Origin of the sequence: Nonomuraea sp. NPDC049646 (assembly GCF_044465525.1) — a bacterium.
Lineage (GTDB): Bacteria > Actinomycetota > Actinomycetes > Streptosporangiales > Streptosporangiaceae > Nonomuraea.
In genome coordinates, this window is sequence record NZ_JBITLU010000011.1 from 1 (window position 1) to 225,924 (window position 225,924).

Sequence of the window (225,924 nt, forward strand, 5' to 3'; positions counted from 1 at the left end):
GTTTTGGGGGGGTTGGGGGGGGGGGGGGGGGGGGGGGGGGGGGGGGGGGGGGGGGGGGGGGGGGGGGGGGGGGGGGGGGGGGGGGGGGCCCCCCCCCCCCCCCCCCCACCACAGCCACCACGACCGTCACGCACCCCTGATCAGCGGGCGCGCGTGACGGAGAGTGTGATCACGTGTGACGGGAAGCGTGATCATGAGCAACGCGAACACGTGGTCAGGTGCTTCGTGCCAGTGGCTCCTGCGGCTCCTGACTGGTTTCCGTGCCGATCGCGACGTTGCCGCCGGACAGGACCGCGACGACCGGCCCCTGCGGCAGGTGCGCCTGGTGGGTGAGGTAGGCGGCGGTGGCCACCGCGCCGCTGGGTTCGGCGCGTTCCCCCAGCTCCCGCCGGAGCAGGACGGCGGCGGCGTCGATGGCGTCCTCGGTCACGGTCACCATGTCGTCCACGTACCGGTGGATGTGCTCCCATGCCAGGGCGCCCAGCACCGGCGCGCGCAGTCCGTCGGCCCGCGTGCGGTAGGTCAGCTCCACCGGCCACGCCGTGCGCGTGCCCGACCGGAAGCTGGCCGCTCCGTCGGCGGCCAGCTCGGGCTCGACGCCGATCACCCGGATCGCCGGGTCGGCGGCCTTGACCGCCACCGCGATCCCGGCCAGCAGGCCGCCGTTGCAGACCGGCACCAGGACGGTCCCCGCGTCCGGCAGGTCCAGGCAGATCTCGGTCCCGGCGCTGCCGTGCCCGGCGATGACGTCGAACGCGTCGGAGCCGATCACCGTCGCGCCGAACCGGTCGGCCAGCGCCAGGCATGCCTCCTCCCGCAGCGCGGGCGGGACGATCACCACCTCCGCGCCGAGCCGGCGCGCGGCGCTCACCTTCAGCTCGGGCGCCGTGTCCGGCAGGACGACGGTCGCCCGCACCCCGTGCTCGGCGGCGGCGTAGGCGATGGCCTGGGCGTGGTTGCCCGACGACTGCGCCACCACGTGCCGGACGCCGTGCCCGGCCAGCCGGCCCACGGCGTTGACCGCGCCGCGCACCTTGAACGAGCGGGTGGGCTGCCGGTTCTCCGGTTTGACCCAGAGCCGTTCGCCGGGCACCCGCAGCAGCGGCGTGCGCCGGACGTACGGCGCGATCCGGTCACCGGCCGCCCGGACGTCGGCAGCGGCGACAAGCCGCACGCCCGCCGCATCCTCCGCTTCCATGGGCTCAGCACCGCCGTTCATGCGCTCAGCACCCTCTCCTGGATGGCGTCCAGGTCGGCCGCGGCCTCCGAGGGCGGGGCGGCGTCGGGGACGAGGTCCTCCAGGTGGTGCAGCGGCCGGTGCCGCAGCCCCAGCAGCCCCCACAGGACCAGGAACACGCCGCTGGCCAGCAGCACCACCCCGGCGCCCCCGCCGGGCCCGCCGGCGAACCGTCCGGCCCAGTCCGCCAGCGGGCCGGCGGAGAGGAAGCCGATCGGCTGCATGGCCGTGGCGATCATGATGTTCACCGCGAGCACCCGCCCCTGCAGCTCCGGCCCGACCTTCACCTGGATGATCGACAGCCAGTGCGCGTTGCCGATGCTCATGCACGCCAGCCGGACGAACAACCCGGCCGCGACCAGCCACACGACCGGCCACACGCCCATCAGCACCACGCCGAGCCCGGACCCGACGACGAAACCGATCATGCCCGTCGCCCGTCGCCGGGTGCCGCCCCACACCAGCACCACGCCGGTGCCCACGGCCGCGCCGACGCCGCCGACGGCGGTCACCGCGCCGAGGTCGGCCGAGTCGCCGATGGCCAGCACGACCGGGGTGACCAGCACCCACATCAGCGCGGTGCAGAAGTTCACCACCGCGAAGTAGAGCGCCATCACCATCAGCGGACGCCGCCGGCGCAGGAACCGCCACCCGCCGGTGAGCGCCGACATGAACGTCTCCTCGCGCCGGTGGAACAGCCGGTCGGGGAAGCGCACCAGCAGCAGCGTCAGCACGCCGACCGCGAACGTGGCCACGTCCACGGCCACCACCGCCGACAACCCGAACAGGCCGATCAGCGCGCCGCCCGCGAGCGGCGCGACCACGTTGCCCGCGCCGAAGCCCACGTTGGCCAGGGCGTTGGCCTGCGGCAGGTACGGCTTGGGCACCAGCTGCGCGATCGCCGCCAGCCAGGCGGGCTGCTGGAACGCCGACACGACCGAGGTCACGCCCACGATGAGGCAGACGTTCCAGAACTCCAGCCGATCGGTGGTCAGCAGCAGCACCAGCGCCACCATGGCGATCCCGGACAGCGCGTCGCAGGCCAGCATGATCTTGCGCCGGTCCACCCGGTCGGCCAGCGCGCCGCCGAGCGGGGTGAGCAGCACGGCCGGGATCTGCGCCAGCATCGTGACCAGCGCGAGGTCCAGGATCTCGCCGCTGCGCTGGTAGGCCCACACGCCGAGCGCGAACGAGCTCAGCGCCGTGCCCAGCGCCGAGACGATCTGCCCGCCGGCGACGGTGTAGAAGGACCCCAGTCTGGTGCGTTCCGGCGGTCGTACCGGATCGGGCAGCGTTCCGGCCGCCCAGCGGGTCAGGTGCGCCAGCACGACGGCGGCCAGCGGCTCGGCCTGGTGGCGCAGGAAGTAGTGGCCGGCCCTGGGCAGCACGGCCCGCTCCACCCGCGGCGCGAACGCCGCCCACTCGGCGTAGCGCTCCTCGTGCAGCTCGGTGGCGCGGTCGCGCTCCCCGACCAGGCTCAGGATCGGGGCGCGCAGCGGCGTGCCCCCGCCGGCCAGCTCCTGGCCGAACCACTCCTGTGCCTGGTCGGCGTCGTGCCGCATGGCGCGTACGGCGGTGCGTTTGGCGGCCTCGTCCATGTCGTCGAGCAGCCCGCCGGAGGCGCGCAGCGCGTCGCGGAACATCCGGTCGGAGACCCAGCGGTCGCCGCCGAACAGCCGCCTGACCATTCCGGGCAGCCGTGCCGCCGGGAAGCTGGCGGCGGCGATCACGCCCAGCACGGGCACGCCGTCGGCCTCCAGCCTCCGCGCCAGCGCGACGGCGGGCGCGGAGCCCACGCAGTGGCCGTAGACCGCGACCGGGCCCGACGCGGTCGCCGCCACCTCGGCGGCCAGCACGTCCACCAGCTCCGCCAGCGGCAGCGGCAGCTCGTCGGGGCGAGCCGGGTCGTGGCCGGGCAGCTCGGCCGAGAGCACCTCCACCCGGTCGCCCAGCGCCCTGGCCAGCGGCTGGTACACCGCCGCCGACCCGCCGCCGTACGGCACGCACACCAGCGTGAACTCGCTGGTCCGGCCGCCGCCCAGGCGGTGCAGCAGCCCGCCGCCGTCCTCGCGGCCCAGGTACGCGGCCAGGTCGGCCACGGCGGGCCGGGTGAACAGGTCGATCACCCGCAGCCCGCGGCCGATCTCCTTGACCGCGCGGACGGCGGCGAACGAGTCGCCGCCGAGGGCGAAGAAGTCGTCGCCCGCCCCGACCCGCTCCACGCCGAGCACCCGGGCGAAGGCCCCGGCGACCAGCTCCTCGTTCGGCGTCGAGGGCGCCGCGTACGCGGCCTGCTCGGCCACCGGCTCGGGCAGGGCGGCCCGGTCGATCTTCCCGTTCGGGTTGAGGGGAAGCCGGTCGAGCGCGACGACGTGCGCCGGGACCATGTAGTCGGGCAGCCGCTCACGCAACGCCGAGCGCACGGCCGCGGCCTCCACGGTCGCGGGCGTCACCCAGGCGGCGAGCTGCCTGGCCTTGCCCTCGCCGACGGGCAGGACGACGGCTTCGGCGATCTGGGGGAGGGCTCGCAGGGCGGTCACCACTTCGCCGAGTTCGACGCGGTAGCCGCGGACCTTGACCTGGTCGTCGACCCGGCCGCGGAACTCGATCTGCCCGTCGGCGGTGAGGCGGAGCAGGTCGCCGCTGCGGTAGCAGCGTCCCTGCCCGGTCAGCGGGTCGGGGACGAACCGCTCGGCCGTCAGCTCGGGCAGCCCGATGTAGCCGCGGGTGACCCCGGGGCCGCCGACGACCAGCTCGCCGGGCACGCCGGGCGGCACCGGCCGCATTCCGGCGTCCACCAGGTGGCCGTACACGCCGGGCAGCGGACGGCCCAGCGGCACGATGCCGGTCCGCCGGTCGGCGGGGATCTCCTCGGTGTCGCACACCAGGCAGATCATCGTGGACTCGGTGTGGCCGTAGTGGCTCTGGATCCTGAGCTCGGGACGGGCGGCGCGGGCCCGCTCCACCAGGTCCCACGGGCACGCCTCGCCCGCCAGGATCAGCAGCCGGCCCGGCAGCACGGCGGCCAGGTCGCCGCCCGAGGCCAGCAGCTCCAGGTGGCTCGGGACGCACTTGACGACGTCCACCCGGTGCTCGGCCAGGTATCCGGCGAACGCGGCCGGGTCCATCGCGGTCTCGCGCGGCACCAGGTGCACCGTCCCGCCGGTGGTCAGCGCGCCGAACACGCAGGTCAGGCCGAAGTCGGCCGCCGGTGTGGAGACGACGGCGAACGACCCGCCGGGCACGCCGATGCGCGGCAGCATGCCGCCCAGGTAGTTCAGGACGCCGCCGTGCTCGGCGGCCACCGCCTTGGGCGTGCCGGTGGACCCCGACGTGAAGATCACGTGGTGCAGGTGCTCCGGCAGCACCTCGACCCGGGGCCGGGTGTCCGGCAGGGACGGCGGCCGGTCCAGCGCCAGCACCTGCCTGCCGTCCCCGATCAGGGGCGCGAACTCGCTCACCGTCACCACGGCGCGCACCCCGGCGGCCTCCAGCATCGCGGCGATCCGCGCCGCCGGGTACGCCGGGTCCATCGGCAGGTAGCCGCCGCCCGACTTCTGGATGCCGAACAACGCGCACGCCAGGTCCGCGCCCGGCTCCAGCAGCACGCCGACCGGCTCGTCGGCGCTCACCCCGGCCTCCAGCAGCCAGTGGGCGATCCGGTTGGCGGCCGCCTCCAGCTCCGCGTAGGTCAGGGCGCGGTCGGCGCCCACCACGGCCGGCGCGCCGGGGGTCTCGTCCACCCAGCGTTCGATCAGGTGGTGCACCGCCCCGGCGGGCGGCTCCGGCGGCGGACCGCCGTCCAGCGCCGGGCCGGTCACCGGCTCCAGCGGCACCGCGCCCACCGGCGCGTCCAGGTCGGCGAGCAGCCCGTCGAGCAGGGCGGCGTACCAGCGGGTCAGCTTGGCCGCGGTGCCCGGTTCGAACAGGTCGGTCCGGTAGGCGAGCCCGCCGCGCAGCGGCGCGCCCGGCCCGTCGTCCACGACGTGCCAGCTCAGGTCGAACTTGGTGGTCAGCTCCGGCAGGTGGATCTCGGACGTCTCCAGGCCGGGCAGCCCGGCCCCGGCCACGCCGGGGATGTAGTTGAGCATCACCTGGAACAGCGGCGTGGCCGCCAGGTTCCGCTCCGGCCGCAGCCGGTCCACCACCCGGTCGAACGGCGTGCCCGCGTGCGCGAGCGCGCCGAGGGCCGACTCCCGCGCGCGGGCCAGCAGGTCGCGCCCGGTCGGGTCGCCGCCCACGTCGGTCCGCACGACCACGGTGTTGAGGAAGCAGCCCACCACGCCTTCGGTGTCCGGGTGGTCGCGGCCGGAGACCGGCACGCCGACCGCGATGTCCGCGCTCGCCGACAGCCGGGCCAGCAGCGCCTGCAACCCGGCCAGCAGCACGATGAACGGCGTGGACCGGTAGGCGGCGGCCACCGCCCTGATCCGCTCGCTCAGCTCCGCCGGGAGCTCCAGGTCGAGCGCGGCTCCGCCCGGGTCCGGCACCGCGGGGCGCGGCCGGTCGGTGGGCAGGTCGAGCACCGGCGGCAGGCCGTCCAGGTGCCCGGCCCACCAGTCCAGGTCGGCCGGGTCGGGGACCGGCGACACCTCGGCGTACTGCGCCGGGGGCGGGTCGAGCGGCGGGCGCAGGCCGAGGCGGGCGGCGTACAGGCCGGACAGCTCCGACAGCAGCAGCCCCCGCGTCCACGCGTCGGTGGCGATGTGGTGGAAGGTGAGCGAGAGCACGTGCTCGTCGTCGTCCCGGCCGTCGCCGACGGTGAGCAGCACCGCCCGCATCGGCGGCTCGCGGTCCAGCGCGAACGGCGTTGCCAGGTGCCCGGCCAGCACGTCCTCGACCTCGGAGGGGTCCACGCGCGCGGTGGAGACGGGCACCTCGGCGGCCTCCCGCACCACCATCACCGGCTCGGGGCCGGAGTCGTCGACCACGCCGCGCAGCACGTGGTGCCGCTCGGCCAGGTCACGCACCGCGTCCAGCAGCGCCTCCGCGCGCAGCGGGCCGCGCAGCCGCAGCGCCACCGGCACGTTGTAGGCGCTGCTGTCCGGTTCGAGCTGCGCCAGGAACCACAGCCTGGCCTGCACCCCGGACAGCGGCACCGGCCCGTCCGCCGGCGCGCGCCGCACGCGCGCCGCGGTGGCCGGACGGGGCAGCGCGGCGGCCAGGTCGGCCAGCACCGGATGCTCGAACAGCAGCCGCACCGGCACCGCCGCGCCCAGCCGCTCCCGCAGCCGCCCGGCCACCCGGGTCGCCGCGAACGAGTGCCCGCCGAGGGCGAAGAAGTCGTCGTCCGCCCACACCTCGGCGAGTTCGAGCACGTCGGCCCAGACCTCGCCGACCAGGCGCTCGGCCGGCGTGCCCAGCGGCACCCGCACCGCGGGCCCGGCCTCGGGGACGGGCAGCGCCGCCCGGTCCACCTTGCCGTTCGGCGTGAGCGGCAACGCCTCCAGCACGCCGATCGCGGCCGGCACCATGTAGTCGGGCAGCCGCTCGCGCAGCGCCGAGCGCACGGCCGCGGCATCCACGGTCGCGGGCGTCACCCAGGCGGCCAGGCGGCGCTCCAGGCCGTCGCCGACCGGCTGCACGTACGCCTCCGCGACCTGCGGCAGGGCCCGCAACGCCGCGGCGACCTCGCCCAGCTCGACGCGGAAGCCGCGCACCTTCACCTGGTCGTCGATCCGTCCCAGGAACTCGATCAGCCCGGTGCCGGTCACCCGGACCCGGTCGCCGGTGCGGTACCAGCCGCCGGTGAATCGCTCGGCGGTCAGGTCAGGACGGCCCAGGTAGCCGCGGGCCACGCTCGGCCCGCCGATCCACAGCTCACCGGGCACGCCGGGCGGCAACGCCCGCCCGGACGGGTCGGCCACCCGGCACACCACGTCGGCCAGCGGCCGGCCCAGCGGCGCCCGGCCCGGGCCCAGCTCGGCCAGGGCCTCGACCGCGTCGCAGGCCAGCACCGACACCGTGGTCTCGGTCGGGCCGTAGTGGATCTGCACCTCCAGGTCCGGCCGCGCCGCCCGGACCCGCGCGACCAGGTCCGCCGGCACCGCCTCGCCGGCCAGGATCAGCAGCCTGCCGGGCAGGGCGGCCGTGCCGAGGAGTTCGAGCTGGCTGGGCACCATCTTGATCGCGTCCACCGGATGCGCCGCCAGGCGGGCGGCGAACGCGGCCGGGTCGGTGGCCGTCTCGTGGTCGATCAGGTGGAGGGTGGCGCCCGTGGTCAGCGCGCACCACACGTTCGTCATGCCGAGGTCGGCGGCGGCGGTGGAGACCAGCGCGAACGACGTCAGCCCCGCCGGGACGACCTCGGCCACCGCGCCGAGGTAGTGCGTGATGTGCCGGTGCTCGACCGCGACGCCCTTCGGCCGCCCGGTCGAGCCCGAGGTGTAGATCATGTACGCCAGGTGCTCCGGCGCCACCGCCACGCCGGGACGCTCGCCGGACGCCTCCGCCGCGGCGGCGAGCTCGGCCCCGGTGAGCACGATCCGCGCTCCGGCGTCGGCCACCACCGCCTGGTTGCGCCGCTCCGGGTAGACCGGGTCGAGCGGCAGGTAGGCGGCGCCCGCCTTGAGCACGCCGAGCATGGCGACCACCAGCTCGGGCCGCCGCTCCAGCAGCACGCCGACCGGCTCCTGCGGCCGCACCCCGCTCTCCAGCAGCCAGTGGGCCACCTGGTTGGCGCGGCGGTCCAGCTCCGCGTAGCTCAGCGAGCCGACCGCGACCGCGTCGGGGCGGGCGTCGGCCATCCGCTCGACCAGCGTGTGCAGCGGCACGTCCACGGGCAGGCCGGCGTCCCGGCCGCGCAGGTCGTCGCCGGCCGGCAGCCGCACCGGCGCGTCCGGGTCGGTGAGCATGCCGTCCAGCAGCTCCAGGTACCAGCCGGCGAGCCGGCGCACGGTGTCCTCGTCGAACAGGTCCGTGCGGAAGCGCAACTCGCCCGAGAAGCGGGTGCCGTCGTCGCCGAGCTCCAGGTTCAGGTCGAACTTGGCGGTCGGCACGGGCGGCGTCCCGGCCTCGACCGCCAGCCCCGGCAGCGACGGCGGCGCGCCGGTGTCGTAGACGTTGAGCATCACCTGGAACAGCGGCGTGACCGCGAGGTTCCGCTCCGGCTGCAGGCGCTCGACGACCCGCTCGAACGGCGTGCCGGCGTGCGCGAACGCGTCCAGCGCCGCCGTGCGGGCCCGTGCCAGCAGCTCGGCGCCGGTCGGGTCGCCCGCGGTGTCGCCGCGCACCACCAGCGTGTTGATGAAACAGCCGACGACCCGCTCGGCGTCGGGGTGGTGGCGGCCCGCGTGCGGCACGCCGACGGCGATGTCGTCCACGCCGGACAGGCGGCTCAGCAACGCCTGCAACCCGGCCAGGAACACCATGAACGGCGACGTCCCGGCCACCGCGCGGACCTTCGCCGACAACGCCTCGGGCACCTCCACCGCGACCGCCGCCCCCTCCCACGTGGGGACGGCCGGGCGCGGCCGGGCCAGCGGCAGGTCCAGCACCGGCGGCAGGCCCGCCAGGTGACCGGCCCACCAGTCGAGGTCGGCGTCGGGCCGCCCGGCCTCCCAGGCGGCCACGTCCGCGTACTGCAGGGCCGGGGGAGCGGGGGGCGGCTCCAGGCCGAGGCGGGCGGCGTACAGGTGGGTGAGATCGTCCAGCAGCACGCGTTCCGACCAGGCGTCGGTGGCGATGTGGTGCAGGGTGAGCGCGAGCACGCACTCCTCGTCGCCGAGCCGGTAGAGCGCGGCCCGCAGGGGCGGCTCGGCGTCCAGCCGGAACGGCCGCCAGGCGTGCTCGGCCAGCTCACGCTCCAGGTCCGCCGGGACGGCGTCCGTCATGTCCACCACGGGCACCGGCACGGCGGCGACGGGCCGCACGCGGCCGTCCTCGATGACGCCGCGCAGGATCCAGTGCCGCTCGGCCAGGTCCGCCACCGCGCCGGTGAGGGCGGCGACGTCCACCGGGCCGCGCAGCCGCAGCGTCAGCGGCACGTTGTAGGCGGGCGTGCCGGGTTCGAGCTGGGCCAGGAACCACAGCCGCTGCTGCGCCGGCGACAGCGGCATGTCCGCGGCCGACGTCGCCGGGATCCGCGGGACGGCCGCCTGCTCCTTCTGCTTCAGGGCGGCGGCGAGCCTGGACCGGACGAGTTCGGCGATCCGGTCCTCACGTACCTCGGTCATCCCTCGTTCCCCTCGATCAGGTCGGCGGCCAGCAGTTCCTCCAGCGCGGCGGCGAAGTCGGCCAGCACCGGCCGGTCGAACACCAGCCGCACGGGCACGGTGACCTGCAACATCTCGCGCAGGCGGGCGGCCACCCTGGTCGCGGCGAAGGAGGCCCCGCCGAGGGCGAAGAAGTCGTCGCCGGCCCAGACCTCGGGCCGTTCGAGCACCTCGGACCAGACGGCGGCCACCAGGAGCTCGGCCTCGGTGGAGGGTTCGACCCGCGCCGGGGCCGGGCCGGTGTCCGGCTCGGGCAGCGCGTGGCGGTCCACCTTGCCGCTGGGCAGCGTGGGCAGCGCCGGCAGCGCGACCCAGCGGCGCGGCACCATGTGGCCGGGCAGCCGGGACCGGGCGTGCCGCTCGACCGCGGCCAGGTCCGCCGTCTCCGGCGCGACGTAGCCGACCAGGTGGGCCTGCGCGTCCGTGCCCGCCACGGTCACCGCGGCCTCGGCGACCTCGCGCAGCACGGCCTCGACCTCGCCCAGCTCGATCCGGTAGCCGCGGACCTTCACCTGGTGGTCGCGGCGGCCGTGGAACTCCAGCGTCCCGTCCGGCCGCCGGCGCACCAGGTCACCGGTGCGGTAGCAGCGGCCGCCCGGCGTGAACGGGTCGGCCACGAAGGCGGCCGCGGTCAGGTCCGGACGGCCCCGGTAGCCGCGGGCCACCCCTGTGCCGCCGAGCAGCAGCTCGCCGACCGCGCCCGGCGGCACCAGCCGCAGCCGCGCGTCGACCACGTACGCCCGCTCGCCCGGCATCGGCGACCCGATCGGCACCCGGTCGCCCTCATGCGGGCGCACCCGGTGCAGCGTCGAGGTGACGGTGGTCTCGGTGGGCCCGTAGGCGTTCCACAACTCGCCGACGCGCAGCAGGATCTGCTCGGCCAGCGCCGGGTCCAGCGCCTCCCCGCCGGCGACGGCGCGCAGCGCGGGGTCACCCGCCCAGCCGGCCGCGATCAGCATCCGGTACGAGGTCGGCACCAGGTCGATCACCGTGGCCGCGCAATTGGTGATCAGCTCCGCCAGCGCGTGCCCGTCGGTGGCCGTGGCCCTGTCCACCACCACCGACGTGCCGCCGGCGGCCAGGACGCTCCACAGCTCGGAGGCCGAGGCGTCGAAGCTCAGCGGCGCGACCGCGGGCTGCACGTCGGCCGGGCCGAGGCGGAGCGTCGAGATCATGCCGGCCACGAGGGCGGCCAGGGAGCCGTGGGTGACCTCGACCCCCTTGGGGGCGCCGGTGGAGCCTGAGGTGTAGGTGACGTACGCCAGGTCCTCGGCGCGCACCTCGGGAAGGTCCGCGCGGGGGCCCGCCGCGAGCCGGTCCGCGTCGAGCGTCACCGGTCCGTCCGCGTCGGGCGCCGTCTCCAGGGGCGTCCCGCCGCGGGTGAGGACCACGCGGGCGCCGGCGTCCGCGGCCAGCAGGCGCAGCCGCTCGGCCGGGTGCTCCGGGTCCAGCGGCAGGTACGCCGCCCCCGCCCGCCACACGCCCAGCAGCGCCACGGGCAACATCTCGTCCCGCGGCACGCGGACGCCGACCACGTCGCCGCGCGACACCCCGTGCGCCAGCAGCCCGGCCGCGATCCGGTAGGCGCGGTCGTTCAGCTCGGCGTGACTCATCGCGACGCCGTCGGGGCCGACCACCGCCGTGCCCGCCGTGCCCGCCGTGCCGTTCGCGTGCGCGGCGAGCGACAGCGGCACCGGCGGCAGGTCGTCGGGCAGCCGGGGGCCGGCCGCGCGGGCCAGCAGCTCGGCGCGTTCGTCCGGGGTGACCGGCTCGAACGTGGCGATCGCCAGGTCCGGCTCGGCCACCACGCGCCGCAGCAGCCACAGCAGCCGGTCCAGGTACGCCCCGGCCGCCTCCCGGCCGAGCAGCGCGACCGCGTACTCCAGGTGCAGCTCGGCGCCGGCGGCCGTCCTGTTGACGAGCACGCTGAACTCGTGCACCGCCGCACCCGAGCCGACCTCGGTCAGCAGTTCCAGGCAGCCGGCCCGCACCGGCACCTCGGCGTGCTGCATGGCCAGCAGCACCGGGGCGCGGGGGACGTCGGCGGGCGGGACCTCCTGGTGGACCAGCGCCCGCGTGGCGGCCTGCCCGGCCTGCCGGACCAGGTCGCGGAAGGTCGGCGCGGCGTCCGGCCGCAGCCGCACCGGCACCGTGTCGATCAGCGGCCCGACGACCCGGGCCAGCTCCGGCCGGGCGCGCCGCGCCGCGACCATGCCGACCAGCGTGTCCGGCTCCCCGGCGACCAGGGCGAGCGCGGCCAGGTACACCGCGTACGGGGTCGCGCCGCACGCGCGGGCCAGCGCGGCCACGCCGTCCGTGAACTCCTCGGTGAGCGGCCTGATCACCCGGCACGTCGTCAGGTCGCCGGGCGGCGGGCCCGCCACCGGCGCCCCCGCCAGCTCGCCGCGCCAGAACTCCCGCAGCCGCGCGAGGTCGGGCCGGTCCTCCTGCTCGCGCACCGCCACGTCGCCGAGCTGCACCGCCGGCTCGGGGACGGGCTCACCCGCCAGCTCGGCGGCCAGCTCGTCCATCAGCACGCCGACCGAACCGCCGTCGAAGGCGATGTGGTCCGTCACGAGCACCAGCTCGGCCACGCCCTCTCCGACGGGGCACAGGCTGGCGCGCAGCAGCGGCACCTCGGTCGTCACGTCGAACACGTGCTCCACCGCGGCGCGGGCCACCTTCACCGGGTCCGCGCCCGCCGGATGCTCGACCAGCGGGACGGCGACGGGCGGGTGCACGACCGCGTACGGGACGCCGTCCTCGCCGGCGGAGATCGTGCTGCGCAGGGCCTCGTGCCGGCGCAGGACCGCGTCCAGCGCCCGGCGCACCGGCGCGCTCCCGCTCAGGCCGCGCACGCGCAGCCGGATCGACACGGTGGTGACCGGGCTGTGCGGGTGGAGCTGGCGCAACGTCCAGAACTCGCGCTGCGCGGCGGTGAGTGGGTGCCGGGTCCGGCCGGTCCGCCGCACCGGAGCCGATCCCGGCTCACGCAGGCGCGCCGCCAGCCCGGCCGCGGTCGGCTCGGTCAGGAACGTCGCCAGCGGCACGGTGTGCCCGAGCCGCCGGGACAGCTCGGTCACCACCCGGGCGGCGGCCAGCGAGTGCCCGCCCAGGTCGGCGAATCGGTCGTGCACGCCCACCTCCGGCAGGCCCAGCACGTCCGCGATCACCTCGGCCACCTGGCGCTCGTCGTCCGTGCGGGGCGCGACCGGCGCGGCGCTCCCCGTCCGGGCGGCGCCCAGCTTGGGCAGGGCCGCGCGGTCCACCTTGCCGGTGGGGGCGATCGGCAGGTCGCCGGTCACGCCGATCCTGGCCGGGACCAGGTGGTCGGGCAGCCGGTCGCGCAGCCAGTCGCGCAGCTCGGGCTCGGTCACGCCCGAGGCGGCCACGTGCGCGACGAGGTAGGCGATGCCGTCGTCGTCGGTGTGCGCCAGGACGACGGCGCGGCGCACCGCGGGATGGCGGTCCAGCGCCGACTCGACCTCGCCCAGCTCCACCCGGTAGCCGCGGATCTTGACCTGGTCGTCGGCGCGGCCCACGTAGCGCAGCTCGCCGTCCACCCACCGGACCAGGTCGCCGGTGCGGTAGACGCGGGTGCCGTCCGGGTCGGCGCCGAACGCCTGCGAGTCGTGGCCCAGGTAGCCGCGGGTCACGTTCGGCCCGCCGATCCACAACTCGCCGACCTCGCCGTCCGGGACCGGCCTGCCGTCGGCGTCGCGCACGCTGAGCAGCGCGCCCGCCATCGGCCCGCCCAGCGGCGGTTCGCCCTGGTGGTCGCGGGCGACCTCGAACAGGGTGGAGCCGGTGGTGCACTCGGTGGGGCCGTACATGTTGAGCACCCGGCGCACGCCGGGGTTGGCGTACACGCGCGCGACCAGCGCGGCGGTCAGCCGCTCGCCGCCGGACAGCACCATGCGCACGCCGTCCGGCAGCGGCTCGCGCAGCAGCACCGACAGCGCGGACGGGACGCCGAATACCGTGCGCACCTCGTCGCGGGCCGGCAGCGTGGGCAGCGCCAGCACGTTGTCCGCCATGATCACGGTCCCGCCCGCGTACAGCGGCGTGAAGATCTGGGTGATCGAGGCGTCGAAGCAGATGGAGGAGCCGGCGAGCATGCCGCTCAGCTCCTCGGCCGTATAGGCGGACGCCTCCCAGCGCACCAGGTTCAGGGTGTTGCGGTGCTCCACGACCACGCCCTTGGGACGGCCAGTGGAGCCGGAGGTGTAGATCACGTACGCGGCGTCGCCCGGCTCGCCGGGCACCTCGGGCCCGTGCGCGGCGGGCGTCACGTCGTCGACGAGCACGACGTCCGCGCCGGTCGGCGCCGCCGTCTCGCGCCGCGCCGTCGAGGTGACCACGGCGGTCATGGCGGCGTCCTCGGCCATGAAACGTAAGCGTTCCGCCGGATAGGCCGGGTCCAGCGGCACGTAGGCCGCGCCCGCCTTGAGCACCCCGATCAGCGCGGGCACCAGCCACTCGTCGCGGTCGAGGCAGATGCCCACCAGGTCGCCGCGTACGACACCCCGCCCGGCCAGGGCGTTGGCGATCCCGTTGGCCCTGCGGTCGAGCTCGGCGTAGGTCATCCGGCTCGTGCCCGCGACGACGGCGAGGCGATCGGGTGTCCGCCGGCACTGCGCCTCCAGGGCCTCGTGGAGGCGTCCCGGCGAGTCGGTGAGAGGGCGGTTCGCGCCCGTCACATCCGTATTCATGTGTCCTCTTTCCAGCAAAGGTCAAACGTGCCCGGGTGGGCGTTATGGAACAGCCCGTTCCTCGGGACGGCACGCGGGCCAGGGCGAGGTCGTCGCTGGGCGCGTGGGGTCGTGCGGGGTCGTGCGGGCGGTTCAGTGTCGCGCGGTAGGCGGGTGCGGCGGGGGGCATTCGCGGCAAATGTCGTGTTCTGCGGTTGCGTGCTCCTTTCGCCCATAGTCGTCCGCACGACAGCATCGGTGAGCCGGCTTGCCACTGACTTGGAACCTGCCATGATCTTGCTTGCAGGCGTCGCCGGCCGGTGGGCGCGGGACGGCTCGGCAGGAGGTCAGCGGCGTCCCGGCGCCCGGCGTCGGCCGGAGCGCGCGAACCTCCCGGACCGGCGACAGGCAAACCCCGGGCTCCGGACGCAGGCGAGGAGTGCGGCCTTCTCGCCACCGCTCCGGAACGCCACACCGACATGATCCTCTTCGCCGGGGCGCTCCCGCAAACGGGGTCGAAAGGCGCGAAAGACGCGGACGGGCAAGCACATCCGTCGCAGGACCTCGGAGGACGGCGAGGTCGGCAGCGCGACGGGAAAGGCCCGGTCCGCGGGCGTCGTCGCGGAGGACGGCCCGGAAAAAGAAGGCCCCCGCCGGGGTAGGGCCCCGGCGGGGGACACGCGGCGTCACGGACGCCGCGTCGTGCGCGGACAGCGAGGGCGTGGCCGCCCCGCACGTGGCGCCGTGTCGTGCGCGGTCAGGACGGCATGGCCGCCGCGCACGTGGCGCGGCGGTGGGTGGTCAGGGACGGTGTGGCCGCCCCGGTCGCCGCCCGCACGTCGCGCCGCGGCGTCCGGGCCCGGCTCCCGCCCGTGATGGCCAGGCCGCCGACGCGGCCGACGGGCAGGAGAGGCGGGACGTCACGCGGCGGCGACGGGTCGTGATCAGCCGGTGTAACGCGGCTTGACGGCGACCGGCTCCTTAGGCCCCGCCGTCCGCTCCACGGTGGGCCGGCCTTCGGCGGGCACCGGGGCGGGCGCCGGGGAGGTGACCGCGGCGGGCACTGCGGCGGGCACCGCGGCAGGCACCGCGGCGGGCTTCTTGGGCTCGGCCGAGGCCGTTCCCGAGAGCCCGGCGAGGCCCGCCGCGAGGGCCAGCGCCGCGACGCCGCCGACGAGCATGGTTCTGATCTTCATAGGGTTCCTCTCATCCTTCGAGCAGGGCCTCAGCCCTTGACGACGACCGGGGTGCCGATCGCCAGGTTCTTCGCCATCCAGGTGATGTCGTCGTTGCTGACCCGGACGCAGCCGTGGCTGGCCCGCGTGCCGATGGCGGAAGGCTTGTTCGTCCCGTGGATCGCGAGCTGGCCGGGGCCGCCGGCGAAGCTCTTCAGCACCGGCGAGAAGCCGCTCAGCCCGAAGGCGTAGGCGCCGTAGGCCCCGCCGTCGCCGGTGGGCCTCACCAGCTCGGTGAAGAAGTAGCGGCCCGGAGGCGTCGGCGTGCCGGCCTCGCCGGTCGCGACCTTGCCCGTCCTGACGGGCCGGTCGCCGTCGTAGACCGTGAAGCGGAACGCGCCGCGGTCGATCTCCACGCGGTGGGACGTCTCCGCGAGCGTCACGTCGGCGGCCTTGATCCAGCCCTTGCTGCCGTTGGGCCGGACCGGCAGCAGCACCTGGAGCCAGTCGCCCTCGTCGCGTTCCACCAGGAAGACGCGGGTCGCGCCGTAGTCGTTGGGACTGGCGATCGTCCGCTGGGCCGCGCCCTGTCTGCCCCGGTAGATCGTGATCCGTGCCCCCTTGACGCTCGCGATCTTCGACCTGGCAGTGCTCAGCGCCGTGCTCGCCGCCGTGCTCGCCGCCGTGCTCGCCGCCGTGCTCGCCGTGGTGGTCGCGGGATCGGGTCGCACGGCACTGTCCGCGCTGTCCGCGCTGCCTGCGCTGCCCGCGCAGCCCGCCGCCAGGAGGGCGAGTGCCGTCGCCGCGGCCGTACGAAGCAGGTTGGTTCTCACCCGGCGCAGCCTGGCGGCAGAATGTGTGGAACCTGTTTGCCTGTCATGCGGATCCCGTATGCACTCGTGGCGGGCGCATAACCTCGGGCCATGTGCGCGTACGTGCTGGTCGCCGAGGACGACCCCAAGCAGGCCGAACTGCTCAGGCGCTACCTGGAGCGGGAGGGCCACGAGGTCCGCGTCGTGCACGACGGGCGTTCGGCGATCGACGAGGCCCGGCAGGGTGACCCCGCCCTCGTGCTGCTCGACGTGATGATGCCGAAGGTCGACGGGCTGGACGTCTGCCGGGTGCTGCGCGCCGAGTCCGACCTGCCGATCCTGATGCTGACGGCCAGGTCCACCGAGGACGACCTGCTGCTCGGGCTCGACCTCGGCGCCGACGACTACATGACCAAGCCGTACAGCCCGCGCGAGCTGATGGCCCGCGTGCGCACGCTGCTGCGCCGCACCGGCAGGTCGCCGGAGGCGGGCCGGCTGTTCCGGGCGGGCGACCTGGTCGTGGACCCGGTCAGGCACACCGTCACCGTGGCGGGCACGCCGGTCGACTGCACGCTCGCGGAGTTCCGGATCGTCGAGACGCTGGCCGCCGAGCCGGAACGGGTGTTCACCAGGAAGCAGCTGCTGGAGCGCGTCCACGGCTTCGACCGGTTCATCACCGAGCGCACGGTCGACGTGCACGTGATGAACCTGCGCAGGAAGATCGAGCCCGACCCGCGCCGCCCGTCCCGGCTGCTGACCGTGTACGGCGTCGGCTACAAGCTGACCCAGGCATGAGGTCGCTGTTCGTCAGGCTGCTCACGAGCTCGGCCGTCGTGGCGGTCTGCTCGATCACGGCGACGGCCTGGCTGGCCGCCAACAGCACCTCCGGCGCCATCCAGCGCGAGCAGGGCCAGACGCTGGCCAGCGACGCCCAGATCAACAACAGCCTGCTCGGTTACGCAGCCCGCCATCCCGACTGGTCCGGCGTCGCGGCCACCGTGCGCGACCTCGCCGCCGCCAACAGCCGCCGCATCGCGCTGACCACCGAGAAGGGCGCCCTCATCGCCGACTCGGCGGCCGCCGGGACCCCGCTGCCCGCCCGGGTGTCGGCCGTCGTCGATCCGCTGGCCGTGGACGTGACCCTGGTGCCGGGGGCGGCGAAGGACCGCATCGATCCGCGCGCGGTGGGCCCCTTCCTGCTGCCCGACCGTGACCGCGTCCGGCTGGGGAAGGCCGCCGACGCCTACGCCGCCTGCATGAGACGTACCGGTCAGCCCGTCCGGACGGCCGTCTCCCACACCGGCAGGCCGTCCGTGACGACGACCGGCGAGGGCGTCCCGCAGGAGCCGAGCCCGGCCCCGGCGGTGACGGCCCCCTGCGACGCGGCCGCCTTCAACACGCCGACGCGCACCGAGAAGGCCGCGTTGAAGCAGCTCAACCTCCTGGTCGGCAGGTGCCTGAAGGGCAAGGGCGCGGAACGCGGCTCGGTCGGCCTGGACCTCACCTGGGTCGCGAAGGAGAAGCGGCCGGCGTCCTCGGCCGCCGAACCCGGCCAGACGATCTCCTCGTGCATCGCCGCCGCCCGCAAGGAACAGCTCGATCCCTACGTCGCCCCCGCCGCCTACCTGTACATCGGATCCCCGTCCGAGGCCGCCGGGCCGCGCATCCCGCTGCCCTCGATCGCCGGGGCCGCCCTCCTCGTGCTCGTGCTGACCGTCGGCGTCAGCGTCATGGCGGCCAGGCGCCTGGTCGGCCCGGTCAACGCGCTCACCCACGCCGCCCGGCGGATGCGCGACGGGGACAGCTCCGCCCGCGTCCAGGTCAGGACGACCGGCGAGATCAGCGAGCTGGCCACCGCGTTCAACGAGATGTCCGAGCACCTCCAGCGCATGGAGGAGCAGCGCAAGGCCATGGTCAGCGACGTCTCCCACGAGTTGCGCACCCCGCTGAGCAACCTCAGGGGCTGGCTGGAGGCGGCCCAGGACGGCGTCGCCGAGCTCGACCCCGCGCTGATCGCCTCCCTGGTCGAGGAGCTCCTGCTGCTGCAGCACATCGTGGACGACCTCCAGGACCTCGCCCTCGCCGACGCGGGCAAGCTGCGCCTGCACCTCGAACCCGTGCACCTCGGCGACCTCCTCGACCAGGTGGCCACCGCCCACCGGGGCCGCGCCGAGGCCGCCGGGCTCACCCTGACCGCCGGTGGCGCCGCCGCCCCCACCCTGACCGCCGACCCCGTACGGCTGCGCCAGGCCGTCGGGAACCTCGTCACCAACTCCCTGCGCTACACGCCGCCCGGCGGGCACATCACGCTGGACGCCCGCCAGGACGGCGACCACGTGGTCATCGAGGTGACCGACACGGGCATCGGCATCCGCGCCGAGCACCTTCCGCACGTCTTCGACCGGTTCTGGCGGGCGGAGAAGTCGCGCAACCGCCGCACCGGCGGCAGCGGCCTCGGCCTCGCGATCGTCCGCGACCTGGCCGAGGCGCACGGCGGCACCGCCACGGCCGCCAGCACCCCGGGCGTCCGCACCACCTTCGCCTTGCGCCTTCCGGCGCGACCGTGATCCTGTGAGGACACGTCCTAGGGTGACGGAGATGACGGGATCGGCGGTGGGCGTGCGGACGCAGGAGCAGATGCGGCAGCGGAACCTGAGCGAGGTGCTGCGCCGCGTCCACGACGAGGGTGCGGTGTCCCGCGCCGCGCTGAGCCGCCGGATGGGCCTCAACCGCAGCACCATCATGGACCTGACCGCCGAACTCGCCGCGGCCGGGCTCGTCCGCGAGGGCGTGCCCGCCGGGCGGGGCCGGGCGGGGCGGCCGTCCATCGTCGTCATGCCCGAGCAGGGCACGGTGTACGGGCTGGCGTTCGACGTCGCCGTGGACCGGCTGGTCGCGGCCCGCGTCGGGCTGGGCGGCCGGGTCCTCGACCGCAGGGAGGCGGTCCGCGCCCGCGCCGGGGTCGACCTGGAGGACGTCGTCGGGGTCCTGGCCGCGTTCGGCCGCGAGCTGGTCGCCGGGGCGGCGCCGGGCGCGTTGTGCGTGGGGGTCGGCGCCTCGTACTGCGGGTTGATCAGGCGGACCGACGGCACCGTGCGGTACGGGCCGCACCTCGGCTGGGTGGACCAGGCGTTCGGCGCGGAACTCGGGGCGGGGCTCGGCCTCGGGCTGCCCGTCGAGGTGGGCAACGAGGCGCACATGGGGGCCGTCGCCGAGCACGTGCGCGGCGCGGGACGAGACGTCGACGACCTCGTCTACCTGCACGGGGACGTCGGCGTCGGCGGCGGCATCATCGTCGGCGGCGACCTCCTGGACGGCGACACGGGCTACGGCTGCGAACTCGGGCACATGCTGGTCAACCCGTTCGACGGGCGGCCCTGCCTGTGCGGGTCGCGCGGCTGCCTGGAGGCCGAGGTGGGGGAGGAGGCGCTGCTCGACTACGCGGGACGCTCCGGCGACCTCGTCGGCCGCGACGGCATCCGGTCCGTCGTCGCCCTCGCCCGGGCCGGTGACGGCAGGGCGCGGGACGCCCTCGACCGCGTCGGCGACTGGCTCGGCGTCGGCGTCGTCAACCTCATCAACCTGTTCAACCCGGCGCTCGTGGTCTTCGGCGGGATGCTGCGCGACGTCTATCCGGGCGCCGAGCCGCGCGTCCGCGCCCGGATCGACGCGCATGTGCTGCCGGTGTCGCGGGAACGGGTGCGCCTGGCCGTGACGGCCCTGGGCGACGACACCACGCTCGCCGGAGCCGCCGAGCTCGCCTTCGCCGGCCTCCTGGACAACCCCCTCACGACCCTGGCCGCCCTCCGCTGAGCCGGCCGTCCGGCGTCCGGCGGTCGCGGCGGGCGCACGCGCCCCCGGTTCGATCCGCGGGCCCGGGGGGCGTGCGCCTCACGGGGTCACGCGTAGAGGAAGTAGTAGCTGTACTTGCTCTCCCACTGGCATGAATAGTCGTCCCACCAGTTCTGGTCGACGCCCTGGGTGCCGATCCGCTCGCACTCCGCGTGCTCCCTGAAGACGCCCGCCAGTTTCTCGGCGTTCGCCGGGGCGGCGCCGATCGTCAGCGACACTCCAAGGACCATGACGGCCGAGACGAGAACAGCGCGTGCCTTTCGCATTCGTCCTCCTGCGACTGGGGAGATCATGTCGGTGGACATTATCACTCACCGCTCCGGCGGGATTGTCGCGGCGGAATCGCGGGCCGTCAGGTCATGAAAGTTTCATCGGCGTGAAAGACGCCGCGGGGATGTATCCGACCGGCTGTGCATGCCATGGATCATCTGGGGCCGTCTCCGCGCCTTACAGCCCCAAAGTACGATTTATGCCGCTTTCCCGTTCTAAAGGAAACGAAACTTCGAAAACTTTGACCACCGTCGCGTAGGTGTCATATCGTCTCCCCGCCCATATCGATGTGAGCCGCGACACTCGAACAGGACGTTGTTCTCACAGGAGCTACAGGTCGGCGTGCTCATCACGGCCGCCCTGCCATCGGACGAGACACGGACGGCCACCCGGGGAAGCGGCGACCATCCGACCAACCGGAGTCGCACCATGCAAGCTCGAATCCGCACGGCCGCCGTCGGCCTGGCGATGACCGTGCTGGCCGCCGTCGGTGTGCCGGCGGCCATCGCGCCGCCGGCACACGCGACGCAGACGATCACCGACATCGCCTACGCGCCCGCGCAACCGGCCGGCAGCAGAGGGCATCTGCTGGACCTCTACCTGCCCGCCACCGGCATCACGCCACGCCCCCTGATCATCTGGCACACCGGCTCGGCGTGGAGCAGCGACGACGGCAAAGCCGGCGCGGACGCCATCGCCGCGATCTTCAACCCGCTGGGCTTCGCGGTGGCCGGCGTCAGCGTCCGCTCCAGCGCCCAGGCGATCTTCCCGGCCCAGGTGCACGACATCAAGGCGGCGATCCGCTGGCTGCGCGCGAACGCCGCCACGTACCAGCTCGATCCCGGCCGATTCGCGATCATGGGCGACTCCTCGGGCGGCTGGCTGACGGAGATGGCCACGCTCTCAGGCGGCGTCTCGGCGCTGGAGGGCGGCATCGGCACGACCGGCGTCTCCAGCGCCGTGCAGACCGGGCTCGCCTTCTACAGCCCGACCGACTTCCTGCAGATGAACGCGCAGAACCTGCCGACCGGCGGGCTGGACCACAACTCGCCCGCCTCGCCGGAGTCCCTGCTGGTCGGCTGTCCCATCCAGACCTGCCCGGCCACGGTGGCCCAGGCCAACCCGATGACCTACGTCGACGCCAACGACCCGCCGCTGATGTTCCTGCACGGCCAGGCCGACTTCCTGGTGCCGCACGGGCAGAGCGTGCTGCTCTACAACAAGATCAAGGCTCAGTGCGGGTCGGCCACCTTCGTCTCGGTGCCCGGCGCCGACCACATGATGCCGCAGATCATGGACCCCGCCCATTACGGCACGCAGACCGTCCGCACCACCAAGAACTGCGGCGAGACCGTCGGCACCGGCACCCTCGACCCCACCTGGCCCAACTTCACGACCTTCCTGCGCGGCGGGCTCAAGATGGGCACCTCCTGCGAGGTCACCTACGCCACCGAGGTCTGGAACGGCGCGTTCAACGGCAGCCTGACCATCAGGAACACCGGCACGACGCCCATCTACGGCTGGACCGTCACGTGGGCCTGGACGGGCAACCAGCAGATCACCAACGCCTGGAACGCCACGGTGACCCAGACCGGCACGCAGGTGACCGCCCGCGACGCCGGCACCAACGCCTACATCGGCCCCGGCTCCAGCCAGAGCCTCGGCTTCTCGGCGTCCGTCACCGGGACGAACGACATTCCCGCCCAGTTCAAGCTCAACAACCTCCTCTGCACGAGAGTGCCCGCCTGAGACGACCGGGGGTTCCGTCGCCGCGGTTTCCCGAATTTCATTCGGCGAATCCGCGGCGGGGAGCCGAATAGCGGCTTTCCCTTATTGCGCCACGTTCCGTCGAACCTTGGTCACGGAAGGTCGCGGATCACGATATTGCTTTATTCGGCGGGCCGCCCCTATCCTTACCCGGGACGGCCCGCCGGCGCATTTACCGTCGTATTCACCGACCGGCCGGGGGCCACGTGACTCCTGGCCGGAAATAAATCGGATAAGCGCTTTTCCCTGTCGAGGGCCGTTGTCCGGGATTCGTCGATGAGTTAGGGGGCGTGTGCGTACACCCAACATGTTCGTCAGGAGCCTGGGCGTTTACGTGCCTGACAGCGTGAGCGTCGAGCAGGCCGTCCGCGAGGGCTGGTACCCGGCCGCGGACGCCGAGAGGTTCCGGCAGATCGGCGCGGCGGTGGCCGGCGACATGCCGGCGCCGGAAATGGCGCGGCTCGCGGTCCTGGACGCCTACGAGCGGTGGGGCGAGTCCTCCCCGCGCGAACTGGACCTGCTGCTCTACCCGTCGGTCTGGCACCAGGGCCCCAACGGCTGGCAGCCCCAGCACTACCTGCAGATGCACCTCCTCGGCGGCGGCGTGCCGGCGCACGAGATCCGCAGCGGCTGCGTCGGGATGATCAGCTCGCTGGAACTGGCGGCGAGCTACCTCCAGGCCGCCGCCGACCGGCAGACGGCCATGGTGGTCTCCGCCGACAACCACGGCACTCCGCTGGTGGACCGCTGGCGGATGACCCCCGGGGCGCTGATCGGCGACGCCGCGGCCGCGCTCGTCCTCGGCAAGGACTACGGCATGGCCGAGCTGCTGTCGGTGAACATGACGGTGATCCCGGAGGCCGACGCCGTCAACGACGGCGCCTACCCGCTCTTCCCCCCGGACGCCACCGTCGGCAGGGGGCTGAGCTTCGGCGACCGGCACGAGGAGTTCCGGCAGCGGCTGCTCAAGGCGCAGGGCACCGGCATCCACCTGACGATCCAGAAGACGATGATGCAGCAGGTCGAGCAGACCCTGGACGAGGCCGGGATCGGCTTCGCCGACATCACCCGGGTGGCCTTCCCGCACGGCCGCCGCGAGGACCTGGACGGGCAGATGTCCTGGCTGGGCATCGACGAGGACCAGACGACCTGGGACTACGGCCGCCGCGTCGGCCACTGCGGCGCGGTCGACCAGTTCATCGCCTTCGAGCACCTGATCGCGACCGGCGGGCTGGTGCCCGGCGACCACCTGCTCATGGTCGGCTTCGGCTCCGGCACGTCGGTCGCCGCGGCGGCGTTCCGCGTCCTGTCCACCGCTCCCGTCACGAGAGGAGCCCGCGCGTGAGCGACGACGACCTCGCGCGGCGGCTGGTCGACTTCGTCCAGGACAACCTCGTCCTGGACGGCGACGACGTCGAGGTGGACGAGACGACCCCGCTCCTCGTGTCGGGCCTGCTGGACTCCCTGCGCACGGCACGGCTGCTGAACTTCCTCAGGAAGGACGTCGGCGTCCGGATCACCGCCGCCATGCTCGACCCCGAGAACTTCAGGGACGTCGCGACCATCGTGACGATGGTCAGACAACTCCAATCCGCTTAGCCGGGACGAGGACGGAAGTCATGCGGTACGCGGACACCTACATCGGCGGCGTGGGAACCTACCTGCCCCGGACCGTCGTCAGCGTCGAGAAGGCCGTCGCCAAGGGCTGGTACCCGGCGGCGGACGCCGAGCTGCACAACCTGGCCGGGGCGGTGGTCGCCGGCGACGTGCCGGCTCCGGAGATGGCCCTGCACGCGGCGCGCAGCGCGATAAAGCGCAGCGGCCGGGCGCCGGGCGACCTCGACCTCCTCCTGTACGCCTCGACCTGGCACCAGGGCCCGGACGGCTGGCCCCCGCACTCCTACCTGCAACGCCATCTCGTCGGCGGGGACGTCCTGGCCACCGAGATCCGGCAGGGCTGCAACGGGATGTTCATCGCCCTGGAACTGGCGGCCGGCCACCTGGCCGCCGCTCCCGGCAGGCAGGCCGCCCTGCTGGTCACCGCCGACAACTACGGCACCCCGCTGATGGACCGGTGGCGGATGGGCCCCGGCTACATCGGCGGGGACGCCGCCGCCGCGCTCGTCCTCACCAAGGACCGCGGGTTCGCCCGCCTGGCGTCGGTCTGCACGACGACGGTGGCCGAGGCCGAGGAGCTGCACCGGGGCAGCGAACCGCTGTTCCCGCCGGGCGTCACGGTCGGGCGCCGGATGAGCTTCGCGGCCCGCAACGAGCAGTTCCGGCAGCAGGTCATGCCCCAGGGCGAGGCCGGCGCGGCGTTGTTCAACATCCAGCGGGCGCTGATGGAGATCGTCGAGCGCGTCTTGGACGAGAGCGGGATCGAGGCCCGCGACCTGGCCCGCGTGGCGTTCATGAACTACTCCGAGGAGATCGTCGAACAGCGGTGCATGGCCGTGGTCGACCTGCCCATGTCCCGCTCCACCTGGGACTACGGCCGCACCATCGGCCACTGCGGGGCCGGCGACCAGGTCCTGTCCCTCGACCACCTGCTCACGACCGGGCAGCTGGGCCCCGGCGACCACCTGCTCATGCTCGGCACCGGGCCAGGGGTGACCGTCTCCGGCGCCGTGCTCGAAATCCTCGAAACTCCTCATTGGGCCTGACATCGAAGGGAAACGAACGCAGATGGTCGACACTCCGCGCGGCGCCAGGGTGGAACCAGTCGCGGTGGTCGGGATCGGATGCCGTCTTCCCGGCGACGTCCACTCGCCGGACGAGTTCTGGGACCTGCTGTGCGCCGGCCGCAACACGACCGGGCCGCTGCCCGCCGGACGCTGGCGCCGCTACGAGACCCGCAGCCCCGAGGACGCCGCCGCGCTGCGCGACGGCGTGCGGCACGGCAGCTTCCTGAGCGACATCGAGGGCTTCGACGCCGAGTTCTTCGGCCTGTCGCCCCGCGAGGCCGAGCTGATGGACCCCCAGCAGCGGATCCTCATGGAGACCGCGTGGGAGGCCCTGGAGCACGCCGGCCTGCCGCCGCACGAGCTGGCCGGGACCGACGCCGGGGTGTTCGTCGGCGTCTGCACGGCCGACTACGGCGGCCGGCTGCTGGAGGACCTGCCCGAGATCGAGGCGTGGACCGGGATCGGCGCCGCGACCTGCGCCGTGGCCAACCGCATCTCCTACTCCCTCGACCTGCGCGGCCCCAGCATGGCGATCGACACCGCCTGCTCGGCGTCGCTGGTCGCGCTGCACCTGGCCGCGCAGAGCCTGCGGCTCGGCGAGAGCGACGTCGCCCTCGCCGGCGGCGTCAACCTGCTGGTCACCCCCGGCCAGACCCTCACGCTCGGCACCGCCGGCGCGCTGGCGCCCGACGGGCGGTCGAAGTCGTTCGACGCGGCGGCCGACGGCTACGGCCGCGGCGAGGGCTGCGGCGTGGTCGTGCTCAAGCGCCTGTCCGACGCGCAGCGCGCCGGCGACCGCGTGCTCGCGCTGGTCATCGGCAGCGCCGTGAACCAGGACGGGCACACCAACGGCATCATGGCGCCGTGCGGCGAGGCCCAGGAGCACGTGATGAACCGGGCCTGCAGGCAGGCGGGCGTCGCGCCGTCCACGGTCGACTACGTCGAGGCGCACGGCACCGGCACCCGGCTCGGCGACCCGCTGGAGGCGGGCGCGCTGTCCTCGGTGTACGGCGCGGGGCGGCCCCCGGGCGACCCGTGCCTGATCGGCTCGGTGAAGTCCAACATCGGCCACCTCGAAGGCGCCGCCGGCATCGCCGGGGTCATCAAGGCGGTGCTCGCCCTCGACCGCGGGGAGATCCCGCCGAGCGTGCTGTCCGCGCTCAACCCGGCCGTCCCGTGGGAGTCCTCGGGCCTGCGCGTGGTGACGCGGCGATCGTCCTGGCCGCAGCGCGACCACCCGCGCCGGGCGGGCGTCTCCAGCTTCGGGTACGGGGGCACCGTCGCGCACATCGTGCTCGAACAGGCCCCGCCGCCCCGGCACGCGCAGGCGGAGGAGGCGCCTCCCCGGGCGGAGCGGCTCTTCCCGCTGTCGGCCGCGTCGGAGCAGGCCCTGCGTCAGTACGCGGGCCGGCTCGCCGATCACCTGGGCACGGGCGTCGACCCGGCGTCGGCGGGGCACACGCTGGCGCTGCGGCGCACCCATCTGCCCCGCCGCGCCGTCGTGATCGGGACGGACGGCGACGAGCTGGCGGCCCACCTGCGCAGGCTCGCCGACGACGTGCCGGCCGAGGCGGTGCTCACCGGCGACGTGCTGCCCGAGCTCGGCCCCGGGCCGGTCTGGGTGTTCTCGGGGCAGGGCTGCCAGTGGCGCGGGATGGGGCGGGAACTGCTCGCCGTGCCGGACTTCGCGTCCCTGGTCGACGAGGTGGAGCCGATCTTCGCCGAGGAGATCGGCTTCTCGCCGCGGCAGGTCCTGGCCGACGGCGAGCTCGACTCGATCGACCGCGTGCAGACCATGATCTTCGTGATGCAGCTCGGCCTCGCCCGGCTCTGGAACGCGTACGGGGTCGCTCCGCGGGCCGTCATCGGCCATTCCGTCGGCGAGATCGCGGCGGCGGTGACGGCCGGCGCGATGACCGTCGCCGACGGCGCCCGCCTGATCTGCCGCCGCTCGCGGCTGCTGCGGCAGGCCGAGGGCAAGGGGGCCATGGTGATGGTCGGCCTGTCCTTCGAGGAGGCGGCGGAGCGGCTGGCCGGCCGGACCGACCTGGTGGCCGCGATCTCGTCGTCGCCGGTCTCCACCGTGCTGTCCGGCGACGTCGCCGCGGTCGAGGCGGTGGTGGAGGACTGGCCGGCCGAGGGCATCGTGGTGCGGCGGGTGGCCTCGGACGTCGCCTTCCACAGCCCGCACATGGACCCGCTGGCCGTCGAGCTGGCCGCCGCCGTCGCCGACCTGTCGTTCGGGCCGCCCCGCATCCCCATGTACACGACCGCGCTGGCCGACCCCCGGGCGATGCCCGTGCCGGACGGCGCGTACTGGGCGGCGAACCTGCGCGACCCCGTGCGGCTGACCGCGGCGGCGACGGCCGCGGCCGAGGACGGCCACCGCGTGTTCCTGGAGATCTCCCCCCACCCGGTGGTCGCGCACTCCGTCACTGAGACGCTGTCGGAGCACGGGTTCGAGGACGTGTTCGTCGGCACCTCGCTGCGCCGGAACCAGCCGGAGCTGCCGGCCTTCCTATCCGCGGTGGGCACGGCGCACTGCCACGGCGTCGAGGTGGACTGGAACCGGCTGCAGCCGTACGGCGGCCTCACCGACCTGCCGCCGTACGCCTGGCAGCACCGCCGCCACTGGCGCGAGGGCTCCGGCGACGACGACAACCGCGGTCACGACGTGCGCTCCCACACCCTGCTCGGAGCCGTGACCAGCCTCGCCGGCAGCCGCACCCGCGTGTGGCGGACCAGCCTGGAGGACGCCAACCGGCCCTACCCGGGCAGCCACACCCTCAACGGGGTCGAGATCGTGCCCGCCGCCGTGCTGGTCAACACGTTCCTGCACGCGGCCGAGGACGAGGACGTCACGCTCACCGGCGTGGAGATGACGCATCCGCTGATGACCGCGGAACGCCGGCAGGTCCAGGTCGTGCACGAGCCTCCGGCGGTCCGGCTCGCGGCCCGCACGCCGGCCGCCCCCGGCGAGCCGGAACCGGCCTGGCTGGTGCACGTCACCGCCGACGTGGCCGCTCCCGGCCAGGTCAAGCCCGACGTGCTGCCCGACGCCGGCGCTCTGACCGCGATCGACCCCGGGTTCGTGCATCAGCGGCTGGCCGCCGTCGGCGTGCCCTCGACGGGCTTCGACTGGACGATCGAGACGCTGCTGGGCGGCGACGGCGCGCTGCGCGCCACCGTCCGCACCGGGGACGCCGGGAGCTGGGCCCCGGCGCTGGACGCGGCGATGTCCGTGGCGCCCTGCGTGTTCCCCGGCGATCCGGTGCTGCGCATGGTCGTGCACATCGACGAGGTCGTGCTGACCGGCGCCCCGCCCGCGACGGTGGTCATCGACGCGGCCGTGGACCAGGGCGCCGACGACACCGTCCGGGCGCTGCTGGCCGACCTGGACGGCCGGGTGGTGGGACACCTCACGGGGCTGCGCTACCCGGTGATCGACGCGCCCGTCCCGGCCGAGGACGAGCTGGGCGGGCCCGCCGAGTCGTTCGCCGGGCTGGCGGCGGAGGATCTGCGCGACCGCGTCCTGCCCGAGGTGCGGGCGGAGATCGCGGCCGTGATGCGGCTGGCCCCCGAGGACCTGGCGGTCCGCCGTCCGCTGGTCGAGCAGGGGCTGGACTCGGTGATGACGGTCATGGTGCGGCGGCGTCTGGACAAGCGCTTCGGCTGCCGCCTGCCCGCGACCCTGCTGTGGCAGCAGCCCACCATCTCCGCGATCGCGGACCGGCTGGTGGAGCTGCTCGCGGCCGCTGGGCCGGAGGCGGCGGCGGAGGCTGTACCGGAGGGACTGCCCGCGATCGGCGGGTGAGAGCGCCGCGGGCGGCCCGGCGGGCGATCTCCCCGGGCCGCCCGCGGCGTCCCGTTGGGAGACCCGCCGGCCGGCGGCGTTCGGTCAGGAGCTCGCCGGTCGGTCGAGCCGGCGGAGCTGGTGGTCGAGGACCGCGGTCGCCTCCGCGATGTCCAGTTCCCCGACCAGCACCCCGTCGGCCAGCCCGCGCGCGAGCGCGAGCAGCACGTGAGCCTCCGCGCCCGCCTCGACGCCGGGGTCCGCGGCGGTGGCGGCCACGAGCGCGGCGATCTCGCGGTGCACCGCGTCGCCGCCCGCGCGGTACAGCTCGCGTACGTCGGGATCGGCGACGGCCCTGGCCAGGAACGCGTGCCCGGCCAGCAGCAGCACCGGAGCGCGCGAGCCCAGCTCGACGACGGCGAGCAGCGTGCGCCGCAGCGTGTCGGCCGGCCCGGCGGCCTCCCGCAGCGCCGCGCGGACATGGCCTTCGATCTCCTGCCTGAGCAGCTGCGCGCTCGCGCGCATCAGGTCGGCCTTCGCCCCGAAATAGTGCTGCACGAGCCCCTTGGAGACGCCGGCCTCCTGGGCGACCCCTCCGATGCTCACACCGGCCAGGCCGTCGCGGGCGCACAGCCGGAGCGCGGCGTGGGCGATCTCGGCCCGCCGCGCCGCGTGGTCCACCTGCTTCGGCACGGCCCCCCTTCCTTTGCGATACGAGTGTATCGTGACGTTGTTGCGATACGATCGTATCGCGAAGGGCGAACGAAGGATGCCGCACGTGAACGACCCTGTGGAAGCCAACATCGGAGCCGAGTTCCGCGCGCGGCGGCTCGGCCACTTCCGCGACGCCCCCGCCTTCGCGCGCTACCGCCGCGCCTACGACGACGCCATGGCCCGGCTCCCCGAACCCGGGCAGACCCACGACGTGGTGACCGGCTTCGGATCCGTCCGGGTCTACCGTTTCGGCGGCGGCGACGGCGTGCCGCTGCTCCTGCTGCCGGGGCGCACCTCGGCCACCCCGATGTGGGAGGCGAACCTGCCCGGCCTCGTCGCCCGGCGGCCGGTCTACACCGTCGACCTGCTCGGCGAGCCCGGCCTGTCGGTGCAGACCCGGGCGTTCGGCGGCGCGGACGACCAGGCGACCTGGCTGGCCGAACTACTGGACCGGCTCGGCCTCGGCCGGGTGCACCTGGTCGGGGTGTCCATCGGCGGGTGGAGCGCCTTCCACCTGGCCCTGCGGGTGCCGGAGCGGATCGCCTCGGTGAGCGTGCTCGATCCCGCCAACCTGTTCGGCCGGATCACCTGGAAGGTCGTCGTCTTCTCGCTGGGCTCGGTGGTGCCGTTCTTCCCCGAGTCGTGGCGCAGGAAGCTGCTGAGCTGGATCTCCGGCGGGGCCGACGCCTCCGCCGACGAGCCCGTCGCCAACCTGATCTCGGCCGGGATGCGGGACTTCACCGCCTTCCTGCCGCCGCCCGCGTACCCCACGGACGAGCAGGTGGCCGGGCTGGACGTGCCGGTGCTCGCGCTGATCGCCGGGCGCAGCATCATCCACAACCCGCGCAAGGCCGCCCTGCGTGCCCGCCGTCTGCTCGCCAGGGGCGTCGTCGAGTTGTGGCCGGACGCCTCCCACGCCCTCAACGGCGAGTTCCCCGACCGCGTCAACAGCCGCGTCCTCGCCTTCGCCGACGAGATCGACAGCGCCGGCGACAGCGCCGGGGGCGCCCCCGCCGACACGCACTGACGCCGCGATCCGGCGTGCCAGGCGCTGCCGGGGCGCCTCAGCCGGACTCCTCGCGGATCTCCTTGGTGGCCGAGCGGTAGGCGCGGGCGACGCCGGCGAGGAGGCCCAGCATCAGCGGCACCTGCTCCTGCGCGAACTGGCCGCGGATCTGCTCCAGGTGCCGCTCGGAGGTGACGCGGGTGGCGTGGTACTCGGCCATGCCGTCCTCCAGCAGTTCCACCGTGACCATGCGCCGGTCGCGCTCGCCGCGCACCCGCCGTACGTAGCCGGCCTTCTCCAGGCGGTCGATGAGCCGGGTCGCGGACGCGGACGGCAGCCCCAGTTCCTCCGAGATCGCCCCCACCGGGAGGGGACCGCGCATCTCCAGCAGGATGAGCGCCGCCACGTCCACATGGTGCACGCCGAGCCGGTCGGCGATGGCCTCGATGTGCAGCATGACCGCGATCAGGAACTCGCGGTAGACGTCCGCTTCTGGGTGGTTGTCGGTCACTCGCCACAATGTACTTCACAGCGATGTATCTTTGAATCGAAGTAACTTCGTTTTGGAGATAAAATGAACGTTGTCGTCATCGGCGCCGGAGTGGGCGGCCTGGCCGTCGCGCGCAGCCTGCTCGCCGCCGGCCACCAGGTGCGGATCTACGAACAGGCCACCACCATGCGCACGGGCGGCGCCGGGCTGAGCATCTTCAGCAACGGCGCCGCGGTGCTGCACGACCTCGGCGTCACCCTTGACGGCGTCGGCGGCCGGTTCGACCGGATCGACGCGCTGACCGCGGACGGCCGGCTGCGGCTCACCTCCGACATGGCCCACGCGGCCGCGCTCTACGGTTTCCCGAACAAGTCGGTCTCCCGCCGTCTCCTGCTGGAACGGCTGGCCGACGGGCTGCCCGGCGACCTGATCCGCTACGGCACGGCCTGCCGCACCGTGACCCAGGACGGCGACCGGGTGACCGCGACCTTCGACGACGGCTCGACGGCCACCGGCGACCTGCTGATCGGCGCCGACGGCCACCACTCGGTCGTCCGGCGCGAGTTGTGGGGCGACGTCCCCGTCCGGACGGCCACGTTCGGCACCTGGCAGGCCCTGAGCCGGATCGACATCGACCTCGCCCGCACCCATCTGCACCTCATGATCACCGGTAAGGAAGGTGCCTGCGGGATCATCCCCGCCGGTGACGGCAAGCTCCAGTGGTGGTTCGACGTGCGCTGGGCCCCCGGCGAGCCGCGCCCCGCCGCGCCCCTGGCCGAGCTGCGGCGCCGCTTCGGGCACTGGGCGTCGCCCGTCCCCGAGCTGCTCGCCCAGGCGTCGGAGGCCGACCTCGACTTCTTCGGCCACCACTGGCAGAAGGTGCGCAAGGAGTGGGGCAAGGGCCGCGTCACCCTGCTCGGCGACGCCGCCCACCTCATGCCGCCCACCCTCGGACAGGGCGCCAACCAGACCCTGGAGGACGTCTGGGTGCTCGGCCGCGAGCTGGCCAAGGGCGGCGACCCGGCGCAACGGCTGCGCGCCTACGAACGGGCCCGCTACCCGCACGTCAACCTGGTGTCCAGGCTGGCCCGGCGCAGCCCCGCCAACTGGCGCATCCCGCCGTTCGTCGGCCGGATGGTCTCCGAGACGTCCCAGAGCGGGTTGCTCGCCCGCTTCAGCAACCGCCTCACCGCCGCCCTCGCCCACTGAGAGCGGGCACGCCGGGTCGCGGGCTCCGGCGCCGGTGGTAGGCGTAGGTGACGGCGGCGAGCAGCGGCCCCCACAGCAGGAGCGGAAGGTAGCAGACGGCGAAGATCGCGGCCTCCCAGCCGCCCGCCTGGCTGGGGAAGTCCGGCGGGATCGGCTCGCCGCGCATGGTCACCCCGGCGAGCTCGGTCACGAAGGCCGCGGTCCACAGGACCGTGAGAATCACGGCGCCCGACGCCGCCGGAACGACGGCGGCCGGCGTCGGCACCCTGCGGCCACGCAACCCGGGGACCCAGCGGGGAAACCGCTCACCCCACGCGGCCACCAGCCCGACGGCGGTGAACGCCGCCAGCTCCGACACGATCGACAGGAGCACGACGTACAGCCGTTCACCGAGCCCGATCCCGCGGTCGAACGCCGCGGGCAACCGCCAGAGGCTGGACGGCAGCACGGTGAACGGCACGGCGTAGGCGGCGATCCGCGCCCAGCGGGGCACCCCGGCCACCGGCGCGTGGGCGGCCCGCCACGCCGTGCGCAGCCGCCCACCGGTCACCGGCGATCCCGCGGTCGCGGCGGCCACGGGGAGCGGCGCCGCGGCGCCGCGCGAACGATCAGTTCTCGTCATGGCGCTCACGCTAGGAACGACCGGGCCGCCCTGCCTCCCCCCGGCGGGGGAGTGCGGCCCCGGCGGCGTCGGCTAACGTCGGTCCACGTGAAACGCCCTCTCGCCCAGGCCGCGCGGGCCGGGGTCTACCAGCTCCTGGGCGCCGCGCTGCTGGCTCCGGTCGCCGCCGGGCTCGGCCTGCCGATCCTGGCCGAGCCGACGCCGGGCCGCCTGCTGGCGCTGTGGGCGGCGTGCCTGCCCGCCTCGGTGCTGCTCGCGCTGCTGCCGCTGACCCGCCGCCTGGAGGTGATCGCGCTGTCGGACCTGCTCGACGTGGACGTGCCCGAACGCGGTGACCGCCTCTACCTGGTGGCCCTGTCCAGCCTGCACCTGTACGTCGGCGGGACGCTCAGCGCGGCCGTCCTGGCGTTGTCCCCCGGCCTGCTGCCGCGGGCGTGGCAGGCGGCGCCCGGCCAGGTGGCCGAGGTGCTGCTGCTCATCGCCGTCGTGCTGGCCGCGATGGTCGCCGCCGGGCTCGGCCAGCGCTGGGTCGCGCGGCGGCTGCTGCGTTCCGAGCCGTCCCGGCTGATCGACGAGCTGGACCGCCGCCAGTCGCTCGCCCTGGAGCTGCACGACTCCGTCGGCCACGCACTCAGCGTCGTCCTGGTGCAGGCCATGGCGGCCGAGGCGGCGCTGCGCCGCGCCGCCCCCGAGCTCGCCGCCCAGTCGCTCGGCCACCTGACGACCACCGCCCGCAACGCTCAGCAGGAGCTCGACGTGCTGCTCGGCGTGCTCGACGACGGCGCGGCCGGCCGGACGCCCACCCTGGAGGCGCTCGGCACGCTCACCCGCGGCCTCGACGTCCGGGTCAGCGTCGGCCACCTCGGCAAGGTGTCGCCCACGACCTCGCGGGCCGCGTTCGCGATCGCCAGGGAGGCGCTCACCAACGCCCTGCGGCACGGGCACGGCCCGGTCACGCTCGCCGTCGCCGCCGCCGCCGAACTGACCCTGACCATGGACAACGCGACCCTGAGCAGGCCGGGGGAGCCGGGGCGCGGCCTTACCGGCATGCGCATGCGGGCCCGGCTCGCCGGCGGGACGTGCACCTGGGAGGAGGTGGGCGGAACGTGGCGCGTCCGGGCGAGCCTGCCGCTGTGATCCGGGTCGTCCTGGCCGACGACGAGCAGCTCATCCGCTCGGGCTGGGCGACCATGCTCTCCCTGCACGACGACATCGAGGTGACGGCCGAGGCCGCCGACGGACGAGCGGCGGTCACGGCCGGCGCCGGCGCGGACGTCGTGCTGATGGACATCCGCATGCCGGTCATGGACGGCCTGGCCGCGACCCGGGAGCTGGCCCGCCGCTCGCCGAGGACGCGCGTCGTCATGGTCACCACGTTCGAGAGCGACCAGCTCGTCTGGGGCGCCCTGCGCGCGGGAGCCGCCGGCTACGTGCTCAAACGCTCGCCCGCCGGCGAGCTGGTGGAGGCGGTCCGCCTGGTGCACCGGCGCGACGCGGTGCTCTTCCCCGACGCGCTGCGCCGCATCGCCTCGCCGCACGTGGGCAGCGCCCGCCAGAGCCTGCCCGTCGAGCCGACGCCGCGCGAGCTGGACGTCCTGCGGCACATCGCGCTCGGGCGAAGCAACGCGGAGATCGCCGCCGCGCTGCACGTCACCAGGGAGACGGTCAAGACGCACGTCGGCAACCTCCTGGACAAGCTCGGCGCCCGCGACCGCACCCAGGCGGCGGTGCTCGCCTACGAGCTCGGCCTCGTCGGCCCGGTCGGGGAATGATCCCTCTCAGGAGGGAGGTGGGGTACCGCATCCCGCTCAAGAGCGAGACGGGACTTCGCCCGCTCCGGCGATGTCCGGCAGGCCGCGGAAAACCAGGATTGGGGAGGTCATCACCGCTAAGGAGTCAACGAGATGAACCCCCGCATCGCCTTCGTCGCCGCCCCCGTGCTCACCTTCACCTACGGCGTCCTCCGCATCCTGGACGGCCTGGACGGCAGCCGCGGTCCCGGCCTGGCCTGGACGACCGGGCACCTGGCCTTCATCGGCGCCCTGGCGTTCTTCGCCGTGACCTTCCACGAGATGTGCAGGCTGGCCGGCCGCGGCCGTCTGGCGACAGGGCTGGCCGTAGCCGGATATGTCGGCATCACCACGCTGATCGCCCAGTTCTCCATCGACATCGTCGTGGGATTCCGCTCGGCCGACCACGCCGCGATGGGCGTGCTCTTCGACCAGGTCCAGTCGGTTCCCGGGGTGCAGCAGGTGGTCTACGACTTCGGGCCGATGTTGTTCTTCGTCGCCCAGATCGGCCTGGTCCTCCAGCTCGCCGTCCAGCGCCGCGTCAAGGCGTGGACGCCCGTCCTGGTGGTCGCCGACGTCATGGTGCCGTTCGTGGAGAAGGACCTCATGCCGCTGGGCGCCGCCTGCCTGCTGGTCTCCTTCCTGGCGATGGCCCGGGTGTCGCGGGCGTCCCGTGCGGCCGACGGCCGGCACCGCGTGGCCGAGCCCGCCGTACCGGCCGCCGTGTGACGATCGGGGTGCGACCCGTCGACCGCCTGGTGTCAGCACGCTGCTGAGGGGACGCGGCGCGGAGCCGCGGTTCACCTCCGCGGGCCGGACGGGCCCACGACGCCCGGCGACTGACACCCGGAACCAGCCCCGGGCGCGACGCTCACCGTCCGGGGGCGGCGGCGGGCAGGGTGAGGATCATGGTGAGGCCGCCCCCGGGGGTCTCGTCGGGCACGAGCGTGCCGCCCATGGCCTCGGCGAGCCCGCGGGACAGGGCCAGCCCGAGCCCGACGCCGGAGTGGTTGTCGCGGTCGCCGAGCCGCTGGAACGGCTGGAAGACGCGGTCGTGCGCCTCCGGCGGGATGCCGGGGCCGCGATCCATCACCCGGATCTCGACGTGGTCGCCGTGCCCGCTCGCGGTGACCAGCACGGTCCGGCCGGGCGGGCTGAAGCGCACGGCGTTGGACATGAGGTTGACCAGGACGCGTTCCAGCAACGCCGGATCGGCCAGCACGTCGGGCAGCTCGACGGAGACGTCCCCCTCGACGCGGTCCCGCAGCGGGCCGAGATCGTCGATGGCGCGCGGCACGATCTCTTCCAGCGCCAGCGGCTGAGCGCTCACCCCGAGCACGCCCGCCTGCAGGCGGCTCATGTCCAGCAGGTTGGCCACCAGCCGGTCCAGCTTGTCCAGCGACTCCTTGGCGGTGGCGAGCAGCTCGGACCGGTCCCGCTCCGACCAGGCGACCTCGGTGCTGCCCAGGCTCTCGACGGCGGCCTTGGCGGAGGCGAGCGGCGTGCGCAGGTCGTGGCTGACGGCGGCCAGCAGCGCGGTGCGCATCCGGTCGGCCTCGGCGAGCGGGCGGGCGAGCTCGGCCTCCTGCTGCAGGCGTTCCTGGCGCAGCGCGACGGCGGTCTCGGCGGCGAACGCCTCCAGCACCGTGCGGTCGGCGGCCTCCAGCGGCTCGCCCCTGGCCGCCAGGACCAGTTCCTCGTCGATGACGACGTCGGTGTCGGAGCGTCCCGGGCAGGTGGCGGGGGCGCCGCCGGAGGTCGCCACGATCCGCCAGGCGTCGGGGTCGGACTGCTGGTCGGGCACGCGGGCGGCCTCGGGCCGGCGTTCCAGCAGGGTGACGGAGGTCAGGCCGAAGGTCTCGCGCATGCGTTCCAGCAGCGAGGACACCGCGGCCTCGCCGCGCAGCACGTGACCGGCCATGGTGGACAGCAGCTCGGCGTCGGCGCCGGCCCGCGCGGCCTCCCTCGTCCGGCGGGCGGCGATGTCCACGATCGTGCTCACCGCCGCCGCCACCAGCACGAACACGACCAGCGCGAACAGGTTCTCCGGGGCGGCGATGGTGAACTCGCCGACCGGCGCGGTGAAGAACCAGTTGAGCAGCAGCGAACCGCCGACGGCCGCGGTGATGGCCGGCCACATGCCGCCCACCAGCGCGACCCCGACGGTGAGGCACAGGAAGAACAGGATCTCGCTGGGCAGCGACAGCATGTCGCGGAACGGCGCCAGCGCGGCCGTCAGCAGCGGCATCCCGGCCACCGCCAGCGCCCAGCCGCTCGCCCGCCGGGTGCGCGTGAGCGCGGCCCGCGTGCGGGCGGGCCGCCGGCGTCCCTGCTTGGCCTCCTCATGCGTGATCATGTGGACGTCGATCGAGCCGGACCGGGCGGTGGTCTCGACGCCGACGCCCCGGGAGAAGATCTGCGCGAAGCGCCCCCTGCGCGAGGCGCCGAGGACGAGCTGGGTGGCGTTGACGCCGCGGGCGAAGTCGAGCAGCGCCCGGGGGACGTCGTCGCCGACGACCTGGTGGTAGCTGCCGCCCATGTCCTCCACCAGCGTGCGCTGGCGGGCCAGGCTGGCCGGGTCGGCGCCGGCCAGCCCGTCGGCGCTGGTGACGTGCACGGCCAGCAGGTCGGCGCCCTTGGTGCGGGCGGCGATGCGGGCGGCCCGGCGGACCAGCGTGTCGCCCTCCGGCCCGCCGGTCAGGGCGACGACGACGCGCTCGCGGGTCTCCCAGGTGGTGGCGATGCCGTGGTCGGCGCGGTAGCGGTCGAGCTGGTCGTCCACCTTGCCGGCCACCCACAGCAGCGCGAGTTCGCGCAGCGCGGTGAGGTTGCCGACGCGGAAGTAGTTGGACATGGCGGCGCTGACCTTCTCCGGCGCGTACACGTTGCCGTGCGCCATGCGGCGGCGCAGCGCCTCCGGTGACATGTCCACCAGCTCGATCTGGTCGGCGCGGCGCACCACCTCGTCGGGCACGGTCTCGCGCTGCGGCACGCCGGTGATCTCCTGGACGACGTCGTTGACCGACTCCAGGTGCTGGATGTTCACCGTGGAGATCACGTCGATGCCGGCGTCCAGGATCTCGTCCACGTCCTGCCAGCGCTTGACGTTCTTCGAGCCGGGCACGTTGGTGTGGGCCAGCTCGTCGATCAGCGCCACCTTCGGCCGGCGGGCGATGACGGCGTCCACGTCGAGCTCGGTGAAGGTGGCCCCGCGGTGGACGACGGTCCTGCGCGGGATGATCTCCAGGCCCTCCAGGAGTTCGGCGGTGCGGGGACGGCCGTGGGTCTCGACCAGGCCCACGACCACGTCCCGGCCGCGTTCCCGCGCGCGGCGGCCCTCGCCGAGCATCGCGTACGTCTTGCCGACCCCGGGCGCCGCCCCGAGGTAGACCCGCAACCGCCCCCTCATGTCACTTCCCGTCGAGGGCGAGGTTGAGGTCGAGCACGTTGACCGCCGGTTCGCCCATGAAGCCGAGCGCCCGTCCGGTGGTGTGCCGCTGGATGAGCCGGTCGACCTCGGCCCGGTCCAGGCCGCGTTCCTTGGCGACGCGAGGGGCCTGGAGCTCGGCGTAGGCGACGGAGATGTGCGGGTCGAGCCCGGAGCCGCTGGCCGTGACCGCGTCGGCGGGCACGGCGGGGGCCCCGGCGGTCCCGCGCACGGGGACGGTCCGCCCGGCCGCGTAGTCCTCGCCCGGCTTGCCGCATTCCACCTTCCTGCCCTGGTAGGTGGGGATGAACGGAGTGGCCGGGCACGCCTGGTTGACGCTGACGGCCCGGTCGGGGAAGACCTTCAGCACCGCGCCGACGCCGTCCGGGGTGCAGTACGGGCGGGCGCCGCTGACGCCCTCCAGCTCGCCGGCCGCCCTGGAACGGGCGCAGACCTGGGTGAGCAGCGACTGCCGGCCCTCCTCACCGGCGACCGGCAGCGTGTCCACGACGTCCTCGGGGCCGAGGTTGCTCGCGCCGGACGAGGTCGGGTCGTAGCCGTCGCCCGCCGCCGACGGACGGGACTGGAAGTACTTCCTGACCGGGTTGCCGTCGGCGTCGGTGAAGGACTGGCCGATGAGCGAGCTGCCCACGGCCCTGCCGTCCTTCTCGACGAGCGAGCCGTTGGCGTGCCCGTGGAACAGGGCCTGGGCGACGCCGGTGGTGACCAGCGGGTAGACGATGCCGAGCAGCGCGGTCAGGACGGCGACGGCGCGCAGGGCGGCGAGGTGCTGGCGGACCCAGCTTGGCAGGCGTTCCATTTATGACATCCCCGGAAGGAACTGGATCAGCAGGTCGATGAGCTTGATGCCGATGAAGGGGGCGACGATGCCGCCCAGGCCGTAGACGTACAGGTTGCGCGAGAGCAGCTTGGACGCGCTGGAAGGCCGGTAGCGCACCCCGCGCAGCGCCAGCGGGATCAGCGCGACGATGACCAGCGCGTTGAAGATCACCGCGGCCAGGATCGCGGACTGGGGGCTGGACAGGCGCATGACGTTGAGCGCGTCCAGGCCCGGGTAGACCGCGGCGAACATGGCCGGGATGATCGCGAAGTACTTCGCGATGTCGTTGGCGATCGAGAACGTGGTCAGCGCGCCCCTGGTGATCAGCAACTGCTTGCCGATCTCGACGATCTCGATGAGCTTGGTCGGGTTGGAGTCCAGGTCGACCATGTTCCCGGCCTCCTTGGCGGCCGAGGTGCCGGTGTTCATGGCCACGCCGACGTCCGACTGGGCCAGGGCGGGGGCGTCGTTGGTGCCGTCGCCGGTCATCGCGACCAGCCGGCCGCCCTCCTGCTCCTTCCTGATCAGGGCGAGCTTGTCCTCGGGGGTGGCCTCGGCCAGGAAGTCGTCCACGCCGGCCTCGTCGGCGATGGCCTTGGCGGTGAGCGGGTTGTCGCCGGTGATCATGACGGTGCGGATGCCCATGCGGCGCATCTCGTCGAAGCGTTCGCGCATGCCCTGCTTGACGACGTCCTTGAGGTGGATGACGCCGAGCACGCGGCCCCGCTCGGCCACCACCAGCGGGGTGCCGCCGGAGGCGGAGATGCCGTCCACGATGTGGCCGACGTCGTCGGTGGGGTGGCCGCCGTTGTCGCGCACCCACTTCATGACCGCGGTGGCCGCGCCCTTGCGGACCTCGCGGCCGTCCAGGTCCACGCCGGACATGCGGGTCTGGGCGGTGAACTGCACCCATTCGGCGCCGTGGATCTCGCGTTCGCGCAGGCCGTACCGCTCCTTGGCGAACACCACGATCGAGCGGCCCTCGGGGGTCTCGTCGGCGAGGCTGGACAGCTGCGCGGCCTCGGCCAGCTCGGCCTCGGTGATCCCGTCCACCGGGACGAACTCGGCCGCCTGCCGGTTGCCCAGCGTGATCGTGCCGGTCTTGTCCAGCAGCAGCGTGGACACGTCGCCGGCCGCCTCGACCGCGCGTCCGGACATCGCCAGGACGTTGCGCTGGACGAGGCGGTCCATGCCGGCGATGCCGATGGCCGACAGCAGCGCCCCGATCGTGGTGGGGATCAGGCAGACCAGCAGCGAGACCAGCACGATGCCGGTGACGCCGTCGGCGTTCAGCGCGAGCGAGTCCGGCACGCCGGGGTTGATGGACTTCGAGTAGATGGCCAGCGGCTGCATGGTGACGGTGGCGACCAGGAAGACGATCGTCAGGGCGGCCAGCAGGATGTTGAGCGCGATCTCGTTGGGCGTCTTCTGCCGGTTCGCGCCCTCGACCAGGGCGATCATGCGGTCGACGAAGCTCTCGCCGGGCTTCTGGGTGATCCTGACGACGATCCGGTCGGACAGCACCTTCGTGCCGCCGGTCACCGCCGAGCGGTCGCCGCCGGACTCGCGGATGACGGGGGCGGACTCGCCGGTGATGGCCGACTCGTCCACCGAGGCGATGCCCTCGACCACGTCGCCGTCGCCGGGGATGACCTCGCCGGCCTCTACCACCACCAGGTCGCCCTGCCGCAGCTCGGGCGCGCCGACCGTGTCCCACCCGCCCTCGGCGTCGCCGCGCAGGCGGCGGGCCCGGGTGTCGGTCTTGGCCTTGCGCAGCGTCGCCGCCTGCGCCTTGCCGCGCCCTTCCGCGACGGCCTCGGCCAGATTGGCGAACACGACGGTCAGCCACAGCCACACGACGGTCGCCCAGGCGAAGAACGACGGATCGACGATCGCCAGGACGGTGGTGAACACCGCGCCGACCTCGACGATCAGCATGACGGGGTTGCGCCACAGCGTGGCCGGGTTCAGCTTCCTGACCGCGTCGGGAAGGGACCTGACGAGCTGCCGGGGATCCAGCAGGCCGCCGCCCACGCGGCCGTCCCGCCGCGCGGAAGAGGGTTTGTCCAGTACGGGGGTTGACATGTCAGGACAGTCCTTCTGCGATCGGGCCGAGCGCGAGTGCCGGGAGGAAGGTGAGGGCGACCAGGATGATCGTCACGCCGACGACCAGGCCGACGAACTGCGGCCGGTGCGTCGGCAGCGTGCCGGCGCCCTCGGGGACGGGCGACTGCGCCGCCAGCGAACCGGCCAGCGCCAGCACCAGGATGATCGGCAGGAAGCGGCCGAAGGCCATGCACAGGCCGAGCGCCACGTCGTACCAGGGGGTGTTGACGGTCAGGCCGGCGAAGGCGGAGCCGTTGTTGTTGGAGGCGCTGGTGAAGGCGTAGAGCACCTCCGACAGGCCGTGCGGGCCGCCGTTCAGCATGGCCGCGCGCTGCTGCGCCGAGCCCATCGCGCAGGCCGTGCCGACCAGCACCAGGGCCGGGGTGACCAGGAAGTACAGGGAGGCGAGCTTGATCTCGCGGGCGCCGATGCGCTTGCCCAGGTACTCGGGGGTGCGGCCGACCATCAGGCCCGCCACGAACACCGTGATCACGGCGAGGATCAGCATGCCGTACAGGCCCGAGCCGACGCCGCCGGGCGCGACCTCGCCGAGCATCATGTTGACCATCGTCATCATGCCGCCGAACGGCGTGTAGGAGTCGTGGAAGGAGTTCACCGCCCCGGTGCTCGTCAGGGTGGTCGAGGCGGCGAACGTGGCCGAGTTCGACACGCCGAAGCGCAGCTCCTTGCCCTCCATCGCCGCGCCCACCGCCTGCGGCACGGTCGCGTTCCCCGACAGCTCGAAGACGTTGGTGAGCAGGACGCTCGCCAGGGCCGGCAGGCCCATCACCGCGAGGATCGCGTACCCCTGCCGGACCTGGCCGACCAGCCGGCCGAAGGTGCGGGTGAGCGAGAACGGGATCACCAGGATCAGGAAGATCTCGAACCAGTTCGTCCAGCTCGCCGCGTTCTCGAACGGGTGGGCGGAGTTGGCGTTGGAGAAGCCGCCGCCGTTGGTGCCCAGTTCCTTGATGACCTCCTGCGAGGCGACCGGGCCGCCGGTGATGCCCTGCGTGCCGCCGGTCAGCGTGGTCACCTCGTGCACGCCCGAGAGGTTCTGCACCAGGCCGCCCGCCACCAGCACCAGCGCGCCGGCGAAGGCGATCGGCAGCAGGATGCGCAGCGTGCCGCGGACCAGGTCCACCCAGAAGTTGCCGATCGTGCCGGCCTTGCGGCGGGCGAACCCGCGCACCAGCGCGACCGCGACCGCCATGCCGACGGCCGCCGAGACGAAGTTCTGCACGGCCAGCGCGGCCATCTGGGTCAGGTGGCCCATCGTGGACTCGCCCGAATAGGCCTGCCAGTTGGTGTTGGTGACGAAGCTGATCGCGGTGTTCCAGGCGATGTGGTCGGTGACCGGCTCCATGCCCAGGCTCAGCGGCAGCTTGTCCTGCAGGCGCTGGAGGCCGTACACCACCAGGACCGAGATCACCGAGAAGGCCAGCACGCTGCGGGCGTAGACGGGCCAGCTCTGCTCGGTGTCGGCCCGCACCCCGAGCAGGCGGTAGATCCCGCGCTCGACGGCGTTGTGCCGGGCCGTGGAGTAGACGCGGTACATGTAGTCGCCGAACGGCTTGTGCACCAGGGCCAGGGCGACGATCAGGGACGCGATGAAGATCATCCCTGCGACGGTCGTGCTCATCAGAACCGCTCCGGGAACAGCAGGGCGGCGACCATGAAGATCACCAGGCCGGCGACCACGATGAGACCGGTGGCGTTGACGGCGCTCACAGCCGCTCCACCGCCCTCACGACCAGCCCGAAGACCACGAAGATCGCGATCGTCAGGGCGACGAAGATGACGTCGGCCATCCCCACTCCTCAGTTCGATGATGAGACCACTGCCGCCCCTCGACGGGCGGCGCGCAGGTCCAGCAAACGCCGGAAAATGGGGTGTTTTGCCGTTCTTGACGGTTTCCATACGGCCGCGGCTCGAATCTTGACGGCCTCCCTACGCGGCCCGTGCCCCCGGTGGCAGCCGGGTCCGGGCCGCGCCCGGGTCACGGCAGGAGGTCGCGCCAGCGTTCGGCCGAGGCCAGGGCGTCCAGGCTGATCTTCTCCAGGAAGGCGCCGCCCCTGGCCAGCCGGCGACCCGCGGGCGTGTCGAGCCCGAGCGTCTGCCCCGCCGTCTTGGCGACCTCCGCCGCCGCGAGCGTCTGCCGCGCGCTGATCACCGTCGAGTGGTACCAGGCGTCGTCGTCGACCACGTAGACGTCGCGGCGTCGTTGCGGGTCGCGTTCGCGCCTGATCAGGCCCTGCTGGGTCAGGTAGCCCACCGCCGTGGAGATCGAGGCGGGGCTGACCTTCAGCCCGCGCGCCAGCTCGGCCGCGGTGAGCCGGCCGTCCGCGCTCAGCCACAGGCCGATGAGCACGCGCGCCACCATCTTGGGCAGGCCCATCGCGACCGCCAGCTCGACGGCTCCCTCCTCCGCCTCGAAGACCTCGCGGTCCCGGGCCTCGGCCGGACGCGCCGGGGCGCCGCGCCGCGCCCGCCGCGCCGTCGCCTGGTGCGCCCGCTCGGGACGGTAGTCGCCGGGGCCGCCGTTGCGGGCGACCTCGCGGCTGATCGTCGAGGTCGGCCGGTCGAGCCGCCTGGCGATCTCGGCGTAGGAGCGGCCTTCGGCGAGACCGGTCGCGATGCGCCTGCGGTCGTGCAGGGTCAACCTTCCTTCTGCCACGGCACCACTATTGCGTTCGCGTTCACACAATGCAACGTTTCATTGCATTCAGCCTCAGCGTCAACGTACCGAATTCACGCGTTCTACCTGCGCTTATGTAGTTCTGTTGATTGACGGAATTTCTGAAAGCAACGTAGCTTTCAATCATGTTGAACATCGTCTCGGTGGCGGGGCTGCGCAAGTCCTACGGCGCTCACCGCGTTCTGGACGGCATCGACCTGTCCATCCCCCAGGGCAGCGTCTTCGCGCTGCTCGGCCCCAACGGCGCGGGCAAGACCACCACGGTGCAGATCCTGTCCACCCTGATCAAGGCCGACGCCGGCGAGCTCCGGGTCGCCGGGCACGACCTGTCCAGGGAGCCCGACAAGGTGCGGGCCGCGATCGGCGTCACCGGCCAGTTCTCCGCGGTCGACGGCCTGCTCACCGGCGAGGAGAACCTGCGGCTCATGGCCGACCTGCTCCACCTCGGCCGCGCCGAGGGCCGCCGCCGAGCCGGCGAACTGCTGGAGCGCTTCGACCTCACCGGCGCCGCGGGCAAGCCCGCGGCCGCCTACTCGGGCGGCATGCGCCGCCGGCTCGACCTCGCCATGACCATGGTCGGCACGCCCAGGCTCATCTTCCTCGACGAACCCACCACGGGCCTGGACCCGCGCAGCCGCCGCACGATGTGGCAGATCGTCCGGGACCTCGTCCGGCAGGACGGCGTGACCATCTTCCTGACCACCCAGTACCTGGAGGAGGCCGACGAGCTCGCCGACCGCATCGCGCTGCTCAGCCAGGGCCGGCTGGTGGCCGAGGGCACTCCCGAAGAGCTCAAGCGCATGGTCCCCGGCGGGCACGTCGTCGTGCGCCTCGCCGACCTCGACGGCTACCGCAGGGCGGTCTCGCTGGTCGGGGCGAGCTCGCGCGACGAGGAGTCCCTCACGATGCAGATCCCCGGCACCGGCGTCGGCGCGTTACGCGAGCTCCTGGAACTGCTGGACGCGCACGCCGTCGCCGTCGCCGAACTGTCGACGCACACGCCCGGCCTGGACGACGTCTTCCTGGCCCTGACCGAGGAGCCCGCACGATGAGAGCCGTCACCGACTCGGCGACGATGTTGCGCCGCCAGATCAGGCACATGTGGCGTTACCCCACGCTGATCCTCACCTACGCGGGCGTCCCGGTGGTGTTCCTGCTGCTGTTCGTCTACGTCCTGGGCGGCATCATGGGCGCCGGGATCGGCGGCGACCGCGCCGCGTACGTCGCCTACGTCACGCCCGGCATCCTGATCATGACGATCGCCAGCGCCGCGCAGGGCACCGCGATCGCGGTGGCGATGGACATGACCGAGGGCATCGTCGCCAGGTTCAAGATCATGGCCATCGCCCGCGTCTCGGTCCTGACCGGGCACGTGCTCGGCGCGCTCGTGCAGAACTTCACCGCGATCGCGGCCGTCATGCTGACGGCCCTGCTGATCGGCTTCCGCCCCGCCGCCTCCGTGCTGGGCTGGCTGGGGGTGGTGGGCGTGCTGGCCATGTTCACCTTCGCCATCACCTGGCTGTCGGCCGCGCTGGGCATGGTCACCAGGAACGTGGCCACGGCCAGCAACCTGCCGATGCCGCTGATGCTGCTGCCGTTCCTGGGCAGCGGCGTGGTGCCGCCGGAGTCGATGCCGGGCCCGTTGCGCTGGTTCGCCGAGCACCAGCCGTTCACGCCGGTCATCGAGACCCTGCGCGCGCTGCTGGCCGGGCGGCCGGCGGGGCCCGGCCTCGCGGCGGCGGCACTCTGGAGCGCGGTCATCGCGTTGGGCGGGTACCTGTGGGCCCGCCGGCTCTACAACCGGTGAGGTTTCCCGGTGGGGCCGGTCTTCCCGCTGACGGACTCCTGGTAGAGGTCGGCGTAGGTGCGGGAGTCCTTGATCAGGCCGTCGGCGAAGGCGGCGACGTCCGCGCCGATGAGTTCCATGACTCCCTTGCCGGCCGCGACGCCCTCCTCGAAGAAGTCGACGATCCCCGGCAGCAGGGAACCGTCGGTCAGCCCGACCGGCCCCACCTTGAAGTAGTACCGCTGCATCTCCTTGTAGACGATCTGGTAGTCGGGCGGCAGCGCCTTGACCCGCGCCAGGTGCGCCCGCCACTGCTTCTTGCCCTCGATGATGTCCTGGATGCCCATGTCAGCCTCCCAGCCGGCCCAGCTTCTTGGCGACGTTCCTGTTCAACTGCTCGCGCCAGCGGTCGCGGAAGCTGCGGCCCCCTGACTCGCCGGCCAGGGCCGCGCAGAATCCCGGGATGTCGTCGCCCAGCACCTCGTGGACGTTCTGCCCGTCGGCCGCCGTCTCCTCCAGCAGCCCCAGGACGCCGTCGAAGATCGGCATCAGGTTCCGGCCGGTGAAGTCGGAGTAGTGGAAGAGCTGACCCTTGATCTGGTCCCAGGCCGCCCGGTGGTCGGCCGGCAGCGCCGCGGCCCGGGCTTCGAACGCCTTGTAGTCCCTGCTGAGATCGCTGCCGGTGATGGTCTCCCAGAAGCTCATTTCCCGCCCTCCTTGAGCTTGTCGATCCGGGATGTGATGTACGCCCATTTCGCCCAGAACGTCGCTAGTTCCGCGCGTCCCGCGTCGTTGAGCGCGTAGAACTTGCGCGGCGGGCCCTGTTCGGACGGTCGTTTCGTCACCTGGACGAGCCCGTTCTTCTCCAGTCGCAGCAGGATGGTGTAGACCGTCCCCTCGACGACGTCGGCGAAGCCCAGGTCGTTCAGCCGGCGCGTGATGGCGTACCCGTAGGTCTCCTCGCTGCCGATGATCTCGAGCACGCAGCCCTCAAGCGTGCCCTTCAGCATCTCCGTCAGGTTGTCCATGGTGGCTCTTCTCCCGCCCCCTCCTGTGCTACTCGGTGCCACCGAGTACTGCTGTACGGTAACACCTGGTACCGGGGTCAGGCTTCCCAGGTGACGGGGAGGCTCTTGACGCCGTAGATGTCGGCGGACTCCGGTCGCAGGGCGACCTGGTCGGCCGGTACGGCCAGGCGCAGGGTGGGGAAGCGGCCGAGCAGCGCGGGGAAGGCGACGCGCATCTCGACGCGGGCGAGCTGCTGGCCCAGGCACTGGTGGATGCCGTGGCTGAAGGCCAGGTGGCCGCCGTCCTGCCGGCGCAGGTCGAGGGCGTGGGGGTCGGGGAAACGCTCGGGGTCGCGGTTGGCGGTGTTGAGGGACAGGATGACCATCGTGCCGGCCTTGACGGTCTGGCCGGCCAGCTCGACGTCCTCCAGGGCCACCCGGTAGAACTGCTTGGCGACCGACAGGTACCGCAGCAGCTCCTCGACGGCCTGGTCGGCGAGCGCGGGGTCGGCGCGCAGCGCGGCGAGCTGGTCGGGGTTCTGCAGCAGGGCGAAGGTGCCGAGGGCCAGCATGTTGGCGGTGGTGTCGAACCCGGCCGACAGCAGGATCAGGGCCATGCCCTGCAGCTCCTCGTCGGTCAGGTCGCTGTCGAGCAGGTCGCTGAGCACGTCGTCGGTCGGGTGGGCGCGCTTGGCGGCCACGAGCTCGGCCAGGTACTGCCGGGTGGCGAGGTAGGCGGCGATCAGTTCCTCGTCACCGGCCTCGCCGCCGAGGAACTTGTCGATGTTCTCCTGGAAGCGCCCCCGGTCCTCGTACGGCACGCCCAGCAGCTCGCAGATGACGATGGCGGGGATGGGCTTGGCGAACGCGGTCACCAGGTCGGCGGTGGGGCCGGCCTGCTCCATGGCGTCCAGGTGCTCTGCGGTGATCTGCTCGACGCGCTCGGTGAGCAGCCGCATCCGGCGGACGGTGAACCTGCCGACCAGCGGCTTGCGGTAGCGGCCGTGCTGCGGCTCGTCCATGAGCAGGAACTCGCCGGGCGGGGCCGGGGGCACCTCGATGTCGCCGTAGTCGATGGTCGGGTGGTGGCTCATGAGCTCCTTGCGGGAGCTGAAGCGGGGGTCGGCCAGGATCGAACGGGCCAGGTCGTAGCCGGTGACCAGCCAGCCCTGGTGTCCGTCGGCGAAGGGGAAGCGGCTGATGGGGCCGTGCTCGCGGGCCTCGACGAGCTCCTTCGGCGGGTCGAACGGGCAGCCGGGACGGCGTTCGGCGGGCATCGGCGTGACGGTGTGGAGAGAGTCGGTCATGAGCGTCCTCCTAGGAGATCTTGCGGCGGTAGGTGTTCATGGCGAAGACGTAGGCGACGACCAGGATGCCGACGCACCAGGCGAGGGCGATCCAGATGTCGTTGCCGGCGGGCTGCTCGGCGAACAGGGCGCGGACGGCGTTGACGATGGAGGTCACCGGCTGGTTCTCGGCGAAGACGCGCACCACGGTGGGCATGGTGTCGGTGGGCACGAACGCCGAGCTGAGGAACGGCAGGAAGATGAGCGGGTAGGAGAACGCGCTCGCGCCTTCCATGGTCTTGGCCGACAGGCCGGGGATGACGGCGATCCAGGTCAGCGCCAGGGTGAACAGGATCAGGATGCCCGCGACCGACAGCCAGGCCGACAGGCCCGCGCTCGATCGGAAGCCCATGAGCAGGGCGACGAGCATCACGACCACCAGCGAGACCAGGTTGGCCACCAGCGAGGTCAGCACGTGCGCCCACAACACCGACGAGCGCGCCGTCGGCATGGACTGGAACCGTTCGAAGATGCCGCCCTTCATGTCCATGAACAGCCGGTAGGCGGTGTAGGCGATGCCGGAGGCGACCGTGATGAGCAGGATGCCGGGCAGCATGTAGTTCACATACGAGTCCGACCCCGTTCTGATCGCGCCGCCGAACACGTAGACGAACATCAGCATCATGGCGATCGGCATGATCGCGGTCGTGACGATGGTGTCGGGGCTGCGGGAGATGTGACGCAGGGACCGTCCCAGCAGGACGGTGGTGTCGCCGAAGAAGTGCTTGCTCATCGTGGTGGTCCTTAGGCTTTCGTGCCGACGAGGGTGAGGAAGACGTCCTCCAGGGTCGGCTGCTTCTCGACGTACTCGACCTTGGCGGGCGGGAGGAGCTGCTTGAGCTCGGCGAGGGTGCCGTTGACGATGATCCGGCCCTCGTGCAGGATCGCGATCCGGTCCGCGAGCTGCTCGGCCTCGTCCAGGTACTGGGTGGTGAGCAGCACGGTGGTGCCCTGGGCGGCGAGGTCCTTGACGGCCTGCCACACCTCGATGCGCGCCTGGGGGTCGAGGCCGGTGGTCGGCTCGTCGAGGAAGATGACCGGCGGGTCGCCGATGAGGCTCATCGCGATGTCGAGGCGGCGGCGCATGCCGCCCGAGTAGGTCGCCGCCTTCCGGGCGCCCGCGTCGGTCAGCGAGAACCGTTCGAGCAGGTCGTCGGCGATCTTGCCGGGGTTCTTGAGGTGCCGCAGCCGGGCGACCAGCACGAGGTTCTCCCGCCCGCTGAGGATCTCGTCCACGGCGGCGAACTGGCCGGTGAGGCTGATGGACTCGCGCACCTGGGCGGCCTGCCCGGCGACGTCGAGGCCGTTGACCCTGGCCGTGCCGGCGTCGGCCTTGAGCAGCGTGGACAGGATCTTCACCAGCGTGGTCTTGCCCGCGCCGTTCGAGCCGAGCAGGGCGAAGATGCTGCCCCGCGCCACCTCGAAGTCCACGCCGCGCAGCACGTCGAGTTCCTTGTACGACTTCTCCAGGCCGTGCACCTGGATCGCCGGAGCTTGTTGTGTCGTCATCACTTGGCCCTGTCTTCTCTTCCGGGGGGTCTCGCCGTCGGCGCAGCTACTCAGTGGCGCTGACTACTGGCTACATAGTGGCACGAGGTACTAGTACCTAGCAACACCGAATAGTCGTGATCGTCGTGGTGGTCATGGCGTCCACCTTCGCGGGCCGCGCTGACACCGCGCCGACGCCGTGCTGACACGGCACAACCCTGTCCTGACGCCGTCAGGGGCGGCGGGATGAACCTTTCATCGCCCGCGGGACGTTCGCGCTGGTCGCCGGGGCCGGGCGAGGGCCGAGGTTGCGGTGCGGACGAGCGCTGTCGTGCAATTCACGGTGATCGCCATTCGCACAATCCGACCCTTGATGAAGGGAGAGCCGATGCGTCGCGGAATCACCGCCCTGGCGCTTGCCGCGGTCACCGCCCTGGCGCCCGTCCTGGCGAGCACGCCGGCGGAGGCCACGTCCACGCTCCAGGTCGTCTACACCGGCCTGCCGTACGACATCTGCGTCTCCTTCGGCCAGTCGGGCCAGCAGAACGGGCGCTGGCAGACCTGGTGGTGCAGCACGCACTATCCGCAGAGCTACCCGGGCTCCACCACCTACGACCTGTGGGCGTACGTGGACTGACGCCCTTCTTCCGCATAATCCGCCGGATAAGTTGCGTACGTGGGCAATCAGGCCCGAACCTATGATCTCGGGGGACGTACCACATAGAGATCATGAGGGCGGATGGGCACCAAACGGGGCGCGGGGGCAGCCATCGGCTGGACGGCGCTGTCGATCGTGATTCCGGGCGCGGCCCATCTGCGGGCCGGGTACCGCCTGCTCGGGCTGGCGCTGCTGGGGCTGTTCCTGGCCGCGGGCGTGGCGGTGGCCGTCGTGGTGGTCTCGGCGGGCGGCTGGGCCATGGCGACCCAGGCCGCCTGGGCCAAGGCGATCAGCGGTGGCGCCGTCGGCGTCGGCGTCGCGTGGGGGCTGCTGGTGGTCGCCTCCTACACCGTGCTGCGGCCGCGGCGGCGGCTGGTCTGGTCGGACGGCGTGGCGCTGCTGCTGGTCGCGGCCGTCGTGTCGCCGTTCGTGGTGGCCTCGCAGACGGTGTCGGAGGTCGACGCCACGCTGACCGACGTGTTCAACGCCCCCGAGCCCACGCCCATCAACCACGCCGACCCGTGGGCCGGCCGGACGAGGGTGAACATCCTGCTGCTCGGCGGCGACGGCGCGCGCGGCCGCAACGGGACGAGCATCCGCACCGACAGCATCAACGTCGCCAGCATCGACGTCAGGACCGGCGACACCGTGCTGTTCGCGCTGCCCAGGGAGATGGAGAACGCGCCCTTCCCCAGGGACAGCGTGATGGGCCGGCTGTTCCCGCCGCCCAAGGGCTTCTACATCGCGGGGGCAGGGCGGGAGTCGGAGGACCTGCTGAACGGCGTCTGGGCCTACGCCGACACCCATCCCACGCCGTTCCGCAACTCGCCCACCCGGGCCCCCGACGCCGTCAAGGACGCGGTCGGCGAGATCCTCGGCCTCAAGATCGACTACTACGTGCTGGTCAACATGTGGGGCGTGGCCCGGCTGATCGACGCGCTCGGCGGCGTGCGCATCCACGTCGAGCAGGACATCTGCTACGGCGTGGGCCGCAGCGACGGCGGCGTGATCAAGGCGGGCACCCGCCGGCTGAACGGCAACGACGCCCTCTGGTACGGCAGGGCCCGCGACCACGACGGCTCCAACTGCGCCGGAGGCGACAACCACACCCGGATGCGCCGCCAGCACTGCGTCATCTCCGCCATGCTCGACCAGCTCGACCCGGCCAACGTGCTGCTGAAGTTCAAGCAGCTGGCGGGCGCGGCCCGGCAGACGTTCCGCACCGACATCCCGCGCGGGCTGCTGCAGGACCTGGTGCCGCTGGCCGACAAGGTCAAGGGCGCCCGGGTGGGGACGTTGTCGATCGTCCCGCCGCGCTACAACCCGGCCTATCCGGACTTCCCGCGCATCCGGGCCGACGTCCGCAGGGCCATCGTCCGGTCGCACCGCGCGCCCGCCACCGTCGCCGCGGGCACGCCGTCCGCCGGGCCGTCGGGCACGCCGTCCGCCCGTCCCTCCGTCACGCCCACCAGGACGGCGATGGCGTCGTCGGGGAAGCTGGCCGACTCCTGCGTGGCCTGATCTACCGGCTCCCGCAGGGGCCGGTGGGCGCCTGGCCGAGGCTCACCCGCAGGGCGTTCTCGATGAACTCGCTGTTCTGCTTCTTGGACACCGTCTCCGACTGGGTGAGGGTGCCGGTCATCGCGAGCCGCTTGTCCGGCACGTAGATCTGGAACGCGCCGAAGAAGCCGCTGTGCCCGTAGACGGCTTCGCCGGTCGCGGTCAGCCGGGCGATGCCCAGCCCGTACGGCGATCCGGCCTTGACGCTCTGCGGGGTGCTGCGCAGCATCGTCCGCAGCGTCGCCGGGCTCTTGAAGAGCCTGCCCTCGAACAGGCCGCGCATGAACCGGTTGAGGTCGGCCCCGGTCGAGACCAGGCCGCCGCCGCCGAACGTGTCGAAGGTCGGGTTGTAGTCGTAGGTGTCGCGCTCGCCGAGGTAGTTGTGGGCGCGCGGGCCGCGGTGCGGCTCCCACCACTCCAGGTACGTGCGGTCCATCTTCAGCGGCTGGAGCAGCAGCGACCGGTACAGCCGGTGCAGCGGCTCGCGGCCGGCCCTCTCGATGACCATCCCGGCCAGGACGTAGCCCGTGTCGGAGTAGTGGTAGCCCTTGCCGGGAGCGAAGTAGGGCTTGCCCGACCGGAGCGCCCAGTCCACCAGTTCCATCGGTTTCCAGGTCTTGTCCGGATGGTCGAGCACGTACTGGAACCACTTCTCGTCCCCCACGTAGTCGTACAGGCCGGCGGTGTGGTCGAGGAGCTGCCGGACGGTGATCCGCGACCCGTACGGGATGCGCGCGACCAGCTTCCGGTCCAGGTATTCGCTGATGGGGGCGTCCAGGCGCAGGTCGCCGCGTTCGGTGAGGCGGAGCGCGAGGGCCGCGGTCATCGTCTTGGTGACGCTGGCCGTGCGGAAGGCGTCGGAGCTGCGCAGGGCGCGTCCGCCCAGCTCGTACGCGCCGGCAGCGCCGTCGAAGGCGCGGCCGGGGCCGGTCACGGTGAGGATCGCGCCGGGCACGGGCGGCGTGACGACGCCGTCCAGCAGGCAGCGGAGCTGCTCGTCCGTGGCGTCCGTGGCGTCCGTGGCGTTTCGGGTCGCGGTGGCGGGAACGTGCGCCGTCCGGGCGTGAGCCGGGACGGCGAGGCCGCCGCCGAGCACCACGCCGGCCAGGACGACGCCGAGCACGCAGGTTTTCCGGACGTGATGATGATTTTTTGACCGCATGGCCAGGATTTAATCCAGATGGTATGAGTGAGACAAGAGGTTCGCCCGGATCTTGCGGTTTCCCGCACCGAGGAGGTGCCGCCATGCCCGACCCCGGCTGGGACGAGTCCCTGCTGCCCCGGGAGCGCGAGGTGCTCGCCCTGATGGCCGAGGGCTGGTCCAACACCGGCATCGCCGAGCGGCTGTACGTGTCACTGAGCGCGGTGGAGAAGCACGTCACCGCGGTGTTCGCCAAGCTCGGCCTGCCCGCGTCGGCGGCCGGCAACCGCCGGGTGCTGGCGGTGCTGCACTACCTGGCGGCGACCGGCCGGCCCGGAGAACGACCCGGAGAACGGCCCGGAGAACGGCCCGGCGAGGGGTGGGGGAAACCGCACAGTCGGTGAGCGGGGCTTGCCGCACGCCGTCCGCCGGGCTTGAATCCTGGCCATGCGGTCAAAAATCGATCAGGACGGCCAGAAGAAGGCCTCGTTCATCGAGGAGGCCCGGCGGCGGCAGATCGTGGAGGGCGCCATCTCCACCATCGCCACCGCCGGGCTGCCCCAGGCGTCGCTGGCCCGGATCGCCCAGGACGTCGGCGTCAGCAGGGGCGTGATCTCCTACCACTTCGCCGGCCGGGACGAACTGATCCAGCAGGTCGTCAACGCCCTGTTCACCGAGACCAACCGGTTCATCAAGGCCCGGGTGGACCGGGCGCCGGACGCCCCGCACCGGCTGCGCGCCTTCATCGAGGCGAGCTTCGAGTTCATGGCGGCCAACCGCGCCAACTTCGTCGCGCTGGTGGACATCTGGGGCAGCTTCGGATCGCCCGAGGCCAAGCGCCGGTTCAACGCCGACATGTACGACCCGTGCCGCCACCACCTGGAGGGCATCCTGCGGCGCGGCCAGGACAGCGGAGACTTCCGCGACTTCTCGCCGCGCACGCTGGCCGTCACCGTCCAGGGGGCGATCGACGGCGTCATGCTCCAGTGGGTCTTCGACGAGGAGGCCGTCGACCTGGCCGACTGCGCCGCCGAGCTGGTCATGATGTTCGACATGGCCACCCGGCGGCGGGCGTGACGGCCGCGCCGCCGTCCGGCGGGGGAGCGGCCGGGCGGATCGCGGGCGGGCTCGGCGGGCTGCTCAGGGACCGGGCCGCCGCCCACGGCGACCGGGTGCTGTTCCGCTTCGAGGGCGTCGAGACCACCGTCGCCCAGGTGGAGCGGCGGACCGACCGGCTGGCGGGCGTGCTGGCCGCGCACGGCGTCCGCCGCGGCGACCGGGTCGCGGTGATGCTGGGCAACGGCGTCGGCTTCCCGGTCGCGTGGCTGGCGATCGCCAAGCTGGGCGCGGTGATCGTCCCGCTGAACCCCGGGTATCGCAGCGCCGACCTGGCCCACGTCGTCAAGGACTCCGCGCCGGTGCTGGCCCTGGCCGGCTCGGCCGCCGCGGCCGGGGCGCTGCTGGCGCTGGGCCTGGGCGAGGTCGGGCTGCTCGACCCCGCCGACGCCGGGCCCGCGCCCGGACCCGTCCCCGCGGGCGCCTTCGACGCGGGGGCCGAGACCGCCGCCGCGGCCGGTGCGTCCGGCCTGCCCGACGTCGGCTGGGACGACCTGCTCAACCTCCAGTACACCTCGGGCACCACCGGGTTCCCCAAGGGCTGCATGCTCACCCACCGCTACTGGCTCCACCTGGCCGAGCTGGCGGCCGACGTCGCCGCCGTCACCCCGGACGACGTGGACCTCACCGCCCAGCCGTTCTACTACATGGACCCGCAGTGGAACACGGTGCTGTGCCTGCTGACCGGCATCCCGCTGGTGATCCTGCCGCGCTTCTCCGCCTCCGGCTTCTGGCCGGCGGTGCGCGAGCACGGCGCCACCTTCTTCTACGTCCTCGGCACCATGCCGCTGCTGCTGCTCAAGCAGCCGCCCGACCCCGAACTGGACCGGGCCCACCGCGTCCGGCTCGTCCTGTGCTCGGGCATCGCGCCCGCCCGGCACGCCGCGATCGAGGAGCGCTGGGGCGCGCCCTGGCGGGAGGCGTACGGCAGCACCGAGGCCGGGGTCGTGCTGGCCGTCCGGCCGGAGGACACCGCGTGCGTCGGCACCGGCGCCATGGGACGGCCGGTCCCCGGCAAGGAGGTCAAGATCGTCCGGGAGGACGGATCCGACGCCGCGGACGGCGAGGTCGGCGAGATCATGGTCCGCGGCCGGCCGATGCTGACCGGCTACTGGAACCGGGACGAGCCGCTGCTGCGCGACGGCTGGTACCCCATGGGCGACCTCGGCCACCGGGACGCCCACGGCCACTACCACCTGGTCGGGCGGCTCAAGGAGATGATCCGGCGCGGCAGCGAGAACATCGCCGCCGCCGAGGTGGAGGCGGTGCTGACCGGCCACCCGGCCGTGCGCGCCGCCGCCGTGATCCCGGTGCCCGACGAGCTCCTGGGCGAGGAGGTCAAGGCGTTCGTGCAGCTCGCCGAGCCCGTCGAGCCGCACGAGCTGGTCGCCTACGTCAGGGAGCGGCTGGCCGACTTCAAGACGCCGCGGTTCGTGGAGTTCGTCGAGACGTTCCCGATGACGCCGTCCGAACGCGTCGCCAAGCACCTGCTGCCGCCCGGACGGGACGGCGCCTACGACGCCCGGGAGGGCAACCGATGAGCACCGATCTGCGGGTGCGCCGCACCGGCTCGGCCCTGGTGGTCGCCTTCGACCGGCCCGAGGTGCTGAACGCCTTCCGGCAGCGCACCTACGGCGAGCTGGTCGCCGTCCTGGACGAGGCCGCCCGCGACGACGCGGTGGGCGCGCTGGTGCTCACCGGCACCGGCCGCGCCTTCTCGGCCGGGACCGACCTGAAGGAGGCCGGCGCGCAGCTCGCCGCCGGGTCGGACGCCGACCTGGTCGAACGGACCGCCGCGCTCCAGGACCTCACCCGCCGCTTCACCACCCACCCCAAGGTGATCATCTCGGCGGTCAACGGGATCGCGGTCGGTGTCGGCGTGGAGCTGGCCATCGCCAGCGACCTGCGGCTGGCCGGGCACGCCGCCTCGTTCGCCTTCAAGGAGGTGCACCGCGGCCTGTTCCCGAGCAACGGCGTGCTCTACTCGCTGCCCCGCCTGATCGGCCACGGCCGCGCGGTGGACCTCCTGCTGACGGGCGAGACCGTCGGCGCCGCCGAGGCGTACCGCGCCGGGCTGGTCAGCAGGCTGGTCCCCGACGCCGACCTGCTCGACACGGCGCTGGAGCTGGCCGAACGCATCGCCGCCGCGGCGCCCACCCCGGTACGCCTGATCAAGCAGGCCATGCGGCAGGTCTGGGAGCTGGACCTGGAAGAGGTGCTCGACCTGGAGTCCGAAGGGCTGCTGGCCTGCCTGCGCGGCCAGGACGTGCGCGAAGGCGTCCGCTCCTTCGTCGAACGACGGCCCGCCGTCTACCGCGGCCACTGACGGCGGCCACTGACGGCGGCCACTGACAGCGGCCACTGACCGCCGCCACCCGTACCGCCCCCGCGATCAACCAGACCCCGGCCCGGCCATGGGCCGGGGTCCGACCTCCCCTATCCGAGAACAGCAGGGAGCCGAACGCCATGACCGGGCACGACAGCGGGGGATCGCTCCACCGCGGACTCAAACGACGTCACATGACCATGATCGGGCTCGGCGGCGTCATCAGCGCCGGCCTGTTCGTCAGCAGCGGCAAGGTGATCGCCGACACCGGCCCGGCGGCGCTGGTCGCCTACGCCCTGGGCGGCCTGATCGTCGTCCTGGTGATGCGGATGCTCGGCGAGATGGCCGCCGCCCGGCCCTCGGCGGGCTCGTTCGCCGACTACGCCCGTACCGCCCTCGGGCCGCGGGCCGGGTTCCTGGTGGGCTGGTGCTACTGGCTGTTCGCGATCGTCGCGGTCGCGTTCGAGGGCGTGGCGGGGGCCAAGCTGCTGCACTCGCTGTCCGGCGCCGTCCCCGTGCTGCCGACGGCCGTCGCGCTGCTGGTCGCGCTCACCGCGGCCAACCTGGTCTCGGTACGGCTGTTCGGCGAGACCGAGTTCTGGCTGGCCTCGGTCAAGGTCGTGGTGATCGTGGCGTTCCTCGCCGCCGGGGCGCTGTACGTCCTGGGGCTGTGGCCGTCCGGCGGCGGCGCCGGTCTCACCGCGCTGACCGGGCACGGCGGGTTCGCCCCCAAGGGCTGGGGAGCGGTCCTCACCGCGCTCGTCACCGTGCTGTTCTCCTACTTCGGGGCGGAGATCGTCACCATCGCCGCCGCCGAGTCGGCCGAACCGGCCAAGGAGGTCGCGCGGGCCACCCTGCGGGTGGTGTGGCGGGTGCTCATCTTCTACGTCGGCTCGGTGCTGGTCATCCTGGCGGTCGTGCCGTGGGACCGCGTCCCGTCCAACGGCGCGGACAGCCCGTTCGCCGCCGCCATCGCCGAGCTCGGCATACCCGGCGCGGCGACCCTGATGACCTGGGTGATCCTGGTCGCGGTCGTGTCGGTGATGAACGCCGCCCTGTACGCCGCCTCGCGCGTCCTGTGCGCGATGGCCGCCCGCGGCGACGCCCCGGCCGCGGCTGCGCGGGTACGGGCGTCCGGGGTGCCCGCGCCCGCGCTGCTCGGCGGCGGCGCGCTCGCGCTGGCCCTGATGGCCGGCGCGTTCGCGGTCGGCGACGACGCCTTCGACCTGCTGATCAACACCGCCGGGCTGCTGGTGCTGCTGCTCTACGTCTTCGTGGCGCTCAGCCAGCTCCGGCTGCGCCGGCGCATGGAGGCCGAGTCGCCCGAGCTGCTGCGGCTGCGCATGTGGGGGTTCCCGTGGCTGAGCCGCGTGGTGGTGGCGCTGCTGGTGCTGGCGTTCGCCGCCGTGGCCTCGTCCGCCGAGGCGCTGCCGGTGGTGGGGGCGGTCGCCGTGGCCGTCGGCGGCACACTGCTCGCCTACGAGATCAGATCCCGCCGCAAACGCCCCGCAGACGCGCTCGCCTGAGCAGCCGCCCGGCCACTGCCCCGACCGCTGGCTGAGCGGCCGCCCCGCCACTGGCCCGAGCACCGGCCCGGACACCGGCTCGGGCACCGGCCCGAGCGGGTGGGCACATGGCCGGTCGGGGGACCTCAGGGGCGTCGGCGCCGTCAGCCACCGCGGCCCGCGCCTCCTCGCTCGCGCTCGGCGATTCCGTAGGCGCGGGTCGGGCCGCCGCCGGACGGGCCAGCCTCGACAGCCGGATGACAAAGAGACGAGCCTGGTCTCAGGCATATCGCAGTTGCGAATTTTCGCAATTCGTATGACACTTATCCCGTCAGGACAGACGTGCAGACGGGAGACAGTGTGAGCGAGGCGTTCGCTGCGGCGATCCGGCGCCGGGTGGATGAGGCGGCCGGCGCGCTGCGCGCCGCCGAGCAGGACGGCGACGCCGACGCCGCGCTGGCCGCCGCCGGCGGGCTGGACGAGGTGCTGCGGATGGCCCGCGCACACGGCGTGGACACGGACGAAAGCCCCGCCGCAGCCCCAGGCCCGGCCCGCGGGGGAGAGGGGGCGCGCTGATGTCCGTCCCCCTGTACGAGGCCAAGGCCGAGCTGTTCCGGCTGCTCGGGCATCCGGTGCGGATCCGCGTCCTGGAGCTGCTCCAGGACGGCCCGATGCCGGTGCGCGACCTGCTGGCCGAGATCCAGGTGGAGCCGACCGGCCTGTCGCAACACCTGGCCGTGCTGCGCCGCTCGGAGCTGGTCACCGCCCGCCGCGACGGATCGACCGTCGTGTACGCGCTGTCCGGCGGCGACGTGGCGGAGCTGCTGCGCGCCGCCCGCCACCTGCTGCAGGCCAAGCTCTCCGGCCGGCACGCGCTGCTGAACGAGCTGCTTGAGTCGGAGGCCGGCGAACGGTGACCTCAGTGCTCCGGGCGGGCTGGGCCCGTCTGCGCCCCGTCCTGCCCGGCCGGGCCGATCTGGCCGCGTTCGGCCGTCATCCGCGCCGCGACCTGCTGGCCGGGCTGACGGTGGCCATCGTGGCGCTGCCGCTGGCGCTCGGCTTCGGCATCTCCAGCGGGCTGGGCGCGCAGGCGGGGCTGGCCACCGCGGTGGTGGCCGGCGCGCTGGCCGCCGTCTTCGGCGGCTCGGCCCTGCAGGTGTCCGGGCCGACCGGGGCGATGACGGTGGTGCTCGTCCCGATCATGCACGCGCACGGCGCCACCGGCGTGCTGACGGTGGGGCTGCTGGCCGGGCTGCTGCTGCTCGGCCTGGCCCTGGCCCGGGCGGGCCGGTTCATGATGCTGGTGCCCGCGCCGGTGGTGGAGGGGTTCACCCTGGGCATCGCCTGCGTGATCGGCATGCAGCAGGTGCCCGCCGCGCTCGGCGTGCCCACGCCTGCGGGTGACAAGGTGCTGGCCGTGGCCTGGCAGGCGGTACGCGACTTCGCCGCCCGTCCGAACTGGGCCGCCCTCGCCATGGCCGCGGCGGTCGCGGCGCTGATCCTGGTCGGCGGACGCCTGCGGCCCGCAGTGCCGTTCTCGCTGCTCGCCGTCGTAGCCGCCACCCTCGTCGCGGAGCTGGCGGGGCTGCCGGTGACGCGCATCGGCGCCCTGCCCGCGGGGCTGCCCGCCCCGTCCCTGGAGTTCCTGGACGTCGCCGCGCTGAGCTCCCTCGTCGCCCCCGCGTTCGCCGTGGCCGCGCTGGCCGCGCTGGAATCGTTGCTGTCGGCCGCCGTCGCCGACGGCATGAGCGTCAACCACCGGCACGACCCCGACCGCGAGCTGTTCGGCCAGGGCATCGCCAACCTGGTGGCCCCGCTGTTCGGCGGCGTCCCGGCCACCGGCGCGATCGCCCGCACCGCCGTCAACGTGCGCGCGGGCGCGTCCTCCCGGCTGGCCGCGCTCGCGCACGCCGCGATCCTCGGCGTCATCGTGTTCACCGCCGCCGGCCTGGTCGCCCGCATCCCGCTGGCGGCCCTGGCCGGGGTGCTGCTGGCCACCGCGGCGCGGATGGTCGAGGTCGGCTCGGTGACGTCGATGGTGCGCTCCACCCGGGCCGACGCCGTCGTCCTGGCCTCGACCGCGGTCGCGACTCTCGTTCTCGACCTGGTCACCGCCGTCATCCTCGGCCTGATCGTGGCCGGGGCGCTCGCGCTGCGCGCCATCGCCAGGAACGTGCGCCTGGACACCGTGCCCCTTCAGGCCGACCTGCCCGGCGACCACGACGCCGAGGAGCACGAGCTGCTGGCCGAGCACATCGTCGCCTACCGGCTGGACGGGCCGCTGTTCTTCGCCGCGGCGCACCGCTTCCTGCTGGAGCTGTCGGAGGTCGCCGACGTCTCGGTGGTGATCCTGCGCATGTCCCGCATCACCACGATCGACGCCAGCGGCGCCCTGGTCCTCGGCGACGCCATCACCCGCCTGGAACGACGCGGCATCACCGTGTACGTCTCCGGCATCCGGGACGGCCACCACCGCCCGCTGCGCGCCCTGGGCGCCATCGCCCGCCTGGACGAGGCCGGCCAGGTGTTCGCCTCGACCCCGGAGGCCATCACGGCGGCCCGCCGCCACCTCCACCGCACCGGCGTCCTCCCCGCCCCCATCGGCTGACCACCGACGACGGCGGGGCGGGCCGGTGTGGTGGCGCGATCAGTAGCAGTACCAGGAGAAGGCGTTGTGCTCGTCGTGGAAGGCGGCGTGGGACAGGCCCGCGCCGTGTTGCCAGCGGCACGCGTCGTGCATGTTGATGCCGTGCATGGTGCCGTCCACGCCGACGCAGCGCCAGCTCCAGACCGATTTCGGATTCTGGGCCACCGAATTGAGGTGGCCCAGGCTCTGGCAGTACGCGTGCAGCCGGTCCAGGCCCGGCTGGCCGGTCGCGGGGCCGGCTGCGGAGCCTGCTGCGGGGCCGGCCGCCTGGGCGGGTGACGCGGTGGTGGCGAGAGCGGCCAGGCCGAGCCCGGCGGCGAGTGCGGTGGCGGCGAGGGCCGCCGTGACCTTCCCGGTCCGGGGGCGCGGCGCGCTGGATGCGTTCACGGGTCTCTCCTTCGCTGGGGGCGGCCCGGTCGGCCGCCTCGCATCCCACGCAAGCGGCCGGGCCGGGGTGTCCAACAGCAGGTCGGACGGACCCGGACGGACTCGTCTGCACCCGCCCGGCCCGGCGCGCGACCAGGACCGCCGGGCCTGGCCGGCCGTGAGCGAGACGGCCGGCCGTACGGCGGAGAGGGCCGGCCGCGACGCCGGCGGCGAGCGGAGCACCCGCGCGGGCCCGAACCCCACGCCGAGCCCGGCGCCGGCCGTCTCGATCCCCGTCGTGTACGCCGAGCTGCGCGGCGGCAACCACGCCTTCGACCTGTACCACTCGGTCCGCTGGCGGCCGGGCTCACTCGGGAGTCCGGTCCAGCAGCCCCTGGGCCAGCCGGCGGACGGCCGTGCGCAGTTCCGGCGGCGACCGGATCGTGAACGGGAAGCCGAGCCCGGCCAGCATGGTGGCCATGCCGTCCAGGGACTCGGCGCGCATCCGCAGCAGCACTCCGTCCGGGGTCTCGGTGAGTTCGGCCACCGACGGCGGGACGCGACGGGCCGCCTCGGCGAGGGGCACGTCCAGGACGACCTCGACGAGGTGCGCGTACGGCACCCGGGCCAGCGAGGCGGTGACCTGCCGTACCGGGTCGGACTCCGCGGGGATCTCGTAGGAGGCCGTCCCGGGGACGACGGAGGAGATCCGGTCGAGGCGGAAGGTGCGCAGCTCGCCGGACAGGTGGTCGAGGCCGGTCACGTACCAGCGGCCGGAGTGGAAGACCAGGCCGTGGCCGTCCAGTTCGCGTTCGGTGGCGGAGCCCTTCCAGGAGCGGTAGCCCAGCGTGACCCGGCGGCGGTCGCGGATCGCGGCGGCCAGGGTCAGCACGGCCCGGCTCGCGGGCGTCCGCGCCGCGCGTGCGGCGAGGGTGAAGTCGAGGGTCTCCTCCAGCGCGCCGGCCTGCTGCCGCAGCGTGTCCGGCAGCACCCGCCGGATCTTGGCCAGGGCGGCCTCGGTGGCCTCGGCGGCCAGGCCCAGGCGGCGGCCGGCGAGCAGGCCGAGGACCACGGCGGTGGCCTCGTCGTCGGTGAGCATCAGCGGCGGCAGCTTGTAGCCGGGCATCAGCCGGTAGCCGCCGTACCGGCCGCGCTCGGCGGCGACGGGGATGCCCAGGTCGGCGAGCCGGGCGGCGTAACGGCGGACGGTCCGTTCGTCCACGCCGAGCCGCTGGGCGAGGTCGCGGCCGCCCAGCACGTGGTGGGCCTGGAGCAGTTCGAGCATCGCCAGCATCCGGGTCGCCGGATATGACACAGGTCACCCTCTTAATCCGGGCGGGTTCTGTCCGCTTGCGGCTTTAGCGTAGCGACATCGGCTCACTTGGAAGGACGACGAGATGGCGAACTACGTGCTGGTACCCGGATTCTGGCTGGGCGCCTGGGCCTGGGACGAGGTGGCCGACGAACTGCGCGCCGCCGGGCACCAGGTACGGGCGGTCACCCTGACGGGGGTGGCGGAGCGGGCCGGCGAGCTGTCACCGGAGGTCGGCGTGGAGACGCACGTCGCCGACATCCTGGCGGCGATGGACGGCTGGGACGACGTCGTCCTGGTCGGGCACAGCGGGGCGAACGTCCCGGTGACCGCGGTCGCCGACCGGCATCCCGAGCGGCTCAGCCGGGTCGTCTACGTGGACGCCGGGCCGCTGCCGTCCGGGGCGGCGGTGATCGACTTCAACGACGAGGACACCCAGAAGGCCTGGCGCGCCCAGGTCGGGGACGGCCACGCGCTCGACGTCCCCGCCTACGAGGAGGGAAAAGGCAAGTTCGCGGGCCTGACCGAGGAGCGCTGGGAGCAGATCCGCGCCAAGGCGACGCCCCAGCCGTGGGGCGCGGTCGTGCAGCCGGCGCGGCGGCCGGAGCGCATCCCGGCGACGCCGAAGACCATGGTCGCCTCGACCATGCCGGTGGCGGTGATCCGCGAGCTGATCGACTCGGGGAACCCGGCGTTCGCCGCGCTCGGCACGCCTGAGTGGACGTTCGCCGAGCTGCCGACCGGCCACTGGCCGATGTTCTCGCGGCCGGCCGAGCTCGCCGCGCTGCTCTGACGTCCGCGGCCCGCCGGGGAAGGCCGGGTCAGCGCGGCTGCCCGCGGACGGGGGCCTGCTCGGGCGGGCGCGGCGTGCCGTCCAGGTAGGCGAGCACGGCGCGGACGCGGCGGTGGCCGGAGTCGTCCGGCGCCAGGCCGAGCTTGGCGAAGACGTTGCCGATGTGCTTGTGGACGGCATTGTCGGAGATGCGCATGCGCTCGGCGATGGTGGCGTTGTCGTGCCCCTGAGCCATGAGGGCCAGGGACTCCCGCTCGCGGGCGGTGAGGGCGGCGAGGGGGTCGTCGGCGCGGCGGGCGAAGAGCTGGGTGACCACTTCCGGATCCATGGCGGTGCCGCCGGCCGCGACCCGCCGCAGGGCGTCGACGAACTCGGCCACCCGGCCGATGCGGTCCTTGAGCAGGTAGCCGATGCCGCCGCGGCCGTCGGCGAGCAGCTCGCCGGCGTACTCGCGCTCGACGTACTGCGAGAGCACCAGGATCGGCAGCGCGCCGTGCTCGCGGCGGGCCCGCAGCGCGGCGTGGATGCCCTCGTCGCGGAACGACGGCGGCAGCCGCACGTCGACGATGGCGATGTCGGGACGGTGCTCGGCGACGGCGCGCAGGAACGCCTCGCCGTCGCCGACGACCGCGGCGACCTCGCAGCCCCTGGCCGCCAGCAGCAGCTTCAGCCCGCCGGCCAGCAGGACGTTGTCCTCGGCGATCACGACCCGCAAGGGACCTCCTTCGACGATCACGATGCGCACGGCATCCGGACGGCGAGCGTGGTGGGGCCGCCCGGCGGGCTGTCGAGGCGGAGCGTGCCGTCGAGGGCGGCGACCCGCCGGCGGATGCCGGGGATCCCGGTGCCGCGCGCCTCGTCGGCGCCGCCCCGGCCGTCGTCGGTGACCTCGATGGACAGCACGTCGCCGGCGCGCTCGATCCGCAGGGACGCCCGCGTGGCGGCGGCGTGCTTGGTCACGTTCGTCAGCGCCTCGGCGATCACGTAGTAGGCCACCGTCTCCACGGACGGCGGCAGCGCGCCCAGGCCGGCGAGCTCGATGTGGACCGGCACGCTCGACCGGGCGGCCAGCGCCGTCAGCGCGCCGTCGAGCCCGCGGTCGGCGAGGATCGGCGGGTAGATCGTCTGGAGCACCGCGCGCAGCTCGGCCATCGCCTCCTCCGCCGTCTCGTGCGCCTCCTGGAGCAGCAGGGCGACCGTGTCCGGGTCGTCGGCGAGCGACTCGCGGGCCAGGCCCAGGTGCATGGCGATGGTCACCAGGCGGGCCTGCGTCCCGTCGTGCAGGTCGCGTTCGATGCGCTGGAGCTCAGCGCCATGGGCGTCGACCACGCCGACCCGGCTCCTGGTCAGCACGTCGACCCGCGCGGTGAGCCGCTCGCGGGCCGACGGCGCGAGCAGCGCCAGGGACAGCCGGGCGTGCAGCCGGGCCAGTGCGGGCAGCCCCCACCAGGCCGCCGCGCCGAGGACGACGATCTGGGCCGACCCCCCGCCCAGCGCGGTCGCCCAATCGTCGACGGCGACGTCGAAGAACGAGAACAGCGTGGGACGCGCCTCCGCCGGGAACGCCCGCCACGAGACCATCGCCACCGCGGCGACCACGATGTTGCCCAGGCACAGCAGGGCGGCCAGCCCGAACGGGAACCCGGTGACGACGTGCGCGAGCGCCCAGGCGAGATCCCGCCGCCCGCCCGGCACCCCGCCGCCCGGCACCCCGCCCGGCACCCCGTCGGACGGGACGCCGAGCAGCCGGCCGGCCCGCCGGCGGTGCCAGGCCGCCCAGCCCCGCCCCGCCGCCGGCGCGAGCAGCACCGGGAGCACGAGCGCCGTGGCCACGGCGGTGGCCAGCGTGCCCAGCAGGTAGGCCGAGCCGGACGACAGCCGGGAGACCGAGCCGGACGACAGCCGGGACCTCGGACCGGAGAACAGCCGGGAGATCGAGCCGGGGAAGGCGCGGTCACGCATGCGCACCTCCTCCTGACCTGCGTACCGGGGCACCAGTATCCCGTCGCCGTCCGGGGCCGGACACTACAGCGGGCTGTACCAAGGGCGTGCGGCGGGCTGTATCGTGCCGGGCGTCCGGCCGCAATAGCGTCCCCGGCCATGAAACCGACACGTGTGCGGCCGCCCGGTCGCCTGGTCCCCGTCCTGGCCCTGATCGCCCTGTCCGTCGCCGTCGCGCCCCCGGCCGGGGCCGACGCCGGCGCGCCCGCGGCGACCGGCCGGAAACCCCCGGCGCTCGACTGGAACCGCTGCTCGCAGGGCCCGGACGACGCCGTCGGCAGGCAGCTCGACCAGGCGGGCGCGCGCTGCGCGGAGCTCGCCGTCCCGCTCGACCACTCCAGGCCGGACGGCCGCGCCATCAAGCTCGCGCTGTCCCGCCTCCCGGCGACCGACCGCGCCCACCGCATCGGCACGCTGGTGCTCAACAGCGGCGGCCCCGGCGAGAGCACGCTCGGCATGCCCCTGCGGACGCGCGCGGCCATGAAGGACGTCGCCGCCCGGTACGACATCATCGGCCTGGACCCGCGTTTCGTCGGACGCAGCACGCCGCTCGACTGCGGCTGGCCCATCGGCCTGTGGCTGCGCTCGGCCGGCTCGACCCGCGCCCGGTTCGACCACCAGGTGGCGGTGCAGCGCGACCTGGCCGAGCGCTGCGCCCGGCGGCACGCCGACGTGCTCCCGTACGTCAACACCCGCGACACGGCCCGCGACATCGACCTGGTGCGCCGCGCCCTGGGGGAGCGCCGGATCTCCTTCCTCGGCTACTCCTACGGCAGCTACCTGGGCGCGGTCTACACGCAGATGTTCCCCGGCCGCACCGACCGGGTGGTCCTGGACAGCGCGGGCGACCCGGACAAGTGGGGCCCCAGGGCGATGCGGGGCACCGAGGACGAGGCGGACCGCGCGCTGCGCGCCTGGGCGTCCTGGGCCGCCGGACGCCACGGCGTCCACGGGCTCGGCGCGACCCCCGCTCGCGTGCTCGCCACGGTGGACGCGATCGTCGCCGCCGCGGAGAAGCGCCCGCTGCGCGTCGGCCGGTACGAGGTGGACGACCAGGCGGTCCCGTACCTGCTCTCCGTCGGCTCCGCGAACGACCGTCCCGAGGCGCGCGCCGAGTTCGCCGCCACCGTCCGGACGCTGAACGAGGCCGCGCACGGCCGCCCGGCCGAACCCGGCCCGGAGCTCGCCGGATTCCTGGCGTTCGTCCTGACCAGCGCCGGTTCGCCGCTGGCCGGCCCGGCCGCCGCGATCACCTGCGGCGACCGGGCCGCGCCGGGCGACCCCGACGTCTACTGGGACGACGTCCAGCGCAGCCGGGCGCGCCACCCGCTCTTCGGCCCGGTCAAGAACAACATCTGGCCCTGCGCCTTCTGGCCGGACGAGCCGCGCGAGCCGCTCACGCACGTCGCCAACCCCACCCCCGCGCTGATCGTGTCCGCCACCGGCGACACCGCCACCACCTACGAGGGCAGCAAGGCCATGCACCGGGCGCTGACCGGCTCCCGCCTGCTCACGCTGCGCGGCGTCATCGCCCACGGGATCTACGGCGAGTACGGCAACGCCTGCGTGGACGCCAAGGTCAACGCCTACCTGGCCACCGGCGCACTCCCCGCCGCCGACCAGACCTGCCGCCCCTGACCGGGAGCGGCGCCTCGTGGTTCCGCCGCCCGTTCTAGCGGCCTCTCACCCGCACCTCCGCCAGGGCGAGCGGGTCGGTGCCGGAGGAGAGCTGGATGCGCACGTGCCGGCCGGTGGTGCCGGCGGGCAGCTTGACCGTGCTGGGCCGGCCGGCCTGTTCCTGCACGTGCACGGCGGTCACGCCCGGCGTCGTGCGGGCCGCCTCCAGGCCGTCGGCGGTGATCGGCTGCTCGGAGGACATCACCCAGTAGTCCCGCAACCGGTCGGCGCAGCAGTCGGTGCGGTTCCAGATCTCCACGCTGTCCAGGGCGGCCGAGGCCCCCAGGTCGACCTGCCACCAGGCTTCCCTGGCCGGTTCCTGGGTGTGGGTGACCGAGCCGTTCCAGAAGCCGCCGTCGGTGTTGCCGTCCACGGCCCGCGCGGCCGGGGCGTCGTAGCCGGTGCTCTGCTGGGTGGCCGGCTTGCCCTCGGCCAGGTTCGGCAGCACCACCGAGACGGGGATCCGGTACGCCGCGCGCAGCCGTCCTGACTTGAGCGTCGCCTGGATCCCGAGCGCGGCGGGCTCGGCCCCGGGCGGCACGGTCACGGTGACGGGCACCTCGGTGCTCGCCCCGGCGGCCAGGTGGCCGATCCGGGTGCTCGCCGGGGTGACCGTCCAGCCGTCGGGCGCGGCGAGCGTCAGCGAGGCCGCGCGCAGCGGCGTGGAGCCGGGGTTGGTGACGGTCACCTTGCCGGTGACGCTCTCACCGGCCTGCACGTGCTCGGGCAGGTCGGTGCCGAAGCGCGGCAGGGCCGTCACGCCGGGCGTCTCGATCTTGAACGACCAGGCGTACTGTCCGGTCTCGGCGGGCGTGGTGACGACCACCCGGCCCTGCTCGTCGCGCTGCCACGGCAGCGGGCCGGCGTCGGAGCCGAGCAGCGTGATCCGCGTCCCGGGGCCCGCCGGGACGTCCGCGCCCAGCGTCAGCCGCTCGCCCGGCCACTTCAGCGCGGTCGCGTAGAGGACGCCGTCCTTGACGGTGTACCGGACGTCGTCCGGGCCGCCCTTCTCCTCGGCGCGCGTCCAGTACGTGGTGCCGTACATGGCCTCGCCGTTGACCTTCAGCCAGGAGCCCATGTCCAGCAGGCGTTCCCGCTGCACGTCGGGGATGGTGCCGTCGGCCTTCGGGCCCACGTCGAGCAGCAGGTTGCCGTTCTTGCTGACGATGTCCACGAAGGAGTCCACGAGCTGGTCGGAGGTCAGGTAGTCCTCGATGGGCTCGTTCTGGTTGTAGCCGTAGGAGTGCGCGATGCCGCGGCTGGACTCCCACTTGACGGGGTCGATGTCCGGCTTGACGGAGTACTCGGGCGTCTGGAAGTCCAGCTCGTGGCTGTCCAGCGCGCCGCTCTCGATCTTGCACCGGTTGGCGACCGCGACCTCCTTGCCCTTCTTCGCCGCCTTGTTGTAGTAGTCGGCGATCACCCCCGCGGTCTGCCACTGGGCGGCCGAGCGGTCCCACTGGCCGTCGCACCACAGGATGTCGGGGTCGTAGCCGTCGATCAGCTCCCGCATCTGCGGGAGCATGTAGTCCTTGACGTAGTCGCCGCTCTGCGGGGCCCCGGTGTAGGGCACCGGCTGCCCGGTGTACGGGTTGGTCGCCGGGTGGCCGGTGAACAGCGGGTTGTACCACTCCATGAGCGAGTAGTAGAAGCCCGCGCGCAGCTTCCCGTCGGCGCGGGCCGCGGTGAACAGCTCCTTGGCCAGGTCCCGCTTCGGGCCCAGCGCCATGGTGTCGCGCTCGCTGACCTTGCTGTCCCACAGGGCGACGCCCTCGTGGTGCTTGGAGGTGAGGACGAAGTACTTGGCCCCGGCGTCGTTGAAGAGCTTGACCCAGTCGGCGGCGTCGAACTTCTCGGCCTTCCACTGCTCGGCGAAGCGGTCGTAGGCGAAGTCAGGCCCGTAGGTGTCCCGGTGGTAGCTGTTGGTCGCGTTGCCGGGGGAGTTCATGTAGTACCAGTACCACTCGGCGTAACTGCCGCGCGGGCCCCAGGCCGGGACGGAGTACGCCCCCCAATGGAGGAAGATGCCGAACTTGTCGTTGTTGAACCACTTAGGGGTCGGGTGACTGTTCAGGGATTCGACGGTCGGCTCGTAGGGGCCGTCCGTGGCGGCCTGAGCAGGAGCGGGAAGACATCCGATGATACCGAGCATGGAGACGGCGAGAAGTCGACGTAAGCGGGCCATGTCCACTCCAAAGCGGTGAAGAGATTGGAGGAAAGGTAGCCCGATCTCCGTTCCCTCGGCAAGGGCCGCACGGAGATTCATCCGATGTCTCTTCGGGGAAGGTCCGGCCGTCAGAAGTAGTCCGCCGGCCAGTGGGCGGCGTTCTCCGCGCCCACCACGGGGCCCGGGTCGCCCAGGATCGCGCGGGCCATCCCCGTGCGGTCCCGCTCCCGGACGACGCTCGCGAACAGGTGCGGCAGGGCCGGCTCGTCCCAGGTCAGCCTGGCCCTGCCGGTGCGGACGCCCCGGGCCGCCGCCTCGGCTGCCAGCGCGGAGAGCACCCCGGGCAGGTCTCCGGCCACCTCCAGCACGTCGAGGACGCCGCCGTCCCATCGCACGGCGGCGTACCCGGCGTCCCCGGCCAGCAGCTCGACCGGGTCGCCGTACCAGATGGGCAGCCGGTCCCGCCAGTGCGCCTCGTCGCGCACGGCGGTCAGCGGACGCCGCACGTTGTGCCGCTCGTACACCTCCCGCAGGACCGCCGCCTCGGCCACCGGGATCCGGCGCAGCCCGCGCCCGGCCGGGCCGGTGCGGCGCAACGGGCCGGACACCGTCCGCAGCTCGAAGCCGGTCCACTCCTTGTAGACCCCCGGCGTGCCGGTGAACAGCAACGACCAGGCGCAGCCGTCGGCCGCCATCGCCTCGGCCGCCAGCGCCAGCAGCCGCCGGACGTGCCCGCGCCCGCGCACCGACGGGTGGGCGGCGACGTTGGCCACGCCGCCTGCCCGCACCTCGCCGCCCAGGCCGTCGTGGAGCCGGCGCGGCAGGTAGTACACGCAGGCCGACACGTCGCCGGTCACGAACGTCCGGCCGTACCGGCCGGGGTCGGTCTCGTACAGGGGCACCACGTGCGGGGCGTCGAAGCAGGCGGCCCACAGCGCGTAGAGCGCCTCCCGGTCGCCCGGACGGGCGGTGCGCAGGGACGTCATCCCATCCTCCCCAGCAGCTCCGGCGTCACCTCGTGCGCCAGCGGGAGGCCGCCGGCGTACCGGGCGATCTCCTCGACCACCACCCGGCCCTGGCGGGCCCGCCCCGAATCGGTGCCGGCCGCCTGGTGCGGGGTGAGCAGCGCGTTCGGCAGCGCGCGGAACGGGTGCCCGACCGGCAGCGGCTCCTCGTCGAAGACGTCGATCGCCGCGTCCAGCCGTCCCGAACGCAGCTCGGCCAGCAGGGCGGCCTCGTCCACCAGCCACGACCTGGCGGTGTTGACCAGCCCGGCGCCGTCGGGCATCAGCGCCAGCTCCCGCGCCCCGAGCAGGTGGCGCGTCTCCGGCAGGGCCGGGGCGTGCACGGCCACGATCCGGCTGGTGGACAGCAGCTCGTCCAGCTCCACGGCGCCCTCGTGGTACGGGTCGGCCACGGTGACCTCGGCCCCGAGCGCGCGGACGAGGTCGAGGTAGGCCTGGCCGGTCCTGGAGGCGCCGATGACGCCGATCGGGCAGCCGAGGATCTCCCGCCTGGCCGGCGCCCGCTCGGCCGCCTCCCACGGCAGGCCGCCGCGCAGGGCGTGGTCGAAGCGGTGCACCTGGTGCAGCAGCGCCAGCGTGAACGTCAGCGCCACCTCCGCCACCGACCGGGCCATCGCCGCGCCCGCCTGCGTCACCCGGACGCCCCGCGCCCACAGCTCGCCGGTGACGAACGGCTTGACCGTCGCCCCGGTGTGCGCGACCAGCCGCAGCCCAGGAGCCCGGTCGAGCAGGTCGGCGGTCAGCGGCGGCACCCCCCACGAGGTCACCAGCACCTCGGTGCCGGGCAGCGCCTCGGGCAGCGCGCGGTGGTCGTCGAGCAGCCGCACGTCGCCCAGGGCCAGCAGGGCGGCGGGGTCGGGGAAGAACTGCGCGCGCAGCGCCGGCGGGACGCTGACCAGCACGCGCACGGGGGAGTCAGCCGAGCCAGGCATCGCGGTGCTCGGCCACGAAGTCGTCGTCGGTCAGCCACGGGTAGGCGGCGCTGACCCGGGTCAGCTCCTCGGCCTGGCCGGGGGAGAGGCCCTCGTCCGGGTCGAGGCACCAGGTGCCGGCCAGCAGGCCCTGCCTGCGCAGCACCTCGTGCACGCCGGCGATGCAGCCGGCGAAGGCGTTGGCGCTGTCGAAGACGGCGGCGTTGGCGTCGGTGAGCGCCGTGGCCCGGCCCCACCACCGCGCCGGGTCGTCGCGCAGGCCGTCGACCATCTCCACCGCCGCCCGCGTCCACACCGCCCACTGGCCGAGCAGGCCGCCGGCGAAGCGCAGGCCGCCGGGCAGCTCGGCCAGCAGGTCGCCGATGATGTGGTCGTCGTTGCCCGTGTAGAGGGCGACCTCGCCGGCCCGGTCGGAGGCGGCCACGCCGTGCGCCACGTCCAGCGAGCGGTAGCGGTCGAAGGCCGCCACCTTCACCGCGACCGTGGAGGGCTGGTCGGCCAGGGCCCGCCAGAAGCCGCGCGACAGCACCGGCCCGCCGATCGCCGCCTGGAGGTAGAAGCCGACGACCGGCAGCACCTCGCCCACGGCCCGCGCCCGCGCCAGCAGGTCGTCCTCGGAGGCGCCCGGCACGACCGGCGAGAGCAGCACGGCGTCGTACCCCAGCGAGGCGGCCAGCTCGGCCTCGGCCACCGCCTGCGCGGTCGGCCCGCACGTCCCGGCGACCAGCACCGGCCGCTCCCGGGCGGACTCACCGGCGGACTCACCGGCCACGTCGGCGGCCAGCCGCAGGACCGGCTCCAGCAGCCCGGCCCCGCGGATCTCGAACTGGGTCGTGTGCACGCCCACGGCCAGGCCGCCGGCCCCCGCCGCCAGGTAGTACCGGGTGAGCGCGGCCTGGCGGCGCTCGTCCAGCGCCCGGTCCGCGGTGAGCGCCAGCGGGTGGGCGGGGATGACGGTCCCCGCCCGCAGCCGCGACAGCGCGGGATTCGGCGTGGGCATCAGAATCTCCCGTCTCGTACGGCGAACTTGGTGGGCTTGCCCGACGTCGGCAGCCCGGCGGCCAGCCAGTCGGCCTGCCAGTCGACCAGCGTGCCCAGCGGCACCTGCGGGTAGCCGAACAGGCGGTGGCAGAGCGTGGCGTCGTTCAGCAGCGCCGTCCCGGCCTCGGCACCCTCGAAGGACACCGGCCTGCCGAGGCGCGCGCCGAAGGCGGCGGCCACCCGGCGCACCGAGGCGGTCTCGGGGCCGGTCAGGTTCAGCGTGAACGGCGTGCCCGCCGTCGCGTGGGCGAGCGAGCGCAGCACGACCTCGTTGGCGTAGCCCTGCCAGACCACGTTGACGTGCCCGGTCGTCACGTCCACCGCGGCGCCGGACAGCACCCGCTGCCCGATGTCGGCCAGGACGCCGTACCGCAGGTCCACGGCGTAGTTGAGGCGGACGATCGTCACGGCCGTGCCGCGGGCGGCGGCCGCGTGCTCGAAGACGCGCTCGCGGCCGAGGCAGCTCATCGCGTACTCGCCCACCGGCCCGACCGGGTCGCCCTCGACGCTCCCGCCGGACGACAGGGGCACCAGCGGGTAGACGTTGCCCGTGGACAGCGCCGCGACGCGCGCACCGCCGTACCGCTCGGCGACGCGGGCGGGCAGGGCCGCGTTGACCACCCAGGCCAGGTACGGCGCGGCGGACGTGCCGAACTTCGCCCCGACCATGAAGACCACGTCCGCGGCGTCGGGCAGCGTGCCCAGGTCGCCGTCGAGCAGGTCGAAGGGGACGACGTCCACGCCGTGCCCGGCCAGGGCGCCGGCCGCGGTCCGGTCGGACCACCGGGAGACGGCGAAGACGCGGTCGGCGCCGCGCCCGGCGGCGTCCAGGCCGCGCCGGGCCAGGCGGCACAACGTGGGCCCCATCTTGCCCCCGGCCCCCAGCACGACCAGGTCGCCGGAGCCGGCGGCGAGGTCGGCGACGAGCGACTCGGACGGGCGGGTGAGGTGCTCTTCCAGATCGTCGACGGAGGTGAACATCAGCCCTTGATCCCCGACATCGTGACTCCTTCGGTGAAATAACGCTGGCCGACCAGGTAGGCGGCGAAGATCGGTACGAACGCGACCGTGGCCCCGGCCAGCACGACGCTGAGCGGGACGTTCTCCGTCTGCAGGGAGGCGATGCCCACGGTCAGGGTGCGCATGTCGGCGCCGCCGCCGATGATGAGCGGCCAGAGCAGGTCGTTCCAGTGCCACAGGAAGACGAAGACGCCCAGCGTGGCCAGGATCGGCTTGCACAACGGCAGGACGATCCTGATGAAGATCCGCCATTCGGAGGCGCCGTCGAGCCGGGCCGCCTCGAACAGCTCGTCCGGCAGGCCCATGATGAACTGCCGCATGAGGAAGACCGCCTGCGCGTTGGCGAGCGTCGGCAGGATCAGCCCCCAGTACGTGTCCACCCCGCCCAGCTCGGCGATGAGCATGAAGGTCGGGATGAGCGTCACGTGGTAGGGCACCATGACCATGGCCAGGAACGACCAGAACATGGGCTCGCGGCCGGGGAACCGCTTCTTGGCGAAGGCGTACCCGGCCAGCGAGGCCAGCAGCAGCACGGCCACCACGCTGACCACGGAGTAGATGAGCGTGTTGACCGTCCAGGTGACCAGGTCGCGGCCGCCCAGCACCTCGGCGTAGGCGCTGAAGTCCACCGGCCAGGGCAGCATGCTCTCCGGGAACGTCACGGCCGTGCCCGGCTTCAGCGACAGCACGACCATCGCGTAGAACGGGAACAGCGTGACCGGCGTGGCGACGGCCAGCAGGACGAACCTGGCCACCTTGCCGGCCCTGGTCGGCTCCAGCGCCTTGTACGGGCGGTATGTCGTCACTTCGACCTCCCGATCATCAGGCGCTGGACCAGCGCGACCACGAGGGTCATGACGAACAGCGCGACGCCGATGGCGCTGGCGTAGCCGAAGTCGAAGTTCTTGAACGCCTGCTCGTACAGGGCCATGACCAGCGTGAAGCTGCCGTGCGCCGGGCCGCCGCCGGTCATCACGTAGACCAGGTCGAACACCTGGAAGGAGTTCGTCGTCTCGATCACGGCGACGAAGAACAGCGCGGGGCGAAGCTGCGGGGCCACGATGTAGCGGAACCGCTGCCAGGTGGAGGCGCCGTCGGTGAGCGCGGCCTCCTCCAGCTCCCGCGGCAGGTCCTGCAGCCGGGCCAGGACGATCAGCATGCCGTACCCGAACCTGGACCAGACCGAGACGATCACCAGCGCCGGGATGACCAGCGTGGTGGAGGCCAGCCACGACTGCCCGGTGAGCTTGGTGATCGGCCCCTCGGAGGAGAACAGCCAGGTGAAGACCGTCCCGGCCAGGACCAGGCTGGTGACGACGGGCAGGAAGAAGACCGAGCGGAAGAAGGCGGCCCCGCGGAAGGCGCGGCGCACCAGCAGCGCCATGCCCACCGAGGCGGCCATCGACGCCGGCACGTACAGGATCGTGTAGATCAGCGTGATGCGCAGCGACTCCCAGAAGACGGGGTCGGCGGCCATCCGCCGGTAGTTGTCCACGCCGGTCCACTCCGGGCTGGCGCCGATGGAGGAGTCGAAGAACCCCAGCAGCACCCCGGCGACGGACGGGCCGAACCGGAACAGCAGGAAGAGCAGGAGGCACGGCAGGACGAACAGCAGTCCGGTCCGCGCCTCCCACCGCCTGACGTCGATCGCCGCCATCAGCCACCCAGCAGCGCGTCCGCGGCCTTGGCCGCGTCGGCGAGCGCCTGCTCGGGCGTCTTCTTGCCGATCAGCGCGGCCTGGATCTCGGGAGCCAGGACGCCCATCACGTCACGCGCCTTCTCGTGCAGCGGCCCGGCCGTGGTCAGGTCGAGCGCCTTCTCCACCTCGGCCTGCACCGGGTCGGCCGCGTACAGCGAGCCGGTGGACTTGCGCGGGGAGAAGTAGCCCGAGGCCAGGTCGTAGGCCTTGCTCGGGGCGGCGCCGGTGGCGAAGCCGATCCACTTGCCCGCCGCCTCCTTGTGGTCGGACGCCTTGAGCAGGGCCAGCGAGCCGACCGTGCCGTAGGCGACCTGCTTGGCGTCGGTCAGCGGCGGCAGGACCTTGATGTTCTCCTTGCCCCAGAACGACTCGACGTCGGCGGGCAGCTGCTGCCAGGTGCAGGCCACCTTGTTCTGCGCGGTCCTGGTCTGCTCGAACTTGGGCAGCCCGGTCAGCAGGTCCTTCTCCACGTAGCCGCCGTCGGCCAGCTTCTTCAGGAAGGTCAGCGCCTTGACGCCCTCGGCGCCGCCGAAGGCCGCCGACTTGCCGTCGGGGCTGAACACGTCGCCGCCGGCCTGCCACAGCAGCGGGTAGAACGACTGGTTGAGGGTGGCGGCGGGGTCGGCCCAGTAGTTGGTGACGTCGACGTCCTTGGCCTTGAACTTCGGGGCCAGGGCGAGCACGTCGTCCCAGGTCTTGGGGAACTCGGTGACGCCGGCGGCGTCGAACGCCTTCTGGTTGCAGACCAGCGGGTTGGCCGACATCAGGATCGGCGCGCCCATGACCTTGCCGTCGATGGTGACCGACTTCAGGGCGTTGTCCCGGTAGTCGGCCTTGTCGGCGAGGTAGGCGTCCACCGGCTCCAGCGTCCTGGCGTACTTGGGGAGCTGGTCGGGGATGAGGTAGACCACGTCGGGCGCCTTGTTGCCGGCGATCGCCGTGGACAGCGCCTCGTCGCGCTTGGCCCACGGGTAGATCTCGACCTTGACGTCGATGTTCGGGTTGGCCGCCTCGAACGCCTTGGTCTGCTCGTCCCAGAACGCCTGGTGCTTGGGCTGGTCGGCGATGTTCGGGTAGATCCACATGGTCACGGTCTGCTTCTCGTCGCCTCCGGAGCCGCCGCCGCAGGCGGTCAGCGTGCCGAGGGCGGCCGCAGCGGCGGCCAGCGCGCGCAGTCGCATGATGGTTCCTTCCTAGAGTGCGGGCACGGTGACGACCGTGCCGCTGTGCCGGGCCTTCTCGGCGGCGAAGACCGCGAGGTGGCTGTGGAGCGACTCGGTGGGGCCCGAGCGCACGTGTGCGGGGTCGCCGGTGGCCAGGGCGGTGACGAAGGCGTCCATCACGCCGTCGTCGCCGCCGCCGTGGCCGTCGCCGGCGTTCGAGCCGGTCTCGGCGACGTTGCGCCGGCTGCTGCGGCCGTCGCGGAAGTCGAGGACCTCGACCGACTCGCCGTCGCCGATCAGCCGGCCGTGGGTGCCGAAGATCCTGGTCTGGCGGTGGGTCTGCTCGGTGAAGGCGGTCATGGTGAAGGTCGCGGTCGCGCCGCCGGTCAGCTGCATGGCGAGCACCTGGTGGTCGACCACGTCGTTGTCGCAGGCGTAGACGCACCTGCCGTACGGGCCGGTGCGCAGGGCGTCCATGACCTGCTCCTCGTTCTCGCCGAGGACGCTGGTCGGCCAGTCGTAGCCGCGGTCCAGGTAGAGGCGCGGAGCCGAGTACGGGCACCGGGGCTCCAGGACGCAGTCGAGGCAGCGGTCGGCGGCCTGCTCCGGGCGCCGCTCGGGCCTGAAGTGGCCGAGCGAGCCGAAGCTGGCGACCTGCTCGATCCGAAGCCCGGTGACGTAGGTCAGCCAGTCGAGGTCGTGCGAGGACTTGGCCAGCAGCATCGGGCTGGCCAGGCGCTCGCTGCGCCAGGGGCCGCGCACGTAGGAGTGCGCCTGGTGCCACCAGCCGACCGGCTCCAGGTGCTCGACGCTCATCACCTCGCCGAGCACGCCGCTGTCCACGGTCTCCTTCACCAGCGCGGTGTAGGGCGTGTAGCGCAGCACGTGGCAGACGGCCAGCAGCACGCCGGTCTCGCCGACGGCCGAGACGATCTCGCGGCACTCCTCCTCGGTCGGCGCCATGGGCTTCTCGACGAGCAGCGCGTAGCCCGCCCGCGCCAGGGCGATGGCGGGCTCGACGTGCAGGCGGTCCTGGGTGGCCAGGACGACGGCGTCGGCCACCCGCTCGCGCAGCAGGTCGCGCCAGTCGCCGAACTCGCGCACGCCGGGACCGGCCAGCTTGGCCCGGCGGGCGGGGTCGGGGTCGGCCACGGCGACCAGCTCCGCGCGATCGGGGTGCGCGGCGATCCAGGAGGCGTAGGTCTGCCCCCGGTTGCCCGCTCCCGCGACCGCCAGCGTTATCTTTCGCACTTAAATCACCAGATTTCCTGATGTGAGGACCTTCGGGCCGTCGGCCGGCAGCTCCCTGGCGACGCCCTCCTCGACGTTGCCCGTGTGCTGGACCACCTCGAAGGCCTTGATCGACAGGCGGCCGCCGCCGAACTGGCAGCCGGTCGCCGCGTAGCGGTTCCGGCCGGAGTCGAGCTGGACGTGGGCCCCGGCGTTCTGGCTGCGGACCCCGGCGAGCTGCCAGGAGACCAGCCCGGCGGCCTCCACCCGCGACAGCCCGGCCTCGGCCAGCTCGGTGCCGCCGTCGAGGCGGATGCGCTGGTCGGCCTTGCCGGCGGCGGCCAGGCCCACGTTCTTCACCGTGCAGCCGGTCAGCGACACCGAACCGGCCAGGACCAGCGGGGCCGCGCCCTCGGCGCCGTTCAGCGTCGAGCCGGACAGGCGCAGGTCGGCGCCGTTGAAGGCGTTGCCGTTCAGGCCGTGGAAGGTGGTGCGGCTGACGTGCAGCGGCGCGGTCACGTTCGCCTGGACGATCTCGCTCTTGGCCGGGACGTTGAAGACGCAGCCCTCGATCAGGTTGGGCCGGCGCGACAACTTCGACTGCTGGGAGACGATCAGCGTGTGGCTGGCCGAGCAGCCGCGCATCTGCACGCCGTCGGCGTTGACCCAGATCATGCCCGAGCCCTCCAGCGACGGCTTGCCGATGACCTGGAGGTCCTCCAGCGTCAGGTCGGTGACCTTCACCCGGGCCACGAACCACGAGCAGACGTGCTTGCGCACGGTGATGCGCTTGGCCGCCGAGCCCCAGGCCGCGCCGGAGTTGGCGAAGGTCATCAGGCCGGAGTTGCCGGTGTAGGTCAGGTCGTGCTCGTACTGGCCGTGGGTGACGAACGGGCCCTGGTCGTCGCCGTCGCCGTGGCAGTTCTCCACGTAGCAGTAGGCGCTGGCGGTGAAGTCGTTCAGGTGGCGGGCGTTGGCCGTGTGGCAGTCGCGGACGTGGCCGTACAGGCAATAGATCTGCTGGGTCAGGTAGCCCGCCCCGCCCCAGGTCACGCTGGCGGGGTTCTTCAGCGTGCAGCGCTCGGTGCGGAAGTGGGTGGCCCAGCGCCGCATGATCAGCGGCCAGAACGTGCCCGTGCCGTGGACGCCCTCGACGTCGCAGTGGACGGCGTACTCGTAGGCCAGCGGGTGCGAGCCGGTGTACTGGTCGCCGTCCGCGACGCCCTCGAAGCGCAGGTTGCGCACGTGCACGCGCTCGACCGGCTCGACCAGGGTCCAGGTGATCGTGCGGCCGGCGGCCAGCTCCCAGCCGTTCTTGTAGTTGACCCGGATGTGCGTGCCGTCGATGATCTGGGTGACCTCGACCAGCTTCTGCAGCTCCCGCTCCCAGCGGCCGGACAGCGCGTTGACCTCGGCGCTCCACCACTGCCCGACCTTGAAGGCGGCGGAGTCGGCGACCTCGAAGACGTCCGACAGGTCGGGCACCGGGGCGCTCAGCTTGTGGCTGACCGTGGTGGCGGTGACCTTGCCGCGGAAGAACATCACCGCCGCGAAGGGGTCGTCCTGGCCCGCCTTCTCGATGCCCACGGTGCGCATCGTGTGGCCGCCGAAGTCCAGCACCAGGTCAGAGCGCTGGAACTTGTGGCGCTTGACGAAGTTGAGGTCGGTGTGGGCCTCGATCCTGGAGACGGCCGGGTCGCCGACCATGGCCTCCAGGGCGGCGTCGGCGGGCGTCTTGTCGTCGAAGACGCCGAAGGCGCGGAAGTCGAGGCAGCCGTCGTGGAGCTGGATCCAGCGGCCCTTGGGCGCCGAGCCGAGCACGGTGCCGCCGTTGGACGGCGTGGTGGAGGCGGCGTCCCAGCGGACGAGCTTGCCGCCGCCGTCGCCCGGCTTGAGGTAGCCCGCGACCTGCGCCAGCGTGCCGTCCGCCAGCTTGGCGGCCTCGAAGGCGAGCAGCTCGGCCACGGTGCCGACCGCGTGCACCTCGTCCTTGGGCTTCTTGTCCGGCTCGGCGAGCGCGGGCTTTGCCATCAGGACGGTGCCGACAGCCGCTAAACCGGTGACGCGCAGGATGTCACGACGTTCCATGGGGGTGGTTCCTTACAGTGCGAGGGTGTCGGCGATGAGGACGCGGGGGCCGGCGGGCGGGAAGGCGCGCTCGACGCCCTCCTCGGTGCAGCCGGTGTGCACCAGGACGGTGGCGGCGGTCAGGTCGAGCCGGCCGCCGGTGAACCGGGAGCCGGCGGCGCGCCAGCGGTTGTCGCCCGCGGCCGGCTCGACGCGGGTGCCGGTGGCCGTGCAGGCGGCCAGTTCCCAGGTCAGGACGCCCGGACCGGCGGCCCGGCCGAGGGCGGAGTTCTCCAGCGTGACGCCCTCCAGGCGGAGCCGCTGGTCGCGCACGGCGCTCAGCTCGACCTGCACGCCGTCGAGCCGGCCGCCGCTGATCACGACGTCGGCCGAGCCCAGCGAGACCTTGCCCGATCCGCTCAGGTCGCAGTCGGTGAAGCGCAAGGGGCCGGAGCCGCGCAGGGTGGCGCCGTCGAGGCCGGTGACGGCGCACTCCTTGAAGTGCAGCGCGTTGCTCACCGGCGTCTGCACCAGCACCTGGTCCTTCGGCAGGTCGAAGGAGCAGCCCTCGATGACGTTGGGCCGGCCGGAGCGGCTGGACCGCTGGCCGATCGCGACGGTCCTGGCCGAGCAGCCGCGCATGTGCAGGCCGTCGGCGTTCACCTGGAGCGTTCCCGCCGGGTCGAACGTCGAGCGCGGGATCACCCGGACGTCCTCAAGCGTCAGGTCGGTGATCTTCGTTCCGGCGACGAACCACGAGCACAGGTGCTTGCGCACGGTGATGCGCTTGGCGCTGGTGCCCCACAGGGCGCCGCTGTTGGCGATGTCCATGAGGCCGGAGTTGCCGGTGAAGACCAGGTCGTGCTCGTACTGGCCGTGGGTGGTGAAGGGGTTGCCGCCCTCGTCGTCGCCGTCGCCGTGGCAGTTCTCGACCGTGCAGTAGGCGCTGGCGGTGAAGTCGTTGAGATGGCGGACGTTGGAGGTGGTGCAGTCGGCGACGTGGCCGTACAGGCAGTAGATCTGCTGGGTCAGGTAGCCGGCTCCGCCGTACATGACGGTCGGGGGGTTCTTCAGGCTGCATCGCTCGGTGCGGAAGTGGGTGCACCAGCGCCGCATGATCACCGGCCAGAAGCTGCCGGTGGCGTGCACGTCCTCGACGTCGCAGTGGACGGCGTACTCGTAGGCGACCGGGTGCGAGCCGGTGTACTCGTCGCCGCCCGGGGCCGCCTCGAAGCGCAGGCCGCGCACGTGCACGCGCTCGACCGGCTCGACCAGGGTCCAGGTGATCGTGCGGCCGGCGGCCAGCTCCCAGCCGTTCTTGTAGTTGACCCGGACGTGCCGGCCGTCGACGACCTGGGTGATCTGGACCAGCCGCTGGAGCTCGCGCTCGTACGTGCCGGCCAGCGCGTTGACCTCCACGGCCCACCACTGGCCGACCCGGAACTGCCGGGAGTCGACCTCGAAGACGTCGGCCAGGTCGGGGAGCGTGGCCGTGAGCGTGCCGGTGACGGTGGTCCCGGTCCGCTCGCCCTGGAAGAACAGGACCGCGCCGAAGGGGTTGTCGTGGGAGTTCTTCTCGATGCCGGCGGTGGTCATGGTGTGGCCGCCGAAGTCGAGCACCAGGTCAGAGCGCCGGAAGGTGTGGCGCTTGACGAAGTTGAGGTCGGTGTGGGCCTCGATCCTGGAGACGGCCGGGTCGCCGACCATGGCCTCCAGGGCGGCGTCGGCGGGCGTCTTGTCGTCGAAGACGCCGAAGGCGCGGAAGTCGAGGCAGCCGTCGTGGAGCTGGATCCAGCGGCCCTTGGGCGCGGAGCCGAGCACGGTGCCGCCGTTGGCGGGCGTGGTGGAGGCGGCGTCCCAGCGGACGAGCTTGCCGCCGCCGTCACCGGCGCGGTGATAGCCCGCGACACGCAGCAGCGTGCCGTCGGCGAGTCGGGAGGCGTCGAGCGCGAGAAGGCGCGCGACGTCGGCTACTTGGTTCATGGGGGGAGGCCTTCGGGAACGGGGTGATGGGAAGGCCGGGCGACGTGCGAAGGCGGGCAGGCGGCGGTGCTGCGGCCCTGACGTCCGGCGCCGGGGGCCGCGGCGCTCGGAGTCGGATCTTCGCCCGAAACGATTGGCGAGGACGTTAGACAGTGGGTGCGGCATCTGTCAAGCCGTCACGTGGGATGCCCCAGCTCCTGGGAGATCATCGCCGCCGTCTCTCTCACCTCCCGGCCGAGCTCCTGGTAGCGCCAGGCGGGCAGGTCGCGCTTGAGCGAGGTGACGCTGATCGCGCCGACGCAGGCGCCGGTGTGGTCGCGCAGCGCGCTGCCGATGCAGAAGATGCCGTCGGCGTCCTCCTCGTCGTCGACCGCGTAGCCGAGCTCCCTGACCGTCTTCAGGTGGGTCAGCAGCAGCGGCAGCTCGGTGATCGTGTTGCCGGTCCGGCGCGGCAGGCCGACGTTGCCGACGACCCTGGCGACCTCCTCGTCGCTCATCTCGGCCAGCAGCGCCTTGCCCAGCCCGGTGCAGTGGGGCAGCTCCCTGGTGCCCATCCGCAGGTCGACCTGGATGCGCTCGCCGTTGCTCACCTGGTCGACGACGACGGCCTGGCCGGCCTCGGGCACCGCGAGCCGGGAGTTCATCCCGGTGCGTTCGGTGAGCTGGACCAGCGCGGGGCGGGCCACGTCGCGCAGCGAGAGCTGCTCCTGGGCCCTGGCACCCAGCCTGGCCAGCGCCATGCCCAGCCGGTAGCGGCGGTTCATGCCCTCGCCGTCGTCGGCGACCAGGCTGTGGCCGCGCAGCGTGTAGAGGGTGGCGAAGGCGGCGCTCTTGCTCAGCCCGCAGGCCGCCGCGACCTCGGTCACGCTCATGCCGCCACCCGGCCCCACGCGCGACAGGACCTCCAGCACCTCGGCGGCGCGGGCGACGCTGCGGACCCAATATCGCGATTCCTCAGCAGCAGTGTTCGTCACAGCCGAACAGCTTAGCGGAATTCATCGTTGACCCCCACCCAATCTCGTGTTTCAATCTCCCTCACCTGTTCGGTATTGCCAAACACTGTTCGGAATTTGTGGCGGACGATCAGCGCTTCCAGGCCGGGCCGGGCCGGGAGGCGCGTCGGAGGAGAGAGATTTGAAGCACCTAGCCGAGCGCGCACGCCAGGTCATCCCCGGCGGCGTGAACAGCGGGCAGCGCAGCATCCCCGGGCTCACCGACCTGGTGATCACCCATGCCGCCGGCGCCCGCTTCCGCGACTCGCAAGGACGGGAGTTCGTCGACTACCACGCGGCCTTCGGCCCGCCGCTGCTCGGCCACAACGACCCCGACGTCGGCGCGGCCGTCGCCGAGGCCGGCCGTACGGTGGACCTGTGCGGCGTGGGCGTCACGGCCGGCGAGGTCGAGCTCGCCGAGACGCTGGTGGAGCTCGTGCCGAGCGTGGAGAAGGTGCTCCTGACCAGCACCGGCAGCGAGGCCACCTTCCACGCCCTGCGCGTGGCCAGGGCCGCGACCGGCCGCCGGCTCGTGGTGAAGTTCCAGGGTTGCTACCACGGCTGGCACGACGCGGTCAGCCTCAACGTGATCTCCGCGCCGGAGAAGGTCGGCACGCACGACCCCATCTCGACCGGCATCCTGCCCGAGGTGCTCCAGGCCACGCTGGTCCTGCCGTTCAACGACCCCGAGGCGGTACGCCGGGCCTTCGCCGAGCACGGCGACGACATCGCCGCCGTCATCCTGGAACCGGTGCCGCACAACGTCGGCTGCCTGCTGCCCGAGCAGGAGTTCCTGGAGACGCTGCGCGCCGAGTGCACCAGGGCGGGCAGCGTGCTGATCTTCGACGAGGTCATCACCGGCTTCCGCCACCACCTGGGCGGCTGGCAGGCGATCTGCGGCATCACCCCCGACCTCACCACCATGGGCAAGGCGATCGCGAACGGCTACCCGGTGGGCGCGCTCGGAGGCCGCGCCGATCTCATGGAGCTGTTCAGCTCGCGGCCGGGCGGCCCCGCCTTCTTCGCCGGCACCTACAACGGCCACCCCGCCGTCGTGGCGGCCGCCCTGGCCACGCTGCGCAAGCTGCGCGAGGAGCCGGTGCACGAGCACGTCTTCCGCCTCGGCGAGCGGATCAGGACCGGCCTGGCCGAGGTCTTCGCCTCGCTGGACATCCCGGCGCTGGTCAGCGGGTACGGCTCGGTCTTCGTCGGCTACTTCATGACCGGACCCGCCCGCACCTACGACGACCTGCTGCGCAATGATGCCAACATGTTCATCGGGTACCGCCGCCGGCTGCTGGAGCACGGCGTCTTCGAGCTGCCGCTGAACCTCAAGCGCAGCCACGTCTCCTACGCCCACACCGACGCCGACGCCGACCACCTGCTGGAGGCGGCCGCCACCGCGGCCCGGCTGGCCCGCGGCGACGTGCTCGACCTGACCGACGTCAGCACCATGGGCGGTGCCGATGCTCACCGTTGACACCAGCCGCCCGGCCGGGCCCGCCGGCCGGATCAGCCGCGTCGAGACCCTCTCGCTGGGCACCGCCTGGCGCGACTTCTCCTACGTGCGCATCCACACCGACGAAGGGCTGAGCGGCATCGGCGAGATCACCCACCCCTACCGGGGACGGGAGACCTGCTCGCTGACCGAGGCCATGGCACAGCGCCACCTGATCGGCGCCGATCCCTTCGACGTCGAGGAGATCTGGCTGCGCATGTACCAGGGCGACTTCCTGCGCGGCGGCGACGTCGGCGGCATCGTCGTCTCCGGCGTCGACCAGGCGCTCCACGACATCATGGGCAAGGCGCTCGGCGTGCCCGTCTACCGGCTGACCGGCGGCGCCTGCCGCGACCGGGTGCGGGTCTACGCCAACGGCTGGTACACCGGCGAGCGCGACCCGCAGGTGTTCGCGGCCAAGGCCAAGGAGGTCGCCGCCCGCGGCTACACCGGGCTGAAGTTCGACCCGTTCGGCGCCGGGCTGGGCGAGTTGTCCCGGGCCGAGCTGCGGCTCTCGGTCGACATCGTCGCGGCCGTCCGCGAGGCCGTGCCCGACCTCGACCTGTTCGTCGAGGGCCACGCCCGGTTCGCGATGCCGACCGCCGTCCGGCTCGTGCGCGAGCTGGAGCCGTTCGACCTCGGCTGGTTCGAGGAGCCGTTGCCGTGGACGCACATCGAGCGGTACGCCGAGCTGCGCGCCCGCGCCGCCATGCCCATCTCCGGCGGCGAGCACTTCCACAACCGCTACGAGTACGCCCGGCTGTTCGCCACCGGCGCGGTCGACATCATCCAGCCCGACCTGTCGATGGCCGGCGGGTTCACCGAGATCAGGAAGCTGGCCGCGCAGGCCGACGTGCACGCCATGCTCGTCGCCCCGCACAACTCCAACTCGCCGCTGTGCACCACGGCCTCCGTGCACGCCGTGCTCGGCATGCCGAACCTGCTCGTCCTGGAGACGTTCGACGGCATGCTGGAGCCGTACGTCTTCGACGCGCTGAAGGGCGTGCTGCCGGTGGTCGACGGCCATGTCGGCCTGCCGGAGCGGCCCGGCCTCGGCGTCGAGCTGGCCGACGAGGTCTTCGCCGAGCACCCGCCGTCCCACCGGTTCTGGAACATGTTCAAGGAGGGCTGGGAGAAGCGTGATCGTTGACGTCCACTCCCACCTGTTCACCTGCCCGGACGACGTCGGCGACCCGTTCGCGGCCGAGTCCGCCCGCGCGCACGGCGGTCACGTCGACCTGACCGTGCGCTGGGCGGACTACGCCGCCACCTCGCCCGACGGCACCCGTACCGTGGTGGTGGGCGGCAAGGCCAGGCGGTCGGGCCTGTGGGTGGACGACGCCGCCGTGGCCGCCTACGCCGGCGAGCACCCCGACCGGCTCATCGGCTACCTGTCGCTCGACCCCACCCAGCCCGGCTGGCGCGACGAGCTCGAACACGGCCACCGCGACCTGGGGCTGCGCGGCATCAAGCTCATGCCGATGTACGCCGGTTTCGACCCGGCCGCCCCCGAGCTGGACGACCTGTACGCCTACGCCGCCCGCCACGGCCTGCCGCTGCTCGTGCACACCGGCACCACGTTCGTCTCGGCCGCGCCCCTGCGCTACGCGCTGCCGGTGCACCTGGACGAGGTCGCCATCAGGCATCCCGAGCTGCGCATGGTCCTGGCCCACCTCGGCCACCCGTACGAGGGCGAGTGCATCGCGGTGATCCGCAAGCACCGCCACGTCTACGCCGACGTCTCCGCCCTGCACTACCGTCCCTTCCAGCTCTGGCACAGCCTGCGCCTGGCCCAGGACTACGGGGTGTGGGGCAAGCTGCTGTTCGGCAGCGACTACCCCTTCACCACGGTGGACGCCTCGGTGGCGGGGCTGCGCGCGGTCGGCGCGGTCCCCGGCATCCCCGGGCTGCCGCCCCTGGACCGGGAGGAGATCGAGAAGCTGATCCACCGCCCGTCGCTCGACCTGCTGGGGCTGTCATGACCGAACTGGCCGTGGTCACCGGGGCCGCCAGGGGCCTCGGCCAGGCCATCGCCGCGCGCCTGACGGCCGACGGCTACCGGGTGATCACCGTCGACCGGCCGGGCGCGGGCTGCGCCTACGACTTCGACCTGGCCGACACCGAGGGCCTGGCCGGGCTCGCCGACGCGGTCCGCCGCGATCACGGGCCGATCCACGTCCTGGTCAACAACGCCGGGGTGGCCCGGCTGGAACACTTCAACGAGATCACCGTGGCCGGCTGGCAGGCCGTCATGCGGGTCAACTGCGACGCGCCGTTCTTCCTGGCCCAGCGGGTGGCCGAGCACATGATCGCGGACGGCGTGCGGGGGCGGATCGTCAACGTCTCCTCCAAGAACGGCCTCATGGCCGAGGCCGGGCTGGCCCACTACAACGCCTCCAAGGGCGCCCTGGAGCTGATCACCCGCTCGCTCGCCGCCGAGCTGGGCGCCCATGGCATCACCGTCAACGCCGTGGCGCCCGGCATGATCGCCACCCCGATCGACGGCGACTTCCCCTTCGACCGCGCGGCCTTCGAGGCGGCGTGGGAGGAGCGCATCCCGCTGCGCGGCGGGTACGGCAGGCCGGACGACGTGGCCGGGGCGGTGGCGTACCTGGCCTCGGAGTCGGCCCGCTACGTCACCGGCTCCACCCTGGTCGTGGACGGCGGCGTGCTGGCCGACCAGATGCCGAGGGCGCGGTTCATGCCGCCGTACCGGAACTCGTTGCGGCCCGGTCCCTGACCTGCGGCCGGACTCGGATCAGTCGCCGGGCCCGGGTCAGCCGCCGTCCAGCGGGTTGGCGGCGATCCGCCCGGCGACGTCGTTCCGGACCGACGCGGCGGCGGCGCTGTCCGGCTTGCGCCTGGCCTGGTCCTCGAAGCAGGCCAGGAACTCGGCGCCGAAGCCCAGCCTGGGGTAGCGGGCGAGCAGCTCCGCCCGGGCGTCCGGCGCGAACTCCTCGGGCCGCCGCCCGACCACGTCCCAGCTCGTGGCGACCTGCAGCAGGTGGGACTCGGGGTCGTCGGCGGCGGACACGTCGGCGCGCATGTGCAGCCTGATGATCTCGACAGCCCGCTCGGCCCGCTCCGCCGGCCAGCCGGCCGCCGTGCCGAACACCCAGGCGAGCTGCCCGCCCGCCTCCTCGAACGGCAGCCGGTGGCTGTCGAACGGCTCGGTCAGCCCCATGTCGTGGAGCAGCGCGGAGACGTAGTAGAGCTCGTCGTCGAAGGCGATGCCATGGGCCGCGCCGTACATCGCCCCCCACAGGTAGGCGCGGACGCAGTGGTTGAGCAGCGCGGGCGAGCAGTAGCGGCCGGCCACCGACAGCGCCGCGGCGGCGGCGGGAGTCTCCGGGAACATGCCTTCAGCCTTTCATCCGGCCGCCGGATCTTGTCGCGGGGGCCGCCACTTGCCTTCTGGATACCATAGGGGGGTATAGTGTCTTCAACGGCAACGAGCCGAGGGAGGGCTGACATGGCTGGACACGGCGGTAGCAAGCAGGATCAAGGGATGCGGTTGCGCCGCATCGAGGGGCAGGTCCGCGGCCTGCAGCGCATGGTCGAGGACGACAAGTACTGCATCGACATCCTGACCCAGGTGTCGGCCGCGACCAGCGCCTTGAAGTCGTTCTCCCTGTCGTTGCTGGAGGACCACCTGGCCCACTGCGTCGCCGAGGCCACCCTGAAGGGCGGCCCGGAGGCCGAGGCCAAGGTCAAGGAAGCCTCCGACGCCATCGCCAGACTTGTTCGTTCCTGACCGGATTGAAGGAGAGACCGATATGAGCACCACCACCTACACCGTCAAGGGCATGACCTGCGGCCACTGCGTCAGTTCGGTCAAGGAGGAGGTCGGCGAGGTGGCCGGGGTGACCGGCGTCGAGGTCGATCTGGCCTCCGGCCTGCTGACCGTCGAGAGTGACAGCCCGATCGACGCGGCGAAGATCGTCGCCGCCGTCGAGGAGGCCGGGTACGAAGTGGCGAACCAGTCGTGAACACCGCAGCCAAGCTCGGCTCCTACGCCCTGGGGCTGGCCGTCGTCTTCGGCGGCGCCCTGGGCGCCGGCAAGGCCGTGGGCCCGGTCGGGGCCGCACCCGCCGCCGACCACAGCGCCATGACGGCCACCCCGGCGCCCGCGCGGAGCGCGGGCCACGACGAGCACACCGCCCAGCAGACGACGACGAAGAAGAACGATACCCCCGGGGGGCTCCAAGTGTCCGAGAACGGCTACACCCTCAACCCGCTCACCACGTCGCTCAAGCCCGGCGAGCCCGCCGACTTCCGCTTCTCCGTGACCGGCCCCGACGGCCGCCCGGTCACCGACTATCAGGTCCAGCACGACAAGAAGCTGCACTTCATCGTGGTCTCCCGCGACCTGGGCAGCTTCCAGCACGTCCATCCGGAGATGTCGGCCGACGGCATCTGGTCGGTCAAGGTCACCTTCCCCGACGCGGGCGCCTACCGCGCCTTCGCCGACTTCGCGCCGACCGGCGGCGAGGCCCTGACGCTGGGCGCCGACCTGGCCGTGGCGGGCGACTACCAGCCCAAGCCGCTGCCGGAGACCGGCCGCACCTCCAAGGTCGACGGCTACGAGGTCACCCTCGACGGCGACCTGACGCCGGGCCAGGCCAGCAAGCTCACCCTCAAGGTCAGCAAGGACGGCAAGCCGGTCACCGACCTGCAGCCCTACCTCGGCGCCTTCGGCCACCTGGTCGCCCTCCGCGGCCGTGACCTGGCCTACCTGCACGTCCACCCCGACGGCGAGCCGGGCGACGGCAAGACGCAGCCGGGCCCCGAGATCGTCTTCTACGCCGAGGTGCCGAGCGGCGGCGAATACCGCCTGTTCCTGGACTTCCAGCACGAGGGCGAGGTCCGTACCGCCGACTTCACGCTCGCGGCCGGACCGCGGCCCGCCACCCCCGACGCTTCGGCTACGCCCGCCGGGCACGGCAACCACAAGCACTGAGAACAGCCACTGGGAAAGGGGAACGGTGATGACCTCTGTCACCGATGACCGGCAGAACGCGGTCGAACTCTCGATCGGCGGCATGACCTGCGCCTCGTGCGCCAACCGCATCGAGCGCAAGCTCAACAAGATGGACGGCGTGACCGCCACGGTCAACTACGCCACCGAGAAGGCGAAGGTCACCTTCCCCGAAGGCGTCGATCCGCAGCAGCTGATCGCCCAGGTGGAGGCGGCCGGCTACACCGCCGCGCTGCCCGCGCCGCCCCGTACCGAGGGCGAGCCGGGCGAGCGGGAGCCGGAGGACGAGCTGCGGCCGCTGCGCAGCCGGCTGATCACTTCGGTGGTGCTGGCGGTGCCGGTGATCGCGATGGCGATGATCCCGCCGTTGCAGTTCACGAACTGGCAGTGGATGTCGCTGGTGCTCACCGCGCCGGTCGTCGTCTACGCCGGCTGGCCGTTCCACAAGGCCGCCTGGACGAACCTGCGCCACGGCGCCGCCACGATGGACACGCTGATCTCGGTCGGCACCATCGCCGCGCTCGGCTGGTCGCTGTGGGCGCTGTTCTTCGGCACGGCCGGTACCCCCGGCATGACCCACCCCTTCGCGTTCACGATCGAGCGCACCGACGGCTCGGGCAACATCTACCTGGAGGCCGCGGCGGGGGTGACCGCGTTCATCCTGGCCGGGCGCTACTTCGAGGCCCGCTCCAAGCGGCGGGCGGGCGCCGCCCTGCGCGCCCTGCTGGAACTGGGCGCCAAGGACGTCGCGGTGCTGCGCGACGGCGTGGAGACCCGCATCCCCAGCGACCGGCTGGCCGTGGGCGACCGGTTCGTCGTGCGTCCCGGCGAGAAGATCGCCACGGACGGCGTGATCGAGGAGGGCGCCTCCGCGGTCGACGCCTCGATGCTGACCGGCGAGTCCGTGCCCGTCGAGGTGCGTCCCGGCGACGCCGTCACCGGCGCGACCGTGAACGCCGGCGGCCGGCTGGTCGTCCGCGCCACCCGGGTCGGGGCCGACACGCAGCTCGCCCAGATGGCCAAGCTGGTCGAGGACGCCCAGACGGGCAAGGCGCAGGTGCAGCGGCTGGCCGACCGCGTGTCGGGCATCTTCGTCCCGATCGTGATCGCGCTGGCCCTGGGCACCCTGGGCTTCTGGCTCGGCACCGGCGACGGCGTCGGGGCGGCGTTCACCGCCGCGGTGGCCGTGCTGATCATCGCCTGCCCGTGCGCGCTCGGCCTGGCCACCCCGACGGCGCTGCTGGTCGGCACCGGCCGGGGCGCCCAGCTCGGCATCCTGATCAAGGGGCCGGAGGTGCTGGAGTCCACCCGCCGCATCGACACGGTGGTGCTCGACAAGACGGGCACCGTCACCGAGGGCCGCATGACGCTCACCGGCGTGCACCTGGCCGACGGCGAGGACGAGGCCGAGGTGCTGCGCCTGGCGGGCGCTCTGGAGCACGCCTCCGAGCACCCGATCGCCCAGGCCGTCGCCAAGGGGGCCGCCGCCCGCGTCGGCGACCTGCCCACCCCCGAGGACTTCGCGAACGTCGAGGGCCTCGGCGTCCAGGGCGTCGTCGAGGGGCACGCGGTCCTGGTGGGCCGGCCGAGGCTGCTGGAGGAGTGGTCCCAGCACCTGCCGTCCGACCTGGAACGCGCCCTGCACGCCGCCCAGGCGGGCGGCAGGACCGCCGTGGCGGTCGGCTGGGACGGCAAGGCCCGCGCGGTGCTGGTGGTCGCCGACGTGATCAAGCCCACCAGCAAGGAGGCCATCCAGCAGCTCCGGGCGCTCGGTCTCACCCCGGTCCTGCTGACCGGCGACAACGAGGCCGTGGCCAAGACGGTGGCCGCCGAGGTCGGCATCGACGAGGTGATCGCCGAGGTGCTGCCCGCCGACAAGGTCGACGTCGTCAAGGAGCTCCAGGGCGAGGGCAAGGTCGTGGCGATGGTCGGCGACGGCGTCAACGACGCGGCCGCGCTCGCGCAGGCCGACCTGGGCCTGGCCATGGGCACCGGCACGGACGCCGCGATCGAGGCGTCCGACCTGACCCTGGTGCGCGGTGACCTGAGGGTGGCCGCCGACGCGATCAGGCTCTCCCGCCGGACGCTCGGCACGATCAAGGGCAACCTGTTCTGGGCGTTCGCCTACAACGTGGCCGCCCTGCCGCTGGCCGCGCTCGGCCTGCTCAACCCGATGATCGCGGGGGCCGCGATGGCCTTCTCCAGCGTGTTCGTGGTCAGCAACAGCCTGCGGCTGCGCCGCTTCAAGTGAACATCCGCCTCAACTGAACAACGGCCTCACGTGAAGAGGGCTCCGGGCACGACGCTCGGAGCCTTATTCGCGTCCCCGGCCCGAGCGCCCCCCACGGCCCGCCTGGTGCCGGACGTCACGTCCGGCACCGTGGCCGGTCAGGGGCGGATCGCGCCGAGCAGGCGGGTGCGCCAGTAGTCGTCGAGGTCGACCACCTTGACGACGTCACCGGTCTGGGGCGCGTGGACCATCTTCCCGTTGCCGGCGTACATGCCCATGTGGCCGAGCCCCTTGCTGAAGAGCAGGTCGCCGGGTTGCAGCGCGTCGAGCGAGACGCGCCTGCTCGCGCCCCAGGCCCATTGCGTCCAGGTGGTGCGGGGCAGCTCGACGCCCGCCGTGCGCCAGGCGGCCTGGGTGAGGCCGGAGCAGTCGTAGGAGTTCGGGCCCTCGGCGCCGTACTGGTAGGGCTTGCCGACCTGGGCGAAGGCGAACTGCAACGCCAGGCGGGCGCTGCCGGAGGCCGAGCCGGTGTACTTGATGCCGGCGCTGTTCGGATCGCCCGTCCGGAAGGCGCCCAGCCTGCGCAGGAGCTTCGTCTGCGCCTTGACGAGCTTGTCGACCCGCGCCTTCTCCGCCCGAACCTTGTCGCGCGCCGCGTCGGCCTCGGCCAGGACGGTCCGGGCCTCGTCGCGCCGGGCGCGCAGGTCCTTGGTCGTCGCCTGGAACGCCGCCAGTTTCGCCGCCCTGGCCCGCGAGATCTGCTCCAGGGCGGCCATGCCGCCCAGCACCTCGTCGGGGGTGCCGTCGGCGACGAAACGGCCCCAGGTCGTGAGCGGGCCCGACTGGTAGTCGCTGACCACCGCCGAGACGAGGTCCTGGCGTAACCCGTCGGCCTGGGCGTTCTTGCGGGCGACCTCGGCGTTGAGCGCGTCGTACTTCTGCTTGGCCTTCTTGTGCGCCTCGGTCGCCTGGTTGTACTGCTCGACCACCTCGTCGGCGCGCTCGTTCAGCTTCACCAGCTTGGCCCTGGCCCTGGCGGGCGAGGGATCGGCCGAGGCGACGCCCGGGATGGAGACCGCCGCGACCGCCGCAAGTGTCACGGCCACTGCCGCTCGCCCCAGCCTCGTCGCCACGACCACTACGATGCCTCCTCGTACGTCTCCATGCCTGAGGCGGAATAGTACAGAAGTCTGCCCTGTTCGTTGGCATTTCGCCGGTACTACCCGGCGTAACAGGCCGTCGTTCCGGCTCGTTGGGGGATACGCACGCCGCGTTCGGCGCGTTCACCGGAACGCCGAAACGCCCGGCTCCGAAAGGAGCCGGGCGTCTCTCGGCGGCCTCAGCGGACCGCGCGGTGCTCGGCGGCGCGACGGGCGTCGGCCAGCGGCTTGGACGGGACGATCAGCGTGGGTCGCGCGGTGGCGTGCATGACATGGGTGGACGTGCTGCCCGACAGCAGCGCCCGCAGCCCCTGCCGTCCGCGCGAGCCCAGGACGATCAGCGAGGCGCCGACCTCCTCGGCGGCCTCGACGATGGCGGCGGCCACCACCTCCTCCGGGACCGAGGCGACCCGCGGCTCGGCCCGCAGCCCGAGGGAGCGGGCGAGGTCGGCGCCCTCGGCGGCCAGCCGTTCCGAGGCGTCCAAGGTCCTGGCGTCGATGTCCCGCAGGTCCTCCAGGGCGGGATGCCCTTCGAGGTGGGCGGCGAGGCTCTCCAGAGGCTGACGGGCGTACAGCACCACCGCGGACGCGCCGGGGAACAGCCGGGCGGCCTCCTCGACGGCGTGGCGGGCGTCGGGTGAACCGTCGTAGGCGATGAGGATGGACATGGGGATCTCCTTCGGAGCTGTGAGCGTCGAGGTCAGCCGCGGGTGGCGGCGGTGGTCCCGGCGGTGTCGGCGGCCTCGGCGGGTGCGGCGGCCCGCGAGCGGAGCGTCAGCGCGGCGATCAGGGCGCCGGCGACCGCGATGCCGGCGGCTCCGACGAAGGCCGAGGAGAAGCCGTCGGTCAGCGCGGGCAGGTTCCCGAGCTGGGCGGCGCCGTTGGCGGCGGCGACGGCCGTCATGGCGGCCAGCCCGAGGGCCGAGCCGACCTGGTAGCTGGTGTTGACGATGCCGGAGGCCAGGCCGCCCTCCTCGGGACGGGCGGAGGAGATGGCGGTGCCGAGCGAGGGGATGAAGGCCAGCGACATGCCGAGCGCGGCCACCAGGCTGGCGGGCAGGACGTCGACCGCGAAGCTGCCCTCGGGGCTGATCAGCGACAGCCAGCCCATCCCGACGGCGAGCAGGACGAGACCCGCCACCGTGACGGCCTTGGGGCCGAACCGGTTGATGGCGCGCGGCGCCAGGACGATCATGCCGAGCATGATGAGGACGGTCATCGGCACCAGGGCCGCGCCGCTGGGGAAGGCGCTGTAGCCGAGGACCTGCTGAAGGTACAGGTTCAGGAAGAACCACATCGGGATCCAGGCCCCGCCGAGCAGGAGCTGGGTCAGGTTGGCGGCGGCGAGGTTGGGCGTACGGAAGATCGACAGCCTCATCAGCGGCTCGCGGCGGCGGGCCTGGATCACCAGGAAGGCGATGAGCAGCGCGATCGCGGCGGCCAGCACGCCCCAGGTCTGCGCGGAGCCCCAGCCGACCTCGGGCGCCCGGACGATCGCGTAGACGGCCGCGCCCAGCCCGGCGGTGACGGTCAGCGCGCCGAGGACGTCGATGGAGCCGCGCTGGGACTGCCCGGCGGGCATCAGCGGACGGGTGGCGAAGAGCGCGACGAGCGCGATCGGGATGTTGATGTAGAAGACCCAGGGCCAGCTCAGGTACTCGGTGATGACGCCGCCGAGGAACACGCCCGCGGTGCCGCCCGCCGGGGCGGCCGCGCCGTACAGGGCGAGGGCCTTGGTGAGCTCCTTGGGGTCGTGGCCGAACAGCATCATCAGCAGGGTCAGCGCGGACGGGGCGATCAGGGCCGCGCCGACGCCCTGGACGGCGCGTCCGGTGAGCTCGACCCACACCTCGGGGGCGATGCCGGCCACGAGCGAGCCGGCGAGCAGGATGAGCCAGCCGGCGCCGAACAGCTTGCGTGCGCCGAACAGGTCCGAGAGCCGGCCGCCGAGCAGCAGGAGCCCGCCGAAGGCGACGACGTAGGCGTTGAAGACCCACGACAGGTTCTCCTGCGAGAAGCCGAGGTCTTCCTGGATGCGGGGGAGGGCCACGCCGATGATCGACGTGTCCATGATGACGATGAACTGGGCCGTGGCGATCAGGGCCAGGGCGGTCCATCGCCGGGGGGATGGTGCGGACATGAGCATTCTCCAGCACTACGCCGTACCCCGGTGGGGGATGCGGGCGGGTCTTTTGGTTCTTCGTTAATACCCATAGGGGGTATCTGGCGATGAACATACATACACCTGGGGGGTATCTGTCAAGTCCGCGCGACGGAGATCGTCCGGACGGCCCTGCGCGGCGACGGGCCCCCACGCCTCGGCGACCCGGCCCGATGGCCGGACGCTGACGGTATTTCCGCAGCTCCGGCCGCCTAGGGCGAGGCGTCAGGAGGCAGGGCGCGCAGGTGACGCGTCACGGGCCGCGGTGTGCGGGAAGTGCCGGAGGGTGGGGTGTGTGAGATGGGTCGCGCTGTATGCAGGGAGGGGGTATGCGGGACAGAGGTATGCGGGCCGGGGGTATGCGGGCCCGGCGTATCGGGCCTGGGGTGTGCGGGTCCGGCATGCGAGGCCCGGGTATGCGAGGGGGGCAGGTGTGTGGACCGATGTCTGTAGGGGCCGGGGTATGCGGACCCCCAGTACACGAGCCCCGGGTATGTGGGCCGGTGCCTGTAGGGGGCGGGGGTATACGGGTGGCCTTCGGAACGCGGCCCCCGGTATGCCAGGCCGGAGTGGGTGAGCCCCGCGTATGCGAGGCCGGGGGCGAGCCCTGCGTATGCGAGGCATGCGGGCCTCCCGGCATGCGGGGCCGGGGTATGCGGGGCGGGGGTATGTGCGGTGCGTGAGAGGCGGGGTGTGCGGGCTATGTGGGGTGGGAGGCGGCCCGCGGGGCTTCGCCGCGCTCTCTTGGCTTGGCGTCGGTGCGGCCCGTGGTGGCGGCAGGAAGTGTCAGCTCATGGCGGTGAGCCGGGGCCGGAGTTGCCGTGCCTTCCTGGCTCGGGGGTGGATGGGGCCGCGACAGTGCCAGGGAAATGCGCGCTCGTGGCGGCGAGCCGGGTGTCGTGTCGGACCGCCATGCTCTCCGGGCTCGACGTCGAGGGGCCGGCCTGTGCGGTGGTCGGAGGGCCGCTCGTGGCGGGTGTCCGCGAGCGGGCCCGCCTCTCGTCCGGGATGCGGGCGATCACGGACGGCGGGCGGGGCGGCTCATGGTGTACCTGAGGCGGTGTCCTGTCAGTGGCCGTGATGGCCCGCGTGGCCCTGGTGGTACTGGTGGATCACGGCGTGACCCTTGCCGCGGGAGATCAGCCACTTGTTCACCGGCGTCGTCAGCAGGAACGCCACCAGCAGCGACCCGGCCAGCGCCACCCAGAACAGCCAGTTGCCCAGCCCGGCGTCCATGGCGCCCGGCACGGTCACCATCACGGTGTTGTCCAGCACCTCCATCACCGCGATCGAGATGGTGTCGGCGGCCAGCGCCACCTTCAGCGCCGACTTGAAGTCCACCCCGGCGCGCAGGACGCCTCGCATGGTCAGCGCGTAGCCGAACACGAAGGCCAGCGCCACCGAGAGGATCACGGTGGCGAGGTTGGACAGGCCGAGCGCGGTGCCGATCACCATGCCGAGCACTTCGCCGATCGCGCACCCGGTCAGGCAGTGCAGGGTCGCCTGGGCGGCCATGGCCCACGTGGCGGCGGGCGGAGCGGCGTGATGGTGCTCCGAGGGGGAGGAGGGAGGGTGATGTCCACTATGGTCCATGGTGATACTCCTTAGGTGGGGTGACCGATTTTAGGGGTATGGGGTATGCCGGTAAAGAGGGAGGTGAGCCCTCTGTCCGCGGCATAAGGGGGAAGAGGGAGGTCGGGGGCCGGTTTGGCCGAGAGGTCAGAATACTATTCTGTATAGTAGATAGCGCGGCCCGACGCCGTCCGTCCGGCTCGGGAACAGCGCGGCTGCCGCCCCGTTCGGGTGGCCATGAACAGGCGGGAACGCGGCGGCGCGGTGTGGCTGCGCCGGACCATGCCCAGCGGCTCCACGGAGCAGCCGTGTTCGGCGACGGGCTGTTCGACGCGCTCGGCGTCTCCTTGAAGGGGTTGCAGGTGGCCGGCGGCGTGCTGCTCGCGCTCATCGGGCTCGACCTGCTCAAGACCAACTGCGCCCGCAACCGGACTGACCACGGAAGCCGAGCCGTGGCCTTCGTGTACGCCGCTGTCGGCCGGGCCGGGGCCGTCGCGGCGACGATGCTCTACATGGAGCGGGCGGCCACCGCCACGGCCGTGACGGCGGTCGGCCTGGCGCCGGCCGCGGCGCTGCTCCTGACCTGGCCCACGGTGCGCTTCTCCTCTGTGGTCCTCAAGGACAACCGGCTCAACCCGATCACCCGGGTGATGGGACCGCTGGCCCGTGCAGCCGGTCGCGGGGCGTGCGGCACTGGGCGCGCTGGGGCGTCGCCTGACCTCGTCCGGCCCCTGGCTACTAACGGCAGTAGTAGGTCAGAGCGACAGCAGCGAGTGGCAGTGGTGGGCCAGGAACGAGCCGACGCCCGGCGCGAGCGCCACCGCCGCGGGCCCGCCGAGCAGCGCGCTGACCGCCAGCAGCCCGGTCAGCCGTTCGCGGCGGCCGAGCGGCTGCTCGGGGCCGAGCAGCCGGCGTACGCGGCTGAGCGCCGTCTCCCCGCCCGCCCCGAGCGTGAACGCGGGCGCGCGCCCGGTGGCCAGGCCCACCAGCGCCGCGGCGATCTGGGCGCGCGGGTGGCGGCGGGCCGCGACGTCGTCGGCGAGCAGCTCGACCAGCCGGGCGATCTCGGTCCTGGCCCGCTCGAACAACGGCACCCTGGGAAACGCCCGGACCAGGGCCTCGGCCCCGGCCAGCACCAGATGATGACGGCCGCGCAGGTGCGCCCGCTCGTGCTCCAGCACGGCGGCGATCTGCTCCGGCGTCAGGGCGCGCAGCGCGCTCGTGGTGATGACCGTCTGCGCGCGCCGGCCCGGCACGCAGTACGCCAGCCGCTCGTCGTAGTCGATCACCACCACGCCCAGCTCTGCGTCGCGCCGCCCGAGCAGCCGCAGCATGGCGGCGTGCCGGCGGCGTTCCAGGGCGGCCCTCACCAGCACCGTCCCGCCGCACCAGAGCACTCTGGCCGGCACCGCGCCGGCCGCCAGCATGGCCGCGAACCCTGCCCGGGACACGCCGGAGCCGTCGCCCAGCATGTCGGCGCACGCCTCGAACAACCCCGCCAGCCCGTGGCCCACGAGCTCGGCCGGCACGGCGAAGGCCAGCGCGGCGAGCACCGCCGAGGCGACCACGGACGCCGCGCCCGCCTGCCACAGCGCGATCGCCAGCCGCGGCGCCCGGTCGGACCACCTTGCGGCCCGCTGCCCCAGCGCGGGCAGCCAGACGGCCGCCACCACCGTGTAACAGGCCAGGACGACGGCGGCGATCATGCGGGACGGCCCCGGTGCGGGTAGACCTGAAGGGCTGCCTCCAGCGCCACGGCCTCCTCGGGGGTGAGCCGTTCGAGGAAGTGCACGAGGGTGGCGGCCTGGTTGCCGCTGCCCGCGAGCGCGCGGCGCATCAGGTCGGCGGTGTACGCCTCCTTGGAGGCGACCGGTTCGTAGACGTAGGCGCGGCCGACGGCCTCGCGCCGGAGCATGCCCTTGGTGTGCAGCTTGTCCATCACGGTCATCACCGTGGTGTAGGCGATGGTCCGCCGCTGCTTGAGGTCTTCGAAGACGTCGCGGACCGAGGCGGGACGCCGCCTGGCCCACATCCAGTCCATGATCGTGGATTCGAGCTCGCCAAGGCCACGCATCATGCCGGTCATGCTACCCGCGGTCGTAGTCAGAGCGCCTCGCCCGCGGCGATGGACCGCTTGAGCCTGATCAGGTCCTTCGGGGCGTTGACGGCGACCGCCCCGACCAGCACGCCGTCGCGGGCGAAGGCCACGGCGAAGCGGTCCTCCTCCGGGTCGCCGGCGACGACGCGCGCCTCGTCGGCCAGGTGGGGCAGCCCGGCCGTCTGGATGCGGGCGCCGTGCACGTGGGTGGCGAAGTTGGGCACGTCCGCGAACGGCTGCGCCTCGTCGGGCCCGGCAAGCAGGTTGCGGGCGGCCACCGCGCCCTGCTCGTTGGCGTTGGACCAGTGCTCGACGCGGATCAGGGCGTCGCCGTACAGGCGGTGCGGCCAGCGGGCCACGTCGCCCGCCGCGACGACGTTCACCGAGCCGGTGGCGTACAGCGTCGGCTCGCACAGCACGCCGTCGTCCACGGTCAGGCCGCTGCCCGCCAGCCATTCGGTGTTGGGGGTCACGCCCATGCCGCCCACGACCAGGTCGGCGGACAGCATGCGGCCGTCGTCGAGCCGCACCTGGCCGCCGGTCACGCCGGTGACCCGGACACCGGTGACGAGCTCGACGCCGTTGCGCTCGTGGTGCCCGGCCAGCCAGCGCGCCGCCTGCGCGCCGAGCCCCGCGTGCATGGGATGCGGGCCGGAGTCGACCAGGGTGACCTTGCGGCCGAGCTGCCTGGCCGTGGTCGCCACCTCGCCGCCGATGAACCCGCCGCCGATGACCAGCACGTGCTCGTGGCCGGCGGCCAGCTCGGCGCGCAGGGCCAGGGCGTCCTCCAGGGTGCGCAGGGCGTGCACGCCGTCGAGCCGCCGGGGACGGGCGCCGCTCGCCACGACCAGGCCGTCGTAGCCGAGCTCGGCGCCGTCGTCGAGGACGACCGTGCGGCTCCCGGCGTCCAGGCGCACCGCCTGCCTGCCGCGCAGCCAGTCGTCGCCGAGCTCTTCGGCGCCGGGGAGCGTGACGTCCTCGTCGCCGCGCAGGACGCTCTTGGACAGCGGCGGCCGGTTGTACGGCACGTGCGCCTCGGCGCCGACCAGCGTGAGTTCGCCGTCGAAGCCCTCCCGGCGCAGGGTCTGGACGGCCCGCAGCCCCGCCAGCGAGGCGCCGACCACGACGATCTTGTCAAGGGTTCTCATGCGAGGCGACGATACCGGGTAGGGGTATGGGCGAGGCAATGTGACGCGCGTCTCACATACCCCTCCGCCGTATGAGTTGCCTTTCCGGAGGATCGGGCGTACGTTCTCTTCCGATATACCCGGCAGGGGTATCAACGAGAGGAGCGAGGCGATGAGCACGAAGACCTACACGGTGTCCGGGATGACCTGCGGCGGCTGCGCGGGCACCGTCAAGACCGAGATCGGCAAGGTCGCCGGGGTCTCCTCGGTCGACGTCGAGCTGGCCACGGGGCAGGTGACCGTCACCTCCGCCGACGCCCTCGACGACGCGAAGATCAGGGACGTCGTCGAAGAGGCGGGCTACGAGCTGGTGGTCGGCTGAGCCGGCGAGACCACCGAAGCGGCGCCGGGCCGACCCGGCGCCGCTTCGGCCTGTCCGGCGCTGATCCCAGTGCCGCTTCGGCCTGTCCAGGGCTGATCACAGCGCCGGATCGGCCTGGCCGGCGGGGTCGGCACCGGGCCGGTTCAGGGGGCGCGGGTCAGTGCCTGGTGCAGGCCCCGGCAGGCCCGGGTGAGCGAGGTCGAGCCGCGTCTGCCCGCGTGGGCGGCCACCTCCGGGATCCCGCCGCGCGCGCCGGCCCACATGGCGACGTCCGTGGCCAGCACGACGGCGTCGGTGTGCGCCCGCCGGGCCCGCTCGCCCCCGCTCGGGAGGAAGACGGCCAGGAAGTGGCGCAGGATCGTCCACACCTCGGCGTGCGCGCCCTGCCGGGCGGCCAGTTCCAGCGACGGCAGGGCGAGGCCGGCCGCGACACCCCTGCGACGGCTCAGCAGGCCCAGCAGACGGCCCGTCCCGGCGGCCGGGAGCGCGCCCTTGGCCGCCAGTTCGAGCAGCGGGGGCACCGCGTCGTCGCCCTCCGCGGTGAGCAGGAAGGCCAGGACCAGGGCCGTGGCCGGGCCGGACTCGCCGTCGGCCAGCGCCAGGCCGCGCAGGTCGTCGATGCCGGGCGGGATCGAGTGGTCGAGCAGGCCGAGCGCCAGATGGGCCGCCGCGAGCTCCCGGTGCCAGGGCGTCATGCCGGGCCAGAAGTCACGTGGCCCGCGCCGGAAAGGACGCCTCACGGAGGGCTCGCCCAGCAGGGCGTCGGCGGGGGCGAGGCCGGTGGGCGCGGCGGGCGGCCAGCTCACCGTGGCGATCCCGTGCCGGTCGAGGACCTGCTCGTGGGACGCCGAGCCGGGCTCGGGAGCCCAGGTCACCTCGACCCGAGGGGGCGGGGGCGCGCCGCGCCCGAGCCGGCGGGCCACCGCGGCGGCGGCCTCGGAGCCGATGCCCCGCGCCCGTTCGGCCAGGTCGGGGGCCGGATCCGAGGGCAGGCGCAGCAGGGCCTGTGCCAGGTCGAACGGCAGCGGCTCGCGGCCGGAGCGCGCGCACCCGGCCAGGCGGGTGAGCAGGGTCTCGGGGTCGAGGCGGCCGTCGGCGCGAGTGGGCGTGGCCAGCAGGACCGGGGGCAGGGCTCCGGCCTTCGCGGCGCGCAGCAGCTCGTCCAGGCGGGACAGCAGGAAGATGGTGGGACCGGCGCTCAGCTCCGGCCGGGGAACGCGGTCCCAGTCGGCGGGCGCCGGTCGGGCGGCCGGGTCGTAGAGATCGGGCTCGGCGTCGTCCGTCCGCAGCAGCTCCTCCTGCACGTCGTCGGGCAGCCCGTGCAGCGGGAGCATCGTGCGCAGGCCGGGGACCAGGCGGAAGGCCGTGGCCGCGAGGTTGACCATGCCGTCGTACAGGGCCTGCCCGACGTCGCCGGGCGCGCTCCGGTACGGCGGCCACTCCCGCGGCGGACGCGAGCCGGGCGGCCCCGGATCCTCGCCCGGGTTGACGAGCTCCCTGGCCAGCGCGGTGCACCAGTCGCGCGGCGACTCCCACACCGGCATGTCGTACAGCACCGGCCGCAGCTCCTCGCCGAACCGCCGGGCCAGCGTCTCCCGCAGGGACGCGGGGTTCGCGTGGGCCTCCCGCACCACCGCCGCCAGCCACGCCTCGACGGCGATCCAGCCCGTCTCCGCCGGCGGGCCGCTCTCCGGGCCGCGGACCGGGAACGGGCCGGGCACGGTGACCTCGGGCAGCAGGCCAGGGGTGAAGTCGCCGGTCCGGCCCGCGCCGAAGCGCTCGTGCAGCCGCCGGGCCGAGGCCGGGGGCAGCAGCTCGGCCCCCTCCAGGATCGCCGTGGGGTCGGTGACGTGACCGGCGTGCTTGAGCGTGAGGGCCACCGCGCGGTCGCGCACCTCGTGGGAGGCGTGCCCGTACGCGTTGGTCAGCGCCGTGACGTGGTCGTTCACCCGTTCCGGGTGGGGGCCGAGCTCGCGGTCGAGCCAGGTCAGGCCCTTCACCGCGAGCCCGGCCTCCGGGCGGAAGGTCATCGACTCGACGGCCTCGGCGACGTCCGCGGGGTCGAGCCGGGCCGCGCGCACCTGCCGCCAGGCCAGCTCGGCCACCGGGCCCGGCGCGGTGGCCAGCAGCCGCAGGTAGTCGCGCAGCCGTCCGGCCGACTCCGCCGGCGCGGGCGCCACAAGCGTGTGCAGCCGGACGAAGAAGCGCAGGTCACGCATGTCGCCGCCGAGCAGGAACCGGCGCACGCAGCCCGCGACGACCTGCTCGCGCGGCAGCGCGCGACCGGCCAGGGCCAGCCAGTGGGACGGCTCGGGGGCGAGCTTCTCGTCGGCCAGCGCCCGTCCCGCGCCGGCCGCCTCGAAGATCCGCGGAAGCAGGTGGGGCGTCAGCGGGTCGTCGGCCACGACCGCCGCCGACAACCAGGCCGCCACCAGCGGTTCGTGGTCGGGCGGGGTGACCGGACCGTCGCGCAGCAGCGCCAGGGCCAGCGGCACGGCCCGGTCGTCGGGACGGCGGACGCGGCGCGCGAGCCGGACCGCCAGATCGGCCCGCCAGTCCGCCGGGCGGCCGGAGACCGCTCTGACCAGCCGGTACGGGCTCGGCGCGGCGGACGTCCCCGGATCGAGATCGCGCTTCATCAGCCAGGTCGCCGCGCCGGCCGGGCCCGGAACGGTCGCCGCGCCCACCATCATCAGCGCCTCGCAGGGGCTGGTGAGCTGGTCGAAGGCGTTCCAGCGGGCGGCGAGCAGCCGCGGGCGCAGCTCGTCGAGCAGCCCCGGCAGCTCGGCGGCGACGGCGGCCCGCTCGGCGCCGGTGAGGCCCGGCAACCGCGAGGCCAGCCGCTCGGTGTCACAGGCGAGCACGAGATGCCTGATCTCGGCGCGGACGTCGCCGGCGGTCATGACGTGGCCCCGGTGAGCTGGGCGTGGAGGCGCCGGCAGGCGTGGGCGAAGCGGGTCGTCCGGCGGCTGCCCGCGCGCTCGGCGACGACCGGGATGTCCCCGCGCGCGCCGGTCCAGAGGGCCACGTCGGTGGCGAAGGCGACGAGCCGGGTGTGGCTCACGGTGACGCGCCGCCCCTCCCCGGGCAACATCACCGGCAGCAGGGCCCGCATGACCCGCCACACCTCGTGGTGGCCGCCGGCCTCGGCCAGCCCGGTCAGGGCCGCGATGGCGCGGGTGGTCTCCAGCCAGGTGCGGCGCAGCGCCAGCGCGAGCTGACGGCCGATCGCCTCGGCGGGCAGCTCGCCCCTGGCGGCCATGCGCAGGGCCAGCGGGATCATCTCGGGCACGCCGGAGGCCAGGAGGAAGGCGAGGATCAGCGCCCCGGACTCGCCCATAGGCCCCTGGGCGAGCTCCAGGCCGGTGATCTCCGCCGGGGCGCGCCAGTCGCCCCAGTGGCCCTGCAGCAGGTAGGGCAGGAAGCTGACGGCCACGACCTCGCGGTGGGAGGGCAGGACCGCGGGCCACGCCCCCATGGTGTGGCGGGACTCGCTGCCCGCCCACTCGGACGGCTCGCGCAGCGCCACCTCGTCGATCAGCCGATTGCCGGTCGGGGCCGTCACCCGCAGCACGGGCCGCAGCCTGACCTCGGCGAAGGGCTCCGGCTCCGCGTCGCCGAACTCGACCATGGACGCGTCGACCATGTGACGCCACCCGTGGCCGCACTCGGGGTCGGCCATGCCGTCACCGGCGAGCCATCGGGCGGCCGACCGCGCCGCCTCCGACTCGACCTTGGCGGCCCGCTCGGCCGCCGCCGGATGGCGGCCCCGCGGCAGCCGCAGCAGCGCCTGCGCCAGGTCGGCGGGGAGCGGTTCCACCCCGGCGGCGGCGCACGTCTCCAGCCGGCCGACCAGCACGTCGGGGTCGAGGTGGCCGCTCGTCCAGGTCGGCGTGGCCAGCAGCACCGGCGGCAGGGCGTCCTCGCGGAGGGCCGCGGCGAGCTCAGCGTGGCGGTGCAGCAGGAAGTCGTGGAGCGGGCCGACCCGGCCGAGGCGGGGCAGCCGGTTGCGCCGCCGCCACTCGTCCTGCTCGGACAGCGCGTGGGGCAGGTACGAGCGCAGCCGCGGCGGGACGAACACGATGGTCACCTGGGCGAGCGGCTCGTCCGGGCCCGGCGGGGGCACCGGTCGCCCCAGCCGCATCGCCGCGATCCGGGTGGGGTCCACGCCGAGCGCGGCCATCTCGTCGTAGGCGCGGTCGAGCAGGTGGTACGGCATGACCTCCACGGAGTCGTCGTACCGGACGCCGGGCCGCTTGCGGACCGGGCGGGGATCATCGGGATCGTTCAGCCGGATGCGGCCTTCGGAGAGGGGGATCTCCTGGCCGCCCTCGCGGGCCACCGCACCGGCGGGGCCTTCGTCGCTGGTCCAGGTGATGGAGAAGGCGCGCATCGGGGCGTCGTCGTCGAGGTAGCGGCCCGGCCGGTGGCCGCCGCCCATCATGATCCGCCCGGTCGGCGGCTCCTGGCCGGGCTCCCGCCCGCGGGGGACGGCGCGCAATCGCACGGAGTGGCCGGCGCGCTCCCAGAACCTCTCCGGCTGGATCGGCGGGACCTCCGGCACGCTGCCGGGCGTGACGAGCTCGGCGGCCAGCGCCGACCGCCATTCGCCGGGATCGAGGAACACGTCCTTGAGCCGCCAGTGGCCGCGGGCCTGCTCGACGTGGGCCTGCTCGACGTGGGCCTGCTCGATGTGGGCCTGCTCGACGCGCGGCGCGAGCTTGCGGCGCAGTTCCGCCCGGTCGTCGGCGACGCCGGTGACGAAGGCCGCCAGCCAGCGCTCCTCGTCGATCCAGGGCTCGTGCCCGCCGGGGAAGATCGACGGCTCGGGGAAGGGCAGCGGCCGCGCGGGCTCGGGCAGCGGCGGGAACTCCCTGGCCTCCAGCAGCTCCTCGACCGGGGTCTCCCCGCCGAACCGCCCGGCCAGCTTCGCGCCCAGGTCCGCGGGCAGGTCGCGGACGGCGTCGAGGATCGCCTCGGCGTGGCCGGTGAGCAGGCCGGCGTGTTTGAGCGTCAGCTCGACCGCGCGGTTGCGCACGTCGAAGGACGTGTGCGCGTACGCCGTGGTCAGCGCGGCGACGAAGTCGGGGGCGGTCTCCGGCGTGGCCCTGATCGCCTGGTCGAGCCAGCGCAGCCCGGTGACGGCGAGCTTGGCCTCGGCCCGGAAGGTGAGCGCGTCGACCGCCTCGACCAGGTCGGCGTGGTCGAGCGGCATCGCCGCCCGCACCTGCGCGGCGGCCGACTCGGCGACCGTGCCCGGCGCGGACGGCAGCAACCGCAGGTAGTCGCGCAGGCGGGCGGCCGACTCCGCGGGCGTGGGATCGAGCAGCGTGTGCAGCCGGACGAAGAACCGCAGGTCCTGCTGCTCGCCGCCGCGCAGGAACCGGCTCACGCAACCGTCGAGTGCCTGCTCCCTGGGGATCTTGCGGGCGACGGCGGCCAGCCAGCGGGAGGGCCGGGGCCGCAGCGTCTCCTCCCGCAGGACGCGGCCGGCGCCGTCGGCGTCGAAGATCCGGGGCAGCAGCACGGGGGCCAGCGGGTCGTCGGGCACGGTCGGCAGGGACAGCCAGGCGGCCACCAGCGGGTCGTGGTCGGGCGGCACCGCGCCGGACTGGCGCAGCAGCTCCAGGGCCAGCGGCGCGATGCGGTCGGCGGGACGGCGCACCCGCCGGGCCAGCCGGACCGCGACGTCCCGGCGCCATTCCTCCGGACGGGCGGCCGCCACCCGGCACACCTGGTCGACCCTGACGGCCGGCGCCCAGCGGCGGTTGACGTCGCGGCCGGTCATCCACGTCACCGCGGCGGCCGGGCCGGTGATGAGCCCGACGCCGGCCACCAGCAGCGCCCTGGCCATGCCGGTGAACAGCTTCTCGACCTCCCAGGAGGCCATCTCCCCGAAGTCGTCGGGGTACTCGGCGCGCACCTGCTCGGTGCGGACCCGGCGCAGCTCCTTGACCAGGCCCGGCAGCTGCCCGGCCAGCTCGGCGCGCTCCTGCTCGGTCAGCGTGACCAGCCGGTCGGCCAGGCGGCCGGCCTCCTTGCGGACGACGAGGTCGCGGATCTCCGTCCAGAGGGTCATCGGGAGACCTCCACGGCGGCGCGGGCGACGATCCGGGCGGCCAGCACGTGCTTGCACGGGCCGCGCGAGCCGCGGTGGTCCCACCACCACTCGCACGTGCAGGAGCCGTCGGCCAGCGAGACCTGGCGCGTGCCGCCCGAGGTGCGGACGGTGGCCGACTCGCCGTCGAGCCGCACGGCGCCCGCCTCGACGAGCCTGCGCGCGCTGGCCAGGCGCGGGTTGAGCACGGTCACGTTGTCCTTGTCGTAGGGCAGCTCGCGGTGGAAGTGGGCGGCCTCGGCCAGGTCGTAGCCGACCCGGCCGGCGACGCCGAGCTGCGTCAGCGCGGCCCGCACCCGGTCGGCGGGGATGCCGGCGCGGTCGGCCAGCAGGCCGATCTCGACCTCGGGCTCGAAGTTGAGCAGCATGCCGACCACGTCGGCGTCGTTCTCGGCCTCGTCGGTGGCCAGGTCGTCGAGCACCGCGCCCTCGCCGGAGAAGCCGCGCCAGCGCTCGGGCGACAGGGTGAGCGTGTAGCGCATGCCCGGCAGCTCCAGCTCCCAGGCGCTGGAGGCGGCGTCGGACGGGCCGTACACCCGCAGGGCCTTGGCGAAGCGGAGCAGCGGCAGCAGGGTGGCGAGCCGGTTGGGGCCGGCGAGTCGGACGGAGCCGGGAACCGGGCGGTCGGAGACCTTCAGGTCGCGCCCCGCCTGCGCCACCCACACCGTGCCCTTCCTGGGCAGCCCGCGCAGGAAGCGCACCGCCGCCATGCCGGCCAGCTCGCCGCGCTGGTCCATGCCCGAGGCGATGACCTGCACCTCGGCGAACCCGCGCAGCCAGCGCTCGGGCAGCGGCACCTTCTTCTCCACCACCGCGCCGTCCGTCGTGGTCACGACCAGCTCGTCGAGGCCCACTCCCAGGTGCAGCGGGTCGCGCGCGCCGATGCGCGCCAGCGCCTCCCGCAGCGGGGCGTTCACGTCGACGTTGGTGGTGCCCCGGTCGAAGACCTCGCCGTCGAGCGCGCCCTGCAGCAGGTCGAGCCGGGCGTACACGCCGCCGCAGGCGGAGAACGACTCGAAGCGCAGGCGGTCGCCGTTGCACGTCACCACCGGGTCGCGCACCCAGCCCCGCTCCTGCGGCTGGTGGTAGCGGGCCAGCGCCACGTCGGCGACGCCGAGCAGGGCCGCCGCGGCGGGGGCGGCCTGGGTCACCACGCCGCTGAAGAAGCGGGGGGCCAGGGCGGGGCCGGACAGGGCACGGCCGCCGGAGGTCGCGAGCCCGAGGCGACCGTCGATGAGGGAGGAGGGCGCGGCGTACGTGTACGCCTGCGTCGCTGAAGTCATGGCCGGGACGATAGATCGCGCCACCGACAAGATCGCCGGGGCGCCTTCCGCCGATCCTGAGGCCGGATCATCTTTGATTCCGGATGCTCTACTTATTTCGGACAAGCCGGTTTATGCTCTGGGCATCCTGAAGTGGATCACACCCCCGGGAGGCGCCCATGAAGAAGATGACCATCCGCCGCAGGAGCACGCAGCGCCTGATGTCCGGGGCCCGCCGGCTCTGGATCGAGTGGTGCTGGTAGGTGCCGAGACGGCGGGCGCTCTCGGGTGCCCGCCCCTGCGGATCCCGGTGCGGCCGTGAACCGCTACGACTGCCATCGCGGCCACGGGCCCTACGCCGGGGTCGCCGAATTCCTCGCCGCGATCGCCGCCGACCGTCCCCGCCTGGCCGCTCGCCATCGGGTCGAGCTGTACGCGATCGCCCCCTGGCTCGACCGCACGGCGCGGCCGGCCGCCGAGGAGGAGCCGATCAGGTTCCACCCCGCCCGCCGCACCGCCTGCCTGGCGTACGGCGCCGCCGAGTTCGCCGCCGCCTGGGCCGGCGCCCTCCGCCGCCCGGTCACCGTCACCTTCGACCACGTCGCGAACGCCGACGAGACCACCGCCGAACTGCTGGACACCCTGGTCTCGCGGACCGCCGCCACCCCGCTGCGCCTGGACCTGCGCGCCGACGGCCCGGACGAGCCGCCGCCGCTGCCCACGGCCCCGGACGCCGTCCGCGCGGCCCTCGGCGACGGCCTGGCCCGCGGCTTCTACCACCACGCGGCCCGCGTCGCCGCCCACGGACGCGCCCTCGTCACCCCGGACGGCGACCTGCGGCAATGGTGGGCCTGCAGCACCGGCCTGGCCACCGCCCTGGCGGCGCTGGAGCGCGCCGAGGAGGCGCTCGACCTCTACGACGAGGCCCGCGCCGCCACCGACGACCCGAAGATCAACATGTCCGCCGCGTACGCCACCGCCATGTTGTACGCCCGCCACCTCCCGGCCGCCCGCCAGGACCCCGCGCAGGCGCGGCACTGGCTGGAACGGGCGCTCGACCTGGCGCAGGGCCTGGACGACCGGCGCCACCAGGTGATCTCCACCGTCTTCTACGAGCAGGGCCTGGCGTTGCTGGACGCCAAGGCGGGCGCGCCCGACCAGGCGCTGCGCCTGGTGGACGACGGGCTGGCCAGGCTGAGCGCGGTGCTGGCGCCGGGCGAGCACCCGCAGCACCTGGCCCGCCTGCGGCACAACCGCGCCCAGGTGCACCTGGCGCTCGGCGACCCGGAGCGCGCCCTGGCCGACCTGGACAGCGTGATCGCCCACGATCCGGACAACAGCGAGTACTACGTGGACCGCGCCGCCCTGCACCGGGCGGCCGGTCGCGTCCAGTCCGCGATCAAGGACTACGGCACCGCCATCAGCCTGGGGCCGCACCTGCCCGAGGCCTACTACAACCGCGCCGTGCTGCACCTGGAACGCGGCCGCGCCGACCGGGCCCGCGAGGACCTGGAGCGCGCGCTCGCCATCGACCCCGGCCACCTGGACGCCCGGATCGCCCTGGTCAACGCCCACCTGGAGCGCGGCGCGCTGGACGCCGCCGAACGGGACGCGCTGGCCGGACTCGACCTGGCCCCCAAGGACCCCGCGCTGCTGTGCACGCTCGGCCTGATCCGCTCCGAGCGCGGCGAACCGGCCGAGGACCTGTTCACCCAGGCGCTGGAGGGCGACGAGACGCTGGTCGAGGCGTGGACCAATCGCGCCGCCGTCCGCTTCGAACGCGGTGAGGTGACCGCCGCCGTCGCCGACCTGGACCGGGCGGTGGCCCTGTCGCCGGCGCCCGAGCCGCGCTACAACCGGGGCACCGCGCTGGCCCGGCTCGGCCGCTGGGAGGAGGCGGCCCGCGACTTCACCGACGCGCTCGCCCAGCCGGGCCTGGACCGGGCGCTCCGCCGCGACCTGCGCGCCGAGCTGGCCCGCTGCCGGCGCGCCCGCTCCGGCTGACCCGCGGCCGGGCTCACCCCCGGCCGGTGCTGTCGCAGGCGAGGTCCGCGGCGGGCAGGACGCCGTCCACCAGGTAGCGCTTGACGGCGGCGTCCACGCAGGCGTCGCCCGCGGCGAGGTAGGCGCCGTGGCGGAAGGCGCCGCGCAGGGTGACCATGCGCGAGCCGGTCAGCGTCCGGTGCATGGACCGCTGGCCGGCGAAGGGCGTGACGGGGTCGCCGTCGGCCCCGACGACCAGCAGCGGGACGTCGTTGCCGAGCTCGGTGGGCGCCTCCACCGGCGCGGCCGGCCAGAAGGAGCAGGGGCCGAGGTTGCGGGTCATCGGCCCGAACAGCGGCTCGTCCGCGCGGTGGGCCTGGATGCCGCGGTAGTAGGACTCCAGGTCGCGCGAGGCGGCCCGGTCCGCGCAGAGGATCGGCGTGCCCGCCCGGTCCTCGGCCGGCCCCGACCCGGTGAACAGGCCGTCGAGCGTCTCCTTCAGCGACGCCGGGACGGTGACCGCGTCGCCGCGGGCGGCGCCGGCCAGCGTCCGCACCTCCGCGGCGAGGCCCGCGTACGCCTTGGCGCTGTCGTCGTAGAGGCGGACGAACAGCAGGTAGGGGACGTGGTGCGCGTCGATCCGGTACCCCCCGACGCGCAGCGGACGGCGGGACGCGGCCCGGTTCACCCGCTCCACGGCGGCCAGGACGTCGGCCTCGGTGGCGCCCAGGCCGTACTCGGCGTCGCGGGCGGCGGCCCAGGAGGCCCAGTGCCGGAGCGCGGCGTCGATCGCCGGGCCGTTCGCGGACAGCAGGTCGGGGCCGTAGACGTCCGGGCCCACCGCGCTGTCCAGCACGAACCGGTCGGCGCGGGCGCCGAACAGCTGCGTGTAGACGGCGCCCAGGTAGGTGCCGTAGGAGTAGCCGAGGTAGGACAATCTGGGCTCGCCGAGCGCGGCTCGGATGACGTCCATGTCGCGGGCGGTGTTCCGGGTGGAGGCGTGCGGCAGCAGGTCACGGTTGCCCTGGACGCATCCGGCGGCCAGCTCCTTCATGAGCCTGGCGCTCTCGTCGAACGTGCGGCGGGTCGGGCCGGCCGAGCGGGTGGGGGTGTCGGTCGTCCACCGGCAGCGGATCGGCGTGCTGCGGCCGACGAAGCGCGGATCCATCCCGATCAGGTCGTAACGGGCCGCGACGGCGGGCATGAGCCGGCCGAGCAGCGGCCGTTGCAGCCCGCTCCCGCCCGGACCGCCGGGATTGATCAGCAGGACGCCCCGGCGCGCGCCGGGTTCGGCCGCCCTGATCCGCGAGATCGCCACCGACACGGTCCGCCCCCGCGGCCTGCGGTAGTCCAGCGGGACGGTCACCTCCGCGCACTGGGCGCCCGCCGCGTCCAGGGCCGCGCCGGCGTCGTCGCCGGGACCGGTCGCGCAGCGGTGCCAGGCTGGCGTCTGCCGGTGGAACCTCGCCAGGTCGTCGGTCCCGTCGTCACGCGTGACGGCCGCCGACGCCGGGCCGGTGACCGCGATCCCCGCCAGTCCCGTCAGCAGGGTCGCGCTCGTGGCGACGGCTGTGACGATCTTTCTCGCACGCACAGAAAGCCCCCTTTTCTGATGATGTCGGCACCGACGCTAGGGGGCCGGGCGGTTGATCTTGATCGGCCGAACGGCCGAGCCGGATCGGCCGTACGGACATTCCGGCGTCCCCGCCGGGCCTTTTCCGCTTGCGGGGCCGGGGGCGAGGGCGGACGCTGGTGCGGTGGACTTGGGCATCGTCAGTCTCGTGGTCTCGATCGCGATCGGCGTTCCGCAGATCTACCTCGCCTGGCAGCAGGTACGCCTCTCCCGCCACCAGGCGACACCCCGCCGCGCACACCCGGCCGCGAACGCGCCACGTGCGGGCGGGAACGCGTCGCCTCCGGCTGGGAGCGCGCCGCGTTCGCCGTCTTCAGCGCCCTCTTCCGCGCCTGCCGACCGCCCCGAGCCGGTGGGTTCCGCCCAGTCCGCGCCTCCGCCCCGCGACCCCACCGACGAGGCCCCCGCCGTCCCGCTGCCCGACGCCCCGCTCTCCAGCGCCGCCACCGAGCCGCCGCTCGCCGGGAGCGAGCAGCGGCTCGGTGCGCCGGAGGCCGAGGCCGGGGACGCCGTGCGCGACGCCGTCCACACCCTGCGTGCCTACGTCGCGCCGGCGTCCGTGTGGATCGGCGGCTTCGTCGGCCTCGCCGCCCTCGGCTGGATCTTCGGGTACGACGACCTGGCCAAGGACTACCCGTCCCAGGAGGACAAGGTGCAACTGGCCGTCAGCCTCTGGTTCATGGCCGTCGCGCTCCTGGTCACCAGCTTCTCGACCGGGCTCACCGCGTACGCGTGGCACCGCGAGAAGGCGGTCTCCGACGACAACGAGGACCGCTTCAACCTGTACGTCGCCCTGGCACTGCTCGGGCCGCCGCTCGCGCTGTGGCTCGTGATCGCCCGGCGCGACGTGATGTTCTGACCCGCGCCGGGGCGAGCGGGACGGGAGCCCGTTCAGTGGCCGTCGCAGCAGGCGGTGCGGGCTTGGTCGAGGTGGGCGGGGTCGTTCCACCAGTGGCCCGCCGTGCTCGGATGGACGGGGACGCGTGCCTTGACCCGGCCAGGGGCCGCGGAGGCCGCCTGATCGGTGCTGGTGGCGGACGGGTAGGGCGCGAGAAGCTGCTCGACGGTGTGGTGCCTGCCGCCGACGACGACGGCCGTGACGTTGGCCGCGTCCTCGACGCGGGCCAGCGGGTCGCCGTCGACGATGGCCAGGTCGGCGTACATGCCCTTGGCGATCCGGCCCAGCGGGAGGCCCAGGTAGGCCCCGGACGTGCTGGTCGCCGCGGTGAGCGTCTCGCGCGGGGTCAGGCCGTACCGGACCATGGCCCGCAGGTTCATGTGCAGGCTGAGCCCGAGGTGGTCGATCGGCGCGTCGGTGCCGGCGGTGACCACGCCGCCGCCCCGGATCATCGCGGCGAGCTGGGCGACCTGGTTGGCGAGGTTCGTCCGGACCACCTGGACCGTCGCCGGGTCGGCGCTCTGCGCCGCGGTGACGGTCGCCCGGAGCGCGGCCATCCGCCAGTTCGGGTAGAGCCGGCGCACCCGTTCGTCGGTGACCAGCGAGATGTCCTCCCGGTACAGGGTCGAGGAGTTGAACAGGGTGGGGGTCCTGGCCATCTTCGAGGCGTTGAACATGGAGATGACGTCGGAGTAGGCCGACCCGACGTTCGTGACGGTGCGCGAGTAGCCGAACCGGTTGGTGGCGCCGACGTGCTCGGTCTGGTCGCCGCCCATGGCGATCGCCGGGTAGTGGTAGTGCGAGCTGACGGGCTTGCCCTGGCGGTGGGCCCAGTCGATGACCTCCCGGTGCCAGACCACCGGCAGCCGCACGTAGCACTTCAGCAGGTCGTAGTCGAGGGCGGCGGCCCGCCGCAGTTCGAGCCGCAGCTGCTCGTGCGAGTACGTCGGGCGCATGAAGTTGTAGTAGATGCGCGCCCCGTCGATGGCCTCGCCGGTGCCCAGGTAGCGCGGCGCGAGGCGGGCGCCCGACTGCACCGACTCCCGTTCCTCGACCATGTGGTACGCCGGCGAGCCCGGCGAGCGGGTGGTGGTGACGCCCAGGGCCAGCCACAGCGGACCCTGCCGCGACCCGTAGGCGTAGCCCTGCATCTCGCGGTGGTGGTGGATGTCGATCAGGCCGGGCATGACGAACCTGTCGCGGGCGTCGATCAGGTCGCCGGGCCGTCCGTCCCGGTGCGGCTCGATCGCGGCGATGCGCTGGCCCCGTACGACGATGTCGACGTCACGGACGACGCGGCCGGAGACGCCGTCCCACATGCGGCCCGCGTGAATGACGACCTGGTCGGGGCCGGGGTCGTTGCGCCAGGTCAGCCGTACCGGGACCGGCCGGGCGGGTGTCCCGTCGAGGCTCGCCCTCTTGAGACGTCCCTCGTTCAGGTAGAGGAGGGTGGCCGAGTCGCCCGCCCAGACGGGGGCGTCGGAGACCTCGCGGGTGACCTGACGGGCCGCGCCGGTGGGCCGGCCGGCCCGGTCGACGGGCAGGACCCACAGGACCGACTCCATGGCGAAGGCGAGCATCGTGCCGTCGGGCGACCAGACGGGCCCGTCGTCGCCGCGGGTCTGCAGGGACCGGTGGGGCGCGGGATCGACGTACGTGCCGGCGCCGGTGGCCCGGTCCACGAGCAGGATCTTGGACAGCCCCTCCCGGTAGCGCCGCGAGTACGGCACCACCGCGGCCATAGCCAGCGTCCTGCCGTCGGGCGACCAGGTCGGGCGGCCCGGCTCGAAGGTCGCGTCGTAGACCTTCTGGCGGTCGCCGGTGGAGACCTCGACGACCCACAGCGCGCCGTCCTGGTCCAGGTAGGCGATCTCGTTGCCGTCCGGCGACCAGCGGACCGACAGGGCGGCGGAGTCGGCCAGCCGGGTCACCTGCCGGTCGGCGCCGGTGTCCAGGTCGCGGACCCAGACGTTGAGCGTGCCGGTGCGGTCGGTGACGAATGCCAGCCGCAGCCCGTCGGGGGAGAAATCCGGGTCGGCTTTCCACCAGCGGTCCCGGAAAAGCGGTTCAGGGGTGCCGCCGGAGCGCATGAGATAGATGTCGTTGAGCGCGCGGAAGGCGACGGCGGAGCCGTCCGGTGAAACGGCCGGGCTGCCGATTCCGGCGACCGGGAATGAGCCCGGCTCGTCGAATACCCGGACCTTTTTCCGGTACTTCGGAGTGGTCGTCGTCAGCGCGGCGGTGAAGCCGACCGTGCCCGCGGAGGGGGAGCCGAGGCGGCGGACTTTGACGGTGCCCGCGGAGGTGTAGAAATAGCGTCCGTCCGGGGCGAACCGGGCGCGGAACGGGAACACCTCCTCGCCCGTGACGAGCGCGCCCGCGGTGCCGGCCAGGTCGTTGGCGCCCGAGTGGAAGTGGTGGTAGGCGAGGTCGGCGCCGTTCGGCAGCCAGGACGGCTGGTGGACGACCTGCCCGGCGGGCACCGTGACCGCGGTGCCGCGCGTGCCGGTGGCGACCTCGACGACGTCGATCCTGGTGTCGGCGACGACGAAGGCGATCTTGCTTCCGTCGGGCGACCAGGCCGGCTCGTACTCCTCGGCGGGGCCGTCGGTCAGGACGCGGCTCGTTCCGGTGGCGACGTCGAGCAGGTGGATGCCGTAGCTGCCGCCGGCGTCGGAGGAGTAGGCGATGGTGCGGCCGTCGGGGCTGTAGCGGGGCTCGCGGTGGTCGTACGGGCCGGTGGTCAGCTTCCTGATCGCGGAGCCGTCGGGCCGGATCGTCCACAGGTCGAAGACGCCGTCGCGGTAGGACTGGAACACGATGGTCCCGCCGTCGGGGGACCAGTCGGGCTGGGCGATGTCGTACAGGTCGCTGGTGAGCCTGCGGGCGGCGCCCCCGGAGGCCGAGCAGACCCACAGGACGCCGAGCAGGTCGAGGGCGAGCAGGCGGCCGTCGGGCGAGGGCGCGACGGCGAAGTCGGTGCCGGAGGTGACGGCCGTCCGGCCGGCTTCGCGCGCCGCGCGGGCCCGCGCCGGTGCGGCCGGGGCCAGCGCGGCGGCGAGCGCGGCGCCGCCACCCGCCAGGACGGCCCGCCGGGACGGCCCCGACCTCGATCCGGAAGGGGCGGCGGAGACGTCGGAGGGAACCGGTGCGTGAGACATCGCGAATTTCCATTCCACTGTTCAGATGGTCGGCGAAAGGCTGAACGTGACGACGCGCGATTCATGGTCCCAGACGAATTGCCTAATCGCCTCGGAGTTCATCTGATCGGCCAACGCGGTGTGGCTGGAATATGTCTTCAGGAAAGTAGATATGCCGGTCAAAAGAATAAGTCAAGAGGGACGGCCGGGACGGGATCGCTCCACGGGATTCCGTCCCGGCGGAACGGGCGGCGTGGCAGGCGGGCGCAGAAGTGGGGCCAGCCCCACCCACCCGTACGGCCAACCCCATGTTCGGGCCCCGCGGATGCTTCCTAAGCTCGCTGCCACAACGACACGGAGGAGACAGATCATGACGAACACCGGCGACACCCCCACCGCGACGACGGCCCTCGGCGACGCCCGTGCCCAGGAGGCGTTGGCCCTGGTGAGGAAGTGCGTCACGCTCTTCGGGGCCGTCGGTGTCATCGTCCTCGGCGTGGTCGCGGTGATGGCGTTCATCGGCGGGGAGGCGTCTTCGTTCATGTGGGTCCGGGGGGTCGTGCTGGTCGCGGTCGCTCCGCTGATGTACCGGATGACCGTCCGCGCCGCGGAGGGGTCGTACAAGGCGTTCGACCGGGTGCGCACCCTTTCCACCGTCGTGCCGGTCGCGATCATCGGCGTGGACCTGATCCCCGGCCTCTGCCCGGCCTGGTACGCCGTGCTCCAGGGCCTGTCGGCGCTGGCCCTGGCCGGCGTCGCCGTCATCACCCGCGGCGCCGCGCTGCGCGCCGCCTTCCCCGGCGGGAAGTGAGGCCGGCGGGCCGGCGCGGCAGGGGGAGTCAGGCGGGCGGCTGGAGCATGGGCACGAGGAAGCGCCTGGCCACCTCGGCGAGTTGCCCGTCGTCGTCGAGGTCGATGACGGCGCTGGGGATCGCCAGGAAGGAGGTGGAGATGCGCACCATCATCTCCGCCACGAGCTCGGCGTCGAGGCCGTCGGACACGTTGCCCGCGCGTTGCTCCCGGCGGAGCTGGCCGGCGACGAACTGCCGCACGGTGGCGAGGGTCTGGCCGCCGTCGGTCATCATGGACGGCACGAGCAGGTCGGGCTCGGTGGCGATGAGACCGCCGATGAGCGGGTTGCCGCGGATGGCCCGCAACGAGCTGACGAAGCCGAGGACCACCCGGTCGGCCGGCGTGCGGGCCTGCTCGATGTCGATGAGGAACTGGTCGAAGTAGCGGCGGAACTCCCGGCGCACCACGTGCTCGACCAGCGTGTCCTTGGAGTCGAAGCGCCGGTAGACGGTGATCCGCGACACCTTGGCCAGGCGTGCGACGTCCTCCATGGTGGAGCGCCTGATGCCCATCCGGCAGAACTGCTCGTAGGCCGCGTCGAGGATGCGCGCCCGCAGCTCGTCGGGGTCGCCGACGCGTTCGACGGCGTCGACGAAGGCGCGCTCCAGCAACGACTCCGAGCCCGACGGCGCCATGAAGCCGGACAGCACGGATTCCACGATCACCTCCTGGATCGATTCTGCCTCAGGGGCGGGTCTTGTGATGTCCATCACAACGTGCTCTCATGATGATACACAGACTCATGGTTTGTTTCTCAGTATCACCCACTTCTCGGCCCCGGGCGAGAAGGAGGAAGCGGCGTGGGAGAACTCAGCAGGCGTGATTCCGGCGACGGCGCCGACACGCGCTCCCTGTTCGGTGGATCTCCGGCGAGCCGATCGAGACTGCCCTGAGCGGGACCCCCCATCTCGAAGGAGTGCAGAGCATGGCAGAGCTGAGCAGGCGCGAGATACTGATCTCGGGCACCGCCCTGGGCGCCCTCGGCGCGCTGGGGATCACGTCCCCGGCCCAGGCCAAGACCCTCGCCGACGGCTGGGAGTGGCCGGCCTCCGGCTCGGTCGCCGGCTCCGGCAGCGGCGCCGACCCTCGCTGGGTGTGGGACGACGTCGCCGACCCGCTCCTCGCCTCGCTGTTCGACCGCGGGGTCATCCCCGAGGTCAACCGGCTGCTCTACGACTGGAACCGCAACGACCAGCCCCTGCCCGCCGGGCTGCCGGCCGACCTGCGGGCCTTCATCGAGCAGGCGCGTCAGCTCCCGTCCTGGGCCGACCAGGGCAAGCTGGACGCCGCGTCGCGCTTCCACGCCCTCAAGGGCAACTACATCGTGGTGCTCACCATCGTCGGGGCCGGCATGCTGGCCACCGCCATCCCCAAGGAGGCCCGCGCGGTCTACTACTCCGCGGGCGGCGCCGACCTGAAGGACCGGGTCGCCAAGACGAACGTCCTGGCGTACGCCGTCAGGCCCCAGAACGCCTGGGGGCCCGGCGGGACGGCCGTGGTCGAGGCCGTCAAGACCCGGCTGGTGCACGCGGCGGTGCGGCACCTGCTCAAGTCGTCCCCCCACTGGCCGGGGCCGATCCCGATCAGCCAGGAGGACATGCTCGTCACGTGGCACACCCTGGCGACCTACTCCATGCGCGGGATGCGCGAGTGGAAGGTGCGCATCTCCGCCGCCGAGTCCGCGGCGTACCTGCACTCGTTGCAGCTGCTGGCGCACATGCTCGGCATCAGGGACGAGTTCATCCCCGCCACCTGGGACACCTCCTACGCCCAGTCGGACATCGTCCTGCCCAGGAACATGGGGCCGACGCCGGAGGGCGTGGAGCTCAACGACATCCTGCGCGACATGCTCGCGGAGCTGACCAGCCCGGGCAGCATCGACAAGCCGCTCGTCAACGCGTTCTCCCGGTACCTCACCGGCAACCAGGCGGCCGACTGGAACGGCATCCCGCGCGAGCCGCTGTGGGACCCGGTCGTCAAGACCGCCTGGCCGCTGCTGGTGGCGTTCCGGGAAGGGGTGATCGGGCTGCCGCTGGTGCCCGCCGCGGCCTGGCTGCTCGACGAGATGATCAAGAAGTGGACCACGTTCTACCTGACCAAGGGCGCGCAGACCAAGATCGTGATCCCGACCGGCAACCGCCCCGGCTGACCTGGCGGCTCCGCCCCGGAAACGCGCACCGAACCCGGGCGACCCCCGTGGGGCAGACTCAGCCTGCCCCACGGGCGCGGCCGGGTTCGGGCAGGTTCGGGCGGTGGCGGCTCATGCGGGCGCGTCGGGTTCGGGCGGTATTTGGGCGGGGGCGCCGGCCGGCCGGGTCGTGCCGGGTGGCGGTCCTTCGATAATCGGGTCGACATGCGGGCTCGCGGTGCACTGTGATGGTCCGGCCGCCCGCCGCACCGAGCGGGCCCGTCGCTGGAGTCGTCCTTGGCAGTCCCGGGAACCGCGCCCGTCCCTCCCACGATCGATGCCGCCCTGGTCAGGAGGCTGGTCGACACGCAGTTCCCGCAGTGGGCCGCGTTGCCGCTGCGGCTGCTCGACCCGGCGGGCTCGGACCACGTGATCTACCGGCTGGGCGAGGAGCTGTCCGTCCGGCTGCCCCGCCACGCCGACGCCGTCGGGCAGGCCGACAAGGAGCGCGAGTGGCTGCCCAGGCTCGCGCCGCGGCTGCCGCTGGCCGTCCCGGTGCCGGTGGAGGTGGGCGAGCCCGGCTTCGGCTACCCGTGGCGGTGGGCGGTGTCCCGGTGGCTGCCGGGCGAGCCGGCCACCGTCGAGGCGCTGGCCGGCTCCACCGCGGCCGCCGAGGAGCTGGCGGAGTTCCTGGTCGCCCTGCAGCGGTTCGCGCCCGGGTCCGTCCCGTCGCTGCGGGCCCGTCCCGACCTCGCCCAGCAGCCGCTGGCGGGCCGGGATCGCGCGACGCGGGCCGCCATCGCGGCGCTCGGCGGCGTGTTCGACCGCGCCGCCATGACCAGGCTGTGGGACGCGGCCATGAGCGCCCCCGGCTGGGACCGCCCGCCGGTCTGGTTCCACGGCGACTTCCACACCGGCAACCTGCTGACCGCCGACGGCCGCGTCAGCGCGGTCATCGACTTCGGCGGGCTCGGCATCGGCGACCCGGCCGCCGACCTGATGATCGCCTTCACCCTGATGTCGGCCGGCAGCCGGGCCGCCTTCCGCGCCGCGCTCGGCGTGGACGACGCCACCTGGACCCGGGGCCGCGGCTGGGCCCTGGCCACCGGCCTGAACGCCTACACCACCTACGCCGCCGTCAACCCGAGGGTCGCCACGCAGACCACCCGCCAGATCACCGAGGCCCTCACCGGCTAGCCCGGCCTGCGCGGGACAGGGAGCCGGGATGTAGGAAAGCCGCCCTTCGCGCCACCGCGACCGAAGGTGGGCGGGACGGCGCCCGCGCCGCCGTTCGCCGGCCGGCTCGACGACAGGCGCAACCCGGAGGTGTCCCATCCCCAGGTCGGCGCCGCCCGTCACCACAGACCAGGTGACGGGCCTGCCGGCGACGGCGGCCCGGGGGAAGGAGGGCGTCAGCGGTGGGGGCGGAAGGTGCGGCGGAGGTCTGTGACCCATTCGTCGGGGATCTCCCACGGGATGAAGTGCCCGCCGCGATCGTGGCAGGTGATGCCGGCGTGGTTGTACCAGGCGGCCCGGTCGCCGTCGAGGAAGCTGCGGATCCGCTGCTCGCCGGTCGTCACGCCGGGCGGGTTCTCGAAGTCGACGAACGTGATGCCCGTGGGCGCCTCGACGACCGGCCACCGGTCGTGCGACGGCGTCCAGGGGTAGCGGTTGTTGTTGGCGTAGGTGCGGATCGAGCTGTCGATCGTGTTGCCCGCCCAGAAGATCGTCGCGTGGGTGAGCAGGTCGTCCTTGGTGAAGACGGTCTCAACGTCGCCGTGGTTGTCGGACCACTTCGTCCAGCGTTCCAGGATCCAGGCCAGCATGCCGGCGGGGGAGTCGGACAGGCCGTGGCCGAGCGTGGACGGCGCGAGCACGTGCGCCGCCAGATGCACCGCGAACCGCCGGTCCAGCTCGACGAAGCGGGCGTGCACGTCGGCGGGCAGGCCGTCCGGGATGGGCGTGCCGCCGCTCAGGTCCCAGGCGCGGTCGCCGTTGAAGAGGGTGAGCTTCTGCGCCGAGCCGATGTGGATCGCGTACAGCTCGCCGGCGTACTTGTGGCCGAGCTGCCCGGTGATCAGCGCCCCGACGTCGCATCCGGCGGCGGCGTACCGGTCGTGGCCGAGGACGCCGGTCATCAGCTCGTGCCACACGTCGGCGATCTTCCAGAAGTTCATGTCCGGCCGGCCGTCCAGCGGGGCCGAGAACCCGAAACCCGGCAGCGAGGGCACGATGACGTCGAACGCCTCCGCCGGGTCCCCGCCGTGGGCGCCGGGGTTGGCGAGCGGGTCGATGACCTTCGACCAGTGCCAGAACGTCCAGGGCCAGCCGTGGCTGAGGATCAGCGGCACGGGGGCGGGGCCGACGCCTGGCCTGCGCATGAAGTGCACCGGCACGCCGCCGACGTCCACCCGGTAGTGCTCGTAGGCGTTGATCGCCCGCTCGGCCGCCCGCCAGTCGAAGCCGTCGGCCCAGTAGGCGACCAGCTCGCGCAGGTACGCGCCGCGCACGCCGTAGAAGCCGTCGTCGTTCCCGGCGGACGGCGCCCACCGGGTCATGGCGAGCCTGCGGCGCAGGTCGTCGAGCACCTCGTCCGGCACGTGCAGCGGCTCCGGGCGCAGCGGGAAGGGACGATTCCGCGGGGGAGTCGGGCGGGTCAAGGGAACGGTCCTCCTAGTCGTCGACACGCGCGGCGATCTCGGTCAGGCGGCCGAGGACGCCCGCGTACCGGGCCAGCTCCGCGCGCTCGTCGTCGCTCAGGTGCGCCACCAGGCGGGCGACGCGCGCCACCCGGTCGGCGCGCCGGGAGCGGACGATGTCCCTGCCCTCCTCGGTGAGGGTCAGCAGGACGGCGCGGCCGTCGCGCGGGTCGGGGCGGCGCGAGACCAGCCCGTCCCGTTCGAGCTTGGCGACCAGGCTGGTGAGCGCGGGCTGCTTGAGCTGTTCCGTCGCCGTCAGGTCGGTGAGCCGCATCGGGCCCTTGCCCGCCAGCGTGTGCAGCACGGACAGGGTCGAGAAGCTGAGCCTCCTGACCGAGGGCAGCCGGATGAAGTACGCGTTGAACTCCTCGATCGCGCCGACCAGCGCGTCGAGGTCGAGATCGGGGCCGGGGGCCGTCTGAGAGGATGCCACGCCCTATTCATAACGAAATTCGATGTAATTCGTCGATACATTCGGTGAGCTACACCATTAATGACGGAGGCGCCGCGGCCGACAGGTCGATCTCGGGGTCGAAGAGCACCTTGGTCAGATGCTCGACGCCGTGGCACACGGCCCCGATGGCCACGCACTCGTCGCCGAGCACGGAGGCCCGCAGCTCGGGCGTGCGCAGGCACATCGTCTCCAGCTCGACGCTCAGCGGCTCCATCAGCACGTCGGCCGAGCGCGAGAACCCCCCGCCGAGCACCACCAGGTCGGGATCGACGGTGAGCGCCATCGCGGTGGTGGCCAGCGCGAGCACCTTGACGTAGCGCAGGACGGCCCGGCGCGCCTCGACGTCGCCCTGCCTGGCGGCCTCGAACACCGCCCCCGCGACCGCCTCCGGCGGCGTCCCTGGCTCGACCGAGGGGACGGCCTGCAGCAGCTCGCCCACATGACCGAGGTTGAACAGCGGATGCACACCGATCTCCCCGGCCGCGCCGCCGCTGCCGCGCAGGGGGACCCCGTCGAGCACGACCGCGGCGCCGGCCCGGCGTCCGACGTGCAGGAAGATCAGGTTCCGCGCGTCGCGGGCGATGCCCCTGCGGCACTCGGCCAGCGCGGCGAGCCTGCTGTCGTTCTCCACCAGGACGGGGCAGCGCAGCCGGTCGCCGAGGTGGTCGGCCAGCGGCACGTCCGACCAGTCCTGGATGGCCCGCGAGAGCACGACGCGGCCCTGGAGGTCGACATAGCCGGTGCTGCCCGCGACCGCGAGCCAGACGTCGGGCGCGGCGGTGCCCGAGCCGGTCAGGCAGGCGTCGATGGCCCGGTCGACGGCGGCCAGCCGCTCGGCGCGCGGCTGCTCGGGGGTGACCGGCTCGCGGGTGGTGTGCAGGACGTTGCCGTCGAGGTCGGCCACGACCACCAGCACCTTGTGCGCCCCTATGTCGAGCCCGAGCACCCGGCCCGCCTCCGCGTGGAACCGGTAGCGGCGCGCGGGCCTGCCCTTCTCGCCGCCGCTCGGATCCATCTGGACCACCCAGCCCAGCTCCATCAGGTCCTTGACCACCACCTTGATGGTGGCCCTGGCCAGGTCGGCGCGCTCGGCGAGCTGGGTCAGCGTCGCCGGCCCGCCGGCGCGCAGGGCCGAGAGCGCGGCGAGCGCGTTGAACCGCCGGAGCCGCTGAAGGTCGCCGCCGGTCACGGAGAGCGTCACTGATGACCCTTCTTGACGAATCTTAATGGTGAGCTCCATCATAAATCCTGATCGAGGCGCTCACCCAGAAAAAAGAGGCCAGATCACGGGCATGGCCGCGGGCGGCTCGCGGCGACCGGAAGCCGAGCGCCATGCTACGACCCGCCGCCCGCCCTGTCACCGACCGACGATCCCGCCCCCCGACCCCTCCAGGGACCTGTCTTGCTGCTGCCACGACCCGTCCAAGTGACCCCAGACGGCGGGGAACCCTTCGCCCTCACCGCGACCACAGTGATCGCCGCCCCTCCCGGCCTGTCGCGGGTGGAGGGCTGGCTGCGGGCCGCGTTGTCGCCTGCCACCGGCCTGCCGCTGCCCGCCGGAGCGCCGGGGCCGGGGGCGATCGAGTTCGCCCTGACCGCCGGGCCCGGCCCGGAGGGCTACCGCCTGACCGTACGCCCCGACGGGGTGCGCGTCGAGGCGGGCGACGCGGCCGGGGCGTTCTACGCCGCGCAGACCCTGCGCCAGCTCCTGCCGCCCGCGGCCTTCCGCAGGGGCGCGGTCGGCGAGCAGGACTGGCTGCTCGCCCCGGTCACCGTCGCCGACCGGCCGCGCTTCCGGTGGCGCGGCTGCCTGATCGACGTCGCCAGGCACTTCCTGCCGAAGCCCGACCTGCTGCGGTACATCGACCTGCTGGCCGCGCACAAGCTCAACGTGCTGCACCTGCACCTCACCGACGACCAGGGCTGGCGGCTGGAGGTCAAGGGCTACCCGAAGCTCACCGAGGTCGGCGCCTGGCGCAGGGAGAGCCCGCTCGGCGACCGCCGGCACGGCGTGTTCGACGGCCGCCCGCACGGCGGCTTCTACACCCAGGACGACCTGCGCGAGATCGTCTCGTACGCGGCCGACCGGTTCGTCACCGTGGTGCCGGAGATCGAGCTGCCCGGCCACTCGCAGGCGGCCATCGCGGCCTATCCGGAGCTGGGCAACCTGGACGAACCGCTGGAGGTCGCCACCGGGTGGGGCGTCTCCCCCCACGTGCTCAACGTCGAGGACGCCACGCTCGCCTTCTACCGGGACGTGCTCGACCAGGTCATGGAGATCTTCCCCGGCGAGTACGTCTGCGTGGGCGGCGACGAGTGCCCCAAGGAGCAGTGGCGGCAGAGCCCGTCGGCCCAGCGCCGCATCGCCGAGCTCGGCCTGCGCGACGAGGAGGAGCTGCAGAGCTGGTTCATCGGCCAGTTCTCCGACCACCTGGCGGCGCGCGGGCGGCGGCTGCTCGGCTGGGACGAGATCATCGAGGGCGGCCTGCCGCCGGGGGCGACCGTGGCGTCCTGGCGCGGGACGTACGGCGCGGTCGCGGCGGCGCGGGCCGGGCACGACGTGGTCACCTGCCCCTTCACCGAGCTCTACCTGGACTTCCGGCAGTCCGACCGGCCCGACGAGCCGGTCCCGATCGGCAACGTGATCTCGCTGCGCGACGTCCACGGCTACGAGCCGGTGCCGCCGGAGCTGACCGAGGCCGAGGCCGCCCGGGTCCTCGGCGCGCAGGCCAACCTCTGGACCGAGCACATCGACTCGCCGCGCGGGCTCGACTACATGGCCTTCCCGCGGCTGTCGGCCTTCGCCGAGGTCGTGTGGAGCCCCGCCGGCGGCGACTTCGACGACTTCCTGGCGCGGCTGCGCCACCACGAGCGCCGGCTGGCCGCGCTGGGCGTGGAGTACCGCAAGGAGACCGGCCCCGAGCCGTGGCAGACCCGGCCGGACGTCCGCGGCCGGCCCCGGGAGCGGGCGGAGACCGAGGCCGAGGTGGCGGCCTGGACCCGCGGCCTGCGGCGGAACCTCAGCGAAGGGAAGCGAGCATGATCAAGCGTCCGTCCTGGCAGGCGAGCGTGGTCAGGCGTCTGTCCGTGGTCGTCGCCGGCCTGTCCTGCCTGTTCGGGCTGGTCACCCCGGCGCAGGCGGCGGCTCCGGAGCTGTCGGCGTACTTCAGCAGGCCGAGCGTCGACGGCACGCTCGCCGACCCCCTGCCCGCGAAGGTGCTGGAGCTGATCGGGCTGGCCGCCCCGGACTCCACGCTGCGCGTGGCGACCTTCGTGCTGGAGATCAAGGCCGTCAAGGACGCCCTGGTGGCGGCGCACGACCGGCGGGTCGACGTGCGGGTGGTGTCCGAGGGATCGGGGCACAACGCGCTCCTGGACGAGCTGGCCGCGGCCGGCGTGCCCGTCACGCTCTGCGACAGGGGCTGCAACGGGCCGGACACCGACATCAGCCACCACAAGTTCCTCGTCTTCAGCCGGCTCACGGACGGCAGGACCGACGTGGTCGTCCAGAGCTCCCAGAACCTCGCCCCCGACACCGGCCTGCACCAGAACATGCTGATCAGCTCGGGCGACGCCGCGCTGGCCGACGGCTACCGGCAGGTGTTCGACACGCTGGTCTCCCAGGTGCGCACCTCCTGGCGGGCGCCGTTCACCTCGACCGGCGGCAAGGTCACGGTCTGGATGGAGCCCCGCGACACCGCCTACGACCAGAGCACCTACGGCAGCGCCGACCTGGTCGCGGCCATGATCCGGGACGTGGGCTGCCCCGGCGCGATCCGCGTGGTGCAGTCGCAGTTCGCCACGGACCGGCCGCTGGTCATCGCCGAGCTCAAGGCCAAGAAGCAGCAGGGCTGCGACGTCCAGGTGCTCGTGGCCGAGGGCAACCAGACCGTCGCGACCGCCGCCGAGCTGGCCAAGGGCGGGATCGTGGTGCACACCTTCCGGCCCGGCGGCTGCCACTACCCGGCCGGCGACACCTGCGCCCCGGACGGCATCCACTCCAAGATCATCCTGGTGGACGGGCCGTCGGCGGCGGCGGGCGGCGCACGGCGCAGCTACGTCTACACCGGCTCCCACAACCTCAACGGCGGCTCCCTGACCGCCTCGGACGACTCCTTCGTCCGCGTCGACGACCCGGCCGTCTACGCCGCCTACGACGCCGACTTCACCTCCTTGACGGACGAGGTCGTCAAGATCGTCCCCAGGGCCTTCCCCGGGGCCGGGCTCCAGATGACCGCCAACGGCCCCGACGACCAGCGCGCCCCCAGGGCCGCCGCCATGCGGTCCGGCTACACGGCCGTGGCCTGGGAGGACGACCGCGACCGCGCCTCGGCGGAGGGCGCAGAGGTCTACGCGCGCATCTACCGCGACGGGCAGCCGGTGACCGGCCCCGTCAAGGTCTCGATGGGCGGCGTCGGCTGCGCCACCGGCTGGAACCACGTGCAGCCGTCGGCCGGCGTGGACGACGCGGGCAACGCCTACGTCGCCTGGGCCGAGGACGGCGACTGCCGCGGCGAGCACAACATCGCGGTGCGCAGGCTCTCTCCGTCGGGCACGCTGAGCGCGACGATCTGGGCCAACGACCCGCAGTGGAGCGGCGACCAGACCCGGCCGAGGATCGCGGTCCGCGGCGCCGGCGGGTTCACGGTGACCTGGGAGGACGGGCCGACCAGGACCGTCCGCGCGGCCGGCTACGCCTCGCTGACCGCCCGTTCCTTCGCGCCGCTCCAGGTGGGCACGGGGGACCGGCCCGACGTGGCGGTGGACGGCGCGGGCACCGCGACCGTGGTCTGGCAGCAGGCGCCCGACGTGTACGGCAGGCGGATCTCGGCGACCGGCGCGACCGTCGCCCCCGCCACCCGGATCAACACCAACGCCGCCACCCAGCACCTTGCCCCCGCCGTGGCGACGACCCCCGGCGGCGACAGCGTCGTGGCCTGGAGCGACAACGTGGCGGTCACCGGCGGCGACGTGACGACCGTCTGGCGGGTGCGCACGCGCGGCCTGACGCCCGCCCTGGGACAGCGGTTCGCCGAGATCCCCGTCGCGTTCGGCAGGTACGCGCCGAACACGCCCTCCGACGGCGGCAAGGAGTACCCGCCGCTCTGCGGAAAGGTGGACCAGACCTACCGGTGCGCCGTCCAGGGGTCGCCGTCCGTGGCCGTCGACGACACCGGGCGGTTCGTAGTCGGCTGGACCGAGTCCGACCTGTGGAACGCCGGCCGCTCCCACGAGGTGTACGCCCGCGGGTTCAACGCCGACGGCACGACGACCGGCCGCTTCCCCTGCGAGCGCATGAACCCGAACACCGCCGGCGACCAGTCGGGCACCGCCGTCGCCGCCGACGGCCGCGGGTTCCACCTGTTCTACGTCGAGGACTTCGACGCCAACGGATACGGCGACGTCGTGGCCAGGACCGGCTTCACCAACACCGGGCTCTGAGCCCGCCGCGATCGAGACCCTGATCATCATCCCCCGACGCCTTCTAGAGAAAAGGAACTGCCCGTGCGCCTGCGTATGGCACTCGCCGCCGCCCTGGCGATGACACTGGCCGGTTGTGGCTCCGGCTCCGACACCACCGCCACCAAGCCAGGAAAAGTCACGATCAGCTACGCGATCTGGGAGAAGAACGACCAGCCCAGCACCCAGAAGATCATCGACGCCTTCCAGAAGCAGCACCCCGACATCACGGTCAAGCTTGAGATCACCCCGTGGGACCAGTACTGGACCAAGCTCCAGACCGCGGCCACCGGCGGCGCGGCCCCCGACGTCTTCTGGATGAACAGCCTCAACGTGCGCATGTACGCCAAGGGCGGCGTCATCGCCCCCTTCGAGAACGCCGACGTCAGCGCCTTCCCGCAGGCCATCGTGGACGGCTACCGCTACGACGGCAAGCTTTACGGCATGCCGCGCGACGTCGGCGTCCCCGTGCTCTGGTACGACAAGGAGCTCTTCGACAAGGGCGGCGTCGCGTACCCGACCGCCGACTGGACCTGGGACGACCTCAAGGCCGCCGCCAAGAAGCTGACCGACTCGGCCAAGAAGCAGTACGGCCTGCTGGCTCCCCTGTGGGACCAGGGCGGCTTCTACCCCACGATGATCCAGGCCGGCGGCCACGTCATCTCCGCCGACGGCAAGAAGTCGGGCTTCGACGAGCCCGGCTCCATCCAGGGCCTGGAGTTCTGGACCGACATGATCAACAAGGACAAGGTGGCCCCGCCCGCCCAGGCGACCACCGACACCAGCCCCGTGCAGCTGTTCATGACCGGCAAGTACGCCATGTACTACGGCGGCTCGTGGCTGGCCAGCACGTTCAAGGCCAACACCGAGCGCGGCGGCAAGGTGGACGTGGCGCCCCTGCCCAAGGGGCCGGCGCAGGAGGCCGTCATCCTGCTCGGCCTGGCCAACTCCGTCTCGGCCAAGAGCGAGCACCCGGCCGAGGCCGCGCAGTTCGCCACGTTCCTGTCCTCCGACGAGGCCGAGAAGATCCTCAGCGACTCCGGCGGCGCCTCGGTCTCCTCGCGGGCCGGCACCCAGGACGGCTGGTTCGCCGCCTTCCCCGATTACCACCTGAAGGAGACCTTCGACGCCTCGATCCCGAACGGCGTGCCCTACCCCGTCTCGCTCAACACCGCCAAGTGGCAGGACGTGCAGAACAAGCTCCTGGCCGAGGCGTGGGCGGGCAAGCGGCCGACCGCGGAGGCGGCCAAGGAGATCGCCGCGCAGATGAACGAGATCCTGGCCAAGGAGTAGCCGATGGTGCTGACCGAGGAACGGGCCGCCGCCGTCAAGGCGGCGGCCCCGCCGGGGCGGCGGTCGCGACGCGACTGGCTGTGGGGGTACGGGCTGATCGCGCCCATGGCCCTCGGACTGGCCGTGTTCTACCTGTGGCCGATCGTCCAGACGCTCTACCTCAGCTTCACCGAGTCGGGCGTGTTCGGCGGGCAGACGTGGGTGGGCCTGGACAACTTCGCCAACCTCTTTGGCGACGAGGAGATGGCCGGCGCGCTGCGCAACACGCTGCTCTACTCCGTGCTCGTGCTGGTCGGTGTGCCGCTGTCGATCGTGATCGCGGCCCTGCTGAACGTGCCGGGGCTGCGCGGGCTCGGCTTCTACCGCACGCTGTACTTCCTGCCGGTGGTCACCATGCCCGCGGCCGTCGGCCTGACCTGGCGCTACCTGTACAACGGCGACTTCGGGCCGATCAACTACCTGCTCGGCCTGGCCGGGATCGACGGGCCGTACTGGGTGTCCGACCCCGAGTTCGCTATCTACGCGGTCGCGGTGGTCGGGATCTGGACCTCGCTCGGCTACAACGCGGTGCTGTTCCTGGCCGGGTTGCAGGGCATTCCCAAGCACTACTACGAGGCCGCCTCGATCGACGGCGCGGGCCGGGTGCGGCAGTTCTTCCGCATCACGCTGCCGCTGCTCACGCCCACCACGTTCTTCGTCGTGGTGATCACGCTGATCAACACGCTGCAGGTCTTCGACCTGATCTACCTCATGATCGACCCCAAGAGCCCGGCGCTGGCGGGGAGCCGCACGATCGTCTACCTGTTCTACGAGCAGGGCTTCGTGCAGAACAGCCGCGGCTACGCAGCCGCGATCGCGGTCGTGCTGCTGGCCCTGATCCTCATGCTGACCGCCGTCCAGTTCCGGCTGCAGAGGCGGTGGGTCCACTATGAGTAGGCGCTGGATCGTGCACGCGGTCCTGCTCGCCGGCGGCCTGATCATGGTCATGCCGTTCGTCTGGCAGCTCGTGGTCTCGCTGCAGACCATGACCGAGTCGATGCGGGTGCCGCCCACGGCGGTCCCCTCCTGGCAGTGGCACAACTTCGCCGACGTGTTCCAGACCGTGCCGCTCGGGCGGCAGTTCCTCAACACCGTGGTCGTGACGGCCGCGGTGACGGCCGGGCAGCTGCTGCTGTGCTCGCTGGCGGCCTTCGCCTTCGCGCGGCTGGACTTCCCCGGGCGCGGGGCGGTCTTCATGTTGTTCCTGGCCGTGCTGATGGTGCCGGGAGAGCTGTTCCTGCTGCCCCGGTACGAGATCATGCAGGGCCTCGGCTGGCTCAACAGCCTCCAGGCGCTCATCGCCCCCGGCGTCTTCGGCGCCTTCGGCACGTTCCTGCTGCGGCAGTTCTTCAAGACCCTGCCCAGGGAGCTGGACGAGGCGGCGCGGCTGGACGGCGCCAACCCGCTGCAGATCTACTGGTGGATCATGTTGCCGCTGGTCCGGCCCGGCCTGCTGGCGCTCGGGCTGCTGACCGTCATGTGGTCGTGGAGCAGCCTGCTCTGGCCGCTGGTGGTCAACACCGACCCCGAGATGATGACGCTCTCCGCCGGGCTGGCCTCGCTGCGCGGCCAGTACCTGACGAACTACCCCATCCTCTTCGCCGGGTCCGTCGTGGCCTCGCTGCCGGTGATCGTTCTCTTCGTGGTCATGCAACGGCAGCTGATCGCCGGGATCGCGTTCACCGGCTCGAAGGGCTGATCGGCCAGTCTTTTCTCCCGCTATATCCCCTTATTTAGGAGTATGCGTGTCTTCGTTCCGTAAGTGGATCGTTGTCGCCTTAGGCGTCACTCTGGCCTCGTCCGCCTCACCGGCCCTGGCCGCGCCCAAGCCCGTGGACGTGCAACTGCTGTCGCTCACCGACTTCCACGGCTACATCACCCCGCAGAGCAACGCCGCCGACGGCACGATCAAGGATCCGCAGGGGAACACGCTGGTGGTGGGCGGCGCGCCGTACCTGGCGGCGCATCTCGACCGGCTCCGGCAGGGGCACGAGAACACGGTCACCTTCTCCAGCGGCGACAACTTCAGCGGCTGGCCCACCGAGGTGTCCTACCACGCCGACGAGCCCACGATCGAGTTCCTGAACAAGATCAAGGTGGAGTTCACCACGGTCGGGAACCACGAGCTGGACCGGTCGCTGGAGTTCCTGCGCGACCACATGGGCAAGGGGGAGTGCTTCGGCGAGGTCGGGCTCGACAGCTGCTTCACCGACTCCGACGGGCAGCCCTTCCAGGGCGCCGACTTCGACATCTCCACGGCCAACATCACCATGAAGGGCGACACCCGCCCGGTGCTCCCGCCGTACGTGATCAAGCGGTTCCAGGGCATCCCCGTCGGGTTCATCAACCTGACCACGCCCACCACCGTGGACGGCTCCACCTCCTACCAGCCGTCGCTGGACAACCTGCCGCTGGTGGAGACGGCGAACAAGTACGCCGAGATCCTCAAGCGCCGCGGCGTCAAGGCCATCGTCGCCAACGTGCACGAGGGCGGCAAGGCCGGCGAGGACTACAGCGGCTGCGGGGACCAGAAGGCCGGCCCCATCTGGGACTTCGCCAAGAACGCCTCGCCCGACATCGACGCCATCGTGACGGGCCACTGGCACTGGTTCTTCAACTGCTCGATCGCCGACCCGGCGGGCAACCCCCGCCCGGTCGTCGAGGCCGCCAACCACGGCCGCCTCATCAGTGAGATCAACCTCAAGCTCGACCGCCGCACCCGCGACGTCATCAGGACCGCGACCACCGCGGCCAACCACCCGGTGACCCGCGACATCGCCACCGACCCCGCCATGGTCAAGCTGGTCGACCACTGGAACGCCATGCAGAAGGAGACCTACGCCAAGCCGTACGGGACCGTCACCGGCGACCTCACCAGGACCCGCGACGCGACCGGGCAGAGCACGCTCGGCAACGCCGTGGCCGACGTGGAGTACTTCGACTCCCAGCAGACCGAGGGCGGCAAGGCCGACCTGGCCATGGTGGCCGTGGCGCCGGCCAAGGGCTCGAACTCGCTGCGCGGCGACCTGAGGTTCGCCAAGGGCGCCAACGCCGCCGACGCCGACGGCAAGGTGCTCATGGGCGAGTCGTGGGCCGCCTGGGGTTACGCCAACCCGGTGGTCACGGTGTCGGTCAAGGGCTCGCAGCTTGAGCAGGCCCTTGAGCAGCAGTGGCAGACGCAGGCCGACGGCACCGTGAAGTTCGCCCCGCTGGCCGTGTCGAAGAACGTGCGCTTCTCCTACTCCCCGAACCGGCCCGTGGGCGACCGGATCAACCCCGCCGACGTGGTCATCAACGGGCAGCCGCTCGACACCGGCAGGACCTACCGGCTCGCGGCGCTGGCGTACACGCTGCTCGGCGCCGACGGCTACACCGCCTTCGCCGGGTACACCGACGCGGTGCGCGGCAGCCGCGACTACGAGGCCATGCGGGCCTACCTGCGACAGGGACCGCTGACCCCGCCCGCCCTGGACCGGGCGGTGGCACTGCCGTAGTGCTCCCGGCGCGGGGGGCCGCGCGGCCCCCCGCGCCCCGGAGTTGCGGCAGGGCTCCGGCAGTTCCTGCGCATCCTCACCTTGTGGGCGGGCTGCCCGGAGCCGGCCACCTGCTGAACGCGGTGTCGCTGGGGGTGCCGGCGGCCGTGGTGCTGGGCGTGACGGCCTGGATGGCCAGGGGCGCCGGAAAAGCCCCGGAGCCGTCTCGCGTGGGACAAACCGGTCAGTGAATGACTGGTAACGTCTGCGCGATGACGATTTCTTATGACGTGGCAGGCGACGGACCGGCGCTGCTCCTCCTGCACGCTGGGGTCTGCGACCGGCGCATGTGGGACCCCCAGTGGGAGCCCCTGATCGCCGCCGGATTCCGGGTGGTCCGGTGCGACCTGCGCGGCTTCGGGCAGAGCCCGCTGCCGACCGAGCCGTACAGCAACTCCGGCGACGTGCTGAGCCTGCTCGACAGCCTGGGCATCGACCGGTTCTTCCTGGCCGGCTCCTCCTACGGCGGGAAGGTGGCGCTGGAGGTCGCCGCGAGCAGCCCCGAGCGGGTGGAGGCGCTGATCCTGCTCTCCGCCGCCCTGCCCTGGCGGGAGCCGAGCGCCGACCTGCGCGCGGTCGGGCAGCGCGAGGACGAGCTGGTCGAGGCGGGCGACCTGGCGGGCGCCGCCCAGCTCATGGTCGACCGCTGGCTGGGCCCCGACGCCGACGAGAAGGCCGGGCGGGCCGTGCACGAGATGCAGCTGCGCGCCTACGAGCTCCAGCTCGCCGAGGGGGTCGTCGGCCCGGTCAAGGTCCAGGTGGACCCGGCGGCCGTGACGATGCCGTGCCTGGCCGTGTCGGGCGCGCACGACGTCGCCGACTTCCGGCACACCGAGGCCGACCTGCCCGCCGCCCGCAACGTCGAGCTGCCCTGGGCGGCCCACCTGGCGAGCATGGAACGGCCGGAAGAGGTCACCGAGCTGATCGTCGCGTTCCTGCGCGAGCAGACCCGCGCCTGACGCACCAGGTCACGAGGAGGGGCAGTGAGCCGCCAGGTCGACCACGAACTCGTCCAGGCCGCCGCGGAGGTCGCCCGCACCCGTTGCCGGGGTGACAACCACACCATGGCGGCCGCCGCGCGCGCCCGCGACGGCCGGATCGTCACGGCGGTGAACGCCTACCACTTCACCGGCGGGCCCTGCGCCGAGCTGGTCGTCATCGGCGCGGCGGCCGCCCAGGGCGCGTACGAGCTGGACACGATCGTCGCGGTGGGGGACCGGGAGCGCGGGGTCGTCCCGCCGTGCGGCCGTTGCCGTCAGGTCCTGCTGGACTACTTCCCGGCCCTTCAGGTCATCGTGGGCGACGGCGACCGTCTCCGTACGGTCCCCGTCCTCGACCTGCTGCCCGAGACCTACGTCTGGGCCGACCACCAGTTGCCTCCCGGCACCCCGGCCTGACCTCCCGCGCCCGCAGTCCGGGCGAGGGCGGGCCGGGGGCCGGCGCGGTCAGATGAGGCCCAGCGCGAGCATGGCGTCGGCCACCCGGCGGAAGCCGTCGATGTTGGCGCCGGCCACGTAGTTGCCCGGCATGCCGTACTCGTCGGCGGTCTGCAGGCAGCGGCCGTGGATGTCCTGCATGATCTCCTGGAGGCGGCGCTCGGAGAACTCGAACGTCCAGGAGTCGCGGCTGGCGTTCTGCTGCATCTCCAGCGCGCTGGTGGCCACCCCGCCCGCGTTGGCCGCCTTGCCCGGCCCGAACGCGACGCCCGCCTCCAGGAACACCTTGATGCCCTCCGGCGTGGTCGGCATGTTGGCCCCCTCACCGACCGCGATGCAGCCGTTGTCCACCAGGAAGGCGGCGTCCCGGCCGGTGATCTCGTTCTGCGTGGCGGACGGCATCGCCACCTCGCAGGGCACCTCCCACACGCTGCGGTCCGGGACGAAGACGGACTGCTCGCCCCGGCGCTCGGCGTAGGTCTCCAGGCGGCCCCGCTCGACCTGCTTGACCTGCTTGAGCAGGTCGAGGTCGATGCCCTTCTCGTCGACCACGTAGCCGGAGGAGTCGGAGCAGGCCACCACGACGCCGCCGAGCTGCTCGATCTTCTCGATCGTGTAGACGGCCACGTTGCCGGAGCCCGACACGACGACCCGCTTGCCGTCGAACGACGTGCCGCGGGCCTTGAGCATCTCGTCCACGAAGAACGTGCAGCCGTAGCCGGTGGCCTCGGTGCGCACCTGGGCGCCGCCGTAGACCAGGCCCTTGCCGGTGATCACGCCGGATTCGTAGCGGTTGGTGATGCGCTTGTACTGGCCGAACAGGTAGCCGATCTCGCGCCCGCCGACGCCGATGTCACCGGCAGGGACGTCGGTGTACTCGCCGATGTGCCGGTAGAGCTCGGTCATGAAGCTCTGGCAGAAGCTCATCACCTCGCGGTCGGAGCGGCCCTTGGGGTCGAAGTCCGAGCCGCCCTTGCCGCCGCCGATGGGCAGGCCGGTCAGGCCGTTCTTGAAGATCTGCTCGAACCCGAGGAACTTCACGATGCCCAGGTAGACCGACGGATGGAAGCGCAGGCCGCCCTTGTACGGCCCGAGCGCGCTGTTGAACTCCACCCGGAAGCCGCGGTTGATCTGCACCTCGCCCCGGTCGTCCAGCCACGGCACGCGGAAGATGATCTGCCGCTCGGGCTCGCAGATCCGCTCGATGATCTTCGATTCGGCGTACTCGGGATGCTTGCCGAGAACCGGGCCGATGCTTTCGAGCACCTCGCGCACCGCCTGGTGGAACTCGACCTCGCCGGGGTTCCGGCGCAGGACGTTGTCGTAGGTCGACGACAGTTTCTCGTGCAACAAGGGCTCCCTACATCACTGGTGCGATCCTGCTCACTTTACGATTCGGCCACGCGTGAGCAGCAGCCGCCCCGCCCCGAGGGCACCGTCGCCGCCCCCGGGACGGCGACGGTAAAGGAAGGTTTGCCCGCCCGGCCGAGTGCGGGAGGGGGCTGGGGTAGCGCGCATCCTATGACCGGCAAGCGCAAGGACGATCCGTCCGTGGGTGACGAGGTCTCCTGGAAGAGCCACGGGTCCACGGCCCGCGGCAAGGTGGAGAAGAAGATCACCAAGAGGACGAAGGAGGCCGGCCGCACGGTGGCGGCCTCGCCCGACGACCCGCAGTACGTCGTGCGCAGCGACAAGAGCGGGCGCGAGGCCGTGCACAAGCCGTCCGCCCTGCGCAAGGGCAAGGGCAAGGGCGCCAGGTGAGCGGCGAGCGGGACGTGGCGGCCGAGTTCGGCCAGGCCGTCAACATGACCGCGCACGAGCTGGAACGCTGGCTGGACACCGAGGAGTCGAAGGAGGTCGGCCAGAAGCAGGACGGCGGCGGCGAGTCGACCGGCCACGCCTCCGGCCGCGAGATCGTCCGGCTCCTCCGCAAGGGCAGCTCCTCCTGGACCGGCCACGACTACGAGCACATGACCAAGGTGATCGGCTACATCCACCGGCACCTGGCGCAGCGCCCGTCCGGTGACGTCCGGGAGAGCCGGTGGCGCCACTCGCTGATGAACTGGGGGCACGACCCGCTCAAGTGAGGCGGCCGCGCGGCACCCGGCGCCCGCGGCTCAGTCGTCGTGGGCGATGAGCATGAGCTGCCGCCACAGCAGCACCACGAACACCGCCGAACCGGCGAAGGCGAACCAGAAGGGCGCCGCGACGCCGAACCGGGTGGCCAGCACGCCGCCGATCAGCGAGCCGACCACCAGGCCGCCGAAGACGCAGACGGTGTTGACGCTGCCCACCCGCCCCTGCAGCTCCTGCGGGACCGCGCGCTGGCGGACGGTGCCCGAGGTGGTGCCCCAGATGAAGGCGTGCGCGCCGAAGACCAGGAAGATGGCTCCGGCCACCCACGGCGAACGGGTCAGGGCCAGGCCCAGGTGGGTGAACGTCTCGATGATGAGCCCGATGCGCATCAGGGCGCCGAGGCTGACCCTGCGGGTGATCGTCCCGTACAGGCCGGTGCCGATCAGGCCGCCGATCCCGCCGATGGTGGTCATCAGGCCGAACCCCATCGAGCCGAGGCCGAGCTGCTCCTGGGTGTAGAGGACGAGCACCGACCAGGCCGCGCCGAAGGTGAAGTTGAAGATCAGGATGGTGAGCGCCAGCGTGCGGACCGCCGGGTGCCGCACCGTCCAGCTGAACCCGGCGACGAGCTCGCGCACGGTGTTCGGGCGCGGCGCGCCGTCCGGCCGGGCCCGCGCCGGCAGCGCGATGCGGGAGACCAGGACCATCCCCGCCAGCACCAGGAGCAGCTGGCTCGCGAACGGCCAGGTCAGGCCCAGCCCGAACAGCGCCGCGCCGATCGGCGGCCCGGCGAGCTGGTTGAGCGTGATGAACCCGGTGCCGAGGCGGGCGTTGGCGACGAGCAGGTCGTCCCTGGAGACCATCATCGGCGTCAGCGTGGACGTAGCGTTGTCGGCGAACACCTCGGCGATGGACCGGAGCGTGAGCGCCGCCAGCGCCGTCGCCACGGTCACGGTGCCGGTCGCCATGAGCACGACGAGCGCCGCCAGCACCACGGCCCGCACGGCGTTCGCGGCCAGCACGATCCTGCGGCGGTCGTGCCGGTCGGACAGGACGCCGGCGTACAGGCTGAACGCCAGCGGCGGCGCCCAGCTCACCAGGGCGGACAGCGAGATCATCAGCGGGTCGCGGGTCAGCGTCGCGATCAGCAGCGGGCCGGCGGCGGCCGCGATCCCGTCACCGAGATTCGTCAGCCAGCTCGACGCCAGCAACCATCGGAACCCTGTCCCCAACCGGGCCGGCAGGACCCGTTCCACGACTGTGACCACGAGCGCAAAACCATACGTTCGGCCGAGCGTCCGGGGCAACGCGTTTTCCACCAGGCACGGAGCGCCTGCCCTCGGCCTGATCTGGGCCGCCCGGGCCTGATCTGGGTCGTGTCTTTCCGGCCCCTTCTGCGCCTTTCCGGGCTTTTCCGAACATTTCCCGGATCGTTCTGGGCCGCCCTGGGCGGTCCGGGGCCGTCACGGGGTTCGGAAGCTCCGGAGGCGTCAGGGGGTGCGGAAGCCGCGGAAGGTCACGTTTCTGCGGGTTCGGAAGCCGAGCCGCTCGTAGAGGGCTATCGCGCCGGTGTTCGCCTCGGCCACGTGCAGGAAGGGACGCTCGCCGCGGGCCACGATCCGCGAGACGAGCGCGCCGACCAGGCGGCCCGCGTGCCCCCGGCCGCGCGCCTCGGGCGCGGTGCACACGGCGCTGATCTCGGTCCAGCCCGGTGGCCGCAGCCGCTCGCCCGCCATCGCGACCAGCTTCCCGCCGTCGAAGACGCCGAGGTAGTCGCCCATCTCGCGGGTACGCGCCCAGAACGGCCCCGGTCGCGTCCTGGCCACGAGGTCGAGCATGTGCGGGACGTCGTCCGCGCCCAGCTCGGTGACGTCGCCGGGCCCTGCGGGGACGTGGTCGCCGCCGTCCCACACCAGCTGGCGGCCGTCGAGGGCGAACACCGGCTCCCAGTCGGGCGGCGGGGCCGCCGGGGAGCTGAACAGGTCGGCGAGCTCGCCCGGCCCGAGCAGCCGGGCCAGGTCGGCCCACGCCCGCTCGTCCGGCTCGGCCGGGACCGAGGAGAAGGTCGCCACCTCCGCCCGGTACGTGGCCGCCGCACCGAGCCGCCGGGCGAGGTGCGCGTGACGGCCGCGCAGTGACGCGCCTACCGGGTCGTCGAGCGGGGTGGCGTCGCAGTCCGCCATCGTGGTGTGCGCCTCTCGGGTGGTACGGGGGGCCGGCTGGAGGGACGGGGGGCCATCCGGCGCCGGCCATCCTAATGACCTCCCCAAAGTGCCCCTGCCCCGGCCCAGCCCCTGCCGCCCAGGCCCAGCCCCTGCCCCGGCCCGACCCCGGCCCGGCTCCTGCCCCCGGGCCGCTACGTTAGCGAACGTCCCAGTCCTCCCTTCGCGGCGGGTAGGCGAAGGTCTGATGGTGGGCCCAGTCGCCGCGCACGACGCGGTAGTCGTGCGCCGCCTCGCTCGCGGGATGCTCGGGGCCCACGTCGACCCGGTCGGCGACCGACCAGACGCCGTTGATCCGGTGCTCCACGGTGTAGAGGAACTCGTTGAACCCCGAGTCGGACACGCAGGTGTTGACGACGGTGAGCGCGCGCCGGCCCGCCGTCAGACGCGGCGGGAGGTCGACGATCTGGTTCCGCCACTTGTGGACGGCGTCCTCCAGCAGCGGCCGCCACCTCGCCGCGGGCACGCCGTCGACGGTGATGGTCGCGTCCTGCAGGGCGACGCCGGCGTCGAGCCGGCGGATCAGCCGTACGCCGGTGTTGGCCGGGCTGACGCTCACGGTGAACCGGCTCGACCCGCCGCGGGGGAACGCCCGGCCGTCGTCGGTGACGATCTGGCCGGAATCCACGGTCTGGCCGGACTCCACGGTTCGACCGGGGTCCACGGTCTGGCCGGAGGCGACCTCGGGCCGCGGCTCGGGCCGTCCCGTCAGCCGCAGCGCGACGACGACGGCCAGGGCCAGCGCGGCGGCCACCGGCACGGCGATCCCGGCGAGCAGGACGGCCCGCCGCGCCCCACCGCCGCCCACGACCGACGCCGCCTCACCAGGCAGGCCCGGCCCCGCCGGGACCGCCGCCGCCTCACCCGGAAGGGCCGGTCCCGCCGGGCCGGGCGCGGACGGCGGCGGGTCGTCGGACGCCTGCGAACTGCGATCATCCCAGGCCCCGGCGGGCAGCCGGCTGATCCGCACCCGGTCCCAGGCCCGCTCCCACGCGGGAAGCCGGTGGTCGGGCACGCGGCACCCCCGCAGGAACGCCACCATGACCGCCTTCTTGGGAAAGCGCCGACCGGCCAGCATGTCCGCGCACGTGCTGCGCGGCAACCGGACGCCGCCCGCCCTGTCGGCCCGCGCCTGCAACTCCCGCAGCGACACGTCGGCGCGGGCGAACTGCTCGGCCAGCAGCCTCACCAGATCCTCGTGACAGGTCACCGACTCCGGCCCGGTGGCCTCCGCGGCGCCCGGCGGCAGCCCGCCGCCCTGGACCTCGCTCATCGCTCCCCACCTGCCCTCTCTTGACCGGGCCGTAAGGCCACGCAGACCAGCGACAGAAAGTGTACGGACGGTCGCGCCGCGTGTCCGGGTTCTCTTACCCGGCCGTTGCTACGCTCCTGTGCCGTGCGGCAGACGCGGCTCGACACGGCCCGGATCCGGGCGGCACGCCCGTTGATCGACCCCATGTTCCTCGACACGCCGCTGTTCCCCTGCCCGGCGCTGGAGCCCCACCTCGGGTGCGCGGTGAGCGTCAAGCTGGAGACGGCGAACCCGGTCCGCAGCTTCAAGGCCCGCGGCACGGAGCTGGTCGCGAGCCTGCTCGCCGACGGCGGCGCGCGGGCCGTGGTGTGCGCCAGCGCGGGCAACCTCGGCCAGGCCCTGGCCTGGTCCGGCCGCCGGCGGGGGCTTGACGTCACCGTCGTGGCCCCCCGCTCGGCGCCCGCCGCCAAGCTCGACCGCATCCGCGCCCTGGACGCCGTGCTGGAGCTGGTCGACGGCGACTTCGACCTGGCCCGCGAGCGGGCGGCGGCCCTGGCCGGGCGCGACGGCATCCGGCTGGTCGAGGACAGCCTCGACGTCGAGACCTGCGAAGGCGCGGCGACCATCGGCCTGGAACTGGCCGGGGCCGCGCCGCCGTACGACGCGGTGCTGATCGCCCTCGGCGGCGGGGCGCTGGCCACGGGCGTGGGGCACGTGCTGAAGGAGCTCGCGCCCGGCGTCGAGGTGATCTGCGTCCAGCCGCTGGGCGCGCCCGCGATGACCCGCTCGTGGCGGCGGCGGCGCGTCGTCACCACCGGCCCGACCCGCACCATCGCCGACGGCGTCGCGGGCCGGCGTCCGATCCCGGCCGTCCTGGACGACCTCCTGGTGGTCGCCGACGACGCCGTCCTGGTGCGGGAGGAGTCGATCGTGGCCGGCATGCGGCTGCTCCTCGACCACGCCGGCCTGGTCGTGGAGCCGTCGGCCGCGCTGGGCGTCGCGGCGATCCTCGAAGACCGCGACCGCTTCGCCGGCCGGCACGTGGTCACCATCGTCTGCGGCGCCAACGTCGACCTGGACGCCTACCGCCGCTGGATCGCCCCACCCCCTCCGTAGACCACGACCGCTTCCCCGCGCGGCGGCCGCCTCGGGGGCAGGGCCGGCCGTGAAGACGTCGATTCAGAAGCGCCGGGCTCGCCGTCCACCCCATCAGGTAGGCGGCCCTGAGCTGGGCAGGGGCAGGGGCGCCAGGCGGGCGGCGGTGCGCCGGTGGGCGCGCGGCTGCGACAGCTCGGCGTCGGCAAGGACACGGTGCACCACGTCGCCCGCGTCCGTGCCCTCGGGGCCTCTGGGGCCTCGTCCGTCGAGGTCGTCGGTCAGCTCGCGCAGCCCGTCACCCGCCGGTCGGCGAGCCTGGCCTCCAGGTCGGTGAGCGGGACGGGCGCGCCCAGATCGATCACCGCGTCGATGAAGTCGGCCAGCGCTGACGTCAGCCGTGTTCCTCCCATGGATCTCAGTAGAGCCAGACAGACCCGGCAATATCATCTGATTTGTGCGCGACGACGACCTGCAGGCGTGCCTAAGAGTGCTCTCCGAGCTGGCCGAGGCGCCCGAGGGTGATCCCGACCTCGTCCGCGTCCGGGAAGCGGCCCGAGCCTTCCTCAGCAGGACGCGGGACAACGAGCGGGCAGGGAAGCGGCGCAGGCTCGTCGAGCGGGACGCGGCCGCGCTCGCCGGCGTCCCCGCTCCGGCCGTCGCGATCGGCGTCCCCGGCCCGACCTCCGGGGCTGTCGCCCGGCCCGCCGAGCCGTCCTCTCGCATCGGCGGCCTGATCAGGTGTTACGTCTGCAAGGCCCATTTCCGTACGGCCGACGAGCGGTACGAACGGCTCTGCCCGGTGTGCGGCGAGGAGAACGCGCGGCGGCGCACGGCCAGGACGGACCTCACCGGCAGGCGTGCCGTCGTCACCGGCGGCCGGGTGAAGGCCGGGTTCGAGCTGGTGTTGAAGCTGCTGCGGGACGGGGCCGCGGTGACCGCGCTGACCCGGTTCCCGCAGGACGCGCGCCGCCGCTTCGCCGCCGTGCCCGGTCACGAGGAGTGGGCCGACCGGCTCACGGTCACCGGCATGGACCTGCGGGACGTCCCGGCGGTGGTGCGGTGGTGCGACGAGCAGGTGGCCGCGGGAGAGCCGCTGGACATCCTGGTGAACCTGGCCGCCCAGACCGTGCGTCCGCCCGCCGCCTCCTACGAGGCGCTGCTCGCGGGGGAGGAGACGGCCGAGCTGACCGCCGGGCGGACGCCTCCGCCGGGGGCGGCCCCCACGCCGGACACCGCCGTGGGGGCCGCCTTGGACGCCACAGCGAGCGCCACAGCGAGCGCCACAGCGAACGCCGCAGTGGACGTCGCGGGACTGCTCCCCGACCCCGCGCCGGACAACTCCTGGACCCGGCTGGTCCACGAGGTCGACCCGGTGGAGCTGCTGGAGGTCCAGCTCATCAACGTGACCGCGCCCTTCCTGCTGATCGGCAGGCTGCGCCCGCTGCTCGTGGGCTCGCCGCGCCCGCGCAGGTACGTGGTGAACGTCTCGGCCGCCGAGGGCCAGTTCGGCCGGGTGTACAAGGGGCCCGAGCACCCGCACACCAACATGGCCAAGGCCGCGCTGAACATGCTGACGCTCACCAGCGCCGCCGAGCTGGCCGCCGCGGGGGTCTACGTCACCAGCGTGGACCCGGGCTGGTTCTCCGACCAGCAGCCGGACCCGGACCGGCGCCGCCGGGCCGCCGCCGGTTTCCGCCCGCCGCTGGACGCGGTGGACGCCGCCGCCCGCGTGTACGACCCGATCGTGCGCGGCGAGGCCGGCGACCCGCCGTACGGGTGCCTGCTGAAGGACTACCGCGTCGCACCCTGGTGAGGGATCAGCCGGCGACCGCGCCCGCCGTGGCGAGCAGCTCGGGCAGGGTGCCGACGAAGCCCTCCCTGAGCAGGCGCAGCGCCACAATCCACGCCTCGGGACGGCCGCCGAGGTGCCGGTGGACCAGCTCGGCCAGCCGGAGCAGCACGCGCGGATCCGGCAGCACGCCGGGCGGGGGCGCGAGCACCGCTTCGGGGCTCACCATGGACAGCACCTCGTCGGCGGTCAGCTCGCCGAGCCGCCGCAGCTCGGCGGCGGCCAACCGGCCGTAGAGGGTCTCGGCGTCCCAGTGGGCCCGTACGCCGGGGGTCCGCAGGCGGCGGCGCGGGCCGGAACCGGTCTCGTCCACGACGAACGGGCGCAGCGGCACGTCGCCGTCCCGGCCGAGCAGCGTGCGGACCGCCGCCGTGCCGCGCAGGCCGGGCAGCCACAGCGACTCCGCGTACCGGTCGAGCGCCTTGGGCGGCAGGCCGGCGACGATCTCCTCGGCGGTGAGCGTGCCCGCGACGTGGCCGTTCCCGGCGACCTTCGCCATCGCGCCCGCGCCGATCGCCGGAAAACGGTCACGGACCAGGGCGAGCAGCGCGGGCGACGGGCTGGGGACGAGCGGCGCCAGCTCGGGATGGTCGGCGACGGCCAGGAGCAGCAGCTCCTCGGGGACGTCCGCGCGCTGCGCCATGAGCCTGGCCGCCCGGTAGGGCAGCGGGCCTTCGCGTCGCCGCCGCTCCGGCTCGTCGTCGAGCACGGCGGCCCAGTCCACCCGGGGGGTCGACGGGTGCCGCCGGTGGACGACCGGGCGGGCCCGCGCGGCGCCGTACGGCGCGCGGGCGGCGGCGTCGGCCAGCTCGGCGGCCGAACGCAGCCGTTCGGGACGCCGCAGGCGCTCGCTCACCTCGCGCAGCCGCGCCGCGCCCTCCTGGCTGGTCAGCGCGGCCCGCGCGTACGCGCTCACGCTCGGCTCCGCCTCCCCGGCGCCCCAGCGGGCATCGGGCAGCAGGTCCTGCTTCACCAGCTCGGCGAGCTCGGCGGTACGCCCGGCGTCCAGCAGCGTGCGGCAGGCCTGGATCGCGCCGTGCGGGTCCGCGCCCCTGCCCAGGCTCCGCAGAGCACGGGCCGCGATGCCGGGGTCGGCGGCGTGCAGCAGGAACGACTGGTGTCTCTGGGTGACCGCCGCCTCCAGCACGTCCTCGGGAAACGGCAGCAGGGTGCGGCCGTCGTGGCGGGAGGTCTGGTGCGCGAGCTGTCTGAGGAGGTTGCGGGGCATCCCGGGGGAGAGGAACAGCCGGCCGTTGACCTGGGGGTCGTCCAGGTCGAGCAGCCGGCCGAGCAGGCACGCCACGGGGTCGAGGAGCACGTCCGCGGGCGGGAGCCGCTTCGGGCCCGGACGGCGCAGCAGCGCCTCGGCGACGACCCGGTTGAGCATGCCGTAACTGACGAGGGCGCCCTGGGCGACCGGATCGCCAAGGAGGGAGTCCACCTCGTACGGGGCCGCGAAGCGCAGCAGACCGGCGGCGGCGCCGTGGATGTCGAGGGCCCTGACGTAGGTGACGGTCGTGGCATTCACGATCCGACACGCTAGGGGCTGCGATCTTCCGGCGCCAACGGGCGTACGCGGTGGCAGGCCATCGGCGGCCGGTGCCGTTCCGGGGCCCGGCGATCGCCCAGGTCCACCACCGGGAGCCTGATCCTGGCCCGCCTCCCGCAGACCGCGACGCTCAGCGTTTCTCCTGGGGTTCGCCGGCCAGCCAGTCCCAGCTGGTGATGGTGGTGCGCATCAGGCGGGCGGCGGTGGACAGGTGGCTGTCGGCGCCCCAGAACAGGGTGAGTGTGCGGCGGCAGCCGGGGTCGTCGACGTCCACCCAGGCCAGCGGGGCGCGGGTGGTGGAGCGGCGGGCCAGGGACGGGACGAGCCCGATGCCGAGCCCCGTGCTGATCAGGTCGGCGATGGCGCTGGACTCGTCGCCCTCGCAGACGATCCGCGGCGTGCGGCCCCTGGCGGCGAAGAGCCGGTCGAGCAGCCGGCGTTGCCAGTGTCCCTTGCGGGCGGTGACGAAGGGCTGGTCGGCGAGTTCGTCGATGGTCACCGACGTGCGACCGGCCAGCGGGTGGTCGAGCGCGGTGGCCAGCCCGACGGGCTCGTCCAGCAGCTCGGCCGACTCCAGCCCGTCGGCGTGGATCGGCTGGGAGGCGACGCACAGGTCGAACTCCTGGGCGCGCAGGCGGCGGCTCATGTCGTCGGCGGGGGCCCAGTGGAGCTCGATCTCGGCGGAGGGATGGGCGCGCTTGTAGGCCGCGAGCGGCCCGGTGAGGGTCAGGAAGGTCTCCGAGGCCAGGCGTACGGTGCCGAACCCCTCGCCGGCGGCCTCGGCGACGGCTCGCGTCCCGGCGTCGAGCTCGCCGAGCGCCCGTTCGACGAAGCCGCGGAACAGCGTGCCGGCGTCGTTCAGCCGGAGCCGCCCGCCGCGGTCGAACAGCGGCGTGCCGAGTTCGCCCTCCAGGCGGGCGATCGTCCGGCTCAGGGACGGCTGCGCGACGCGCAGCTCCTCCGCGGCGGCGCTGAGGTGTTCGAGCCGGGCCACCACCAGGAACTGGCGGAGTGCGTTCAGATCCATCATGCCTCCCAACGCATAACACCATAGCAATATAGATCTTGGACAAGATAACGCGGGAGCCATAGCGTCGGAGGCGTTTCACCAGGACGGACATGAGGAGGACCCTCGATGCTCAGCGTGGTCGACGGACCGCGAGCCGATGCCACGCGCCGCACGGCACCCGTGGGCTGGACGTTGCGGGCGACGGTCAGCGCCCACATGGCGGCGATCGCCGGGCAGCCGGTGTTCGCCGGCGTCTACCTGACCGGCGACTACGACAGCCTGCGCTGGCACTCCCTCGGCGCCGACGTGGTCACCTCCATCGGATACCTGCAGCTGATCGTGACGATCGTGGTATGGGCGCGCCTGCGCCGCAACGGGCCGTTCCTGGCCACGGCGGCGGTGGTGGCGGCCGAGACGGCGCAGTACTTCGCCGGGCTCGACGGCGCGTTGTGGCTGCACATCCCGCTGGGGGTGGCGACCGTCGCCGCGCTCACGGTGCAGTTCATCGACGTGTGGCGGCGGCCCTTCCCGCGCCGGGCGGCCCGCGATGCCTGAGCTCGACCGGCCTGCGCACGGCGTGACCAGGCGGCAGGCGCTCGGCATCGGCGGCGCGCTCGGGCTGATGGCGGCCACCGGGCTCGGCGCCTCGGCCGCGATGGCCCGGCGGCCCTCGATCACCGGCGCCGAGCTGCGCAGCGACCTGCCGCTGCCGCCGCCGTTCCAGGTGCCGCTGCCGATCCCCGCCGTGCTGGCGCCGTCCGGCACCGCGGGCGGCGGCGACCGCTACGAGATCGTCCAGCGCGAGACGACCCTGGAGATCCTGCCCGGCGTGCGCACCCGGGCCTGGACGTACGGGGGCACCTTCCCCGGCCCGACCATCGAGGCCCGCCGGGGCCGGCCCATCACCGTGACGCACCGCAACGACCTGCCCGTGCCGACCGTCGTCCACCTGCACGGCGGGCGCACCCCGGCCGCCTCCGACGGCTACCCGACCGACCTCGTGCTGCCCGAGGGCTGGACCGAGCCCACCATGCACATGGGGCACGGCTCCGGCATGGGCGGCATGCGCGACCCCCGGGCCGTGCTGAGCAGGCGGACCAGGGACTACACCTTCCCGCTGGACCAGCGGCCGACGTTGCTCTGGTACCACGACCACCGGATGGACTTCACCGCCCCCGCGATCTGGCGCGGCCTGGCCGGGCTGCAGATCGTCCGCGACGACGCCGAGCAGGCGCTCGGCCTGCCCGCGGGGCCGCGCGAGCTGCCGCTCATGATCGCCGACCGGGCGTTCACCGCCGAGGGCGAGCTCGCCTACCCGGCCCTCGACCCCACCCTGCGGGAGCGGCCGGGCGTGCTCGAACCGTACATCGCCGGGGTGCTCGGCGACGTGATCCTGGTCAACGGCGCCCCCTGGCCGGTCCACGAGGTGGACGCGGCCCGCCACCGGCTGCGCCTGCTGAACGCCTCCAACGCCCGCCACTACGAGCTCGAAGCCGTGCTCGACGACGGGCGGCGGCTCGACCTCGTGCAGATCGGCGCCGACCAGGGGCTGCTGGCGTCCCCCGTCACCCACCGGGTCCTGCCGATCGCGCCGGCCGAGCGCTACGACGTGGTCGTGGACTTCGCCCGCGTCCCGGTCGGCGGGCGCGTCCGGATCGTGAACCGGCTCGGCTCGGGCCGCACCCGGGACGTGATGGCCTTCCGGGTCGCGCGCGCCGCGGCCGACGACAGCCGGGTCCCGCGCGTGTTGTCCACCGACCTGCCGGAGTGGCGGCGGGCGGACGCCGTACGGGTGCGCGAGCTGTCCTTCCGCGCCGGCCGCATGCACGACGGCCGCGGCTGGCTGATCGGCGGGCTGCCGTTCGACCCCGCCCGGTCCGACGTCACGGTGGGCCTCGGCGACGTCGAGGTGTGGCGGATGGTCGCCGACGTCCACCACCCCGTCCACCTGCACCTGGTCGGCTTCCGGGTGCTCTCCCGCAGCGGCCGGCCGCCGTTGCCCCACGACGCGGGGCTGAAGGACACCGTCTCCCTGCGTCCGGGCGAGTCGGTGGAGATCATCACCCGGTTCGACGGCTACCGCGGCCGCTACCTCTTCCACTGCCACAACGCCGAGCACGAGGACATGGCCATGATGGCCAACCTCCAGGTCGTCTGACCCTTCTCGCGCCGGCCCGATCCCGTTCACAAGGAGCGTCCCCATGCCCGCCGATCCCGGCATCGTCATCATCGGCGCCAGCCTCGCAGGCGCCCAGGCCGCGCGGGCCCTGCGGCTCGACCACGGCTACGACGGGCCGCTCACGCTCGTCGGCGCCGAGCACCACCTGCCCTACCAGCGTCCCGCGCTGTCGAAGGGCTATCTGCTGGGCGCCACCGAGGCCGCCGAGCTAGACGTCCTGGACCCGCGGTTCTACGCCGCCCAGGACGTCGCCCTCGCCCTCGGCGCCCCCGCCACCCTGCTCGACCTCGACGGCCGGCGGGTGAAGCTGGGGCGCAATGTGGAGCTGCCGTTCGGGCAGGTGCTGATCGCCACCGGCGCCCGCCCGCGCCGCCTGCGGGTGCCGGGCGCCGACCTCGACGGCGTCCACTACCTGCGCGACCGCGAGGACAGCGAACGCCTCGGCGCGGCCCTGCGCGCGGCCTCCGCCGTCGTCGTGGTCGGCGCCGGCTGGCTCGGCTGCGAGGTCGCCGCCGCCGCCCGCGCGCTCGGCGTGCCCACGACCGTCGTGGACCCGCTCCCCACGCCGCTCTACCACGTGCTCGGCGACCGGATCGGCGGCGCGGTCGCCCGCCGGCACCTCGACCACGGCGTGGAGCTGCTCACCGGCGACGGCGTCGAGGCCGTGCTCGGGACGGGCTCGGCCGAGGCGGTGCGCACGGTCGCCGGGCGGCGCGTCCCGGCCGACCTCGTCGTGGTCGCCGTGGGCGCCGTCCCCGAGACCGGGCTGGCCGAGGCGGCGGGGCTGCGCGTCGACGGCGGCATCGTCACCGACGGGCACTTGCGCACCTCGCACCCGGCCGCGCTGGCCGCCGGCGACGTCGCCCGCCACCGGCACCCGCGCTACCTGAAACCGGTCCGGATCGAGCATTGGGACAACGCCGTCGTCCACGGGACCGCCGCCGCGGCCACGCTGGTGGGCGAGCCGGTCACCATCGACCACGTCCCGTACTTCTTCTCCACGCAGTACGGGTCCACCCTCGAATACGTCGGCCTGCCCACCGCCTCCGACCGCGTCGTCACCAGGGGCGAGCCGGGGGAGCCCGGGTTCACCGCCTTCTGGCTCGACCGCGGCGTCCCGGTGGCCGCGCTGACCATGGACGGCCAGGACGCCGCCGGCCACCTCCGGGCCCTGGTCGCCGCCGGGCACACCGCCGATCCGCGCCGGCTGGCCGACCCCGGCGTCCCGGCGGCGGAGCTCCTGCCGCACGCCCCCACCGGCGCCTCATGACCACCGGCTCATGACCGGCGGCTCAGACGCGCAGGACCGCCGTGCGGGTGTGCCCGCGGCTGCCGCCGACCTCGATCTTGACCGCCCGCTTGGACCGGCGCACCCCCCGGTCGCCCTCCTTGACCGACCTGACCGGCCACGGCAGCTTGATCCGCACCTCGTCGGCGGTCCTGGACGGATCGGAGACGGCCAGCCGGACCCGGTGGCGGTCGTGGCGGAACAGCACGGCGCACGGCCCGTCGGCGGCCAGCGGCCCGTGCGGGGTCTCGACGGTCCCCGCGCGCCAGAACACGGCGGCGATCAGGTCGTCCCGGCTGACGGCCTGGACCGTGCGGGAGTTGGCCAGGATCTCGACCCGCCCGCGGTAGGCCGCGGTCTGCCCGGGGGTGGCGCCGGGCAGCACGGCGTAGGCGTAGCGGGCCCGGCGCGGATCGACGCCGTGGTCGACCAGGATCGTGGTGTAGTGCCTGGCGACGGGGGTCCGGTCGCCGCCGGTGGTGGCGCCGGTGTCGATGTCGCGCCAGCGGCCGGTGCGCCGCTCGCGGATCACCTTCGCCTCGGCGCCGTCGAGCAGCGCATACCCGGCCACGCCGGACAGGTGGATCCAGCCGTCGCCGCGGGTCAGCGGGGGATGGGCGCCGTGGGTGTTGCGGTTCTCCACGACGGTCTCGACGCGGCGGCCGTCGGAGGCGGTGATGCCGGCCCCCAGGGCGATCACGCCGTCGTCCAGCAGGAACCACGCCTTCCTGGCCCGCAGCGAGGAGCCGTCGGCGATCAGCCTCATCGCCGCCACGCCGTACTCGCCGTCGAGCGCCGCGCCGCCCGCCCACGGGGTGGGCGGCAGGCGGCGCGCGCCGTGCGGGAGGTCGGCGCGCCCGCGGGTGTCGACCGTGGTGCCCGGCAGCCGGTACGGGTCGATCGTCGGCCACAGGTCGTCGTTCCAGTGGGTCAGGTCGGCGGTGTAGAGGTACGTCATGCCGTCGCCGGTGTACCAGCCGTGCAGGTTCTCCTGGTTCATGCCCTCGGCCGCGCCGATGCGCTCCGAGCTCATCGCGATGGCGTACGCCCAGGTGGGACGCCGGTGCACGACCCGGTCCATGTCGGCGAAGACGTACGTGCCGGTCGTGCGGGGGCCGACCGGCACGGACGCGTCAGAAAGCAGCGCCTGCGCCCGCGCGACGCTCGCCAGCGGGGCGACCGCGGCGTACGGGACGGCCTGGTTGCGGGTGAGCCAGCCCTTCACCATCGGACGCCAGCGCCGGGCGTGGCGCTCGGGCGCCGTCTCCAGCAGCGTCAGGATGGCCTCGACCGCCTTCTGCCCGGAGTGGTGGTCGCGGTGGCCCTGCACCGAGATCTGCCGGCCGCGCACGCAGTCCATCATCAGCCCGTCGAAGATGAACGGCGTGAACGAGCGGTCGACGATGTGGTAGATGTTCCCGATGTCGCGGATCTCCCACGGTGACCTGGCGAGCATGGCGATCAGCTTGGCCACGCTCTCCAGGTAGTCCACGCCGTAGCTGCCGTTGTAGGGGAACACGCCGTGCTGGATGAAGGAGCCGTCGCGGTAGAAGCCGTCGCCCGGCCCGCCGGTGCGGCGCAGCAGGTCGGAGACGGCCTTCCTGGCCCGCTTGAGCAGCCGGGCGTCGTGGGTGAGCAGCCCGCGCATCGCCACCGCCATGGCCTTGCTCGCCCGGTTGGCGCCCGTCTCGACGACGCCGGGGTGGCTGACGCGGCGTTCGGGGTCGGGGCACCAGTGGCGCAGCGGACGCAGCCAGCGGCGCAGGTCGTCCTTGGGCAGGCCGTCGTAGAGCAGGGCGCAGGTGTCGGTCAGCGCGCGCGGGACGCCGATCTCCCACCAGTACCAGTTGCTGCCGCGGCGGTCGAGGCCCTCGCGGTAGGCGTGCTCGTACAGGAAGTCCAGGGCCGTGGCCGCGGCCTCGGCGACCCGCTGGTCGCGGTGCATGTCGGTGCCCGGCGTGGCCCAGCCGAGCGCCAGCGTGCGCATGCGGTTGTAGGAGCGGTTGAAGTTGCCCGTACGGGGGTCGTCGAGCGGCAGGTCGGGCCACAGGCTGGGCCTGCCGGGGGCGGGCGCCATCTTGCGCAGCACCGCGTTGGCCGAGCCCTCGACGGCCTGCGTCTTGTCCAGGTACGCCGGGTCGTACGTGTCGCCGGCCAGCAGGCTCACCCATCGCTCCCGGGCCGCGTCGAACGCGGCGGCGCCGGCTGCCTCGGCCGGCTTCTCCCACAGAGCGATTCCGGCCACGGCCGCGGCCCCCAGCAGGGCGGACCGGCGGCTGAGGGGGTGGGTCATGGAAGCCCTTCGACAATCGGCCATCTACCAGATGAAAAGATCCTATGTCGGTGACAGGGGCGATCATTTCGCCTTCGCGATGGGGTACCAGGCATTGTCGGCATTGAAGTGCGATGAACCGTGATGAACCGTATTGAACTGTTCGCTCCGGCGATCGATCATCAGGGGCAGTAGCGCTTCCTCGCGTCAGAGAGGATCTCCATGATTCGTCGCGCATCGCTCGCCGTCCTGCTCGCCCTCGGCACGCTCACCGTCGCCGGCTCGCCCGCCCAGGCCCGCGCCTGCCAGATCGACTACCACTGCGAGACGTACTACTACAGCGACTCCACCCGGACCACGCTGGTCGGCGTCAAGTACGAGAACTGCGTGGGCGACGTGACGTGGGTGGGCACCCGCGGCTCGTACCCGGAGTTCCACGAGACCCCCTGCTAGGACGAAGCCGCGCGCGGCTCCAGCAGGCTCACACCGTGATCACGACCTTGCCGAACGGGCTGCCCGACGCGTAGTGGCGGTAGGCGTCGGGCGCCTGGTCGAAGGGGAAGACGCGGTCGATGACCGGACGCAGCCGGTGGGTCTCGATGAGCCGGTTCATGTCCAGGAACTGCGCGCGGCTGCCGACGGCGATCCCCCGCAGCGTGGCTCCCGCGCTGAAGACCGCCCGCGCGTCGAGGGGCGGCGGGTCGCCGAGGACGAACCCGACGCTGGCGACCTGGCCCCCGATCGCGGTGGCCGCCAGTGACAGCCCGAGGTCGCCGGCGACGTCGATGACGTGGTCCGCGCCCTCGCCCCCGGTCAGCTCGCGCACCCGGGCCGCCCAGTCGGGGGTGGCCCGGTAGTCGACGACCTCGTCGGCGCCCAGCGCGTACAGGCGTTCGGCCTTGGCCGGGCTGCTGGTCGTGGCGATCACCCGGGCGCCCAGCGCCTTGGCGAACTGCAGCGCGAACAGCGACACCCCGCCGGTGCCCTGGGTGACGACGGTCCGGCCGGTCAGCGAGCCGGTGCCGTCGCCGGTCAGGGCGTTCCAGGCGGTGACCGCGGCGCAGGGCAGCGTGGCGGCCTCCTCGTAGGACAGGTGGGCCGGGATCGGCACGAGCGCGTGCTCGTCGAGCAGCGCGTACTCGGTGAGCATGCCGTCCAGCGAGCCGCCGAGCTGCGGCAGGTGCCGCAGGGCGAACGGGCCGTCCTGCCAGCTCGGGAACAGGGTGGCGGTGACCCGGTCGCCGACGCGGGCCGACTCGACGCCGGGGCCGGTCGCGACGACCTCGCCGGCGCCGTCGGAGACCGGCACGACGTCCGGTCTCACCGGGAGCACGTACTCGCCGCGCAGGATCATCAGCTCGCGGAAGCTGAGGGAGGTGGCCCGTACCGCGACCACCACCTGCCCGGGGCCGGGAGCGGGGACGGGGTGTTCCTTGACCGACAGGCCCTCGATGCCGGCTCCGCTGTCGACGTGGTAGCTGCGCATGACGTTCATCAGGCGGTGGCCAGGGGAACTTCGCCGGCGGTCTTGCTGAAGCCGAGCGCCTCGACGATCTGCCCGTCGCGGACGCGCATGAGGTTCACGCCGCTGACCCAGTCGGAGGGGCCGGGGCCGTAGCGGTAGTGCCAGTGGATGGTGGCGCGGTCACCGGCGACGACGACCTCCTGCGGCTCGAACGCGCTGGTCTGGTCGTCCACGAGCGCGCCCCACCAGTCCAGGCACGCCCGGCGGCCGGTGACGCGTTCGCCGGTGGGGGCCGGCTGCACGGACTCCATCACGCAGTCCTCGGCGACCAGGTCGTCGAGCAGGCCGCGGTCGCGCTCGACGAAGGCCCGGTTGAAGCGCTCCATGACGTCGGCGGTGGTGGGGAAGGACACGGCTACTCCAGAAGGAAGCTGGTAGATCGATCGGTCTATCTGTGTATATCGACCGGTTGATCTACTCGTCAACCCGTGGCAACCTGGCTTCATGACTGTTCGCACGGGACCGGGCCCCCGGGAGCGCCTGCTGACGGCCGCCGACCAGCTGATCTACAGCCAGGGCGTCAACGTCGGCGTAGACGCCCTGCTCAAGGCCGCCAACGTGGCCCGGCGCTCGCTGTACGAGCACTTCGGCGGCAAGGACGGCCTGATCGTCGAGGTCCTCAGGTCGGCCGCCGACGCCGACGCCGCCGACTACCGCCGCACCATGGACGCCGCCGGCCACGACCCGCGCGAGCGCCTGCTGGCCGTCTTCGACCGGATCGGCGAGATCGTCGCCAGGCCCGGCTTCCACGGCTGCCGCTACCTGGCCGCCGACCTCGGCCTGACCGACCCCGCCCATCCCGCGCACGAGGTCACCCGCGACTACCGCCGCCAGGTGCACGAGCTGCTGGCGCGCGAGCTGACCGCGCTCGGCCACCCGCGCCCCGGCCGCGCCGCCGACCAGCTCCTCATCCTCATCGACGGCACCCTCGCCGTCGGCGCGACCCGCCCCGGCACCGACCCGGGCGCCGCCGCCCGCGAGCTCGCCGAGCACGTCATCGCCGTCTGACGGGCGGCGCCTGCCCGGTCTAACCGGCCGTCACGGCCAGGGTGGTGTGCGGGCCGGTGGCCGCGCCCGCCGGGCCGGCCAGGTCGAGCGCGAAGCCGTCGGCCGTCCTGCGGCCGAGCAGCCGTGCCGGCTGCCCGCAGAACAGCGGCCGGTCGTTGCGGTGGGCGATGCGCGTCACCCGCTCGGGACGCCTCTCCAGCCGCAGCGTCTCGGCCAGGGCGAGCGTCATCAGCGGCCCGTGCACCACCAGGCCGGGATAGCCCTCCACGCGGGTGGCGTACGGCCAGTCGTAGTGGATGCGGTGGGCGTTGGCGGTGGCCGCCGAGAACCGCATGAGCAGGGTCGGATCGGTGTCGAAGTGCCACTCCCAGGCGCCCGCCCTGCGGAACGGGGAACCGGCGGCCCGCGCCGCCACGGCCTCCTCGGCCGCCGCCGCCGGGCCGGTGGTGGCCACGGCCTCCCGGTAGATCAGGTCCTGCCGCTCCTCCAGCCCGGGACTGCCGTCCTGGCCGGTCAGCCGGGTGCGCACGACCACCACGACCAGCCGTCCCGACCGCCCGGACTTCTCGGTGACCGACTCCACCGTGCTCTGCCTGCGTACGGTCTCGCCCACCCGCAGCGGCCCGTGGAAGACGACCTCGCCCCCGGCGAACATCCGCCGCGGCAGGCCGACGGGCGGCAGGAACGAGCCGCGTACCGGATGCCCGTCGCCTCCCAGCACGGACGAGACGGGCCAGCGCGCCAGCGCCGCCCAATGCCACAGCGGCGGCAGCTCCGCGCCCGGCCCCGGGACCGGCACGCCGTCGTCGAACAGGGCCGCGAGCGCGGCGACCGGCGACGGATCGACCAGTTCGTCACTGACGACAGTGGACGGCTCCCACCCCTGCACGCTGCTCCCGCCCTCCGCCATGACCGCCGCGCACCACGGTACGCCCCGGACGGGCCCGCAGGGCAGTGCGCGGTCGCCCCGGGGGGAGGGCGAGCGTCAGCGGGCGGTGATGATGCCGCCGGGCAGCAGGGCGCCGAGGGTGGACGTGTCGTTCACCGCGTTGAGCACGTCCAGCACCGGCTGGAGCAGCGCGCCGACGGGCCCGCCGGCGGCCAGCGAGTCGGCCGCGGCCGGGGCGGTGAGCGCGACGGCCAGCAGCGCGCCACCGGCCACGGCGCAGGTGATACGGCCCATGAGCTTCATGGACACCTCCATGGGAGTTATCGAAAGTGATCGTCCAGCACTCTACGTGACAGGAGGAGGTCGGGCCGGTGAGGCGCACGGTCAGGGCTGGACCGGAAGCATGACCTCGACCGTGGTGCCCGTCCCCGGCGCGCCGCTGAGCAGGCAGATGCCGCCCAGCTCGGCCGTGCGCTCGCGCATCGAGGTCAGGCCGACGCCGGAACGGTGCTCCGGCGGCAGGCCCCGGCCGTCGTCGGCGACCAGCAGGCGCAGCGCCCCCGGCTCGCGGCGCAGCTCGACCCGGACGCGGGTGGCCCGCGCGTGCCGCCGCACGTTCGTCAGTGCCTCCTGCGCGATGCGGTAGACGGCCACCTCGACGGCGGCCGGCAGGCCGGTCAGGTCGCCCTCGGCGATCACCTCGGCGGCGGGGCCGTCCGGCGCGGCCAGCGCCCGCACGGCGGCGGCCAGGCCCAGGTCGTCCAGGGCGGGCGGGCGCAGGCCGTGGACGAGCTGCCGCAGGTCGCCCGTGACGGCGTCCATGCCGGCACGCAGCTCGCGCAGCAGCCCGTCGGCCGCCTCCGGCGAGCTCTTCAGGCTGAGCCTGGCCATGTTGACGGTCATCGCCAGCCCGCTGAGCGTCTGGCCCAGGCCGTCGTGCAGGTCCCGGCGCAGCCTGCGGCGCTCCTCCTCGCGGGCGGCCAGCATGCGTTCGCGCGAACGTTGCAGGTCGGCGGCCAGGCGGACCGCGTGGGCCACGTCGGCCGCGTACGGGACCAGCGTGTCCAGCACCCGCTCGTCGTGCGCGGCGGGGAAGCGGCGCGCGGCGGGCGGCCCTACCAGGAGCCGGCCCACCCATTCGCCGTGCCAGATCAGGGGCACCTCGCGCGGTGAGTCGCCGAGCTGCCCCCGGTCCGTGCTGGCCACGCTGACCGGGTTGCCCGGCTCGCCGCTGGTCACCTCGACGGCGACGCCGCGTACCGCCAGGCCCTCGCGCAGCACGCCGATCACCGCCGCCAGCGCCTGCGCCGGATCGCCCCTGCGCACCTCCTGCGCCAGCCGCTCGGCCAGCACGCGCGGATCGCCCACCGGCCCGTAGAGCAGGCGGTCGACCGCGCGTTGCAGCGCCCGCCGCAACGGCTGGAAGAACGCGCCCGTGAGCAGCGCGGAGGCGAGCCCGGCGACCTGGTGGTAGCCCGACACCAGCAGGCTCGACAGCGTGGCCACCCCGAAGTAGACCCCGCCGACCACGGCCAGCAGCCCGGCGGCGACGAACGTCCGGCTGACGACGGTGTCGATGCCGTAGAGCCGGTAGCGGGTCACCGAGATCACCATCGACACGGGGATGACCGTCGCCCACCCGATCGACAACCAGTACAGCTCCGGCACGACCAGGCCGGCGAGCATGAAGACGATGTACCCGCCGAAGGAGAACAGCGGCCAGCCGATCTGCCGCCGCACGTCCGGGCCGGCCCGGCGGAAGCGCAGCAGCATCGACCACGCCGCCAGCGGCAGCGTCGCGAGGATCCCGGTCCAGGCCACCACCGTGACCACCGGCCAGATCGGCGCCAGCTCCGGGACCTGTAACGGATTGGGGATGACCGCGGGCAGCGGATAGCCCTCGGCCGGCGGGTCGGGACGCAGGAACATGTGGGCCAGCTCCACCGCGGTCGACACCGCGCCGAGCAGCACCACCAGACGCCAGCGCCGCGACGGCAGCCTGCCGTCGGGGGAGTACAGCGGCAGCAACATCTCCAGCAGCAGCCCGGACACCGCCCAGCCGACCTGCGCGGGGAACCTCAGCAGCCCCGCCAGCGCCAGATCCCCGCCCGCCGCGGCGGCCAGCATCGCCGACTGGCAGAACGTGTTGACCGCGCCGCCGAGACCGCCCGCGCACATCAGCCAGGCCAGCCTGAGCCGCGGCCGGTGCACGATGAGGAACGCGCTGAAGGCCGGGAAGGTGACCCCGGCCGCGGCCAGCGGGCTGAAGATCTCCGGCAGCCGCCACTGCGGCGGCAGCGCCGCGTACATCAGGAGCGCCGCGAGCACCAGCGCCGGCGAGAGCACGGCCATGACGACGGCGACCACCCGGGCTGCCCACGCCATCCGTCCCCGCCTTCCGGCTGCCGTTCCCGCCCGACCCTAGCGTGCCCGCGGAACGGTCCGCCATGAGCGGGCCCGCCGGCCCGATCGACCGGCGGGTCAGCGCAGCGACCGCAGCAGGGCGCCGCGGTCGAGGGCGTCGAGGGGCCACGTACGGGAGCGCAGGGCGCCCCGGTCGCGGTAGGCGCGCATGATCGCGACGTGCTCGGGCAACCGGACGAACCCCCGCAGATCCTCCTCGCTCCGCCACACCGACAGCGAGCCGACCCGGCGGCCGGCGAGGTCCGCCCAGAGCCACATGCCCACCGCGCCCGGCAGGCCGGGCCAGTGGCGGCTCAGGGACCGGCCGCTCCGGGCGATGCCGGCCAGGTCGAGCAGCCGCCGCATGCGGAAGTCCGTCAGGGCGGCGACCAGCGGCCCCGGCCGGTCGCTCTCGGGGCCGGGGATCCAGCGGGAGGTCAGCATGCGGCGCGCCGGCCGGTCTCGGATGTCATGCCGCCAAACTATATTAACGACCGATCGTTTGTATATCGCGGGGGATGGCGGTCAGGCGCGGCCGGGGGAGAGGGCGCCGGCCAGCTCCCGCCAGTGGGGCATCGCCGTCCGGCCCGGCTCGATCCCGATCACCTGCACGGCGACGTGGTCGACGCCCGCGTCCACGTGGGCGCGCAGCTTGCCGACGACGGTGTCCAGGTCGCCCCAGAAGACGAAGTCGTCCACCAGGCGGTCGCTGCCGCCGCCGGTGATCTCCTCCTCCGCGTACCCGAGCCGCCGGAACTTCGCCACGTTGTACGGCGTGCTCAGGTAGGGGCGCAGGTGCTCGCGGGCGGCGGCGCGGGCCTTGGCGGGGTCGGTCTCGAACAGCACCGGATGCTCGACGGCCAGGAACGCGTCCGGGCCGAGGAGCTGCCGTGACTCGGCGGTGTGCGCGACGTTGACGTGGTAGGTCTGGGCGCCCGCCGCGCGGTCGCGGGCCAGTTCGAGCATCTTGGGGCCGTACGCGGCCAGCAGGCGGCGCACGCCCGACTTCGGGGCCGGGTTGACGGTCTCCAGCTCGTCCAGCTCGTCCAGGTAGGCCCGCATGGCCGTCAGCGGGGTCGTCCCTGGACGGGGGGCGCCGCCGAAGCCGAGCCCGAGGACGTGCCGGTCGGGGTAGGCGTCGGCCAGCAGCAGGGCGGCGCCGTACGTCCACCTGGCCTCGCGGGCCCAGATCTGGGCGATGCCGTTCACGATGTGCATCCGCCGCGTGCACGACAGCAGGAAGCCGGCGTGCGTGAGCGCCTCGCGCCCGAGCAGCTCGGGCATCCAGAACGCCCGCCACCCCTGCTCCTCCAGCTCCTGGATCGACTCGCGCATCTGCGCGGCCGGCACGTGCTCGAAGTCGAACGTGTAGATCCCGAACGTGCCGAGATCCAGGCCGTCGATGCTGCCCATGGGACGTCCCCTCGTCATGTGTCGATGCCTAGATGGATAGACATATCGCAAAATGTCGATATATGGAAACCGGGTGGCCTCCGGGAGGGAAGGGCGCGGCTTCTGCGGTGTGCGGCTTCTGTGGCGCGCGGCTTCTACAGTGTGCGGCCGAGTGTGGCGACGAGCTGGGCGATGCGCCGCTCGTCGCGCTTGTAGTGCGTCCACTTGCCCACGCGGGTGGCGCGGACCAGCCCCGCGCGCTGCAGCTCGCTCAGGTACGCCGACACCGTCGACTGCGCCAGCCCCACCCTGGCCTGGATGTGCGTCACGCAGACCCCGACCTCCACCGGGTCGGCGATCGCGCCCTCAAGGGAGAAGTGGCGCTCCGGCTCCCGCAACCACGACAGCAGTTGCAGCCGGGTCGGGTTCGCCAGCGCCCGCAACGCGTCGGACAGCTCGGAATCTGTCATAAGTGGAGCCTCCGCCATGGATGCCAGCATAGCGACGTATCGCGGTAATCCGATACGTGCCGGTTTGGCGGCCGGGAGGTTCTCCAAGGGGATGCAACGCGTCGGTAGATTTCCCGCACCCGAAGTAATCCATCCAGTCAAGACGATTGCCTCAAATAAGTCGATCGCCTTATATTTCGAAGTGTCGGGCTTTCAAGCTGGAGGACGCATGACCGCTGACGCGATCCCCGATTTCCCCTTCGACCGCCCCACGGCGCTGGAACCGCCCCCGCAACTCGCCGACCTGCGGGAGAAATGCCCCGTGGCCCACGTACGGCTGCCCAGCGGCGACGTGGCGGCCCTGGTCACCAGGTACGACGACGCCCGCGCCGTCATGGCCGACCCCCGCTTCAGCCGCAACCTCGCCCGCGAGGGCGCCGCCCGGCTGTCCACCACCGAGGACGGCGGCCTGTTCAACCGGCGCAAGGACGGCGCCGGCGACATCGGCGAGGGCGAGGGCCACATGCGGTGGCGACGCCTGCTGAGCCGCTGGTTCACCGCCAGGAAGATGGAGGTCTGGCGCCCCCGGGTCCAGGCCATGGCCGAGGACCTCCTCGACTCCATGCTGGCCAAGGGCTCCCCGGGCAACCTGTCGTCCGGCCTGGCCCTGCCCCTGCCGGTACGGGTCATCTGCGCGCTGGTCGGCGCGCCGAGCTCGGACCAGGACAAGTTCGCGCACTGGTCGCGCACGATGCTGACCCTGACCCGCAACACGCAGGAGGAGGTCGACACGGCCTACCGGGAGTTCAACGCGTACGTCTCGGACCTGATCGACCGCAACCGCGCCCACCCCGGCGACGACCTGCTCAGCGAGCTGACCCAGATCACCGACGCCGAGGACGGCAGGCTCAGCCAGGACGAGCTCATCGCCACCGTGCGCGGGCTGCTGCTGGCCGGCCACGAGACCACGTCCAACATGATCGCCATCATGACGGCGATGCTGCTGTCGGACCGGCAGCGCTACGAGGCCGTGATCGACGACCCCGACCTGATCCCGGGCACCGTGGAGGAGGTCCTGCGGCTGGACAGCACGTTGTCGGCCATCGGAGGCGTGCCCCGGTTCATCACCGAGGACGTCGAGCTGAGCGAGGTCACCGTGCCCGCCGGCAGCACGCTGATCCCCAACATCCCGGCGGCCAACCGCGACCCGGCCAAGTTCGCCGACCCCGACCGGTTCGACCCGCGCCGGGAGAACAGCAGCCAGCACCTCACCTTCGGCGCCGGCCGCCACTACTGCCTCGGCCAGCCGCTGGCCAGGCTGGAGCTGCAGGTCGTCCTGGGCCTGCTGGCACGGCGGCTGCCCGGCCTGCGGCTCCGCGACGACCCCGGCGAGCTGCGGCTGCGCACGGGCGGCCTGTCCGGCGGCCTCCAGGACGTGTGGGTCACCTGGTGACCCGATGACCTCCGCAGGCGGCATGGGATAGCGTTCGGGGACGGTGGTGGAAACGAGATCGAGGACCGGTCATGGACGTCAGTACGGCGGTCGCCGCGCCGTCTCCCCGCTCGATCCGGGCCAAGGACAGGATCATGCAGACTGCGGAGCGGCTCTACGCCGAGCACGGCTTCGCGCACGTGTCGATCAGGATGATCCGCGAGGCCGCGGGCCAGCGGAACAAGTCCGCCGTCCAATACCACTTCAGCACCCGTGACGAGCTGATCCACGCGATCCTGTCCCGTCACGCGGCCGCCGTCGACCGGCACCGCCTGCCGATGGTGGCCGCGCTGGAGGCGGCGGGCGAGGTGTCGCTGCGCGACTGGATCACCTGCGCGATCGCGCCGAGCATCGAGCACCACATCGAGCTGGGCACCCCGTCCTGGTACGGGCGGTTCCTCGCCCAGGCCGTCGTGGAGCCGTCCCTGCGCGAGTACGCGGCGCGGGCGACGTTGAGCACGCCCTCGTTCCGCCGGCTGGAGCTGCTGCGCCCGCCCTCGATGCGCGACCTGGAGAGCGAGCTGTCCGAGCGGCAGGCGGCGATGATCCGGCTGCTCGTCGTGCACATGGGCGCCGAGCTGGAGGCCGACCTGGCGGCCGGCCACGTCGCCGCCGGTTCAGTCGAAGAATCCTGGCGCGCTCTGGGCGAACATCTTGTCACCGCCGTCTGCGGGCTCAGCGGCGCCCTGCTGTCGTAGAGCCTCCCTGTCCGGCACCCGCACGATCTCCCCGCCGGTGCCGCGCGGGGAGCCGTAGTGGCGGACCGCCTGGTAGTACAGCTTGGCCAGCGCGTTGCAGCTCGGCTGACGGAAGATCGAGTACTGGGTGCACACCTGCTTGAGGTCGAAGAAGAACGCCTTGTCGATGTGCTCCTTGTTCGCCGGGAAGTCGCCGACGGCCTGGTAGTTGCGGTAGCCGAAGTCGTGCCGCCGGCACGGGATCGAGAAGTCGAAGCCGAGCGGCTGGTCGGGGCTGCTCGTACAGCCGTCGCTCGACCAGTCGAAGTCGAAGTCGGACCACGACCCCTGGTCGGCCCAGGCGTCCCGCCAGGCCGCGGCGCTGGACGCGGTGGGTTGCGTGAATCCCGAGAGCGCGGCGAGCTTCTCCTCCAGTGTCACCGCCTGGGCCGGCGGCGCGACCGCGAGAACGGCGACCAGCGAGAGAGCGAGCGGGACCGGCGCCACGAGAGCCCGTCTGACCATGGGAACCTGCCTGTTTCGACCGGGACGGGAACATGTCATGGTCAGGTTCGCCCGCCGGCCCGCCGCGACCCGGGAATTCCGCGAAAACCAGTGGCAAAGGTCGTGTCCGGTTTCCGGCGGGAGAGGCCGGGCGCGGCCCCGTCCGGCGGTCGGGCGCGGGCGTCAGCCCAGGCCGTCGGCGCGGTTCATCTCCTCGGCCCGGTCCAGCGCCTCGGCCAGGGGCGGGACGTCCCAGACCGTGCGTTCGGCGTCCGTGGTGACGGGGTCGACGCGGTAGAGGGACCAGCGGCCGCCGATGTCGACGTACTGGGTGCCGTACCGCTGGGGCAGGCCCATCTGCAGCAGCCACCGGTCGAGGGCCGAGGCCGCCAGCCTGCGGGCGGGCCGGCAACCGGCGTCGGCCGCCCGCCGCGCCAGCTCGAAGGCCAGGTGGTAGTGCTCGGCCAGCCCGCCGTGCTGCATCACCGCGGCCAGGTGGTAGTAGTCGCCCGGCGAGCGCACCTCTCCGGCCGCGAACTTCTCCATGCACCGCGCCCGCCGGGCCGGGCCGCGCTCGCCGCCGTCGCCGGGCGCGTCGTCGCGCCGGTCGGCCTGGTCGCGTTCGAACAAGTCACGCAGCTCCGGATCGCCGGGCGCCTCGCGGTCGGGGTCGGCGAGCTTGGCGAGGATTTCCGGCAGGCTGAACATTTGGCTGCGCGGCGCGGCCGACCATCTGCGCGCCGCTCGCGCGCGGCCCTTTCCAGTACGGTTATCCGCCACGTCTGCCAGCGTGCCGGGACAACCCGGGGCGCGCAAGACGGCGCCACGCCGCAATATAGGGAAAATGTAGGGCCGTCGCCCGTTGACGCTTTATTGGGCCGGGGCGATGATGGCCGCGAAAGGGGCGCCCGCGCCTCCGCCGGAAATGAGGGAATGCGTGACCCTGCTTAAGGATGCGAATACTCGACGCCCCGGGACGCCCGCCGGCGTGCCGGCCGAGCGCCGGAACGCGGCCGTGAGCTGCGGGTTTTTGGCGGGCGGTGGCAGGGGCTGAGCAGATGAAGCCCGCGCCCGGCGCCGCGGCGCTCCTGCGCGCCGCCCGGACCGAGTTCGCCGCCGAATTCCGGGCGCATGAATTCATGCCCTTCGGCCCGGAGGTCCCGTCCATTGACTCGGGGTGGTGCAGAATTCTAGAACGGTCATCGCCGGGAAGCGTTTCCGGTGCGACTGGTGATAACGCGCGGCGGATGCGCGTCGCGATATTACGCACAAGCCGCGCGGGCAAATGCCGCGGCCGCCCGGAGTGGACGTACGAGGAAGCGCGTGACATTCCGGGCCGGCCGCTCACGGGCGGCGCGGCATGAGCGATCTCGTCGCCTCCGCCGCCGACGCCCTCCGCGCGCTCGACGAGGCGCTGCTCGGCCTGCTGAAGGCGCTCCCGCCCGAGGACCCCGGCGCGCGGGCGGAGCTCCGGGCCGAACTCGGACGGGCGGGCGTCACGGACGAGGTCGCCGGCCGCTGCCTGCGCGTCCTGCGGATGGTGCTGTCCGGCGAGCAGGCCCGCCCGAGCGACTGGATCGGGGTGACGGCGGTGTTCCAGTGCGGCTTCTGCGGCGCGGCGCCCGACCCCGCCGATCTCGTCGTCGGCAAGTCGGTCTCGATCTGCCTGGGATGCGCGCTGCTGGCGACGGCCGGGGCGATGCGGGGCGAGCGGGAGCCGGTGGAGCGGCCGTGCGCGTTCTGCGGCGCGCGGTCCGTGCCCGCCCACCTGGGCGGGGACGGCGACATGACGGTCTGCCGCGCCTGCGGCGAGCTGGTGCTCTACATCATCGCCAGCAAGAAGCGCGCCGACTGACGCCCCGGGACGGCGGGACGGGCGTCAGCCGCCCTGGGTGTAGGTCGTCCGCCACCGCGAGCACCGGCCGACGGGCCGCGCGGCGTCGCCCCGGCACACCTGTACCCGGATCTGCAGCGCTCCGCCGACGTTCTTGCGGAAGGAGCCGGTGCCCGGCAGGCAGTTGTAGACGCCGTGCGTGCGCCAGCGGCCGTTGCTCCCGCTCTGGTACCTGATCAGGACCCACGAGCAGTCCTTGCCGCGGTCGTCGTCGAGGGTGCCGGTCACCGCCAGCCCCGACTGGCCGACCACGACTTTGCCCCGGGCGGTCGCCCGTCCGTCGGCCGAGTGCAGGGGGCCCCACCTCCAGCTCGCGGGATCGGCGGCGGTGCGGGCGGCGGTGTGGGCGGCGGTGCCGGCGGCGGCCGCCGTGCTCAGCGCGGTCAGCGTGAGGACGGCGGCGCCCAGGGCGGTCAGGACGCGGGCCGGAAGATGGTTCGTCACCGGTCCAGGACTACCGGCCGGTACTTGTGGCCGACTTGGAAGCGGGCTGGGGCGTCAGAGTGCGGGGCAGCGGGCGGGGGCGGTGCCGTAGGCGTACCGCAGGAAGTCGACCAGGTAGGCCGACCAGGCGTTCCAGTCGTGGCCGCCCCTGCTGTAGCAGTAGCGGTGGCCGACGCCGAGGCCGGTCAGCGTCGCGTCGAACTCGCTCGCGTACGCCCCGAGGATCGGCTCGCTGACGCCCGCGGCGTCGTCGCTCGCCCTGGTGTCGTAGCCGCACGCGGCGGGGGCGGGCTCGGCGCCGTCCGGGACGCGCGGGAGGCTCGCGCAGCCGCCGGCGTACAGGGCCAGCCGTCCGTCATAGGGGGCGTACCTGCCCTGGGTGACCAGATCGGCGGGGTTGGCGGCGGGCCAGTCCTCGACCGTGCGGCCGTGGAAGACCGTGGTGGTGTGCGGGCCGAACAGGGTGTCCAGGCGGTAGCGGCGCTGGACCTCCTGGTCGAGGACGGGCAGCGGGCTGCCGTTGTCGTACTTGTTGACGCGGAACTCGCCCAGGTCGGTCAGCTCGATCGCCGCGCCCGACTGCCACATGGAGTCGGAGATCGTGCGCTGGGCGGGCCTGGCGCGCAGGTCGATGCCGGGCGAGAAGGCGCCGATCACCGAGAAGACGCCGGGGTGGGCCGCCGCGTACCGCAGCGTGCCGTAGCCGCCCATGGACAGGCCCGCAAGACCGCGTCCTGACCGGTCGGCGACGGTGTTGAAGTTGTCGTCGATCCACGGGATGAGCTGGTCGATGTGGTACGTCTCCCACTTCGGCGCGAAATATCCGTCCGTACGGCCGGCCCAGTCCGCGTACCAGCCGGTCATCCCGCCGGTCGGCATCACCACGATGCCGTCGAAGGAGCCCGCGGTGCGGACGAGGGAGACGAGGTCGGCCTTGGTGGTCCACGAGTCGTAGTTGTCGCCGCCGCCGTTGAGCAGGTAGAGCGCCCGGTAGGGGGTGGCGCGCGAGGGGTCGTAGCCCTTCGGCAGGTAGAGGCGGACGCTGATCGGGCGCGCCGGCGGGTCGATGACCGGGGTGCCGCCGGACGCCTGGAAGATCGCCGTCGAGGTCATCGTGACGTCCCGCAGCTCCGAGCCGTCGCTCTGCGGGCGACGCCGTACGTCGACGCAGGTGATGCCGTGGCCGTCGGGCCGGGGCAGCACCGCCTCGCATCCGGTCGTCCGTGTGGCCGCCTGCGCCACTCCTGGGCCTGCGATCGTGCCTGCGACCATCAGTAATCCGGCAAGGACGGACGTGAACCGCATCGCTCTCCTTCGGTTCGGGCTCCCGACCGCCCCAATGTACGGGGGGACCGGCGGCCGGCGCGTCAACCGCCGGACCGAAGGAGGTCAACTTCTGCCGTACGTCTCAGCGCAGGTGCGCGGCCGTCCAGCAGTCGGGCGCGCCGGGCCTGCCGCACGTCGTCAGCCCGCGCAGGACCCCGGCCAGGTACGCCGTCCGGGCGTTGCCGGGGTCGTTGGACTCCTGGCGGGGGTCGGTGACGGTGTTGTAGTACTCGGGCTTCGGGTCGTTCTCGTACTCCACGTACAGCTCTCCCGCGGTCCGCACGGCGTTGTAGGTGGGCGGCTGCGCGTTGCCCTGCCTCAGCCGGTCGGCGTCGGGGTCGGGCCTGCCGGGCGTCCGCGGGTCGGGCCTGACGTGCTCGACCAGCGCCGCCTGCCGCCAGCCGGCGACCTGCCGGCCCTGGACGAGGGGGAGCAGGCTGCGGCCGTCCCGGCTGTCGCGGATCGCCGGGTCGACGCCGGCCATGTCGAGGAAGGTCGCGAACAGGTCCACGTTCTGGGCGATGGCGCCGGTCACCCGCCGGTCGCGCTCTCCGGTGACCGGCCGCCTGACCAGCAGCGGGACCCGTACGTCGTGGTCGTAGGCGGTGGACTTGCCGCGGACCAGGCGGTGCTGGCCGAGGTGGAAGCCGTTGTCGCTGGCGAACACGACGTAGGTGTTGCGGCGCTCCGGCTCGGTGAGGGTGGACAGCACCCGTCCCACCATGTCGTCCACCGACTGGACCATGCGGATCCGGTCACGGAAGTCCTCGCGCAGCTCCTCGGCGCGCTTCGCCTCGATCGGGGCCCGGCGCACCCAGGAGGGCTTGTCGGCGGTGTCCTCGTCGAAGGAGGGCAGGGTGGTCACGTCGATGCCGTCGCAGTCGGGGCCGCCGCAGTCGCCGTGCGGGAACTCGCCGTCCGGGAAGCGGTCCTTCGGACGGTCGCGCGGCGCGGGCGGGAAACGCGGCTCGGTGTCGCCGGGCCTGACGTCCACCCGGTTGTGCGGGGAGAAGGGCGAGACCTGGAGGAAGAACGGCCGGCCGGGGGCGTGCTCGCGGGAGCGCTCGATGAAGCCGGTCGCCCGCTGGGCCAGCTCGTCCACCAGGTAGTCGCCCTTGGAGGGGGCGATCGGTCGCCGGTCGCCCGACTCCTCCCTGACGTAGCGGGTGAGCTGGTACCTGAACTCGTTGTAGCCGCCGCCCGCGGAGACGTGCCACTCGTCCCAGCCGTCCGGCACCTGGTAGCCGGGGCGGGCGGGGTACTCGTTGATGTATTTGCCCAGGTAGCCCGTGCGGTAGCCGGCCTGGTGGAGGGGGACGGCGTAGGTGCGGCCCTCGTGCCGGGCGAACGCCTCGTAGCCGCCGCGGTCGTAGCCCTGGTTGGTCCGTACGCCGGTGTTGTGGGGGAACTGGCCGGTGAACATCGAGGCGCGGGAGGGGCAGCAGAGGGAGTCGGACACGTAGTAGTCGGTGAACGTGGTGCCGCCCTCGGCGAGCCCGCGGACGGTGTCCATGTAGGGCAGCAGGTCGGCGGACAGGTCGTCCACCAGGAAGAAGATGATGTTCGGCCGGGCCGGGGTGGCGGCGGAGGCCGGGGGCGTGGGGGAGGCGATGAGCAGAGCGAGGATGGCGGCCACCGCCGCAGCCACACTTCTCCTGATATTTCGGGACAACGACATGACTGCCTCGTATGCGGTGGTAGGGGAGCAACGGCGCTGCCCACTAATACCAGACAAACTACCCACACAGCACAAAACCTCCCACACCTCCCCCACCCTCATCACCCAGCCCAACCGCCATCGGGGGAATGCCGCAGAAGAGGGGCCGCGCGATGGCGAGCCGCGCGAGGAGAGGCCGCAGGAGGGGCCGCGCGAGGGGCGCGCGCGGGGGCGCGAAGGGCGCCGGGGGCGCGAAGGGCGCGGGGAGGTGGAAGGCGAAGGGGGTGGGGAGGGGGCGAGGGGATGCTGTCGTCGTGCCGGAGGTGGGGTGGGGCGGGGGTCAGGGGGTGAGGATGCGGGTCAGGGTTTCGTGGACGGTGGCGCGGACGGTGGCCGGGTCGTCCAGGTCGAAGCCCACCACCAGGCCGTCCCGGACCAGGAGGAGGATGTCGGCGGTGCGCTCGGCGTCGGCGCGGCCGTCGGCCGCCAGCAGGTCGCGGTACAGGTCGCGGTGCCAGCGCCGGTGCTCGGCGATGGCCTTCCGTACGGGATGCGCCGGATCCGGGTACTCGGCCGCCGTGTTGACGAACGGGCACCCGCGGTAACCCGGGCCGGACCCGAACTCGCACATGAACGCGAAGACGGCCGCCAGCGTCTCCCGGGGTGAGTCCGCGCGCAGCGTGTCGACCAGGGCCCGCTGCACCGCTCCCTGCTCGGCGATGTACGCCCGGACCAGCTCGTCCTTGCTCGGGAAGTGGTGGTAGAAGGTCGCCTTCGCGACGCCCGCCGCCGCGATGATCCGGTCGATCCCCACCGAGTGCACGCCCTCGGCGTAGAACAGCCGCGCCGCCGTCTCCAGGACCCGGGTGCGGGCCGGGCTCGGGCGGGGGTCCTTCACCGTCGCTGCGCTCACCCCTTGACGTTACCAGACAGACCTGTCTAGTCTCGGGCTCGACAAACCAGACAGACAGGTCTGTCTGGCGAAGGCCGAACGAAGGGCAACCGGTCATGAGCATGTACACCGCCATCGCCACCTCCGCGGGCCGCGACGGGCGCGCGGTCTCCTCCGACGGCAGGCTGGACGTCAAGCTGGCCCTGCAGAAGGAGCTGGGCGGAGACGGCGAGGGCACCAACCCCGAGCAGCTCTTCGCCGCCGGCTACGCCGCCTGCTTCGCCTCGGCCATGCGGCTGGTGGCCGGGCAGAAGCACATCGACGTCTCCGACGCCTCCGTCACGGCGGAGATCGGCCTGTCGCCCAACGGCGCGGGCGGGTTCCAGCTCGACGCCACGCTCCGCGTCGAGCTGCCCGACGACATCGCCCCCGAGGTCGCCCGCGAGCTGGTCGAGGCCACCCACCAGGTCTGCCCCTACTCCAACGCCACCCGCGGCAACATCCCGGTCGAGCTGATCGTCGAGTGACGGGATCCGCGCCCCGGAAGATCGGCCGGAGGTAGAGACGGGAGGCTTGGAGTGTGACATGTTACATGCCATGCGAATCACTCTCTCCGCGGCGGCCGCCCTCCTGGCGATCGCCGCGCTCGGCGTCCCTTCCGTCTCCGCTGCGGCGGAGACCGCGGCGCCGCCCGTGAAGAAGGTGAGCAGGGAGATCTCCCCGCTCAGCCCGCAGCAACGCGAGCAGGCGGCGCTGCGCAGGCAGGCCGTCGAAGGCGTCTTATCCCCGGACGCGGCGGTGGCGGCCAAGGGGCGGCCCGGCCGCTCGGTCAAGGTCGGCCACCGCTACGTCGAGCTCGCCCAGGAACGCAAGGACCAGGTCTTCGTCGTCCTGGCCGAGTTCGGCGACAAGGTGGACAACGAGACGAAGATCGACGGCCAGATCAAGTACGGCGGCCAGCCCGGCCCCCGCCACAACGCGATCCCCGACCCGCGCGGCACCGACGACAACCACACCCTCTGGCGTCCCGACTTCGACCGCGCCTCCTACGCGAAGTCCTACTTCGCGACCGGCGGCAACTCCCTGCGCGACTACTACCGCCTCCAGTCCTCCGGCCGCTACGACCTCGACGGCTACGTCAGCGACTGGGTGCGCGTGCCGTACAACGAGGCCCGCTATGGCAGCGACCGGTGCGCCCCCGAGGAGGGCGGCATCTGCTGGAACAACTGGGACCTGGTGCGCGACTCGGCCAACGCCTGGTACGAGGCCGAGAAGGCCAAGGGCAGGACCACGGACCAGATCCGCGCCGAACTGGCCAAGTACGACGTCTGGGACCGCTACGACCACGACAACGACGGCGACTTCGACGAGCCCGACGGCTACCTGGACCACTACCAGGTCGTGCACGCCGGCGTGGACGAGACCTGGGGCGGCGGCGCGCAGGGCGCGGACGCCGTCTGGGCCCACCGCTACTTCGCCTACTGGCCCGAGCGCGGCCAGGCCGGCCCCGAGGGCAACCGCAACGGCGGCACCCAGATCGGCGACACCGGCATCTGGGTCGGCGACTACCTGACGGTCGGCGAGAACAGCGGCGTCGGCCTGACCGCCCACGAGTTCGGCCACGACCTCGGCCTGCCCGACCTGTACGCGGGCGGCGGGGACAACTCGGTCAACTTCTGGTCGCTGATGTCGTCCGGCTCCTACCTGAGCTCGCGGACCGGCCCGCTCGGCGAGTACGCCGGCGACCTGGACGCCTGGAGCAAGCTCCAGCTCGGCTGGCTGGCCTACGACCGGGCCCGCGCGGCCACCCCCTCCACGCACACCCTCGGCGTCGGCTCCTACAACACCCGCGATCCACAGGCGCTCGTGGTGGACCTGCCGGCGCGCGAGATCAGCACCCCGCTGGGCCGTCCGTACCAGGGGGAGTGGCAGTGGTGGAGCGGCAAGGGCGACAACCTTGAGCAGACGCTCACCCGGCAGATCGACCTGTCCCGGGCCACCGAGCCGACGCTCAAGGCGCACGCGGCCTACGCGATCGAGCAGGGCTACGACTTCCTGTACGCCGAGGTCTCCCGCGACGGCGCGGCCTGGACGCCGGTCGGGCAGCCGCTCACCGGAAGCTCCGACTGGCGGGAGATCGCCTACGACCTGAGCCCGTACGCGTGCGGCCGGATCTGGTTCCGCTTCCGCTACTCGACCGACTCCAACACCTCCGAGTCCGGCTTCCGGCTGGACGACGTCCAGGTGCCCGGCGTGTTCGCCGACGACGTCGAGCAGGGCGAGGGCGAGTGGACGGCGGTCGGCTTCGCCCGCAGCGGCGAGGTGGGCGTGCAGCGCTTCTCCCGGGCCTACCTCGCCGAGAACCGGCGCTACACCGGGTACAACGCCTACCTGCGGACCGGGCCGTACAACTTCGGGTGGACCGGCAGCCAGCGGGTCGAGCACTACCCGTACCAGCAGGGCGTGCTCATCTGGCTCTGGGACGCCTGGTACGGCGACAACACCACCCGCGACCACCCCGGCGAGGGCATGATCCTGCCCGTCGACGCCCGGCCCGAGCCGCTGCGCTGGGCCAGCGGGGCGGCGGCCGGGGCGCGGCTCCAGGTGTTCGACGCGCCGTTCGGCAACGCGCGCACGGACCGGCTCCGGCTGCACTCGGCGGGCGTTCCCGCCGTGTTCCCGGCGCGTCCGGGCGTCGCGGTGTTCGACGACCACCGTGGCGTCTACTGGCACCCGGATCTGCCGCAGCTCGGGGTGAAGGTGCCGGACACCGGCACCCGGATCGCCGTCCTGCGTGACGGCGACCGCGCGCTGGTGCGCGTCTCGGCGTCCTAGCGGCCGGTGCGGCCCGCGTGCGGGGACGCGGGCCGCAGGTCGATGGGTGTTTACGACCGTTTTAGGTGGTTCAGGGCAGGGTTGTGGTGTTGTATCCCATAGAGAGGAAAGATCATGACCTCTGGGCCTGACGGATTCGGCAAGGCGGAGACCCTGGAGAACGAACCGCCCAGGCGCCGATTCCCCCGCTCCGTACTGCTCGCCGCGACCACCGCGGTCGTCCTGGCCACCGGCGCCGGCGTGGCCGCCGCCTCGGCGCTCTCGCCGTCGCCGTCGCCGTCGCCTTCGCCCACCGGCCCGCCGCCGGCCGCCGGGAGCCCGTCGGCCGTCCCGTCGGGCTCGCCGTCCGACAAGGGACGCGGCTGGGGACGCGGCTTCGGCGGCCCGCCCGTCCACGGCGAGTTCGTCGTCCCCGACGGGCAGGGCGCGTATGTGACCGTGGCCACCCAGTACGGCGACGTCACCGCCGTCGGCCAGAACTCCGTCACGGTCAAGAGCGCGGACGGCTACACCAAGGAGTACGCCGTCGACGCCGGCACCCGGATCAACCGCGACCAGGGCATCGACGCGATCAAGGCCGGCCAGAAGGTCATGGTCAGCGCCAAGGTCACCGGCGGCACGGCCACCGCCGTCACCGTCCACGACGTGACCGCCCGCGAAGGCCGCGGCCGGCACCCCCACGGCGACGGCCACTGGGGCGACAGGAACGGCGACAGGGACGGCGGCAAGGGCGGCCCCCGGCACGGCGGCGACCACCAGCCGACGCCGTCGCCCAGCGCCACCTCCTGAGGGAAGCGCACCGGCTTCACCGCGATTATGCCCCCCGTATATACCCTCGGTATATAGTGCGGGGGCATGAGCGTCCCTCTTGCGCTGCTCGGACTCCTTGAGCGGGAGCCGAGCCACGGCTACGACCTGAAGCGCGACTACGACACCTACTTCGGCCGCGGCAAGTCACTGCCCTTCGGCCAGGTGTACTCCACCCTCGGCCGGCTGGCCAGGGACGGCAAGGTCACCGCCGGGGAGAGCGAGCCCGGCGACGGCCCCGAGCGCAAGCGCTACGCGATCACCCCCGTCGGCGCGCGCGAGGTCGAGGCGTGGCTGAGCGAGCCGGTCGCGGCCGAGCCGTACCTGCAGACCGTGCTGTTCACCAAGGTCGTGCTGGCGCTGATGCTGGGCCGCGACGCGGCGGCCTACCTCGACCTCCAGCGCGCCACCCACCTGCGGCGCATGCGCGAGTTCGCGCAGATCAAGCGGGGGGACTCGCTGGCCGACGCGCTGCTGGCCGACCACGGCATGTTCCACCTGGAAGCCGACCTGCGCTGGATCGACGTCACCCAGGCGCGGCTGGACGCGCTGGCCGAGCTGGTGCGGGGGGCGTCGTGATCCTGGAGGCCCGCGGGATCAGCCGCTCCTTCGGCCGCACCCCGGCGCTGCGGGAGGCCGGCCTGGAGGTGGCGGCCGGGGAGATCGTGGCGGTCATGGGCCCCAGCGGCTCGGGCAAGTCGACGCTGCTGCACTGCCTGGCCGGGATCTTCACGCCCGACAGCGGCGAGGTGTGGTTCGACGGCCGCCGCCTGGACACCATGAGCGACGACCGGCGCACCCGGCTGCGGCGCACGGCGTTCGGCTTCGTGTTCCAGTTCGGGCAGCTCGTGCCGGAGCTCACCGCGGCCGATAACGTCGCCCTGCCGCTGCTGCTCGCGCGTACCCGGCGCAAGGAGGCGTATCGGCGGGCGGCGGGCTGGCTGGAGCGGCTGGAGCTGGCCGGCCTGGGCGGGCGGCGCATCGGCGAGCTGTCCGGCGGGCAGGCGCAGCGGGTGGCGATCGCCAGGGCGCTGGTGACCGGGCCGCGGGTGCTGTTCGCCGACGAGCCGACCGGCTCGCTCGACTCGCTGACCGGCGAGCACGTCATGGAACTGCTGGTCGGCCTGGCGCGCGAGGAGGGCACGACCGTGCTCGTGGTGACCCACGACGCCCGCGTCGCCTCCTGCGCCGACCGGGAGGTCATCGTCCGCGACGGCCGGCTCACCGACCCCTTCGCCGGTCAGGTCGCACGGTGATCGCCCTCGGCCTGCGGCTGTCGCTGGCCGGAGGCAGGGAGGCGGCCGCCCGGCTCGCGCTGATCGTCGCGGGCGTGGCGGTCGGCGTGGCGGTGCTGCTGGCCACGCTCTCCCTGTTCAACGCCTTCCAGACGGCCGGCGAGCGCACCTGCTGGGAGTGCACCCGCGGCACCGCCCCCAGCGGCTGGGCCCTCGACGCCACCGCCACCGGCGCCCTGTGGAACTACCACGAGGACTACTACGCCGGACGCCCGATCAGGCGGCTCGACGCCGCCGCGCTCGGCGGCCGGGCTCCCGTCGTCCCCGGGCTCTCCCGCATGCCCGCGCCCGGCCAGTACCACGTCTCCCCGGCGCTGGCCGAACTGCTGGACTCGGCGCCGCGCGCGCAGCTCGCCGACCGCTTCCCCGGCACGAGGGCCGGGACGATCGGCCGCGCCGCGCTCACCGGCCCCGACGACCTGACCATCGTGATCGGCCGCACGCCCGAGCAGGTCGCCGCCCTGCTCGGCACCCGGCAGGTCGACACGACGGCCGACGAGCCCGCCGTCGACGGCGACGCCGACATCTACCACTTCGGGTTCGCGATCGCGGCCGTCGGGCTGCTGCTGCCGCTGCTCGTGCTGGTCACCACCGCCACCCGGCTGGCCGCCGCCCGCCGCGAGGCCCGCTTCGCCGCGATCCGGCTGGTGGGCGGGACGTCCCGGCAGGTCAACCTGTTCGCCGCGGTGGACTCCGCGCTCGGCGCGCTGACCGGCACGCTCGCCGGGATCGCGCTCTTCCTCCTGCTGCGTCCGGCGGTCGCCGCCGTCCGCGTCACCGGCTCCCGGTTCTTCCCCGACACGGTGACGCCGGCCGCCTGGCAGTACGCGGCCGTGCTCGCCGGCGTCCCGCTGCTGGCCGGGGTGAGCGCGCTGTGGTCGCTGCGCCGGGTCCGCATCTCGCCGCTGGGCGCGCTCAGGAAGGGCGCCCCACGGCCGCCGCGCGCCTGGCGGGCGATCCCGCTGCTGGCCGGGCTGGCGCTGTTCGCGGTGCCGATGTTCCAGACCGGCGACCGCAAGCCGAACGCCGGGCCGGCCTCGGCGGGCCTGGCGCTGATCATGATCGGGCTGATCCTGGCAGGTCCATGGCTGACGATGCTGGCCGCCCGCCTGGCCGCCCGGCTGACCGGCGGAGCGGCGACGCTGCTGGCCGCCCGGCGGCTGGCCGCCGACCCGAAGGCCGCCTTCAGGTCGGTGAGCGGGCTCGTCCTCGCGGTGTTCATCGGGACGGCCATCGCCGGGATCGTGCCCGCCGTGGTGGACGGCCAGCGGGCGGTCGCCGGCGGCACGCTGTCCGGCGTGCTGCGCGCCCCGCTCGGCGACCTCGGCGGCGGCGGGTTGCCGCCGCGGGCCGGGGCCGAGCTGGTGGCCCGGCTGCGCGCCTATCCGGGCGTCGGCGTGCTGCCGATCCACGCCGCGAAGGAGGAGGAGAACCGGGTGATCGACCCCGAGCGGCCGCCGCCGCCCCGGGCGGTCGTCGAGTGCGCCGACCTGGCCCGCTTCCCGGCGCTCGGGCAGTGCCCGCCGGGCGCGCGGGCGGTCGCCGGACGGTTCGACCGGGTGGTGGAGGCCGACAACCCGCTCACCATCGACAAGCTGATCCCCCTGGCCGGGCCCGACAGCGAGCCCGTCTCGGCCGACGGGCTCAACCTGTCCTCCGTGCTGGTCACCATGGCCGACCCGGCGACCCTGGAGGAGATCCGCACCCTGCTGGCCGGGCAGAGCACCGGCCCGCCGATGACGTTCGACGAGGTCGCCCAGGTCCGGGCGGCGCTCTACACGCAGGCCGAGAACATCGCGCTGGCCATGGTCGCGCTGACCCTGCTCGCCGGCGGCTGCAGCCTGCTGGTGGCGGTCGGCGGCGGGCTGGTGGAACGCCGCCAGCCGTTCACGCTGCTGCGGCTGGCCGGCACGCCCGGCCGCACCCTGGGCGCGGTCGTGCTGCTGGAGTCGGCGTTGCCGCTCGTCCTGGCGGCCGTCGTGGCGGCCGGGGCCGGGTTCGGGGTGGCGGCGCCGTTCATCGACGCCCTGGCCATGAAGGGGGCCACCCTGGCGATGCCGGGGCCCGCCTACTTCGCCGGCGTCGGCGGCGGGCTGGCCGCGTCCCTGCTGGTGATCTCGACCGTCCTGCCGCTGCTGCGGCGCATGACCTCGCCCGACAACGCGCGTTTCGAATAGGAGCCCCATGAAGCTGCGAAAGCCCAGCGCGGCGATCGTGCTCGCCCTGGTCGCCGCCCTGCTCACGGCCCCGCCGGCCGGGGCCGCCGACGGCCGCTACTCGGCCGAGATCCGGCGCACCGAGTACGGCGTCCCGCACGTGTCCGCCAAGGACCACGGCGGCCTGGGCTTCGGCTACGGGTACGCCTTCGCCCAGGACAACCTGTGCGTGCTGGCCTCGTGGGTGGTGACGTTGCGCGGCGAGCGATCCCGCCACTTCGGCCCGCAGGCCCGCTCCGACGACCCGGTGCGCCCGGTCGCCAACCTCACCAGCGACCTCTACCACCGCAGCGTCGCCGACTCCGGCGTCGTCCGGCGGCTGCTGGCCCGGCCCGCCCCCATCGGGCCGAGCGCGGAGCTGCGCGAGCTGGTCGACGGGTACGTGGCCGGCTACAACCGCTACCTCGACGACACCGGCGTGGCCAACCTGCCCGACCCCACCTGCCGCGGTAAGTCCTGGGTCGGCCCGATCACCGCCGAGGACGTCTGGGCCAACCTGCTCGACCTCGGCCGCATGTCGGGCAGCTCGGCGCTCAAGGAGGCCATCGTCGGCGGCGACGGCGACGGCGACGACGGCCCGCGCCGCGCCCCCGGCAGCAACGGCTGGGCGCTGGGCCGCGAGGCCACCCGCGACGGCCACGGCATGCTGCTGGCCGACCCGCACTTCCCGTGGAACGGCGTCCGCCGCTTCTACCAGGTGCAGCTCACCATCCCCGGCGTGCTGGACGTCGCCGGCGGCAGCCTGTACGGCACCCCCGTCGTGCAGATCGGCCACAACAGGACCGTCGCCTGGACTCACACCGTCTCCCACGCCCAGCGGTTCACCCTCTACCGGCTCGAACTGGCGCAGGGCGACCCCACCACCTACCTGGTGGACGGCCGGCCCGAGCCGATGGGCCGCCAGGAGGTCGTGGTGCCGCTCCAGGACGGCACCTTCGTCTCGCGCACCCTGCTCACCTCCCGCTACGGCCCGGTGCTGGCCGCCGGGCGCGGCGACGGGTACGCCTACGCGCTGGCCGACGTCAACGCCGCCAACCTGCGGGCGGCCGACGAATGGCTGGCGATGGCCAAGGCCGGCGACGTGCGCGGGCTGCGCGCCGCCCAGGACGCCCACCAGGGCCTGCCGTTCGTCTACACGCTGGCCACCGACGTCGGGGGGACGGCGTCCTTCGCCGACGCCTCCGTCGTCCCGCACGTCACCGACGCCCAGGCCCGCCGGTGCGCCAAGCCGTCGCCCGACCCGTCGATCGACGCGTTCGTCCTGGACGGCTCGACCTCGGCGTGCCTGTGGGGCAAGGACGCCGACGCGGTCGTGCCGGGCATCTTCGGCCCCCGCAACCAGCCCGGCCTGACCCGCGCCGACTACGTCGCCAACTCCAACAACAGTCCGTGGATGACGAACCCGGCCGCGCCGCTGACCGGCTACGCCCAGGTCTGGGGCGCCGTACGGACCGACGTGGAGCTGCGGCCCCGGGTCAGCCTGGACATGATCGACCGGCGGCTCAAGGGGGCCGACGGGCTCGGCGGCCCCGGCTTCACCCTGGAGACGCTCCAGGCCACCGCGCGCAGCAAGCGCAATCACGGCTTCGAGCTCATGCGCGCGGACCTGAAGGCGTTGTGCCGGGAGCACCGCGAGCTGCGGGCCTCCTCGGGGGAGCGGGTGGACGTACGGGACGCCTGCCGGACCCTGACCCGCTGGGACGGGCGCGCCACCCTGGACGGCGAGGGGGCGGTGCTCTGGCGGCGGTTCTTCGACGGACTCCAGGCCCCCGTCAAGCCCGGCGAGCCGCCGCGGAGCTGGTGGCGGGTGCCGTTCGACCCCGCCCGGCCGCTCACCACGCCGCGCGGCCTCAGGCGGGACGACCCCGCCGTGCGGCGCGCCCTGGCCGACGCCGTGCTGTTCTTCCTGGACAACCGCCTGCCCCTGACGCTGACCGCCGGCCAGGCCCAGCACTACGCGTCGATCCCCATCCCCGGCTGCACCGAGGGGGAGGGCTGCTTCGACCGCGTCCGCAACTCCGGCCCGCTCGGCAAGGACGGGCGCTACCCCGAGGTGAACACCGGCTCCAGCTTCATGATGGCCGTCGAGCTCACCCCGGACGGTCCGCGCACCCGCACCGTCCTCACCTACTCCCTGTCCGCGAACCCGAACTCCCCCCACCACACCGACCAGACCAGCCTGTTCTCCAAGGGAGGCTGGGTCACCGAACGCTTCACCGACGCCGAGATCCACTCAGCCCCGCAACTCACCGTCACCACCGTGAGCGGCTGACCGCCTTGTGGCAGTCACGTTCTGGCCCTATTGTCACCCTTCGTGAAACCCCTCATGATCTTGACGATGGCGGGCGTGCTCACGGCCTCCCTGGCCGGCACGGCCGCCGCGGAGAGTGCGGCCTACCCGGTCAAGCACCCCAAGCTGGTCGCCAACCCCCTCTACGAGGCGGGCCCGCTGCCCACGACCACCTGCGCCGAGCCGCCGGTGAAGCGCCGCAACCTCAAGCAGGCCCGCGCCTACGTGGACGCGGTCGTCGCCTGCCTGGAGACGACCTGGGAACAGCACCTGACCGCGGCCGGGCTGCCGTACGAGCCGGTGAAGGTGCGGCACATGGACCGCATCCCCAAGAAGTACTGCGGAATCTCCGTGGGCGACGACGACTCGCAGACGTGGTACTGCGAGAAGACGCGCACGCTGGTCTTCCAGATCGGCAAGAGCTGGACCGACGACCCGAGCGACCTGTGGCTGCTCCACACGGCGGCCGGGATGTACGCCTACCACGTGCAGAACCTCGTCGGGATCTACGACGCCTACGACGTGATCCCGTACCCCACCAAGGCGGAAGGACGGGAGCAGGACCGGCGTAAGAATCTCCAGACCGACTGCCTGAGCGGCGCCTTCATCAAGAGCGTGTGGCCCCTGGAGGGCAGGTCGAAGAAGGACTGGGACTATCTCCTCACCCTTCCCGCGGGGGACAAGCTGGGCAAGTACAGCTCGTGGGGCAGGACCGCCACCATCCGCTCCTGGATCAAGCGCGGCTTCGCCACCGGCGACCCGGGCTCCTGCAACACCTGGGCGGCCGCCTCCTCCAAGGTGCTCTGAGGCGCCTTCCGCAGTGCCCTTGAGCAGGTGTCATGCCGGTGACCGGGGGCATGGACCTGGGCAGGGGCATCTCGGGGGGTGGGGTGGGCGGACAGCGGCCGGAGGGCGGCGCGTACGGCGGGGACCTGGGGCCGTTCGGCGCCGAGAAGCTCCGGCGGCTGCAGGCGAGCCTGACGCAGATCGAGGATCTGCACGGCCGGATGGCGCGCCTGCTGGAGGCGGTCCTCGCGATCAGTTCCGAGCTGGAGCTGAACGCCGCCCTCCGCACGATCGTGGAGGTCTCGGCCGACCTGGTGGACGCCCGGTACGGCGCCCTCGGCGTGCTCAACGACGAGGGCGAGTTCGCCGACCTGTTCACCTACGGCGTCACCGAAGAGGTGTACGACGCCGTCGGCCGCCTGCCGACCAGCCACGGCCTGCTCCAGGAGCTGATGGCCCGGCCCAGGCCGCTGCGCGTGGACGACGTGCTCGCCCACCCCGGCTTCCGCGAGTACCCTCCCGGCCATCCGGTGATGCGCACCCTGCTGGGCACGCCGATCCTGGTCCGCGGCACCGTGTACGGCAACCTGTACTTCGCCGACAAGCGGTCGGGCCTGCCGTTCACCGGCGACGACGAGCGGATCGTCGCGGCGCTGGCCAGCGCGGCCGGCGTCGCCATCGAGAACGCCCGCCTCTACGAGCGCATCCGCCGCAACACCGAGGAGTTCCAGCGCAGCCTGCTGCCGTCGCTGCCCGAACTGAACGGCCTGTGGGCCTGCGCCCGCTACCTGCCCTCCAGCACCGTCCCGCGCATCGGCGGCGACTGGTACGACGCGATCGTCCTGCCCGACGGCGTGCCCTGCCTGATGGTCGGCGACGTGATGGGCCACGACCTGCGCTCGGCCACCGTCATGAGCCAGATCAGCAACATGCTGCGGGTGCTGGCCTACGAGCACTGCGAGCCGCCGTCCCACATCCTGCGCCGGCTCGACGAGATCCTGCACGCCCTGCACGGCGGCCCGATGGCGACGGTGCTGCTGGCCCGCCTGGAGGAGTACGGCGGCACCGACTGGCGGCTCAGGTGGGCCACCGCCGGGCACCTGCCCCCGCTGCTGCTCCCCGTCGGCGGTCCCGCCCGCTACCTGCGGGCCGAGGGCGGCCATCCCCTCGGCGTCACCCCCGACCTGGCGCGGCCCGACCACGAGCAGGTCATCCCGGCCGGATCCACGCTGCTGCTCTACACCGACGGGCTCGTCGAGGACCCCGCGCACGGTCTCGACCGGGGCATGGAGAGCCTGATCCACACCGCCTCCAGGCTGCGCCACCTGCCCCTGGAGGACATGTGCGAGCTGCTGCTCGTCCACCGGGGCGACGGCTTCACCGACGACGTCGCCCTGCTGGCCCTGCGGCTCGGCGAACCGGCCGACCTGCACGCCGGCTGACCGGGTCCGTCCCCTGCTCGATGGCCAAATCAGCCAGATAACTGTCGTTGCGGACATTCCGCCGGTTCGGTGAGAATCGGGTCATGCCCGCTGCCCACCGCGTCGTCATCGCGCTCTTCCCGGACGTCGACCTGCTCGACGTCACCGGCCCGGCCGAGGTGTTCGCCCTGGCCAACCGGGTCGCCGGTCGCGCTCTGTACGACGTGCGGCTGGCCGGGCCCCAGGGCGGTCAGGTCACCACGTCCGCCGGGGTGCGGCTGGTCGCCGACCTGACCTTCGACCAGGTCGGTGACCAGGTGGACACCCTGGTGGTGCCCGGCGCGGTGACCGTCACGCCCGACGGGCCGCGCGCCCTGACCGACGCCGAGGTGGTCGCCTGGGTACGGCGGACCGCTCCCGGCGCCCGCCGGGTGGCCTCGGTGTGCGTCGGCGCGCACATCCTGGCCGAGGCCGGCCTCCTGGACGGCCTGACCGCCACCACCCACTGGTCCACCGCCGGGCAACTGGCCGCCGACCACCCCCGGGTCACCGTCGACCCCGACCCGATCTTCCTGCGCTCCAGCGGCCGGATCTGGACGGGCGCGGGCATCAGCGCCTGCCTCGACCTGACCCTCGCGCTGGTGGCCGAGGACCACGGCGAGGAGACGGCCCTCGCGGTGGCCCGCGAACTGGTCGTCTACCTCAAGCGCCAGGGCGGCCAGAGCCAGTTCAGCGTGCCGCTGACCCGGGCCGCCTCGGGCCGCCGCGACATCGACGACCTGCGCCTGTGGATCGCCGAGCACCTGGCCGAGGAGCTGACCACGGTCGAGCTGGCGGCGCGGATGGGGCTGAGCCAGCGCCAGTTCACCCGGGTGTTCCGGCAGCAGACCGGCTTCACCCCGGCCGCGTACGTCGAGTCGGCGCGCGTGGAGGTGGCGCGCCGGCTGCTGGAGACCACCGACCTGTCGCTGCCCCGGGTGGCCGCCGACAGCGGGCTCGGCTCGGTGGAGACCCTGCACCGCGCCTTCCGCCGCCGTCTGGGCACCGGCCCCGGCACCTACCGCCGCCGTTTCCGCACGGTGGCCTGATCCCGTCACTCTTCGCGTACGCCGTCCGGCCGGGCGGCGGCGCGAGCCTGCCAGAAAGGAAACCCCCTGCCATGAGCAGCACCGTCTCGCCCACCCTGCGCCAGGTCGTCGGCCTGCCGGCCGAGCCCGCCCGGCTGGCCGACTCGACCCTCGTGCTCATCGACTACCAGAACACCTACAGCACCGGCGTCATGGCCCTGCCGGACGCCGGGCGGGCCCTCGCCGCCGGCGCCCGCCTGCTGGAGCGCGCCCGCGCCGCCGGGGCCCGCGTCGTGCACGTCGTCAACGACGGCGGCCCCGGCAGCCCCTACGACGTCCGCGCCGGGATCGGGGCGATCAGCGCGCCGGTCGCGCCGCGCGACGGGGAGCCGGTGGTGGTCAAGACGTTCCCCGACGCCTTCCACGAGACCGGGCTCCAGGACGTCCTGGCGGGCATGGAGGCCGGGCCCGACCTGGTGCTGGCGGGGTTCATGACCCACATGTGCGTGACCTTCACCGCCCAGGGGGCCTTCCGGCTGGGCTACCGTCCCACGGTCGTCGCCGACGCCTGCGCCACCCGCACACTGGCCGGCCCCGGCGGCGCGCCGTTGGCTGCCGACGTGCTGCACGAGGCCGCCCTGACGACGATCGGCGACCTGTTCGGCCTGGTGGTCCCCACTGTCGATGCCCTGCCCGCTTGATCCGTCCCGTCCTGTTACGTCCCGGGAGCCAGGTCCGGGCCGGCCCGGCCGTCAGGTCAGCCGGTGGCCGGGCGGCGGCGGCCGGCCGCCAGGCGGTCGGCCGGGGTCCGGTGACGGGCGGCGGGGGCGGAGCCGGGCTGCCGGTCGGCGGTGCGCCCGGTGGCCACCAGACGGTCGGCGGGCTGGTCCGTCGTGCGGCGCTCGTCCCGGTCCGTGGCGGCCTTGTCCGTGGCGGCCCGGTCCGTGGCGCTCTGGTCCGTGACGGTCTGGTCGGTGGCGGCCCGGTCGTCGGCGCGCTCGGCCAGCAGGCGGCGCAGTTCGCGGCGGCGGGCCAGCCTGCGGCCCGTCCCGGCGGCGATCAGGAAGGCGCCGAAGATGAACGCGGCCGCGGTCGCGGCCCCCGCGGCGAACAGCTCCAGGTCGCCCACCCGGAAGGTGACGCCCATCAGCGTCAGGGCGGCGGTTGCGGTGGTCGTCGTCTGGGTGAACAGGACGACCACGGCGGCCGACCCGGCGACCATGAGCAGCAGGCCGAGCAGGACCATGGTTCTCACTCTCCTCGAACGTCGGCGAACACGTTCCATTACCGCTGCCCAGCATTTCTTTACTCATGTACGGGCATGCGTCCGGCGTCGAAGAAATGGCCGCGCATTCGCACCGGGAATTGCCGCGCCGAGCACCGCTAATTACCTCGCGAAAAAATCCGCATTGAGCAGCGGTGCTGCGTCCGGCGGGCGGGTCGCGGGGTTTGTCGGCCGATGAGCAGGGGAGAGCGGACCAAGGAGGGAAGTGATAGCAGTGAAAGTGGACACTTTCCGGATCCTGGCGAACTCCGCAGGGGAAACGGTCGTTCTGCACCCGGCCGGGGACCTTGACCTGCACACCGCCGGCGCCATCGAGGATTGGGCGACCGGCTATCTCGACGGCACGCCGGCCGCCGTCACTTTGATCGACCTGTCCGACGTCGGCTTCATGGACTCGGCCGGACTCGGCGCGCTGATCGGCGCGTGGAAACGCATCACCGCCACGGGACGGACGGTGATGGTCGCCGCGCCGACCCCGCAACCGGCCAGACTGATGCGCATCACCGGCCTGGAAGGACGTCTCGGCGTACGCTCCACCGTCGCCGAGGCGCTGGAGGAGATCATTCCCAGACGGTCGCACGCGCCCGCCTAGGCGGCGCCCGTCCGCAGCGCGCGCGGCGTCAGCCGTTCCTCGCCTTGGCGTAGCCGGCGGCGCCGCCCGCGAAGTCGTACAGGACGACCTGCTCGTCCCCGACCACCCAGGCGTCGTGTCCGGGCGGGCAGACGAAGACCTCGCCCGGCCCCGCCTCGGCCTCGGTGCCGTCGTCCATGCGCAGGCGCATCCGGCCCGAGACCACGAACCCGTTGTGGTGCACCTGGCAGGACGACGTGCCGGCGATCGGCCTGACGGACTCCGACCAGCGCCATCCCGGCTCGAACGTGGCGACGCCGAAGGTCAGGCCGCTCAGCTCGCAGATCTCCAGATGGCCCTTCGGGAAGTCGCGCCGTTCGTCGGGCTTGTCGATGCTCTTGACCTCGATCATGGCTCACCCCCTCGTCAGCTACCTTCTTACGCTGAATTGTCCATACCGAGGGGTTGGCCAGGGCAAATATCCCTTTGTGGGGACGGGTACGGCCCGCGAAGGGGCCGTACCCGGGACGTGCGGACTATCCGGCCCAGGGCAGCGAGTCGGACGGCCACGCCCGCTTCGTCTGCTTCTTGAGCGTCTCCTCAGGCGTGCCCACGGCGCAGCGGGTGCCCTGCGGCGGAACCTTCAGGTCGATGAGGTACTGGTCGATGATGTCGGTCTGGCACTTGTCCTTGCCGTAGATGCGGTGACCCCAGCCCTTGTACGTGAGCAGCACGGCCTTCGCGCCGAGCTGGCGGGTGGCGTTGGCGGCCCAGATCCACGGCGTGGCCGGGTCGTGGATCGAGTTGCCGAGCAGCAGCGGGGCCTGGCCGGTGTACCGCAGCGTGTGCGGGGGGTTGGCGGGGGCGCCCGAGTTGAGGCAGATGGGCAGGTCGTCGGTCGGGTACGGGTGGTACTTCGTGTCCGGCGCCAGCAGGCCGGCGGTACGCATGAGGTCGGCGTACTCGGCGTAGCTGTTCACCTTGAGGTTGTAGTCCTGGCAGAGGATCCGGGTCGGCAGTTCGGCGACGTCCCCCTCCACCGGGCCCCGGCCGGGCAGCGGGGGCACCCACTCGGGGGCCGGGCCGCCGTTCAGCCAGTTGATCACTTCGCTCAGCGTGCGCCAGTCGGGGCCCTCGTTGCCCAGCGCGGCGTTGTAGATGACCTGCAGCTCGGTCATCCGCTGACCGGTGCTCGGGTAGACGAGCTCGCCGCGGCGGGCCTTGTCCAGCAGGCTCTTCCAGATCGCGCGGATGTCGCGGCCGTTCAGCACGCAACTGGGGTCCTGCTCGCACCAGTCGACGAACTGGTCGAAGCCGTCCTCGACGGCCAGGGCCTCGGTGGCGAAGAAGCCCTTCACGCCGAGGCTGTGGTCCATGTTGCTGTCGAGGGCGAGCGCCCGGATGCGGCCGGGGAACAGCTCGGCGTACATCTGGCCGATCAGGGTGCCGTACGAGATGCCGTAGTAGGTGAGCTTCTCCTCGCCGAGGGCGGCGCGGAGGGCGTCCATGTCACGGGCCACGGAGACGGAGTCCACGTGGTCGTAGAGCGGGCCGGTACGGGCCCGGCAGTCCGGGTGCAGCTTCTTGGTGAAGGCGTTCCAGGCGTCGAAGTCGGCCTGGCTGCGCATGACGGTCGGCGGCATCTGGTTGTAGACCGACGCCGAGCAGATGACCGGGTGGCTGCGGCCCACGCCGCGCGGGTCGAAGCCGACGATGTCGAACCGCTGCTGCAGTTCCTCGGTGTAGGACCCGGGAGCGCCGTAGACGGCCTCCACGCCGGACCCGCCCGGACCGCCGGGGTTGATCACCAGCGAGCCGACCCTGGCGGCCGGGTCGGTGGCCTTGCGCCGGGCGACCGCGAGGTCGATCGAGGGCCCGCTCGGCTGGGCCCAGTCGATGGGCACGGTCAGCTTGCCGCACTCGGCGCTGGGCTCCTCCTCGCAGGGCGCCCAGGTGATGGCGTTCGTCGTGGTGGTGGCGGGTTTCGCGGTCGTCGCCGCGTTCGCCGCCGGAACCGGGATCAACGCCGCCAGCGCCACGAAGGCGGTGGCGAACAGTGGGAGTCTTCTCCGCAAAATGGGGCTCCAATCAACGGTCGGTGCGCCCCCCGTGGGCATCCGGCCGACCTTGATCATTGCGGGTTGTGGTCAGAAATGATGGCGAAATCGGAAATTTCCCCAAAGTCGCCCATACCGACGGAGGGCCCCCGGCCCCCGACCGCGCGTTGCCCCGCCCTGCCCCCGCCCTGCCCCGCCCTGCCCCGCCCCGACATGAACCGCTTCCCCACCCGCGACCGGGGGCGGCGGGACGGGCCCGAAGGGGCGGGTTACCGTGGCAGGCATGAGCGAAGTCGGCTCCCGGGACGAGCTGTTCCGGGAGCACGGCCAGACGTTGTGCCCGGCGGCCCGGCTGATCGCCGACCCCGTGCTGAGCCGCCGGTCCGCCTGACGGGCGCGCTGGTCTGCCGGAACCCCGGTCGGCGGGTCTGCCGGAACGCCGGTCGGCGGGGCCGCCGGAACGCCGGTCAGCGGGTGCAGAGGGCGGTGTCGAAGGCGGCGATCAGGAGGTCGCGGGCCTTGCCGCCGTTGGCCGAGCCCGTCGTGTACACGGTGACCGTGCGGCCCGCGCGGTCGCGGCCGCTGAAGGTGGACACGCCCGGGACGTCGCCGCCGTGCCCCCACAGCTTCCCGCCGCAGCTCAGCGGGATCTCCATGACGCCGTAGCCGTAGCGGGCGCCCTTGGGCCAGCCGGGCCGGTCGACGTCGACGTACGAACCGGCCTCGACGGACTGCGCCCGCCAGAACGTGTTCAGGTCACGCGGCGTCGAGACCAGCCCGCCGCTGGCGCCGAACGCGTGGCCGGGCAGCCGGGTCACGTCGACGACGCCGTCCCCGGGGTGCAGCGGGTGCACGCCGTAGGTGTGCGCGTGCGGGCCGCGGATGCCGGTCTCGCCCTCGGCCGGCCAGTACGTGTCCCGCATGCCCAGCGGCTTCAGCACCAGGTCGCGGCTGACCGCGCGGAAGTCGCGCCCGGTCACCGCCTGCGCGACCAGGCCGAGGACCATGTAGTTGGTGTTGGAGTAGGCGAACCGGCCGCGGGGCGTCGGTTCGAGGGAGAGGGCCAGCTTGAGCAGGTCCTGCTTGCCGATCTTCGACCAGTCGGCGGCGGGGGTGAAGTCGGGCAGGCCGCTGGTCTGCTGCAGGAGCATCTTCACGGTGATGTCCCGTCCGTCGACGCCCTTGCCGCGGATGACCCCCGGCAGGTACGTCTCGACCGGCTCGTCCAGGTTCACCTTGCCCTGGTCGGCCAGCTTCAGCACGGTCGCCGCGATGATCGACTTGCTCACGCTGGCGATCCTGAACCGGCCGTCGGCGCCGGGCATGGGCTGCTTCGTGCCGCGCCGCGCGGTGCCGGAGACGACCGTCGCGGTCCGGCCGTCCGGGTGGCGGATGTAGGCCACGGCGCCGGGCACGTCGGGGGAGGCGGTGAGGGCGTCCAGCCGCGACTGCACCGACGGCGCCCGGCCGGCGGCGAACGCCGGGGCCATCGGCGCGAGCGCCAGGGGGACGATCACGAGCAGGGCGAGTGCGCGCCGGGCTGCGGTGGAAGGCATCGGGACTCCTTGTCGCGTCGATCAAGTTATGTCCCGACTGTGGCGAATCGGCGGCTTCGCCACAGTCACGGCACCACCCGCCCTCATGCGGGGGCTGCCACTACCGACCGGCGGGCGCCGCGTTCTGCCCGCCGGGGCGGGCCAGGGCCAGGACGTGGCGGACGAGCCCTGCGTTGTCCTCGGCCGGGCCGCCGTCCGGGGCGAGCAGGGTGTCCTCCAGGCCGATCCGGGTGGCCAGGCCCCGCCGTACGGCCTCCGCCACGAGCGGCCACGTCGCCGGCCCCTCGCCGTGCAGCAGGCGGGGAGCGGGCGAGCCGTCCAGGCGGTCGAGAACGGCCGCGGCCCGGGGGACGGCCTCCTCGGCCGGCGCGTCGATCACCTCGACGAGGATGCGCGTCATCCGTCCGGCCAGCCCCGAGGCGGTCAGTGTCGCGGCGTCGGCCGGCGTCCACACCCCCGCCTCGACCCCGATCCCCGCCGCCAGCAGCACCCGCGCCAGCTCGCCGAACCCCGGCTCCGACAGGTTCACCGAGGCGAAGTCAGGACGGGCGCCGGCGGGCAGCTCCGCCCAGGCGGTCACCGCGTCCAGGCGGGCCGCGGCGTCGCCGCCGGTGATCCACAGGCCGGTGGACACGCCCACGGGCAGCCCCGGCGCCGCCGCCCTGACGGCCGACGCCGCCGCCCCGATGTCGGCGGCGGCCAGGGACTCGCGCCCCGCCGCGTCCCGCGGATGGACGTGCACCGCGGCCGCCCCCGCCCGCCGCACGGCCAGGGCGTCGGCGGCCAGCTCGGCGGGCGTCAGGGGCAGCCGGGGGTGCTCGCCCGCCGTCCGGCTGCCGTTCAGACACGCTTTGATGAACATGAGCCCCATCCTTACCCGGGCGAACCGGGCTCAGGCACGGCGCCCCGGCGGCCTCCCCGGGTCCTTCCGGCGCCGGGGCGGGCGCGGGTCAGTGGGCGGCGTCGAGGCGGGCGCGCTGGTCGGCGGTCAGCTCCAGGTCCACGGCGGCCAGGCTCTCCTCCAGCTGGGCCACCGACGAGGCCCCGACCAGCGGGATCACCGGGAACGCCGAGCCGATCTGCCAGGCCAGCACCACCTGGTTCATGCTGGCCCCGCACTCCTTCGCGACCTCGCGCAGCACCGCCATGCGGGCCGGGGTGCCGGGGTGGTCGTAGTCCGGCGGCAGCGGCTTGTCCTGCCGGGTGTAGGCCCCGCCGAGCAGCGGCGAGTAGGCGACCAGGGTGAGGGCCGGCTCGGCGCGCAGGTAGCTCAGCAGCTCGGCTCCGGCGTGGCCGAGGCTGCCGTCCTGGAAGATCGACTCCGGCATGTCGAAGCGCGGGCGCAGCAGGCTGTGCTGGTACTGCAGCACCTCGTACCCGGCCACCCCCGACGCGGCGGCCAGGGCACGGGCCCGCTCCACCCGCCAGATCGCGTGGTTGCTCGCCCCGAGCAGGCCGACCGTGCCCTCGGCCACCAGGGCGCCGAAGCCCTCGACGGTCTCGGCCACCTCCACCGTGCGGTCCTCGATGTGGGCGTAGAGCAGGTCGATGCGGTCGACGCCGAGGCGTTCGCGGCTGCGCTCGGCCGACTCCCTGATGACCTTGGCGGACAGGCCCTCGGCGTTGTCGACGTAGCTGGTGCCCGGCGCGAGCGGCCGCGCGCCCAGCTTGGTGGCGATCACGATCTCGTCCCCGGCGCCGCTGGAGCGCCGCCAGCGGCCGAGCAGCTCCTCGCTCTGCCCGCCCTGGCCGCCGTCCACCCAGAAGGCGTAGTTGTCGGACGTGTCGATGAACGTCCCGCCGGCCTCGACGTAGCGGTCGAGGATGGCGAACGACGTCTTCTCGTCGGTCACCGAGCCGAACAACATCGCCCCGAGGGCGAGCGCGCTCACCTCGCGGCGGGTGTCCGGGTTCGTGCCGATCGTCCGGTACTTCATGCTGTCTCCCCAGTTCGTGGCGTTCTGTACGAGGCCCCGGAAGGGGAGTCTGGGGGCTGGAGCGAACTCCAGGTCAAGCCGGACGGGCCGCCTTCTTGAAATTAGATCATTTCTCTAGAAAAATGCTCTGATATGTCGATCATGGTGGTGACCGGCGGCAACCGGGGCATCGGGTACGCGGTGTGCGAACGGCTGGCCGCCGACGGGCACAAGGTGCTGCTGGTCGCGCGGGACGCGGAGCGGGGCCGCGAGGCCGCCGCGCGGATGGCGGGGGACGTCGAGGTCGTGGCGGGCGACCTGACCACGGCGGAGTCGGTCCGGCGGCTGGCCGGCGACCTGCTGGATCGCTGCCCGCGCATCGACGTGCTCGTCCACAACGCCGGCCGCTGGCCCGCCCGCCGGGTCCTGACCGACGACGGGCTGGAGGAGTCGTTCGCGGTCAACCACCTGGCGCCGTTCCTGCTCAACCACCTGCTGGAGGACCGGCTCGGCCGCGTGGTGCAGGTCACCGCCGGCCTGTACGCCAAGGGCCGGGCCGAACCCGGACGCACGGCCGTGGGCGCCGACTTCTCGCCGATGCGCACGTACGCCGACACCAAGCTGTGCAACCTGCTGACCGTGCCCCTGTTCGCCGAACGCTGGCGGACGGCCGGGATCACGATCGACGCCGTGCACCCCGGCGTCATCCGCACCGGGCTCGGCGACCGCCGCGGCCCGCTCGGCTGGCTGCTCAAGGCCGCCAAGCGCAGCTGGGCCGCGCCCGAGGAGGGCGCCCGGCACGTCGTCTCCCTGACCGGGGCTCCCGGCACCGGCCGGTACTTCGACCAGGACCGCGAGGTCCCGTTGCAGGGCCCGGCGCTGGACGCCGACCTGGCCCGGCGCGTCTGGGACGAGGCCGAGACGCTGGCCGCGGTGCGATGACCCGGCACCGGCGCAGCGAGGAAACCGTGCGCAGGCTCCTGGACACCGCCCTGGACGTCTACCCCGCCGACTTCACCCTCCGGGCGGTGACCACGCGCAGCGGCGTCAGCATGGGCAGCGTCTACCACCACTTCGGCAGCCTGGAAGGGCTGGCCGCCGCGCTGTACAGCCGGTGCATGGACGAGCTGCTCGACGCGCTGGTCGCCGTCACCGAGGAGACCGCCGACGCCCGTGACGGCGTGCGCCGCGCCGTGACGGCCTACCTCGGCTTCACCGCTTCGCACCCGGACAAGGCCCGCTTCATCCACGCCGCGCCGTACGCGCTGGACCTCGGTCCGTACGCCGAGCGCATCGCCGCGGCCAAGGCGTCCCGGCTGGGCAGGCTGAACGCCTGGATCGGCGCGCGCATGGCGGAGGGGGCGGTGGCCCGGCTGCCGGCGGCGCAGGTGGAGATGCTGCTGATCGGGCCGGTGGCCGAGGTGAGCAGGCGGTGGCTGGCGGGCGCGCCCGACATCGACCTGGACGAGGCGGCCCGCGTCCTGCCCGACCGCGTCTGGCTGTCGCTCAGCGGCTGACGCCCCGGCTGCCTGTGGGGGAAGCTCCTCGGCGGTGGGTTCGGGGTGGTCGCCGGTATGATGGTGGCGGCTTCCCGTGCCGGGAGCCGCGGCGGTGGGGCCCGCCGCCTCCCGCCCGTCCGGGGGTAACCGCGGTGTCGCCGCCAACGGTCCCTGCCAGAGATGTGCCACGCTCATGTGCTGGTAGGAGATGCCTGATGACCCACGCCCGTCCCCCCGAGCCCGTACCCGAGCCTGAACGCGGCCGGGCGCACGCCGCCGCCGAAGGGGTGGCGATCGGCGGCCCGTCCCCGGTCGAAGGCGTCGAGGCCGGTGGCGCGCATGCCGCCGGCGGCATCCGGGGTGCGCAGGTCGATCCGCGGGCCGCGGTCGATCCCGACGTCGATCTCCACGTGCCCGCCCAGCGCGGCGAGCTGGCCCGCGCCCCGGTCGCCACGCTGTCCGTCATCGCGGCCGGCGGCGTGCTGGGCGCGCTCGCCCGCTACGCCGTCCTGACCGCCTTCCCGGTGCCGCGCGGCGGGTTCGCCTGGCCGACGCTGGCCGTCAACGTCACCGGCTGCCTGCTGATCGGGCTGCTGATGGTGGCCATCACCGAGGTCTGGCAGGCCCATCCGCTGACCCGGCCGTTCCTGGGGGTGGGGGTTCTGGGCGGGTTCACCACGTTCTCCACCTCCATCGCCGACGCCCAGGGGGCGCTGGCCGCGGGGGAGCCGCGCACGGCGCTCGCCTACCTGGCGGTCACGCTGGTCACCGCCCTGGCCGCGGTCTTCCTGGGCCAGGTGCTCGGCCGCGGGCTGCTCGGCCGGTTCGCCACCGCCCCGGACCAGGCCGTCCCCGATGAGGCCGCTCCCGAGCAGGCCGCGCGGGGTCCGCGCGGTGGGAGGCGTCCGTGACGACGTTGCTGCTGGTGGTGCTGGGCGCCGCCGTGGGCGCGCCCGCCCGCTACCTGATCGACCGGGCCGTCCAGGCCCGGCACGACAGCCTGTTCCCGTGGGGCACCTTCACCGTGAACGTGACGGGGTCGGCGCTGCTCGGCTTCCTGCTGGCGCTGCCCGCCACCGGCGGGGCGCAGGCCCTCCTGGGCACCGGCCTGTGCGGGGCGCTGACCACGTACTCCACCTTCGGTTACGAGACCCTGCGGCTGCTGCAGAACGGCGCCCGCACCTACGCCGCGCTCAACGCCGTGGCCGGCATCGCGGCCGGCCTGGGAGCGGCCTGGTGCGGCATCGCCCTCGCCCAAGCGGTCATGCCCTGAGCCGTCCGCGAGCCGGGCCGAGCGGTCGGCCGCGTTTGACGATCACTCGGCGGGAAAGCTGAGAAGGGCCGGCGTACCCCTTCCCGACGCCCGATAGACGAGACGATCATGCTTGTGGAGTTCGAGCTGCGCTGTCCCATCAGCGCCGATCTGGCGTTCATCCGTGACCTGGTGCGCATCCACGGCCACCACAGCGGACTGTCCGGCGAGCGGCTGGAGGACCTGGTGCTCGCGGTGAACGAGGCCGTCACCAACGTCCTCGACCATGGTGGCTCGGCCGGCCTGGTCACCGCGACCCGGGACCCGATCGGCGTCTGCGTGGAGATCCTGGACACCGCGGGCCGCCTGACCCCCGACCACCTCGACGCCGCCGACGTCGACCCGACCGCGTCCCACGGGTTCGGCCTGTGGGTGATCCAGCAGCTGTGCGACTCGGTCGCGCTGGAGCAGACCGGCCTCGGCTCGCGGCTGCGGCTGCGCATGCTGGTGCCCTCGGAGACCCCCGGCGCCGCCGATCGCCGCCTCATCAGCATGGCCGGCGGCGCCTTCCCCTGGTCCTAGCCCGGCCGGCGCCGGCCCGGCACGTTCCCGGGTACACGAAGTCGGCATGTCAGTAATCATCCGATAACGTAGTGTGATGATGGCTGATCGGGGCGACGTCGGACACCGGCCGGACGGCTCCGGTTCCGGCGCCCAGCCGGCGGAGTGGCTGCTGCGGGCGGCCTTCGACGGCACGGGCATGGGCATCTACCTCACCGATCTCGCCGGCCGCATCACGTGGGTCAATCCGGGGGCGGCGGCCCTGCTCGGCTTCACCGCCGACGAACTGCGCGGCGCCGACGCGCACCAGACGCTGCACCGCCGCCTCGACGGCAGCCTCCCGCCCCGCTCCGGCTGCGAGCTGGTGACGGTGTGCCGGCAGGACCGGTCCGTACGCAGCGAGTTCGCCACCTTCGCCACCGCCGGCGGCCGGCTGCTCCCGGTCGCCTGGCTGGCCTCGCCCCTCCACCACGACGGCGAGCCGGCCGGCGTCGTCGTGGTCTTCATCGACGTCGTCGAACGCCTCGACGCGGCCGGCCGGCAGGCCGAAGAGCTCGCCCGCGCCCAGAAGCTGACCGAGCAGTTCCGCCTGCTGACCGAGATCAGCACCGTCCTCACCCAGACGCTGGACGTGCGCGAGGCGATGACGCGGCTCGGCCGGCTGCTGGTGCCGCGCCTGGCCGACTGGGCGGCGGTGGACATGTTCCTCGGGCCGCGCGAGCTGCGCCGCCTGGCCATGGCCTGCGCCGGGGCCGCGCCGGTGGACCCGTCCTGGTTCGCCGAGCTGCCGTCGTTGCCGAAGGGCCCGTCGCGGTCGGCGCTGGTCCGGGTGCTGCGCGGGGAGCAGGCCCTGCTGCTGGGGCCCGAGCAGATCGCCGCGCCGCCCGACGGGCCGCTGGCCGCCGCCCACGACGCCCTGTTCAACGTGCTGGGCGGCTCGTCGGCGATCGTGGCGCCGCTGCGCACGCCGCGCCGCGTGCTGGGCGCCCTGACGGTGGCGCGCACCGACCCGGCGCGGCCGTACACGGAGGCCGACGTGGAGCTGGTGGCCGACATCGCCCGCACCGCGGCGCTGGCCGCCGACAACGCCTGCCTGTTCGGCCAGCAGCGCGACATCGTCGACACCATGCAGCGCCACCTGCTGACCGCGCTGCCCCAGGTCGATCACCTGCAGCTCGCCGCCCGCTACCTGGCGGCCCCGGCCGGCTCCCAGGTGGGCGGCGACTGGTACGACGCGTTCGTGCTCCCCGACGGCGTCACCGCGCTGGCAATCGGCGACGTCGCCGGCCACGACCTGGAGGCCGCCGGGCAGATGGCCCAGCTCCGCAACATGCTGCGCGCCCTGGCCTGCGACCACAAGGAGTCGCCCAGCCTGATCCTCGACCGGCTCAACAAGGTCATGGCCGTGGCCAGCGACGCCCTCACGGCCTCGGCCATCCTGGCCCGGATCGAGCCGCCGCAGCCGGGGAGCGATCCCGACACGCGGATCCTGCGCTGGACCAGCGCCGGCCACCTGCCGCCGCTGCTGGTCACCGCGCACGGGCAGGCCCGCTACCTGGAGGAGGGCCAGTCGCTGCTGCTGGGCGTGCATCTCGACGACGTGACCCGCCACGACGCCCTGGCGCCGCTGCCGCCCGGCAGCACGCTGCTGCTCTACACCGACGGGCTGGTCGAGGTGCCCGGCGTCAACCTGGACAACAGCCTGGCCCGGCTGCGCCGGCACGCCGCGACGCTGGCCCGCCGTCCGCTCCAGGACTTCTGCGAGCAGGTGCTCGCGCTGGCGCCGTCGCCGCGTACCGACGACATCGCGTTGCTCGCCCTGCGCCTGCCGCCGCCCGGCCAGTAGGGCGGACGCCGCTCCGGGGGAGGGGCGGTCAGGGGGCGGTGAGCGCGGCCTCGATCGCCGGGCCGTGGCGCTCCAGCCACGCCTCGCGCCGCTTGATCAGGTCGCCGACGCCCTCCTGCCACATCCGGGCCCAGCCGCCGCCCCGCTCCTCGGCGATCTGCCGCATCGAGAACCACGACCGCCGGGTACGCAGCACGGCCACCTCGACCAGGCGCGAACGGTCGACGCCGGACATCCCGTACGCGTCGGCGAGCAGGCGGCAGCGGCGCGGCACGTCCAGCCCGCGCAGGGGCGGGTCGGCGTCGGCGGGGTCGCCCAGCGGCGCCCAGTACATCATCGCGCTCATCAGCTCCTCCGCCCGGGTGGCCGGCCTGGCGATGTCGAAGTCGATCAGCCCGGCCGCCACGCCGTCGCGGAAGACGATGTTGTCCGGCGTGTAGTCCAGGTGCCCGACCAGCTCCGGCGGGTACGGCGGCGCGGGCGGCATGCCCGGCGGCTCGGTGAACCCGAAGTCCGCCCGCACGCCGTCGGGCGGGACGAACCCCGCCACCGCCTCGTGGTAGGCCCGGATCAGCCGGCCCACGGAGGCCAGCCGCTCCTCGTCGGCCAGCCACGCGGGCCGCGGCCGCCCGGCGACCTCGCCGGGCACGAAGGTCAGCACCTCGCGGCCGGCGGCGTCGATGCCGAGGAACCGCGGCGCGCCCGCGAACCCGGCCTCCGCCAGGTGCCCCAGCAGGGCGTGGACCAGCGGGGCGTTGGGCCCCACGGTGCGGCGCACGGTGTCGCCGACGCGTACGACGCCTTCGGTGACGTCGCCGCCGGTGAGCGGGATCTCGGGTTGTGGCTCGGCGGGCTCGGTGTAGGTGACGGAGCTCATGATTCCCTGAGGTGGTGAGGGAGTGGGCCGGTCATGATGTCAGGCATGGACGGCGGAGGGCAATCGTCCACGGCGGGCCGGAGGAGGACCTGACGCACGATCTCCGCGACGGCGGCCGGGTGGGTGAGGTGCGGGTGGTGCCCGGCCCCCGGGACGACCGTCACCGGGACGGGGCTGCCGGTCAGCGGGTCCAGCTCGCCGGCCACGAGGTGCACGGGGACCGGGCCGCCGAGCAGCGTGCGGAGCGCGGCGCGCTCGGCGGGGCGGTGCGCGGCGCGCAGCACGCGGGCGGTGCGCCTGGCGGCCCCGGGACGGCGGAGCCCGGCCGCGGCGCTCGCGACCGCCCGCCGCGCGTCCTCGGGCGGGGACGCCGGGCCGAGGAGGGCGGACGCGAGCCGGTCGGGGCCCATCCTCCCGAGGAGCGGGGCCGCGAGCAGCAGGGTGAGCGCGGAAGGCCGGCGCTGGAGGAAGTACGGCGACACCAGGATCAGGGTGGCGATCCGGCCGGGATGGGCGGCGGCGTACCGGAGCGCCGGGGCGGCGGCGGCCGAGTGCGCGACGATCACCGGACGGGTGCGCACGGGCTCCAGCAACCCGGCCAGCCAGTCCGAGGCCGCGCCTTCGGCGGGCGAGGAACGCCCCAGCCCCGGCAGGTCGGCGACGAGCGCGGGAAACCGGTCCGCGCCAGCTCCGGGGCGACCCGCAGGAATCCGGTCCGCGTCAGTGTCGGGGCGGGCCGCGGGCGGGGTGCCGTCCAGTTCGCCGAGCACGCCGTTCCAGGAGTCGCCGTCGAGCGGAAGCCCGTGCAGCAGGACCAGCCGCGGCGACGTGCGCTCGCCCGCCACGTACGTACGCGACCCCGCCACGCTGTGGAAACCGCCGGGACGCGCGGCCGGAGCGGCCCCGAAGCGGTCGGCGACCAGCCGGTCGGCCCAGCGGCGCAACGCGTGCTCGACGGGTGGCCGCCGCAGCCCCGCGGACGCGGCGACCCGGTCGGCCGAGCCCGTGTCATACCGGTCCTCGGTCAGGAAGCCCAGCGTCTCGGGCTCGGCGCAGGTCAGCGCGGACGGCAGGCGGCGGATCATGCCCACCGGCACGCGCATGCGGGGCGCGCGTACGCCGAGGTGGCCGGCGAGCAGCCGGATCAGGTCGGGCAGGTCGGGCGTGGCGGGATCGAGCACCCAGTGCAGGCCGCCGGGCTCGGGGTCGTGCTCGGGCACGGCAGCCATGAACCGGGCGAAATGGTCCACCGTCACCACCGGGACGAACGTACGGGCGCCGCCCGGCAGCGCGGGCAGCCGTCCCGCCCACAGGTCGCGGACCAGCGAGGCCAGCCCGAGGTACTGGCCGGCCTCGCCGGTCAGCGAATGGCCGATGACGCTGCTCGGGTTCACCACGGTCAGCGGCACGCCGAGCCGCGCCGCGGCGACCCGTACGGCGGCGTCCCCCTCGACCTTGGAGCCCTCGTACGCCCCTTTGTCCCGGTACAGGGCCGCCAGTTCGGCCTCCGGGAGCGGATGGCGCGGCCGCGGGTCCAGCCCCACGCGGTAGCCCGACACGTGCACCAGCCGGCGCAGCGCGGGACGGGCGGCGGCCCAGTTCAGCACGTTGAGCGCGCCTTCGACGTTGACCGTCCTGGCCTCCTCGCGTCCCATGCCGAAGCGGTAGACGCCGGCGGCGTTGAACACGTCCCGCACGCCCGCCGCCTCTTCGGCGGACCCGCTCAGCCCCAGGCCGGGCCCGGCCGTGACGTCGCCCTCGACGACCGTGAGCCGCGTGCCGGGCACGCCCTGCTCGCGCAGCCAGCGGCCCAGCCCGCCGTCCGCGCGGCGGACGACGGCCGTCACGGCGCGGCCCTGTTCCAGCAGGTGCAGGACCGTCCATCTGCCGATGAGGCCGGTCGCGCCGAACACCACGGCGTCTTCCATGACGATTCCTCTCTAGACCGATCTGCATATTTTGGGGGTACGAAAAACCGCCGCGTCAGGCCAGCAGCCTGACGACCTGGCGGCGGACCCGTTCGACGGGCGTCCGGGACCGGCTCGCACGGGCCAGCACCAGCGCGCCCTCGATCAGCGCGAGCACGGTCGCCGCCAGCTCGTCGGCCGCGTCGTCAGCAGTGTCACCGGCCGTGTCACCGGCCGTGTCGCCGGCCGTGTTGTCAGCCGTGACGTGCCCGTCGGCGCGCAGGGCGTCGGCCAGTCTGCGCTGCCAGCCTTCGTAGATGCCGGCGCAGACGCGCCGCAGCTGCTCGTTGGAGGAGGCGACCTCCAGGGCCACGGTCGCCACCGGGCAGCCCTTGGCGTACCCGGCCGCCACCATCCTGTCGGCCAGCGCGTCGAGGACGGCCGGCACGAGCTCCCTGGCGCCCGGCAGCGTGCCGGCCAGGTCGTCGATCATGGCGTCGACCTCGCGCCCGGCGGCGGCGAGCGCCTCGCCCACCAGCTGGTCCTTGCCGCCGGGGAAGTGGTGGTAGAGCGACCCGCGAGGCGCGCCGGCCACCGCCAGCACCTCGTTGAGGCCGGTGCCGTGACTGCCCTGGGCCTCCACCAGCGTCCGGGCCGCCGCGATGATGCGCGCCCGCGTCTCGTCCCCCTTGGCCGCCATGCGGCACACACTAGACCGGTCTGCATATTCCTGTCCATTCGGCCGCCGTCGGTGGACCGGCCGCCCGACGTCGCGAAGGGTGGCCGGTCCCGGGGTCAGGCGGCTTCGTGCTGGCGCTGGCAGTTGATGCAGAACCGGGCCAGCGGGCGGATCTTGAGCCGTTCGAACGGGATCCCCGCCTCGCAGTGCGAGCAGCGGCCGTACGAGCCGGCCGTCAGCCGGTCGCGGGCCTGGGTGAGCTCGGCGATGGCCCGGTCGGCGGTGGCGAGGGAGACCAGCAGCTCCTGCCAGGTGTCGTCGGCGCCGTTGCCGTCCTGGGCCGCGGCCTGCAGGCCCAGCAGGTGGCGGCTGCGCCGCTCAAGCTGCTCGTCGATGTCCTGGCGCAGGGACTGGAGCTGCACGGTGCTGAGGTGGTCGGTCATGGTGGTTTCCTTTCCGCGCTGTGAATTGCGGGGGTTCAGAGGGCGATGACGGGCGCCGCGGGGCGCAGGCACAGGCGCAGCAGGCCGCGGACGGTGGCGTGCTGCGGCTCCGGCGCGGCGTTGATCCGCGTGCGAAGGGCGGTGTGCAGGCGGTCCAGCAGCCGCGTCTGGAGCGCGCCCCCGCCGGTGACGGTCAGGCCGTTGTCGCGGACGGCCGGGCGGAGGTGGGCGGGCTGGCGGCGCAGCAGGCCGGCGGTCATCTCGACGACGCCGTCCAGCGCGTCCGGCAGCAGGCCCGCGCTCGTCGTGGCGCTGAGCTGGAGCGCCGCCGCGTCGCTGACCGCGCCGCCGCTGACGACGACGGCCTCGACGATGCCCGCCCCGACGTCCAGCAGCAGGTACGGTCCCGGCCCCGCGACGTCCAGACCGGCGCCCGCGGCTGCGGCCAGCGGCGCCTCGACCAGCGTCACCTGGCAGCCGGCCGCCTCGGCGACGGCCGCGCGCACCGCCTGACGGTCGCTGCCCGTCGCGGCCCTCGGCACCGCGGCCATCACGTGCTCCAGCGGCCGGCCGCCGGCCAGCCAGGCGTCCTGCAGTACGAGATGGACCAGCCGCAGGCAGGCGCCCGGGTCGACGACCATGCCGCGGCGGATCGGGCGGACCGGGATCCCGGCCGCGCTCTCCGGCGACGGGACCACGACTGCCGAGGGACGGTCGGCGATGGCGAACCCGTCCAGGGACAGCGAACGGGTGCGTGAGGTGCCCAGGTCGAGCACCACGTGGGCGCGGTGCACCGCGGATGTTCGCGGTGAGTGTTCGTGGACTGATCCGGCGTCGGACATGACGATGATCGGCTCCTTGCTCTGGCGCGGAGAACTCGTACGCGGACAACTCGTACGCGAAGGACGAGAGAAAAGGGCGCATCCCGGCACGCGGGGACGCCACGACGGCGACCTCCGGCCGTACGGGAACGCGCGGAACCCGCGGGCGGCCGGGCGACGCGTGGACCCGGCCGTGCGTGGGCCGGGCGCGACGACCGGCCCCGCGGCGCGCTCGGCGGGCCGGGAGGCGGCGACTCGTGAAGAGGGAGGGAGCTAGATCAGCGGCGGGCTGCGCGAGCCCGCGGTGCGGTGCCCGACCTGCTGCGGGTCGCGGATCGCGGCCGCGTCGGAACCGGGCGCCGGGAGCAGCGCGAGGTGGGCGGCCTCGGCGTGCCGCGCGCCGCGCAGCGGCGGCCACAGCGACAGCACGTGGTGCTCACGGCCGCTGGACGCCTGGGGCGGCAGGCTCGGCATCCGGTCGCCGCTCTGGTCCGGGGTCCATGCGTGACCGGCGGACAGGGGGCGCGGGATCGTCTGGTCGTCGGCGTAGGAAGGGCCGGCGACCAGCAGGGACAGCAGAACCAGGCCCACCACGCAACACAGCGCGATGGGGCCTCGTGGCGTTCTGCACGGTCCCGTCATAAGGCCGACCATAGCCCAGCCGATGAGAAAAGGCATTACCGTCCGGTTTCCGGTCCGGCGGCGCGGCGCCCGGTCGGCGGGGAGGTGGGGCGGGGGCGTCCGGAGGGGCTTCCGGTGCTGGTGGGGGCGGGGGCCTGCGGGGCGGGGCATGCAGCGGCGAGGGCGTGCGGGGTGGAGGCATGCAGGGGTGAGGTGTGCGGGACAGGGGCGTGCGCGGTGGGGGCGGCAGGGCGGGGACTGCAGGGCGGGGTTCGCCGGGACATGGGCGCGTGGCCGGTCGCCGGACCGGGAGCCGGTCTTCGTCCGGACGGCCGGTGTGCTCATGTCGCCGGGAACCCCGCCGTTCAGCGTGCTGGTGTGTCAGCGGGAACTTCGCCGCGGTTCATTTAGAACCCGTCGAAGTTCTCGCCCCACTCGCCCCAGTCGTCGTCCTCGTTGTGGTCGTCGTCGCGGCCGTGGTCGTCGCGGCCGTGGTCGTCGTTGTCGTGGTCCGGCTTGTGGACGGAACGGCCGGGAGGGCCTTCCGGACCACGCGGGCCCTGGGGACCACGCGGGCCTACGCGGTGGTGGTGGTCGTGGTCGTGGTCGTGGTGGTGACCGCCGCCCCACCAGCCGCCCCAGCGCGGGCCCCACCAGCGAGGACCGCAGTGTCGCCAGCCGCAGCCGCCCCGGAGGACCGGCTTCTCATCGGCTGGGCTCTGATACGACGCCGTGCCGGCCGTGCTGGCCTGAGCGGCCGGCATCTGGCCGCCACCCAGCAGCAGGCACGCGCTCGTGGCGAGCACGGCCGCCGGCTTCTTCATCATTGATTTCATCGCGCTTTCCGTTCAGAAGTTTCCAGAACCGCCGCGGGACTTCTCGACTGCCGTCGGTCTCCGGCATGAGCAGTCTTACCCGCGCATTGAGTTCGGAGTTCTGACAAGACAGGCATGAGCTCCTAAAGCTTGACCAGATTTACCAGGCCCTTACAGCCGACTTGTCCAGTTTTATTGCGACAAAGAGCGGTGGTGTCGCTTTACTGTGACTCGATCATTCCCTAGCACTGTCGCCCCGAAAATGCGGCGCTGCCGGGAACATGCGCTCCGGGCGTCCGGCGCCGCGGGCCTGGGGGTGCCGGTTTGGCCGGACGTCCGCTATCGTCACTGTCGTACCACTACTAGACAGTGAGGTGGAGTGTGACGGAACGTACGGACGTACGGCTTGAACTGCTGACCGGCGAGCAGGCGCTCGCGCGCCGGGCGGAGCTGATCGACCTCTACCGCGAGGTGTTCACCGGGCCGCCGTGGAACGAGGGGGAGGGCGAGGTCGCCGAGTTCGGCGTCCGGTTCGCCGCCGACGCGGCCCGTCCCGGTTTCCGTGCGGTGCTGGCCGTCGACGACGCGGGTCCGTGCGGGTTCGGGACGGCCTGGCCGACGGCGACCCCCCTGCCGCAGACCCGCAGCTACGGCAAGGTGCTCGCGGCGCTCGGCCCGGACGGGGTGTCCCGGATGCTGGCCGGCGCCCTCCAGGTGGACGAGCTGGCCGTCGCTCCACGCGCCCGCGGCCGGGGCCTGGCGGGACGCATTCTGCACCTTTTGTGCGGCCAAAGTCGGGGCTGGCTCCTGACCTCCGTGAACGCCCCCGACGCCATTCGCCTGTATGAGCGCCTGGGGTGGCAGCGTGCGGGCGAGAACGACGGAATTGTGGTATTCATCAAGCCTGAGTAACCGCGAACTTTCCCGCAATCTCTGGACTAGTACCGATATCAAGAACAAAACCACACGAATATCGAATAAGCCAGACATCCCCACCCCGCAAAAGCCAAACACCCCCGAACCAACGCCATAACCCCCAATCACCCCCACCCCCACCCCGCCTCCGGTCGCACCGCCCGGGTCGCACCGCCTCCGATCGTGCGGCCCCGGGTCGTGCTGCCTCTGGTGTGCCGTCCCGGGTCGTGCGGCCCCGGGTCTTGCCCCGTCGCACCCGCACCCCGCGCTGTGCCCCGGACGCCACGCCCACGCCGCTTCCAGCGGGCTGCGCCCCAGCGGGCTGCGCCCCACCGGGCTGCGCCAACGGGTAGCGCTCCCGTGCTGGGTATCTCGCGCTGCGCCCCCGTGCGCGCGCTCCTATGTCGCGTCTCCGCGCTGCGCCCTAGCGGGCCGCGTCCCTTGTGCTGCGCCCCCTCGCTGCCCCCGTCGTCGTGTCGGCCGCGGTGATCCCTCGGCCGTTGCCGCGTGGGGCGGTTTGCGTTTGAGCGCGCTCGAAGTTCTACGGTTTCGGACATGACGAACATTGCTGAAGGATTCGACCGTGAACAGCGCTACGAGCACGGCCTGGAGGTGCTGCGGAAGATCGACGGCGAGGCCGGGCAGCGGGTCGTGGACGCCCTTGCCGACGTCTCGCCCGAGCTGGCCCACCAGGTGGTCGCCTGGGCCTTCGGCGAGATCTACGACCGTCCCGGCCTTGCCCCCCGCGACCGCCAGTTGGTGACCCTGGGCGCGCTCACCGCGCTCGGCGGCTGCGAACCCCAGCTCGACGTGCACGTCAACGCCGCCCTGAACGTCGGCCTGACGCCCGATGAGATCACGGAGGCCCTGTTGCACTCGGCCGTCTACTGCGGCATGCCTCGCGCGCTCAACGCGACGTTCGCCGCCAAGAAGGTCTTCGCCGATCGCGGCCTGCTCCCCGCGCCGGACGGCACGGCCTGACCCAGACTGCCGCCCGCCCGATCCGGCCGACCATGACACCGGGTTGCTTCCTCGATCCGGCTCGGTCGGGACGAGACCTACGGGTCGCTCGCCTGGTCCGGCTCGATCCGGGTGTGGCTGGGGCTGCCTGGGGGCCGGATGGTCTGTAATGATCGACTGGGATGAGCGTGCAGGCGTTACAGGCGACGGATCCACCCGAGATCGGCGGCCACCGGCTGCTCGGGCGTCTCGGCGCGGGCGGCATGGGCGTGGTGTACCTGGCCAGGAGCCGCCGCCTGGGGCTGGTGGCCGTCAAGGTCATCAAGCACGACCCGGCCGACCCCGAGGCCATGGAACGCTTCCGCCGCGAGGCGGCCACCCTGCGCGGCCTGCGCAGCCCTTACGTGGCGCCGCTGGTGGACGCCCGGGTGACGGCGCCGCCGTACTGGTTGGCGACGGCGTACGTGCGGGGGCCGACGCTGTTGCGGGCGGTGGCGGAACGGGGGCCGCTGCCGGCGGGGCTGTGCCGTCGGCTGCTCGCCGGGCTGGCCGCCGCCCTGGCCGACGTGCACCGGCACGGCGTGCAGCACCGCGACCTCAAGCCGCACAACGTCATCCTGTCGCCGCAGGGCCCGCGGCTGATCGACTTCGGCATCGCGCGGGCCCCCGGCCAGAGCACGATCACGACGTCGGGGGAGATCGTCGGCACCCCCGGCTACATCGCTCCCGAGGCCGTACGTCAGGAGCCCGTCACGGCGGCGGCGGACGTCTTCGCGCTGGCCGGCACGATCGCCTACGCCGCCACCGGCCGTCCGCCGTTCGGGCGCGGCGAGCCGATGGCGGTGCTCTACAGCAGCCTGAACGCCGACATCGACGTGGACGGCGTCGAGCCCGCGCTCGCCGAGCTGATCCGCTCGTGCGCCGGGCGCGACCCGGCGGAGCGGATCACGTCCGACCGGGCGGCGGCGCTCGCCGGGAGCGCCGCGGGCCCGTTGTCGTGGGCCTCGGACGCGGAGTACCAGGCACTCGTCGCCGAGACCGGCCCCACCGAGGACAACCTCACCGAGGGCGACCCCGCCAAGGGCGGCCCCGGCGAGAGCAACCCCGCAGAGACCGACCCCGCCAAGGGCAAACCGGTCAAGGGCGGCCTCGGTAAGGGCGGCCTCGGCGAGGACAACCCCGCAGAGGGCGACCCTGCTGAGGACAAATCGGTCAGGGGTAATCCCGGCACGGGCAGTCCCGGCACGGGCAAACCAGCCAAGGACGACCTGGCCGGGGACGGTCCCACCGGGGCGGCGGGGCGCACGCGGGCGTACTGGTCCGGCCCGGCGTTGGCGGTTGGAGCCGTCCTGCTGGCTCTGGGGGCGACGGCCGCCGTCCTGTTCCCCCGGCTCACCACACCCACCACCGGCCCCACGACCACCCCCACGAAGGGCGGCCCGGCCGCCGTTCAGGCGACCATGGCGGACGATCCCGGAACCGCGGTGGTCACCCAGCCCCCACCCGACCCCACCCCCGCGGGCCCCGTCCGGTGGCAGGCCGTGCACGGCCCCCGGTGCACGGCCGAGTGGTTCTACGCCGACCCCGCCTGGCGTCCCGTCACCGGCGGGTGGAAGGGCGACGGCTGCGCGGGCGCGGCGCTGGCGCTGCGCGTCGGGGGCGTGCCGGCCCACTTCAACCAGGTGGTCAACTGGTACTTCGACACCCGCGGCGGCGCCCGCTGCACGATCGACGTGCACATCCCCGACGACCCCCGCTCGACCGGCCTGGCCTTCTACTACCTGGACGGCGACAGCACCGACCCGCCACACCTCGGCCCGCCGGTGACCGTGGACCAGCGCGCCTTCCGGGGACGCTGGGCCCCGCTCGGCACCTGGCGGGTGCCCGCCCCGGGCCGGCTCACCGTCCTGGTCGGCAACCAGCCCGTCACGGCCGACGACACCCACGAGGTGACGGTCTCCGCCGCCCGCGCCCGTTGCCGCTGGTGACCCGGCGGCGCGGGCCGGCGGGTCAGCGCAGGGTTCTGCCCAGGGTGCCCTGCTCGGGATAGGAGTACCGGACGCGCAGCACGAGCTTGGGCTTGCGCGGCTGGCTGCCGGCGTAGGCCAGCAGGCCGGAGAAGAAGTCGAGGCCGTCGGCGTTCACCCCGACCTCGACGCAGCCGTGGCTGTACCCCTTGTGCGAGTTGTGCAGATAGAAGCCGCCACGTCCGTACATGTTCCCCTGGATCGGGGTGAGCCGGACGCGGAAGGTGCCCCAGTCGGGGAAGACCGGGCCGTTGCCGCCCACGGGCAGGAACTGGATGCCCTCCCCGGGGTTGGAGACGGCCTTGTCGCCCCGCTGATTCGCCGCCTCGACGGAGCTCTGCCGGGGGTCGACGTGGGTGAAGAACGTGTACAGGCCCTCCGGCAGCGGGCCGTGGTCCTTGCTGTTCTGCATGCTGCCGATCTGGTGTCCCACCAGGCCGGACGTGGCCGCGTACAGCAGCGTGCCGGAGCTCTGGAGGGAGGCGGGCATGGACCTGCGCCAGTACAGGAACCTGCCGGTGTAGACCAGGTCGGCCTGGTCGTCGGCGGCGTCGCGGACGTCGAGGTCGAACCGGCCGAGCGTGCGCAGGGCGCCGGTCCGGGGCACTTCGACGGCCTCGAACCGGCCCGATCCGGGCGTCCGGCCGGTCAGGGCGAACACCCGGTAGGAGCCCTGCGGGCCGTAGGAGGCCCGGGTCTCCTCCAGGAACACCAGCCCGGAGGTGTGGTGGAAGAGCACGGAGTGCACGCTGTCGCCGGGCTTCTCGCCCTTCCACATCAGCGGCCGGGTCTCCTCGCCGACGGTGAGGGAGATCCGGGAGACCCGGTCGTCCTGGCTCGCCTGGAAGCAGAAGTACGTCATCGGGCCGTCCGCCGCCCTACGAGATCGTCGCGAGGTTGGACGTGAGCGCGATGTCGGTGCCGGACGACGGCGTGTACTCGTGCCACTCGGCGATGAGCGCCCCCTTCTCACCCGGTTGCAGGATCGGCACGGGAGCCTGCGTGCCGCGGTGGGCGAAGCTCAGGCGCTCGACCGTGAGGTGGGTGGCGTCCGGGATGGCGACGACGAGCTGGGCCTCCTGGACGCGGCGGTCGTCCTCGGCGTCCAGCACGACCGGCAGCCCGACGACGAACGCCGAGCTGTTGCCGACCTTGATGTTCACCGGGTTCGGGCTCGGCGCCAGGTCCGACGAGGACGTGGTGAAGGCGGCGTCCTGGAGCCGGGCGGCCGCCCGTTCGGGGTTGGCGGGCGGGATGCCGGGATAGTTGCGGTCGTCGTAGGCCGCGATCTCCTGCGCGATCGTCAGGTACGGCGCCGGGACCGGCGCGCCGACCGCGCCCCCCTCGGCGAAGCGCATCCACTCCTCCTCCCAGCCCTTGCGCACGGTCAGCACGATCCGCGCGCTGCCGGCCCGCAGGAACGCCTGCCTGGTCGGGTCGGGGTGCCGCAACTGCCGGATGAACGGCCAGCTCGGCGGGACGTCCCAGAAGTAGGAGTAGAGGAACGTCACCACGTTCTCCCACTCGATCGCCTGGTTGATGAACCGCACCAGGTCCTCGTGCCGCCGCAGCAGCGTCCACTGCTCGGCGCTGAGCCCGAGGCCCGGCCCGTCGAAGCCGATGCCGTGCTGGAGATCGACGTGCGCGGCCAGGAAGGCGGCCAGGACGTCGGCGGGCATGAAGTCGAAGTCGCTGCCGAGGACGAACCGCAGGACGCACTTCATGATCTCGTCGCTCTCCTCGCGCCGCAGCGTCAGGGTGTCGACGTTCGCCAGCTTGTCCTCGATGGCCGCGATGCGCGCGGCGATGTCCTCCTGCTCGGCGAAGTACCTGGTCTGGGCGGCGTTGTAGAGCGCGTTCCAGACGTCGGTGCGCCACTGCTCGACGGCCTCGTCGGTGAGGTCGAGCCGCACGCCGAGCCCGACGAACACCCGCTCGGAGTGGTGGAAGAAGAACGTGATCTTGTGGCGGCCGGTGAAGCCGCGCATGTAGGGCGTGGCGCCGTCGAAGGACATGATCCGGTGGTCGCGGATGACGAGCGCGTCCGACAGGTTGCGCCACGTCGGCTCCGAACGGGCGCCGATGACGTCGAAGTTCATCTTGTCGTCGGAGTCGTCCTTGCCGACCTGGGCGTCCAGCACGAGCTCCCGGATGTGCGTGCCGCCGGGCACGTCGAACTCCAGGTCCAGGAACCACCAGTTCCCGTCGGTGTTGACGTGCGAGCTGACGGTCAGCGGCGTCGGCTCCTCGGGGTGCGGCCGGACGGTCACGCCGTGCCGGTCGGCCAGCCACTGGTACTTCGGGACGCCGGTCGGTGACGGGTGGCCGTCCTGGTCGACCGGCTCCGTGGTGATGTCGGCGTGCTTGACCGGGAACTCGAAGGGGCCCTGCTGCGAGCGCAGCAGTTCCAGCTCCGCGTACGCCCGCCGCATCGACGCCCCCGGCTCGGGGACCGCGATGTCGTACGTCAGGCGCAGCCCGTACCGGTAGAGCCTGACCCGCCACTTGCGCATCAGGCTGAAGTAGTCGATCCGGACGGGGTCGTTGCCGGCGTTCTTCAGCACCCGGGTCGAGGTCTCCTCCGACCCCGTCACGGTGGTGGTGGAGATGGTCACCTTGTGCTCGCGGCGGGAGCGCGAGGACGCCTTCTGCGTGGTGGCGCGGGCGTGCTTGATGCTCTCGGCGGCCGAGGCAGACTCCGAGCCCTGCGCGGTGAACCCGGTGGTGCTGGAACCGGAGATGATCGGGATGCCGCCCTGGACCGTGCCGGTGATGTTGAACTGGTTCGAGTGCTGGCTCTGCGACGCCGTCGACTGCGACAGGTCGGTGTTGTCGGTCACGCCCGTCTCGCTGACCTCCTCCAGCGAGTCGGTGACGATGGTGGTGAACTCCTTCGAGGTGACCGACCACTCCTTGTGCGTGACCGCGGTCTCCTCGCCGGGCGCGAGCGGGATGGTCGAGACGAGCTCGCCGCGCTGGATCCCGACCGGCACCATCTCGATGCGTTCCAGGTTGAGCATGCCGATGGGCGGCGCGGCGGTGTTGACCGCCAGGCCGCGCAGGGCCACCGCGGCGGTGTTGAGCGCCTGCGCGGCCCGGCCGGCCGCCTCCCGGGCGCCCGCGCCCTCCGCCTCGCGCAGGCGCTCGGCGCGCAGTTCGACGAGCGTCCCGGCGAACAGCGCCAGCTCGGCGGCCGGCACCCGCGCCAGCGCGGCGGGGTCGGGGCGCAGCGCCGCGACGGGCTGCTCCTCGAAGCGCCTGAGCAGGTCGAACGCCGCGCCGGAGACGCCTTCGGCGTCGTCCGCGGCCCGGAGGCGGTCACGGACCGCGTCGGTGTCGCCGGGGGCCAGCGCGAGCTGCCGGACCGCCCCCAGCTTGACGATGCCGCCGCCCGCGCCGCCGCCCGCGCCGCCGGGGGCGGCGTCGTGCGCACCGGGCACCCGCAGCGGAACGAGCGTGCCCTTCAGCACCTCCCGCGCCGAGTTGTCCAGCACCGGCGCGGCCGGCGGGGACGGCGGCCCGGCGGCCGCCGCGCTGTGGATGTCTGCCATGGTCGTCCCCCCTCGTGGATGAGCTGTGCCGCCATGGTGCGGGCGGGCGGCGGGGGAGGGCATGAGTAGCGGCTACTCAGAAAAAGGCGGCCCGCGCCTCCGCCGAGATGGCCGCCGGAGGCGCGGGCCGTGCAACCGGATCTCGTCAGGTGCGGCGCCCGCGCAGCAGGCGAATGGTGATCACCGCGCCGAGCAGGACCACGGCGCCCACGACCCAGGGCAAGGGGGTGCTCCCCGGGCCGGGGACGCCGTAGCCGCCCGCGTAGCCGTCCCTGGCGTAGGAGCTGCCGGGGAGCTTGGCGGCGTAGCGCTGTCGTACCAGCTGCCGGTAGTCGGCCACGGGGACGCCCGCCCGGCCCACCGACTGCGCGGCCTCGTCGTTGAGCGGCACGACCGTGCCGTCGCGCACGGCGTACCAGGCGTTGAGCTGCGGCTCGCGGAACACGGTGCCGGTCTGGCCCGCGTACCGCTGTTCGTCGCCGCCGCTGGCGATGTTGCTGACCACCCACGACCCCCGGCGGTCGCGGGTGGTCCAGACGGAGGCGGTCTGCCCGTCCGGCGCGGTGGCCCCGGTGGCGAGGAAGGCGAAGCGGGCGATCTCCGCCGACCGTCCGGCCACGAAGTCCGGGTTGAGGTCGTTGACGGCGACCGTGGGGCCGTCCACCCGCGCGGCCACCGGCGCCAGGCTGGTCTGCCTGCCCTGGCCGGCGAAGAAGCGGCCGACCGTGTCGCCGGCGCCCGCGGCGGCGGCCCTGGCGGCCTCCACGTCGGCCTGGCTGGGCGCGCCGGGGTCGGCCAGCGCCGGGCTCGGGACCCACAGGAACAGCGCGGTCAGGGCCGCGACCGCTGCGAAGAGCTTCATGTCGATGGCCTCCTTCACGCGCCGATGTAGTCGAGCGAGTGGGTCCAGAAGAACGAGGAGTTGGAGACGTAGTAGTTGTAGGTGGACCAGTTGTAGCGGGTGCTGGACGGCCACGGGTTGCTCCAGTACACGTACGACGAGCTCTGGTCGTAGCCGTAGATGACCTCCATGTGGCCGCCGCCGCTGGTCCACTGGATGCGGGCCATGATCGGGCGGTCGGCGTCGATCTCCCGGACGATGGCGGCGTAGGTCAGGTAGTCGTAGACGTACACGCCGGGGTTGATGCCGATCTGGCGGAAGGCGGTCTGGTCGTTGCCGAGGGTGGCCTGGTTGTTCGGGCAGCTGGTGTTGACGCCGCGGTTGAAGGCCAGGTTGCAGAACTGGTTCTGGCTGTAGGAGTACCCGTAGTAGGCGGCGACGGAGTTGCCCGTCGCGGCCCAGCACCAGTTGGAGTACTGCTGCGACTGCTGGGTGAAGTTCAGCTTGTACCAGGACGCGGCCTCGGCCGGGGGGCTGCTCGCGATCCAGGTGGCCGCCGCTAGGGCGAGGGCCACGGCCAGGCGGAACATAGGCGCTCCTTCTGCTGGGGGGTGCTGCGAAGGATGTTCGACCTGCGGAGATGGCCGGACAAGAGGGAGCGGATTTCCCTGACAGATCACTGTGGAAGGTGACATTTCATGACGTTCATGAAGTGATGACGAATCTGTGGAAATCTGTGAACATTCACAACGTGGCGGATGAGCTCCAGGCCGCGCTGCGCGCCGGCCCCTTTCACGTCGCCCTGCGGGCCGCGGTCGGAGCGCGGGGGCTGACCCTCGAACGGCTGCGCCACCGGCTGGCACAGCGCGGCCTCCACGTCGGGGTGAGCACGCTGAGCTACTGGCAGCAGGGCCTGCGCCGGCCGGAGCGCGAGGAGTCGTTGCGGGCCGTGGGGGCCCTGGAGGAGATCCTCGACCTGCCGCCGCGCTCGCTGATCGGGCTGCTCGGGCCGCCGAAGCCGCGCGGCCGCGCGCCCGGGGTGGCGTACTCGACCCTGTTCCGGCCCGCCCAGGTGGTCTCCGCCATGCTGGACGAGCTGGACGCGGTGGCCGACGACCGCCGCCTGCACATCGCCGTGATGTACGAGTCGCTGCGCATCGGCCCCGACCGCAGCCTCACCACCCGCGAGACCACGCAGGTGGTGCAGGCCCACGAGGAGGGCGCCGACCGCTACATCATGATCTACCGCGGCGACGCCGGCTGCGACGTGGACCGGGTCACCGTCGCCGCCCTGGAGGACTGCCGCGTCGGCCGCGTCACCAGGGACGGCGAGACCGCCACGGTGGTCGCCGAGCTGCTGTTCGACCGGTCGCTGCGGGTCGGCGACACCCACGTCCTGCGGTACGAGATCGCCGACCTCAGCGGCGCCGAGTCCTGCTTCTACGAGCGCGGCTTCCGCTTCCCGGCCGGCCAGTACGTGCTGCGCGTCGCCTTCGACCCGGTCGAGCTGCCGGTGCGCATCCACCGCTTCGCCCGCCGCGGACCCGGCGGCGGCGAGCTGACCGCCTCCGAGCTGACGCTGAACGCCCAGCACGCCGTCCACCTGATGGCCGCCGCCCTCCAGCCGGGCCTGGTCGGGATCCGGTGGGCCTGGCCCTGACCGGCGCGTCGCTGTCACACTTCGGGCCGCCGTCCCGTCCTGTCGCCGACAATGACGATGAACGGAGAGGCGATGACCATGAGAGCGATACGCGCGCACCGGCCCGGCGGCGACCTGGTCCTGGAGGACGTGCCCGTGCCGCGCCCGGCCACCGGCGACGTGGTGGTGCGCGTGCACGCGGCCGGTTTCGTCCCTGACGAGCTGGACTGGCCGGGCACCTGGACCGACCGGGCAGGGCGGGACCGCGCGCCGTCCGTGCCCGCCCACGAGGTGGCCGGCGTGGTGTCCGAGGTCGCCTACGGCACCACCGGCCTGTCCGTGGGCGACCGCGTCTTCGGCCTGACCGACTGGCACCGCGACGGCGGCGCGGCGGAGTACGTCGCGGTCGAGGCGCGTGATTTGGCCCCGATCCCCCCGAACGTCACCTTCACCGAGGCGGCCGCGCTGCCCCTCGCCGGGCTGACCGCCTGGCAGGGCCTGTTCACGCACGGCGGCCTGGAGGCGGGCCGGACGGTCGTCGTCCACGGCGCGGGCGGCGGCACGGGCACGCTGGCCGTCCAGCTCGCCCGCCGGGCCGGCGCGCACGTCATCGCCACCGGACGGGGGCGCGTCGCGGGCCTGGCGGTGGAGCTGGGGGCGCACGAGTTCGTCGACCTGGAGCGGCAGCCGTTCGAGGAGGCGGTCGAGCCGGTGGACCTGATCTTCGACACGATCGGCGGCGACCTGCTCGCCCGCTCGGCGGCCAAGGTCAAGCCGGGGGGAGCGCTGGTCTCGATCACCGCGCCGCCGCCGGTCGTGCCCGAGGGCGGGCGGGCGGTGTTCTTCATCGTCGAGCCCGACCGCGCCCAGCTCGCCGAGCTGGCCGCGCGGGCCGGGGCCGGGCTGCTGCGCGCCCACGTCGGCGCGGTGTACCCGCTGGCCGAGACCGGGCGGGCGTTCCGCGACAAGCGCGGCGGCGTGCCGGGGAAGGCCGTGATCGAGATCTGACGACGACGCCGGGCGATCGGCGTCACATGTATGGATATTTCGGGCTATTGAGGAAACCTTGACCGGCCTGCCGTATGACCGTCCGGGCCACGGGCACGCGCAGTTACGGAGCCAAGCGACCCGCTGACTCCGCGTACCGAAGGAAGGAACCGTCATGCCGCAGAGCAAGGCCCGCAAGACGAAGACGGGCGACAAGGACAAGGACAAGAGCCGGAGCTCCTCGACCCAGAGCCGCACCGGCACCGACAAGAAGTCCTCCGGCAACAAGTCCCAGGAAGGCAAGAACCTCCCGGGGCACCAGAGCTGAGCCTGAGCGGCACGACGGCGTGACACCCGGCCCGCGGGCCGCGGGTCACGCCGTCTCTCTTGTCGGGGTTGTTCCTGTCTGTGGACAGATGACCAGAATGAGGAGACAGTTCCCCGCCCCTTCAGTCTCTCCATGCACAACGTTCACCCGTGCGCTCCAACGTGTCCGCTCGAAGGGCACGCCGCCTCATCGGCTGCCCGTGAACGTCATGGAAGGACCCGATGCAGCCGATGGCAGCACGACAGTTATCAGGCGGTTCGAGGAGCGGGGGACGGCTCGTCGTCACCACCGCGTTCGCGGCGGTGCTGGTGGGCGGCCTCGTCACGGCGGCGTACGCCGACCCGGGGGAGCAGGGCCGCGGCCGGCCGACCCCCACCCCGACGAGCACCCCCGCCCCGCCCGCGCTCACCCCCGCCACCGGCTCCTACCTGGAGGGCACCGCGAAGGTCGCCGCCGTCCCGGTCACGGCCGGCGACAGCGTCACGAAGCTCGACCTCGACGGCGCCCCCGTCACCGCCACCGCGACGGTGGGCGTCTCCAAGCTGGCCTTCGACGTCGGCTCGAACTCCACCGAGGCGCAGTACCACAGCTACGTGCAGGTCAACGGCGGATACAAGGCCGAGATCGGCAACTTCGCCAATCAGCGGGCCACCATCGAGATCCCGAACGAGCACCTGGTCAAGGGCGAGAACACGGTCGAGATCGTGGTCGGCACGATCCAGTCGTCCTGCGGCCAGAACCACGACGACTTCGTGCTCTCGGACGTGGGCCTCGAACTGCTCGGGGAGGTGGCCGACGGCGAGGACAACCCGTACACGCTCAACTTCGGCGACGGCAACTGCGGCAGCAACACCACGCTGCTCAAGCGCGCCACCCTCAAGTTCTTCACCCAGTCCGACCCGCGGGGCACGACCGGCCTCGCCGCCGACCTGGACACCACCGGGCTGGCCAACGGCGAGCACGTCCTCAGCGCCGCCACCGCGGCGGGCGCGACCGTCCGCAACACCGTGACGGTGAACAACGCCCCGGCCGGCGCGCCGCGGCTGATGCCCACCGACGGCACCCTCGTGGCCGGCGTCAGGACGGTGAACGCGACCGTCCCGGCGGCCGGCGCGGGCGGCGTCGAGTCGCTGACCGTGGACGGCGGCAAGCCGGTCACCAGGGCCACGCTCGGCAACGGCGCCGCCATGCTCGCCTTCGACGTCGGCGCGGACTCGATCGACGACAAGTACGACGACTTCCTGCTGGTCAACGGCAAGCGCATCGACCTGGGCGGCACCTGGGCGAGCCGGCGGGTGACCGTCGCGGTCCCGGCCAGGTTCCTGACGCCGGGCGAGAACACGATCAAGGTCGTCACCGGCGACTACAAGGACGCCTGCGGCGTCAACCGCGACGACTTCACGATCGCGAACCTCGCCCTGACCCTCGACGGCGCCACGGTGACCGGGAAGGACGTCAAGCCCTCGTACGCGCTGGGCGACGGCGACTGCGGCAGCGACCAGGCCCTGCCGCGCGAGGCCGAGCTGCGCTACACGATCGACGCCCCGGCCGTGCACGTCACCGAGACGCTCGGCGCGGGCCAGGCGACGCTCGGCTTCACGGTGGGCAGCAACTCGATCGAGGCCCGCTACCAGAACTTCGTGCTGGTCAACGGCCAGAAGGTGGTGCTCGACGGCGACTTCGTGAGCCGCCGGGTGGACCTGCCGATCCCGAACGAGTACCTCGTGCCCGGCTGGAACACGATCGACTTCGTGGCCGGCACGTACCCGACGTCCTGCGGCGCCAACCGGGACGACTTCGCGATCTCCAACATCGTTCTCACCCCGGCGCAGGGCACCGCGGCCGGCCAGATGATCAAGCCGTCGTACGCCATGGGCGACGGCAACTGCGGCGACACGGCGAACCCGCTGACCGAGATCGACCTGGAGTTCCTGGTGGACGCCCCGGCTCGCGGCCTGCGCGCCGACCTCGACACCACCGCGATCAAGGACGGCCGGCACACCCTGGCGGCCAGGTCCACCTCCGGCCAGACCGCCGAACGCGTCCTGATCACCGACAACTCCGCGCCGAAGGTCGCGCGCAGCGTCCCCGCCGCGGACGAGAAGATCACCGCGACGGTCGTCCTGGACGTCAAGCTCGAAGACGCCTCCGGCGTCGTGTCCGGGCCGGACGTCAAGCTCGACGGCCAGGCCGTGGAGCTGGGCGCCCGGATCGGCCCCGGGCTGAAGGCGGGCCGGCACACGCTGTCGGTCACCGGCGCCGACGGGCTCGGCAACACCGCGGCCCGGGAGATCGTCTTCGAGTCGGCCGGCATCCCGGACGCCCCCGCCGAGCTCACGCCGGCCTCCGGGACGGCCGACGTGACCGGCCCCGTCACGCTGTCGGCCAAGGTCGGCGAGCCCGGCGGCGGCCCGGTGACGGCCACCTTCTCCGAGGCCAAGATCCTCACCCCGGACGAGGCGTACCAGGGCACGGCCACGACGCTGCCCACGACGCTCAAAGTGCCGGGCGAGCAGCGGATCACGGCCGACGGGCTGGAGCCCGGCGACGGCCGCACGCTCGACGCCCCCACCGGCCGCGACCTCGTCTACCAGCGCTTCGACGTCAAGGTGCAGGGCCACGTGGACGCGCCCGTGCTGCGCTGGGAGGGCGTCGTCGACCCCGAGCGCCTGGCTTCGCTGCGGGCCTGGAACACCGAGGCCAAGGCGTGGGACCTGCTGACCAGCGCCCGCGGCGGGGCCGACGGCAGGACCGTCCTGACCGCCGTCGTCGGCCCCGAGTACGTGGACCGGCAGCGGGTGCACGTCATGGTGACCGGCGAGGACCCGTTCGCCGACGACATCGACCCCGGCGACCCGAACGGCTTCGCCGACCCCGCCACCTACGACTTCTCGATCGTGCACTTCACCGACACCCAGTACATCTCCGAGGGCGCGGTGGAGCAGGAGACCCCGCAGGAGCGCGCGGTGTGGGAGTCGGCCTACGCCGGCATCGTCAACTGGATCACCGCCAACAAGGACCAGCGCAAGATCTCCTACGTCGCCCACACCGGCGACATCATCGAGAACAACATCCGCAAGCCCGCCGACGAGGCCACCCAGCGCGAGGTCGTCGGCGAGTTCGAGGTGTCGTCGAAGCAGCAGCGCGTGCTCGACCAGGCGAACATCCCGAACGGCGTCATCGCCGGCAACCACGACAACCAGTCGGGCACCGAGGACGGCCCCGGCGCGATCTACAACAGGTACTACGGCCCGTCCCGCTACCAGGACGCCTCCCAGGGCTGGCGGCACGCCAAGTACGGCGGCCCGTGGAAGGAGGGCGACAACCAGAACCACTACGACCTGTTCTCCGCGGGCGGCCTGGACTTCGTGGTCGTCGGCCTGTCGTACGGCGTGACCAGGGAGGAGGCCGAGTGGGCCGACTCGGTCTTCAAGAAGTTCCCCGACCGCAACGGCATCCTGCTCTCGCACGACTACCTCGTGCCGAGCACCAGCCCCGACGGCCGCGGCGCCGCCTTCTCCGCCCCCGACGGCTCGATGCTCTACAAGACGGTGGTGGAGAAGAACCCGAACGTCTTCCTCATCCTGGCCGGTCACGAGCACGGCGTGGGCACCAACGTGAAGCCGAGGGTCGGCCAGGTCGGCAACGGCGTGGTCGAGCTGCTGGCCGACTACCAGTTCTACACGGTCTCGGCCGACCGGCTCGGGCTCACCGAGGTCGGCGGCTACAAGCCGGAGGACCAGCTCCAGTTCGGGGCCAGCTACTTCCGGCTGCTGCAGTTCGACGTCAAGCGGGCCGAGCTGAGCGTGGACACCTACTCGCCGCTGCTCGGCGACTTCGGCGCCGGCGAGTTCGACCCGCTGCGCCGCTACGACGGGCGCGAGGACAACATGGTCCTGCCCGTCGACCTCACCACCCGGACGACGAGCTTCAGGACCGACTCCCTGGCGCTCTACAAGCCGACGAAGATCATCGGCAGGAGCGCCGCAGCCTCGGGCCAGGTCGCCTCGGTGACCTGGCAGCATCTCAAGGACGACACGGCCTACGCCTGGTTCGTCACGGCCCGTTCCGCGGGCGGCGGCGTCACCGCGTCCGAGCCGAGCGTCTTCGTCACCAAGGACGAGCACGGACGTCCCGGCAAGTGGGACAAGGACTCGCCCATGTACCGCTGGTTCACCCGCTGATCCGCCCCCCCGCGCCGCCCCGGGCCCGCGCCCGGGGCGGCGCCCTTCCCCCTGATCCTGGAGACACGAGACATGCCTCGCAGGCGCTGGCCGTACGCCGTCGTCCTGGCCGTCATCCTGTGCGCGGCGCTGGCCGACCTGCTGCATCCCGCCCCCGCGGCGGCGCACGACGCGACCACGAAGGCCCACGCCGAGGTGACCGGCACCGCCACCGACGTCAGGGTCGTGCTGGACCTGGAGTACGACCTGCTGATGAAGTCCGCCTGGCTCTACGCCGAGGCGTACGAGGCCAAGGAGCGCGCCGAGCAGCTCCGGCAGCTCGCGGTCAACCGCGACGCCGTGTTCGGCTACGTCACCCGGCGCTTCGCCGTCGCCCGCGCCGACCGGCCGTGCGTCCCCCGGCAGGTGGGCGGGGCGGACGTGCACCCGCGCGGCAAGGCCGCCTTCGCGACACTGACCCTCGCCTACGCCTGCCCGGCGGTGGACGGGGGCGAGCACACGATCTCCAGCGCCCTGTTCCCCGACGCCGAGACGTTCGTCCACAGCACCCAGACGCTCCTGCGCTACGACCTGGCCGGCGAGCGGGGCTCGGCCGTCCTGACCGCCGCGAGCCCGACCCTGCGCCTGGCCGAACGCGCGCCGGCCGGCCAGATCGGGGAGTTCTTCCTGCTCGGCGTCGAGCACCTCGCTCTCGGGCTGGACCACGTCTTCTTCCTGCTCACCCTGATCATCGGCGCCCGCGGCGCGCGTGACGTCGTGGTCACCGCCTCCGCCTTCACGGTCGCCCACAGCATCACGTTCCTGCTGGCCGCGATGGGCGTGGTGGCCGTGCCGGCGGCGGTGGTCGAGCCGGTGATCGCCGCCTCGATCGTCGTCGTCGCGGTCGCGAACCTGCTGGGCCGCGACCGGCCGGGCGCCTGGCGGCTGCCCGTCGTCTTCGCCTTCGGCCTGATGCACGGGCTGGGCTTCGCGGGCGCGCTCGACATCCGCGAGAGCGGGTCGTGGGAGCTGCTGCTGTCGCTGCTGAGCTTCAACGTCGGGATCGAGGTGACCCAGCTCGCGATCATCGCCGTGCTCTTCCCGCTGCTGGTGCTGCTGCGGCGGACGGCCGCGGCCCGCTGGACGGTGGCCGCGGTGTCGCTGTCGATCGTGGCGGTCAGCCTGTACTGGTTCCTCGACCGGGTCCCGCTCCCGCTCTGAGCGCCCACAGGCGGCCGGCTCCCCAGGCGAGCAGGGCCAGCACGCCGACCAGCAGGTATTCGATGGCCGGGATCCTGATCGCCTCGTTCGTGCCGGCGAGGTCGCCGCGCAGGGCGTACACGGCGATCAGGGCCGCCCCGTAGCAGCCGGTCAGCGCCCAGCGGGCGGCGCGGGACAGGCCCAGGCCGTGCATCTGGGTGATCACGAAGACGCCGAGGAAGCCGAACAGGAACATCGGCCACAATCCGTCCGGGCCCGAGGTCATGACGGCCACCAGGGTGCCGTGGACCACGACGGCCAGCTCCAGCGTCACCGTCCAGTAGCGGTTGGTGTGCGCCCTGGTGAGGAAGAGGCTGCCTTGGAGCAGCAGCAGGAACATGTAGAAGAAGCCGATCAGGTGGCCGGGCGTGGACTCGGCCGGGTGGTACCAGAAGGTGTAGACCGCCGCCCAGCTGAACAGGTAGCCGTGGTACCGGCGGGCGAAGTCGACGATCTCCCGCCTGATGGGCGCGGGCCGGCCGAGGAACAGGCCGCGCCGCCGGTTCTCCATGATCAGGACGACGACCAGCAGGAGGACGACCGAGCCCTGGGAGCTGTAGATCGACACGTCCTGGGCCAGGCCGTCGTAGAACAGGTGGGTCTGCACGGTGTGCAGGGCGACGAACCCGGCGTTCACCGCCAGCGCGACCATGTTGACCGGGTGGAGACCGGCGGAGTAGCGGCGGACCCGGGTCTGGGCGTGGTGGATGAGCCACCAGAACACGAGCTGGTGGGCGGCGTAACCGGCCCAGGCCGACAGCCTGGTCCACACGGTGGGCTCGGGCAGCTTCCAGTAGTACCAGGACGCGCCCTGGTCGGGCAGCAGCACGACGTCGTCCAGCCACCGGCCCAGGAACCAGATCAGGCCGGTCAGGACGGCGCTCGCGACCACCCCCGCGACGAGTACCGTCTCAGGGCGGATCGCGGCTAACGTTTTCTTTCTACGATGGAATACTTCCACGATAGAAATATAAGGGGTGACATGACGGCCTACGACCTGATGGTCCTCATCCGCCGGCTCAACGTGGAGAGCGACCGGTTCGTGGAGGGCTTCGCGGTCGGGCATCGGCTGCACAGGACCGACATGAACGCCCTGGTGGTCATCCTCGACGCCCACCTCGCCGGCCGGCCGCTCTCGCCCGGCGGGCTGGGGGCCGCGCTGAACCTCTCGGCCCCCGCCACCACCGCCCTCCTCGGCCGGCTGGAGCAGGCCGGGCACGTCGTGCGGCGGCGCGACGAGGGCGACCGCCGCAAGGTCGAGGTCGTCATGAACGAGCAGGCCGTCGAGTTGGCGGGCGCCTTCTTCGCGCCGCTCGTCCGGCGGCTGACCGCGGCGATCGACGCGTTCACCCCGGCCGAGCGCGAGGTCGTCGGCCGGTTTCTCGCGGACGCGATCGAGGCGACCGTGGCGGCCAGGAAGGAGCACGAGGCGTGAGCGCGTCCCGTTCGATCGTGATCACCGGCGGCACCCGCGGCCTCGGCTTCGGCCTCGCCCGCTCGCTGACCGCCCTCGGCCACCGGGTCACCGTGTGCGGCGCCGACCCGGACCGCGTGGCCGCGGCGGGGGCCGAGCTCGGCGTGCCGGCCGTGGTGGCCGACGTCGCCGACCGCGCCCGCCTCCAGGACCTCTGGGACGAGGCCGTACGGCGGCACGGCCGGGTGGACATCTGGGTCAACAACGCCGGGATCTCCCACGACCGCCTCCCGCTGTGGCGGCTGCCCGCCGACGAGGCCCGCGCGGTGACCGAGGTCAACCTGCTGGGCACGGTCAACGGCTGCGCGGTGGCGGTGGCCGGCATGGCGGCGCAGGACGGCGGCGGCCACGTCTGGAACATGGAGGGGCTGGGCGGCGACGGCCGGACGGTGCCCGGACTCGCCGTCTACGGCGCCACCAAGCGGGCCGTGACATACCTGACCAGGGCGCTGGCCAAGGAGGCCCCCGACGGGGTGACGGCGGGCCTGCTCAGCCCCGGCATGGTGATGACCGACCTGCTGACGCACGGCTACTCGGCGGCCGAGCGGGAACGGTCGGCCCGCATCTTCGCCATCCTCGCCGACCCGGTGGAGACGGTGGCGCCGTGGCTGGCCGAACGGGTGGTCAGCCGGGCGCGGAACGGCGCCCACGTCCGCTGGCTGACCCCCGCCAAGATCGCCTACCGCTTCGCCACCCGCCGCCCCTGACCGGGCGCCGGTTCAGCCGTCCTGCCTGCGGACGAGGAAGCCGCCGCGGCCGTCGAACTCCACCGCGTACACCGCGTCGAAGCCGTCGGAGGCGCGCGGCCGGCGCAGCCGTCTGAGCGTGGCGAAGACGCCCACCTCGGGGACCCTGGCCCGGCCCGTCCGCTCGGCGTTGCGCTGGAGCGAGCCCTTGACGTTGGGCGGGAACCAGTAGGCCACCACCCGCGCGCCGTGCTCGCGGCCGGCCACGATGAGCGGCTGCCACTCCTCGGGCGAGGCGTTGGTGTTGTCCACGGCCACGTTCCGGTCCTCCTCCAGCGCCTCGCGGATCAGCCGGAGCTGGCGGTGCTGACGGCGGCGCGCGTTGGGGAAGTCGTCCTTGCTCACGTGCGCGTGCGTGGTGGCCAGGCAGCGCCGGTAGAAGGTGGACTTGCCGGAGGCCTGCAGGCCGATGAGCACGGCCACCTCCCGATCGATCATGGTTCCACCCTATTTGGTCCTGGACAGGCTAACGTCGTTAGCCTAGAGTTCCGGCTAACAGCGTTAGCTCCTAAGGAGGGCGTCATGACCGCGGTGACCGTCAGGCGGGTGGCCGGCCGTTCCGGGTGGGCGGCGCTCGCCGCCTTCTGCCTGGCGTTCCTCGTCTTCGAGGTGGTCAAGCACGGAGGCGCCACGCCGGTCAGCTCGGCGTTGTTCGTGCTGGCGCCGTACGCGACCAGGTTCGGCGGGCCGGCGGTGGCGCACGACCTCGCCCACCGTCCGTGGATCCCGCTGGCCGTGCTGGTCGGCTACTCGGTCTCGCCGCTGGGCTGGGTGCCGGTCTTCACGGCGGGGCTGGCCTGGATGACGTACGTCGCCGTCGCCCGTCTCCTCGGCCACGGCCCGCGGAGCGCGCGTGGCTGAGCTGTCGCCGCGGGCGGGGCAGATCGTCGCGGCGGCGCGGGAGCTGGTCGAGGCGGGCGGGTCGGACGCGCTGACCATGCGCGCGCTGGCCGCCCGGCTGGGGATCCGCGCGCCCTCGCTCTACAAGCACTTTCCCGACAAGTCGGCGGTGGAGGCCGAACTCATCGCCGTCGCCCTCGCCGAACTGGCCGCCGCCCTGGAAGGCGCCGAGCGGGACGGCCGTGGCGGGCTGGCGGTGCTCGGGCGGGCCTACCGGGCGTACGCGCTGGCCCATCCGCATCTGTACCGGCTGATGAGCGCGGGGCCGCTGCCGCGCGACCTGCTGCCCGCCGGGGTGGAGGAGCGGGCGGCGCTGCCGCTGGTCCGGATCGTGCGGGGCGAGGCCGCCGCCCGCGCGGTCTGGGGGCTGGCCCACGGCCTGGTCATGCTCGAACTCGACGGCCGCTTCCCGCCCGGCGCCGACATCGAGGCCGCCTGGGCCGCCGGGATGTCCGCGTTCGCGACGGCGGCCCGCTGAGGGGTCGTACGGGGGTCAGGGGCGGGGGTGGAGGCCGTCCAGGGTGAGGGTGAGGAGGCGGTCGGCGCGGGCCGGGTCGGAGGTGGCCTGGGCGATGCCCGCCGCCAGCTCGACCAGGTCGGCGACCTCGACGTCCGCGCGCACGGCCCCCGCCTCCTGGGCGGGCAGCAGCAGCCGGGTGGCGGCGGCGCGCAACATCGCCCAGCAGTCGACGCCCGCGCCGTCCTGGGTGAGCATCATCCGGGCACCGAGCCCCCGGTCGGTCATGGCGTGCGCGACCAGCGACCGCAGCCAGGCCACCAGCGCCTCGCCGGGCGGCAGCGCCCGGCCCGCCTCCTCCGCCCGCGCGCACAACCGGGTCAGCCGCCCCTCGAACACGGCCGCGAGCAGCGCCTCGCGGGTGGGGAAGTGCCGGTAGAGCGTGCCCGCCCCGACGCCGGCGCGTCTGGCGATCTCGTTGAGCGAGGCGTCCGGCCCCTCCTCGGCGACCACGGCGATGGCCGCCGCCACCAGTTGCTCGTAGTTGCGGCGCGCGTCGGCGCGCATGGCCCGTGCCGGCACTGGACACTCCCGCGGGTTGAAATCGGAGAACGTCTCCGATTATAGTCCCGGACGTAACCGGAGAAGTACTCCGCATAGACGGGACGGTGACCCATGACCGACGACGGACCCCGCCTGGGCAAGGTGGGCCTGTGGACGTTCGCCCTCGACGCCCGCCCCGCCGGAGAGGCGCAGGAGGCCGCGGCCGAGATCGAGGAGCTGGGGTACGGCGCCCTGTGGTTCGGCGAGGGGTTCGGCCGCGACTCGGTGAGCCAGTCGTGGCTGCTGCTCTCGGCGACCAGGCGGATCACGGTGGCCGCCGGCATCGCCAACATCGCCCTGCGCGACCCGATCTCCATGGCCGCCGCCGAACGGGCGCTCAACGAGGCCCACCCCGGCCGGTACGTCCTCGGCCTCGGCGGCCACCGCATCAGCGACGAGCCGATCCAGATGGACGGCTACAAGATCCCCAGCCTGGGCCGGGCGGTGACCACGATGGGCGGCTACCTCGACGCCATGGACGCCGTCCCGCTGGAATCGGCGGCCCCGGCGCACGCGCCGCGCCGCATGCTGGCCGCGCTCGGCCCGAAGATGCTGGGCCTGGCGGCCCGGCGTACGCTCGGCGCCCACACGTACTTCGTGCCCGTCGAGCACACCGCGCGGGCCAGGGAGGCGATGGGCCCCGGGGCGTTGCTGGCCGTCGAGCAGGCCGTCGTGCTGCACCACGACTCGGCCAGGGCCCGCGAGGTGGCCGCGGAGCACGTCTCCTTCTACCGGACGGGGGCGCCCCACCAGGCCGCCAGCCTGCGCAGGCTCGGCTTCGGCGAGGACGAGATCGAGCACGGCAGCGACAGGCTGGTGGACGCGATCGTGGCCCACGGCGACGCGGCGGCGATCGAGAAGCGCGTACGGGCCCACCTCGACGCGGGCGCCGACCACGTGTGCCTCCAGGTCCTCACCGACCGCCCCGGCGACGTGCCCCTCCCCGAATGGCGCGAACTCGCCGCTTTGACGGCCCTGTGACGACCATGCCCCCGGCCCGGACGGCGGGAGAGCCTGTTCGGACGGGGGCGGACCGTCAGGTGATCAACGCGAGGTGATCAGATGATCGAGAGCGAAGTGGTCAGGTGCCTGTATGAGAAGACGTCAGGCCATGGAGGATCGGTAGCGGATCCAGATGTCGCCTCGGCTGTGGCCGGAGAGGCGGAGGACCACCGCGTCGGCGGCGGGCGGTTCGACCGGTTTGTTGTGGACCCGGCCGAGCCCGGGGGAGACCACCTCGTCGGCGCGCACCCGCCAGCCGTGCGGCACCTTCAGGTGCAGGTCGCCGAACCATGAGGTGATCGTCACCTGCACCAGCACCTCGGGATGGGGGCACTCGGCGGCGAGGAAGTCGAGCGTCGCGGTGCCCCAGACGCCCAGCCGGACGTCGATGCGCGGCGGCACCACCCACCGCCCGGCCCGGCTCACCCGCCAGTGCTCGGTGTGCATCCGCAGCACGTCGGAGGAGGCGGGAGCCGGGGAGAGGGCCGGCAGGTCGGCGACGAGGGCGCCGAGCTCGCCGACCGTCCTGGCGGCGTAGGCGCGGTCGATGCGTTCGCGTAACTCGTCGAGGCTGATGCGGCCTTCGGCGACCGCTTGCCGCAGCCTGTCGGCCACCTGGTCGCGGTCGTGGTCGCCGGCCCGGATGTCGGCGTCGTCGGTCATGGCGACCACTCTAAGGATCATCGGGCTCGCGGGCCATGCGCGCGGGTTCAGTCGCTCGCGGTCCGGTAGCCGGTGGCGCGGAACAGGAACGACGCCCACGACCGGTAGGGCCGCCACGCCTCGGCGAGCTTGCGGTAGGCGGCCGCGGGGGCGTCCTCGGGCAGCCCGTACGCCTCGCGCAGGATGCCGAACAGCCGGGGTTCGTCGCCGGGGAACGCGTCGGGCGCGCCGGCTCCGCGGATCAGGATCAGCCCGGCCGAGAACGGCCCCACGCCGGGCAGCGCGCGCAGTTCGGCCAGGGCGTCCTCGGGGGTGAGCGAGCGCAGGTGCTCGGTGGTGAGCACGCCGTCGAGCGCCGCCCGCGCCAGGCCGCGCAGCCACTCCTCCTTCTGCGCGGGCAGGCCGAGACCGCCCGCGTCCACCAGGCTCACGGGCGGCGGGAACGCCTGGTACGCCTGCCCGTCCACGGTGACGGCGGCGCCGTACCGGTCGGCGATGCGCTGCTTGACGCGCGCGGCGACGAGCATCGACGAGCGCTGCACGATCACCGCCCAGCAGGCCGCCTCCCACGGGCTCCAGAAGCACACCGGCCGCAGCCCCGGGCGGTCCCGCTGCACGTCGCCGAGTACCGGGTCGGCCGTGCCGAGTTCGGCGAAGCCGGTGGCGTCCACGTCGAGGGAGAGGATGCGCGCGATCTCGCCGCGGATCGCGGGGCCGGGTGCCCGGGTGGTGGTGACGGCGACGCCGCCGGGGGCGGCGGTGACGCTCACCCCGATCGGCAGCCAGTCGGACTCGGCGCAGTAGGCGAAGCGCAGCGTCCGGCCGTCGGAGGGGAGCGCGCTGGTGGCCGGCCAGTCCTCGACGAAGCGCAGCGCGGCGCCGAAGTCGAACGGGCCCTTCGCGGTGAGCGTGAATCCGTGCGTGGTCATGGGCCGTATGGTAGGCGCCGCGGCGGCATGGTCCCTGGTGGGGCCGGGCCTTCGCATCACGGGGCCCGATGGGGGCAGCGGGCGGGGATGAAGAAGTTCATGAAGATCTTCGTGGCGCGCTGGCTGGCCCGTACCCCCTGGGGGCTGGCGATCCTGGCCGCCGCCTACCTGCTCGGACGGCGGAGGAGGCAGGCCGGGCGGCCCGCCGGACGGCCGACCGGCCGCCGGCGGGCGCGCCGCGAGCCCGTCCACCACCGCCGCTAGTCCCGGACGGGGGCGGGACGCCGGCGGTCGCCCACCGCGGCCGCCGGCCGTCTGTCCCAGGTGCGGTAGAGGACGGACCGGGCGGCCACCACCACGCAGAACACGCCGAGCAGCAGCCCCCACGTCACGTCCGAGAAGAAGTGCATGCCGCGGTAGAGCCGGGAGAAGGCGACGATCAGCGGGGCGGCGATCCCGATCGTCCAGATCACCACCTGCAGGGCCCGGTTGCGCACGTGCGTCGTCAGCACCAGCGCCAGCCCGCAGTAGAACGCGACGGCGGCGCTGACGTGCCCCGAGGGGAAGCTGGAGGTGGGCGGCGCGGGGTCGAGGTGGGGCACCGGCGGACGGCTGCGGCCGACGGGCTCGGTGGTGGCCAGGAAGACCAGCGACTGGCCCCAGACCGCCGCGATCATGAAGATCGACTCCCGCCAGCGCTTGTAGACCAGCCGGAACAGGACCACCGCCACCGCCGTGAACGCCACGACGTAGGGCGTGTCCGACAGGCTGGTGCCGTAGTCGGTGAGCGTGTTCCACAGCGACGTGCGGATGGAGGCGAAGCCCTTGCTCACGGCCACGTCGCCGGGCTGGGGGACGCCGACGATGAGCAGCCCCATGCCGTACGTGACGGCGCCCATCAGCACCAGAGGTAACACCAGCGTCAACGCGTAGTACCGGACATGCTCAGCTTTGCTCATCGGGCACCTTCACCGGTTCGGGTTCCATACCTTCGGTCAGCGGCGCGGTGGGCCGGCGGCCCGTGTCGCGCCGCCACGTCTCGAACGCCGCCGCGGTCGCGGCGATCACCGCCACGCCCAGCACGACCCCCGCCACGACGTCGCTCACCCAGTGCACGCCGAGGGCGATCCTGGTGAAGCCCACCGAGACCACCACGAAACAGGCCAGCACCCAGGCCAGCCGGCGCCCCCAGCGGGGCAGCATCGGCAGCAGGAGCAGGGTGACGACCCCAGCCCCGAGCGTCACGTTGACCGCGTGGCCGGAGGGGAAGGAGTCGCCGGGCGCGAGCGCCACGGGGTCGGGCAGGTGCGGGCGCACCCGTGCGACGAGGATCTTGAGGCCGAGCCCGATCAGGCCGCCCGCGGTCACGGTCGTGATCGCCCACAGGGCCAGCCTTCGCCTGCCGTGCGCCAGCAGCCAGATCGTGAACGCCGCCACCGCGACGCGCCACGGCCACGGCCCGAACAGGTCGGTCCAGACGATGAGCACCCTGGTCACGCCGGGATGGGCGAGCGCGTACTCGTGCAGTTCGTGGGCCACCCCGGCGTCCAGCCGGTTGAGCGGCATCTTGGCCACGACGAGCAGCAGGGAGAACGGGATCATGATGAGCGCGACGGCGAACGCCGCGACCGTCATCCGTGGTCCCAGCCGGTCGAGCAGGAATGTCTTCATCAGAACCTCCGCGATCTCCGCAGCTCCGGCGGCCGGCCGTCGGGGTCGACGGCGAACCGGTAGAGCGGCATGGCCATCGCCCTGCGCACCCGGGACAGCGTGGGGGCCGGGTGGGGGCGTAACCGGCCGGACGGGCGCGGGCCCCGGCAGCCGCCCGAGTGCCACGCCTCCAGCCGGGCCGCCGACTCGGCGAACGCGTCGAAGGCGGCGACCGGGTCGCACAGCTCGTCCCGGCCGGACTCCGACTCCTCGTCCAGGTGCTCGGCCATGAGCGTCAGCCGCAGGTCGCGGGCGAAGCGCAGGGCGCCGTGCGGCGGCCTCGGGTCCTCCCGCTCGTCCAGGACGGCGCAGCTCAGCTCCGAGTCGTAGGTCCACGAGCGCAGGTTGACGTTGTCCGACCCGACCGAGGCCCACACGTCGTCCACCACGCACACCTTGGCGTGCACGTAGACGGGGGTGCCCTGGTGGTTCTCCAGGTCGTAGATCGCGACCCGGTCGCCGCCGGCCCGCATCAGCCGGTCCAGCGCCTCGACCCGGCCGATCAGGCTCGCCGGGCCGGCCAGCCAGCCGTCCTGGTCGGGGTGGCGCGGCACCACGATGATCATGCGCAGCTCCGGCTCGCGCTCCAGCGCCCGGGCGAACGGCTCGATCACGTCCGTGGACCACAGGTACTGGTCCTCCAGGTACACCAGCGACCGGGCCCTGCCGAGCACCTTGTGGTAGGCGTGCGCGATGCTGCGCTCGCCGTCCGGCGCGAACGGGTACGCGCTGTGCCGGGCGGGGTAGGTGCGCAGGAGCTGCACGTGGTGGGTGCCCGCCCGCGGGGGCGGCGGTCCCGGCTCGGGCAGCGGGGGAGCGTCGTCCAGCTTGCTGAAGTGGTCGCGCAGGCGGCGCAGCGGGTCCCTGGTCTCGGGGGCCGGGTCCTCCCAGCGTTCGCAGAAGGTCTTCTCCACCTCGGCGACCGCCGGGCCGTGGATGGCGAGCTGGATGTCGTGCCAGGGCGGGCGGGGGCCGTACACGTCGGGCATCGGGCAGGACTGCGGGTCGCCCAGGTGCTCGGCGTCGTCGCGGCGGCTGTGGCACAGGTCGATGCCGCCGACGAAGGCCACGTCCGCCGTGGGGTCGCCGTCGTGGCGGATGATGACGAACTTCTGGTGGTGCGAGCCGCCCGGCTTGGTCCGGGTGTCCAGCAGCGCCTGCCCGTGCGCGTTCTCGATCTTCTCGCCCAGGTGCCGGTTCTCGGCCGCGCTGAACCGCAGGCGGTCCAGGTGCGAGCGCCAGATGAGGCCCCTGACGACGGCGCCGCGCTCGGCCGCGGCCCCGAGGGCGGCGCTCACCGTGGGGCCGTCGTCGGTCAGCCGCTCGTCGGGGTCGCCCCGCCAGTCGGCGAACAGCAGCAGGTCGTCCTTGCGCAGCGCTTCCAGACAGGTCTTCAGCTCCGCGAAGTACGTGGCGCCGTGGATCAGCGGCCGTACGTCGTTGCCGCTGGACCACGCGTCGAGGCCGGTCGCCCGGTTGTCGCGTTCCTCCTCGGTGAGGAACCAGTCCTGGATGCGCATTCGGCCACCGCTACCCGTACGAAACCCATTAATAACCCGGTAAAGGCCGGGTAGTGAGGGAGGAGTGTCCCCCACTATCGCGGTTGTCGCACATCAGAAGAAGATCCTCGGCGCCGGGCTGGACCGGCTGCGCGTGCTGCTCACCGAGCGGGACGTCGGCGAGCTGATCTGGCACGAGGTGCCCAAGAGCAAGAAGGCGCCCAAGAAGGTGCGCAAGGCGCTCAAGGCGGGCGCGGACCTGGTGTTCGTCTGGGGCGGTGACGGCATGGTGCAGCGCTGCGCCGACGCCATGGCCGGCTCCGGCGTGCCGATGGCGATCCTGCCCGCCGGGACGGCCAACCTGTTCGCCGGCAACCTGGGCATCCCGACCGACCTGGAGGAGTCCGTACGGATCGGCTTCGAGGGCCGCCGTGCCGAGCTGGACCTCGGGGTGCTCAACGGCGAGCACTTCGCCGTCATGGCCGGGGCCGGGTTCGAGGCCGAGATGATCGCCGAGGCCGACGGCAAGGCCAAGCGGAAGTTCGGCAAGCTGAGCTACGTCAAGGCCGCCGTCCGGCACGTCGGCGGGCCCCTGGTGCCGATGACGGTCAAGGTCGACGGGGCCACCTGGTTCGAGGGGGAGGCGAGCTGCCTGCTGCTCGGCAACGTGGGCACGCTCGCCGGCGGGGTCGAGGCGTTCGACGACGCCCGGCCCGACGACGGCTGGCTGGAGGTCGGGCTGTCCACGGCCAAGGGGCCGATCCAGTGGGCCCGGGTGATGGGCAAGATGGCCGCCGGACGGTCGGAGGACTCGCCGTTCGTGCGCATCACCCGGGCGCGCAAGGTGACGGCCCGGTTCGGGTCGCCGATGACGTACGAGCTGGACGGCGGCGACCGCGAGGCCACCACCAAGATCAAGGCGAAGGTGGTCCCGGGCGCGCTGACCGTCTGCCTGCCGTCCTAGCCGGCGCGGGCGGCGTCCATGACCCGCCCGGCGTCGCGCTCGAAGGAGGCGCGGGCGCCGAGCGTCAGGAGGCCGCCCACGATCATGGGGACGACCAGCAGGTACATGCCGCCGATCAGCGAGCCGAACCGGTCGGAGGCGATGCCGACGACGAGCGAGCCGAACGCCCCTGCCGCCGTGATGAGCAGTTGCAGGACGGCGAAGCCGAGACCGCGCGCGGCGGCCGGGACGACGTCGGCCACGCAGGCCGTCATGTTCGGGATCGCGATCGACATCAGCGAGCAGGCCAGCAGGACCAGCGCGGTCATCGGGCCGATCGAGTCCATGGCCAGCGCCCCGGCCAGGACGGCCGCGCCCGCCGTGATGCCGCCGCCGCCGGCCAGCAGCCTGCCGCCCTTGCGGGTGCCGTGCCACCTGCGGCCCAGCCAGGAGCCGACCAGGGTGCCGGCCAGCGTCCCGGCGATGGTGATCAGGCCGCTCAGCGAGCCGGCGGCGCCGACGCCGACGCCGTACTCGCGGACCATGAGCGTGGGCAGCCAGTAGAAGATCCCGGCCAGGCCGAGGGTGAGCAGGCCCAGCCCGACGCAGACGTACAGCAGCGTCGGGATGCGGATGACCTGCCCGAACTGCTGCCAGAAGGGCGCCTTGGGCGGGGTGGCCCGCTCGGCCGGCTCCGCGGTTTCGGCGGGGGCTCCGGCGACCATCCGGTCCAGGTCGCCGCGACCCGGCTCGCGCAGGAACCAGACGAGGACCGCCGTGAGCACGCCGGGCACCACCATCACCAGGAACGCGGTCCGCCAGGAGAACACCTCGGCCAGCACGCCGCCCAGCAGCGTGCCGATGCCGCCGAGGTAGGTCGTGACGCGGGTCAGCCCGTACGCCTTGGCCCGGCTGACCGGCGGGTAGTAGTCGGCGAGCAGGCTGCCGGCGGCCGGGTTGTCGATGTTCTCGGCCGCCGCGAGCAGCACCCGCATCAGGTAGAACATCACGAAGCCGGTGGCCAGGCCCGAGCCGAGCGTGGCGACGGCCCACAGCAGGACGACCACCGCGATGATCCGCGTCCGGCTGAACCGGTCGGCCAGGAAGCCCGCGGGCAGGGAGACGATCGCGGCGGCCAGCGCCGCGGCGGTCGGGATGGAGCCCGCGGCGGTGTCGCTGAAGCCCCATTCCTTCTGGACGAGCGGCAGCACCCCCGACAGCAGGTTGTACTCCATGCGGTCCACGAGCCCGACGAAGAAGAGCACGACCAGCGGCGCCCAGCCGAACGGCGCCCTGGTCCCCGCGTCGATGACGCCGGCACGCGGCGAACCCAACGTCCTGACCATGCTCACCCTTCCCGTAGGAAAATCTAGAATTCTGTTCTAGGCGAACGTTCTAGCCAGAGTGGCAGAAGTCACACGATTCGTAAATGGGCGGTTTCTGGGAAATTTCGCAGTTTGGGGCTCATGTACGGTGATCGCATGAATGCTGGGCAGGTCACGGGCGCCATGCTGGTCGCCGGCACCACCTCCGACGCGGGCAAGAGCGTGGTGACCGCCGGGATCTGCCGCTGGCTGGCCCGCCAGGGCGTGCGCGTGGCGCCCTTCAAGGCCCAGAACATGTCGCTCAACTCCTACGTCACCGCCGGCGGCGCCGAGATCGGCCGCGCCCAGGCCATGCAGGCCCAGGCCGCCGGGCTGGAACCGGTCGCCGACATGAACCCCGTCCTGCTCAAGCCGGGCAGCGACCGCCGCAGCCAGGTCGTGCTCCTGGGCGAGCCCGTCGCCGACGTGGACGCCATGGAGTACGGCGCGCTGAAGGACCTCCTGCGGGCCACCGCCCTGGCGTCCCTGGACCGGCTGCGCGCCCAGTACGACGTGGTGATCTGCGAGGGCGCCGGCAGCCCCGCGGAGATCAACCTGCGCCGCGGCGACATCGCGAACATGGGCCTGGCCAGGGCCGCCGGGCTGCCCGTCGTC

Annotated in this window: 198 protein-coding genes and 2 pseudogenes (1 of these 200 only partly in view); 97 read left to right on the forward strand and 103 right to left on the reverse strand. The window is 73.3% G+C overall.

Features of this window, described 5'->3' with window-relative positions:
- Nucleotides 1–214: 214 nt before the first annotated feature.
- From ACIBQ8_RS30505 to ACIBQ8_RS30515, 3 genes are read right to left on the reverse strand one after another with little or no spacing between them, the layout of a single operon-like run.
- Entirely contained in the window at nt 215–1,198 is a 984-nt protein-coding gene (locus tag ACIBQ8_RS30505; RefSeq protein WP_397193563.1) for a threonine/serine dehydratase, read from the reverse strand.
- A 17-nt stretch (nt 1,199–1,215) separates the two neighbouring features.
- A complete protein-coding gene (locus ACIBQ8_RS30510) occupies nt 1,216–9,411 on the reverse strand; it encodes an amino acid adenylation domain-containing protein (protein WP_397193564.1) in 8,196 nt (2,731 codons plus the stop codon).
- Nucleotides 9,408–14,162: an amino acid adenylation domain-containing protein gene (locus ACIBQ8_RS30515; protein WP_397193565.1), complete on the reverse strand. Its 4,755-nt coding sequence runs from the start codon at nt 14,160–14,162 to the stop codon at nt 9,408–9,410. Before ACIBQ8_RS30515 ends, ACIBQ8_RS30510 begins: the two co-directional genes overlap by 4 nt.
- Before the next feature lie 728 nt (nt 14,163–14,890).
- Here ACIBQ8_RS30515 and ACIBQ8_RS30520 point away from each other — a divergent pair.
- Complete coding sequence (locus tag ACIBQ8_RS30520; protein WP_397171943.1) at nt 14,891–15,085, forward strand: hypothetical protein; 195 nt, start codon at nt 14,891–14,893, stop codon at nt 15,083–15,085.
- On the opposite strand, the gene ACIBQ8_RS30525 is transcribed toward ACIBQ8_RS30520, so the two are convergent.
- Both ACIBQ8_RS30525 and ACIBQ8_RS30530 read right to left on the reverse strand, forming a co-directional pair.
- Complete coding sequence (locus ACIBQ8_RS30525) at nt 15,086–15,337, reverse strand: hypothetical protein (protein WP_397171941.1); 252 nt, start codon at nt 15,335–15,337, stop codon at nt 15,086–15,088.
- Between the two features lie 29 nt (nt 15,338–15,366).
- Nucleotides 15,367–16,149: a L,D-transpeptidase gene (locus tag ACIBQ8_RS30530; RefSeq protein ID WP_397193566.1), complete on the reverse strand. Its 783-nt coding sequence runs from the start codon at nt 16,147–16,149 to the stop codon at nt 15,367–15,369.
- 90 nt (nt 16,150–16,239) lie between these two features.
- Between ACIBQ8_RS30530 and ACIBQ8_RS30535 the strand changes: the two genes are divergently transcribed.
- Genes ACIBQ8_RS30535 through ACIBQ8_RS30545 form a run of 3 tightly spaced genes read left to right on the forward strand, consistent with a single transcriptional unit; the run spans nt 16,240 to nt 19,941 of the window.
- A complete protein-coding gene (locus ACIBQ8_RS30535) occupies nt 16,240–16,923 on the forward strand; it encodes a response regulator transcription factor (protein WP_397193567.1) in 684 nt (227 codons plus the stop codon).
- Entirely contained in the window at nt 16,920–18,695 is a 1,776-nt protein-coding gene (locus ACIBQ8_RS30540; protein ID WP_397193568.1) for a sensor histidine kinase, read from the forward strand. The genes ACIBQ8_RS30535 and ACIBQ8_RS30540 overlap by 4 nt, the downstream gene beginning before the upstream one ends.
- Nucleotides 18,696–18,726: 31 nt before the next feature.
- Nucleotides 18,727–19,941: an ROK family protein gene (locus ACIBQ8_RS30545; protein WP_397193569.1), complete on the forward strand. Its 1,215-nt coding sequence runs from the start codon at nt 18,727–18,729 to the stop codon at nt 19,939–19,941.
- Nucleotides 19,942–20,027: 86 nt separating this feature from the next.
- On the opposite strand, the gene ACIBQ8_RS30550 is transcribed toward ACIBQ8_RS30545, so the two are convergent.
- Nucleotides 20,028–20,246, reverse strand: coding sequence for a hypothetical protein (locus tag ACIBQ8_RS30550; protein ID WP_352327660.1), 219 nt, complete (start codon nt 20,244–20,246; stop codon nt 20,028–20,030).
- A 433-nt stretch (nt 20,247–20,679) separates the two neighbouring features.
- On the opposite strand from ACIBQ8_RS30550, the gene ACIBQ8_RS30555 reads away from it, so the two are divergent.
- From ACIBQ8_RS30555 to ACIBQ8_RS30575, 5 genes are all read left to right on the forward strand, one after another.
- Nucleotides 20,680–21,999, forward strand: coding sequence for a cellulose binding domain-containing protein (locus ACIBQ8_RS30555; RefSeq protein WP_397193570.1), 1,320 nt, complete (start codon nt 20,680–20,682; stop codon nt 21,997–21,999).
- Between the two features lie 352 nt (nt 22,000–22,351).
- The gene (locus ACIBQ8_RS30560) at nt 22,352–23,362 is read left to right on the forward strand and encodes a ketoacyl-ACP synthase III family protein (protein ID WP_397193571.1); all 1,011 of its coding nucleotides are present in this window, start codon (nt 22,352–22,354) and stop codon (nt 23,360–23,362) included.
- Nucleotides 23,359–23,616, forward strand: coding sequence for an acyl carrier protein (locus tag ACIBQ8_RS30565; RefSeq protein WP_397171925.1), 258 nt, complete (start codon nt 23,359–23,361; stop codon nt 23,614–23,616). The genes ACIBQ8_RS30560 and ACIBQ8_RS30565 overlap by 4 nt, the downstream gene beginning before the upstream one ends.
- Nucleotides 23,617–23,636: 20 nt before the next feature.
- A complete protein-coding gene (locus ACIBQ8_RS30570) occupies nt 23,637–24,680 on the forward strand; it encodes a ketoacyl-ACP synthase III family protein (protein ID WP_397171924.1) in 1,044 nt (347 codons plus the stop codon).
- A 22-nt stretch (nt 24,681–24,702) separates the two neighbouring features.
- The gene (locus tag ACIBQ8_RS30575) at nt 24,703–28,515 is read left to right on the forward strand and encodes a type I polyketide synthase (protein ID WP_397193572.1); all 3,813 of its coding nucleotides are present in this window, start codon (nt 24,703–24,705) and stop codon (nt 28,513–28,515) included.
- An 84-nt stretch (nt 28,516–28,599) separates the two neighbouring features.
- Here the strand turns inward: ACIBQ8_RS30575 and ACIBQ8_RS30580 are convergent, their stop codons facing one another.
- Complete coding sequence (locus ACIBQ8_RS30580; protein WP_397193573.1) at nt 28,600–29,187, reverse strand: TetR/AcrR family transcriptional regulator; 588 nt, start codon at nt 29,185–29,187, stop codon at nt 28,600–28,602.
- A gap of 85 nt (nt 29,188–29,272) precedes the next feature.
- On the opposite strand from ACIBQ8_RS30580, the gene ACIBQ8_RS30585 reads away from it, so the two are divergent.
- Nucleotides 29,273–30,235, forward strand: coding sequence for an alpha/beta fold hydrolase (locus ACIBQ8_RS30585; RefSeq protein WP_397193574.1), 963 nt, complete (start codon nt 29,273–29,275; stop codon nt 30,233–30,235).
- Between the two features lie 37 nt (nt 30,236–30,272).
- Here the strand turns inward: ACIBQ8_RS30585 and ACIBQ8_RS30590 are convergent, their stop codons facing one another.
- Nucleotides 30,273–30,725 carry a MarR family winged helix-turn-helix transcriptional regulator gene (locus ACIBQ8_RS30590; RefSeq protein ID WP_397171916.1) on the reverse strand — a complete coding sequence of 151 codons (453 nt, stop codon included), beginning with the start codon at nt 30,723–30,725 and terminating at the stop codon, nt 30,273–30,275.
- Nucleotides 30,726–30,788: 63 nt separating this feature from the next.
- On the opposite strand from ACIBQ8_RS30590, the gene ACIBQ8_RS30595 reads away from it, so the two are divergent.
- Nucleotides 30,789–31,913: an FAD-dependent monooxygenase gene (locus ACIBQ8_RS30595; RefSeq protein ID WP_397171914.1), complete on the forward strand. Its 1,125-nt coding sequence runs from the start codon at nt 30,789–30,791 to the stop codon at nt 31,911–31,913.
- Here the strand turns inward: ACIBQ8_RS30595 and ACIBQ8_RS30600 are convergent.
- Nucleotides 31,891–32,535, reverse strand: a complete 645-nt coding sequence (locus tag ACIBQ8_RS30600) for a hypothetical protein (protein WP_397193575.1) — start codon at nt 32,533–32,535, stop codon at nt 31,891–31,893. The two genes, ACIBQ8_RS30595 and ACIBQ8_RS30600, sit on opposite strands and share 23 nt — an antisense overlap.
- Nucleotides 32,536–32,622: 87 nt before the next feature.
- On the opposite strand from ACIBQ8_RS30600, the gene ACIBQ8_RS30605 reads away from it, so the two are divergent.
- The 3 genes from ACIBQ8_RS30605 to ACIBQ8_RS30615 all read left to right on the forward strand — a co-directional run bounded on the left by ACIBQ8_RS30605 (nt 32,623) and on the right by ACIBQ8_RS30615 (nt 35,054).
- Entirely contained in the window at nt 32,623–33,672 is a 1,050-nt protein-coding gene (locus tag ACIBQ8_RS30605; RefSeq protein WP_397171910.1) for a sensor histidine kinase, read from the forward strand.
- Nucleotides 33,669–34,307: a response regulator gene (locus tag ACIBQ8_RS30610; protein ID WP_397171908.1), complete on the forward strand. Its 639-nt coding sequence runs from the start codon at nt 33,669–33,671 to the stop codon at nt 34,305–34,307. Before ACIBQ8_RS30605 ends, ACIBQ8_RS30610 begins: the two co-directional genes overlap by 4 nt.
- Before the next feature lie 132 nt (nt 34,308–34,439).
- A complete protein-coding gene (locus ACIBQ8_RS30615) occupies nt 34,440–35,054 on the forward strand; it encodes a hypothetical protein (protein ID WP_397171906.1) in 615 nt (204 codons plus the stop codon).
- 142 nt (nt 35,055–35,196) lie between these two features.
- Here ACIBQ8_RS30615 and ACIBQ8_RS30620 read toward each other — a convergent pair whose 3' ends face one another.
- From ACIBQ8_RS30620 to ACIBQ8_RS30645, 6 genes are all read right to left on the reverse strand, one after another.
- Nucleotides 35,197–37,734 (reverse strand): ATP-binding protein, encoded by a 2,538-nt coding sequence (locus ACIBQ8_RS30620; RefSeq protein ID WP_397193576.1) that lies wholly within the window; start codon nt 37,732–37,734, stop codon nt 35,197–35,199.
- 1 nt (nt 37,735) lies between these two features.
- Nucleotides 37,736–38,572: a potassium-transporting ATPase subunit C gene (locus tag ACIBQ8_RS30625; protein ID WP_397171902.1), complete on the reverse strand. Its 837-nt coding sequence runs from the start codon at nt 38,570–38,572 to the stop codon at nt 37,736–37,738.
- Complete coding sequence (kdpB, locus tag ACIBQ8_RS30630; protein WP_397193577.1) at nt 38,573–40,678, reverse strand: potassium-transporting ATPase subunit KdpB; 2,106 nt, start codon at nt 40,676–40,678, stop codon at nt 38,573–38,575.
- A gap of 1 nt (nt 40,679) precedes the next feature.
- Nucleotides 40,680–42,341 (reverse strand): potassium-transporting ATPase subunit KdpA, encoded by a 1,662-nt coding sequence (kdpA, locus tag ACIBQ8_RS30635; protein ID WP_397193578.1) that lies wholly within the window; start codon nt 42,339–42,341, stop codon nt 40,680–40,682.
- On the reverse strand, nt 42,341–42,430 hold the full coding sequence (gene kdpF / locus ACIBQ8_RS30640; protein WP_357972546.1) for a K(+)-transporting ATPase subunit F: 90 nt from the start codon (nt 42,428–42,430) through the stop codon (nt 42,341–42,343). The genes kdpA and kdpF overlap by 1 nt, the downstream gene beginning before the upstream one ends.
- A 268-nt stretch (nt 42,431–42,698) precedes the next feature.
- Nucleotides 42,699–43,361 carry a helix-turn-helix domain-containing protein gene (locus ACIBQ8_RS30645; protein ID WP_397193579.1) on the reverse strand — a complete coding sequence of 221 codons (663 nt, stop codon included), beginning with the start codon at nt 43,359–43,361 and terminating at the stop codon, nt 42,699–42,701.
- 161 nt (nt 43,362–43,522) lie between these two features.
- Here ACIBQ8_RS30645 and ACIBQ8_RS30650 point away from each other — a divergent pair, with 161 nt between their 5' ends.
- Both ACIBQ8_RS30650 and ACIBQ8_RS30655 read left to right on the forward strand, forming a co-directional pair.
- Nucleotides 43,523–44,449, forward strand: coding sequence for an ATP-binding cassette domain-containing protein (locus tag ACIBQ8_RS30650; RefSeq protein ID WP_397193580.1), 927 nt, complete (start codon nt 43,523–43,525; stop codon nt 44,447–44,449).
- On the forward strand, nt 44,446–45,204 hold the full coding sequence (locus ACIBQ8_RS30655) for an ABC transporter permease (protein ID WP_397193581.1): 759 nt from the start codon (nt 44,446–44,448) through the stop codon (nt 45,202–45,204). The genes ACIBQ8_RS30650 and ACIBQ8_RS30655 overlap by 4 nt, the downstream gene beginning before the upstream one ends.
- Here ACIBQ8_RS30655 and ACIBQ8_RS30660 read toward each other — a convergent pair.
- From ACIBQ8_RS30660 to ACIBQ8_RS30685, 6 genes are all read right to left on the reverse strand, one after another.
- On the reverse strand, nt 45,192–45,530 hold the full coding sequence (locus tag ACIBQ8_RS30660; protein ID WP_397171890.1) for a DUF1048 domain-containing protein: 339 nt from the start codon (nt 45,528–45,530) through the stop codon (nt 45,192–45,194). The two genes, ACIBQ8_RS30655 and ACIBQ8_RS30660, sit on opposite strands and share 13 nt — an antisense overlap.
- A gap of 1 nt (nt 45,531) precedes the next feature.
- A complete protein-coding gene (locus tag ACIBQ8_RS30665; RefSeq protein WP_397171888.1) occupies nt 45,532–45,888 on the reverse strand; it encodes a DUF1048 domain-containing protein in 357 nt (118 codons plus the stop codon).
- The gene (locus ACIBQ8_RS30670; RefSeq protein ID WP_352356106.1) at nt 45,885–46,211 is read right to left on the reverse strand and encodes a PadR family transcriptional regulator; all 327 of its coding nucleotides are present in this window, start codon (nt 46,209–46,211) and stop codon (nt 45,885–45,887) included. The genes ACIBQ8_RS30665 and ACIBQ8_RS30670 overlap by 4 nt, the downstream gene beginning before the upstream one ends.
- 77 nt (nt 46,212–46,288) lie before the next feature.
- Nucleotides 46,289–47,497, reverse strand: a complete 1,209-nt coding sequence (locus ACIBQ8_RS30675; RefSeq protein ID WP_397171885.1) for a cytochrome P450 — start codon at nt 47,495–47,497, stop codon at nt 46,289–46,291.
- A 10-nt stretch (nt 47,498–47,507) separates the two neighbouring features.
- Nucleotides 47,508–48,269, reverse strand: a complete 762-nt coding sequence (locus tag ACIBQ8_RS30680; protein ID WP_397193582.1) for an ABC transporter permease — start codon at nt 48,267–48,269, stop codon at nt 47,508–47,510.
- Between the two features lie 11 nt (nt 48,270–48,280).
- Entirely contained in the window at nt 48,281–49,045 is a 765-nt protein-coding gene (locus ACIBQ8_RS30685; protein WP_397193583.1) for an ABC transporter ATP-binding protein, read from the reverse strand.
- A gap of 367 nt (nt 49,046–49,412) precedes the next feature.
- On the opposite strand from ACIBQ8_RS30685, the gene ACIBQ8_RS30690 reads away from it, so the two are divergent.
- A complete protein-coding gene (locus tag ACIBQ8_RS30690; protein WP_397171879.1) occupies nt 49,413–49,661 on the forward strand; it encodes a hypothetical protein in 249 nt (82 codons plus the stop codon).
- Between the two features lie 102 nt (nt 49,662–49,763).
- Complete coding sequence (locus tag ACIBQ8_RS30695; protein WP_397193584.1) at nt 49,764–51,203, forward strand: LCP family protein; 1,440 nt, start codon at nt 49,764–49,766, stop codon at nt 51,201–51,203.
- Between the two features lies 1 nt (nt 51,204).
- On the opposite strand, the gene ACIBQ8_RS30700 is transcribed toward ACIBQ8_RS30695, so the two are convergent.
- On the reverse strand, nt 51,205–52,365 hold the full coding sequence (locus ACIBQ8_RS30700) for a serine hydrolase domain-containing protein (protein ID WP_397193585.1): 1,161 nt from the start codon (nt 52,363–52,365) through the stop codon (nt 51,205–51,207).
- A gap of 149 nt (nt 52,366–52,514) precedes the next feature.
- On the opposite strand from ACIBQ8_RS30700, the pseudogene ACIBQ8_RS30705 reads away from it, so the two are divergent.
- The 8 genes and pseudogenes from ACIBQ8_RS30705 to ACIBQ8_RS30740 form a co-directional block, all read left to right on the forward strand.
- Nucleotides 52,515–52,787: pseudogene (locus tag ACIBQ8_RS30705) on the forward strand (response regulator transcription factor); the annotation flags it as partial.
- A gap of 43 nt (nt 52,788–52,830) precedes the next feature.
- Nucleotides 52,831–53,460, forward strand: coding sequence for a TetR/AcrR family transcriptional regulator (locus tag ACIBQ8_RS30710; RefSeq protein WP_397193586.1), 630 nt, complete (start codon nt 52,831–52,833; stop codon nt 53,458–53,460).
- Nucleotides 53,457–55,040 carry an AMP-binding protein gene (locus tag ACIBQ8_RS30715; protein WP_397193587.1) on the forward strand — a complete coding sequence of 528 codons (1,584 nt, stop codon included), beginning with the start codon at nt 53,457–53,459 and terminating at the stop codon, nt 55,038–55,040. The genes ACIBQ8_RS30710 and ACIBQ8_RS30715 overlap by 4 nt, the downstream gene beginning before the upstream one ends.
- Complete coding sequence (locus ACIBQ8_RS30720) at nt 55,037–55,825, forward strand: enoyl-CoA hydratase/isomerase family protein (protein ID WP_397193588.1); 789 nt, start codon at nt 55,037–55,039, stop codon at nt 55,823–55,825. The genes ACIBQ8_RS30715 and ACIBQ8_RS30720 overlap by 4 nt, the downstream gene beginning before the upstream one ends.
- A 194-nt stretch (nt 55,826–56,019) precedes the next feature.
- The gene (locus ACIBQ8_RS30725; protein WP_397193589.1) at nt 56,020–57,351 is read left to right on the forward strand and encodes an amino acid permease; all 1,332 of its coding nucleotides are present in this window, start codon (nt 56,020–56,022) and stop codon (nt 57,349–57,351) included.
- Nucleotides 57,352–57,690: 339 nt separating this feature from the next.
- Nucleotides 57,691–57,906 (forward strand): hypothetical protein, encoded by a 216-nt coding sequence (locus tag ACIBQ8_RS30730; protein WP_397193590.1) that lies wholly within the window; start codon nt 57,691–57,693, stop codon nt 57,904–57,906.
- A complete protein-coding gene (locus ACIBQ8_RS30735; RefSeq protein WP_397171867.1) occupies nt 57,906–58,247 on the forward strand; it encodes an ArsR/SmtB family transcription factor in 342 nt (113 codons plus the stop codon). The genes ACIBQ8_RS30730 and ACIBQ8_RS30735 overlap by 1 nt, the downstream gene beginning before the upstream one ends.
- Nucleotides 58,244–59,938: a SulP family inorganic anion transporter gene (locus ACIBQ8_RS30740; RefSeq protein ID WP_397171865.1), complete on the forward strand. Its 1,695-nt coding sequence runs from the start codon at nt 58,244–58,246 to the stop codon at nt 59,936–59,938. The genes ACIBQ8_RS30735 and ACIBQ8_RS30740 overlap by 4 nt, the downstream gene beginning before the upstream one ends.
- Before the next feature lie 39 nt (nt 59,939–59,977).
- Here ACIBQ8_RS30740 and ACIBQ8_RS30745 read toward each other — a convergent pair whose 3' ends face one another.
- Both ACIBQ8_RS30745 and ACIBQ8_RS30750 read right to left on the reverse strand, forming a co-directional pair.
- Nucleotides 59,978–60,364 (reverse strand): hypothetical protein, encoded by a 387-nt coding sequence (locus tag ACIBQ8_RS30745; RefSeq protein ID WP_397171863.1) that lies wholly within the window; start codon nt 60,362–60,364, stop codon nt 59,978–59,980.
- A gap of 346 nt (nt 60,365–60,710) precedes the next feature.
- Nucleotides 60,711–61,658 (reverse strand): helix-turn-helix transcriptional regulator, encoded by a 948-nt coding sequence (locus tag ACIBQ8_RS30750; RefSeq protein ID WP_397193591.1) that lies wholly within the window; start codon nt 61,656–61,658, stop codon nt 60,711–60,713.
- 82 nt (nt 61,659–61,740) lie between these two features.
- Between ACIBQ8_RS30750 and ACIBQ8_RS30755 the strand changes: the two genes are divergently transcribed.
- Entirely contained in the window at nt 61,741–62,448 is a 708-nt protein-coding gene (locus tag ACIBQ8_RS30755; RefSeq protein ID WP_397171860.1) for an alpha/beta fold hydrolase, read from the forward strand.
- A gap of 28 nt (nt 62,449–62,476) precedes the next feature.
- On the opposite strand, the gene ACIBQ8_RS30760 is transcribed toward ACIBQ8_RS30755, so the two are convergent.
- Both ACIBQ8_RS30760 and ACIBQ8_RS30765 read right to left on the reverse strand, forming a co-directional pair.
- Nucleotides 62,477–63,163: a response regulator gene (locus tag ACIBQ8_RS30760; protein ID WP_397171858.1), complete on the reverse strand. Its 687-nt coding sequence runs from the start codon at nt 63,161–63,163 to the stop codon at nt 62,477–62,479.
- 17 nt (nt 63,164–63,180) lie between these two features.
- Nucleotides 63,181–64,410 (reverse strand): histidine kinase, encoded by a 1,230-nt coding sequence (locus tag ACIBQ8_RS30765; RefSeq protein ID WP_397193592.1) that lies wholly within the window; start codon nt 64,408–64,410, stop codon nt 63,181–63,183.
- A gap of 138 nt (nt 64,411–64,548) precedes the next feature.
- Here ACIBQ8_RS30765 and ACIBQ8_RS30770 point away from each other — a divergent pair, with 138 nt between their 5' ends.
- Nucleotides 64,549–66,087, forward strand: coding sequence for an alpha/beta hydrolase (locus ACIBQ8_RS30770; protein ID WP_397193593.1), 1,539 nt, complete (start codon nt 64,549–64,551; stop codon nt 66,085–66,087).
- Nucleotides 66,088–66,121: 34 nt separating this feature from the next.
- On the opposite strand, the gene ACIBQ8_RS30775 is transcribed toward ACIBQ8_RS30770, so the two are convergent.
- From ACIBQ8_RS30775 to ACIBQ8_RS30830, 12 genes are all read right to left on the reverse strand, one after another.
- The gene (locus ACIBQ8_RS30775) at nt 66,122–68,311 is read right to left on the reverse strand and encodes an alpha-L-fucosidase (RefSeq protein ID WP_397193594.1); all 2,190 of its coding nucleotides are present in this window, start codon (nt 68,309–68,311) and stop codon (nt 66,122–66,124) included.
- A gap of 110 nt (nt 68,312–68,421) precedes the next feature.
- The gene (locus ACIBQ8_RS30780; protein ID WP_397193595.1) at nt 68,422–69,279 is read right to left on the reverse strand and encodes a GNAT family N-acetyltransferase; all 858 of its coding nucleotides are present in this window, start codon (nt 69,277–69,279) and stop codon (nt 68,422–68,424) included.
- Nucleotides 69,276–70,250, reverse strand: coding sequence for a hydroxyacid dehydrogenase (locus ACIBQ8_RS30785; RefSeq protein WP_397193596.1), 975 nt, complete (start codon nt 70,248–70,250; stop codon nt 69,276–69,278). The genes ACIBQ8_RS30780 and ACIBQ8_RS30785 overlap by 4 nt, the downstream gene beginning before the upstream one ends.
- Nucleotides 70,234–71,250 carry a dihydrodipicolinate synthase family protein gene (locus ACIBQ8_RS30790; protein WP_397193597.1) on the reverse strand — a complete coding sequence of 339 codons (1,017 nt, stop codon included), beginning with the start codon at nt 71,248–71,250 and terminating at the stop codon, nt 70,234–70,236. The genes ACIBQ8_RS30785 and ACIBQ8_RS30790 overlap by 17 nt, the downstream gene beginning before the upstream one ends.
- Nucleotides 71,250–72,272, reverse strand: a complete 1,023-nt coding sequence (locus tag ACIBQ8_RS30795) for an NAD-dependent epimerase/dehydratase family protein (RefSeq protein ID WP_397193598.1) — start codon at nt 72,270–72,272, stop codon at nt 71,250–71,252. The genes ACIBQ8_RS30790 and ACIBQ8_RS30795 overlap by 1 nt, the downstream gene beginning before the upstream one ends.
- Complete coding sequence (locus ACIBQ8_RS30800) at nt 72,272–73,117, reverse strand: carbohydrate ABC transporter permease (protein WP_397193599.1); 846 nt, start codon at nt 73,115–73,117, stop codon at nt 72,272–72,274. The genes ACIBQ8_RS30795 and ACIBQ8_RS30800 overlap by 1 nt, the downstream gene beginning before the upstream one ends.
- Nucleotides 73,114–73,968 (reverse strand): sugar ABC transporter permease, encoded by an 855-nt coding sequence (locus ACIBQ8_RS30805; RefSeq protein WP_344207378.1) that lies wholly within the window; start codon nt 73,966–73,968, stop codon nt 73,114–73,116. Before ACIBQ8_RS30805 ends, ACIBQ8_RS30800 begins: the two co-directional genes overlap by 4 nt.
- Nucleotides 73,968–75,191 carry a sugar ABC transporter substrate-binding protein gene (locus ACIBQ8_RS30810; RefSeq protein ID WP_352356043.1) on the reverse strand — a complete coding sequence of 408 codons (1,224 nt, stop codon included), beginning with the start codon at nt 75,189–75,191 and terminating at the stop codon, nt 73,968–73,970. Before ACIBQ8_RS30810 ends, ACIBQ8_RS30805 begins: the two co-directional genes overlap by 1 nt.
- Before the next feature lie 12 nt (nt 75,192–75,203).
- Nucleotides 75,204–76,424 carry a Gfo/Idh/MocA family protein gene (locus tag ACIBQ8_RS30815; protein ID WP_397193600.1) on the reverse strand — a complete coding sequence of 407 codons (1,221 nt, stop codon included), beginning with the start codon at nt 76,422–76,424 and terminating at the stop codon, nt 75,204–75,206.
- Complete coding sequence (locus tag ACIBQ8_RS30820; protein ID WP_397193601.1) at nt 76,425–78,491, reverse strand: hypothetical protein; 2,067 nt, start codon at nt 78,489–78,491, stop codon at nt 76,425–76,427.
- A 12-nt stretch (nt 78,492–78,503) separates the two neighbouring features.
- Entirely contained in the window at nt 78,504–80,453 is a 1,950-nt protein-coding gene (locus ACIBQ8_RS30825; protein ID WP_397193602.1) for a hypothetical protein, read from the reverse strand.
- A 176-nt stretch (nt 80,454–80,629) separates the two neighbouring features.
- Nucleotides 80,630–81,427 carry an IclR family transcriptional regulator gene (locus tag ACIBQ8_RS30830; protein WP_397193603.1) on the reverse strand — a complete coding sequence of 266 codons (798 nt, stop codon included), beginning with the start codon at nt 81,425–81,427 and terminating at the stop codon, nt 80,630–80,632.
- Between the two features lie 160 nt (nt 81,428–81,587).
- Here ACIBQ8_RS30830 and ACIBQ8_RS30835 point away from each other — a divergent pair, with 160 nt between their 5' ends.
- Genes ACIBQ8_RS30835 through ACIBQ8_RS30850 form a run of 4 tightly spaced genes read left to right on the forward strand, consistent with a single transcriptional unit; the run spans nt 81,588 to nt 85,683 of the window.
- Entirely contained in the window at nt 81,588–82,925 is a 1,338-nt protein-coding gene (locus ACIBQ8_RS30835; RefSeq protein WP_397193604.1) for an aspartate aminotransferase family protein, read from the forward strand.
- A complete protein-coding gene (locus ACIBQ8_RS30840) occupies nt 82,912–84,093 on the forward strand; it encodes a mandelate racemase/muconate lactonizing enzyme family protein (protein WP_352356031.1) in 1,182 nt (393 codons plus the stop codon). Before ACIBQ8_RS30835 ends, ACIBQ8_RS30840 begins: the two co-directional genes overlap by 14 nt.
- Nucleotides 84,083–84,925: an amidohydrolase family protein gene (locus tag ACIBQ8_RS30845; RefSeq protein ID WP_397171836.1), complete on the forward strand. Its 843-nt coding sequence runs from the start codon at nt 84,083–84,085 to the stop codon at nt 84,923–84,925. Before ACIBQ8_RS30840 ends, ACIBQ8_RS30845 begins: the two co-directional genes overlap by 11 nt.
- Complete coding sequence (locus ACIBQ8_RS30850; protein WP_397171834.1) at nt 84,922–85,683, forward strand: SDR family NAD(P)-dependent oxidoreductase; 762 nt, start codon at nt 84,922–84,924, stop codon at nt 85,681–85,683. Before ACIBQ8_RS30845 ends, ACIBQ8_RS30850 begins: the two co-directional genes overlap by 4 nt.
- Before the next feature lie 36 nt (nt 85,684–85,719).
- Here ACIBQ8_RS30850 and ACIBQ8_RS30855 read toward each other — a convergent pair whose 3' ends face one another.
- A complete protein-coding gene (locus ACIBQ8_RS30855; RefSeq protein ID WP_397171833.1) occupies nt 85,720–86,301 on the reverse strand; it encodes an HD domain-containing protein in 582 nt (193 codons plus the stop codon).
- Nucleotides 86,302–86,415: 114 nt separating this feature from the next.
- Here ACIBQ8_RS30855 and ACIBQ8_RS30860 point away from each other — a divergent pair, with 114 nt between their 5' ends.
- From ACIBQ8_RS30860 to ACIBQ8_RS30875, 4 genes are read left to right on the forward strand one after another with little or no spacing between them, the layout of a single operon-like run.
- Nucleotides 86,416–86,697: a metal-sensitive transcriptional regulator gene (locus ACIBQ8_RS30860; RefSeq protein WP_397193605.1), complete on the forward strand. Its 282-nt coding sequence runs from the start codon at nt 86,416–86,418 to the stop codon at nt 86,695–86,697.
- A gap of 22 nt (nt 86,698–86,719) precedes the next feature.
- The gene (locus tag ACIBQ8_RS30865) at nt 86,720–86,932 is read left to right on the forward strand and encodes a copper ion binding protein (RefSeq protein ID WP_358301136.1); all 213 of its coding nucleotides are present in this window, start codon (nt 86,720–86,722) and stop codon (nt 86,930–86,932) included.
- The gene (locus ACIBQ8_RS30870; protein WP_397193606.1) at nt 86,929–87,903 is read left to right on the forward strand and encodes a hypothetical protein; all 975 of its coding nucleotides are present in this window, start codon (nt 86,929–86,931) and stop codon (nt 87,901–87,903) included. Before ACIBQ8_RS30865 ends, ACIBQ8_RS30870 begins: the two co-directional genes overlap by 4 nt.
- A gap of 28 nt (nt 87,904–87,931) precedes the next feature.
- Nucleotides 87,932–90,172: a heavy metal translocating P-type ATPase gene (locus tag ACIBQ8_RS30875; protein ID WP_397193607.1), complete on the forward strand. Its 2,241-nt coding sequence runs from the start codon at nt 87,932–87,934 to the stop codon at nt 90,170–90,172.
- Nucleotides 90,173–90,309: 137 nt separating this feature from the next.
- Here ACIBQ8_RS30875 and ACIBQ8_RS30880 read toward each other — a convergent pair whose 3' ends face one another.
- The 4 genes from ACIBQ8_RS30880 to ACIBQ8_RS30895 all read right to left on the reverse strand — a co-directional run bounded on the left by ACIBQ8_RS30880 (nt 90,310) and on the right by ACIBQ8_RS30895 (nt 95,065).
- Nucleotides 90,310–91,257 (reverse strand): NlpC/P60 family protein, encoded by a 948-nt coding sequence (locus ACIBQ8_RS30880; protein ID WP_397171827.1) that lies wholly within the window; start codon nt 91,255–91,257, stop codon nt 90,310–90,312.
- A gap of 233 nt (nt 91,258–91,490) precedes the next feature.
- Nucleotides 91,491–91,979, reverse strand: coding sequence for a universal stress protein (locus tag ACIBQ8_RS30885; RefSeq protein ID WP_397171825.1), 489 nt, complete (start codon nt 91,977–91,979; stop codon nt 91,491–91,493).
- 32 nt (nt 91,980–92,011) lie between these two features.
- Complete coding sequence (locus ACIBQ8_RS30890; protein WP_397193608.1) at nt 92,012–93,451, reverse strand: MFS transporter; 1,440 nt, start codon at nt 93,449–93,451, stop codon at nt 92,012–92,014.
- Nucleotides 93,452–94,540: 1,089 nt separating this feature from the next.
- Nucleotides 94,541–95,065, reverse strand: coding sequence for a DUF4396 domain-containing protein (locus tag ACIBQ8_RS30895; protein ID WP_397193609.1), 525 nt, complete (start codon nt 95,063–95,065; stop codon nt 94,541–94,543).
- A 38-nt stretch (nt 95,066–95,103) separates the two neighbouring features.
- Here ACIBQ8_RS30895 and ACIBQ8_RS30900 point away from each other — a divergent pair.
- Nucleotides 95,104–95,643: pseudogene (locus ACIBQ8_RS30900) on the forward strand (MarC family protein); the annotation flags it as partial.
- Between the two features lie 156 nt (nt 95,644–95,799).
- Here the strand turns inward: ACIBQ8_RS30900 and ACIBQ8_RS30905 are convergent.
- Genes ACIBQ8_RS30905 through ACIBQ8_RS30915 form a run of 3 tightly spaced genes read right to left on the reverse strand, consistent with a single transcriptional unit; the run spans nt 95,800 to nt 98,290 of the window.
- The gene (locus ACIBQ8_RS30905) at nt 95,800–96,750 is read right to left on the reverse strand and encodes a M56 family metallopeptidase (protein WP_397193610.1); all 951 of its coding nucleotides are present in this window, start codon (nt 96,748–96,750) and stop codon (nt 95,800–95,802) included.
- Nucleotides 96,747–97,121: a BlaI/MecI/CopY family transcriptional regulator gene (locus ACIBQ8_RS30910; RefSeq protein ID WP_397171818.1), complete on the reverse strand. Its 375-nt coding sequence runs from the start codon at nt 97,119–97,121 to the stop codon at nt 96,747–96,749. Before ACIBQ8_RS30910 ends, ACIBQ8_RS30905 begins: the two co-directional genes overlap by 4 nt.
- A 26-nt stretch (nt 97,122–97,147) precedes the next feature.
- A complete protein-coding gene (locus ACIBQ8_RS30915; protein ID WP_397193611.1) occupies nt 97,148–98,290 on the reverse strand; it encodes an NAD(P)/FAD-dependent oxidoreductase in 1,143 nt (380 codons plus the stop codon).
- A 151-nt stretch (nt 98,291–98,441) separates the two neighbouring features.
- On the opposite strand from ACIBQ8_RS30915, the gene ACIBQ8_RS30920 reads away from it, so the two are divergent.
- Nucleotides 98,442–98,651, forward strand: coding sequence for a heavy-metal-associated domain-containing protein (locus ACIBQ8_RS30920; protein ID WP_397193612.1), 210 nt, complete (start codon nt 98,442–98,444; stop codon nt 98,649–98,651).
- Between the two features lie 143 nt (nt 98,652–98,794).
- On the opposite strand, the gene ACIBQ8_RS30925 is transcribed toward ACIBQ8_RS30920, so the two are convergent.
- Genes ACIBQ8_RS30925 through ACIBQ8_RS30935 form a run of 3 tightly spaced genes read right to left on the reverse strand, consistent with a single transcriptional unit; the run spans nt 98,795 to nt 106,052 of the window.
- Nucleotides 98,795–101,554 (reverse strand): hypothetical protein, encoded by a 2,760-nt coding sequence (locus ACIBQ8_RS30925; RefSeq protein ID WP_397193613.1) that lies wholly within the window; start codon nt 101,552–101,554, stop codon nt 98,795–98,797.
- Nucleotides 101,551–104,730 carry a hypothetical protein gene (locus ACIBQ8_RS30930; RefSeq protein WP_397193614.1) on the reverse strand — a complete coding sequence of 1,060 codons (3,180 nt, stop codon included), beginning with the start codon at nt 104,728–104,730 and terminating at the stop codon, nt 101,551–101,553. The genes ACIBQ8_RS30925 and ACIBQ8_RS30930 overlap by 4 nt, the downstream gene beginning before the upstream one ends.
- On the reverse strand, nt 104,727–106,052 hold the full coding sequence (locus ACIBQ8_RS30935; protein ID WP_397193615.1) for an SWIM zinc finger family protein: 1,326 nt from the start codon (nt 106,050–106,052) through the stop codon (nt 104,727–104,729). The genes ACIBQ8_RS30930 and ACIBQ8_RS30935 overlap by 4 nt, the downstream gene beginning before the upstream one ends.
- A gap of 297 nt (nt 106,053–106,349) precedes the next feature.
- Between ACIBQ8_RS30935 and ACIBQ8_RS30940 the strand changes: the two genes are divergently transcribed.
- The gene (locus ACIBQ8_RS30940) at nt 106,350–108,035 is read left to right on the forward strand and encodes a tetratricopeptide repeat protein (RefSeq protein ID WP_397193616.1); all 1,686 of its coding nucleotides are present in this window, start codon (nt 106,350–106,352) and stop codon (nt 108,033–108,035) included.
- A 13-nt stretch (nt 108,036–108,048) separates the two neighbouring features.
- Here ACIBQ8_RS30940 and ACIBQ8_RS30945 read toward each other — a convergent pair whose 3' ends face one another.
- The gene (locus ACIBQ8_RS30945) at nt 108,049–109,608 is read right to left on the reverse strand and encodes an alpha/beta hydrolase (protein ID WP_397193617.1); all 1,560 of its coding nucleotides are present in this window, start codon (nt 109,606–109,608) and stop codon (nt 108,049–108,051) included.
- A 391-nt stretch (nt 109,609–109,999) separates the two neighbouring features.
- Between ACIBQ8_RS30945 and ACIBQ8_RS30950 the strand changes: the two genes are divergently transcribed.
- A complete protein-coding gene (locus ACIBQ8_RS30950; protein ID WP_397193618.1) occupies nt 110,000–110,506 on the forward strand; it encodes a hypothetical protein in 507 nt (168 codons plus the stop codon).
- Between the two features lie 32 nt (nt 110,507–110,538).
- Here ACIBQ8_RS30950 and ACIBQ8_RS30955 read toward each other — a convergent pair whose 3' ends face one another.
- On the reverse strand, nt 110,539–113,706 hold the full coding sequence (locus ACIBQ8_RS30955; protein WP_397193619.1) for an amidohydrolase family protein: 3,168 nt from the start codon (nt 113,704–113,706) through the stop codon (nt 110,539–110,541).
- A 349-nt stretch (nt 113,707–114,055) separates the two neighbouring features.
- On the opposite strand from ACIBQ8_RS30955, the gene ACIBQ8_RS30960 reads away from it, so the two are divergent.
- Entirely contained in the window at nt 114,056–114,496 is a 441-nt protein-coding gene (locus ACIBQ8_RS30960; protein ID WP_397171800.1) for a hypothetical protein, read from the forward strand.
- Between the two features lie 28 nt (nt 114,497–114,524).
- On the opposite strand, the gene ACIBQ8_RS30965 is transcribed toward ACIBQ8_RS30960, so the two are convergent.
- The gene (locus ACIBQ8_RS30965) at nt 114,525–115,196 is read right to left on the reverse strand and encodes a TetR/AcrR family transcriptional regulator (protein ID WP_397171798.1); all 672 of its coding nucleotides are present in this window, start codon (nt 115,194–115,196) and stop codon (nt 114,525–114,527) included.
- Between the two features lie 266 nt (nt 115,197–115,462).
- Between ACIBQ8_RS30965 and ACIBQ8_RS30970 the strand changes: the two genes are divergently transcribed.
- Together ACIBQ8_RS30970 and ACIBQ8_RS30975 are read left to right on the forward strand one after the other, a co-directional pair.
- Entirely contained in the window at nt 115,463–116,686 is a 1,224-nt protein-coding gene (locus tag ACIBQ8_RS30970) for an oxygenase MpaB family protein (RefSeq protein ID WP_397193620.1), read from the forward strand.
- A 276-nt stretch (nt 116,687–116,962) separates the two neighbouring features.
- Nucleotides 116,963–117,862, forward strand: coding sequence for an aminoglycoside phosphotransferase family protein (locus tag ACIBQ8_RS30975; protein ID WP_397193621.1), 900 nt, complete (start codon nt 116,963–116,965; stop codon nt 117,860–117,862).
- 215 nt (nt 117,863–118,077) lie between these two features.
- Here ACIBQ8_RS30975 and ACIBQ8_RS30980 read toward each other — a convergent pair whose 3' ends face one another.
- The 3 genes from ACIBQ8_RS30980 to ACIBQ8_RS30990 are packed head-to-tail and all read right to left on the reverse strand — an operon-like array spanning nt 118,078 to nt 121,019.
- A complete protein-coding gene (locus ACIBQ8_RS30980) occupies nt 118,078–119,325 on the reverse strand; it encodes an epoxide hydrolase family protein (RefSeq protein WP_397193622.1) in 1,248 nt (415 codons plus the stop codon).
- Nucleotides 119,326–119,338: 13 nt separating this feature from the next.
- The gene (locus ACIBQ8_RS30985; RefSeq protein WP_397171790.1) at nt 119,339–119,797 is read right to left on the reverse strand and encodes a MarR family winged helix-turn-helix transcriptional regulator; all 459 of its coding nucleotides are present in this window, start codon (nt 119,795–119,797) and stop codon (nt 119,339–119,341) included.
- A 49-nt stretch (nt 119,798–119,846) separates the two neighbouring features.
- Nucleotides 119,847–121,019, reverse strand: coding sequence for an ROK family protein (locus ACIBQ8_RS30990; RefSeq protein WP_397193623.1), 1,173 nt, complete (start codon nt 121,017–121,019; stop codon nt 119,847–119,849).
- A 153-nt stretch (nt 121,020–121,172) separates the two neighbouring features.
- Between ACIBQ8_RS30990 and ACIBQ8_RS30995 the strand changes: the two genes are divergently transcribed.
- The 8 genes from ACIBQ8_RS30995 (at nt 121,173) to ACIBQ8_RS31030 (ending at nt 131,540) form a co-directional block, all read left to right on the forward strand.
- Nucleotides 121,173–122,861: a beta-N-acetylhexosaminidase gene (locus ACIBQ8_RS30995; RefSeq protein WP_397193743.1), complete on the forward strand. Its 1,689-nt coding sequence runs from the start codon at nt 121,173–121,175 to the stop codon at nt 122,859–122,861.
- Nucleotides 122,858–125,260, forward strand: a complete 2,403-nt coding sequence (locus tag ACIBQ8_RS31000; protein ID WP_397193624.1) for a phosphatidylserine/phosphatidylglycerophosphate/cardiolipin synthase family protein — start codon at nt 122,858–122,860, stop codon at nt 125,258–125,260. Before ACIBQ8_RS30995 ends, ACIBQ8_RS31000 begins: the two co-directional genes overlap by 4 nt.
- A 63-nt stretch (nt 125,261–125,323) precedes the next feature.
- Nucleotides 125,324–126,571 (forward strand): ABC transporter substrate-binding protein, encoded by a 1,248-nt coding sequence (locus tag ACIBQ8_RS31005; RefSeq protein WP_397193625.1) that lies wholly within the window; start codon nt 125,324–125,326, stop codon nt 126,569–126,571.
- A 3-nt stretch (nt 126,572–126,574) separates the two neighbouring features.
- Nucleotides 126,575–127,507 (forward strand): carbohydrate ABC transporter permease, encoded by a 933-nt coding sequence (locus ACIBQ8_RS31010; RefSeq protein WP_397193626.1) that lies wholly within the window; start codon nt 126,575–126,577, stop codon nt 127,505–127,507.
- Nucleotides 127,500–128,309, forward strand: a complete 810-nt coding sequence (locus ACIBQ8_RS31015; RefSeq protein ID WP_397193627.1) for a carbohydrate ABC transporter permease — start codon at nt 127,500–127,502, stop codon at nt 128,307–128,309. Before ACIBQ8_RS31010 ends, ACIBQ8_RS31015 begins: the two co-directional genes overlap by 8 nt.
- A gap of 46 nt (nt 128,310–128,355) precedes the next feature.
- Nucleotides 128,356–130,104, forward strand: a complete 1,749-nt coding sequence (locus ACIBQ8_RS31020) for a bifunctional metallophosphatase/5'-nucleotidase (protein WP_397193628.1) — start codon at nt 128,356–128,358, stop codon at nt 130,102–130,104.
- Nucleotides 130,105–130,355: 251 nt separating this feature from the next.
- The gene (locus tag ACIBQ8_RS31025) at nt 130,356–131,102 is read left to right on the forward strand and encodes an alpha/beta fold hydrolase (protein WP_397193629.1); all 747 of its coding nucleotides are present in this window, start codon (nt 130,356–130,358) and stop codon (nt 131,100–131,102) included.
- A 24-nt stretch (nt 131,103–131,126) separates the two neighbouring features.
- The gene (locus tag ACIBQ8_RS31030) at nt 131,127–131,540 is read left to right on the forward strand and encodes a cytidine deaminase (RefSeq protein WP_397171774.1); all 414 of its coding nucleotides are present in this window, start codon (nt 131,127–131,129) and stop codon (nt 131,538–131,540) included.
- A 48-nt stretch (nt 131,541–131,588) separates the two neighbouring features.
- Here the strand turns inward: ACIBQ8_RS31030 and gdhA are convergent, their stop codons facing one another.
- Nucleotides 131,589–132,932, reverse strand: coding sequence for an NADP-specific glutamate dehydrogenase (gdhA, locus tag ACIBQ8_RS31035; protein WP_397171772.1), 1,344 nt, complete (start codon nt 132,930–132,932; stop codon nt 131,589–131,591).
- Nucleotides 132,933–133,100: 168 nt separating this feature from the next.
- Here gdhA and ACIBQ8_RS31040 point away from each other — a divergent pair, with 168 nt between their 5' ends.
- A complete protein-coding gene (locus ACIBQ8_RS31040) occupies nt 133,101–133,340 on the forward strand; it encodes a DUF2945 domain-containing protein (protein WP_397193630.1) in 240 nt (79 codons plus the stop codon).
- Complete coding sequence (locus tag ACIBQ8_RS31045; protein ID WP_397193631.1) at nt 133,337–133,666, forward strand: DUF3140 domain-containing protein; 330 nt, start codon at nt 133,337–133,339, stop codon at nt 133,664–133,666. The genes ACIBQ8_RS31040 and ACIBQ8_RS31045 overlap by 4 nt, the downstream gene beginning before the upstream one ends.
- Before the next feature lie 30 nt (nt 133,667–133,696).
- Here the strand turns inward: ACIBQ8_RS31045 and ACIBQ8_RS31050 are convergent, their stop codons facing one another.
- The 3 genes from ACIBQ8_RS31050 to ACIBQ8_RS31060 all read right to left on the reverse strand — a co-directional run bounded on the left by ACIBQ8_RS31050 (nt 133,697) and on the right by ACIBQ8_RS31060 (nt 137,150).
- Nucleotides 133,697–134,866 carry an MFS transporter gene (locus ACIBQ8_RS31050; RefSeq protein ID WP_397171766.1) on the reverse strand — a complete coding sequence of 390 codons (1,170 nt, stop codon included), beginning with the start codon at nt 134,864–134,866 and terminating at the stop codon, nt 133,697–133,699.
- Nucleotides 134,867–135,145: 279 nt separating this feature from the next.
- Nucleotides 135,146–135,838 (reverse strand): GNAT family N-acetyltransferase, encoded by a 693-nt coding sequence (locus ACIBQ8_RS31055; RefSeq protein ID WP_397193632.1) that lies wholly within the window; start codon nt 135,836–135,838, stop codon nt 135,146–135,148.
- Nucleotides 135,839–136,016: 178 nt separating this feature from the next.
- Nucleotides 136,017–137,150, reverse strand: a complete 1,134-nt coding sequence (locus tag ACIBQ8_RS31060) for a hypothetical protein (protein WP_397171762.1) — start codon at nt 137,148–137,150, stop codon at nt 136,017–136,019.
- 123 nt (nt 137,151–137,273) lie between these two features.
- Here ACIBQ8_RS31060 and ACIBQ8_RS31065 point away from each other — a divergent pair, with 123 nt between their 5' ends.
- Nucleotides 137,274–138,245 carry a threonine/serine dehydratase gene (locus ACIBQ8_RS31065; protein WP_397171760.1) on the forward strand — a complete coding sequence of 324 codons (972 nt, stop codon included), beginning with the start codon at nt 137,274–137,276 and terminating at the stop codon, nt 138,243–138,245.
- A 260-nt stretch (nt 138,246–138,505) separates the two neighbouring features.
- Here the strand turns inward: ACIBQ8_RS31065 and ACIBQ8_RS31070 are convergent, their stop codons facing one another.
- Complete coding sequence (locus ACIBQ8_RS31070; protein ID WP_397193633.1) at nt 138,506–138,637, reverse strand: hypothetical protein; 132 nt, start codon at nt 138,635–138,637, stop codon at nt 138,506–138,508.
- A gap of 44 nt (nt 138,638–138,681) precedes the next feature.
- On the opposite strand from ACIBQ8_RS31070, the gene ACIBQ8_RS31075 reads away from it, so the two are divergent.
- Complete coding sequence (locus tag ACIBQ8_RS31075) at nt 138,682–140,040, forward strand: SDR family NAD(P)-dependent oxidoreductase (protein WP_397193634.1); 1,359 nt, start codon at nt 138,682–138,684, stop codon at nt 140,038–140,040.
- A gap of 4 nt (nt 140,041–140,044) precedes the next feature.
- On the opposite strand, the gene ACIBQ8_RS31080 is transcribed toward ACIBQ8_RS31075, so the two are convergent.
- Together ACIBQ8_RS31080 and ACIBQ8_RS31085 are read right to left on the reverse strand one after the other, a co-directional pair.
- Complete coding sequence (locus tag ACIBQ8_RS31080; protein ID WP_397193635.1) at nt 140,045–141,604, reverse strand: hypothetical protein; 1,560 nt, start codon at nt 141,602–141,604, stop codon at nt 140,045–140,047.
- 151 nt (nt 141,605–141,755) lie between these two features.
- The gene (locus ACIBQ8_RS31085) at nt 141,756–142,655 is read right to left on the reverse strand and encodes a LysR family transcriptional regulator (RefSeq protein WP_397171759.1); all 900 of its coding nucleotides are present in this window, start codon (nt 142,653–142,655) and stop codon (nt 141,756–141,758) included.
- 105 nt (nt 142,656–142,760) lie between these two features.
- Between ACIBQ8_RS31085 and ACIBQ8_RS31090 the strand changes: the two genes are divergently transcribed.
- The 3 genes from ACIBQ8_RS31090 to ACIBQ8_RS31100 are packed head-to-tail and all read left to right on the forward strand — an operon-like array spanning nt 142,761 to nt 146,083.
- Nucleotides 142,761–143,189 (forward strand): hypothetical protein, encoded by a 429-nt coding sequence (locus ACIBQ8_RS31090; protein WP_397193636.1) that lies wholly within the window; start codon nt 142,761–142,763, stop codon nt 143,187–143,189.
- On the forward strand, nt 143,182–144,792 hold the full coding sequence (locus tag ACIBQ8_RS31095) for a multicopper oxidase family protein (protein WP_397171756.1): 1,611 nt from the start codon (nt 143,182–143,184) through the stop codon (nt 144,790–144,792). The genes ACIBQ8_RS31090 and ACIBQ8_RS31095 overlap by 8 nt, the downstream gene beginning before the upstream one ends.
- A gap of 43 nt (nt 144,793–144,835) precedes the next feature.
- Nucleotides 144,836–146,083 carry an NAD(P)/FAD-dependent oxidoreductase gene (locus ACIBQ8_RS31100; RefSeq protein WP_397193637.1) on the forward strand — a complete coding sequence of 416 codons (1,248 nt, stop codon included), beginning with the start codon at nt 144,836–144,838 and terminating at the stop codon, nt 146,081–146,083.
- A 22-nt stretch (nt 146,084–146,105) separates the two neighbouring features.
- Here the strand turns inward: ACIBQ8_RS31100 and ACIBQ8_RS31105 are convergent, their stop codons facing one another.
- Nucleotides 146,106–148,394: a polysaccharide lyase 8 family protein gene (locus ACIBQ8_RS31105; RefSeq protein WP_397193638.1), complete on the reverse strand. Its 2,289-nt coding sequence runs from the start codon at nt 148,392–148,394 to the stop codon at nt 146,106–146,108.
- Between the two features lie 201 nt (nt 148,395–148,595).
- Between ACIBQ8_RS31105 and ACIBQ8_RS31110 the strand changes: the two genes are divergently transcribed.
- Nucleotides 148,596–148,826 carry a DUF6289 family protein gene (locus ACIBQ8_RS31110; RefSeq protein WP_397171751.1) on the forward strand — a complete coding sequence of 77 codons (231 nt, stop codon included), beginning with the start codon at nt 148,596–148,598 and terminating at the stop codon, nt 148,824–148,826.
- Nucleotides 148,827–148,854: 28 nt separating this feature from the next.
- Here the strand turns inward: ACIBQ8_RS31110 and ACIBQ8_RS31115 are convergent, their stop codons facing one another.
- Nucleotides 148,855–149,859, reverse strand: a complete 1,005-nt coding sequence (locus ACIBQ8_RS31115; RefSeq protein ID WP_397193639.1) for an NAD(P)-dependent alcohol dehydrogenase — start codon at nt 149,857–149,859, stop codon at nt 148,855–148,857.
- Between the two features lie 8 nt (nt 149,860–149,867).
- Nucleotides 149,868–150,251, reverse strand: a complete 384-nt coding sequence (locus tag ACIBQ8_RS31120) for a nuclear transport factor 2 family protein (RefSeq protein ID WP_397171748.1) — start codon at nt 150,249–150,251, stop codon at nt 149,868–149,870.
- 91 nt (nt 150,252–150,342) lie between these two features.
- Between ACIBQ8_RS31120 and ACIBQ8_RS31125 the strand changes: the two genes are divergently transcribed.
- Nucleotides 150,343–150,906: a TetR/AcrR family transcriptional regulator gene (locus ACIBQ8_RS31125; protein ID WP_397171746.1), complete on the forward strand. Its 564-nt coding sequence runs from the start codon at nt 150,343–150,345 to the stop codon at nt 150,904–150,906.
- 19 nt (nt 150,907–150,925) lie between these two features.
- Here ACIBQ8_RS31125 and ACIBQ8_RS31130 read toward each other — a convergent pair whose 3' ends face one another.
- The 6 genes from ACIBQ8_RS31130 to ACIBQ8_RS31155 form a co-directional block, all read right to left on the reverse strand.
- The gene (locus ACIBQ8_RS31130) at nt 150,926–151,816 is read right to left on the reverse strand and encodes a MaoC family dehydratase N-terminal domain-containing protein (protein ID WP_397171744.1); all 891 of its coding nucleotides are present in this window, start codon (nt 151,814–151,816) and stop codon (nt 150,926–150,928) included.
- Nucleotides 151,817–151,891: 75 nt separating this feature from the next.
- Complete coding sequence (locus ACIBQ8_RS31135; RefSeq protein ID WP_397171743.1) at nt 151,892–152,098, reverse strand: hypothetical protein; 207 nt, start codon at nt 152,096–152,098, stop codon at nt 151,892–151,894.
- Nucleotides 152,099–152,179: 81 nt separating this feature from the next.
- Nucleotides 152,180–154,180, reverse strand: coding sequence for a sensor histidine kinase (locus ACIBQ8_RS31140; RefSeq protein WP_397193640.1), 2,001 nt, complete (start codon nt 154,178–154,180; stop codon nt 152,180–152,182).
- Between the two features lie 96 nt (nt 154,181–154,276).
- Nucleotides 154,277–154,642 (reverse strand): antibiotic biosynthesis monooxygenase family protein, encoded by a 366-nt coding sequence (locus ACIBQ8_RS31145; RefSeq protein ID WP_397193641.1) that lies wholly within the window; start codon nt 154,640–154,642, stop codon nt 154,277–154,279.
- An 81-nt stretch (nt 154,643–154,723) separates the two neighbouring features.
- Complete coding sequence (locus ACIBQ8_RS31150) at nt 154,724–155,611, reverse strand: TIGR03620 family F420-dependent LLM class oxidoreductase (protein ID WP_397193642.1); 888 nt, start codon at nt 155,609–155,611, stop codon at nt 154,724–154,726.
- A 134-nt stretch (nt 155,612–155,745) separates the two neighbouring features.
- The gene (locus ACIBQ8_RS31155; RefSeq protein ID WP_397171738.1) at nt 155,746–156,060 is read right to left on the reverse strand and encodes an ArsR/SmtB family transcription factor; all 315 of its coding nucleotides are present in this window, start codon (nt 156,058–156,060) and stop codon (nt 155,746–155,748) included.
- A 208-nt stretch (nt 156,061–156,268) separates the two neighbouring features.
- Here ACIBQ8_RS31155 and ACIBQ8_RS31160 point away from each other — a divergent pair, with 208 nt between their 5' ends.
- Together ACIBQ8_RS31160 and ACIBQ8_RS31165 are read left to right on the forward strand one after the other, a co-directional pair.
- Entirely contained in the window at nt 156,269–157,492 is a 1,224-nt protein-coding gene (locus ACIBQ8_RS31160) for a cytochrome P450 (protein ID WP_397193643.1), read from the forward strand.
- 71 nt (nt 157,493–157,563) lie between these two features.
- The gene (locus ACIBQ8_RS31165; RefSeq protein WP_397171735.1) at nt 157,564–158,229 is read left to right on the forward strand and encodes a TetR/AcrR family transcriptional regulator; all 666 of its coding nucleotides are present in this window, start codon (nt 157,564–157,566) and stop codon (nt 158,227–158,229) included.
- Here ACIBQ8_RS31165 and ACIBQ8_RS31170 read toward each other — a convergent pair.
- A complete protein-coding gene (locus ACIBQ8_RS31170) occupies nt 158,149–158,733 on the reverse strand; it encodes a phospholipase (RefSeq protein ID WP_397171733.1) in 585 nt (194 codons plus the stop codon). The genes ACIBQ8_RS31165 and ACIBQ8_RS31170 overlap by 81 nt on opposite strands.
- A 162-nt stretch (nt 158,734–158,895) precedes the next feature.
- Nucleotides 158,896–159,420, reverse strand: a complete 525-nt coding sequence (locus ACIBQ8_RS31175; RefSeq protein ID WP_397171731.1) for a hypothetical protein — start codon at nt 159,418–159,420, stop codon at nt 158,896–158,898.
- 652 nt (nt 159,421–160,072) lie between these two features.
- Between ACIBQ8_RS31175 and ACIBQ8_RS31180 the strand changes: the two genes are divergently transcribed.
- Entirely contained in the window at nt 160,073–160,567 is a 495-nt protein-coding gene (locus tag ACIBQ8_RS31180) for a hypothetical protein (RefSeq protein WP_397171730.1), read from the forward strand.
- Nucleotides 160,568–160,591: 24 nt separating this feature from the next.
- Here the strand turns inward: ACIBQ8_RS31180 and ACIBQ8_RS31185 are convergent, their stop codons facing one another.
- The 4 genes from ACIBQ8_RS31185 to ACIBQ8_RS31200 all read right to left on the reverse strand — a co-directional run bounded on the left by ACIBQ8_RS31185 (nt 160,592) and on the right by ACIBQ8_RS31200 (nt 164,946).
- Nucleotides 160,592–161,050, reverse strand: coding sequence for a hypothetical protein (locus tag ACIBQ8_RS31185; RefSeq protein ID WP_397193644.1), 459 nt, complete (start codon nt 161,048–161,050; stop codon nt 160,592–160,594).
- Nucleotides 161,051–161,104: 54 nt separating this feature from the next.
- Nucleotides 161,105–162,355, reverse strand: coding sequence for an alpha/beta hydrolase (locus ACIBQ8_RS31190; RefSeq protein ID WP_397193645.1), 1,251 nt, complete (start codon nt 162,353–162,355; stop codon nt 161,105–161,107).
- A 103-nt stretch (nt 162,356–162,458) separates the two neighbouring features.
- On the reverse strand, nt 162,459–164,024 hold the full coding sequence (locus ACIBQ8_RS31195; RefSeq protein ID WP_397193646.1) for a sulfatase: 1,566 nt from the start codon (nt 164,022–164,024) through the stop codon (nt 162,459–162,461).
- Nucleotides 164,025–164,373: 349 nt separating this feature from the next.
- Nucleotides 164,374–164,946, reverse strand: coding sequence for a TetR/AcrR family transcriptional regulator (locus tag ACIBQ8_RS31200; protein WP_397193647.1), 573 nt, complete (start codon nt 164,944–164,946; stop codon nt 164,374–164,376).
- A gap of 95 nt (nt 164,947–165,041) precedes the next feature.
- Between ACIBQ8_RS31200 and ACIBQ8_RS31205 the strand changes: the two genes are divergently transcribed.
- The 11 genes from ACIBQ8_RS31205 (at nt 165,042) to ACIBQ8_RS31255 (ending at nt 178,343) form a co-directional block, all read left to right on the forward strand.
- Nucleotides 165,042–165,452: an organic hydroperoxide resistance protein gene (locus ACIBQ8_RS31205; protein ID WP_397171722.1), complete on the forward strand. Its 411-nt coding sequence runs from the start codon at nt 165,042–165,044 to the stop codon at nt 165,450–165,452.
- Nucleotides 165,453–165,522: 70 nt separating this feature from the next.
- Nucleotides 165,523–167,760, forward strand: coding sequence for an immune inhibitor A domain-containing protein (locus tag ACIBQ8_RS31210; protein ID WP_397193648.1), 2,238 nt, complete (start codon nt 165,523–165,525; stop codon nt 167,758–167,760).
- 114 nt (nt 167,761–167,874) lie between these two features.
- Nucleotides 167,875–168,549, forward strand: a complete 675-nt coding sequence (locus ACIBQ8_RS31215) for a hypothetical protein (protein WP_397193649.1) — start codon at nt 167,875–167,877, stop codon at nt 168,547–168,549.
- 66 nt (nt 168,550–168,615) lie between these two features.
- Nucleotides 168,616–169,146 (forward strand): PadR family transcriptional regulator, encoded by a 531-nt coding sequence (locus ACIBQ8_RS31220; RefSeq protein ID WP_397171716.1) that lies wholly within the window; start codon nt 168,616–168,618, stop codon nt 169,144–169,146.
- Entirely contained in the window at nt 169,143–169,823 is a 681-nt protein-coding gene (locus ACIBQ8_RS31225; RefSeq protein ID WP_397171714.1) for an ABC transporter ATP-binding protein, read from the forward strand. Before ACIBQ8_RS31220 ends, ACIBQ8_RS31225 begins: the two co-directional genes overlap by 4 nt.
- Nucleotides 169,820–172,039 carry an FtsX-like permease family protein gene (locus tag ACIBQ8_RS31230; RefSeq protein ID WP_397193650.1) on the forward strand — a complete coding sequence of 740 codons (2,220 nt, stop codon included), beginning with the start codon at nt 169,820–169,822 and terminating at the stop codon, nt 172,037–172,039. The genes ACIBQ8_RS31225 and ACIBQ8_RS31230 overlap by 4 nt, the downstream gene beginning before the upstream one ends.
- Before the next feature lie 7 nt (nt 172,040–172,046).
- Nucleotides 172,047–174,350, forward strand: coding sequence for a penicillin acylase family protein (locus tag ACIBQ8_RS31235; protein ID WP_397193651.1), 2,304 nt, complete (start codon nt 172,047–172,049; stop codon nt 174,348–174,350).
- A 54-nt stretch (nt 174,351–174,404) separates the two neighbouring features.
- Nucleotides 174,405–175,175 (forward strand): hypothetical protein, encoded by a 771-nt coding sequence (locus ACIBQ8_RS31240; RefSeq protein ID WP_397171709.1) that lies wholly within the window; start codon nt 174,405–174,407, stop codon nt 175,173–175,175.
- A gap of 32 nt (nt 175,176–175,207) precedes the next feature.
- Entirely contained in the window at nt 175,208–176,596 is a 1,389-nt protein-coding gene (locus ACIBQ8_RS31245; protein WP_397171707.1) for a PP2C family protein-serine/threonine phosphatase, read from the forward strand.
- 83 nt (nt 176,597–176,679) lie between these two features.
- Nucleotides 176,680–177,663, forward strand: a complete 984-nt coding sequence (locus ACIBQ8_RS31250; protein ID WP_397171705.1) for a GlxA family transcriptional regulator — start codon at nt 176,680–176,682, stop codon at nt 177,661–177,663.
- 71 nt (nt 177,664–177,734) lie between these two features.
- Nucleotides 177,735–178,343, forward strand: a complete 609-nt coding sequence (locus ACIBQ8_RS31255; protein ID WP_397171704.1) for an isochorismatase family protein — start codon at nt 177,735–177,737, stop codon at nt 178,341–178,343.
- A gap of 56 nt (nt 178,344–178,399) precedes the next feature.
- On the opposite strand, the gene ACIBQ8_RS31260 is transcribed toward ACIBQ8_RS31255, so the two are convergent.
- Nucleotides 178,400–178,897, reverse strand: a complete 498-nt coding sequence (locus ACIBQ8_RS31260) for a hypothetical protein (protein ID WP_397193652.1) — start codon at nt 178,895–178,897, stop codon at nt 178,400–178,402.
- Nucleotides 178,898–179,141: 244 nt separating this feature from the next.
- Here ACIBQ8_RS31260 and ACIBQ8_RS31265 point away from each other — a divergent pair, with 244 nt between their 5' ends.
- The gene (locus ACIBQ8_RS31265) at nt 179,142–179,519 is read left to right on the forward strand and encodes an STAS domain-containing protein (RefSeq protein WP_397193653.1); all 378 of its coding nucleotides are present in this window, start codon (nt 179,142–179,144) and stop codon (nt 179,517–179,519) included.
- A 28-nt stretch (nt 179,520–179,547) separates the two neighbouring features.
- On the opposite strand, the gene ACIBQ8_RS31270 is transcribed toward ACIBQ8_RS31265, so the two are convergent.
- The 5 genes from ACIBQ8_RS31270 to ACIBQ8_RS31290 all read right to left on the reverse strand — a co-directional run bounded on the left by ACIBQ8_RS31270 (nt 179,548) and on the right by ACIBQ8_RS31290 (nt 185,048).
- Entirely contained in the window at nt 179,548–179,910 is a 363-nt protein-coding gene (locus ACIBQ8_RS31270; protein WP_397171699.1) for a cupin domain-containing protein, read from the reverse strand.
- 124 nt (nt 179,911–180,034) lie between these two features.
- Nucleotides 180,035–181,573 (reverse strand): alpha/beta fold hydrolase, encoded by a 1,539-nt coding sequence (locus ACIBQ8_RS31275; protein WP_397193654.1) that lies wholly within the window; start codon nt 181,571–181,573, stop codon nt 180,035–180,037.
- A gap of 449 nt (nt 181,574–182,022) precedes the next feature.
- Nucleotides 182,023–183,111 (reverse strand): serine hydrolase domain-containing protein, encoded by a 1,089-nt coding sequence (locus ACIBQ8_RS31280; RefSeq protein ID WP_397193655.1) that lies wholly within the window; start codon nt 183,109–183,111, stop codon nt 182,023–182,025.
- 100 nt (nt 183,112–183,211) lie between these two features.
- Nucleotides 183,212–183,973 carry a 3-keto-5-aminohexanoate cleavage protein gene (locus ACIBQ8_RS31285; RefSeq protein WP_397193656.1) on the reverse strand — a complete coding sequence of 254 codons (762 nt, stop codon included), beginning with the start codon at nt 183,971–183,973 and terminating at the stop codon, nt 183,212–183,214.
- 88 nt (nt 183,974–184,061) lie between these two features.
- Complete coding sequence (locus ACIBQ8_RS31290; RefSeq protein WP_397193657.1) at nt 184,062–185,048, reverse strand: aldo/keto reductase; 987 nt, start codon at nt 185,046–185,048, stop codon at nt 184,062–184,064.
- 132 nt (nt 185,049–185,180) lie between these two features.
- Here ACIBQ8_RS31290 and ACIBQ8_RS31295 point away from each other — a divergent pair, with 132 nt between their 5' ends.
- The 6 genes from ACIBQ8_RS31295 to ACIBQ8_RS31320 all read left to right on the forward strand — a co-directional run bounded on the left by ACIBQ8_RS31295 (nt 185,181) and on the right by ACIBQ8_RS31320 (nt 190,185).
- Nucleotides 185,181–185,969, forward strand: a complete 789-nt coding sequence (locus ACIBQ8_RS31295) for an SDR family NAD(P)-dependent oxidoreductase (protein ID WP_397193658.1) — start codon at nt 185,181–185,183, stop codon at nt 185,967–185,969.
- A gap of 26 nt (nt 185,970–185,995) precedes the next feature.
- The gene (locus ACIBQ8_RS31300; protein ID WP_397193659.1) at nt 185,996–186,544 is read left to right on the forward strand and encodes a TetR/AcrR family transcriptional regulator; all 549 of its coding nucleotides are present in this window, start codon (nt 185,996–185,998) and stop codon (nt 186,542–186,544) included.
- Nucleotides 186,545–186,741: 197 nt separating this feature from the next.
- Nucleotides 186,742–187,437: a fluoride efflux transporter FluC gene (locus tag ACIBQ8_RS31305; protein ID WP_397193660.1), complete on the forward strand. Its 696-nt coding sequence runs from the start codon at nt 186,742–186,744 to the stop codon at nt 187,435–187,437.
- Nucleotides 187,434–187,799 carry a fluoride efflux transporter CrcB gene (gene crcB, locus ACIBQ8_RS31310; RefSeq protein ID WP_397171684.1) on the forward strand — a complete coding sequence of 122 codons (366 nt, stop codon included), beginning with the start codon at nt 187,434–187,436 and terminating at the stop codon, nt 187,797–187,799. Before ACIBQ8_RS31305 ends, crcB begins: the two co-directional genes overlap by 4 nt.
- A 108-nt stretch (nt 187,800–187,907) precedes the next feature.
- The gene (locus ACIBQ8_RS31315; protein WP_397171682.1) at nt 187,908–188,360 is read left to right on the forward strand and encodes an ATP-binding protein; all 453 of its coding nucleotides are present in this window, start codon (nt 187,908–187,910) and stop codon (nt 188,358–188,360) included.
- A gap of 76 nt (nt 188,361–188,436) precedes the next feature.
- Nucleotides 188,437–190,185, forward strand: a complete 1,749-nt coding sequence (locus ACIBQ8_RS31320) for a SpoIIE family protein phosphatase (RefSeq protein WP_397193661.1) — start codon at nt 188,437–188,439, stop codon at nt 190,183–190,185.
- Between the two features lie 28 nt (nt 190,186–190,213).
- On the opposite strand, the gene ACIBQ8_RS31325 is transcribed toward ACIBQ8_RS31320, so the two are convergent.
- The 7 genes from ACIBQ8_RS31325 to ACIBQ8_RS31355 all read right to left on the reverse strand — a co-directional run bounded on the left by ACIBQ8_RS31325 (nt 190,214) and on the right by ACIBQ8_RS31355 (nt 196,369).
- Nucleotides 190,214–191,062 carry a phosphotransferase gene (locus tag ACIBQ8_RS31325; protein WP_397193662.1) on the reverse strand — a complete coding sequence of 283 codons (849 nt, stop codon included), beginning with the start codon at nt 191,060–191,062 and terminating at the stop codon, nt 190,214–190,216.
- Nucleotides 191,059–192,990, reverse strand: a complete 1,932-nt coding sequence (locus ACIBQ8_RS31330; protein ID WP_397193663.1) for an alpha/beta fold hydrolase — start codon at nt 192,988–192,990, stop codon at nt 191,059–191,061. Before ACIBQ8_RS31330 ends, ACIBQ8_RS31325 begins: the two co-directional genes overlap by 4 nt.
- 55 nt (nt 192,991–193,045) lie before the next feature.
- Complete coding sequence (locus ACIBQ8_RS31335; RefSeq protein WP_397171675.1) at nt 193,046–193,669, reverse strand: TetR/AcrR family transcriptional regulator; 624 nt, start codon at nt 193,667–193,669, stop codon at nt 193,046–193,048.
- A 95-nt stretch (nt 193,670–193,764) separates the two neighbouring features.
- Nucleotides 193,765–194,091, reverse strand: a complete 327-nt coding sequence (locus tag ACIBQ8_RS31340) for a TraR/DksA family transcriptional regulator (protein ID WP_397171673.1) — start codon at nt 194,089–194,091, stop codon at nt 193,765–193,767.
- 35 nt (nt 194,092–194,126) lie between these two features.
- The gene (locus ACIBQ8_RS31345) at nt 194,127–194,885 is read right to left on the reverse strand and encodes a rod shape-determining protein (RefSeq protein ID WP_397193664.1); all 759 of its coding nucleotides are present in this window, start codon (nt 194,883–194,885) and stop codon (nt 194,127–194,129) included.
- Nucleotides 194,886–195,185: 300 nt separating this feature from the next.
- Nucleotides 195,186–195,506 carry a hypothetical protein gene (locus ACIBQ8_RS31350; protein ID WP_397171669.1) on the reverse strand — a complete coding sequence of 107 codons (321 nt, stop codon included), beginning with the start codon at nt 195,504–195,506 and terminating at the stop codon, nt 195,186–195,188.
- Nucleotides 195,507–195,940: 434 nt separating this feature from the next.
- Nucleotides 195,941–196,369, reverse strand: a complete 429-nt coding sequence (locus ACIBQ8_RS31355; RefSeq protein ID WP_397171667.1) for a hypothetical protein — start codon at nt 196,367–196,369, stop codon at nt 195,941–195,943.
- A gap of 360 nt (nt 196,370–196,729) precedes the next feature.
- On the opposite strand from ACIBQ8_RS31355, the gene ACIBQ8_RS31360 reads away from it, so the two are divergent.
- From ACIBQ8_RS31360 to ACIBQ8_RS31370, 3 genes are all read left to right on the forward strand, one after another.
- Entirely contained in the window at nt 196,730–197,260 is a 531-nt protein-coding gene (locus tag ACIBQ8_RS31360; protein ID WP_397193665.1) for a GNAT family N-acetyltransferase, read from the forward strand.
- 558 nt (nt 197,261–197,818) lie between these two features.
- A complete protein-coding gene (locus ACIBQ8_RS31365; protein ID WP_397193666.1) occupies nt 197,819–198,244 on the forward strand; it encodes a carboxymuconolactone decarboxylase family protein in 426 nt (141 codons plus the stop codon).
- A gap of 161 nt (nt 198,245–198,405) precedes the next feature.
- Nucleotides 198,406–200,211 (forward strand): serine/threonine-protein kinase, encoded by a 1,806-nt coding sequence (locus ACIBQ8_RS31370; protein WP_397193667.1) that lies wholly within the window; start codon nt 198,406–198,408, stop codon nt 200,209–200,211.
- A gap of 22 nt (nt 200,212–200,233) precedes the next feature.
- Here the strand turns inward: ACIBQ8_RS31370 and ACIBQ8_RS31375 are convergent, their stop codons facing one another.
- The 4 genes from ACIBQ8_RS31375 to ACIBQ8_RS31390 all read right to left on the reverse strand — a co-directional run bounded on the left by ACIBQ8_RS31375 (nt 200,234) and on the right by ACIBQ8_RS31390 (nt 205,232).
- The gene (locus ACIBQ8_RS31375; protein ID WP_397179276.1) at nt 200,234–201,112 is read right to left on the reverse strand and encodes a hypothetical protein; all 879 of its coding nucleotides are present in this window, start codon (nt 201,110–201,112) and stop codon (nt 200,234–200,236) included.
- A 16-nt stretch (nt 201,113–201,128) separates the two neighbouring features.
- Complete coding sequence (locus tag ACIBQ8_RS31380; RefSeq protein ID WP_397193668.1) at nt 201,129–203,801, reverse strand: hypothetical protein; 2,673 nt, start codon at nt 203,799–203,801, stop codon at nt 201,129–201,131.
- Between the two features lie 145 nt (nt 203,802–203,946).
- Nucleotides 203,947–204,663 carry a hypothetical protein gene (locus ACIBQ8_RS31385; RefSeq protein ID WP_397193669.1) on the reverse strand — a complete coding sequence of 239 codons (717 nt, stop codon included), beginning with the start codon at nt 204,661–204,663 and terminating at the stop codon, nt 203,947–203,949.
- 14 nt (nt 204,664–204,677) lie between these two features.
- A complete protein-coding gene (locus tag ACIBQ8_RS31390) occupies nt 204,678–205,232 on the reverse strand; it encodes a papain-like cysteine protease family protein (RefSeq protein ID WP_397179279.1) in 555 nt (184 codons plus the stop codon).
- 161 nt (nt 205,233–205,393) lie between these two features.
- Between ACIBQ8_RS31390 and ACIBQ8_RS31395 the strand changes: the two genes are divergently transcribed.
- The 5 genes from ACIBQ8_RS31395 to ACIBQ8_RS31415 all read left to right on the forward strand — a co-directional run bounded on the left by ACIBQ8_RS31395 (nt 205,394) and on the right by ACIBQ8_RS31415 (nt 212,980).
- Entirely contained in the window at nt 205,394–206,302 is a 909-nt protein-coding gene (locus ACIBQ8_RS31395; RefSeq protein WP_397179280.1) for a hypothetical protein, read from the forward strand.
- A gap of 78 nt (nt 206,303–206,380) precedes the next feature.
- Nucleotides 206,381–207,289, forward strand: coding sequence for an NADP-dependent oxidoreductase (locus ACIBQ8_RS31400; protein ID WP_397193670.1), 909 nt, complete (start codon nt 206,381–206,383; stop codon nt 207,287–207,289).
- 154 nt (nt 207,290–207,443) lie between these two features.
- Nucleotides 207,444–207,596, forward strand: coding sequence for a hypothetical protein (locus tag ACIBQ8_RS31405; protein ID WP_397179282.1), 153 nt, complete (start codon nt 207,444–207,446; stop codon nt 207,594–207,596).
- A 230-nt stretch (nt 207,597–207,826) separates the two neighbouring features.
- On the forward strand, nt 207,827–211,780 hold the full coding sequence (locus ACIBQ8_RS31410; RefSeq protein ID WP_397193671.1) for a metallophosphoesterase: 3,954 nt from the start codon (nt 207,827–207,829) through the stop codon (nt 211,778–211,780).
- Nucleotides 211,781–211,852: 72 nt separating this feature from the next.
- The gene (locus tag ACIBQ8_RS31415) at nt 211,853–212,980 is read left to right on the forward strand and encodes a HupE/UreJ family protein (protein WP_397193672.1); all 1,128 of its coding nucleotides are present in this window, start codon (nt 211,853–211,855) and stop codon (nt 212,978–212,980) included.
- Here ACIBQ8_RS31415 and ACIBQ8_RS31420 read toward each other — a convergent pair.
- Nucleotides 212,937–213,911, reverse strand: coding sequence for a hypothetical protein (locus tag ACIBQ8_RS31420; RefSeq protein ID WP_397193673.1), 975 nt, complete (start codon nt 213,909–213,911; stop codon nt 212,937–212,939). The genes ACIBQ8_RS31415 and ACIBQ8_RS31420 overlap by 44 nt on opposite strands.
- Nucleotides 213,912–214,001: 90 nt before the next feature.
- On the opposite strand from ACIBQ8_RS31420, the gene ACIBQ8_RS31425 reads away from it, so the two are divergent.
- Nucleotides 214,002–214,454, forward strand: a complete 453-nt coding sequence (locus ACIBQ8_RS31425; RefSeq protein WP_397179286.1) for a MarR family winged helix-turn-helix transcriptional regulator — start codon at nt 214,002–214,004, stop codon at nt 214,452–214,454.
- Entirely contained in the window at nt 214,451–215,200 is a 750-nt protein-coding gene (locus ACIBQ8_RS31430) for an SDR family oxidoreductase (protein ID WP_397179287.1), read from the forward strand. Before ACIBQ8_RS31425 ends, ACIBQ8_RS31430 begins: the two co-directional genes overlap by 4 nt.
- Nucleotides 215,201–215,212: 12 nt before the next feature.
- Here ACIBQ8_RS31430 and ACIBQ8_RS31435 read toward each other — a convergent pair whose 3' ends face one another.
- Nucleotides 215,213–215,677, reverse strand: a complete 465-nt coding sequence (locus tag ACIBQ8_RS31435; RefSeq protein WP_364336419.1) for an AAA family ATPase — start codon at nt 215,675–215,677, stop codon at nt 215,213–215,215.
- 84 nt (nt 215,678–215,761) lie between these two features.
- Here ACIBQ8_RS31435 and ACIBQ8_RS31440 point away from each other — a divergent pair, with 84 nt between their 5' ends.
- On the forward strand, nt 215,762–216,100 hold the full coding sequence (locus ACIBQ8_RS31440; protein WP_397179288.1) for a hypothetical protein: 339 nt from the start codon (nt 215,762–215,764) through the stop codon (nt 216,098–216,100).
- Nucleotides 216,093–216,617: a TetR/AcrR family transcriptional regulator gene (locus ACIBQ8_RS31445; protein ID WP_397193674.1), complete on the forward strand. Its 525-nt coding sequence runs from the start codon at nt 216,093–216,095 to the stop codon at nt 216,615–216,617. The genes ACIBQ8_RS31440 and ACIBQ8_RS31445 overlap by 8 nt, the downstream gene beginning before the upstream one ends.
- A gap of 15 nt (nt 216,618–216,632) precedes the next feature.
- On the opposite strand, the gene ACIBQ8_RS31450 is transcribed toward ACIBQ8_RS31445, so the two are convergent.
- On the reverse strand, nt 216,633–217,178 hold the full coding sequence (locus ACIBQ8_RS31450; protein ID WP_397193675.1) for a TetR/AcrR family transcriptional regulator: 546 nt from the start codon (nt 217,176–217,178) through the stop codon (nt 216,633–216,635).
- 93 nt (nt 217,179–217,271) lie between these two features.
- Between ACIBQ8_RS31450 and ACIBQ8_RS31455 the strand changes: the two genes are divergently transcribed.
- Nucleotides 217,272–218,180 carry a TIGR03620 family F420-dependent LLM class oxidoreductase gene (locus tag ACIBQ8_RS31455; protein ID WP_397193676.1) on the forward strand — a complete coding sequence of 303 codons (909 nt, stop codon included), beginning with the start codon at nt 217,272–217,274 and terminating at the stop codon, nt 218,178–218,180.
- Between the two features lie 123 nt (nt 218,181–218,303).
- On the opposite strand, the gene ACIBQ8_RS31460 is transcribed toward ACIBQ8_RS31455, so the two are convergent.
- Nucleotides 218,304–218,864, reverse strand: a complete 561-nt coding sequence (locus ACIBQ8_RS31460) for a DUF1707 domain-containing protein (protein ID WP_397179292.1) — start codon at nt 218,862–218,864, stop codon at nt 218,304–218,306.
- Between the two features lie 47 nt (nt 218,865–218,911).
- The gene (locus tag ACIBQ8_RS31465; RefSeq protein WP_397193677.1) at nt 218,912–219,793 is read right to left on the reverse strand and encodes a DNA-3-methyladenine glycosylase family protein; all 882 of its coding nucleotides are present in this window, start codon (nt 219,791–219,793) and stop codon (nt 218,912–218,914) included.
- Nucleotides 219,794–219,892: 99 nt separating this feature from the next.
- On the opposite strand from ACIBQ8_RS31465, the gene ACIBQ8_RS31470 reads away from it, so the two are divergent.
- Nucleotides 219,893–220,057: a DUF6203 family protein gene (locus tag ACIBQ8_RS31470; RefSeq protein WP_397179294.1), complete on the forward strand. Its 165-nt coding sequence runs from the start codon at nt 219,893–219,895 to the stop codon at nt 220,055–220,057.
- Here ACIBQ8_RS31470 and ACIBQ8_RS31475 read toward each other — a convergent pair.
- The 3 genes from ACIBQ8_RS31475 to ACIBQ8_RS31485 are packed head-to-tail and all read right to left on the reverse strand — an operon-like array spanning nt 220,054 to nt 223,023.
- Nucleotides 220,054–220,752 (reverse strand): phosphatase PAP2 family protein, encoded by a 699-nt coding sequence (locus ACIBQ8_RS31475; protein ID WP_397179295.1) that lies wholly within the window; start codon nt 220,750–220,752, stop codon nt 220,054–220,056. The genes ACIBQ8_RS31470 and ACIBQ8_RS31475 overlap by 4 nt on opposite strands.
- On the reverse strand, nt 220,739–221,464 hold the full coding sequence (locus tag ACIBQ8_RS31480; RefSeq protein ID WP_397179296.1) for a phosphatase PAP2 family protein: 726 nt from the start codon (nt 221,462–221,464) through the stop codon (nt 220,739–220,741). The genes ACIBQ8_RS31475 and ACIBQ8_RS31480 overlap by 14 nt, the downstream gene beginning before the upstream one ends.
- On the reverse strand, nt 221,464–223,023 hold the full coding sequence (locus ACIBQ8_RS31485) for a phospholipase D family protein (protein WP_397179297.1): 1,560 nt from the start codon (nt 223,021–223,023) through the stop codon (nt 221,464–221,466). The genes ACIBQ8_RS31480 and ACIBQ8_RS31485 overlap by 1 nt, the downstream gene beginning before the upstream one ends.
- Before the next feature lie 64 nt (nt 223,024–223,087).
- Here ACIBQ8_RS31485 and ACIBQ8_RS31490 point away from each other — a divergent pair, with 64 nt between their 5' ends.
- Nucleotides 223,088–223,966, forward strand: a complete 879-nt coding sequence (locus ACIBQ8_RS31490; RefSeq protein ID WP_397193678.1) for a diacylglycerol/lipid kinase family protein — start codon at nt 223,088–223,090, stop codon at nt 223,964–223,966.
- On the opposite strand, the gene ACIBQ8_RS31495 is transcribed toward ACIBQ8_RS31490, so the two are convergent.
- The gene (locus ACIBQ8_RS31495) at nt 223,963–225,291 is read right to left on the reverse strand and encodes an MFS transporter (protein ID WP_397193679.1); all 1,329 of its coding nucleotides are present in this window, start codon (nt 225,289–225,291) and stop codon (nt 223,963–223,965) included. The two genes, ACIBQ8_RS31490 and ACIBQ8_RS31495, sit on opposite strands and share 4 nt — an antisense overlap.
- Before the next feature lie 135 nt (nt 225,292–225,426).
- Between ACIBQ8_RS31495 and ACIBQ8_RS31500 the strand changes: the two genes are divergently transcribed.
- Nucleotides 225,427–225,924 carry the start of a cobyric acid synthase gene (locus tag ACIBQ8_RS31500; RefSeq protein WP_397193680.1) on the forward strand. The gene runs 1,002 nt beyond the window's last position, so only the first 498 of its 1,500 coding nucleotides appear in the window; it begins with the start codon at nt 225,427–225,429; its stop codon lies off the right edge, out of view.

Coding starts and splice junctions, on each gene's coding strand:
- ACIBQ8_RS30775 (WP_397193594.1), bottom strand. CDS start 68,311: ATGGCCCGCTTACGTCGACTTCTCGCCGTCTCCATGCTCGGTATCATC.
- ACIBQ8_RS31235 (WP_397193651.1), top strand. CDS start 172,047: ATGAAGCTGCGAAAGCCCAGCGCGGCGATCGTGCTCGCCCTGGTCGCC.
- ACIBQ8_RS31485 (WP_397179297.1), bottom strand. CDS start 223,023: ATGCGCATCCAGGACTGGTTCCTCACCGAGGAGGAACGCGACAACCGG.
- ACIBQ8_RS31290 (WP_397193657.1), bottom strand. CDS start 185,048: ATGAAGTACCGGACGATCGGCACGAACCCGGACACCCGCCGCGAGGTG.
- ACIBQ8_RS31100 (WP_397193637.1), top strand. CDS start 144,836: ATGCCCGCCGATCCCGGCATCGTCATCATCGGCGCCAGCCTCGCAGGC.
- ACIBQ8_RS30690 (WP_397171879.1), top strand. CDS start 49,413: ATGCGTCGCGGAATCACCGCCCTGGCGCTTGCCGCGGTCACCGCCCTG.
- ACIBQ8_RS30620 (WP_397193576.1), bottom strand. CDS start 37,734: ATGAGGGGGCGGTTGCGGGTCTACCTCGGGGCGGCGCCCGGGGTCGGC.
- ACIBQ8_RS31165 (WP_397171735.1), top strand. CDS start 157,564: ATGGACGTCAGTACGGCGGTCGCCGCGCCGTCTCCCCGCTCGATCCGG.
- ACIBQ8_RS30920 (WP_397193612.1), top strand. CDS start 98,442: ATGAGCACGAAGACCTACACGGTGTCCGGGATGACCTGCGGCGGCTGC.
- ACIBQ8_RS31215 (WP_397193649.1), top strand. CDS start 167,875: ATGACCTCTGGGCCTGACGGATTCGGCAAGGCGGAGACCCTGGAGAAC.
- ACIBQ8_RS31370 (WP_397193667.1), top strand. CDS start 198,406: ATGAGCGTGCAGGCGTTACAGGCGACGGATCCACCCGAGATCGGCGGC.
- ACIBQ8_RS30615 (WP_397171906.1), top strand. CDS start 34,440: ATGAACCCCCGCATCGCCTTCGTCGCCGCCCCCGTGCTCACCTTCACC.
- ACIBQ8_RS30505 (WP_397193563.1), bottom strand. CDS start 1,198: ATGGAAGCGGAGGATGCGGCGGGCGTGCGGCTTGTCGCCGCTGCCGAC.
- ACIBQ8_RS31125 (WP_397171746.1), top strand. CDS start 150,343: ATGACTGTTCGCACGGGACCGGGCCCCCGGGAGCGCCTGCTGACGGCC.
- ACIBQ8_RS30755 (WP_397171860.1), top strand. CDS start 61,741: ATGGCGAACTACGTGCTGGTACCCGGATTCTGGCTGGGCGCCTGGGCC.
- ACIBQ8_RS31025 (WP_397193629.1), top strand. CDS start 130,356: ATGACGATTTCTTATGACGTGGCAGGCGACGGACCGGCGCTGCTCCTC.
- ACIBQ8_RS30650 (WP_397193580.1), top strand. CDS start 43,523: ATGTTGAACATCGTCTCGGTGGCGGGGCTGCGCAAGTCCTACGGCGCT.
- ACIBQ8_RS31380 (WP_397193668.1), bottom strand. CDS start 203,801: ATGGCAGACATCCACAGCGCGGCGGCCGCCGGGCCGCCGTCCCCGCCG.
- ACIBQ8_RS30820 (WP_397193601.1), bottom strand. CDS start 78,491: ATGGAACGTCGTGACATCCTGCGCGTCACCGGTTTAGCGGCTGTCGGC.
- ACIBQ8_RS31105 (WP_397193638.1), bottom strand. CDS start 148,394: ATGACCCACCCCCTCAGCCGCCGGTCCGCCCTGCTGGGGGCCGCGGCC.
- ACIBQ8_RS31460 (WP_397179292.1), bottom strand. CDS start 218,864: ATGACCGACGACGCCGACATCCGGGCCGGCGACCACGACCGCGACCAG.
- ACIBQ8_RS31175 (WP_397171731.1), bottom strand. CDS start 159,420: ATGTTCAGCCTGCCGGAAATCCTCGCCAAGCTCGCCGACCCCGACCGC.
- ACIBQ8_RS31435 (WP_364336419.1), bottom strand. CDS start 215,677: ATGATCGATCGGGAGGTGGCCGTGCTCATCGGCCTGCAGGCCTCCGGC.
- ACIBQ8_RS31140 (WP_397193640.1), bottom strand. CDS start 154,180: ATGGCGTGGGCAGCCCGGGTGGTCGCCGTCGTCATGGCCGTGCTCTCG.
- ACIBQ8_RS31255 (WP_397171704.1), top strand. CDS start 177,735: ATGAGCAGCACCGTCTCGCCCACCCTGCGCCAGGTCGTCGGCCTGCCG.
- ACIBQ8_RS30515 (WP_397193565.1), bottom strand. CDS start 14,162: ATGAATACGGATGTGACGGGCGCGAACCGCCCTCTCACCGACTCGCCG.
- ACIBQ8_RS30550 (WP_352327660.1), bottom strand. CDS start 20,246: ATGCGAAAGGCACGCGCTGTTCTCGTCTCGGCCGTCATGGTCCTTGGA.
- ACIBQ8_RS31295 (WP_397193658.1), top strand. CDS start 185,181: ATGTCGATCATGGTGGTGACCGGCGGCAACCGGGGCATCGGGTACGCG.
- ACIBQ8_RS30850 (WP_397171834.1), top strand. CDS start 84,922: ATGACCGAACTGGCCGTGGTCACCGGGGCCGCCAGGGGCCTCGGCCAG.
- ACIBQ8_RS31330 (WP_397193663.1), bottom strand. CDS start 192,990: ATGGAAGACGCCGTGGTGTTCGGCGCGACCGGCCTCATCGGCAGATGG.
- ACIBQ8_RS30670 (WP_352356106.1), bottom strand. CDS start 46,211: ATGGACAACCTGACGGAGATGCTGAAGGGCACGCTTGAGGGCTGCGTG.
- ACIBQ8_RS31385 (WP_397193669.1), bottom strand. CDS start 204,663: ATGAAGCTCTTCGCAGCGGTCGCGGCCCTGACCGCGCTGTTCCTGTGG.
- ACIBQ8_RS31390 (WP_397179279.1), bottom strand. CDS start 205,232: ATGTTCCGCCTGGCCGTGGCCCTCGCCCTAGCGGCGGCCACCTGGATC.
- ACIBQ8_RS30575 (WP_397193572.1), top strand. CDS start 24,703: ATGGTCGACACTCCGCGCGGCGCCAGGGTGGAACCAGTCGCGGTGGTC.
- ACIBQ8_RS30810 (WP_352356043.1), bottom strand. CDS start 75,191: ATGCGACTGCGCGCGCTGGCCGCCGCTGCGGCCGCCCTCGGCACGCTG.
- ACIBQ8_RS31470 (WP_397179294.1), top strand. CDS start 219,893: ATGAAGATCTTCGTGGCGCGCTGGCTGGCCCGTACCCCCTGGGGGCTG.
- ACIBQ8_RS31090 (WP_397193636.1), top strand. CDS start 142,761: ATGCTCAGCGTGGTCGACGGACCGCGAGCCGATGCCACGCGCCGCACG.
- ACIBQ8_RS31245 (WP_397171707.1), top strand. CDS start 175,208: ATGCCGGTGACCGGGGGCATGGACCTGGGCAGGGGCATCTCGGGGGGT.
- ACIBQ8_RS31280 (WP_397193655.1), bottom strand. CDS start 183,111: ATGCCTTCCACCGCAGCCCGGCGCGCACTCGCCCTGCTCGTGATCGTC.
- ACIBQ8_RS30935 (WP_397193615.1), bottom strand. CDS start 106,052: ATGACTTCAGCGACGCAGGCGTACACGTACGCCGCGCCCTCCTCCCTC.
- ACIBQ8_RS31325 (WP_397193662.1), bottom strand. CDS start 191,062: ATGAGCTCCGTCACCTACACCGAGCCCGCCGAGCCACAACCCGAGATC.
- ACIBQ8_RS31315 (WP_397171682.1), top strand. CDS start 187,908: ATGCTTGTGGAGTTCGAGCTGCGCTGTCCCATCAGCGCCGATCTGGCG.
- ACIBQ8_RS30685 (WP_397193583.1), bottom strand. CDS start 49,045: ATGACGACACAACAAGCTCCGGCGATCCAGGTGCACGGCCTGGAGAAG.
- ACIBQ8_RS30865 (WP_358301136.1), top strand. CDS start 86,720: ATGAGCACCACCACCTACACCGTCAAGGGCATGACCTGCGGCCACTGC.
- ACIBQ8_RS31375 (WP_397179276.1), bottom strand. CDS start 201,112: ATGACGTACTTCTGCTTCCAGGCGAGCCAGGACGACCGGGTCTCCCGG.
- ACIBQ8_RS30955 (WP_397193619.1), bottom strand. CDS start 113,706: ATGTCTCACGCACCGGTTCCCTCCGACGTCTCCGCCGCCCCTTCCGGA.
- ACIBQ8_RS31015 (WP_397193627.1), top strand. CDS start 127,500: ATGAGTAGGCGCTGGATCGTGCACGCGGTCCTGCTCGCCGGCGGCCTG.
- ACIBQ8_RS31190 (WP_397193645.1), bottom strand. CDS start 162,355: ATGCGGTTCACGTCCGTCCTTGCCGGATTACTGATGGTCGCAGGCACG.
- ACIBQ8_RS30930 (WP_397193614.1), bottom strand. CDS start 104,730: ATGACCCTCTGGACGGAGATCCGCGACCTCGTCGTCCGCAAGGAGGCC.
- ACIBQ8_RS31130 (WP_397171744.1), bottom strand. CDS start 151,816: ATGGCGGAGGGCGGGAGCAGCGTGCAGGGGTGGGAGCCGTCCACTGTC.
- ACIBQ8_RS31170 (WP_397171733.1), bottom strand. CDS start 158,733: ATGGTCAGACGGGCTCTCGTGGCGCCGGTCCCGCTCGCTCTCTCGCTG.
- ACIBQ8_RS30545 (WP_397193569.1), top strand. CDS start 18,727: ATGACGGGATCGGCGGTGGGCGTGCGGACGCAGGAGCAGATGCGGCAG.
- ACIBQ8_RS31155 (WP_397171738.1), bottom strand. CDS start 156,060: ATGACAGATTCCGAGCTGTCCGACGCGTTGCGGGCGCTGGCGAACCCG.
- ACIBQ8_RS31145 (WP_397193641.1), bottom strand. CDS start 154,642: ATGCTGACCTCCCGCTGGATCCCCGGCCCCGAGAGCGACCGGCCGGGG.
- ACIBQ8_RS31240 (WP_397171709.1), top strand. CDS start 174,405: ATGATCTTGACGATGGCGGGCGTGCTCACGGCCTCCCTGGCCGGCACG.
- ACIBQ8_RS31160 (WP_397193643.1), top strand. CDS start 156,269: ATGACCGCTGACGCGATCCCCGATTTCCCCTTCGACCGCCCCACGGCG.
- ACIBQ8_RS31410 (WP_397193671.1), top strand. CDS start 207,827: ATGGCAGCACGACAGTTATCAGGCGGTTCGAGGAGCGGGGGACGGCTC.
- ACIBQ8_RS30725 (WP_397193589.1), top strand. CDS start 56,020: ATGACCATGATCGGGCTCGGCGGCGTCATCAGCGCCGGCCTGTTCGTC.
- ACIBQ8_RS31205 (WP_397171722.1), top strand. CDS start 165,042: ATGAGCATGTACACCGCCATCGCCACCTCCGCGGGCCGCGACGGGCGC.
- ACIBQ8_RS30570 (WP_397171924.1), top strand. CDS start 23,637: ATGCGGTACGCGGACACCTACATCGGCGGCGTGGGAACCTACCTGCCC.
- ACIBQ8_RS31085 (WP_397171759.1), bottom strand. CDS start 142,655: ATGATGGATCTGAACGCACTCCGCCAGTTCCTGGTGGTGGCCCGGCTC.
- ACIBQ8_RS30825 (WP_397193602.1), bottom strand. CDS start 80,453: ATGAACCAAGTAGCCGACGTCGCGCGCCTTCTCGCGCTCGACGCCTCC.
- ACIBQ8_RS30595 (WP_397171914.1), top strand. CDS start 30,789: ATGAACGTTGTCGTCATCGGCGCCGGAGTGGGCGGCCTGGCCGTCGCG.
- ACIBQ8_RS31010 (WP_397193626.1), top strand. CDS start 126,575: ATGGTGCTGACCGAGGAACGGGCCGCCGCCGTCAAGGCGGCGGCCCCG.
- ACIBQ8_RS31425 (WP_397179286.1), top strand. CDS start 214,002: ATGACGGCCTACGACCTGATGGTCCTCATCCGCCGGCTCAACGTGGAG.
- ACIBQ8_RS31480 (WP_397179296.1), bottom strand. CDS start 221,464: ATGAAGACATTCCTGCTCGACCGGCTGGGACCACGGATGACGGTCGCG.
- ACIBQ8_RS30600 (WP_397193575.1), bottom strand. CDS start 32,535: ATGACGAGAACTGATCGTTCGCGCGGCGCCGCGGCGCCGCTCCCCGTG.
- ACIBQ8_RS30790 (WP_397193597.1), bottom strand. CDS start 71,250: ATGCCCACGCCGAATCCCGCGCTGTCGCGGCTGCGGGCGGGGACCGTC.
- ACIBQ8_RS31210 (WP_397193648.1), top strand. CDS start 165,523: ATGCGAATCACTCTCTCCGCGGCGGCCGCCCTCCTGGCGATCGCCGCG.
- ACIBQ8_RS31415 (WP_397193672.1), top strand. CDS start 211,853: ATGCCTCGCAGGCGCTGGCCGTACGCCGTCGTCCTGGCCGTCATCCTG.
- ACIBQ8_RS30890 (WP_397193608.1), bottom strand. CDS start 93,451: ATGTCCGCACCATCCCCCCGGCGATGGACCGCCCTGGCCCTGATCGCC.
- ACIBQ8_RS31340 (WP_397171673.1), bottom strand. CDS start 194,091: ATGACCGACCACCTCAGCACCGTGCAGCTCCAGTCCCTGCGCCAGGAC.
- ACIBQ8_RS31355 (WP_397171667.1), bottom strand. CDS start 196,369: ATGAAATCAATGATGAAGAAGCCGGCGGCCGTGCTCGCCACGAGCGCG.
- ACIBQ8_RS31440 (WP_397179288.1), top strand. CDS start 215,762: ATGACCGCGGTGACCGTCAGGCGGGTGGCCGGCCGTTCCGGGTGGGCG.
- ACIBQ8_RS31320 (WP_397193661.1), top strand. CDS start 188,437: ATGATGGCTGATCGGGGCGACGTCGGACACCGGCCGGACGGCTCCGGT.
- ACIBQ8_RS30710 (WP_397193586.1), top strand. CDS start 52,831: ATGCGGTCAAAAATCGATCAGGACGGCCAGAAGAAGGCCTCGTTCATC.
- ACIBQ8_RS30875 (WP_397193607.1), top strand. CDS start 87,932: ATGACCTCTGTCACCGATGACCGGCAGAACGCGGTCGAACTCTCGATC.
- ACIBQ8_RS30925 (WP_397193613.1), bottom strand. CDS start 101,554: ATGACCGCCGGCGACGTCCGCGCCGAGATCAGGCATCTCGTGCTCGCC.
- ACIBQ8_RS31000 (WP_397193624.1), top strand. CDS start 122,858: ATGATCAAGCGTCCGTCCTGGCAGGCGAGCGTGGTCAGGCGTCTGTCC.
- ACIBQ8_RS31365 (WP_397193666.1), top strand. CDS start 197,819: ATGACGAACATTGCTGAAGGATTCGACCGTGAACAGCGCTACGAGCAC.
- ACIBQ8_RS30660 (WP_397171890.1), bottom strand. CDS start 45,530: ATGGGCATCCAGGACATCATCGAGGGCAAGAAGCAGTGGCGGGCGCAC.
- ACIBQ8_RS30680 (WP_397193582.1), bottom strand. CDS start 48,269: ATGAGCAAGCACTTCTTCGGCGACACCACCGTCCTGCTGGGACGGTCC.
- ACIBQ8_RS31060 (WP_397171762.1), bottom strand. CDS start 137,150: ATGAGCGAGGTCCAGGGCGGCGGGCTGCCGCCGGGCGCCGCGGAGGCC.
- ACIBQ8_RS30895 (WP_397193609.1), bottom strand. CDS start 95,065: ATGGACCATAGTGGACATCACCCTCCCTCCTCCCCCTCGGAGCACCAT.
- ACIBQ8_RS30785 (WP_397193596.1), bottom strand. CDS start 70,250: ATGCCTGGCTCGGCTGACTCCCCCGTGCGCGTGCTGGTCAGCGTCCCG.
- ACIBQ8_RS30655 (WP_397193581.1), top strand. CDS start 44,446: ATGAGAGCCGTCACCGACTCGGCGACGATGTTGCGCCGCCAGATCAGG.
- ACIBQ8_RS31465 (WP_397193677.1), bottom strand. CDS start 219,793: ATGACCACGCACGGATTCACGCTCACCGCGAAGGGCCCGTTCGACTTC.
- ACIBQ8_RS31150 (WP_397193642.1), bottom strand. CDS start 155,611: ATGGGCAGCATCGACGGCCTGGATCTCGGCACGTTCGGGATCTACACG.
- ACIBQ8_RS30770 (WP_397193593.1), top strand. CDS start 64,549: ATGAAACCGACACGTGTGCGGCCGCCCGGTCGCCTGGTCCCCGTCCTG.
- ACIBQ8_RS30765 (WP_397193592.1), bottom strand. CDS start 64,410: ATGCGTGACCGCGCCTTCCCCGGCTCGATCTCCCGGCTGTTCTCCGGT.
- ACIBQ8_RS31250 (WP_397171705.1), top strand. CDS start 176,680: ATGCCCGCTGCCCACCGCGTCGTCATCGCGCTCTTCCCGGACGTCGAC.
- ACIBQ8_RS31070 (WP_397193633.1), bottom strand. CDS start 138,637: ATGGGAGGAACACGGCTGACGTCAGCGCTGGCCGACTTCATCGACGCG.
- ACIBQ8_RS30860 (WP_397193605.1), top strand. CDS start 86,416: ATGGCTGGACACGGCGGTAGCAAGCAGGATCAAGGGATGCGGTTGCGC.
- ACIBQ8_RS30625 (WP_397171902.1), bottom strand. CDS start 38,572: ATGGAACGCCTGCCAAGCTGGGTCCGCCAGCACCTCGCCGCCCTGCGC.
- ACIBQ8_RS30675 (WP_397171885.1), bottom strand. CDS start 47,497: ATGACCGACTCTCTCCACACCGTCACGCCGATGCCCGCCGAACGCCGT.
- ACIBQ8_RS30970 (WP_397193620.1), top strand. CDS start 115,463: ATGGCAGAGCTGAGCAGGCGCGAGATACTGATCTCGGGCACCGCCCTG.
- ACIBQ8_RS31110 (WP_397171751.1), top strand. CDS start 148,596: ATGATTCGTCGCGCATCGCTCGCCGTCCTGCTCGCCCTCGGCACGCTC.
- ACIBQ8_RS30510 (WP_397193564.1), bottom strand. CDS start 9,411: ATGACCGAGGTACGTGAGGACCGGATCGCCGAACTCGTCCGGTCCAGG.
- ACIBQ8_RS30910 (WP_397171818.1), bottom strand. CDS start 97,121: ATGATGCGTGGCCTTGGCGAGCTCGAATCCACGATCATGGACTGGATG.
- ACIBQ8_RS30840 (WP_352356031.1), top strand. CDS start 82,912: ATGCTCACCGTTGACACCAGCCGCCCGGCCGGGCCCGCCGGCCGGATC.
- ACIBQ8_RS30960 (WP_397171800.1), top strand. CDS start 114,056: ATGACGAACACCGGCGACACCCCCACCGCGACGACGGCCCTCGGCGAC.
- ACIBQ8_RS31040 (WP_397193630.1), top strand. CDS start 133,101: ATGACCGGCAAGCGCAAGGACGATCCGTCCGTGGGTGACGAGGTCTCC.
- ACIBQ8_RS31475 (WP_397179295.1), bottom strand. CDS start 220,752: ATGAGCAAAGCTGAGCATGTCCGGTACTACGCGTTGACGCTGGTGTTA.
- ACIBQ8_RS30555 (WP_397193570.1), top strand. CDS start 20,680: ATGCAAGCTCGAATCCGCACGGCCGCCGTCGGCCTGGCGATGACCGTG.
- ACIBQ8_RS30885 (WP_397171825.1), bottom strand. CDS start 91,979: ATGTCCATCCTCATCGCCTACGACGGTTCACCCGACGCCCGCCACGCC.
- kdpA (WP_397193578.1), bottom strand. CDS start 42,341: ATGAGCACGACCGTCGCAGGGATGATCTTCATCGCGTCCCTGATCGTC.
- ACIBQ8_RS30535 (WP_397193567.1), top strand. CDS start 16,240: ATGTGCGCGTACGTGCTGGTCGCCGAGGACGACCCCAAGCAGGCCGAA.
- ACIBQ8_RS31400 (WP_397193670.1), top strand. CDS start 206,381: ATGAGAGCGATACGCGCGCACCGGCCCGGCGGCGACCTGGTCCTGGAG.
- ACIBQ8_RS30720 (WP_397193588.1), top strand. CDS start 55,037: ATGAGCACCGATCTGCGGGTGCGCCGCACCGGCTCGGCCCTGGTGGTC.
- ACIBQ8_RS31285 (WP_397193656.1), bottom strand. CDS start 183,973: ATGTTCATCAAAGCGTGTCTGAACGGCAGCCGGACGGCGGGCGAGCAC.
- ACIBQ8_RS30855 (WP_397171833.1), bottom strand. CDS start 86,301: ATGTTCCCGGAGACTCCCGCCGCCGCCGCGGCGCTGTCGGTGGCCGGC.
- ACIBQ8_RS31180 (WP_397171730.1), top strand. CDS start 160,073: ATGAGCGATCTCGTCGCCTCCGCCGCCGACGCCCTCCGCGCGCTCGAC.
- ACIBQ8_RS31220 (WP_397171716.1), top strand. CDS start 168,616: ATGAGCGTCCCTCTTGCGCTGCTCGGACTCCTTGAGCGGGAGCCGAGC.
- ACIBQ8_RS31095 (WP_397171756.1), top strand. CDS start 143,182: ATGCCTGAGCTCGACCGGCCTGCGCACGGCGTGACCAGGCGGCAGGCG.
- ACIBQ8_RS31305 (WP_397193660.1), top strand. CDS start 186,742: ATGACCCACGCCCGTCCCCCCGAGCCCGTACCCGAGCCTGAACGCGGC.
- ACIBQ8_RS30805 (WP_344207378.1), bottom strand. CDS start 73,968: ATGGCGGCGATCGACGTCAGGCGGTGGGAGGCGCGGACCGGACTGCTG.
- ACIBQ8_RS31455 (WP_397193676.1), top strand. CDS start 217,272: ATGACCGACGACGGACCCCGCCTGGGCAAGGTGGGCCTGTGGACGTTC.
- ACIBQ8_RS31135 (WP_397171743.1), bottom strand. CDS start 152,098: ATGAAGCTCATGGGCCGTATCACCTGCGCCGTGGCCGGTGGCGCGCTG.
- ACIBQ8_RS30540 (WP_397193568.1), top strand. CDS start 16,920: ATGAGGTCGCTGTTCGTCAGGCTGCTCACGAGCTCGGCCGTCGTGGCG.
- ACIBQ8_RS31270 (WP_397171699.1), bottom strand. CDS start 179,910: ATGATCGAGGTCAAGAGCATCGACAAGCCCGACGAACGGCGCGACTTC.
- ACIBQ8_RS31055 (WP_397193632.1), bottom strand. CDS start 135,838: ATGGCGGACTGCGACGCCACCCCGCTCGACGACCCGGTAGGCGCGTCA.
- ACIBQ8_RS30695 (WP_397193584.1), top strand. CDS start 49,764: ATGGGCACCAAACGGGGCGCGGGGGCAGCCATCGGCTGGACGGCGCTG.
- kdpB (WP_397193577.1), bottom strand. CDS start 40,678: ATGTCAACCCCCGTACTGGACAAACCCTCTTCCGCGCGGCGGGACGGC.
- ACIBQ8_RS31115 (WP_397193639.1), bottom strand. CDS start 149,859: ATGCGCAGCTACCACGTCGACAGCGGAGCCGGCATCGAGGGCCTGTCG.
- ACIBQ8_RS30795 (WP_397193598.1), bottom strand. CDS start 72,272: ATGTTCACCTCCGTCGACGATCTGGAAGAGCACCTCACCCGCCCGTCC.
- ACIBQ8_RS30525 (WP_397171941.1), bottom strand. CDS start 15,337: ATGAAGATCAGAACCATGCTCGTCGGCGGCGTCGCGGCGCTGGCCCTC.
- ACIBQ8_RS31335 (WP_397171675.1), bottom strand. CDS start 193,669: ATGGCGGCCAAGGGGGACGAGACGCGGGCGCGCATCATCGCGGCGGCC.
- ACIBQ8_RS30665 (WP_397171888.1), bottom strand. CDS start 45,888: ATGAGCTTCTGGGAGACCATCACCGGCAGCGATCTCAGCAGGGACTAC.
- ACIBQ8_RS31495 (WP_397193679.1), bottom strand. CDS start 225,291: ATGGTCAGGACGTTGGGTTCGCCGCGTGCCGGCGTCATCGACGCGGGG.
- ACIBQ8_RS31405 (WP_397179282.1), top strand. CDS start 207,444: ATGCCGCAGAGCAAGGCCCGCAAGACGAAGACGGGCGACAAGGACAAG.
- ACIBQ8_RS30780 (WP_397193595.1), bottom strand. CDS start 69,279: ATGACGTCCCTGCGCACCGCCCGTCCGGGCGACCGGGAGGCGCTCTAC.
- ACIBQ8_RS30735 (WP_397171867.1), top strand. CDS start 57,906: ATGTCCGTCCCCCTGTACGAGGCCAAGGCCGAGCTGTTCCGGCTGCTC.
- ACIBQ8_RS30905 (WP_397193610.1), bottom strand. CDS start 96,750: ATGATCGCCGCCGTCGTCCTGGCCTGTTACACGGTGGTGGCGGCCGTC.
- ACIBQ8_RS30915 (WP_397193611.1), bottom strand. CDS start 98,290: ATGAGAACCCTTGACAAGATCGTCGTGGTCGGCGCCTCGCTGGCGGGG.